Source organism: Paenibacillus sp. Mc5Re-14, from assembly GCF_001049835.1.
GTDB lineage: Bacteria > Bacillota > Bacilli > Paenibacillales > Paenibacillaceae > Paenibacillus > Paenibacillus polymyxa_C.
On sequence record NZ_CVPD01000001.1, the window covers coordinates 2831030 to 3061715 of the forward strand.

Below are 230686 nucleotides of genomic sequence, written 5' to 3' on the forward strand. Positions count from 1 at the left end.
TGAGCAATGGGGACAAATACACCTTGGGCAATGTGCGGTACATGCGTTTGGCCATCCAGTAAATAGCAAGTGTTAATACAATACATAGAAGACCGGTCATGATGATTTATGCTCCTTTCGTTTACCAAGCAGACTGGCGATCATACCTGTGCAGGCCATCACCAGAAAGGTGCCGAGCAGCACGACCAGCATAATGCTCATGCCATCGTGTTCCAGCATCGGCCAATAATTCATAACGCCAACAGCGGAGGGAATAAAGAATAATAGCAACTCGGCCAGCAACCAGTTTGCGCCAACCTCGATCCAGCTTAGTCGGACCACACGGGTTTGCAGCAGAATAAAGAGAATTAGCATACCGACGATACTACCGGGTATAGGCAGGTGGAGCCAGGAGACCACCGCGTTCAGGATGAGCGAAAAGGCCATCAGGACGGCGATCTGAAGGACACCGCGTATGAAGCTTTTCATATATAAAGTCTCCTATCTTTGAGATCCGTTATTTTCAAACTGTAATGAAATTTTACATCACAAGCTTTCATGAGTAAAATGCATATAAAGAATGAAGTCTATTCCGTTTGTCTATGGAAGAAGGTGTAGCTTTGGATATCCGACATTTGCAATATTTTCTGGAAGTCGCGCGGTTGCGAAGCTTTACGAAGGCAGCACAGAGCATGTTTATTACTCAGCCGACGATTAGTAAGACGATTAAAAGCCTGGAAGAAGAACTGGGAGTTACTTTGTTCGATCGTATTGGCAAAAGAATCGAACTCACGGATGCGGGCAAGGTCATTGAGCTTCAAGCACAAGCGATTGTGAAGTCCTTTCAGAGCTTGTCCTCGGAGCTGAGTGATTTGATGAACCTGAAAAAAGGACATATCCGCATTGGTCTGCCTCCTATGGTCGGATCGAGCTTTTTTCCGCGTGTCATTGGAGAGTTCCACAAGGCCTTTCCCGATGTGACCATTCAATTGTTCGAGGATGGAGCGAAGAAAGTGGAGCAGGACGTAGAAGCTGGGGCACTGGATATCGGGGTGATTGTGCTGCCTCCGGTTGGAGATATGTTCGAGACATTTCTATTTGTGGAGGAAAAGCTGAATTTGCTCGTTCATCCCACGCATGCATTGGCCGACTGCAAGGAGGTGCCGCTATCTGCGTTAGCAGAGGAGGCGTTTGTGCTGTTCCGTGAGGATTTTACGCTACACGACCGTATCATTGCCGAATGTGTTCGTGCTGGCTTTCAGCCGCGTGTAGTCTATGAAAGCTCTCAATGGGATTTGATCAGCGAAATGGTTGCTGCCAACCTGGGAGTAGCGTTATTGCCGGAGGCGATATGCCGGGATTTGGATTCCGAACGCTTGCGTATTCTTCCATTGGTAGATCCTGTCATTCCTTGGCATTTGGGGATGATCTGGCGGAACGATCGTTATCTGTCCTTTGCTGCCAGAGAGTGGATATCTTTCACACAGCGATTGTTGCGGACAGAATATGGCGGAAGTCGTCGGTGAGAAGGACGGATGTGGCTTACATCATAAAAAAGCTGCCCTGAGGGGCAGCGAAGTAGCTTGCTTCTATGAGTGTGTTTGGTTTATTGCGCGCTTGGTGTGAAGGTACTTGTCCATAATACGGTCAAGCCTGGAGGATTTGTCCAATACACGTTCATCTCTTAATCCGTGTAAGTCAGCCATGCGATTCAGTTCACGGCGTTCTTTTTCCATGAGTTTTTCCAATTGTTCGAGGTTCACAAAGCCCACCCCCCATGTCGATTGTAAGGCATGTCTCCACTAGCGGCAGCAGTTTTTTTGATAACGATGTTATTTCCATTTTACCACTTTTTATTAACATTAATCCAGCTTTCCTGACATTTAGCGACTAATAATTATGGTTTTGCCAACTCTACCCGATTGCGTCCTGATCGTTTAGCTTCATATAACGCTTCGTCTGCTTTTTCCAATAAAAACCTCGATGCAATAACAGGAGAGCTGCCTGCTCCGATGGATACGGTTAAGGAGATTATGGTTCCGTCATTCAAGAGAAAACATTCATTTTCCACAGCTTTTCGAATCTTCTCGGCAAAGCCTGCCGCCTTTTCGATATCACAATCTCCGAGTAAAATGGCAAATTCCTCTCCGCCCTTACGGGAGGGGTATGCTCTCGTTGTAGATTCCCGGTTTAACAGAATTCCCAGTTGGCTTAAGACGGTGTCTCCGTTCAAATGGCCATACGTATCATTAATTTCTTTAAAGTGGTCAATATCTAGCATCACAAGTCCAAAGGGTTTTTTTGTAGTCTTGGAAGTATGAATTACCTCTTCGAACAGTGCATCAAAAGCACGCGGACTGTATAACCCGGTTAAATGATCCCGATTTGCAGCTTCTTCCAGTAGATGAATGGCCCGCTCAGTCTTTTTAATATGATGCATCATAAAATAGGCGAACAAGCCGCCAAGTGTCTTAATGGTTGTGAATATAATAATAGATCCATAATGGGGATGACTAGCCACATAAAAAGTGGCTAACAGCGACACAACTGTAGATCCAAGCACGGCTGACATCCATTTGCTGAGTTTTAGGATTTTTTCTCGAATAAAGGTAAGGGAAACGGCTAGTGTCATGATGCCATTGACCGTAGCAATCAGGGAAACCTCTGTCCAACTGCCAGTGATGTAAATACGGTACAGGATAATGATCAGGGTGGTTAGCAGACCGGATACCGATCCTCCCATATAAACAGATACGATAATCGCCAATTGGCGCAGATCGACCACAAAATCCCCGGGGATCCATAAACCGGCCATCATTAAAAGAATACCAAACAAGCCCAACATTAAGCCGTTTATTACCCGATGTATATATCTATGTTTTTCCAGGTAACGTTCGTATTTTCGTAAAAGCAAATTTCCAAAGAATAAGAAGCTTGTTAATAAAGCAAAATTGTTAATTAATTCTTTTAACATGTCCCTGTCCTTTATGCTGTAATGTGAGTTGTAGTATCTTGGAATAAAGTAAGACCTCGTTTCTATATTTCGGTAAAAAGTAGATATGAATGAATACCAATCGATCACAAACGATTCTTATGTCCCTTACGTTTCGTTGATCTACGTGGTACAGTGTAAGGACTATGACCGGAACGGGTGATCGCATGAAGGAACCAATTCACATATCGGTGCGTCCACTTGTGGAATATGTGCATCGGAGTGGCAGCATTCAAAGCGGTTTTCGCTCGAATAGCAGTATGCAGGAAGGAACTCGTGTGCATCAGGCTATCCAGAAGAGTTACAAGGAGCATGACCGCAAAGAGGTACATTTACGTACCGAAATTTCGTATGAGGGTGAGTTGTTTATCATTGAGGGCCGCTGTGACGGATTGATTGAGCTGGACGGTGTATGGACGGTTGATGAAATTAAATCGATCTCTCAGCCCCTCGAAGATATTCAGGGGGACGGCCACCCCGTGCACTGGGCACAAGCATTTCTGTATGCCTATATGATTGCTCGTGAGGAGCAGCATCATTCCATGCAGGTTCAACTTACTTATGTACAAGCACACAGTGAAGACATTCGTCGCTCCAGACGGATGCTATCTTTTGCAGAGCTGGAAGCTTTCGCCCAGGAGATGATTGCTGGTTATGCACCGTATGCATTCCTGCTGAGAGCACATGCGGCGAAGAGGGATGCCAGTATTGCTATGTTGGAGTTTCCTTTTGACACGTATCGTTCAGGTCAGCGAACTTTAGCGGGTTCAGTGTACAAGACGATTGCTGAAGGAGTCAACCTGTTTGCCAAAGCGCCCACAGGTATCGGTAAAACGGTGTCCACCTTATTTCCTGCAATTAAGGCGATTGGTGAAAGGCTGGCTAGGCGAGTATATTATGTAACGGCTCGTACCACGACTCGCGCAGCAGCTGAAGAAGCTTATGCCCGAATGCAGGCCCAGGGGCTGCACATGCATGTGGTAACGCTGACGGCGAAGGATAAAATATGCTTCAAGGATGAACATGATTGTGATGCTGGATCATGCAGCATGTGCGAGGGCTACTACGACCGGATCAACGGTGCAGTATCCGATATTTTGGCGAATGAGACGTTAATGACGCGGGCGGTGATTGAGCATTATGCACGCAAGCATAAGGTATGTCCCTTTGAATTTTCACTAGATGTGGCGTATGCCTCGGATGGTATAATCAGTGATTATAATTATGTTTTTGATCCACGGATTTCTTTGAAGAGATTGCTGGAAGAGCACAAGCGAAAAGGTGTTGTGCTGGTGGATGAGGCGCATAATCTGGTGGAACGCGGTCGGGACATGTTTTCGGCGGAAATCCTGAAATCTTCTTTTTTGGAACTGAAAAGAGAATTTAAGTTGCTAAGCCCGGAGGTTGCTACGACTGCGAGTGCAGTGAACGCACATATGATTACGCTGCGCAAGCTGCATGCAGATACAGGAAAAGCAGTGGAAACAGCAGCACCGCAAGAGGTGCTGGAGTTGTTGGTGCCTTTTGTGGAGGCCGCTGAACGTGAACTGGTGACAGGGAGCAGTACAAGCCGCGCAAGCAGTGAAAGTACGGCCTACGCATTGCTTTTGGATACGTATTTTACCGCTCAAAATATGCTGCGAATCGCTGCTTTATACGATGAACGTTACGTTACTTATATTGAAGCAGGGCGCAGTGAGGTGAGGATCAAACTGTTCTGCCTCGACCCTTCGCACTTGCTGGGACAGGCTGTAAAGAACTACCGCTCGACTATTTATTTTTCGGCGACGTTGACACCGCTTGCTTATTACCGGGACATGCTTGGAGCAAGCGAGGAAGACTATACGTTACAGGTCCCTTCCCCTTTCCATCAGGAGCAATGGGATGTACGTCTGCTGCCGCTCTCCATCCGTTATCGGGATCGTGAGCGTTCTAAAGGGGCGATTGCGGATATGCTGGCTGGATTGGTTGCGGAGCGGAAGGGGAACGTCCTCGTGTTTTTCCCGTCTTATCCGTATCTGCGAGAGGTATACGAGGAGTTCATGCTTCGGGACGTGTGTGCAGATACATTGGTACAAAGTCCGGGTATGACCGAACCGGAGCGTGATCGGTTCCTAGAGACCTTCCAACCTGGGCAAGAGCGCACCCTGCTCGGCTTTGCCGTACTAGGTGGTGTCTTTGCTGAAGGTGTCGATTTACCTGGGGATCGCTTGAACGGGGTAGTGGTCGTCGGCGTCGGCTTGCCGCAAATTGGAGCGGAGCGGGATGTGCTGCGGGATTATTTTTCGGAACAGGGACGAAATGGTTTCAACTATGCGTATGTATATCCGGGGATGAACAAGGTTCTTCAGGCAGGTGGCAGACTTATTCGCACAGAGCATGACGAGGGGCTGCTGGTCCTGGTAGATGATCGTTTTGCCAAGGAGCCATATGCTTCTTTGCTGCCAGATGAGTGGAAAAGCTACCGTTTGACGGAACAAGCGGGATTAAGGAAGGAATGGATGGACTATGAATTTTAATTTTCATAATGATTCCATACGCGGGGTGCTGCGTAGCTTTGGACATGAGGATGCAGAAGTAGATAATATAGAGACATTTGTGACATTTGCGCGCTTGGCTAACGGTATTTTCAGAGAAATGGATACAGATTTGACCAAACTGGGGGCTTCTCAGGGCCGGATTATTGTTCTTAGTTTGTTGCATTGCCATGCGCCGCATCGCATGACACCATCGGAGTTAGCGGAAAAAGCGGATGTCACGCGTGGGACCATGACAGGACTGATCGACGGTTTGGAGCGAGATGGAATGATAGAACGTGTGGCTCACGAGAGTGACGGACGGATGGTGACTGTCGGATTAAAAGAGGCAGGACGGGAACTGTTAAGCAAGATAGTCCCTTATTATACGAAGTTGATCCGGTCGTGTATGTCTGAGTTTACGCCGCAGGATCATAAGATGATGAAGGGTTTACTGGGGAAAATGAAAGGCGGTTTTGAGCAGTCCTTGCCGAAAAGCTGAATCCCTGATGTCGGGAATAAGGAATAGGAGAGGGAAATATGTTCTTTTATACAGATGAGGTCTATGAAGGCCGTGATTTTGGCTCAATGGATGCCAGAGAAGGCGAGTGGAGAAATTGCGAGTTTACCCGATGTCGCTTTCGGGGTGTGGAGATGAATGAGTCCCTTGTGGAAGACTGTACTTTTGTGGACTGTGATTTTACCGGAGCCATTCTGAATGCATCTCACTACAAGGAGTCCGCTTTTACCAATTGTCTATTCACCAGCGCGAATCTGTTTGTAGTCCGGTTTGATAACTGTAAGCTGGTAGGTTCAGACTTTGCGGGGGCGAATATGGATGGTATCACGATTACGGGCGGAGACTGGTCTTATACGAATTTGCGTCATGCAGATTTAAGAAAACAGGATTTGCGAAAAATACGATTCAAGGAAGCTGATTTATCCGAATGCCATCTGGAAAAGGCAGATTTGCGCGAGGCGGATCTTACCCGGGTAAGGCTGCACAAAGCCCACCTTCAAGGAACCGACCTGCGCGGTGCGAAGATGGATGGCGTGAATTTTAAAGATCTGGACATCACCGGAGCCAAGTTGGATATCGAACTGGCAGTAGCAGTGGCCCGCTCTTATGGTGCCAAGATAGATGGTTAAAAGCACGGAGATACAGGAGCTGTCACGACCTGTGTTACCCCGTGCTGGAGAATTGGAGGAATACTAAATCTCTGACAGGTTAATCTTTATGGGATGCTGGCAGTAGCGGAATCGCTGCTTCTGGATTCTGATTTGGTAACTTATCGACACCTACAGGATCTAGAGGTTGCTGTGGTACCGTCCAGTTGCGTGCCGTATCTGCGGCAGTTTGCTGCTCCAGCAGGCGTTTAGCCACTTCGTAGCACTCATCGATATGCCGATTGCCAATGGTCCGCATCGCAGTAAAGCCAATCGCTGCGGCTAGTCCTTGCCCCAGTAGAGGGACAAACTTGCTAACCTGCTTGGTGGCGATGCGAATGCCCATTTTCTGCAAAATCTTCACGATGGCTTCTCGGGTGATGAGTCGCCCGATCAGCTTGCTGCCAATTGAAGTGATAAAGCCATACACCATCGACTTGGTTTCTGCATCCAGACCATCCAGCTGCTGCTCAGATAATCCGAATTTTTCATTAATGGCAGGCAGCAGCTGCATCAAAATGCCGACATCAGCAAGAACGTCAGCCCCCGGAATCGGGACCAATACAGCTCCTCCCGAAGCTGCAGCCCTTCTCGTTACCATGGATTTGCACTCTTTGCGGATCTGCTCCAACTCTTCTATGGTTCGGGCTGTCATATGCATCTCTCCTTCCTACGCTTCCGATTAGGACCCATGATTCTACCCTGTTATTACACACATTTCTACCTTGATTAAGCACGGAGCAAACAAAAAAATCCCTCATTCAGGCGCTATCGCACATTTACTCCTGTGAAGCGATCAGGCATAATGAAGGATGGTTGCTGATAAGAACAAGCCTGTTTTACGGGGATAAAGGAAGGAAGAGACAGATGAGTCAGACAAACGTTTATTTTAATCATGATGGTGGCGTGGATGATTTAGTATCCCTGTTTATGCTGCTTCAGATGGAGCAAGTTCATTTGACCGGAGTATCGGTTATTCCAGCAGATGGTTACCTGGAGCCGGCGACGGATGCCAGCCGAAAAATTATTGATCGTTTTGGACAAAATAAAGGGCCTGTTGAAGTCGCCAAGTCTAATTCACGCGGTAAAAATCCGTTCCCTGCCGCTTGGCGTTTACATTCATTCTATGTAGATGCATTACCTGTGCTGAATGAATCGAGACGAATGGAAGCGCCGCTTTCATCTCTGCCAGCTCATCAGCATCTGATCGAAAAGGTACGCGGAGCTGAAGGTAAAACGCTGTTGCTATTCACTGGACCGCTAACCGATCTGGCACGGGCGCTGGATGAAGCACCGGATATTGAAGCCAAGATTGAAAAGCTGGTATGGATGGGCGGCACCTTTGAAAAAGGGAATGTGGAGGAGCCGGAGCATGACGGTACCGCAGAGTGGAATGTGTTCTGGGACCCGGAAGCGGCCTATCGGGTGTGGCAAAGCGGCATCACGATTGATCTGGTGGCGCTGGAAAGCACAAGCAAAGTGCCGTTAACTCCAGCCGTACGCAATCGTTGGGCTGCCGAGCGCCGTTATGAAGGCGTTGATTTCCTGGGCAATTGCTACGCTGGATGTCCTCCGCTCGTGTATAGCGAGACGAACTCTACCTACTACCTGTGGGATGTACTGACCACTGCATCCGTAGGACGCCCGGACATTGTCAAGAAAAAGACGGTGCATTGCAGCGTTATTGCAGAAGGCCCAAGTCAGGGCAGAACGGTGGAACAGGCGGATGGACGCCCTGTGAATCTGGTATATGATACAGACCCGGAAGCCTTCTTTACGTATATGGCGGATTTGGCCAAGCAGGCTGCTCCCAAACGTTACTAAACCCAACTGTGTACAAATGTGTGGCATAAAGTGATCATACTGCCTAGTGCGTATTCATAGCTAAAACCCGTGACGCTATCGGTCACGGGTTTTATTACTGTAATTGGCCCCACATGATTGCAAGCCTACCGTTTGTTCAGGCTGACTCCTGATATGTTTTTAGGGTAAATTGGAGCGTTATCTCCGTCCCGTTACCAGGTTCGCTAACCCCTGTCATTGTACCATTCATTCGTTTCAACAGCTGTTTGGTAATCTGCCAACCCAAGCCGGGATTGCCATAGGAGGGAGAGGGCCCGAAGTCATGCTCCAGCCACATTTTTAGTTTATTTGGAGATATACCAATCCCCGTATCCTTTACCCTTACTTCCAATTCAGCCTCAGGCGCATTGGTCACGAACTGGGTATTTGCAGATAAGGTGACTGATCCTGTGCTTGTAAATTTCACTGCATTATCTACCAAATTGATCAGCATACGGCGAATTTTAGCCTCATCCCCGATAAAAATAGGCGAGCTTGCAAGATTCCAATCCAACCTCAATTCCAAATTCCGTTGCGCAGCTACCTCTGTGTACAAGCTCAACACATTTTCCATCATCGTTCTCAGATCAAATGGATCTTCAATGTCATCGATTTGCCCGGATTCAATTTTGCTGTAATCCAGAATATTATTCAACAGCATCATAAGCGAGCGACTGCTAGCTTCCATAATACTCATATATTGCTGTTGTTCCTCTGTTAACTCCGTGGTCATCATTAGATCCGTAGCTCCCCATATTTCAGTGAGCGAAAAACGAATTTTGTTACTCAGGGAAGAAATCAAATCCAGCTTGCTCATGGAAGAAGCTTCTGCATCGATCTTGTCTTTTTCCAGTTCAACCACATAACCCAGAAATACAGCCATAGCCTTGAGAGCCTTCATTTCTGTTTCAGTCAATTGTGCAGATGGCGCATCCAAAATACAAATGGTTCCATACCCCTGGCCATTTTTCATACGTATGGGTATTCCCGTAAATGAGTGATTTCCAATGGTTTTAGTCACATCTAAATCACGTGTTTGCGGATGAGTAGACGTTTCCGAAATGGTGAGGTGATCCGCGGAATGGTTCAGCACCAGACTGCAATAGCTAAGCTCAAAAGGAAGCTCCTCTCCGTTACGAACCAGCACTTCTTCCCGGTTAAATGAATCTACAATTACATTGGTAACCCCGTCATTAGCGGCAATAAAAATGGTATTAACATGTAGAATATCACTCAACACATCAATGACATGTGCGGTAGCCTCTTGAATACTATTATAAAAACCTGTAGGTGAAGTAGTCATATGTCTCCAATCTTGATGCAAAGTGGTGGTGATCAAAACTCTAATAGTTTGTGTACCCCATTCCTGTTCCTCTGAATGTATTGTTGGAGCGTATCCTTAATTATACATCATTATTTCGTTATAAACCTGAGTCTAACTACTTCCAATTACCTATTCGTTTGCACAAAACTTCATGTCGTAGGCCGAATGCTAGCCTTTCTGGGAAGATTTTTGTTTGTATATTACACATTCACGAAAAAATATGATTATTTTCATTCTGTTTTCATAAATTCATATGTAATCTCATGATATGAAAATTGTGTAATAAAATAGGAGGATGGAACCAGTAATATCATGTAAATATTCTATATAATAGGTTCAGAGGTGGGATTATGAATAGACGGGAAGCCCTAGATCACTTCCATAAGACCTATGCAGAAGATATGTTGCATGAGAAATTATATCAGGTAGCGGTCTTGTATGAGCATAGAAAAGAGGAACTTATCTTCTCTTTTATCCAATCTTTTCAATCGATTTGCTTACAAGCCAATTCTGCAGAAGCGGACAAGACAACAATTGGATACATTACCTATTCTATGAGGCGTACGTATCTAAGGGAGCGCATTTATAACTATGTCATTGAGGTCTATGGTGCGAACTGGTACTTTGATCCTCTACCTTATCGTGGAACCTATGATGCAGGCTGGGCGTTCGGACTGTTGGCAGAACTGGAGGATGAATTGAGTCAGCTTCGAAAACCTTATATGAATAAGGTTATTCAGCCGGATGTCGAGCGATATGTGCTTCAGGCTGCGTGGGAATTTCATCACTACATTTTGAAATTAGCCAAGGACGCTATGCAGCAGGCTGTACAACTGCCTGAGTTCAAGGCGTTGAAATGCGAGGATGATTTGGAAATAAGAATAGGAGAGTACAAAGGGATCAGTGAGGCGGTGTATTCAACGGCTTATGGAGTATTACATGATTCAACACGATAATCGAATAACAGAGTATATGTTTCCAGTGGAGATACATCGTGGACAATTACGGGAATGGGCCGAAGGCTCACTATATACTGATGAAGAGTCTGTTTTGCAATGCTATGTATCGGGCGATGCAGACTATATTGATTTTATAGAGCAACCGGTAGCCATTGTTTCTGAACAACTAAAGGAAATCTTTGATATATATCAAGCCGGATTAAGCTGGAGGCTGATTGTTTTTGCCGATATGCAGCGTATGCAGCAAACGAGGTATTGGCTGGCTCATCCGCCTAGTCTGATGTGTTTATCACCACTTACTGAATATCATAGAGACGGTACACTGAAGAAAATCATTTTAGATGAATATGCAGTGGAGAATCATAAGATATTCAGGGTTCAGCATGGCAGTCAGCATATCATTGTGGATCTAGATGTGGCTGAATGTATTTTGAAGTTTAATCTGGCTGGCTTGAAATTACAAAAGGTCGATACGGAGAGGCCGTCTATATAAAGGAGAGTCCGATCATGAGTGAGAGCTATGTAGTGGATGGGGCGCAGATACACTGTACCTATGGAAGTCATTCGGGCAGGTTTAGTGTTTCAGCTAACAGGGGGATTAGTATTGGTGATAAATTGCAGGGAAATATTCAGGATTTTCACCCGCAGACGCATATCCCATCTTTCGGCATGTGCCGTAGTATGCACAACCCTGCAGTTTCTTCTGCTAGCAAGGGCAATTCTGGGAGAATCATTCCGCAGCCCTGCAAGCCGAGTATTTCTATGCCTTGGTTGAATGGAAAGAAGGATGTATACGTAGATCAGTCTCCGGCTCTGATGAGCTGCTCCACGAATCTATGCATGTGGTGCGGGAAAATTTCATTCACGTCAGACGGGCAGGAATAGCTACTCATTGTAGAAACATCACATGTTAAGACAAATGGGGGGAAGAAGATGGGACTGGCTGGAACTGTGCTGACTTATGGAAATATTAGAGTAAATGCACCGTATGAAATCGTCCGGCTGCTGGATATTCAATTGACACAGAAGGTAAATGAGCACGGCAAAGTGTACATCACTGCTCTCATACCGGATGAGGACCATGCTAAGTATGATGGTTTAGCGCATGATGAAGATGTGCTAGAGGTATACGAGATGGATGAAGATCGAGGCACAGTAAGCATCTTTAAAGGAATCGTCACCAATATTAGCATTGGATTCAAAAATGGTGTATATCACATGTACATAGAGGCTGCCTCTTTCACATATATACTGGATCGACAACGGAAAAATCGTTCTTTTCAAAACGGGAACTTGACGTATTATCAATTGTTTCGGGAACTTATAGATACCTATCCACATGGCGATTTTATTGACCTGACAGACAGCGATCAAAAGCTCGGCGGCTTTACTATTCAGTATGGGGAGAGTGATTGGGAGTTTCTGAAAAGAATGGCCTCTCATCTACACTCCGGATTGATTGCCGAGATTACATCCGTGTTCCCGAGATTATGGTTAGGTACCTCGAAAGAACAGGTGAAAGGTGAACTACGCAGCATTAACTTTTCCCTCCAAAAAACAAAGTCAGGCCCCCGGTATACATATGCTGAAGTGGAGGATACGAAACGTTTTGAACTTGGAGATGTGGTCTCGTTTCGACGAAAGCATTGGATTATTGATCAGGTTCATGCAGAGATGAAGCAAGGTATTATGACCTATGACTATGTTCTCGTTCCTGAAGAGGGTAATCCGAGGGAGGTTATACATAATCAGTTTATTAAAGGTACCTCTATTGAAGGGAAAGTTATTGATTTAAATAGTGAAAACGAATCCGTTAAACTTCACTTGTCCGTGGATTCTATGCAGTCCAAAGTCGAAGGGTGCTGGTTTTCTTATCCCACCATGTATACCGGTGATGGGATCGGTTGGCATTGTATGCCTGAGTTGGGGGATCATGTCCATTTGTATTTTCCATCCAACAATGAAAAGGAAGCCCGTGTAGTTCAATCCCTACGTAAGAGAGACTACAAAGGAGATGAAATCAGCCAGCCGTCAAGAAAGCTGTTTCATACCAAAACACAAAAAGTGGCGAGATTCGATGATAAGGAATTAGCCCTCTCCACCCAGAAAGAAAAAATACTTGTACGCTTAAACCCTGCATCCGGTATTCACGTGTATAGTCACCATGATCTCACCTTTCACGCAGATACAGACCTGGTGCTGCACGGCAAAAAAGTACAAATGAACGCTACGCACGAAATATCTCTAACTTGCAAAACCAGCTATATCCGAACCGATGGAACACTTCATATCAAGGCTAGTAAGTTCATGAAAAGTCAGGTGCCTGATGCCGAACTGAAAGCCTATAAATCCCTGGTTCAAGAATTGAAGGGAAAAGGGTATCCGCAATGGGTGCAGAATTTGCTTTTGCAATATAAAACGGACTACTACAAAGCCGTGGCAGCAGGGGATAAAAAGGGAGCCAAGGAAGCAGCAACCAAAGCCAAGCAATTGCGCCAACAGGTGGCAGAAATAGATCGTATGCCTGCCTGGGCCAGAGCGCAAATGCACGAATACACGTCCCAGTGGTGGGAAGCACATGGCGCCAACGATAAAGCCAAGCAAAAGCAGATGCATCTTCTCGCCAACCAACTGCGTGACAACGTGCTAATCAACGAGCTGATTCGTGGGCATTCAGACAAATCCTATCTGGATGCGAATCGGCTGGAGGAGCTTTCCGGGCAATACGCCGATGCGGCTAACAAGCTGACTGTTGCCGATCAAAAGGCTATGGCTAAGGAAGCGGCGGCCCTGCGGAGTAAGTACGGGGTGAACAGTCAGCTTGCCAGAGAGAATTTGAACAAGCTTGCCAAGAAGTATCCAGACAGCTTCTCGTACAAGCTACCAACTACAGGCGATTGGGATAAGGAGCTTAATGCCGCTTTGCATGATTTTGCGAAAAAATATGGGCTGGAAAATAAGGGATATGGTCGTGATGTGCTGGCCGTATACCTGCATCAAGTAGCCAATGGGATTCTTCCATGGCCTAAGGTTAATAAGGCTGCAACGCCAATAGTTCCAACAACGACAACAACGAAAACGGAACCGGGCAAGAAGCCACCGACTACTCCTGAAAAGCTGGCGAAGGACAAAGCAAATGAGGAAATAAAGCCCACACCATCCGATAGTTCTGCTGAGCAGAAAAGGAAAGCCATTGTAGAATTCGCCAAGAAGTTTTTAGGTAGAATCCCTTACTGTATGGATTCTAAAATTAGAACGATGAAGCTTGATCCCAACAACCCTCCTGAGTATATGGACTGCTCTGATTTTAGTTCCTCAGTGTACTTGACCATATTAAATGTGCATATAGGCGGTACTACAAGGGATCAAATCCATCGGGGGACGAAAGTGAGTCACGAGAATTTACGAAAAAGCGGGGACTATAAGAACCTCAAATTAGGTGACTTGATCTTATTTGATTGGGGGAATAGGGGAGAAACCGAATTTATACCAGACCATGTGGGAATATATATTGGAGATGGAGAGTTCATTCACGAGCATGGTCGTGCACAGACTCGTAACCAAATGAAGAAGGATAACAAGCCATCTCACAATGTAACAATAGATAAATTGAGCAAAGATTGGAAGGGGTCTTACGGTCTTATATATAAGAACGTAATAGCAGTTAGGCGTATTATACAAGATGATGGCTCAATCAATTATAAATAAGAAAGTAGGTAGTGATTTGAATATCACAAAAATATCTATTGTTGTGTTTATTCTGGTATGGTCGTTAACAGGTTGCACAAGTTTGGAGTCATTTGAGAAGGGGCATGTTTCCCAACAATCAGAGAGTACAGAGAAAAATGTGCAAGCAAAGCCTAGGCCTAGTCTTGTAAATGAGCAGGAGTTGAAGTTGAAAAGTAAAAATGATTCTAGTAATAAACATCCTAAGCCTAAGACACTTAAACAATTTTATGAATTGCAATACAAATATATTGTTCCTTCGATGGAAAAAGAGATAAAAGAATTTAAACGGCTTGTACAAGAAACTACAAAGGATGAATCTGACTACAACCTAATCTTGACCTATCTTAAGGGTACTTATATTAAGCAAACCTATCAAACAGATGAGAGCACGAATGATGAAATAGATAGAGAATTATTAAAGATTAAAAAAAAGTTTAAATCTCCTTTACCAATTTATGCAGATACTTCTGTCCTTGGTGGCTTAAGATTTTTGGTACTAGTGAGACCAATTGATGAAAGTGACTCTCGATATAAAAAAGTATTAAACAGTATTAGAGGGGATGAGAATGAAGCAGATCTGCTTCAAACTTTAGGCGATAAATACAAGAAATACGTTTTAGATCTTTATGTTAAAGATTATTTTGGAGTATATGAAGACGCTAGTATTACTTCAATAAATTTTGATACTAACGATACAAGAGATAAGATGATGGTTGTATTAAACCAAGAATTACAATCGACAGTATTGCAGCATAATCGGCAAGTAAATGATACTAATCTCATGCCTGATCATAGGTGGCACTTGATTGTTCTTGAAGATACAGATACATCATTACCTGAGACGATAGTCCTTCGTATTAATTCCAAGCTGTTTTCTCAAGAGGAAATAGCACTAACTCGATTAATGGGTAGGCTTTATTGAGAACGGATGGGGAAGTGGTGAGAAAGTGAATTTTATAAAAATCATACTGGTTATTACTTTTGTAGCCATTATATCGGCATGTAGTGGTTTTAAAGAAGAGGAAGCTGTCCCGTCTCCTCACCCCCAAGAAATATCATCACACAGGGTAACACAAGATAATAGAAATGTTACTGAAAAAGAAGCACGGTGGCTTTTAAATGGGGAAGAAGATCCGGAACCTACTCAATTTTTGACCAATTTAGATGATCCTACAGGAAAGACCTATATACGAATCGATGATTTGGTAGATGCTATGCAAACTAAGGAAGAACGAATAAAATATCGCGGCTCCCAAGTAACTGTCAGTAGGGTGTCTAGTGATGGGAGTCGAATGGCGGTCGTAAGGACAATCTCTGATGTGGAAGAAGGGGATCAAAACCACATTCTTGAGGTATATGATCTGAACTCAGGAAGAAAGGAGTCCGAGTTTGAATTGCCTCCAACGTCTTGCCCTATAGCCTCCCCTGATTTAAGTAAATATCTTTATGAGCTGAATGGGCAAGTGTATTTATATGATGTACTAAAAATGCAAACGACAAAACTAAACCTTGGGAGCAATAAACTAGATTTAAGTATGATTAGCTCAGGATTATTTTCTCCAGATGGCACTAGATTCTGTTTTGAGGAATATGACCAACCAGGCATCATTATGATAAATCTATCTGGTATTAGTGGAGCAAAACGTTTACTTGTAGATACTAAGGCTTCGCTTTTGCGATGGGATCAGGACGATAAATTGATTTATGAAGTTTCAGAAGAGGACGAAAATTATACACAAGATGTTTATTCACTGGATATAGAGAGCGGAGAAAAAAGGTGGATAACTAAATGCTCTGAACCATTTATACTATCCCCTGACCAAAAGTTAGTGCTATCGGCAGAATACGAAGCTCCAAAAATGTATCTGGTTCATGTGAGCGATGGAAGAAAAGAAGATATATCCTCTTTTACCGAGAATCAGGGAGTACTTACTGTTCCAATACAATGGATCGATACAAAAATCAATTATATGAAGTTTGCCAACAAGGTCAAAGTGAAAAAAATTACGGCCTCTTCCACACTTTCTGATCGGAGTAATTATTCTTTTAGCGTGAACAATTTAACGGACGATAATAATTTGACCCCTTGGTGTGAAGGAACGAAGGGAGGCGGAGTAGGGGAAACGCTAACTATAGATTTGGGTTCAGTTCAAGAGGTCAGAGGTATAGAGATGATTAATGGAATTATGTGGGTTAACAATAAGTATATAGACATGAATACCATCCAGAGGATGAAACTTGATTTCTCGGATGGACAATCTACAGTGCTTGAGAACAATGACACACGTTTTAAGTTCAATGAACCTATACGAACTTCTTTCGTTAAGATTAGCATCCTGGAAGTGAAAAAAGGCGCGGACTTCCCAAATACATGTATAGGTGAGCTGAAGTTATTGTGATGAATTGTAGAAAATGAGGAAAATGTATGATGCAGATAAATAAAATTGCGTTGCTCGTCTTGATCTTTTCTATACTAGGCGGGTGTATACAATCGAATGACGGCCAAAAAGCGCGGGAGCGGAATGAAACTCATGCTGCTGTCTCTCAGCCCAAGAAACTTTCTCCAGCAAAAAGTGCTGTAAATTGGTTGCTTTTTGAAGCGGAAAATGGAAACATGCCTATGGATTATCTCGCTGATATGGATGATCCTACAGGCAATACCTATATTGATTTGTACGAGATTATAGGTAAATTACATGCAAGTGAAGGTGAAGCGTATCCTGAATCTGAGTTGTATCTGGATAGGTTCTCGGATGATGGCAGGCGTATTGCCTTATGTAGAGAGTCAACCGAATTGAATTATTTAGTGATCAAAATCTTTGATCTATCTACCACAAAGAAATTATATGAATTTAAGGTACCGAATAGGGACTACGCTATTATGTCTCCTGACTTACGCAAATGTGTTTACACAGATGATGATGCCATTTTTTATTATATGAACCGAGGGCAGAAAACTGAAGCATTGGGGCGTTTAAATGATGGTCACTATCTCCAACTTCCAGTATTTTCACCTGAAGGTAGCCAATTTGCCCTTGTAGATCGTAAACATAATGTATTGATTTATGAATTGTCTAAGAAAAAGCAAATTCAACAAATAAAGCTAGGGATAGAGGGGATACAGATTGAACAGTGGCTTTATAACGATAGTCTACTGCTCTCTTCTTACGATCTTGATAAGACGTATTTGCTCAATATCAGAACAGGAGAGAAGAGGTTATTAATGAAAGCCACAAACTCTCCTGTTATAACTTCGGATAACCACAGGGTTGCTTATTTGAACTCGAAGGGTGAAATGCAACAACGAGACATCCAAACAGATCTGCCTATAGAATACTCCAATGTGTTCCACAGGATAGGCTATAACGTGTCCCCTACACAATGGATACAAACTACAATGGATTTGATGAAATATCGGAAAAGCATTCCGGCACAGAAAATTGTTGCTTCATCTACGCTTCCAGATCAGGCAGGGAACTCCTATGCTGCCCGTAACATCATGGATGGAGATGCGAGTACAGCCTGGTGTGAAGGCGTTAAAGGAGACGGGATCGGGGAGTGGATCAAAATTGATTTCGGCTCTATGCAAGAACTAAAGGGGTTTGAACTTATTAATGGTTTAGCCAAGTCATCCAAGGATTTCCAAGCAAATAATAGAGTTAAACGAATGAAGCTGGAGTTTTCAAACGGGCAGACCATGATGATAGATAATGATTTTATAAGCAACCAATTTCTTGATAACCCCATTCATACCTCTTTCGTGAAAATAACGATTGAGGCCGTAGAGCGAGGAAGCAAATATCACGATACCTGTATGTCAGAGATACGATTCTTTTAGTATTCGTAAAAAAGGAGAAGACATATGAAATGGAAAGAGCCGACGTTTGGTGCAACTCCTATGTTGAAAGCTTTAACAACTGCTAATGCACACAGGAAAGCACAGGCATTTGATCTTGCAGCAGAACAGAAAAAACAAAAACTAAATTACCCCGACTGGGCCCAAACCTGGATGCGTAAATACAAAGAAGATTGGTATATTGCTCAAGCCAATGGTGACAAGGTTGGTATGCGTAAAGCGCAAAAGTTGGCAGAGGGGCTGCGAAGCAAATTACGTGAAATGGCTACGTTCCCCAAATGGGCTCAAGAGCAGATGCAAAAAGAAACCATTCGTTGGATGACTGCGGAGGCAAGCGGAGATATCAGGGAAAGGCTGGCTGCTGAGGAGGCGGGACGAGCTATTCGTGAGAAGCTAGGTTTGATCGATACAAGTACTAAAGCACCACCGGAAGTACCCGTTACCACCGAATCGAAAGATGAAGCTACAAAAACGAATGTAAAGACTCCGGCTGGAAAATGGATACCTGCTGAATTCCAGTATAACGGCAGTTCTAAAGCTGAGAAATATTTCAAAAAGAGTTCAAAAAAATTTACTAGGCAGAAATGGAATCAGGAAAAGCTGCACAGTTTGTGGGAAGCTACAAAAAGCATACAAGAAACGTATCATATTCAGATTGACCCACGTCTTTTGTTAGCTATTATTATTCAGGAAGGGACGGGAAGCTTCAATACGAGTAGTACAAATCGAGCAGCCGATGGCCAGCATGGTGTCGAGACTAATTATGCAAAGGATTTGGTGAAGGCACATAATTTAATATTTGGCAAAGTATTGGGATATATTTACTATGGTGAGGAATTTAGACGAGTTGTAGTTAAAAACAACAATTTGGAGGGGATTAAAGGTAAAGGTGATATATACCAATACTGCAGTTGGAAAACACCGATTGTAAGAATGAACTCGAAAAGAGTAGATTATGGGCCGTATGCCGGTCACGGTACATGGGGAGAGGATGTAAGATCCATTTATAACAAACTAAGTAATAAAGAGGCCGATAATTATGACTTATATCTATCAAGTATGAGTAAAAGCACAGCTCAAAATATTGCTAGCGCAGAAGGTATAAAACTTCCTGCTATTACCTTCAAAGCACTTCAAAATGCCCAAGATAGTGGGGGTCATGGAAATGGAGAGTGGACGGTAACGGGGGAACGATAAGTTGAAATTCGAAAAGAGGAAACGAAGTGTACAAGCCAAGTTACGGTTATTTTATTATATTGATTTTTTTGGCTTTAGGAGTAACCGCATGCAGTCTTTCAGACATCAATACTTATAACAATGGGAAAACAGCTACTGCTAAAGCAAAGCAAGAAAGCACTAGCTACTATCCAGAGAAAAGAACAGACAAAGCCAAAAATGTTGTATCTGCCGATCCAAAGTCCCTTCAGGACGACGACTTTGAAGTCTCATATCGATCACATAAGATTGATAAGAATACGGATATTAAAGAACTTATCCATAAGTGGGGTTACAGTGAGGGATACGATAGCTTCAATCGAGGATATATTAGTGGGAATGGAACCTACAGAAGATGGAACTTATCTTATCCTAACTATGAAGATTCAGAAATTCGATTTGTAGTTCTATCTAAGATCGAATTTGAAGGGGAGGAACCGGTTGATGGTGAAAGCTATCTAGTAGCCGTGAGCTTGGAAAATCCCAAGTTTGAAACTAAAAGAGGATTGAGAATCGGTGATACACTCGGCAAAGTACTACAACTTTACGGACAACCAAGTATTGTGAAAAATGGTAATTTGGTTTACTCCAAAGATGGCCAACATTTGAGTATTAATTGGGATACTAAAACAGAGAAAGTAAATAATATTTTTATTGAATATAACATGGAGAAATCCGTAAAGCAGCAACGTAGTGCTGATTATGTAGAAGAAGATGCTCAGCCCGACCCTGATCTAGAACCATATACTATTCAGAGAGAACAATCATTTACCACCACTCTTAATGGATGGGGAGAAGTAAAGTTTATATCCACTTTAAAAGATGAGGATACGAATGATCTGATTCAAGCAAAGTTTTTTTTGGAAGTTAACAGTGACAAAAATGTGGAAAACAAGATCCTGTACGAATTCCCCGAATTTTATGGTAACAACGGTAAAATGATTGATAGAATCAAAGCAGTAAGTTTTAAGGATTTGAATCAGGATGGACGTACGGATATTGTTATTATTGCTGATTATATCACCGGAGTTAATGCACACGGAATAGAGACACTCCCTGTCGCAGGGGTTTACTTTCAGAAAAAAGATAACACATACACTACCCTGCCTGAATTGGATAAGAGTATCAATCAAACTGGACATAACCGAACACTTCAAAATGTCATTCAATACGTAAGCAAACAACGGATAAACGTGCAATAGGCAATGCGAAAAGGGAGCTTTTTTTGAAATGAACTTTATAAAACAAGATATAATACTACTTTTAATCATGTTAATCGCCCTGCTACTAAATGGATGTTCCGAAAAATCTACGAATGAGAAGCAGCAGGCAGTTGACCCCACCAAACCTAGCACTCAAGTGATAGGGCAAAAAGTTGTGACTGAGCCAAAGTCTGCTGCTCAAAAACAAGATCGAAATCGCAATAATGTATATCCGAAAAATAAAAGAAATGAAAATTACGTCGCAGATTTTAACACATTAGATCAGTTTATAAAGGAAATCCAACCCCCAAATGAGCAGCTTCAGAAAATGTTAAAAGAAGATTTGGACTTTGATGGAAAGCCGGAGTACGTGCTTGCTTTTGGATTAGAAAAAGAAGAGATTTACAATATATTTGTAGTCGGGGAGGAGGAACATGGCTATCACATCATTGATAAACTAGAGGACCCCGTTATAGTTGTGCATCTAAATACTGATGTGAAAATCATGAAACTGGATCAAACAGATCAAAAATTTATCGTTGTATACTCTATAGGCGACGGAGGGGCTTACTCAGAAGGATTCTCCATATATACTTTGGAGAATAATCATATAAAGAGCATAAATTCTGATTTTCCTAATGCTACTGGACAAGGAATTCGAACGTTAAAAGATACCGATCATGACGGTATATTTGAAAGTGTAGATTATTATGAATTTAGCGATACTCAGGAGCATACGATCATGGTCTATCAAAAATATGATGGAAAAGGACCGGAAAAAAAGGAGATTTTGTATACAAACAAAAGTAAAAAGTTTGTATATCCAAGCAATCCTAAGGATGTGATACTGAATTACTTGGAAGTTGATTATCTTATGAAGTGGTTTGATATACCTTTTCCTGAAATGGACCAACTCATTGATCCGGTAGCAAAGCAAACATATGATTTTGAGGATGCTATCGATTTATCTGGTTTAGCATATTTATCTTACCCGGTGTTGGAACTGAGTATTAATGAGGTTAGTAGCGATGATAACCGAAAAATATTTTTGGTAAAAGATGATTCATTAGAAGAAAGAGCGAAAAAGGAAATTCTATTTACATTAGAAAAGCAATCAGGCAAGTGGACGATTAAGAGTATAGAAATGAACGATAAATTGTAGAAAGTGTGATATCCAGCATGAATTACTTGAAGTACTGCCGAACTTGTTGCGTTCTGTTACTACTCATTTCCTGTGTGGTGCTGAATGGGTGCATGAAGGGACAGGATTGCACAAATTCCAGAGAATATCAGGCAGAATGAGGAACTATGGAGTGAGCTAAGTTCTGTTGAGGATCAATCTGTTTCCACAGTTGGCGGTGAAAAATTGGATACCGACCAATATGAAATTGAAGAGTCGCAGTCTTTTCAAACTACTCTCGAAGGCTTTGGGAAAGTACGGTTTGTATCCACATATGGGTATCCGGAAGGTCTCCGCAAATTCTTTTTCTTTCTATTAGATGATCAAGGACATATTCTGTATCCATTCCCCGACTTCTATGGGAACCGTGAGTGGGTTGCACGTTACGGAGGAGTAGAAGCAGTGGCCTTCAAGGATGTGAATAAGGATGGATTGAAGGATGTTATCATCATTGCCGATGTTGACAACGGGATTCATGGACCTGGTAGAATTGATGAATTCCCTATAGCGGACATTTATTTTCAGAAAAAAAATAAAACTTTTACCACAATCCCTGCATTAGATGAGACTCTTAACGATCAGGGACATAATCGAACCATTAAAGATGTCATTCAATACGTAAGCAAACAACGGATAAACGTAAACTAACCGACATAGAGGAGCGGTAACATGGGATATCCAATCATCAAGTATAATGGAACAGTTTTATCTCTTAAAAATCCAAAAATTAAAGTTGTACAGAAAATGAATGAGCATGTGAAGGTCTTTTTGACAGGTGTATTAACGGGTGCTCAAATGGAAGAATATACAGATCATATGGAAGCAGGGGCGAAGTTAGTTGTTTCTTATATGAATGACGGTCATAAACAGAGTGTGCTATTTCGAGGGCCAGTCACGCAGTACAGAATCAAGATGGTATCCAATGTAGCTCATTTGGTTGTCGAAGCTCTTTCTTATACAAGCCAGATGGATGAAATACCTCATAGACAATCTTTTCAAAATGTAAAGATGAAGCTGCAAGCATTGCTTGAACACGTGCTCAAATCCTATCCCAAAGCCAATTGTACGAGTCGGTTGAAGGATCAACTTTTACAGGAATTTACGATGCAATTTGATGAGACGGACTGGTTGTTTCTGAAACGTATAGCGTCTCGGCTCGGTTGGGGACTAATACCTGATCCGATTGGTGAAAAACCTCAGTTTTATTTTGGATTACCGGATGGTGTCAATCAGGGTGACCTCAGGCAGTATAACTACTCCATGACCAGAAAAACCAAACCAGGGGCCGGCAAGGACAACAACCTTTTGTATTATAAAGTGCAGACGACAGGGGCCAAAGATGTCCTGCTACAAATTGGGGCTGAGGTTAAATTTAAAGGGAAAGCTTTGTACGTCCTGCAGTCTGTTGCGTTTATACGACATAGTGCTTTGTGGCATGAATATGTGCTGACTACAGCAGATGGAATGAAGCAGGATTTGATTGTAAATGAAAGCATTCGTGGTATCTCGTTAAAATCGAAGGTTATTGGAATTGAGCAGGACCACGTGAAGGTTTTCTTTTATGAAATGGATAAGGTCAAGCCGAATGTCAAGGAAACCTACGCTTTCCCAACGGCTACATTTTATACATCGGAAGGGAATACAGGATGGTACTGCATGCCGGAGCTGTTTGACTTTGTAGACATTTACTTCCCGACCGCTAAGGAAAAGGACGCCATTGTAACTCATTCAATCCGCAAGAGATCCAAAGGGGGCGACTTTATTAAGGACCCGTCCACGAAGATCTTTATGACCAAGTACCGCAAAGCTATTATTTTTGAGAAAAATGAAATTTTAATTACGGGGAACGACGATGAGGTGGTGATTCGACTGCTAGATGACCACGGCATCGAATTGCGGAGTAAAAAGGACATCCGTGTTAAGGCTGATGGAAACCTAGTACTCAATGCGGGTAACACAATACAAGTCACAGCCAAAGATGCTATCGGTTTAAAATGTAAAACGAGTTTGGTTGAAATGGACGGAAACATTAAAATGACTGGAGAAAAGATAAAGACGCAGTAAATACAACAACCTAAGAGAGGGGAAAAGCATGGCTAAAGTAACTACAGGAGCAGTCGTGAATGAGAAACCGCCGACCCAGGAAGATATGGTCCAAGAATGGAAACATAAAATAAGCAAAGGCGAATATCCTTTTATTCATATAAATCAGCCTCGCACCCAAAGTGAAAAACGGTAAATGTGTCAGGCAACGAGAGAATAAGGCTCCTAAGGAGCCTTATTTGTTCATCTATGCAATTTTCTCCTAACATACAGTTACAAAGACCTATTCCGCCTAAGCTATGTACTATGACCAAAAATGCTGAATCCAATGACTTTATACTTATTTTTCCTCTCGGCTATATCGCTCGTAAATAGGATGCACTATAATTATACTACTTCTTAATTTGGGAAAAATTAGACGGTGGAATTTATAATAGCCCTTCTCAGGAAGAAGGGGTCTTGTATTTGGGAACTTCGCTGTCGATAAACCAATCTGGCCCAGAGACGTCGATTACTTCTTTGGTTTTATAACTGTAATAAATGGTAATCTTGCTGTCTTCGTGACCTTTAATGTACCCATACAGATATATTCTTGAGTGGACAGCAGGATCATCCACAGTATAATCCTTTAGTATAAAATCGGCATTATAGTGTTCTTTAATAAACTCCACGCCGATGGGAGTAGCGACGTCTACTAATTCTTTCTTCTCTTTGTCGGACAAGCTGGAACAACCTCCTAAATACATAACAATTAAAATAAGTGCCAGAATCAGTGGGATTTTTCTGTTCAAGTTACAATTCTCCTTTTCTGGTAATCACCTTTTTCATAACTCTATAATATATTTACACAATAGACAAGGTGGGAATAACTTGACCTACATTAACGACAAAACATATTGGACCATTGCAGATAGAGTTTATGACCGGGAGTTGACTGCTAAAGATTCTAAAAGCAGAATCCTCCCTGATTGGAAGATTGTTGAACCCGAAGGAGCTATGCTGCATGACACGAACGGTTCGGGATTCGATGCGACCGTATTCCATAACGAAAAAACCAATCAGGTGATCATCGGTTATAGAGGTACAGAACCTCCGGATCGGCCCAAGTGGAGCGTGGCGATGGACTGGGGAACGGATTTTAGCGATGTCGTCGGAGGACGCGCGAAAACGTTGGAAGAAGTCCATCAATATTATGAAAATAATAAGGAAGAGGTGGCCAAACTCCCGCCACAAGTGCAAACTGCATTTCTTCAATATGAGGAAAAGTATCAGAATAATCAATTTACACAAGCTCAAAATCTATATGATGTTGTAAAAAAAGAGTATCCCTCTGCTGAAATAACGACCACAGGCCATTCTCTGGGAGGAGCGGAGGCAGAATATGTGGCGGTGCGGAACGGACTGTCATCCGTCAGTTATAATCCACCAAGCATTGTACATCTATTACCGGATGATCTTCAAAAGAAGGTGGAAAATGGCGACTTTCGAAAGACGAATGTCGCTTATGTCAATCCGAAAGATACTATTGGTTCGGGAGTTAATGATGCACAGCCACATGTGGGTGCAACCTACTTTATAGACAATGATTATAAGACAGCTAATGAAGCCAAAATCACTGTTCCTGTTTCATTACCAGTCAAAAGGGAAAATAAGTGGGCTGACTTTTTTTTGGGACCCAAATGGTCTCCCATTGTCTATGTCCCAATTACGTTGCCTATGATGCAGCAAGATCCGATTACGAAGTTCTATAATTCAGTATTTGGAGAAGCAACGCATAGCATGGAGCATTTCACATTTGATGAGAACGGCAATATCAGCAATCCGCTGTACACTATGGACGGACAATTGGTAGAAGGTAATCCGCGGGTGCAGGCGTACGAGCAAATGCTGGCCGCACAGGCAGAGCTTAAGCAAGTCATGGGCGATTTGGTCGAACGCTACGGGGGACAATTAGGTGCCTTCGGGCAGTTTGCTGCTAATGCACTGGGTGTGAATTTGATGGGAGCAGGCCAAAATGACCGCGCTAATGGTGGAGCTTATTTTGTAGGCAACAAAAATGGGGGCACAATTCAATTAACACCCGAAGAGCTAAAGCATGCGGCAAATCAGATGCGTTCTAGCTTACATGGATTTTCCAGTGATACCCGTGCGTCCATTCAGTTATTTCAGGCTCATATCGGGACAAGTGAAAGCCAGTCTTTGACCCCGCTTGCGCATAGTGCTACGGCGACACTGGATCGAATTAATCGCTGGTATCAGGAGTCGATCACAGAGATAGCAGAGTATATCGATCGTAAGGGCCAGGAATTTACGATGGTGGATCAATAAGAAAGAGCAGCTGGAAGACCACAACGGGAGGCGAAAGAGATGAGTAGAATATCTTTGAGCCTGGGGGATCTGCGGAGAGCTGTACAGCAGTGCGAGCAGCTAAGGCAAAGACTTCAGCATCAGGAGCAGCAGATGAAAAATATATATAGTCGTCTCCAAGACTGGCGAGGCGAATCGGCTGCTGAATTAACACGCAAAATGGAGGCGTTTCTCCAAGGAACCACATTACGGATCCACGAGTTGGATGAGCATAAAGAGCAGTTGAAACGTTATATTCGCAAAATGGAAGAAGCTGATCGACGGGAAGAAAAGCGTAAACGAGCAGCACAATGGTGACAGGCGTATATCATAGCTAACTTTATGCTGTTGTGGCCAGCTACATAACTTACAAGAACCGTACTATCGCTAGGAGACTTCTGCGGGGTACGGTTTAATTGTGTGTACATAAAAACTACATATATACTACATATATAGTAGAAGGAAAAAATATCTCACGGAATGCGGCGATAGTAATCTTGAAGTCTGCATCTTAAGGTTGCTGTTATGTTGGAGCATTGTTGTACGAGCTACAGTTAATGAAGTTTCATCTGATCAATGGAAATAGTAAATTGTTTCCTTTCGTTGTTATCGGCCCTTTGGTAGGATGGATCTAAACCGAGATTTTTGAGATCAGTAAGTATAAAAATGTCGCAAAGCTACAAACTTCGACATATTGTTCGCTTTTTCGCGATATACGTTATTGAATCAGGGATTTTTGTTTGCTATTTAGCGTATATTTATGTATAATCTATCGTGTTAAAAGATTGATTGTACGTAATATGCTGATGAGGGTGGGTTCATGACGCTGCTCGACAGTAACGAAAGCAAAAAGCGGATGTGCCAGATTTACAATGAAGTTTCAAAGGAACTGTTCGGCTTCGGGACCACGCTGTTGCGGGCCACCGTTGAGAACAACATTGTTACCTTTGTAGCGAAGCACCGGCGTTCTCCACGCTCGGCGGCATTGGAAGTGGAAGCCCCCGGCTTGAAGCTGGAAGTGGATTTCCGAATGTCCATGCTGTATAAGAAGAGACTTCGCGAGAAGCTGATTGAGGATATGGAGCTCGATATAGAAGCTCTACTGCGCGACTATGATTCAGCAACGCAGTGGGCCATTACGAACATCATACTGAAAGAGTCCTAATAAAATTGGATATTCGGCTTTTCGCTTCGGATCTATCTGAGGGGAGAACCTGTTATAACGCGCAGCGGGATCAACTTATTCTTTGTTTACGAAGAAAAGTATTCTTGTTTTACAAGAGTACTTTTCTTTTTTGTGTCATAAGGTGTGCAGAATAAAAAAACAGGGGGAGTTTCATATGAAAAAGTGGTTTAAAGGATTTATGGCTGTGACCTTGGCATCTGTGGTACTGGCAGGTTGCGGCAGCAATGCTACTAGTGGTCAGACAGATGGCAAAGATGGCTCAGCTGATGGGAAAAAGAAACTAGTTATTTCCACATGGGGCTTCTCCGAGGACTTTTTTAATAAAGAAGTGTACGAGCCTTTTGAAAAGGAACATAACGTTGATATTGTTGTAGAAATCGGAAATAATGCGGAACGATTGAACAAAATCAGTCAAGGCAGCACTGATGTCGATCTGATTTATCTGTCTGATTATTATGCCCAACAGGGAATTCAACAGGGGCTATTCGAGAAGTTGGATCGCAGTAAAGTGCCAAACTTGAACCAAATTTATGATATTGCCAAAGCACCACTGGGTGAGGAATATGGCCCTGCTTATACAGTTGGACGCCTTGGTATTGCCTATAATCCAGAGCTGGTGAAAAAAGATGTGACCTCCTGGGCCGACCTGTGGGGCACTGAATTCAAAGGAAACGTGACTCTGCCGAATATTACGGCAACGGCTGGCCCGATGATGGTAGACGCGGCTTCCAAGGTAGCGGGTAGCAAGGAATTTAATGAAGACCAAGCCTTTGGGAAGCTGAAGGAACTGAGTCCGAATATTGTTAAGTTTTATAGTAAAACGTCCGAGTTCGTAAACATGTTTAGCCAGCAGGAAATTGCGGGCGGTCCGATTATGGAAATGTACTTCAAAGATTTGCAGGCAGCTGTGCCAGGGGCGAAATTCGTAGCTCCTAACGAAGGTGCCTACGCAGTAATGAACACAGTTAATGTAGTAAAAGGGTCTGACCAGAAGGAGCTGGCTGAGGAGTTTATCAACTGGCAGCTGAGCAAGGAAGTTCAAGAAAAATCCGCCAAAGCAAAGGTTGATTCTCCGGTGAACACGCAGGTGGTATTGTCCGGTGCGGATACAGAGGGAATTACGTACAGTGCAGATGTAGTGAATAAGCTGACCAAGCTGGATATGAAATTCGTTAACGATCATATCAAGGCATGGACAGATCGCTGGAACCGGGAAGTTGCACAATAATGAAAAAGATCATATTAGATGTAGATACAGGCATTGATGATGCGTTGGGTATTTTACTTGCGGCCAAAAGTGGTCAGCTGGATATCCAAGCGATTACTACAGTATGCGGGAATGTTTCACTTAAACAAGCAACACTGAATACATGCAAAATCCTCAACCTGCTGGATAGACCGGATATTCCGGTCTATCGGGGGGCAGAGGCTCCATTAATACGAAAAGGCCTGCACGAGCACCGTGTTCATGGAGAAGACGGTATCGGAGGTGCATTGAGTGGAATAGTCCCAGCCATCTCTGCATCCGAAGGTTTTGCACCGGATATCATCATTGAGACCGTGATGGCTCACTCGGGGGAAGTAACGCTGGTTTGCACCGGACCGCTCACCAATCTGGCGTTGGCGTTGCTGAAGTGTCCCGATCTGACGGATCACGTTCATGAGGTCATTTTTATGGGCGGTGTTATTCACGGGTGCGGCAATATTACACCTGTAGCGGAGTATAACATGTACGCTGATCCTGAAGCCGCACGGATCGTATTTCACGCTGGATTTAGTCGATTGATACAGGTTGGTCTGGATGTAACACGCAAGGCACTGCTGACTGCGGATCATGTTGCTCGTCTGACCCGCCCAGAGATTCGTGATTATGTAGCTGAAAGCACGGCCGTGTATACCAAGCGTTATGAAGAACGCAACGGCGTAAAAGCGTGTGCGCTTCATGACCCGCTTGCCGTAGGTGTGGCATTGAATTCGAGGTTAGTAGATACCTCGCTGTTATATGTGGACGTGGAAACCTCCAGTCGCATATGTGACGGACAAACGGTAGGAGATGTGCAGAACCGTCTCAATCATAGTCCCAATATGAACGTGTGCGAGCAGGTGGACAGTGAAGCTTTTCTGGAACTGTTTATCCAGGTGCTGAACAAGGAATAACATTTTGATAACCGCAAGGAGCTACCCATGAAGAAAACATACTTGTATTGGCTGCTGCTGCCAGGTTTGCTCTTTCTGGCGGTGTTCATGGTCATTCCGATTGTGTTGACGATCGGTTCGACCTTCGTACAGAACAGCTCATTCACCCTAGAAGGCTATCTCCATTTCTTCAAGGACCCTTATTTTCTGAAAATATTGCTGACTACGCTGGAGGTCAGTGTCGTAACGACCCTCGTATGCGTATTGCTCGGTTTTCCGACGGCTTATTATATTTCACAAAAGGCCCCGCGTCGTAAAGGGATTTTGCTGGCGCTGGCTATCTTTCCCTTGTTGACGAGTCCGGTGGTGCGGTCATTCAGCTGGATGGTCATTTTGGGTCGCAAGGGGTTATTAAACAACGTGCTAATGAGTTTAGGACTCGTGGATGAGCCGCTAAATATTTTGTACACTCCGGCAGCGATGATTATTGGTCTGGTCCATTTGTTTTTACCGCTGATGATTATTTCATTGATTGGTGTGCTTGAAAATATTGACGGTGATCTTGTCCATGCTGCTCAGAGTCTTGGAGCCTCCAGATTCAGCGCATTTCGTAAAATTGTATTCCCGCTGTCTGTTCCGGGTCTGATCATTGGAAGCATTCTTGTTTTCGTAGGCAGCCTGACAGCTTATACGACCCCAGCACTATTGGGAGGGAAACAGCGGGTTATCGCTACATTTTTGTACCAAAATGCGATGACGCTTAACGACTGGTTTTTAGCCTCTGTTATCGCAACAATTATGATTGCTATTACATTTATCGTGGTCGGTCTCTTAAATAAGGCGGCCCATAAACTCAATCCGAAGGGGTAGGTGGATATGCGGGAGAAACATTACGGACTAGGCTTCTTTAGCCTGCTGGTCTTCATCTTTCTGCTCGGTCCGCTGTTGATCATATCGGTCACTTCTTTCGAGCCGGGCACGGTATTAAAATTTCCTCCGCAAGGCTTTTCCTTGCGCTGGTATGAAAATATTTTTGAAGTGGATTTGTTTATGTCCACGTTCAAAACGTCGATTGTCGTCTCTCTGCTGGGCAATATCTTGGCGTTGTTAATCGGTATGCCAGCCGCTTATGCGCTTAGTCGGTTTTCGTTTCGCGGGAAGGATGCACTGAATGCCTTGTTCCTTTCCCCGTTGCTTATACCAGGTATTGTGCTTGGATTTACACTGCTGCGTTATCTGATCATTGTGTACCATTTACCGGTATACGCTGGACTTTTGATCGGACATACGGTGATTATGCTGCCGTTCATTATTAGAGTCATTGCATCCAGCTTGTCTAACTTTGATTTTGCGATTGAGGAAGCAGCGCTTAGTTTGGGAGCTGGACGGCTGGAAACCTTTTTCAAGGTGGTTCTACCCAACATCCGCTCAGGCATTATTGCGGCTATCCTGATTGCCTTTCTGGAATCATTCAACAATGTCGACATTTCCGTCTTCATGACAGGACCGGGCTTCAGCACCCTGCCTATTCAAATGCTGACTTACGTCGAAAATTATTTTGATCCGACGATTGCAGCGATTTCGGTTATGCTGATGATTTTAACGGGTATCCTGATGTTCTTGATTGAACGACTGATGGGATTGTCTTACTTCACTAAAAGGTAATGGAGGCTTCAACCTTATGGCACTGCTTACTCTGGATCGCGTTTCGGTCGCTTATGACAACCAACTGATCTTGCAGGATTTCGATTTGCAGCTCGAACGAGGGCAATTGCTCTCGTTGCTCGGACCGAGTGGTTGTGGCAAAACGACTACACTTCGTCTTATTGCAGGATTTCTCGAAGCTAAACAAGGAACATTTTTGTTTGGTGATAAGGATTATACCCGGGTTCCAGTGAATAAACGGAACTTCGGTTTTGTATTCCAAAGTTATGCGCTTTTCCCGCACTTGTCGGTTTTTGATAATGTTGCCTTTGGTTTGCGGTTACGTAAAGTAAAAGAAGATGATGTGAAACGACGCGTTATGACTATGCTGGATACGGTTAGCTTGGGGGGATTCGAAAAACGTTTCCCTGGCGAATTATCAGGCGGGCAGCGTCAACGTGTCGCGATTGCGCGAGCGCTTGTAATTGAACCTGATCTGCTGCTGTTTGATGAACCTCTGAGTAACCTGGATGCTAACCTGCGTGTAAATATGCGCGTAGAAATCCGCCGTATTCAACAGGAGCTAGGCATCACCACCGTGTATGTATCGCACGATCAGGAGGAATGTTTTTCGATTTCTGACCAGGTTGCGATTATGAATAAGGGGAACATCGAGCAATTAGACGCTCCATCGACCATTTTTAAATATCCGACGACCGAATTTGTTGCCCGCTTTATTGGGTTTAATAATTTTCTAAGCTTTGACGAGCGCATTGAAGAAGGAGAACGTATTCGACTGAATACAGGCGACCTTTCGTTTAGCGTAGTGCGTAATCAGGGCACAGTCCAGCCAGGGGCTCGCCAAGGCGCTATTCGCCCGGATGATTTGGTCATTCGAACAGAAGGCAACGAGACAGGAGAAAATGAGCTTTCTGGTGTCATTAAGGTAAGTACTTACCTAGGGCGCAGCTATCAGTATGTGGTAGAGACAGCGAAGGGAAACTTTACGGCTAATCAGGAAATGGATACGCCTTACTTGAGTGGTCAACGGGTTACCCTGCATTTTCCGGCAGACAAAATGGTGCTGGTCCAATAATCAGCGGGTTCAATGAAGGAGATACATCATGCGTGCAGACAAAATGATTTTACAAGTTAAGGTGTATAACAGTTACTACAAGACGTTCGAGGTAGGCAATGTTGCTATACTTGACGGCAAGTTTATGTATATCGGTCAGCGTGGTCTGGAATCTTTCGAGGCTGCTGAAATTGTGGAGGGGCACGGGAAATATATGATTCCCGGCCTGATCGATATCCATTTGCATATCGAAAGTACAATGGTGACCCCAGCAACCTTTTCCTATGGACTCATTCGCAATGGGGTCACGACGATTGTACCGGAACCGCACGAAATGGCGAATGTTTTCGGATTGGAAGGTATTCAGGAAATGATGGAGGCCAGCAAAGATTGCGTGGCTGATATGTTTTACGGAATTCCTAGCTCTGTCCCAGCGACACCATTGGAAACCTCAGGGGGCGAGATTGACATCCCCGAGATTGATACTTTGTTGCAAACGGGTGAGATGATCTGCCTGGGTGAAATTATGAATTATGTAGATGTCATTCGTGATCCGGAGAGCAAGACGAACCGCGTCTTACGCCATGTTCGTGAGCACTACCCAGAGCTGATCATTGAAGGTCATACGCCGCAGTTGCTCGATCTGGATTTGCATCAGTTGATCTATGCAGGAATAGGCTCAGACCATACCCACCAAAGCATTGAAGGTATGAAGGCAAGAATGGCAGCCGGGATGTTTATTGAGATCCAGGAAAAATCCATGACCCCTGAGGTGATGGACTATCTCATTCAGGAGGACGTTGCACAACATTTTTGCTTCGTAACGGATGATGTAATGCCGGATTCTTTCGTAGAGCGGGGACATCTGAACCATATTGTAAGTAAAGCGATCGGAATGGGCATGAAGCCTGAGGATGCGATTTATGCAGCTACGTTTACTCCTGCTGCCCGGATGCGCATGCATGATCGCGGGACAATTGCGCCAGGGAAAATAGCTGACTTTGTGCTACTATCGGATCTGGAGCAGTTTGATGTGGAGCAAGTCTATAAGGACGGTCATAAGGTATTTGATAAATTTGAGGAATATCATCAGGCACAGGTAAAGTGCCAGTTCCCTGCCCACTTTTATCAAAGTGTAAAGCTCAATCCACTCACAGAGCAGGATTTTACTGTGAAGTTGGATGTAGCTGATGGCACACATCAATGCCGTATTATGATGGTCAAGGATGGATCAACTTTTACAAGCGAACGAATTGCACCTGCCCAAGTAGAGCAGGGTGAACTGGTATGGGAACATGGTGAACATGGACTCATTGCTACGTTTGAGCGGTATGGCAAGAACGGCAACCGTGCTTACGGTTTGATCGGGGGAGATACGATTAAACGCGGGGCCGTGGCAACCACCTATTCGCACGATAACCATAACTTGTTGGTCGTGGGGCATAACAAGCAAGATATGATTTTGGCTGCGAATACGGTTCTATCCAGCCAAGGGGGCTTTTGCGTAGTTGAAAATGGCAAGGTGCTGTCCCATTTACCGTTAACGGTGGGCGGAATTTTAACAGAAGGACCGCTAGAAATGGTTGCTGCCCACGTAAAGGAACTGCGTTCAGCCTTACTGTCGCTAGGCTATCGCCATTACAATCCAATCATGTCTTTAAGTACTCATTCTTTGCCAGTCAGCCCAGCTTTGAAAATTACCGATCACGGCTTGATTGATGTAAACGCAGGCAAAGTTGTACCCTTGATTGTAAACCCTTCGGTAATGTAAGAATAAAAAAAGAGTCGACCCTTTTACGGGGCGGCTCTTTTTTGATGCTTTAGCAGACAAACTTAACATCTTCTATACTTCTATTGATGTAACCTATGTATAAAAGATAAACAAGTCTTGATTCTGGGTACCCGATTGCATGTAGAGTTTGCTTTTACAATTAGTTCATGTAATCTTCATGATTAAAATCGAATAAGGACTTGAAAAACATCGTCACAGTGTTATAATTAAAACAGGATTTAGATTAAGTCTAAATTAATTGATTAAGATTTATTGGATTGACGCATGGAATTTTGAAGAAAATCAGACACTACTGCTAACGAGCATCCAAGCTTTACACCAACTATATTTGAACGAGAGGGGATTTTACACATGAGTACATTAAATCATACGAACGCACCTACACAAGAGGCTATTCAAGAATTGCATAAGGCTTTGAACCGTCAGGTCGCTACCTGGTCTGTGTTGTACACAAAACTGCATTATTTCCACTGGTATGTAAAAGGACCTAAATTCTTCACACTGCATGCTAAATTCGAGGAGCTTTATAATGAAGCAACAGCTAATCTGGATACGATTGCTGAACGTTTGTTGGCTATTGGTGGTCGTCCTGCTGCGACCTTGAAGGAGCATTTGCAACTGTCAGCTATTCAGGAGTCCGCAGGCGAGCAGACAGCCGAAGATATGGTGAAGGCCGTTGTAGCTGATTTTAAAACGATTACTGTTGAATTGGCTAATGGTATGGAAGCAGCAGAAGCGGCACAGGACAAAGCAACAGAGGATCTTCTGAATGGCTTGAGAGAAGAAATGGATAAACATATCTGGATGCTTACCGCATATTTAGGATAAATTTCCGGGAGTGATTTCCACGGATATGGAGATCAGGTGAACAAGCTATACATTCCGTTGGTTCCAGCCTGCCGCTGGAGTATAATGACGAATAGGCATGGAAGACCATAGGCTCATAAGGAAGTGAGCTACCGGGATGGGGTGTAGGTTGTGGAAGTGAAACAACAGCTTTTGCATGAAGCGGAGCAGTTTATATATACATGTTATGAGGAGCTGGGCCGAAGCCGCGATGATGCGGAAGCCCGGCTTCTTGATATTCGTCACGACATAGAGACTATTGGAACGTACGATCATACTTACGAAGAGCTGGAACACGGGGCACTTATGGCTTGGCGGAATAGCAATCGCTGTATCGGTCGCTTGTTTTGGGACAAGCTTTTGGTCAGGGATGCACGTGGAGCGTCAGATGCGACGCAAGTAGTTCACGAGCTATTGGAGCATATCCGCATAGGGACGAATGGCGGTAAAATTAAGCCTACGCTTACTGTATTTCGCGCCTCCCAGTCGGGCCAGCCGGATATTCGTATCTGGAACCATCAACTCATTCGTTACGCTGGATATGAAACGGATCAAGGGGTCATCGGGGATCCGATCTCGGTGGATTTTACGAATGCTTGTAGGGATTTGGGGTGGCAAGGAGCAATGACTGCTTTTGATATATTGCCGCTAGTTGTGGAAGCGGGAGGCCAACCTCCCAAGCTCTTTGATATTCCTGAACATTTGGTGATGGAGGTGCCCATTGAGCATCCGGAACTCTCGTATATAGCCTCTCTGGGATTGCGCTGGTATGCTGTGCCTATGATTTCAGATATGACGCTGGAGATTGGCGGTATCATCTATACAGCAGCTCCATTTAACGGCTGGTATATGGGGACAGAAATCGGTGCCCGTAATTTTGCGGATACCTTCCGCTATAATATGTTGCCACAGGTGGCAAAACTGATGGGGCTGGATACGACGAGTGAAACAACGCTATGGCGTGATCGGGCGCTGGTAGAGTTGAACATTGCTGTGCTGCATTCTTTTAAAAAAGCGGGGGTCAGCATTGTCGATCATCATACCGCAGCAGCACAATTCAAGTTGTTTGAGGAACGGGAAGCCAAGGCTGGTCGCGCGCTGACAGGTAATTGGACGTGGCTGATCCCACCGTTGTCACCAGCAACCACGCATATTTTTCATAGTTCTTACGATAATCGGCTCGTGAAGCCGAATTTCGGAGTTCAGGAAAAGCCATATATGACGAGACAGGCTAAACCAACAACAGATGCAGCGCTGCCGCAGAAGCCGCAAGGCTGTCCTTTTCATTCTGGATAACCTAACGGGAGACTAATTGTTGGATCTGGACTCCGGTTTATCCCATACAACGATCAATAGGGTCGCGATCGGCCCTATGAGTAGTGAGAGCACAAACCAGCTAAGCCTGCTCCGATTTTTGGACTGTGCCAAGCCGGCATTAATAAGGGCAAGCGTTCCCCAGCCGATATAATAATCTTCTGGCATGGTATTCTCCTCTGTAAAAAGGTATAATATCGTACTGTGTATTGTATGAGTACATTCATAATTTCATAAGTTATATCGTAAATATAACTTTATATATCTTGGTTTGAGGAGCGAAGCTAAGTTGGAGAGAAATCAGGCAGAGCGCATTGTCGCTGAGCTTTTGGAACGAGCTGCTATAGGCGTAACAGTTAAGCTGGAGAAACGTTTTCCTGGTGGACGGCTGATTGGGGGCAAATATGCCATGCATGCTCACGCCATTACCATGTATACGGATGTTATCGAAACACAATGTTTACAGATGTTCGGCAGCGCAGATCGGGTTGAGGAATATTTTACGGTTGTGCTTGCGCATGAGATCGGGCACGCCGCCGATACTGAATTAGAGGGCCTCTCCGATGCGATGGAGCAAGAGAATAGGATCGGGACCCGGCAACGGCTTGCGCTGCAAATTGAGGAAAACGCATGGAACTATGCGCTTAGACTGGTGCCTGAAATAGAAGCAACGTTTATTTCTGCCGTAATAGACGAGTCCCTGCTTGCCTATCGAGTCCCGATTATGGAGCAGTCTGACATTGCGTAATGATGAATGATCCAAGAGCCGTGAGGCTCTTTTTTATTAGTTTTTAACAAACGAGGTGGACAGACAGATTCAAAGGAGCAGCTTTTTAAGCTGTGATACACGACCTTGAGACAATTCCAGCATTTCGGCTAATTCTTTTTGAGAGACATTAGGGTATTCATCCATGAGCTGCTTTAGTTTATTCAGGAGCTCATTCTGATTCCTGTAGCTTCTTCTTTTCTTCGGCTGGACAGGACGTGCTTCACTCAAATGACTGGAGGGATTATCGCTCTTCAGGTTTTCAATACAACTCTTGCAGATCAGATGATCTCTGAAATAGCTTAAATGATCAACGGCGCCACAAAAATAACAAGAAACCCCTGTATATTTGCGAATCATCAGTCCCTCTGGTGTAATAAAAAAATCGAGGGCATCTCCAATATTAATATTCATAGAAGTGCGTAGTTCTTTGGGTAGCACAATGCGTCCCAAATGGTCTAGTGGTCGTGTCATTCCTGTGTTCTTCATCATTTTTCCCCTTTCTTGGAATGCGCTTATGGTTGCAGGAATTGTATGTTATGTATGCTGGAAGTAGAAAGCGCTTATATTAAAGTTTGTTTTGGTATAGCTATCCTAAAAAAAGCTCCGGCATGACGAACAATTACGTCTGCCGGAGCTTGGTGCAGCCAATGAATCTAAGATGTCATGTCGAATTACTGTGGGTTGGTTGTCCAAATGCCGGCTACTTTTAATTGAACCCGTGGCGGCAGCTTTAATGCAGCTAACGTCAGATCGGCCAAATCCTGCGGCTGAAGCATGCGGTCCTCGTCACCAATAGGCAATCCCGCATTTACAGCCAATTCTGTATTGACCGTGCTTGGTGTCAGCGCGGTAACCCGAATGTTGGATTTGCGAACTTCCTGCATCAGTGCTTCCGTGAATCCCATCAAAGCAAATTTGGATGCGCAATATGCAGAGCCTGTTGCAAAACCTCGTTCTCCTGCTGTGGAGGAAATGTTAATAATATTTCCGCTCTGTTGCGCCAGCATGCTTGGAAGAGCGGCGTGTGTCACATAATAGGTTCCCATCAGGTTTACGCGAATAATACGTTCCCACTCTTCGGGGTCCATATCTGCGACTGTGCCGAAGGTGGCGATGCCTGCATTGTTGATCAAAATATCGACGGCACCCAGTTCATGCTCCAGTGAAGCTACAGCGGCAGCGGCCTGTGTGCGATCGGATATATCCGCAACAGCACTCACCACTTTCACACCGTATGTACTCCCCAGTGAATCCTGCAGCTTTTGTAGGTCGGTCAATGTGCGTGAGATTAACCCCAGATTAACGCCTTCCTTGGCCAAGGTTTCGGCAATTGCCTTACCGATTCCTTTGCTGGCTCCTGTAATAATGGCTGTTTTGTTCTTAAGTTCCATCCAGTCTCCTCCTTATCACTATATAACGTGGTTGTGCATCTGAGCACATGGTTTCATTATACTAGGTTGAACCCCTTGAACCAAACTTCGCCTCTAATGAGGCATTCATTTAGAGGTCTCTATTTGGAAATATCAATATCCCCTGAAGTGGTTTCGACCTTAATCACGTTCACACTACCGGGAACAGATTCGGGAGTATTGATACTCCCAGAGTCAGAGCGGACATTATAAACACCTTTAAAATCGGGAGCTTGCTTAATCTTCACGTCACCAGAATCAGCATTCACTTCCAAGTTGGCTACGGCACGTTGTGTAATATTTGTCTCCCCTGAGGTTAGGGAGAGAAGACCATTACCGCTATAATCGCGAATGGTGACATTTCCTGAAGTAAGCTTTAGCTCCATATCTGCAGTAAGCTGACTGGCTATAAAGTTACCGGACGTTAGATTTGCGATCAGGTGGGTACTTTGGAGGTTTGTAATCTCGGCAGTGCCTGAAGTAGCGGTGATAGAAGTATTTTTCACAGAGGCATCTTGAAGTTTTACATTCCCTGAATGTGCATCTACCTGCAGATCAGTTAGTGTTTCGCCAGAGGGCATCTCTACGGTAATCGTTTGATCCAAATCAGGAGTGATCGAAAAGAATGACAAGGAAGGGGCCGGCTCCGATTGAATGGTAAGCTTACCGTTCTCAATTCGGGCATTATGAATTTGGTCGGCGACTTTTGTCTGAACTTCTCCGCTGATGCGTATCGTACCTTGGTCGCCAGAGCCAGGAGTGAACAAAATAGAAACATCATCAGAACTGTCCACTTTCAGGTTTTGTAGCTGACCACGTGTGAATGTCCACTTTTTATTTATAGCCGTTGTTTCTTTCATTACTTGTTGATTCCATGGAGCACCGTAGGCCACCATTCCGGCTGCACCGATGACAATGCACAGACCTGCTGCAATAAACCACTTTTTATTCATGTTTTTAGTAAGCTCCCCTCAGGGTAGTCTGATTCCATTTCCAGTATCGTACTGTGCTCTTGACCATAAGGAGTAAGAGATAACGTACTCCAGGCAGCAGCAATAGACCTATACCCGTCAACGTGATAGAGAAAAAGAATTTGGCCGGGTAAAAGGTGCTGTTAAGCGCATAATCAGTAACAGCGAGAAGGGGGGCTACAATGAAGCTGATCGATACCACAGCCAATGAAGCCCATACTGCCCATAGGGTAGCCATAATCGGGATGGAGATTAGCAAATTGAGAAACAACAGCCCTAGGAAAGTAAAAATATTGCGTGCAAAGCTGCCCTGGCGAAGCGGAGGAGAAGCGTTCCAGGCTGCATTGGGAACATCCAACGCTTCTCGAGCAATATCTTCTGGGTTCCCCAGCTCATGGGCAATCTCACTTTCGCTTTTGCCATTAACCAACCCGTAGTCAAAATGCTGGCTCAAATCACTAAGCAGCTCATGGCGTACCTCTGCAGGGAGAGGAGAAAGACGCTGTTCCACCTCTGTAAGAAACTGTTTTCTATTCATCGGAATTTCCTTCCTCCAGTAGGCTTGCGACATGATGGACAAAATCATTCCATTCCCGTGTAAGTAGTCTTGTATAATGGCTACCGGTATCGGTTAGCCGATAATATTTACGGGGCGGACCCTCGGTCGATTCCTGTAAATACGTCGTGCAGTATCCCTCTGATACCAGACGGCGAAGCAGTGGATATAGGGCTCCCTCTGCTACTTCAATATGACGGGAGACGGCTTGAGCCAATTCGTAGCCATAGCGGTCTCTACGTCCAATTAGAACTAGAACGCATAGTTCCAGTACCCCTTTTTTGAATTGGATGTTCACATTCACGAGCGATGCTCCCTTCCTGATGTAATCATAATTCATAGGTGTCGTTCGGAATAAGGGGAAGAAACGTGTGTTTGTGCATAATTTGTCACGGGTACTGATTATAAATCAGTAGTCAGGTATAATTTAACATCATGTACTGATTAATGCAAGGTACTAAATTTTTAATAATAAAATCTTCGGGTCAAAATGGGCTGGTTTTCTTTCTTTAAGGCTTACATGAATAGCGAATCTTGTAGAATAAAGTAGTTTCATTTGGAAAATTCTCGATTTCTGGCTGGGTGCACCCATAGGATGTTACTTTAATTTCATTCATTAAAATGATAGATTGTAAAGTGTTCAATAGAGTTAAAGATTACCTATGATGAAGAGGTGGATAAAGGATGGACTGGAAACACTGGTATAGGGAATTGGAACAGGATGATGAGACTTGGGATGTGTCGGAGGAGGTTGTACTACGTGGTGTGGTACATCTTGATTTTTGCGGGCAGCCATCGGAGGTAGAAGCTGAATTTATCGTGGGAGCCGACTCTGAAGAACAGGCACAGACTATAGAAGAACCTACAGAGCTGCAAAAAAAGACATGGGAGACGTATATGGCATGTTCGTCAGAGATCCATCCTCAAGTATTGGAGTCCATACACCATTATTATGTAGACATAGTGGAAAAGTATCGGAAGGCATACAGCTCATGGGGAGAGGACCCTAATGAATATGCGCCTTATGTGGAGCGACCAGAGCAATTGCTGGATCGAATGCAGCTTATCTCTATACTGATTTCCGACTCATCGGAAAAGGATGAACTATATTTGAATTTTAGTTGTTCCTGGGATCGAGAGCATGGCTTAGGTGTGCATCTGAAGCAGATGAAAATCGAGCATATTCAAGGTGCATATACATTATATGACTTGGAATAAATAAAGCCCCCTTCCGGTCTCTAATAGAAAGACCGAAAGGGAATAAGATATGGTGGACATGATGACGCGATTGGATATGATAAAAATATTAGTTGGATACAGACAGCACGGCACGGGCTGCTTGAGCCGCCTGTACCATTTGCCGCAATGCGGCAACAGATTCTTCCTTGGTACGGGTTTTCAGCCCACAGTCTGGATTAACCCAGAACAAATCTGATGGCAGTACGCGCAAGGCACGCTGAATCATGCTTAGCATTTCTGATACATCAGGAATGCGCGGACTGTGGATATCGTATACACCCAGACCGATGCCTTTGTCGTAAACCTGATCCTCAAAGCTAACAATCAGTTCTCCGTGGCTACGAGAGGTTTCAATAGAAATCACGTCGGCATCCATGTCTGAAATGGACTGGATCATATCCTGGAATTCGGAATAGCACATGTGTGTATGGATTTGGGTCGCAGGCTGAGCGGTGGCCGTGGTCACAAGGAAGGCTTGAACTGCCCAATCCAGATAGGCCTGCTGTTGTTCTTTTTTCAACGGAAGCCCTTCACGAATTGCGGGTTCATCCACCTGAATCATGCTAATACCCGCTTGTTCGAGTGCCTCTACCTCTGCCCGTAATGCCAGAGCTAACTGCAAAGCTACTTGCCTGCGTGGAATATCATTACGTTCAAAGGACCAGTTCAAAATGGTCACAGGGCCTGTAAGCATCCCTTTAACTGGCTTGGAGGTTAACGACTGAGCAAATGCCGTCTCTTCCACGGTCATAGGTTGATCGAACGACACATCTCCGTAAATGATCGGCGGTTTAACACAGCGGGAGCCGTAGGACTGCACCCACCCGTTTTGTGTAAAAGCAAAGCCTTTCAGCTTTTCGCCAAAAAATTCAACCATGTCGGTCCGTTCAAATTCCCCATGTACAAGCACATCTATGCCAATGTCCTCTTGGATATCAATCCATTCCTTGATCTGCTGCTGGATAAATGTCCGATATTGCTCGGCAGACCATTCTCCTTTGCGATAGTGCAGACGGGCCTTGCGGACCTCAGCAGTTTGCGGGAAACTGCCGATGGTCGTCGTAGGCAGTGGGGGCAACTTCAGCCTATTTTGCTGAATCACCCGGCGCTCGGCGAAAGGAACGCTGCGTGACAGTGGCTCTTTTGTTAGCAGGTCGGCCAAATCGGCAGCTGTCTGTACCCTTGCCGCGGAGTGGTTGAAGCGGGCTACCGCATCCGAACTTTGCTCAAGCTTGGCAAGTGCGGATGGATCGTGCTTGCCAAGTGCAGCCGTCAAGCCTGCGATTTCATCCAGCTTTTCATCGGCAAAGGCTAGTGCATGCACCAGTTCTTGGTCCAGCTTATGCTCTGCGTCCAGACTGACCGGCACATGCAGCAGACTGCACGATGGCTGTACGATAAGCTGTGCGGCAGTGGTCTGTTCTGCTAACTGGTCCAACAGTGCAGCCACGGCATTCAGGTCGCTGCGCCAGATATTGCGTCCGTCAATGACACCAGCACCCAGCGTTTTCCCTTTAGGGAAGCCATGCTGGCATATATGCTGAAGATTTTCGCCATCATCGTATACAAAATCAAGACCCAGTCCCTGTACCGGAAGTTCAGTCAGACGCTCATAATGGTCCAGGCTGCCAAAGTAGGTTTGCAGCATGATGTTCAACGAGGGTGCAGCTTGGGTCAAAGCTTCATAGACCTCCTGAATAATCTCCAGATCCTCTGCCGGGAATGAGGTGGTCAGGACAGGTTCATCGATTTGGACCCATTGAACGCCTTCTGCTGCTAGCTCTGACAAGACTCGGGCGTATAAAGGCTGGAAGGTTCGTATAATAGAAGCGAGATCCTTACGATCATAGCCTTTGGATAAAACAACAAATGAATAGGGCCCGATGAGAACCGGTTTACCGTCAATGCCTAGCTCTTGCTTTGCTTCACGATAAGCTAGTAATGGTTTGTTTTCAGTAAGCACCGGAGCCGCGTTTGCCAATTCGGGAACGATGTAGTGGTAATTGGTATTCATCCATTTGGTCATTTCACTGGCAGTAGCTCCCTTCTGCCCACGTGCGATCCCGAAATACACAGATAGAGGAACTGGACCTGTAAAACGATAGTTGAAGCGTTCGGGGACGAGACCAAACATCACGGATGTATCCAGCACGTGATCGTAATAGGAGAAGTCTCCGACAGGAATGCGATCAATCCCTTTGTCACGTTGCTTGCTCAGATGCTCCAGACGCAATCTTTTCATCTCACTATGCAGTTCGCTTTCGTCAATACTACCCTGCCAGAAGCGCTCCAGTGCTTTCTTCCATTCCCGGTTCCCACCAATACGCGGATAACCCAGATTACTGCTAATCAAACCCGACAATGCAGATCGTTCGTTAATGGACATGTAGGTTTCCTCCTAACTGGTAGCCAGTTTATTTTTACGTACCAAAAAAGGCATTCTGTCCCCAAGGCTAAAAATGAGTAGGGGAAAGAATGCCTCCGCGATTAAAATTCAAAAATACGGCGACTGCTCTTAACACCTCCCTATCTTCCGTAGGTACTGCGATGTTGTTAAAATAGGCAGGTCTCCTGACTTGCGGATCATGACGTTCAGCATCCCTTCCCGGTCTTTGGACCAGTGGGTGTATGAGTAGCTGAACATTCCCCGTTTACAGTGGCGGGACCGTCCCGGATTTGCACCGGCTTCCCTTTTAAGTCTGATCTGAATAGAACAGACACCTATTTCCAGGCTATGCGATTAAGGTATGACGAATAATTATGCACTCGTATACTTGTTCACCATCATAAGTGAAACTCACAGGATGTGCAATAGAAACAGTAATAGAAACTGGAGTGGAATCTGTTAGTTATATGCAAAAAAGACAATCCCAACCCATCGTGGGGTGGTATTATCCCCTTCTAGTAGACAAGAGAGAAAAGACATCTGTTAAGATGGACTTAATCTTGTTGAACGGAGGGGATTTTTCATGGCTAAAAAGGGACAATCATTCCGGCAATACTCCTTAGATGTAAAGATGGAGGCAGTCCGGTTGGTGAACGAAGAACATATGAGTATTCGTGAAGTGACGAAACAATTGGACATTCGTAATAAATCCCAAGTGCAAAGCTGGGTGATGAAACATCGAGCGGGGGAGAACCTCCAGCCAACGACCACAAGGCAGGGACGACCCAAAACGAAATTTTCCAGTATCGAAGAGGAGATGGCGTATCTACGGGCGGAGATTGAATATTTAAAAAAGCAGTATCCAAATCTACACAAGGAGTGACGAGGAAAGAAGCGAGGTTTGAAATTATTGAGGGAATGCGAACACGATATTCGTTGAAATGGTTACTTGAATTAGCCCATGTTTCTCGGGCAGGATATTATAAATGGAGAAAGAATCAGCAAACAACCCAGCAGCGTAAGCAAGAAGAAGAGCTTCTGGAATCGCATATGTTGTCGATCCACCGGATCCATCCCTATTTTGGTTATCTGCGGATGACCGTTGCTTTACGTAGAGAAGGTATCTTGGTCAATCACAAAAAGGTATACCGCCTAATGAAGAAATTAGGGATCCGTTCCGTCATTCGAAAGAAGCGGCGCTTTTTTGGCAAACAGGCATCTGTGGTAAATGCCAACCGATTAGATCGACAATTTCAGGCAGATTCTCCTTTATCCAAGCTGGTTACCGATATTACATACATACGAGCTGGAGAGCGGTTTGTATATCTCTCTGTCATTCAAGATCTGTTTAACAATGAAATCGTGGCTTGGCGTCTTTCGGAACGAAATGACCTTGCTCTAGTTAGCGAGACCCTAGACGTTCTAAGTAAGAACGTGAACATGGAGGGTGTCATTCTCCATTCAGACCAGGGTTTTCAGTATACCTCCAAGCCGTTTAACCGCAAACTTAAGCGGCTTGGCATGCTTGGGAGCCATTCAAGGCGTGGAAATTGCCTAGACAATGCCTGCATAGAATCCTTCTTCTCCCATCTTAAAACAGAGAAGATTTATTTAACGAAACCCGGAACCCTAGCGGAGGTAGAACAACACGTACGGGAGTACATTTCTTTTTATAATGAAAATAGATTTCAGAAAAAATTAAACAACCGTTCCCCGATTGAATACCGAGAAACGGTTGCTGCTTAAAGATGTCTTTTTAGTTCTGTCTACTTGACAGGGGTATGACCAGGGGACTTGTCTTTTGTATAGCATCTTGCTAAGTAGAACATCGCCTTTAAGTCAATGAAACGGTGTAACCTGCTCGAGTACTGGCTTTGACATCTACCAGGCGCTGATTACGGCTGCCCCGAAAGGGGAGGGTCAGATCTTTTTGCTGTTCAACAAAACGGCCATCTACAATCACGTCACACAAAAGAGCTAGCTCCTGTCGTTCCGGATCCATGAGCAGATCCTCGTAAACAAAGCCTGTATAGGCCCATACGGTTCGGTCGGGACAAGCCGCGCGGAAGTCACGTACAAATTGCGAGCATTCTGCTGCTGAGAAAAAAGGGTCTCCCCCGCAGAGAGTCAGTCCGTCCAACAGCGGGTTATCCATGATATCACGGATAACCTCCTGTTGACGCTCAGGCGTGAATGGCTCCCCTGCGCGGAAGTTCCACGAAGCTGGATTAAAACAGCCGGGACAGGCATGGCGGCAACCGCTAATGAATACGACGGTGCGCAGGCCGTATCCTTCATTCAGAGATTCCGGAATATAGCCGCACAAATTCACTTATGCTTCACCCGGTCGCGAACTTCGGCTTGCTTGGCAGCATTAAAACGAACGGTATAATCTCCTGTCAGATATCCGGTTACCCGACGTAAACGCTGAAAGTGCGTGTGCTCCTCATCTGTGCCGCATTGAGGACAGCTTGTCCCGATAATTCCTTCATAGCCGCATTCCGTACAACGATCTACCGGATGGTTGATGGAAAAGTAGCCGATGTTCTGTTGAAGTGCGTACTGAACAATTTTAAGAAATGCATCCGGGTTATTCCGTGCATTACCGTCCAGCTCAATGTATGAAATTGCACCCGCATTACATAGATTATGGAACGGAGCCTCCAAGCTGATTTTACGTGCAGCGGGAAGCTTGTAATACACCGGAATATGAAAGGAATTCGTGTAATATTCCCGGTCATTTACTTCAGGAATAACTCCGAAGTCACGTTGATCCAGCAATGTGAACTTGCCCGACAGACCTTCGGCAGGCGTCGCGAACAGTGTAATATTTAGATTGTAGTGCTCACTCATTCGATCACAATACATGCGCATGGAAGTGATGATTCGCTGTGCTTCACGGTATACAGCATCATCTTCCCCGTGGTGTTTTCCATATAATGCTTTCATGCACTCAGCCAGCCCGATAAAACCAATCGAAAGTGTACCGTGCTTTAGGAGGCTTCCTACCTTCTCATCAGGTTCCAGTTTTTCTCCGCCTTCCCATACCCCTTCGCGCATCATAAAGTCCGAGGCTTTGGCTGGCTGGCTGGTCTGGATATGATAGCGATGGATTAGACCGTCTACTGCAATTCGCATAACCTCTTCCAATCTCGCGTCAAAGCGATCACGGTCAGGTGTCAGACGCTTGCCTGTGCAAATACCGTATTCAATCCCGAGCCGTACCAGATTAATGGTATTAAATGAGAGATTACCCTTGCCGCTCTGGCGGTTTCTGCCGAAACGGTCAGAAATGGTGCGGGTACGGCAGCCCATCGTGGCAATGATGGTATCGGGGTCATCTGCGCGGTAATAGGGCAGGTTGAAGGTAGCATCCACATTCACAAAATTAGGATACATCCGCTTGCTGGAGCACTCTACCGCCTTTAAGAACAAGTCGTAGTTGACATCGCCCTCTGCCTGGTTGACTCCTTTTTTACATTGGAAAATATGTTGTGGAAAAATAGGAGTTTCCCCGCTGCCGAGTCCGCGAATTGTGGCTTCCAGCAGCGATTGCGAAACAAGCCGACCTTCAGCAGACGTACACATTCCGTAATTCAGTGAAGTGAACGGAATTTGCCCCCCTGCCCGGCTGCTCATCGTGTTCAGGTTATGAATGAGCGATTCAGCGGCCTGCCGGGTTTCTGTCTCCGTCTCTTCGCGTGCGAATGAGTATGAACGAGGACAGGTTTCTTGCAAATGGGTGTTGGCTAGATGCAGTTCTTCGTCAGACCAACGGGAGTCCAGCTCTTCCTCGAACAGCCGGAGTCCTTTGCGCAGATGCTTGCGGAAGGAACGAGCAACGTATGGAGCAAGATCCCAATCTATTTTATTGGCAGAGACACCACCAAATTGGCTATTTTGTTGAGACTGGAATATGATGGCGACCAGTGCCATCGCAGACATAATTGTTTGCGGTGTACGTACAGAGCCATTGCCTGTATTGAAACCGTCTTGTAGCAAACGACCAAATGGGATAAAGATACAATTTGTAGTTCCGAGCGCATATTGGTCCAAATCGTGAACATATACATACCCGTGGTCAATGGCGTCTGTCAATTCAGGCGGAAGTACACGCAAGCGCGCATACCATTTGGCATATTCCGAGCCAAGCTTGCTCATTTTGCCACTGAACGATTCTCCATTTAAATTTGCATTCTCCCGCAGCATGTCCAGATCTTGTGCCCCAATGACTCGCTCGCCGATGTCGTATAATTGATGTTCCTCCAGCACCTTCATCGTAAAACCCTCCATATAGTAAAAAATATATATTTTTCACAAAAACAACATATTGATGATATCTAGTGATAACCAATTGTTTCGATCTATATATTGTATATACGTAGACATGGAGAGTATGTGACTATTGTCACATTGATGGGAGCAGGAAGCACAAAAAGGCCAGGTATAGAATAAGAGACACATCCACAGATATGCGCCTTACTCTATACCTGGCCACCGCAGTTGCAACGAAATAAGTAGGTTTGCAAGTACATCGTATATGATATTGGGAAATAATCTTTTAGAAGGTTTAGAGCAGCTTTTTCAGTTGGGACACACGGCCTTGGGAAATATCGAGCATTTCTGCATACACTTTTTGTGGCAGGTTCGGATGTTCCTGAATCAGCTTGCGGAGCTTTTTTACCATTTCACCTTGCTGTACTCTGGATTGCTTGGGCTGCCAGGTTGTGTTGGCTTGGATCGGTTTGGTGCGTTCTTGAGCCTGGATGGCATCATTGCTTGTGGCATGTACATGTTCATCGTTCTTTAATAACTGAATGCAATCAGCGCAAATAAAGCTGTCCCGAAAATAAGTTAAATGATCCACTGCGCCGCAAAATTTGCAGGAGACACCCGTGTATTTCCTTAATACAAATCCTTCTTCATCTACGAAGAATTCAAGCGAATCACCGATATTGATATCCATTGTGGTACGCATTTCCTTTGGGAGTACGATTCGCCCCAACTGGTCCAGAGGCCGTGTCATTCCGGTATTTTTCATCAGCGCTTCCTCCTTCAATGATATATCCTGATTATACCAAAAAATATCATTTTTAGCTTTATATATGAAAGGGAAAATGTAACTTTTTTTCTCGTATGCCGTAGTCTGACTTTCATCCAATTTAGGATGATTTCGGTATTGTTGCCGGTGTACTCCTTTTTCGCTATGATATATTAAAGCGCTTTCGTGAAAGGACTTTTTATCATCTTAATGAAGCTAAGGAGATGACGGATTTGAGTCATGAAACAACGGGTATCGAATATTTATTTCAAGATCCGAAAATTCACCTGGACGAGCGTGTACGGGATCTCGTGTCGCGACTAACCTTAGAGGAAAAGATCGAATCTATGCTGCAATACCAGCCGGCCATTGACCGTTTGGGAGTTGCAGCTTACAAGCACGGTACGGAAGCGGCACACGGAATCGCCTGGTTGGGGGAGGCAACTTCATTTCCTCAGCCTGTGGGATTGGCCTGTACTTGGGATACAGAGTTAATGCGGCAGATCGGCTCTGTTATTGCAGATGAGGCGCGTGTCTACTATCGTCGTGACCCAAAATTGAACGGTCTGACCCTGTGGGCACCTACAGTGGATATGGAGCGTGACCCAAGATGGGGACGTAACGAGGAAGCCTACGGCGAAGACCCGTATTTGACGGGAGAATTGTCGAAGGAGTTAGTCAAGGGGATACAGGGTGATCATCCGGTATATTTGAAAGCGGTTGCGACACTGAAACATTTTCTCGGTAACAATAATGAAGTGGACCGGGGAGTCGGCTCCTCCAGCATAGACCCCCGAAACCTGCGGGAATATTATCTAAGAGCTTTCGAGAAGCCTTTTACGGAAGGCGGAGCCCAGTCGATGATGACTTCCTACAACTTGATTAACGGAACGCCTGCCACGTTGTACCATGGTGTTAACGATATTGTCAGAGGCGAATGGGGAATGGACGGCTTTGTCGTAAGTGATGCGGGTGATGTTATGGGGATTGTAAACGACCATCAATATTACGATTCCCATACGCCGGGCGTGGCTGAATCTATTCGCGCAGGAATTGACAGCATTACGGATGATGCGGAGCTCTCCAAGCAGGCAATTCGAGAAGCTTTGGAGCAGGGCTCTCTACAAGAAGAGGACTTGGATCGGGCATTGTTCCATACGTTCCGTGTTCGTTTTCGTTTGGGGGAATTTGATCCGGCGGCAGACAATCCCTATGCCTCCATCGGGGAGGAGGCTTTAATGACAGAGCAAGCCCGTGAATTGTCGTTGCGTGCGGCGAGGGAGCAGATCGTACTGCTCAAAAATGAGCAAGAACTTCTGCCATTAAACCCTGCCCAGTGCGGCAAAGTAGCGGTCATTGGTTCGCATGGCAATGAGGTGTTCCGCGATTGGTATTCCGGTACGCTGCCTTACCGGGTTACCCCGCTGGAGGCGATTCGTGCCAAGCTGGAAAGCGGGGGCGCGGAGGAACGTGTCGTGTACTCCGATGCCAAAGATCGTGTGACCTTGACGGCGGCGACTGATGGCGCGAAGCTCACAGTTAATTCTTCAGGCGATATGCGCCTGTCCCAGAATGGAGAGCCAACGGTATTGACCATGACAGATTGGGGCTATGGTAGCGTGACGCTGCATGATGAACATCTGGGTACCTATGTGACGAGCGACGAGGAGACGCTTCGCGTGACAGCTGATGAAGCGTATGGCTGGTATGTTAAAGAGGTCTTTGGACTGACTCCTGTGGAACAAGGAGAGCATCTGTGGACCACATGGAACGGTAAGCCAGTGATCGCAGGAACGGAGGGCTTATTAAAGGTGATGGAATCCGCAAGTCCTGCACCTAACGCCTCAGACTTCAACCATACGACTTTCCGTATAGAGACGGTATCGGATGGCTTAGCGGAAGCGATAGCCGCTGCGCAAGCGGCAGATACAGCGATTGTATTCGTTGGAAATCACCCGCTTATTAACGGAAAGGAAGAGAATGATCGCCCAGGCTTGGAACTGGCTGCTTCCCAGCAACGACTTATCGAGGAAGTATATCGTGTCAATCCGAATACGATTGTGGTACTGACGGGTAGTTATCCATTTGCGATTCCTTGGCTTCAAGAGCATATTCCAGCGATCATATACACATCTCATGCGGGACAGGAGCATGGTACAGCTATAGCGGATGTATTGTTTGGAGATTATGCACCGGCAGGGCGTCTCAATATGACCTGGGTTCAGAGCGAGGATCAATTGGGTGATATCAAGGATTATGATATCATTCGCAGCGGCCGTACCTATCAATATTTTGAAGGTGAACCGTTATATCCATTTGGACACGGGCTAACGTATTCGCCATTTGAGTATAGTGATCTGCATACAGACGCCCATAAGGATAATGTTAAATCTATGGCTACACTTGACGCCGCGGATACTCTCCAGGCGTGGGTTGATGTGACGAACCGGGGCGAATCTGCTGGTGAAGAGGTTGTACAGCTATATGTACGCTCTGGAGCCTCGCGTGTAAAGCGACCATTGAAGACGTTGTGCGGATTTCAACGCATTCGCTTGGAGCCAGGTGAGACACGAACGGTTTCTTTTACGGTTCGGGTGAAAGATTGGGCGATTTGGGATGTCACGCGGGATGGCTATTGCGTGGAATCAGGTGAATATACCCTGCTGGCAGGCGCCTCCTCAGCGGATATTCGATTGGAGCATCCTGTGTACGTTCGGGGTGAAGTTATTCCACCACGACAAGCTGGACCTAGGATTCGAGCTGAAAATTTTGATGATTGCTTCGACATCCTGCTGGATGAAAGCAAGGAGCAAAAGGAGGCCTGTGTACGTCCCCGTTCACCGCAACGTTCCGGTTGGATCGCCTTTCATGGCGTAGACATGAATACGGTGAGTGTGGTCGAGCTCCAGTGCCGCGTGTCAGGCAACAGCAGTGATGCAGCAATCGAGTTGCATTTGGATGCGCCGGACAGCCCTGCTGTGGCGCGCATCAACGTGGGCAATACAGGAGGGGCACAAGCATGGGTGACACTCTCGGAAAAGGTACAATCAGCCTCCGGCATCCGTGATGTATATCTGTCGCTCAGTGGGGAAGTGCGACTGGGTCATTTTACTTTGGGCGCTAGGGATCCAGAGGGTTCCGGCTTTCAGGCTTGAACTTACATCTGACATCACGTACAATGCATTCATCGAAGTTTCTACAGCTTAGGGGTGTCATCTCATTTGAATAGTGAAAAAAGACTACGCACCGCAACGCCCAAATGGCTTGGAATTGCGTTAAAGGCGCTTGTCTATTTGGAAAAACACGGGGAACTTTGTGCCAGCGGTTCTATTGCCCGCTCCATTGATTGCGAAGTTACTTTGGTGCGCAGAGTGCTGACGCGGCTTGTGCAGGCAGATTTGATTGCAGCACGTGAAGGGCGCGAGGGAGGTTATGTGCTTACCCGTTCGGCGGATCATATTACACTTGCTGATATATACCACGCCATTGAAATATGTGATCCCATATTCCCGGGTATAATGCATGAACCGGAGACGAACCCTTTTTGCGGGGAGTTGGCGATAGCCGTATCTGAGATTTTAGCTGAGAGTGAACGTCGTATGCTGGAGGTATGGGAATCTCATACGCTTGCTTCGCTCGCCAAGCGTACATCGCTTGTGGTAGGGAATTGCAATCATACTGAAGATAAGGATGCCAAGTCATCTTCCCAAAGGGAGTAACATCTTTTCATTTAAAAGGATAATAGCCGATACGATCCTCAAGAGAGGGTTGTATCGGCTATTTCTGTGTAAGGGTCATGCCTCAATTATATTTCATATGAGCAAACCCGGTTACGTCCTGCTTTTTTAGCTTCGTATAGTGCTTTGTCTGCCTGTTCCAGCAGGGCTGCCCCGGACATATCTTCCCCGGTACCAGGAAAGGTTGTCACGCCGATGGACACCGTGACTTTAAGAACAAGCCCGTCCGCTAAAATAAACTCGTGCTGATTTACTCCACTAAGAATCTGATTAGCTATGCGTAGTGCTTGCCGAAAAGCACAATTCGGCAAAAGTACGGTGAATTCTTCTCCCCCGCTGCGGGTGACTACATCATTAGTACGGCACTTTTCCATTAAAATCTGCCCAAGCTGGCGCAGCACTGCATCTCCTGCCGCATGCCCATAGGTGTCATTGACTTCCTTGAAATGATCAATATCTAACACCAGTACAGATAAGTGCTCATGACGTTGACGAGCTTGAGGGAGCTGCTCTTCCAATGAGAACTCAAGCTGTCTTCTATTGCTTAAATTAGTGAGATGGTCTGTGTAGGAGGTATGCTCCAGTCGAAGTAACAGCTCATTGGATGTGTTGATAGATTCAGCAATGAGGTACAGAAGACATCCGCCGACCATCGAAATGAAGAATTGGAGCGGATACACGTGCAGAACATCATCGAGATTTTTCAAATTAATCATAAGGGGACAGAATATAATGCCCAAAGCAAAAACATTCATAATCATCAGCTTGGGTAAACGTGACCAGGACAAATGTGACAGTACAGTACACCCCAGACCGGCAAGCAGCATAAAAACGGCGCCTACGATAGCTTGATTGTTGATACCAAACAGCAAAAGTCTGCCTAGACATATAAAAAGCGTTGCCATGAGCGCAGCCGGGCCACCGATATAAGTTGCGGTAGCTACGATAGCCAGATGTCGAAGATCAGCAATGGTATTAAATCCTACTGGAATAGAGTAGTACATGATAACAATGCCATAGCAACCGAAAAGAGCGCCTCCGATCCAATGCACCTTATGCGTTAAGGTGTGTAGACGGATTTTATACCTTTGTGAAATAAGGCCGGTTATGTACAAAAAGGTGACAAGGATACAGGTATTTACAAAAAACGTACTGAACAAGATGATAACCCTCCCGAGAGGCATATTCCTTCATTTTATCAAAAAGAACTGACATTAGGCTTAAAAAAGAAAAATTTATTAAAATTTATTACGTTAGGTTGACTTATAATGTTTCGATCATGTGCTTGGTGCATAACTGGGAATAGATTGAGCATACTCCAAAGATACATTAATTAGGAAATAGGTAGTGTTTACTGCTGCCATTTTGGAGATGAGGTTTGCCCATGATTCGCTATCCCTATCGCAAACATAATAGAAAATCGGGTGTGGATAAGAATAATGGAAATTCTCCGCGCTATTTAAAAATCGAGAATTGCTTGGAAACCAACCTGCAGCAAATTAAGAAATTGACATCAGATAGTCCGGATTTTCTGATTCGCCGCTTTAAAGTGGGGATTAGAGAGGATGTTCCCGCCGCTATTGTATTTCTGGATAGTATGGCCAAAACGGATACGGTGAATGAACTCATTATGAGATCCATGCTTAGCCGTCCATCTGCTGAAGTGGCTGTTGAGGCGGAGAGTCCAGAAGCGTTATACGCAAGAATACAGAGTCACGCGCTCGCACTGGGAGAAGTGAAGGACTGCGATGATTGGAGTTCCATGATGGAACAATTACTAATGGGGGACACGATCATCCTATTGGAAGGCTGCGAAAAAGCCATCGCGTGCGGCACACGTGGGGGAGAGACACGCGCAGTCAGCGAGCCAACAACACAGACAGTCGTCAGAGGACCGAAAGAGGGATTTGTAGAATCCCTGTTCACGAATATTTCTCTGGTCCGGCGACGGATTAAAAGCTCCGATCTTACACTGGAGATGTTCCAAGTGGGAAGCACGTCCCTCACAAATGTGGCCATGCTGTACATGAAGAATATTGCAAATCCACGCATCGTAGATGAGGTTCGTAAACGGGTAGAAAGCATCAATATTGACGCTGTATTTGAGTCCGGCATGGTTGAGGAGATGATACAAGAAAATCATTTCACACCATTCCCAACGATCTTTAACACGGAAAGACCCGACACCATCAGCAGCAATATTATGGAGGGCCGAGTGGCGCTCATTGTAGACGGGACTCCATTTGTACTGGTGATGCCTACAGTATTTGCCCAATTTTTTCAGAATTCTTCGGATTATGAAGAACGTTACGACATGGCGACTGTTGTTCGGCTCATTAGATATATCAGCTTCATTATTCTTATTCTGGGGCCTTCTCTCTACATTGCCTTAACAACATATCATTATGAAATGATACCGACTCCACTGCTGATCAGCATATTGGCTCAGCGGGAGTCTGTTCCTTTTCCTGCATTTCTAGAGGCGTTTATTTTGGAGATTACCTTTGAAATTTTGCGTGAGGCAGGTATTCGAATGCCGCGTGCAGGTGGTCAAACGGTATCCGTTATAGGTGCGCTTGTATTGGGTCAAGCGGCCGTGGAAGCCGGGATTGTCACCCCGCTACTCACAATTGTAGTAGCCCTGACGGGAATAGCCAGCTTCGCAATCCCAGCCTATAACATGGCAGTGGCCGGGAGATTGTGCCGGTTTATTTTCATGATACTGTCTGCGTTTATGGGGCTATACGGTATTACATTGGGGTTGATTGCGTTGATCGCTCATATGAACAGCCTGAGTTCCTTCGGGGTGCCCTACATGGCGCCTTTCAGTCCTTTTGTGCTAGAGAGCCAAAAGGATGCCGTATTGCGACTTCCATTCTGGATGATGAAGAAACGTCCTAAAAGCATTACGTCTAAGAATCAGAAACGAATGAAGGATGGAAGCGGGACTTCCTCTTCTGATAAAACCACGCCGATGCAGGAGGGGGGCAATCAGGGTGTATCAGGGGAAGAGGAATGAACAAAGTGCAGTAACTTTTAAGGGAAGAATAGGGAGACTGTGTTTAGTCCTGTTACTGTTCGCTCCATTGTTATCCGGTTGCTGGGATTCTGTGGAGTTAAACCAGAGAGCAGTAGTAGCGGGGATAGGAATTGATATGGTGGGGGAGTCAGAATATGAGGTCTCCCTGCAAGTGATCGTGGCAGATGAAATCGCTGGAGCCAAAGCGAGAGGAGATACTCCTGTCGTTTTGTATCGGGAAAAGGGAAAAAATCTGTTTCAAGCGCTCCGCAGAGCCTCACAAAGGGTTCCGCGGGTTATTTCTATGGCGCATACCAAACTGGTCGTTATTGGTGAAAAGCTGGCACGGGCTGGAATCGGCGATACGATGGATTTTTTGGAAAGGTCTACAGAAATCCGACTGCCGGTGAAAATGCTGGTGGCACGTGGTAATACTGGGAAGGATGTACTGGCAATCATGACCGCGATCGGCCGTATTCCCGCGAATGATATTTCAGGAAAGCTGGAAACATCGGAGCGTTTGTATGCCGGGGATTACGCGGTGACTATCGACGATGTCATTCGCAGCCTGTCTCATAAGGGTGGCGGTCCTGTGCTGACGGGCATAGGGGTCAATGGGAATTTGGAGCAGGCCTCAAGCAAGAGCAATGTGGACAATATTTTACCGAAAGCTATTGTTCACATTAACGGAATGGGGGTGTTCAAAAAGGATCGGCTTGTCCGCTGGTTGGACGATGACCGGGCCATTGGACTGTCTATGATCAACAACAAGGTGAAAAGTGCCCAAACAACACTGAGCTGCGGGAAGAATAAGGAAACCATTGGCATCGAAACCTTGTTTTCTGCAACCAATATACACACTCGGATGGAGCAAGGAGAGCCTATTTTTGTGATTAACTTAAAACAGACCGGGGCAATACAGGAGGCCGAGTGCTCGATTAACTTACAAAGCCCGGAGGCGATGAAAAGATTGCAGGAGCAATGGACAGAGGAGACGAAAAAAATGATCACTTCAACAGTCAGGGAGGTTCAGCGTACCCGCAGCGATGTAATAGGCTTTGGCCTTGCGCTGGAGAGGAGCTATCCCAAACAATGGAAAAGACTCTCTTCTGATTGGAGCCATTATTTTGCGGAAAGCACCGTTCGTGTTCAAGTGACTTCTGTACTGAAACACACTCAGTCGCGGACTAACCCATATTCCAAGGGAGAATCAGACTAGTGAAAATAGAACAAGGAGGGAAGGCCATGAAAAAAAAGGTGCAGATAGGTGCAAAAGAGATGATCTCTCTTATGGTGTTGTTTGAGATGGGCACATCCATGATGTCTATTCCCGGAAGGAATGCGGGCAAGGATGCATGGATCGCCATCCTCATTTCCACGGTTTTGGGGGCAATGCTTTTTGTATGCTATGGCAGCCTTCACCGACGCTTTCCCAACTTGCTAATGACACAGTACTGCAGAACCCTTTTGGGGAAGAAAGCAGGGAGTACGCTTGCTTTTTTATATATCGTGTTTTTTCTTTACGGCGGAGCACGGGATCTTCGGGACACGGGGATCTTGATTGCCGACCGGACACTTCAGCATACGCCGTTGACAGTCATCTGTGGTTTAATGGTTGTACTTGTCATGTATGTGGTGTATTTGGGAATCGAGGTTGCAGGCCGGACGGCCATCATCATGTTGATTTTGCTACTGCTGCTGGGCCTTGCTACGAATATATTAATTTTGTTGGCAGGCATTGTAGATATGGGCAATATATTGCCCATAGCCGAGCATGGCTGGCAGCCGATATGGCAAGTTGTTTATTCGCAAGCCGTGATGCTACCGTACGGCGAGATGGTTACGTTTGCGATGATTCTCCCTACATTAAAAAAGGAATACCGTGCCAATGGGATAGGGATTTCCGCTATATTGCTGGGAGGGCTGCTCCTGTCTATTATTACACTGTCCAATGTGCTTGCACTGGGAGAGGATGTGTTCAAACGGGCGACTTACCCACTACTCACGATGATCAGTAAGGTCGAAATATCTGATTTTATCGACAGAGTCGATGTCATCGGCGTGATGAGCGTTATTATTTTTGATTTTTTTAAAATTTTGATTTTCTATTATGCCGCGGTTAAAGCCGCAGAGGATGTATTGAGAATACCTTACCATAAACTGATCCTGCCATTTGGTCTGATCATGTTAGTCTCTTGTGTATTGATGGCACTGAACTATCAAGATCACCTTCAAACAGGCGAGTTAGTACTGAAATGGCTGTTTCCGATATTTGCCGTGTTTTTTCCTATCTTGCTGCTAATCGTGTCGTGGCTGAGAAAGATCTGGAATAAAAAAAGAGGGTAAAATATCTCAAGAGTCATCATCTTGCCGACAAGAAAACATCGGTATCGGTCAAATGCTTATTTTGATGTTCCATTTTATTCTGGGAAATGCGGTCGTAAGGGTGCCTTGTTCTTTCATTCATTATTTGTTTGTGTTATCCCTTGTTTGTTCTTTCTGCTGGCTCTCTTGCGAAGAAGCAGAGGAAGGAGTAGAAACTTTGAGGAAACGTGACCATTGTAAGAAAAGGAAGCGAAATGCGTTACCTATTGGCTTTTTTCCCACATATATAAAGAACACGATAAGCATTCCTGCCAGAACGACATATTCCGATGGTCGCATCGTGCGAAAAGCCAATGAAATAGGCTCCCAAGGATGACGGGCACCGAAAAGCCATTTTATCGATATACTTGTTCCGAGCATGAGCAGCATGAAAAGCGTGAATATCCACAGTAACTTCATAAACTATCCCTCCGATTGTAAATAGGCTAAACATGTACTCCATGTATACATTGTGTTGCAAAGCGGCACAATTTATCCGATCTCATTGACTTGAAATAAATTAAGATTTATACTTATTCTAAATTAATTTTTATTGTGATTATAAGTTTATAATAAATATAATCTGCGTTGATTAAGGGAGATGCGGTATGAGAACTCTAAATTTAACTTCGCAGCGCCAAGCGGTATATGATGTGGTTCGTGAGGCCCACGATCATCCTACTGCTGCCGATGTTATGAATCGGCTAATGGAGCGCGGATATAATCTGGCCTATGGAACGGTCTATAATTCATTACGTTATTTAACGGATAAGGAATTAATCCGTGAGCTGAAACTAGGAGAAGCTGCTAGTCGTTATGACGGTCGAATGGACGATCATCAGCATATTATTTGTCAGGTATGCGGCCGAGTAGATGAAGTGATGAGTGAAGTCCCACACGATTGGATTGATACGGTTGCGCATGAAACGGGATATACCATTGCCCATGCCCATGTCGTATTTGGAGGAGTGTGTAAGGAATGTCAAAGCAAGCGGATCAAGTAACGAATCGTATTAAAGTGGCTGACATGCCTAGACGCGTGAAGGGCAGTTGGACATCGATGTTGTCTGCCCCGTCTACACCTGCGGTGCAGACCGTTCCTTCTAATGAACCTTTGTATTGTCCGACCACACGTCGCATCATTCTGATCAGTTCCGTGCCGGGTGTAGTCCATGGTGTGGTGCGTACGTTGTCAGATGCGTGTTTTGACGTGATGGTCTTCCATCGCTGGGAGCCTGAAGTACAGCGTCATTTGGGGAGCGACCTCTTGATTTACGATTTGACCGCCACCGATCCACGGCGTGAATTGCTGAATATCCGCAATGACCTTGAACATGAATACATGAAAGATACACCAGTCATGTATGTAGTTCAGGATCGGATGTCTGTACGTGCGCATGAGCTGCTTCCTTCGGAAGAGGTGCTGGTATGGCCACTGGCATCCAACCAAATGGTGCATGACATCGAGCGGATGATTGTGCGTCATCCGGTGATTTCCCGCCAGGCAGCGCAGACCAGCCGTCGTACGGTGTTCAAGGACATCTGGATTGATCGTGATAAAATGTTGGTATATAAGGAAGAGAATCCATTGAATCTGACCAAAACGGAATACGATTTGCTGCTGAAGCTGATAGATTCTCAAGGAAAAGTGATCTCGCGCGAGCAAATGATGCATGATATCTGGGAAACTGATTTTGTTGGCGGCAGCAATGTTGTGGATGTGCATGTCAAAAGTTTGCGCAAGAAGCTGGACGATCGACCTGCGGAGCCTGAATATATCGCTACCGTAAGAGGTGTAGGATACAGATTGGCAGATTAAACGGAAGGTTATGAATATCGATGAATTTCCGCCGGATGGAGACCATTCGGCGGTTTGTATATACGAACCCTAAAGTTGACACTAGGTGTGACAGTTGACTTTATCAGGATACATACACTACAATCGGTAGTGTGAGGTGCTTCTTATGAAACGACTGAATTTTAAAGCTGGCGAAACCGGACTTAACCGATTTTTTGGGCCTCTGGAAGCCAAAATTATGGATATTTTATGGTCCACTTCGGATCGGAGTATCAAAGAAGTGCAGACCGCATTGGAGGGGGATCGGGACTTTAACTTCAATACGGTAATGACCGTGATGAACCGTTTAGTGGAAAAGGGGATTTTGAGCAAAAGTATACGCGGGAGAACGTCCTTATACCGTCCTGTCTTAAGCAGAGAAGAGTTTATGGATGAGCAATCCAAAGAGCTGAGTCACGAACTGGTGGATGAATTTGGTCCGCTTGCTGTCAATCATATGATTGATGCTCTGGAAGTAGCTGATCCGATTTTGATCGAACGTTTGGAACAAAAAATTAAACAATGGAAAAAGGATATGTAGACGATGTGGAAAACACGTTCTAAATTACTGTTTACAGCAGGCGCCTTGATTTCGGGTTTTGCCCTAATGCAGATGGGGATGTACGCCGGGCAGCATGTTTTCGGCTGGAAATTGAATTTTAACGTGTTTCAAATTTGCAGAAGTTTGTTGCAGCACTACGGAATCGGCTACATGGTGGATGCGCTCAGCGGACTGGTTTTTGTAACCTTCGGTATCGCCGGAGGAGAAGCAGTCAGACAGTGCATGGCTACCAGGGCGGCTTTCCGCAGACTGCATCGAATGCGCGACCTGCCGTTGACCGAAGCACTCGGTGAGCGATATCGTGAACTCGGGACCGATCGGATTTGGGTCATTGATTATGCCAAGCCTGCTGCGTTCACCATGGGGTTATGGAAGCCGCGTATTGTATTGTCCTCTGCACTATTGTCCTTACTGGACAAGCATGAGGAAGAAGCGGTTATATATCATGAAGCATATCATATGAAACATTATGATCCATTGAAGACCTGGTTCCTGCAAATGTGCGCTACACAGCTGTTTTACTTGCCGGTGCTACGTCATATTACCAACCATTACAAGACGGCCCGTGAAATCTTGGCGGACAACGAGGCGATTCATCAAGCCGGTTCACCGGTTGGGATTGGGAGCGCATTGCTCAAGCTTCTGAGTATGACACCTGCTAATGCCCGTCTGGTAAACTCCGCCGCTTGTTCCTCTTTTGCAGAAACGTCCATTAATTATCGTATCTCACGCATTCTAGACCCTCAACAAAAGCCGATCATTCAGATGCCTTGGCGTTCGATTATGTTTTCAGGCTATGTACTCGTCATGCTCACGCTTATGTTTGCATTGGCGTTAATCTAGTTTGGCAAGATGTATTATAAAAGGTGGCGCCTTGTGCGCTACCGATTCTTGATACGCACAACACTACATTTTGTAGTGTTAATTATCTAATCCGTATACAACCTAAAAGGAGATGAGCTTATGAATCAAACGCTTGCGAATATTGGATTGTTATTGGTACGAATTTTTACAGGAGTTATTTTTATCGTTCACGGTGCACAGAAGTTTCAGGGACTAGACGGAACCTCCGGCTTCTTCCAGAGCCTCGGACTTCCTGGCTGGATGGCCCCTGTGGTCGCTACGGTTGAACTGGTTGGAGGCATTGCACTGGTTCTGGGTATTGGAACACGACTGGCTGGAGCAGCATTGACCATCGTGATGATCGGTGTATTGCTCACTGCTAAAAAAGGACAGCCTTTTGGCTCGATTGAATTTGATCTCCTGATTTTGTTTACCAGTCTTCAGCAAGCCCTTGTCGGTGGACGCTTTCTGGCGATTGATCAGTTGTTTGGCCGTAAAAAGGCTGAAAAAAGTAACGTACAGGTCTAAATATTCATATATCCGCGTCCTTAGTCTCATAGGGCGCGGTTTTTGTTTTGCTCCTTTGTGAAATTTTCTTGTAAATCATTTGCTGCTTTCAACCGATATAACTAACATTGAATGTAATACAAATATATCGCTTTTTAAGCAAAGGGGAAGAAAATACATGGGAACAAGGCGAAAGAGAAAGACAATTTGGACACTCAGGAACAAGTTGATTTTAGGTTTTTTGCTTGTTTTGCTGATTCCGAGCTTAAGTATTTCCAGTGCGACCTATAAATCATCATATAATGCTATGGAAAAACAGCTCCACAGCAGTGCGAATCAGGGGGTAGCGACGGCTAACTCAATTATTGAATATGCAATCGCCAGTAAAATCGAAGATGTGAGATATTTGGCGGGGCGACTTGACAGTTCGATGATTGATGGTAGAAATAGCCCCTTGATTGAGCCCAAGCTGATCCAATACAAGGGCTTGCACGAAGATGCTACGGATATTTTTGTCGGTACACCAGAGGGCTTGATGATCCGGGGGGTACCCAAAGAGGATGAAGGGACATTTGACCCTCGCACACGACCATGGTACATCGAAGCGATGAAGCAGCCCGGTAAGGTTGCAATTACGCCTGTTATCATCAATTCATCGGGTATTCCTGTTGTCGTAGTATCTCAGACGCTTTCCGACAAGTCCGGGGTTATCGGGATTTCTTTAAATCTGGAAAGTGTACGTAAATTGGCCTCTATTAAAGTGGGCCAAGAGGGGTATATCATCATTTTGGATCATGCGAAAAAATTTGTAGTCCACCCTACGGCTAAACCGGGCTCATCTCCTCAGGAGAATGTGCTTGATACAATGTATACTGCGCCGAGTGGGAACTTTAAATATATGCATGAAGGTCGCGAGAAATATTTGACCTATGTAACGAATGAGGATACCGGCTGGAAAATTGCGGGTACCTTCTATCAATCCGAGATTAGCGATGCCACTGCTGCCATGCGTTATGTAACCATTATTGTGCTGGCTGCCTCGTTGGTGATTGCGCTTATCGCGATTTTCCTGATTACCCGTTCTGTTCTGGTTCCGATCCGTAAGTTGCAAAAATCAGCAGAACGAATCAGTGAAGGAGATTTGACGGGCGATTTGGAAACGGGAAAAACAGATGAGGTAGGCGAACTGTCTGCTCACTTTCAAACCATGGTGGATAGTTTGCGTACGATGATTCGAAGCGTACGCGAAACAACTGATCGGGTAAGTTCTTCAGCGGAGGAGCTGGCTGCGGGTGCAGATCAGACGACCCAAGCCATTGAGCATGTTACTATTGCTATTCAGGAAGTAGCTGTAGGCAGCGAACGTCAGCTGCAAAGCGTCAAGCATGGCTCTGTGAGTATGGAGGGACTGGCTCAGCAAGCAGCGGATGTATCTGAGCGCATGGTGGGTGTATCTGAACATGTGAAGATGAATGCCGAGTCGGCACAGGAAGGCAGCAAGGCTGCTACGCAGGCTGTACAGAAAATGCATGATATCGACGAGACTGTTCATGATCTTGGACACGCTATGGACTCCCTGAGTGAGCGCTCCGGTGAAATCGTGAATATTATCAGTGTTATATCTGGTATCGCCAAACAGACCAATCTGTTGGCACTGAATGCATCCATTGAGGCGGCACGGGCTGGGGACCATGGCAAAGGATTTGCCGTGGTTGCTACAGAGGTACGCAAGCTGGCTGAGGAATCTGCCAAATCGGCTACCTTGATCTCGGAGCGCATTGAAGCGATGCAGGTGGATATGAACCATGCTTTAGGCGCGATGCAACAAGCACGGATACGGGTGACGGAAGGTATTGATTCGGTAACCACATCGGAGCATTTCTTTGCGGAAATCAGTCAGGCTGTTGAACGCGCGATGGGGCATATCCATGAAATTACCGGAGTGACTCAGGAAATGGCACGGGGGACTGTAGGTGTCGTGGATATTATGAGCGATATTTCCCATATTTCGGACGAGGCGGCGAGCAACACCGAGTCGATCTCAGCAGCGGCTGAGCAACAGCTTGCTTCCATCGAGGAAATTGCTTCATCCACAGCAGACCTCAGTCAAATGGCAGAGGAACTGCGCGAACTGGTTGGACGTTTCCAGATTGAAGAGAAATCATAAATGGTAAAAAGCGCCCGGATAACGGAGGTTATATTCCGTATCCAGGCGCTTTTTGATGTTTTATTAAAACTTTTGGTTCGCAGGGTTAGAAGTCACCGTTGAACGACTTGCGGCGATTCAGACGGAAACGGGCACCTCGTGAGCTGTTGGACGGACGCAGAGAACTTCTCTGAAACATATTGTTCAGAATCAGTGCGAAAATGACCAGTACAGTCCCATACAGTTCATAACGGCTAATGGTATAGCCTTGGAAATACATAAGTACCAGCGTGGTAATCGGTACAAAATTAATAAATAGAATTCCGTTCAGCGGAGACAGCTTGCGGATTCCGGCATTCCAGCTCAGCAAGGCCGCTAGCCCTGGAAGCAGGATCATAAAGCTCATTTCATATTTGACTGACCATACGTGTTGCCAATCCGGCACTGTAATCCAGTTGAAAGCAGAGGCAAAGGTCACGACTACAAAAGAGACCAGAGTTCCAAGCAGGCAGGTCAAGGTTGAATATCGAAGAGTAGACCACCCTGCAAAATGACTGCCTCCCATGGAATATACGACCCATCCGACGACACCTACGAAAATAAGCAGCAGCGCCAATAGATGTTGTCCGGCAAGCGTGAAAAAGGTCCATTTGCCGTTCGTGATAACCAGTAATGCTCCGGCCAGCGCAATCAACATGCTGATTAATGTATATTTTGGAGGCATTTTACGGGTCATGATCCACACCATCGCAATGGAGATCATCGGCATTAGCACTTCCATAATGGCAGCAACAAGGGTACCTGCTGCCCCCATCGCGTGCTGTCCCTGGAAAACGGCCATATTATAAATGGTAAATCCCATAGTTCCGAAGAACAATAACACCTTGCCCTTGCCCTCAAAGCGAAATGCAGTCCATCCCTCTTTGAGCCACAATAGCACAATTAATATGAGTGTAACCGATAAATAGCGCAAAAATGAAAAGTACAGTGGATTAATATGCTGTAGTGCAATGTGCGAAACCGGAAACATCGCCCCCCAGGACATACTGGCGATCAGGCATAATAAAGATCCGGTCATGATCTGTTTGTTCATGGTGTACAAAAGCTCCTCCTTGCCGGTCTCAGCGGACATATCTTATGGACACATCATAAAGGATAGGAAGCTGTTGGTAAAATGATTGAAAATAAACATTATGATCATTTAAAATGATGATAAGTGACAAGGTGCGTCAATTTTGGTGGCCCTTGCCCTTCACAATAAGGGGGAACAGTAGTGGATCTGAACGATTTAAACATTTTCCAGACGGTGGCTGCACATGGCAGTGTCAGCAAGGCTGCAGCCGAGCTTAGCTACGTCCAGTCCAATGTAACGGCCAGAATCAAGCTACTGGAAAAGGAACTGCAGACGCCTTTATTTTATAGACATAAGCGGGGGATGATCCTCAATGCTGAGGGTAAGCGTCTGCTGCAATATACGAAAAGTATTTTATCGCAATTTGAGGAAATGAAGCATGCGTTTCAGAACACCTCCGCACCTTCAGGGGTACTGGAGATTGGTATCGTGGAGACTGTCATTGCCCTTCCGGCCATTTTACATGCTTACTACAGTAAGTACCCGGATGTCGAATTGTCCCTTAAGGCGGGGGTTACGGAATCACTGGTGCAGGAGGTTGCAGAAATGCGACTGGATGGAGCCTTTGTAACCGGACCGGTCAAGCATCCGCTCATTGAACAGTTTGATGTATTTCAGGAAAAGCTGGTCCTCGTATCTCAAGGAAGTGACTTTTCGGTTGACGATTTTGCAACTCGTCCGCTCCTGGTATATAAAAAAGGCTGCGGATATCGGGGAAGACTGGAAACCTGGCTCAAAATGGAGGGGATTATCCCCAAGCGGATCATGGAGTTTGGGACATTTGAAACGATTATCGGCAGTGTAGCAGCAGGCATTGGAATGACCGTTTTTCCCGAATCCTCGATCAGCGGGCTGGTGGCTCAAGGTCTTGTGTGCGGTCATGCCATCCCAGAGCCTTACAATGAAGTGACAACGGTGTTTATCCGCCGTAAGGAGGCCTTCGTTACCAGTACCTTGCAGTCTTTTATAGATGAAATTACTACTCAGACAGAAGCGTAGCTTTATCGCTTGGGCTCGGGTACAATGAGAGGGATTTGATCTCATTGTTCATCCTGAAGGAGGGCTATTATGTTTACAATATATCCGGCTGCTTCCCGATTCAGCTTCGATAAGGGATGGCTGCGGGGGAGCCACAACTTTTCATTCGCGGAGTATCAGGATGAGAACAATACAGCGTTTGGTCCTATGCGTGTCTGTAATGACGATGTTATCACACCGGGCCGGGGCTTTGGGGCGCATCCGCACAGCGATATGGAGATTGTCTCCATTGTACTGTATGGGGAACTGCGTCATGAAGACAACCGTGGACATGTGGCGGTGACCCGTTTTGGAGGCATTCAGCGAATGTCAGCGGGCCATGGCATCATTCATACGGAGCACAACGCTTCGCAAACCGAGGATGTCAGTCTGCTGCAATTGTGGTTTAGTCCGCACACGAGAGGATTGCAACCTTCCTATGAGACTACAGCGTTCAATACGGAGCGTCTGCACGGTCAGCTTCTGCCTGTCGTTGCTGGAAAGCGTGTACCAGGCACGGAGGGTGAAATAGCTTCAATCAATCAGGATTTAACGATTTATTTAAGCAAACTTCAGCCCGGGGAACAAGTCGAATTCACACAGGCCGAGGGTCGGCGCGTGTTCTTGTTCGTCATCGAGGGCTCACTGCGTGTGAACGGTGAATATCTTCTGCAAGGGCGCGATTCTGCTCGTATAGAGGAGGAGCCGAAGCTATCACTGAAGGCAGAAGATTCTGTTTTTTATATGCTGATTGATTTGCCCTAAAAGGAGGTGCGCACAATGGCGCAGCAGGAAACATGGCTGATCAAGCATGCTGTCACGGGGCGAAGCTTTGCTGACAGCCGCAAGCAGCGTTTTGATTGTCGTTTGGAATTGGCGGACGGCGTGTTTCGCTTCACACTTCAAGAGTTGCCGCGTGAGGCAGCGGAGGCGATTGTGCGTTTCAGCGAGGAGCTGAACGTATTTCGCTTTGTAACGCCCGCAGACGGTGGACCCGTGGTAAAGCATTGGTATTACGTCACCCCGGAAAGTGTGCAATATCATGCTCAGATCGGTGAGCTTACGTTTGAAGCTGGTTCTGAGATTGAATACCATCCCGAGGAGTATTGGGGAGACTAAATCTTCTTAATCATAAATGTTCGAATGTATAATCGATTTTCAAAGGCTCTGCATCATTGCGGGGTCTTTTTGCTATGTGTTCAAGATGGTGAGTTCATTGGATACATAATCCTTTGCAGGCTGGTACATCCTATATGTCATATTACCTGATCGGCTTATTCGTAAAGGGGGGACTAACGATGAAGAAAGGGCGCTTTCCCAAGTTGCCAAAGCTACCGTGGAGCCGGAGAGCGATTCCAACCGGTGAGCGCAAAACACGAAATTCTTCTCGTGTGCCTAAAGGGCTGCCGGAGTCTTCATGGCTAGAAGAGCCACTGCGCAGCAGTCTGGAAGACAATAGGGTCGCATTGCGTGATATTTTCAAGGAATGCTCTGATATCGTCTACCGAGAGCTCATGATTTCCCCTGAACGAAAAGGGTTGTTGGCATATTTCGAAGGTACGGTAAAATCAGAAGATTTGCAGGATCATATCCTGCGGCCTGTCATCTTGGGCATGATGCTCAAGGACCCTGAAGTGAACGGCAAATTGGAGCCGCTGGATGAGACTCGTATTTCCATGTCCCAGACCAAAACGATGGATGAATGGAAGATGGTATCGGCAGCGATACTGGACGGCAATGCCGCTCTGTTCGTAGATGGAACGGCTCGTGCTTATATTTTCAGCGCCAAGGGGGGCGTCCGCCGTGGTGTGGAGGAACCGCAGACCGAGGCTGTTATTCGCGGGCCGCGTGAGGGCTTCACTGAAACACTTCGCGTGAATACGGCACTGCTACGGTTCAAGCTGAAAACCTCCAAGCTCAAGATGCACAGCATGACCCTCGGAACAGAAACCCAAACGAGTGTCGTCCTTACCTATATCGAAGGGATCATAGATCCGAAGCTGGTGGAGGATGTTAAAAAGCGCCTCAGCGATATTAGAATTGATGGTGTTCTGGAGACTGGATATATTGAGGAACTGATTGAAGATCACCCATATTCGCCGTTTCCGCAAATGGAATACACTGAACGTCCGGATACCGTCACCGCGCAATTATTGGAAGGACGTTTTGCCATTTTTGTGGACGGAACCCCTTTTGCCCTGATTGGACCAGTCACGATGTGGCAAATGATGCAAGCGAGCGAGGATTATTACGAGCGCTTCTTCATCAGTAATATGGTGCGCTGGATTCGGTTTCTTTTTCTCATCATGGCTCTCTTTCTGCCAGCATTATATGTAGCGGTGACAACCTATCATCATGACATGCTGCCGACGACGCTCATCTTGAGTATTGCGGCGGCTCGGGAATCCATCCCTTTTCCAGCACTGGTGGAAGCGTTGATGATGGAGATTTCCTTTGAGGCGTTGCGAGAAGCTGGGATTCGTCTCCCCAAAACGGTCGGTCAGGCCGTCAGTATCCTGGGCGCGCTCGTTATTGGGCAGGCCGCAGTACAGGCAGGGATCGTATCGGCGCCAATAGTCATTGTTGTGTCGCTCACAGGTATTGCCTCGTTTACCATACCGCGTTTTAATTTTGCCATTACGGTTCGTCTACTGCGATTTCCAATCATGCTGATGGCTGGTTTATTTGGATTGTTTGGCATCATTATTGCGACAACGCTGATTGCTACGCATCTAACCAAGCTAACATCGTTTGGTGTCCCTTATATGAGTGGATATAGCCCGTACAACCATATGGATCAAAAGGATATTATCGTCCGTGCACCTTGGTGGAAAATGACCAAACGTCCTTCATGGATTGGTAAAGACAACAACAAACGAGCGAAGAAAGAGATGAATGGATCGCCTAAAACCGAGGAGGGATGGTGATGAAGCCCACATCGAATACACAGCAAATGCGTAAAGCAGCTGTACTCTGTTGTCTACTGCTTTGTTCTGTTCTTTTGGGAGGATGTTGGGATCGTCGTGAAGTGAATGATGTGGCCTTTGTGATGGGGACCGGGCTTGATAAGGAAGGCGATCAATACCGGGTAACGATGCAAATTGCTCTGCCCGGACAGCTCGGATCTTCGGGCAGCACAGGAGGAGGGGGAGGTACAAGTGGTACGAAGTCCTACTACCTGGAGTCCAAAACAGGTCCAAGCTTTCGGGGAGCAAGTATTGAGGAACAGCGAGAGGTTTCGCGGACACTGAATTATTCTCATCGACGGGTGCTGCTGCTCGGGGAGACGCTGGCACGAGAAGGGATTAACAAAATGATGGATGTCATTGCACGTATTCCGCAGAACCGCCTGTCTTCCCTTGTTGTTATCACAAAGGGGTCAGCGATGGAAATGCTTCAGGCAGATGCTCCGATTGAGCAATATCCAGCAGAAATGGTGCGTGAGCTCAACTTTTCCTATATGAAGAACCCTCGTTCCGTTAAATTGCTGATGAATTCCGTCCTGCTGGAAGGCATTGATCCGGTAGTGCCGGTAATGTCTCTGGTGAAGAATGGGCCTGATAGTCTTAAAGACAAGAAGACAAATATTCAGGTTGATGGACTGGCTGTCTTTCGCCAAGACAGATTAACAGGGATTATTGATAACCACCTCAGTCGGTTTCTACTGTTGGGTATGGAGCAAGCCAAGGAAACAGAAATTTTTATCCCCCCTCCTAAAGGTAGAGGCTACATATCTGTGCATCTCATCGAAAATAAAGTCCATATCAAGCCCTTTATTCGGGGGAACGAAATTCGAATGACTATTCATATGAACTGCAATGGGAATGTGAAGGAAAATGAGACGAGCTTCGATATTTCCAGAGAGGAAAATTTGAAGTGGCTGGAGCAGCAGACGGTCGAGGAAATCAAGAGGGAGCTGGGAGAGGCCGTCAAGGAAATCCAGCAAAAGTATCATTCAGACGTGCTTGGCTTGGGCCGGGCTATAATTACGAATCACCCGGATGAGTGGAAACGGATTAAACCTCAGTGGGAGCAATTGTATCCCAAGGTGGAGGTCACCATAGATCCGGTCGTCCATATTGAGAATATCGGTGCGGTCACCAAACCATTCGGGGTCAAAAAGGAGCAAATCCAGAATGAATAAAGTATTTCTATTACCTTTATTGCTGGCTATGCTCTTCATGTATCTGATTGACCGTAAACGTATTAGCAATGCACCTGCCGTCAATCGCTGGGTCTCCCGCGTACTGTATGTCATTAGCATTGGTATCTGGATTTACGGCACATCGACGAAGAGCACTGTTTATGTGGCTACTTGGCTGACCCGATTTATTGACATGTGGCTCCCCACCGCGTTGTAAATCGTGTAATGGATGCCTGCGGGAAAAAGGAGGATGTACCTGCATGAAACAGTTCACAACCAGACAAATTGTGCTGCTTGGTGTATTAATGGAGGTCGGTATTACTCTTATACATGCTCCAGCGCAGGCAGCAGATCACGCGAATCAGCATGCCTACTGGACCTGTGTAATTGCGGCTATTGTGCTATGCTTGCCGATTTGGGCGATGTTGAGACTCAAGCGGCGCTTTCCTGATCAGGATCTGATGCAGGCGATGGTAAGCTCTCACCCTGTGCTGGGGCGTTTACTGCTTGCAATTTACCTTATTTTATTCCTGATCATTTTTGCGCGGGATTTGAGGATTATTACCGATCTGGTGGAGGTGGTGCTTTTGCCGCTGACTCCGATTGTGGTCGTATCTCTTATTGTGCTATTGACTATGGTATTTATGGTTAAAGGTGGAATGAGTACACTCATCAATATGACCGAGATTTTTGTCCCGTTGTTGATTGTGACGCTGTTGACTATGCCGCTTTTTTTTGGAGGTAATATGGATTTTTCAATGCTGAGACCCTATTTACATCCGGAGGTAGATGGAGTGATCAAGGGTAGCTGGCGCATGCTCGGATATATGGCCGATATCATGATCGTTCCCTTTGTGATTTCTGGGAAGAGCTATAATGGACGTAGTGCATGGTTTGGGCATTTACTCGGAACCGCTATTCTGATCATGCTGGTGTTGCTGTCGGAGTTAGTGATTGGAGTTCCTATCTTGTCACGACTGTTTTATCCATCGTATGAACTGGTGCGTCAGTTGCAGCTAACGGACTTCCTGGATCGGTTCGACTTGTTCGTGGCAGCACTGACCGTACCCACCTTTCTTACGAAGATTGGAGTTGATCTGTACGTTACCAGTTTGGCGGTAAAGCGTATGTTTGCCCATGTCTGGGGGAGTCTGATGGTTTGGCCCGTAGGTTTGTTAGGTTATGTCTGTTCGTTTATGCTGTTCTCCAATATCGTACAAATTTATGATTTTAGCCGGGAATGGACTGCGGTGATGGTCATTTTTTTTGTATTCATGCCCTTCTTGCTGTGGATGTTGCTACGGCCCAAATTTAAAGGGAGTGGCAACGATGATAAGTCCTCATCTGGCAGGGAGAGGGATAGAAGTGATCAGAAAGAAGGCCAGCAGGAAAGCGAAACAGGACACACCCACTTATAAGATTACTATATTTATCGAAAAAGTAATTCTTATTTGTGTTTTGCCTCTCTGATTGTATACTTGGTAGAAAGAAATATGACTTCTACAAGGGAGGCAACAGCATGGCACAACGCATGGCAGGTAAGAGAGTCGCTCTTGCCGGTCCCCGTAAAGCAGAAGAAATGGCACTGCTAGTTATGAAGATGGGGGGCGAGCCAGTAGAGCGTCCGGCCCAGGGGACTGTTTTTCTAGATGATATCGAGCTGCGCAACGCTGTTGTATCATGGGTGAAGAACCCTCCGGACTGGTACATCTTCACGACCGGTATGGGACTGGATGCTCTGTTCGATATGGCGGAGGATATGGGCGTGGCCGAGCAGATTATAGAGCTGCTGCAATCCTCCAACATTGCAGCACGGGGCTACAAGACGGTCAATGGACTCAAAAAGCGTGGCTTTACGCCAGCAGTACGGGACGAGGACGGAAGTTTGATCGGATTGACACGGGCCTTTGCCCCATATGATCTGAAGGGGAAGGAAGTGCTGTTGCAACTGCATGGAGACCCCGCCCCCGGTTGGTAGAGTGGCTGGATGAGCAGGGCGCAGTGACCCGCCAAGTACTTCCTTATAAGCATATCCCACCTGAAGAAGCAAAATTGCAGGCGTTACTAGATGATGTTATAAACCGTACGATTGATGCCGTTACGTTCACGAGTGGCCCGCAAATCCGATTTTTGGCCCAATATGCCAGAGAGCAAAATCGATTTGAGGATTTACTGGAAGCTTTTCGTGAAGATGTAATTGCTGTATCGGTGGGCAAGGTGACCGCACAATCCATTTTGGAAGAAGGGATTGAACGAATCGTGTTTCCAACTGAAGAGCGCATGGGTGCGATGATGGTGGAGCTGGGCAAATATTTTGAACATAGTGATTCGGTGCATGGCTGTGGTCTGAAGAGCGTGAACGGTCATTTGAAATGAGCTAGAAATGATAATGCAGTAAGCTAAAATGAACTTATATTTACGAATACAGCGTAAAATAGAGATAAGGGCCTACGAGGTCTTTATCTTTTTTTGTTGGACATGCATCGACAAAGTTTTTTGTTATAGCGAAAATATTTATCTAATATAATGAATAAGTTTCGATGCATGATATTGAGGACAGGAGCTGAGACGTTTATGAATTCTATTTGTGTATTTGCAGGGTCCAGACCTGGACATTCATCGGTATATGTTGAGGCCGCAGGCAAGCTGGGTGAAGCTATGGCTCGCCAGCATATCCGTCTAATTTATGGTGGCTCCAGCAGGGGGCTGATGGGTAAGGTGGCGGATGAACTACTGGCGGGTGACGGTCAGGTCACCGGCATTATGCCCACCCTATTATTCGATGCAGAAATTATTCATCGGGGAGTTACCGAGTTTATTGAGGTAGCAAGCATGCATGAACGTAAAGCGGCGATGAGTGAGATGGCCGATGCGTTTATAGCCCTTCCGGGTGGGTTGGGAACCTTTGAGGAGCTGTTCGAGGTATTGTGCTGGGCGCAAATCGGCATACATCGCAAGCCCATTGGGCTGCTGAATGTGAATGGATATTTTGACCCGTTGATAGAAATGGTACGTCATAGCGTGCAGGAAGGGTTTACCGGAGCTGATCATCCAGCACTACTGAGTATCTCTGCGGACCCGGATGAATTGCTGCATATGCTGAAAAATAAGGCAGAGAACTTGAAATAAAGCTTTTTTCGTGCTTGCACAACTGATTGAGGCAAGGTTATGATAAGACCCATAATCAAATAGCGGACAGACAAGGTGCCTTTGCGGTTGAGCAAAGGGTAACAGGGAATCGGGTGCAAGTCCCGAGCGGTCCCGCCACTGTAAGGAAGAGGATTCTTTTAAATGGTCACTCGTACAAAACGGGGAAGACGAAAGAATCCGTTGATGCCAAGCCAGGAGACCTACCTTGATCTGTATGCACCGTTAACCTTCGCGGAGAGGATGGGTGTACGAAATCAGGAAATCAGGCACACGTTGCTTTTTCCATGTTGATTACAGGTTTGCGTGGATATGAACGTGTAGCAGCGTTTGAAGCGCAAACAAAACAGATGGAAAACAACGGCAGATTGGAGGAAGACAAGACTGTCCTCTTACGCTGTTTCGTCTGATGAGAGAGATACGTACATAGGAACCCCATCCGGGCAGGATGGGGTTTTTTCGAGTTACAGGATGCCACAAATTATTGAAATAGATAGTATAGCTGCCCTGAAAAGGATGATAGGAGGAGCACGATGAGCCCATTAGGAAAATTGCTGGTGATTGGATTTGGACCAGGAGATATGGAACATATCACAAAACGTGCGTTGGATGCGCTGGCCGAAAGTGAGGTCATTATCGGCTACAATACCTACGTTGATTTGATCCGTCCGTTGTTGAACGGACAGGAGATTGTACGCACAGGGATGACAGAGGAAGTGAGCCGTGCGCAGGAGGCGGTTCGCCAAGCAGAGATGGGCAAGAAGGTAGCCGTCATTTCCAGTGGAGATGCTGGGGTCTATGGCATGGCAGGTCTGGTGTACGAAGTGCTGATGCAAAAAGGCTGGCGTCGCGAGGACGGGGTTGAGGTGGAGGTTGTGCCGGGGATCTCGGCTATTCAATCCTGTGCTTCGTTGTTGGGAGCGCCAGTTATGCATGATGCTTGCACGATCAGTCTGAGTGATCATCTGACCCCGTGGGAAACAATCGTGAAGCGTGTAGAAGCTGCGGCTTCGGCTGATTTTGTGATTGCATTATACAACCCGCGTAGTGGTCGGCGTACCCGCCAGATTGTGGAGACGCAGTCCATTTTGCTTCGTTACCGTGATCCGCAGACTCCGGTTGGGCTGGTGAAGAGTGCTTATCGTGAACGTCAGCAGGTTATTGTGACGACGCTGGAAGATATGCTGAACCATGATATCGGGATGCTGACGACCGTAATCATCGGCAATTCCTCGACGACAGTGTATGACGGCTTAATCGTGACTCCACGCGGCTATCAGCGTAAATACACGCTGGACGCGACCGAACAGGTGCTCAAACCGCATCAGCGGCTTCGCACGGAAGCGGAGCCGTGGTCGCTGGGCGCGCAAGAGGATCGCGCGCTAGATGCACCGCAGGGAGGCGGAGCTCTGACTGCGCCTACCGGGCCTTCCGCGAGCGGTGCTGCGGTTGCCACGCAGGCACGCCCGCAAGCGATGGCTGCTGTACAGGTGCCGCCTGCGAAGCAAACCGGGGCGACCCCAGCATCGCTGGCAGCAGAGGCGCTCGGTCGTCTTGCTGTTGGCGGCAAGCTGCCAGGCGAAGCCAACGCTCGCTGGAGCGGGCAAGCGCCTACCGCCCAGAGCGCCGTTGGAACGGCAGCAGGGGCCGGAGCAGGAGCTGCGGCTGCGAAGGCGTCAGGCGGCTTTGGCAAGCCTGCGCTGTTTGAGGTGGGGGTTTCCCCTGGCGTGGGAAACAAGAAGTTCACTGCTCGGCAGATGGCACTGCTCGCCGAGGTAGCGGGTGATGATGGCGAGCTGGAATACACGCCAGATCATCAGATCGTGCTGCGCGTGCCGTGCCTAGACCCTGAGGAACTGGTCGGTCGGCTGCGGGATGAACGATTCATTGTCATGCCGCTCGGCGATGTGTTTAAGGTCAAGGCGTGCGACTTCTGCAATATGGAGAAAGATGACGCTGTGCCTGTGGCTGAGCACCTACAGGTTGTACTCGGCGGATTACAGGCACCCAAGGAAACGAGCATTGCTTTGAACGGATGCGGCATGGCCTGCTATGGAGCGGTGCTGGAGGATATCGGAATTGTCTACCGCAAGGGAGGATATGATCTTTTCCTCGGCGGCAAAAAATTTGGCCGTAATGCTCATGCCGCTCAGCCCGTAGCGGAAGGGATTCCAGGTGATCAGATTACGGACATCGTGGAGAATATTATCGCTGAATACAAGGAAAAAGGGCATCCGAACGAGCGTTTTCATAAGTTTTTCAAACGTGTAGGCATCGTTGCGGGTTTCCGGCATGAAGATTCACCGGCAACAGTAGAAGTGAACGCGGTTTGTGGTGATTAATAGGTTTGTAGGCTTGATGAACCGGATACAAGCATATATATAAAATAGGGCGTATGTAGACTATCCCTATAAATGAGGAGGAACAAACAGCAGTGGATGCAATATTGTTGGTTGGACATGGAAGTCGGGACCCAGAGGGTAATCAGGAACTACTGGAATTTGCACAGGCGGTGGCAGATCGGGCGCCAGGTACGTGTGTAGAGACCTGTTTCCTAGAGTTGGCACGCCCTAGTATTGCCGAAGGAGTACAGGCGTGTGTGGAGAAAGGGGCGACACGTGTCGTTCTTATTCCGATTATTTTGTTCGCAGCAGTGCACGCCAAAATTGATATCCCGATGGCTATTGATCGGGCAAAGGCAAAATATCCGCAGGTGGAATTTGTATACGGACGCCCGATTGGCGTTCACGAGAAAATCGTTAGCATACTGCTGGACCGCTTGAAAGAGACCCGTCCAGTTGCCGTTCCAGCGGGGATGCATAGCGCGGTGGAGGCATCTGCCGAGGTATCCAACGAAGAAACAGCGGTACTTGTATTAGGACGCGGAAGTAGCGATCCAGATGCGAACAGTGACTTTTTCAAAATCACCCGTATGCTGTGGGAGAAGCTTTCTTATACATGGATAGAAAGCAGCTTTATCGGTGTGACGCAGCCTTCCTTTCCCGATGGCTTGGAGCGTTGTGTACGATTGGGGGCCAAAAAGATTATCGTGCTTCCGTATTTTCTGTTCACTGGGGTGCTGATTAAGCGCATCGAAGAAATGACCCAGGAATTTGCTGAGGCTCACCCTGCATTACAAGTGGAAATGGGCGGATATTTTGGCTTCCATCCTCAATTGGTTGAGCTGGTGCTGGAGCGAGCTAATGAAGGCTTGTTCGGTAAGGTTACGGCTAATTGTGATAACTGCCAGTTCCGTCTGGAAGCTCAGGAGCATCACCATCATCACCACGACCATGACCACGACCACCATCACCACCATGATCACGACCACGACCATCATCACGATCATGATCACCATGCACATGAGCATGATCATCATCACGAGCACCATACACATCACCACGCTCACGATCATGTCCATGCTCACAGCCATAATGACCATGATCACGATCATTCACATACGCCGTCTGTAGTGAACGTAACCGGGCAGGTGAATGGCTCATGATTTTCATGCTGTGTGGAACGAGCGATGCACGGGAATTGGCGCTGCAAATTCGTGACATTGGCTTTAATGTATTGACTTCGGTCGTAACCGAAAGCGCGGCGGCCAGCTTGTCCGAAGCAGGACTGGACGTACGTACAGGCCGAATGACAGCCGACGAAATGGGTGCAATGATTCGGGAGAAGGGGATAAAGGCTGTTGTTGATGCCAGTCATCCTTTTGCAGAGGAAGCACATGCGAATGCGATGGCAGCCGCTCGCGAGTCGGGGGTTCCTTATATCCGCTACGAGCGAACGGGACTAGTGTATGACAATCATCCGTTGCTCCATATCGTTCCTTCCTATGAAGAAGCGGCATTAGAAGCGAAGCAACTCAAAGGCTCTGTCATGCTTACGACGGGCAGTAAGACGCTCGGCACGTTCACCAAGCATTTACTCGGAGATCCGGAGATTCGTCTGGTTGCACGTATGCTGCCGCGTCTGGACAATATGGAGAAATGTGGAGAACTGGGGATGGAGCAAAAAAATATTATTGCTATGCAGGGACCCTTTTCCCGTGAGCTGAACGAAGCACTGTACAAGCACTTTGGTACGACCGTGATGGTCACCAAGGAAAGCGGACGCACAGGAGCAGTGGATGAGAAGGTTCAATCTGCTCTGGACCTGGGTATCCACGTCATTTTAATTTCCAGACCGGAAGTGGAATTTGGAACGGTATTTGATCATTTCGACGGAGTAATTGATGCACTGCGCACAGCAACTGGGAAGATTTCAATTTGAGTTGAGTCAAGTTCCTACAGGTTCAGTTAATCCAGAACGACTGCTGGCATGTATCTAAAATATAGTCATCTTAAAATACGTGTTTTAATAGAAATATCTGTTATTTCAATACACGAGCAGTTATTTTTCCTAAACTTATTTTCCATAAGGGAGTGGTCGATACCATGGACTTTAAAACAGATTTTAAACCGCTAACGGTACAGCCGCAGGAGATTGAGGGTAAAAGCTTCGCGATGATCACAGAAGAATTGGGAGAGCATCCATTTACAGCAGAGCAATATCCCGTTGTACAGCGTGTCATTCATGCATCTGCTGATTTTGAGTTGGGGCGCAGCATGGTATTTCATCCGAAAGCAATTGAAGCCGGAATTGCAGCTATTCGCGCAGGACAGCCGGTGGTAGCAGATGTGCAGATGATTCAGGCGGGGCTGAGCAAGGATCGCATCCGTCAATTTGGCGGGGATGTTCATGTGTACATATCTGACCCGGACGTGATGGAAGAAGCCAAAAGGCTGAACACGACACGCGCCATTATTTCCATGCGCAAAGCGATTCAGGCGGGCGAAGGTGGAATCTATGCGATTGGTAATGCGCCTACAGCGTTGCTGGAGCTGATTCGTTTGGTGAAAGAAGGAGCGGCTAAGCCCGGACTGGTGATTGGTATGCCCGTAGGTTTTGTATCGGCGGCAGAATCCAAGGACGAGCTGCGCAAGCTGGATATTCCGTTCATTACGAATATTGGGCGCAAGGGCGGCAGTACGATTGTCGTAGCGGCATTGAATGCGATCTCCTTAATGGCTGTCCGCTAGATGCGGTTGTCCGTTTGCTGTATCATGAAATGAATTAGAGCATGATCAGCAGAAGAGGTTAAGGAGGAATTGGCATGGAAAAGGAAGCGGCGTCCGCCGACAGGCCCAAACGGATGAAAAGTGGTGAAGCTCCCGCGCCGGACAAGCCGATGCGGTCAGGCTTTACGACGGGGGCTTGTGCGGCTGCAGTAGCCAAAGGAGCGGTACAATTGCTCATTACGGGCATACCGCCGAAGGAAGCGGTGATATCGCTGCCCGCGGGCTTCGATCATGCGTTTGAGCTGATCGAGCCAGTGTTGGATGCGGACGAAGCTTCCTGCACGACGATCAAGGACGGTGGCGATGACCCGGATGCCACGCATCAGGCGAGAATTAGCGCCTCTGTTAGCTGGCGGGAGGAGCCGGGTATTGAGCTGGATGGCGGCGTCGGAGTAGGGCGGGTAACGAAGCCAGGTCTGCCTGTGCCTGTCGGGGAAGCAGCGATCAATCCAGTGCCGCGCCGGATGATTACGGAAGCCGTATCTGGCGTGCTTGAGGAGCACGGATCGGCCAAAGGTGTCCGTGTCGTTATCAGTGTGCCGGACGGTGAAGAAATCGCCAAGAAGACGCTGAACGGACGGCTTGGCATTCTTGGTGGTATTTCCATACTAGGTACACGCGGTGTGGTTGTTCCGTTTTCCACGTCTGCTTATAAAGCCAGCGTGGTGCAGGCTATATCGGTTGCACAAGCGATGAACTGCGAGGAAATTGTCCTGACCACAGGCGGCAGCAGTGAAAAATATGCAATGCAAATGTATGATCAGCTGACGGAAGAAGCCTTTATTCAGATGGGTGACTTTGTCGGCTTTGCAGTCAAGCATGGTAAACGATTAGGAATGAAAAAAATTATTCTCGTCGGTATGCCTGGCAAGCTGTCGAAGATTGCTCAGGGCGTCATGATGGTTCACTCCAAGAGCGCTCCGGTGGATTTTGGATTTTTAGCCGAGGTTGCGTGTGAGGCAGGTGTGGACGAGTCGCTTGCAACGGCAGTAGCTGAGGCGAATACAGCTACGCAGGTAGCGGATATGATGACCGAAGCGAATGCGCTGAGCTTTTTTGAAAAGTTATGTACCTATGGGTGTCAGCATTGCCTGGAGCATGCAGGTGGTGGAATCACCGTAGAAATGGTACTGGTAACGATGAAAGGGAACGTGCTGGGGAGGGCGAGAGTCGGTGAGTAGAGTGATTCGTGTCATTGGTATCGGTGAAAATGGAACGGCAGGTCTGTCGCAGGAGACGCTGGAACAAATTGAGCGTGCCGACCTGCTGGTCGGTGGCGAGCGCCAGCTAGCCTTTTTTGAGGCAGCCGCAGGAGAAAAACGAACATTAAAGAGCGGCTTATCCACCGTGGTGGAAGAATTGGGACGGTTGCGTGAGCACAAGGATATTGTCGTGCTTGCGTCAGGAGATCCGCTTTTTTTTGGCATTGCAGGCTATTTGTCTGCCAAGCTGGGGGCTGAGCACCTGGATATTTTACCTCATCTCAGCTCGGTTCAACTGGCGTTTGCGCGTCTTGGTGAAAGCTGGCAGGATGCGGTGTTGGAAAGTGTACACGGCCGTCCGATGACCGGACTAGCGCAGCGGATCGACGGACAGAACAAGATCGCGCTGCTGACGGACGACCGCAATCATCCCGCCGCGGTTGCCGCTTATCTGCTGCATTTTGGCATGACGGAATATGATGCCTTTGTCGGCGAGCATTTGGGAGGACCGGATGAGGTATATCGGCATTATACGCTGGAGGAGATGTCGCAGGGAACCTTCCAACCCCTGAACGTGGTTGTTTTACGCCGCCGTAAGGGGGAAGACGTACCAGCGATTCGCCGGGGATTTGGCTTCGAGGATGCAGAATTTTACCAGCGCAAGCCGGAAAAAGGACTGATCACGAAGCGTGAAGTGCGCGTATTCAGCTTGTCTGAGCTGCGACTGACCGAGCGAAGTATCGTATGGGACATCGGCGCAGGCTCAGGTTCTGTAGCTGTGGAATGTGCTCGGCTGGCCAAGTACGGGCAGGTATTCGCCATTGAAAAGAACGAAGGCGATTTGGCTAATGTGGAAGCGAACAAGATCAAGTTCCGTACTGATTTTCCAGTGATCCATGCCAAAGCACCAGCCGGGTTGGACGAGCTGCCAGACCCGGATGCCGTGTTTATTGGCGGGAGCGGTGGAGAACTGGCAGAACTGATTCGTCTGTGTGCTTCGCGTCTGCGTAAGGATGGACGAATTGTAGTGAATGCTGCAACCATTGAGACGCTGCATGACGGTATGAAGGCGATGCAAGCAGCAGGACTCGAAACCTCGGTGACGTTACTGCAAACAGCACGTAGCAAGCCGATTTTGAATATGACTCGTTTTGACGGACTCAATCCGATATATGTCATTACAGGGCAGCCGTCGGTGGACGTGGCTGACGGAGCAACAGGGGAGTAAGCTGGTAAATCAAGAGGGGGAGAGACAGCATGAATACGGCGGCAACAGGAACACTTTACGGCGTAGGTGTGGGGCCGGGTGATCCCGAGCTGATTACGGTCAAGGCGTACCGCATGATTCAGGAATGTGCAGTTGTGGCTTATCCGAAGAAACGCCGGGGAGGCAAATCGTATGCTCACGAGATTGTGGAATTATACGTTAACCCGGAGGAAAAGGAGATGTTGGGACTCATTTTTCCAATGACCAAGGACCCAGTTGTACTGGAGCGGGAGTGGAACAAAACGGTGGTTGCTTGCTGGGAGGCTCTGAGCCAAGGAAAGGATGTAGCCTTTGTCACAGAGGGAGACCCTAATCTGTACAGCACCTTTATTCACTTGGCGCGTCTGATGAAGGATCTTCATCCCGAGGTGCCGATTGTATCTATTCCGGGCATCTCTTCTGTATTGGGAGCAGCGGCAGCCCTGGAATTGCCTTTGGCAGACGGAGATCAGCAGGTCGGTATTATTCCGGCTACGGATGATCGGGAAGCGATGAAGCGGGCAATTGAGAATCACGATACGGTTGTATTTATCAAGGTTGCCAAGGTACTGGATTTGATTTTGGATGTACTGGACGAGCTCAACCTCGGGGATCGTGCATCTGTCATTACCAAAGTCACTTCACCTTATGAAATGGTATGGCGTAACGCCTGTGAGCTGCGCGGACAGGAACTTGAATATTTGAGTTTAATGGTGGTGAGCAAATGACGTTGGAGCCAAAAGTATATATCGTAGGAGCAGGTCCTGGCGACCCGGAGTTGATTACGGTCAAAGGCTCACGGATTCTGCGCACGGCAGATGTGGTGTTATACACGGATTCACTTGTGAACGATGAGCTGATTGCTACGGCCAAGCCGGAGGCGCAGGTACTGCAGAGTTCAGGCATGGATCTGGAACGGCAGGTGGAGATTATGAGCGAGGCTGTGCAGGCGGGGCGCAGTGTAGCCCGCGTACATACAGGTGATCCAGCAGTATACGGTGCGATTTTGGAGCAAATGGTGCTGCTGAAGCAGCGCGGAGTAGCCTACGAAATCGTACCGGGCGTCAGCTCGGTCTTTGCTTCTGCGGCAGTGCTGGGTGCAGAGCTAACGGTGCCTGACTTGACGCAGACGGTCATTCTGACGCGTGCCGAAGGCCGTACACCTGTACCGGATCGAGAAAAACTGCGTGATCTGGCATCTCATCACTGTACAGTGGCGCTATTCCTGAGTGCAACGCTGGCGAAGAAGGTAGTCGTTGAGTTTCTGGCGGCTGGCTGGAGCGAGGACACGCCTGTAGCAGTTGTGCAGCGTGCAACCTGGCCGGACCAAAAGATCGTGCGCACGACGCTTGCCCAATTGCCAGCCGATCTGCGCGCAGCGGGCATTACGATGCATGCCATGATTTTGGCAGGTTGGGCGCTCGACCCGGGGCTGGTGGACAAGGACGCACATCGTTCCAAGCTGTATGATAAGTCATTCACCCACGGCTACCGGAAGGGAGTGAAGCCTGGTGAGTAATCCATTTGCCGCTGTGGCGATCACGAAGCATGGAGTCGAGATGGTCCGCAATTTGGGAGCCAGCTTTCCGGGTACGGATGTGTATTACATGTCCAAGTTTGAGCGCGGCGACGAGCAGGAGCGTGGCATTCAATTGTTCGAAGGTTCGGTCAAGCTAATTTTGCCGGATTTATTCAAACAATATAACGGTATCATTTTAATTATTTCCCTCGGTGCGGTGGTTCGTATGATTGCACCGATTTTGGTGGATAAAAAGGTAGACCCCGCCGTGGTCGTCATTGATGATCGCGGAGAACATGTTATTAGCGTACTGTCTGGGCATTTGGGCGGTGCGAATGAATTGACCCGTCATGTAGCTGCTGTACTGGGCGCACGTGCGGTAATCACGACTGCATCGGATGTGCAGGGGACGATTCCGGTGGACATGTTGGGTCGGGAATTGGGCTGGGTAGTCGATAGCTTCGATAAGGCTACTCCTGTAAGCGCCGCTGTTGTGAACGAAGAGCCTGTTGCCTTCATACAAGAGACAGGCGAACGGAACTGGTGGCGTTATGACAAGCCTGTACCTGCGCATATCAAGGTATATGCCTCGATGGCAGAAGCGTTACAAGAATCGTTCAACGCCGCGTTGGTCGTGAGTGACCGCTTGTTGGAGCCTGAGGAAGAGGAGAGGTTTCTTTCTAATGGCGTGCTGTATCGCCCAAAAAGCTTGGTGCTTGGCGTTGGCTGCAACCGGGGAACTGCATTGGAGGAACTGGAGGCGGGTGTGCTGGACACCTTGCAAGAGCTGCGTTTGTCTGTAAAAAGCGTACGGAATATTGCTACGATAGACCTGAAAAAGGACGAAGAGGGCTTGCTTGCCCTTTGCGCCAAATACGGCTGGGAGCTGGTGACTTACACCCCGTCAGAGCTGAACACGGTGCAGCTTCCCAATCCATCGGATACCGTTTTTAAATACACCGGCGCATATGGAGTCAGCGAACCAGCGGCCCTGTTGTCCTCCGGTGCAGACCATTGGCTGCTGGAGAAGAAAAAAAGCGGCAATATGACGTTGTCTGTAGCACGGGTTTCCTATGACTGACGGTATGAAGCAGGCTGTTCAGCCTGATCTGTCTGCCGTTGCGCGCAGAAGTCGTATCGTTGTTGCTGGTACGGGCAGTGGTGCGGGCAAAACCACGGTGACCCTCGGGCTGATGAAGGCGTTCGCCGATAGCGGCTTGCGAGTGCAGGGATTTAAGTGTGGTCCGGATTATATTGATCCGACCTATCATACGGCCGCGACCGGAACGCCTTCCCGTAATCTCGACTCCTGGATGACCTCACCGGATACGGTGCGTGAAACCTTTATCCGCGCATCCGAAGGTGCAGATCTCTGCGTGATTGAAGGCGTCATGGGGCTATATGACGGCAAGGACCCGCTCAGCAATATCGGGTCCACCGCCGAAATTGCCATACTGACGGATAGCCCGGTATTGCTGGTCGTCGACGTGCGCAGCATGGCCCGCAGCGCGGCCGCTATTGTGCTTGGCTTTCAGCGCTTGGAGCCCAAGCTGCGCATTGTGGGCGTAATTGTGAACCGCTGCGGTAGCCAGGGGCATTACGGCATGGTCAAAAAGGCGATCGAGCAAGAGTGCGGCATTCCTGTGCTCGGCTGGTTAAAGCGCGATGACGGGCTGGATATTCCTGAGCGTCATCTGGGCCTGGTGCCTGCTGTAGAACGCGGCGAGCTGGAGCCGCTTTTCCAACGGGCGGCAGAGCTGATTCGCGCGGGTACGGATCTGGATGCACTGCGGGCATTAGCGGATTCGGCTCCGCCGCTCAGGCTGCCCGAGCACCCATTATTTCCTCCGGATCGGCTTCCAACAGCAGGGCATGAAGCCGAGACTGGGGAACGTCCCGTCATTGCTGTCGCCAGAGATGCGGCGTTCAATTTTTACTACCCGGAAAATATGGATTTGCTGCGCCATGCGGGAGCAGAGATCGTCTATTTTAGTCCGCTGGCGGGAGAACGCGTCCCTGAGCACGCCAACGGCCTATATCTGGGTGGCGGCTTTCCTGAGGAGTTTGCGGCAGATATCGCTGCCAATACAGGATTTCTGCAAGATATCCGCAACGCAGTGAGCCAGGATATGCCTGTATTCGCGGAGTGCGGTGGTTATATGGTATTGGCCCGGACGCTTACGGATCGTGCGGGTCACGCCCATCACATGGCCGGGGTTATCCCTTCGGACGTTCGCATGCAGGAGAAGCGGGCTGCATTAGGATACCGGGAAGCAACCGCATTGCAAGATTGCTTGCTGCTGGAGGCTGGAGAGACGATTCGTGGACATGAATTTCATTATTCGGTCATGAGCTATGATGAATCTGCCGCCCCCTATCCCTTTGCCTATCAAACCAAGGGGATGCGCGGACTTCAGAGTGAAGGTTATGCCAAAGGGAACCTTTTGGCAGCCTACACACACATTCATCTCGCTTCTCTACCCAAGGCAGCAGCACGCTGGGTTGAAAAATGTCGGGCTTACCAATAAAACACAAAAAAGCCGGGTCCCTATAAGGGTCCGGCTGTTCTAAATAAAGTAAATTAAATCTTACATAACATGGAAGCGTATACATTGTTTTTTGGACGATTCGCCTACATAAGCTTTTTCAGTTGGGAAATCCTTCCCTGACTCACGCCAAGCATGGAAGCAAGTTGTTTTTGTGAAGATGCCGGATGTTCTTCCATAAGCTCTCTCATTTTCTCCAAAATAACATCCGTGCGCTGATAAATCTTTTTCATATGCATGTTTTGCTTCAGTGGAGGTGACTGGGTTTCAGTCGCTGTGACTGGAAGTAAATCTTCGGTTTTCATCGAGGTGGCACATGCATCGCAGATAAACTGATCTTTAAAATAGGTGTTGGTATCAACCGAACCGCAAAATATACAATTGGTTGATTTGTACTTACGGAGCATGAGTGTTTGGCCTTCAATAAAAAACTCTAATGGATCGCCGATGTCAATCTCCATCGTCATGCGCAACTCTTTAGGAAGCACAATTCGTCCCAAGCTGTCCAAGGGCCGGGTCATTCCAGTCCTTTTCATTCATGCAACCTCCCCAGTGTTTTAAGATTTATAGAATGTATAAGCTTTGAGGCAATTCTTATCAATTCTATAACCGCAAGCATAGATTTCTTACGAAAAGCGGCCCCTTATTGCTAATAAAGCATGGACGCACTTTTTTTCTTACGAGTATACCATAAACGGGCGGAATCGCCAGCGTTCATGTTTATAAATTTATAATTAGTTTATTCCGAGCGAACATATATGCTATAATCTTCTGCTAAAGGATTTAATAGGCCGTCTGTAGAATTATTTATATATGCCGTAGCTTGGACAACGATGGCGGTGTTATGGGAAAAAGATGAGGGCCAAAGGAATTTTTTAGAGCTTTTTGACCCCAAAACAAGAGACCGTTGGCACGGGACCCGCCTTTAAAGTCCTTATATACAAGTCAGGCAAGGAGGATTTATGATGGAAAAAAGAAAAGCATTGCTGCTAGGAGATTATTCATATCCAGAGTTTCACCCGCTACAAGGGGTGGACGAAGAGATTAGCCATATTTTACAAGATTGGATGACGGTACAATGCAGTGAAAATCGTAAAATGCTGCTCAAGGAAAATCTAGCCTCATTCGATCTATGCATCTCGTATTGTGATAGCCGTAAGGAGGTTCTGTCTCCTCAACAAACAGCAGGACTGCTGTCCTACGTCAGCGGCGGAGGTGGACTGCTTGTGCTGCATAACGGGATTACATTGCAAGGACGGTATGAAATTGCACAGCTCATGGGAGCACGTTTCCTGCGACATCCGGCAGCGGAGCAGCTTTCCTTCAAGGTAACAGAGCCGGATCATCCGATTATGGAAGGGATCGAGCCGTTCGAGATTCAGGAGGAGCCGTATCGTTTTGATTTTGACCCATTCACCGAAAAAACACTGTTGATGGAATACGAGTATGAAGGTCAGTGGTGGCCGGCTGCATGGTCATTGTCCTATGGCTTGGGCCGGGTCGTCTACCTGATGCCAGGACATAATCAGCCAAGTTTCCAGCACGAGGGATACCGTAAGCTGCTGCTTCAGGCTGCTAAGTGGGCCGGACGCTTTCCGGGTTAAGTATAATCATTCATTCCAACCATTATGGGAGGGGAGCTGCGAGCTTTATGCGGCTCCCCTTTTCAGGTTATACTATAGGTAATCACAGGTAGGGGAGGATATATTATGAGCGATTTGTTCAAAAAAGCCATCTCATTGGGGTGGGGCCTCACCGTTGTCAGCAAAGAAAAGGTGGAGAAAGCCGTCGAGGATCTTGTAAATCGGGGAGAACTTGCGCCCTCGGAATCCAAAGCGCTGGTCGATCGTCTGATCGAACGAGGAGCAGAGGAGCAGGGACAATTCAAAACTATGATCCGCGAGCAGGTTAGCCGCATTTTGCAGGAACTGGAAGTGCCTACCGAAAATGATGTCACAAGTTTGGAGCAGCGTGTGGCATTGTTGGAAAAACAGGTAGCGGAGCTGGAAAAAGAAAAGGCGGCGCTTACGGGTTCGAGTGACGCTGAAGAAGCGAACCGGTTGGATTAAAATGGCCGTTCGCATGAAGCACGCCGGTCGTTACCGGGAAATTGCCATGGCGCTGGCGCGTCATGGCTTTGGTTATATGGTGGAAGAAATGGGACTGTTCCAGCTGCTATCCCTGCCCCGCAAGTGGCTGACGAGAGAAACCCCCGAGTCGAAAACGCTAGGTGAACGGATTCGGCTTGTGCTGGAGGACCTGGGGCCTGCATTCATCAAGCTTGGACAGTTGGCAAGTACACGTGCTGATCTGCTGCCAGAGCCTATTATTCGCGAACTGGTTAAGCTCCAGGATCAGGTACCGCCTTTTTCGCCTGAAACAGCGCGTGGCATTCTGGAACAGGAGCTGGATACGTCATTGGAGAACATACTGGTTCGTTTTGACGATGATCCGCTGGCGGCTGCTTCGATTGGGCAAGTGCACCTGGGCAAGCTGCACAGCGGTGAAATGGTTGCCATTAAAATCCAGCGCCCAGGCGTTAATCGCATCATCCGGCGGGATTTGGACATTTTACGGGAACTGACCGCAATGGCAGCCAAGCGCTGGGAATGGGTGGAGCGTTATCAGCTTCGCCAGATGGTGGAAGAGCTAGGGAGATCGCTCATTCAGGAGCTGGATTACAACCATGAAGCCCGTAACACAGAGAAGATTGCGCTCCAATTTGAGCAGGACCCACATATCTATATTCCGAAAATATACTGGGATCATACCTCCTCACGTATACTGACCATGGAGTTTCTGGACGGGACTCACTTGGGGAGTCGTGAAGAGTTATTACACCGTGGCTACAACTTGAAAGAACTGGCGCAGCGGCTGGTCAACAGCATGCTGCATCAAATTTTTATAGAGGGCTTTTTTCATGCCGATCCCCATCCAGGCAATTTGCTCGTCCTGAGAAATGGAAGTCTCGCCTACTTGGATTTTGGCATGGCGGGTAGGCTGAGCGAAGAGATGAAGAATCATCTCGCTTCCCTCATGATCGCCCTGATGCGCAAAAATACCGATGCAATGGTTCGGGCCATCGAGCGACTGGGGCTGGTCGACCCGGATGCTGACCTGAATGCGCTGCGAGCTGATCTGGACAAGATACGCGAAGATTACTCGGACGTTCCTTTCTCACAGGTCAGTATTGGCGATGCCTTGAACGACCTGTTTGGCGCAGCACAGCGCCATCGGATTGGTTTGCCATCGGATGTCCTGCTGCTTGGCAAAGCGCTGCTGACACTGGAAGGGGTCGTAGAGCATTTGGACCCCGATCTCAGTATTATTGCTTTGGCCGAGCCTTTTGGCAACAAGTTGTTGAAGGAACGCTTCAGCGGTCGTCGGATTCGGGGCAAGCTGTTGGGTGGTGCGACCGAGCTGGTGGAGACACTGATGGAACTGCCGAGACAGACGAGGCATCTGACCTCAATTATCAGCAAGGGTAAGCTCAAACTGGAAGTTACCGTACCAGAGCTGGAACAGCTTTTGCGCAAGCTGGATCAGATCAGCAATCGCTTGTCATTCAGTATTGTGCTGTTGGCGTTCAGCATCATTATGGTCGGACTGATTATCGGTTCATCACTAAATCATCAGGCGACCATGCTGTGGAACGTACCTGCGATTGAAATTGGCTTTGTCGTAGCGCTCTTAATGGTTGCCTTTTTACTATATTCTATTTTTAAATCAGGAAGATTCTAGATACCGACTACAAAGGAGGCGTCATGGATACTCATAAGATGAACACAGCCTTAATGAATACTCTTGAAATTACAGATGTACCGTGGCACCGCCTGACTACTCCTTATGGTAGGGGGACGGACTTGCCGCATTTAATATCCAATGGGGAGTATGCAGCCATCGCTGATCTGATAGAACATCAAGGTACATTGTGGCAGGTTACCCCATGGGCGCTACTATTCTTATTGCGGAATATGCATGCGAGAAGACCGGAGGATATCACGCTGAGTGAGTTGGAGTTGTACCATACGGTTGTTCAAGCATTGGACATAGAAAATCTACAAGCGGACTCACAGGAGTCTGTGGAATCCTTGACCATGCTGCTAGATGAGAAATATTTATGGCCGGCAGACAGCGATCCAGAAGAAGATGAACTGGAGTGGGAAGAGGAAGAAGCACGTGGCTATGATCTGGTAGCTTTTTGGAGCTATTATGACTATAGCTGTCGGCTACTAAAGCAAGCGCTCCCTGATTTTGAGAGCTTGCTCCAGCGCTATGCGGACTCTGAGATTGCTGAATCTCTATCGGAGCTTGTACAGCAATTACGAAAAATTTAAATATAAGAAAACGAATTAAACAAGCTATGAACGGAAACTAAACTTTTGCTAAGGAGTGATTTTAGTGGCAAAAAAATTAACGGATATACATCGAATACGTCTCCTAAGTCTCCTTCGTGATATTGGGTTCGAACCATCAAAAGTTACTATTGAGAACAAACAGGGGGAAACGGAAGTCATTGATTTAGAGTCCCCGTTACCCAAAGGGTTGCAAGCTGTTTTGAATTCCCGAGGTAGCCTGAGCAAGGAACAGTTGCTAGAAATTGAGGAGAGTGTTAAGCAATCCAGGGAGGATTGGGATTAGATGGGATATTTATTTGATACGAATGCAGCTATTGCCCTTCATAGACTTGATACATCCTTGGATAAAGTAATACAACAAGCTGAGAAAGATAAAGAAAATATTTTCTTTTCTGATAACTCAGTCCGAGTTTATAGCTGGATTGTCCACTGAAACAGACTTAAGCTCGATACCTTTTCTTAGCGGGGAATTTATTGAAGTTAATTCAGAAATCGCAATTAAAGCGGGTCGTATCAGAAGAGAACAATAGGATAAGTTTGTAAGAAGACTTAAGACCCCAGATGCTTTGATTCTTGCGACAGCTATTATAAACCAATTGGTATTGGTTACGGCGGATCAAGATTTACAGTTCGCAGAATCAGAGTATGAAGTTAAGGTGATAAACTTTAGTAGGTTGGAAGCTTAGAATTGCGAAAAAATTTTAAATATAAGAAAACGAACCAGATAAAGAAAACGGGCGATATTTCAAGTAAATAGATGTTTTCTTTCTGTAAACAGCCTTTTAACTCATTCGTCTCTACAATTCCCTTGCGTTATAATGATGGACTGGATGTAACGGAACGGGTTCGTTTGAGAGAGACGAGCTGAATGATAGGAGAGCCTTGGCGATTGACCGCTGGACGGATGCCCAAAGCAATATCGGGTTGCAGGTCAAGATGCTGTTCTCTGTGAATATAGGAGGCTGGAACGAAACAGTATGAATCTTAAACAACAATGGTTCGGTAATATCCGGGCTGATATACTTGCGGGCATGACTGTGGCGCTGGCGCTGATTCCGGAGGCGATTGCCTTCTCAATCATTGCAGGTGTCAACCCCATGGTCGGACTGTATGCCTCCATCTCGATGGCCATCGTCATTTCTTTTGCAGGCGGACGTCCGGCGATGATCTCGGCAGCAACCGGGGCTGTAGCTGTACTGGTTGTTGGTCTGGTCAAAGATTATGGCGTGGAGTATTTATTTGCAGCTACTATTTTGGCTGGGATCATTCAGGTGCTGCTGGGTGTTTTGAAAATAGGTCGCTTTATAAGCTTTATTTCGCAACCGGTCATGACCGGGTTTGTGAATGCGCTGGCGATCCTCGTCTTTATGGCGCAGCTCACCCACTTTCATGGAGCGAATTGGATCATGTACGCGATGGTAGCGGGAACATTGCTCATTGTGTATATTTTACCGAGATTTGTGAAAAGCGTTCCCGCTCCATTGACAGCAATTATTATCATGACGATCATTACGTATGTATTTGGATTGAATGTCAAAACGGTAGGAGATATCGGTACGTTAACCAGCTCGCTGCCCTCATTCCATTTGCCACAAATTGAGTGGTCGTGGCACACGTTGCGGATTTTGCTGCCGTATTCCTTTACGATGGCGCTAGTTGGACTGCTGGAATCACTGCTGACAGCCAGTATTTTGGATGAAATGACCGAAACGAAAAGCAATAAAAACCGGGAAGCCCGTGGGCAAGGGATTGCCAACTTTGTAAATGGCTTTTTTGGGGGTATGGGTGGCTGTGCTATGATTGGACAATCCGTCATTAATGTCAGCTCAGGCGGAAGAGGACGTCTATCCACTTTCACGGCTGGGGTGTTCTTGGCCTTTCTGCTGCTCGTGCTTGGTGGTGTTGTAAAGGAAGTGCCTATGGGCGCATTGGTGGGAGTCATGTTCATGGTGTGTATCGGAACCGTAGATTGGAAGTCGCTTCGAAACATCGCGAAGGTACCCAAAGCAGATACGTTTATTATGGTAGTCACGGTCATTATCGTGGTGGCTACGCATGATTTGTCCAAGGGTGTGATCGTAGGTGTACTGTTGAGTGCCCTGCATTTTGGCTGGAAAATGGCTAAAATCCGTATCAGTACGACTGAGGATCATGAAGCAAAGGTGTACCATGTCAGGGGGCCGATGTTTTTCGCCTCAACGACTCATTTTGTCGATCATTTTGAACCTTCGGATGATCCAGAGCGCGTTGTGGTGGACTTTAGCCATTCACATGTGTGGGATCACTCGGCGGTTACTGCCATTGGCAAGGTGCTGCAAAAATACAGAAACTCAGGTAAAACTATTACCCTGCAAGGGTTAAATGAGGAAAGCCGTTTAATTGTGGAGAAGCTCGGTGGTCCTGTAGTTACAGAGCCGATCATGTGATGAATCATATAGCATAAAGCAAAGTCTGAAATGGAACTTATCCATTTTGGGCTTTTTTTTATTTATTTCTGAAAAAAATAACGGTTTTCTTTCTTAATCATAGATAAATATGACAAATTTTCATCAAAGTATTGACGTAATAAATGGGCAGGAATACAATCGTTGTTATTAAGCATAGCAAGTACATAGGAATAATTGAAAATTGAAAGGTATGTACATATGAACTTAGACTGGGATTTTATTGTAGAAAGCTTGCCTCTGTATGGAGAAGCCATGTGGCTGACGTTGAAGATTGCCTTTTTTGCTATTCTGTTTTCACTAGTTGTCGGTTTGTTGTGCAGCATAGTGCTGTATTACAGGGTGAAAGGAATTAGCGGAATTATTGTAGCCTATATCGAGCTTTCCCGAAATACGCCGTTGCTTGTACAGTTATATTTTCTGTATTACGGGTTTACGAAAATTGGTCTGCACATGAGCGAAATGACGTGTGCCATTGTGGGGATGACCTTTTTGGGCGGGGGCTATATGGCTGAGGCGTTCCGCGGTGGAATTGAAGCCGTGAGTAAAACCCAAACGGAATCCGGGTTGAGCCTCGGACTGTCCAAAATACAACTGGCGAGATATGTTATTTTGCCGCAAGCATTTAGCATCAGTATTCCATCCTTGGGAGCGAATGCGATCTTTCTACTCAAGGAGACCTCCATTGTGGGTGCCATTGCCTTACTGGATCTGATGAATGTGGCCAAAGACCTGATCGGCATGTACTACAAAACGACAGAATCGTTGATTCTGCTGGTATTGGCATATCTCATTCTGCTTTTACCTTTGTCGATGCTGCTGACGTGGGTGGAAAGGAAGGTGCGATATGCTGAGTTCGGGGATTAATGTGCTGTTTGAGGGATCGAATTTCGAGCGTCTATTAGGGGGATTGCTCGTTACACTGGAGATTGCATTACTTTCCATTATTATTGGTACGCTGCTAGGCATTCTGATGGGTCTGCTGCGCACCTTAAAATCAAGATCGATTCGATTTGTGCTGAGATTCTATTTGGAGACATTCCGCATTATTCCGATTTTGGTATGGTTGTATGTCGTGTATTTTGGATTTACACCTTTGCTGAATGTGAATATCAGCGGGGAATTGACAGCAGTTATCGTATTCAGCCTGTGGGGAGCAGCCGAGATTGGTGATATTGTTCGTGGTGCGCTGGAATCACTGCCCAAGCATCAGGTGGAGTCCGGGCAGGCACTGGGGCTGACCTATTGGCAATTATACCGTCATGTGCTCATTCCCCAAGCGGTGCGCCGAATGCTTCCGGGTTCTATTAATCTGGCGACACGGATGATCAAAACCACATCATTAGTGGTGCTGATCGGTGTAGTGGAAGTGGTGAAGGTTGGACAGCAGATTATTGAGCTAGGTGTAATCAAAGCGCCTTCGGCATCCTTTTGGGTGTATGGTTTTATTTTTATATTGTATTTTCTTGTATGCTATCCGTTATCCAGACTTTCCAAAAGATTTGAACGCAGATGGCAAAATTAGCAGGATGGGGTGGTGTCATGGGAGAGGCTGTGGAGGTTTTATTGGAAATTCGAGGGCTGGACAAAAGCTTCGGCGACCGAAAAGTGCTGCAGCAGATTAGTCTGGACGTAAGGAAAGGGGAAGTCGTGGTCATTCTCGGTCCTTCAGGATGTGGAAAAAGTACGCTTCTTCGATGTCTCAATGGTCTGGAGCCGGTCCAGGGCGGAGATATCCGTTACAGAGGACAGGATCTAACGGATACAAAAGTGAATTGGCGTGAGGTGCGGCAGCATATCGGAATGGTGTTCCAAAACTATGAGCTGTTTCCGCATATGACGGTCTTGGAAAATATATTGCTTGGTCCGCTTAAAGTTCAGCGGAGAAACAAGCAGGAGGCACTTGCGCAAGCGGAGCAGCTATTGGAGCGAGTCGGTCTGCTGGATCGCAAGGATGCGTATCCGAGACAATTATCAGGCGGGCAAAAGCAACGGATTGCGATTGTGCGCGCCCTGTGTATGAACCCTGAAATTATGCTTTTTGATGAAGTCACCGCATCCTTGGACCCGGAAATGGTCCGAGAGGTGCTGGATGTCATGCGGGAGCTGGCCCAACAGGGGATGACGATGATTATCGTGACGCATGAAATGGGATTTGCCAAGTCGGTAGGAGATCGTATCGTTTTTATGGATCAAGGACAGATATGTGAAATGACTACACCACAGCAATTTTTTACCCAACCGGAAACAGAGCGTGCTCAGCACTTTCTGGATATATTTCAGTACGAAACGATATAAACAGGGGGATGAATACAGATGAGAAAAGGAATGAAGTTCACAACGTTATTACTGGCTCTGAGCTTGCTGCTCATCGGCTTGGCAGGATGTGCAGGAGCTGGAAACACCAATGGTAGTTCGGGTTCGGCTAAATTCGCCTCAATTGAGGACATTAAAAAGAATGGCAAGATTAGAATCGGTGTTTTTGCGGATAAGCCGCCTTTTGGCTACGTGGATTCTGAAGGGAAGAATCAGGGCTTTGATGTGTATATCGCGAAACGATTTGCCAAAGATCTCTTGGGCGACGAGTCCAAGGTGGAATTCGTTCTGGTGGATGCCGCCAGCCGGGTTGCCTATTTGGAGTCGAACAAGGTAGATATCATCATGGCTAACTTTACTGTGACCGATGAGCGTAAAGAAAAAGTCGATTTTGCTAACCCGTATATGAAATTATCCTTTGGTATTGTGTCACCCGACAGCGCTCCAATCACCACGATCGACCAATTGAAGGGTTCGGATCAAAAGCTGATTGTTGCCAAGGGAACGACGGCTGAAACTTATTTCACAAAAAATTATCCTGACATCAAGCTGCTCAAATTCGACCAGTACACCGAAATCTTTTCAGCTCTCAAAGACAAACGCGGTGCCGCCATTGCGAATGATAATACAGAGCTGATCGCTTGGGCCAAGGCCAATCCCGGCTTCACCGTAAGCATTCCAGCCTTCGGTGGTCAAGATACGATTGCTCCCGCAGTAGCGAAGGGAAATAAGGAACTGTTGGACTGGATCAACAACGAACTGGCTACGTTGGGCAAGGAGAATTTTGTCCATCAAGCCTATAAGGATACACTGACCTCCGTTTACGGAGAAGGCTTTACGGATCAATTGGTTGTAGAGGGCGGAAAGGTTAATTAATCATCGTATAAGTTACTTATTAAGCATAAAGAAGCGTTGGGCTTGCTGTCCCAACGCTTCTTTAATTTGGGGAAAAGGGAGCTTTGACAACTTCTTATCAAGATAATACTTCCCCAAAATCTCTTGCATGCTCATAGATTTCATTATATAATTTTAAATGATTATGATTCTCATTATCATTTAAGTCTTTAGGCGCAGACTCCCAATATGAGCCTAAGTGAATAGGATGGTGCTTTACACATGGCTAAAACGGATGTGGCTACTGCCAGAAGACAGCTCAGCAGTCCGAACAAGGTAACGCGCAGACGGGCTTTGAGAACGATCAAAGCTGCGAAGCGCGCGAAGTAACAAGCTTCAAGTTAACTGCAAATGCAATACCAGTGTCAAAATTTTTAGTCTCCTCGTTTTGATATTGCACCTGCTTTCCTGATGGTGGTACACAGGAAGGCAGGTGCCCTTTTTTTATTTCTTTTGTGCAAATAGCCATTCAATCATATCCTGATTTTGTAGAGCCGGAACCCAGGAGAAGTGTCCTGTAGGTTTGATAATCCCTGCTTCGTATTCAGTGAAATGAATGAGGTTTCCGTTCTGTGCTTTAATGGCAGCGACCATTTCCTGCGAGTTCTTAGGACTTACTGTCGTATCGTCTGCAGCATGGAAGGCCCAAATCGGAACATTTTTCAACACTTCAACGTGTGCAGGGTCAACAGGAGCATACATGTTAACAGCTTTTTCATAGTTGGTCAGACCGGCAATCGGCACGCCCGCAGCGAACAGATCAAGATTTTTTTCTAACAATCTCCATGTCCCCATGGCACCTTGAGAAATACCTACGATATAGATGCGGTTGGTGTCGATCGGATATTTCAAGGCCGTTTCACGTACCAAATCGGCAACAGCGCTGTTGCGTGGTTCATCTGCCCAAATAAATTTATGCTCCAAGTCAATTGGGCTTTGAGGAGCGATGACGAAGGATGGGTGTTTGGCTTGCTGCTCAGGAGAAGCCCAAGTGACAGCACCAGCATTTGCTAACAGGTTGACTCCATTTCCATCACCACGTTCGCCGTTTCCGTGTAGGAATACAACCAATGGGTAGGTTTTGCCAGGCTCTACTTTAGGTTCAAATGTAAAGTAGTTCAGTTTGAAGCCATCTTTATTTTCAAAGGTGTTTTTTTGGAAATCGTCTACAATGGGTGTCACTTTATCGGTTGCTTTTACAGTCTGTGTAGAAGCTGGAATGACTGTTTTCTTTGAAGTTGCAATATCTTTCTTTTGGCTAATGTAATAGTTCAATGGATTGATGCGGTTGACTGCGCTTGTGGAATCGTAAGTGAGAGTGCTTGCATTTTTGTCCTGCGCATCCAGCTCGATCACGACATATTTGCCATGAGTACTGCGGTTGGTGATGGCGCCAGTATCGTTGGTATATACGCCGGTCACGGTTCTGTCCGTGTATACATCATTGAGTACAGATTGAACCTGAAAGCTGGATGTGGACAGGGATGCTCCGTCAATATTGGTGCTGTATTTCAGTACAACGGCAGAAACAACCTCACCCAGAGGCTGTACTTGAGTAAGCAGAGTAGCCTGTGGTGCTGGAACATCGGCTGCTGCCGCGGCAGAGCTGGAGGATGGATAAAAGATCGTAAGCAAGAGCACGAAAGATAGTAGAACAAGGGCGAAACGTCTTTTTTGCATAAGATAATCTCCTTTGGTGTTTTTTTAAAGCGCTTACTATATGCTCAGGATGCTTGACTGTATGCTGTGGAACTCATACAAATCAAAAAAAGGCAAACTCCGGGTACACAAGTGTACTCGGGTTTTGCCTTTTCAGTAACAATCCCACTTGAAGAATAGCATCCTCCTTGGAATCTGACAAGTGAAAGCGCTACAATTTTGGATGTTTTTATAATATATATTTACCTTCGCAACGGGAGACTACTAAAATCAAATGAGTGACTTGTGCTGAGCAATATGAAGATTGTGCTCATTGTTCTATAGCAGGAAACAAGAAAATAGAGCTTTTCAACGGAGATACGGTAGTATATAATCTCCTTAACTTAACACTGTTAACTTATATAACGACGTTAACAAGGGAGATGAAATCATGAACCAATATGATGTTATTGTCATTGGTGCCGGGCTGGGTGGTTTGTCTTGTGCAGCCAGACTTTCTGCGTTGGGTTACCGGACAGCTGTGTTTGAAAGTCATACTTTGGCTGGCGGCTTTGCTACTGAATTCACAAGAAAGGGATATACCTTTGATGTCTCCTTGCACGGCGTCGGCGGACTCGAAGAAGGCAGCTTCGGCCGGATGTTAAAGGACTGCCATGTGGACCAGCAAATCGTCCCTCTACGCAAAAAGCATCCTTACTCCATTCGCTGGGAAGGACAGACCATTGATATCCCATCTGATGTGCGGGAGTACACGCAGCTCCTCAAAGGCATGTTTCCTGCTGAGACAGCAGCCATTGACAAGCTTTTCGCAGGTATTCGCCGTTTTGAGGCAGGCTTTTCTGCTTTTTCTTCCCGTACTTCCTGGCGTAAGATGGCGGGCCTGCTCAAAGCAGGCACCTTCTTCCGCTGGACGCAAATGACTGCCTGGGAGGCTGTAAGCCAGTTTGGCTTGACTGACCGATTCACGGAATTTTTCACCGCCCTATGGGCTTATTATGGTTTGCCCCCGAAGAGGCTTGCGGCCTTGTATTTTTTCATTCCTTGGATGGGCTATCATCTGGAGGGGACGTATTACATTCAGGGAGGTGCACAGGCCTTGTCCAATGCGCTGGTCGAAGCTATTCAATCAGCTGGAGGAGAAGTTCACCTGCGCAGTCAGGTGTCTGAAATTATACTTGAACGTGGTAAGGCAGCTGGTGTTCGTCTGAACAAAGGGGATGTATATAAAGCCAACTGGGTTGTGTCTGGTATCAGTCCTCATCATACCTATGGTCGTCTGCTGGAAAATCATAATGCCGCCCGTCGTGAGCTGGAGGCTGTCACCGAAATGGAGACTGGCACATCTCTTACTCAGCTATACCTAGGGCTATCATGCGAGCCTCGCGAGCTTGGGATCACCGAAGAAGACTTAATCCTATGTAACGAGCCGGATTCGGAGACGGATTATGAAGTCATGATGAGCGGCCAGTATACGAAAGGCAACTGGATGTTCACAAATTATAACGCCATGGACCCTACACTCAATGAAGCGGGAAAGGGTGTCATCACCGTTACATTTTTGGACAGATTGGAGAACTGGCCTAGCGCACGTCCCGAATATAAAGCCAAAAAAGAAGCAGTAAAACAGCAGATACTGGAACGCCTTGAACAGCTATACCCTGGTTTTAGCAGTAAAGTGGTAGTGGCAGAGTTGGGCACACCACGCACAATGCAGCGGTATACCGCTAATCCCGGCGGGGCTGTTTACGGCTTTGCGCAAACGGTGCGGCAGTCCGGTATACACAGACTGAAGCACAAATCAGCAGTGAACCGTCTGTCATTGGTAGGGGCCTGGACACAGCCTGGGGGCGGGTTTCAAGGAGCTATGAACTCGGGTATAATGGAAGCTGATCGTATCGCCGCCAAATTGAGATAGGCAGAAAGGGCACGTATATCTATTCATGAAACATATCAAACGCCGAGAACGTGAGAGCAGTGAGATTCGCCGCAAAATCATTGAGGCCGCCCGATCACTCTTCTTGAACCAAGGGTATGCCGAGGTCTCTATGCGTAAAATTGCGGATCAGATCGAATATTCACCAACGACTATTTATCATTATTTCTCCAATAAGGAAGCGGTTGTTCGTGAACTGCTGTTAGAAGGGAATGCTTTGTTCCTGAAGGCTCTTCAGCAGCGCGTGGATGAAGCACAGGCAGCCGGACTGAACGCTCTGGACACACTGAAAACAGTGTCCGATGCTTATGTCCGTTTTGGCATGGCTAATCCCGAATACTACAACATCCTGTTTATCAGCAACCTTGAATCTGTAAGCTCGGTTAGCCTTATAGACAGTGGGAGTTTTAAAGGGTTTGAGTTGCTTGAGGGCGGACTCAAAGTCGCTATGGAGGAAGGGGGCATCATTCAAGGGGATGAGCACCTGATGGCTAGATCCGTATGGAGTATGTTACACGGACTAACTTCTCTTCTCCTGAATTTTGAGCTTCCTATGGCCAAAGCAAATAATGAATTGATTTCATTTACTATAGATACCTTTTTTCGAGGATTAAGCCGCTGATGCAGCGGCTCATTTTTTTGTGCTCCCACCCCGTACAGGCAAGTCTGCATACGCCGGCTCCTGTGTTAACGAAGTTTCAAATCTGAAAGCTGCTCCAGCACGGCTTCAATGCGACGTTTATCTTTTTTGAGCATCACGAGTTGTAAAGAAGCATGAAGCAGGTTTGAGATGCTAGCCCAAACGTCTGCTTCTAGACCGGGCAGAAGATCGCGCTGAATCATGATATCCAGCGCCTCGGTTGCAATTTTCTGATGAAGCTCGTTACTGGATAGCCATTCAATTACCTGCTCAGCTGTAGGACGAGAATAGGCGAAAAGTACTGCCCAGCCATCGACCGGATGATTGACCTTATCCCGCATCCAGTCAATGACCTGCGGTGAATGAAAATGCTGTAACTGCCCGCTAACGGTGTATCCTTCTAATTTGCCATCCTTTGCCGTATGCTGCATCAGATCATTATAAACATTTTCTAATCCTTCCTGTTCGGGCAGACAGCGGGCGGATAGATAGGCACGTGTCGAGACAAATGCTCTCTCAGCATGTATGTTATTTGAAGCGGATGAATTCCATGCTTGCGTGATATCCGTGTCCGGCTCCCATAAGGAGCGAACCCAGTCAGCAGCCCCAATACCTGCGGTCTCCCCAATAAAAAATGCCCATGTAGCGAATTGGGCCGGGTTACGCTGAATGCGCTGCTCCCAGGCAAGAAAAATATCCTGTGGATCATAGACTTGAAAAGCCTGCAGTACAGCAGGGTGATCTACGCCATGCATGGTGGTGTAATGGATCAGTGTTTCCAGCGACCGGGCGGCATCCTCCAGCTTCATCGTACAGAACGTGTTCAACCAGCGCTGCCACAACTGCAGCGGCGGGCTGTCTAGTTGAATACCATGCTCGTCTAACACGTTAGACCAATCCCACAGCCATAACCCGTGCAAGGTAAGCATGGTTTCTATATAGGTAGGTAAACTTTCTGCAAGCAGTGTGAACCGGTCCAACTCATGCTCATAACAGAACACTGCTGGCTCTGTTGTGGATGTCGCTCTATCAAGCAGGATCGGATCACCGGCACCGTTATAGTTTAAAATTAGATATCGTTGTTCGTCCGCTGCTGAGTCGGTGTTTTCTCCATAGGATGTAAAATAGCTTATATACTCATGGTTCCAGCCAAATTCTCCTGTAATATCGTCAAGCATATTCGGTTTTTGTTTAAGGCCATTACTGCTTTCATATGAACAAGCCAGTTTATCGGCTACAATACAGTGTTGAGGGAGGCACCATAGCAAATGTAAGCTGCCACACCGCTTTATCAATTCAGACAGGGAGGCAGGCAAAGGGACCTGCAGCCGTTCCTCCAACTCAGTCAGTTCCTCTTCGGAAATCCCCTTCGTCCATTGGTATACTACGTCAGGCATCCCACCTTGTCTCAGGCGCTCAGCGATCCCTCCGAGCTTTTCTAAGATATGTGCAAAATGTACTGTCATTTGTATTCGTCCTCCTCTTACTCTACAACCTGGCAATGTTCTTTTTGCAGGAATGATAGAACTTCATCATGAAGTGCTATCGCTTTAGATTCATAAATGATCGCCACTTCGCGTCCATATGCATAATTGAAACGTACGTATCCGCCAAGAGACTGAAGAAAAGCCAAGCAGATATGCTCGTTTTCAATCCATAGATTTGAGTCAAAATGCTGTTTAAAACGCTGAGCCAATACCTGTATAGATGCTGGAGCTACTTGCAAGGCTTGATCGTTCGGATTGGCTGAACCGTAAGCTTCCGCCGTCTCCGGTGGATTAAATTGTAGAAATGTTGCAACTCTATCCAGACTGACAGGCTCGAAATAACGGGGGAATGGCTCTATTCTTCCGAATTCATCCCGTAGTATATGCTCTAGTGTATCTATAAATGGGGCTTGAACATCTAATGGCTTCATAGTTATGACCTCCGAATGTCGCGGTAGCCAAAGCAAGCCTTCGACCTGAGGATGCACCGCTAGAAAATCACCATCTATGGAGCTGCCGATGAACACGCACTCGCCCAGCTGTTGCGCGGTGATCGGACAGTTATCATTATGCGTCCACAGTTCGTAATCCGCATAGGATTGCAAAAGTTGAGGATCAGGTCGTTCAATCACCAGCAGGCCGCAATAGGTACCTGGCCCGTATTGGGTGAGAAATGAAGCATAGGGAATTGGTAAAGTTATGCCATAGGTATGTTCGAAATTTGTCAGTTCATCGGCAGCTACTGGCGTGTGCTGTGTGGAAACCCAATACATGTAGAATACACCTGCTTTCTGGCACTCTATCTATAGGGATGGAGTCCAAATGTAAATGAGAGATATGCTATAATTAGGAAATAAAATAGTTAAATATTAGTCTATCTCAATTATGTAAGAACTACAATTTGTGAGGGTATGAAAGGGGAGCACATCGTATGACATCGGGGGTACAGGCCTACATAGATCCAATTTTTGAGGAGATTGACCAGAGATACGCTTCTGAGCAAAAACGCATCGCGGAATTCAAGACCAAAAGCGTCCTTCACGAAGGGATTCATGAATACTTAAAAGTTACCTGTAAGAGCGACGGGTTATGGGTGGATACCTACGAACCGTTTGATTGGGATCATCGTAGACCAGATATGGATATTCCTGGTTTTACGGAAGGAGTGACGCTCCAGCAGGTGCAGGATGAATGGATGCCTGTGTTCAAAGAACGGATAGCGGCCCTGTATAATTCAGAAGAATTTAGTCCTATGTTTTTTCGTTATCGGCTGGAATTTCATCTAGAGGTGGTCTTGGAGAATAAGGCCAGTCATTTTACATTCTCGCTGTTGAACGAAGATAAGTGGCAGCATCTGTTAGCCACTATCGAACAGTTTGTGGAGCAAAAGCTTGACCCTGCCAGTAAAGCTATCCCGAAGGAAGAGGACGATTTTTTCTTAGTAAGGCACTTGCTTGATCCTCATTTGTACCCTATAGACGCCCAGCGGGTGAATGAGCTGTTGAATCGAATGGATGCAAAAGTGCAGGTTAGCCGTAAGCGAGAAGAAGCATGGAGGCATCAGCTGAGCAGAGGCTTAATGCATTGGGCTGAAGATGAATTTTTGGCCAAATACGCAGATCGGGAAAAAAACTACGGGCTGGAGTATACGGTGAGGCCCGATATTCTTCCTTCAGATATTCCTGCCCCCGCCATGGAGATGTTCCTGCTCACCGCGATGCGTGTGGGTTCGACCGATGCCGATGCACGGCAGAGTTATTTGGAGATTGCTGCACAACTGGGTTCAAATCAGGCAGCCGAGTGGCTTAAGAGTGGATCAGGTAGCATTCCAGCGTCATATACAAGTGAACGAGTCACCTGCCAAGCGAATGATATTTTGCAAACACTGGAGGTTCAGATTCGTTCTGAGGAAGAAGAGAGCTATAGAGAAGCACTCGTATATCTATGTGATATATTACGAAAAGGCTTTACTAAGGAATATGGGATGAAGTTCAAAAGCAAAGTGAAAAACTATCTACCCGTACCCAAGTTAGCCAAATCTGCATTACATCGTTTCTTTGCCAATGCACTTGAATACCCTTCGCTGCACCCGTTGCTGGCGGAATATGCCGAGACTGTGATGGAAGAATTCAAGTGGTACAACGATGTAGAGCCGGGGGAGAAGTCAGCAATGCCGGGAACCTATGCGGTGATGGGATTAGGACTTAAAGGAACGGAATATTTTCCGTTAGTGAGTCGTTATATGAAGCTAGTGGATAGTGAGCACCAGTCGGTGCAGGACGGTTACGCCGCTGTGTTTGCTGAGGCACATGGACTGACACCGGATACGATTCCCGTATGGGCGAGAATTCTTTTGGCAGGTAATGATTCTGCCAAACCTCTGAAATCGGCTGGCATTGAAAGTGCAGAACAGGCGAAGGCGCTAGTAGATGTACTTGAGAAGTTGGAAGACTACGAACAAGAGATGATCGTTTATCGTATATGGGGTGGTGCAAAGAAACTAAAAAACAGCCTGAAGCAGGCTGTCCCTGAGGTAAAAGAGATACTGGAGACGCTTATTCCATAAAAGCATCGTATTCATGATTATATTGCAGTCCCTGCGCAATGCGTTGAACATCCGGCTCGCTTCCACTGCGGCGCAGTACTTCAATAACATCTGTACAGTCGCTATCTCCAGCCGAGATTGCACGTGGTGGTCTGACAGACGGCCTGGACCAGTGCTTCTAGGCTGTCAAAAGTTTGTATACTCATGTTTGGAATGCTCACCCTTAGACGCTTGTTTATGCTGTAGTTTTTGTAATATTTTTAAGATGGCCTGGCGATTTTTCGCATCCTTAATGTACTTTGGAATGGAATGGGAAGCCGTGCGCATCATACCGGATGTGGGTTTTTCCCGCAACTCGGCAGAGATATAGGAGAGCAAATAATTCAGGTGTATCCGGTTAAGAGCCCACACCGGTTTCCCACGATAGTAATCAAGGAAATACAGCTGGAGCTGGAAAATAGGATCTTTTCCATTTTGGATCACGTCTGTATGCCATTCACGTGACTGCATACGATGCACTGGAACTTGATTACGTGTCTCACAGTGCGGACAGTGTATATTCGTATTTTTATGAGTAACCGTTCGGTCATCATGGATTTCAATATTAAAATATCGCTCGCAATGGCTGCATACACCGCGTGCATAGAATTTATACGGTTCTGGCTGCTGAAATGTGTAGTAACAATGAGAGCAGCGAACAACGTAATAACAGTCTTCTTTAGATCTGGAAATAAAAGCTTGGCCCTGACAGCGAGGACAGTGAACAGCTACCTGTTCTCCTCTCCAGATCACGGCGGCAAAGTCATATTTATATCCATATTCATCTTTGAAGCGTTTTTGCTCCATGTTCGTTCCTCCTTTTCGGAAAGAGCGTAAAAACGTACTTTTTATATATCGTATGTTATAATATTCCTTAACAACAGAATGGCTTAGATGGGCGGTCGGCTAGTCTCCTGTAAAGGAGGTGAGGCCCTGATTCTTTCCTTCCATAAAAAGAAATAGACCGCCCGTGGTAGGAACCGGTCTATTTCGAATACCGTGAACTTGCAGCCACCGCCCTTAAAAGCGGCTGTTGCCAAAGAGTGAGGATGTTGACGCATCTTCACTCTTTTTTAGAATATACATCTTATTCCCATTTTAACACTTGAAAAAGGCCTTTTCAATGTGCCTAAGAGTGAAAAGGCGAATAGGATGTGCAAAAGGAGAGGGCGAGCATGAGCATTTTTACAGGGCTGCAACGTTCGCAGTTTCAGGCTTATTATGATGAAGAATTTCTTATAGAGCATCGTTTTGAAAATGGTAGGGGCTTTCCGCCTTCCTATATAGATTACGTCAAGACTCTTGGCTACGGGCGGTTATGTGGCGTATGGAATATCCATATTCCTCTCGGGGATCATCCGGATTCATGGCTTCATCGTTACCATGACTGGCGAGCTTGGTTTGATGATGTACTGGAATCGGAGGAGGTCTTACAAGAAGCGGCGTTGGAGCCAGATGGTTTCCCGCAATTATTGGAACATGCCGTTCCCTTCGCTTCCAGTGAAGAGGATGACCTGCTGGTCTGGGATATTCAATCGCCTGATAAACGGGGGGAATTCCCGATTTATGCTTTGAATCTGCGCACATGGGGCAACTTTCGGTATGCAGCCCCGGATTTGTATAGCTTCGTCGAAGCGCTGCTGGATAGAGAACGCGTAAAGTCGATTTTGGGAACACATCGTACACCATTCCCTTATACATTTGAACCCTTTTAAATCGTTAAAGAGCCACCCTGGTTTTCGAACTTTAAGGTGGCTCTTTAAGTTGCTATTCTTTTTGTTCTTTATGCTTGGGCTAAATATTGCTGTACCAGTTCATATCCAGCCACGCCCATTACAGGATATTGATTATATTCTTTTAGTTCCAGGTTGCGTACATATTCATCTCCGTAATACAGATGGCCCGCGCAATTAAAATATTTTAGCTGCTGTTGTTCCTCAGATAGAAGGCGATGATCGATAATGGGCCATACTCCCTTCGTCAGATTTTGGGTGGCGGTGAATATAACCTCGAACCTGCCCCGGTAATCTGTGAATGAGAGATATGTAGCTTCACCCTCGTACGCTTGATTCTGACCTATGGATAGAACACCAAAGGAGAACGCTTTTTTGAATCGACCATACAGTGCGCAGATCACCTGACATACCGCAAATCGGCCGTCATGCAGAGGGATAACAAAAATATCGCCTTCCTGATGTTTGATTCTCTTAAATACCATCGTCAGGCCAGCTCTTCCTGAAGAATCTCAGTTTTTAGACCTTTAGCGCTGGTAATTGTAATGCTAATCGCATCAAAACCGTTTCGCTTGGCCTCTTCAAAATCGCACCGTTCGCCGCTGATCAGCTCCAGCTGTCCGTTCTCGTCCACTTCATCTGCAAACTCGTCATCCCAATCAACATTATAAAAAGCAGTCACGGTCACCTCAAAGGTATCCTCACCGTCATCGTCCAGATAAGGTAGCAGGGGAGTGCGATTGTTCTGCTGTTCTTCTGTATATACTTCACACAGTAGTGCATCGTAACCATGGCGAGTTCCATCAAAAATGACGATCTGCTCACCTGTGACTGCATCTTCTGCAATAATGAGCTGGGGCGCAAACTCTGTTACAGCGATCAACTCATCCATGAATTCTCCATAGTAAAAAATGTGGAATTTCGTATTTCCGGTCTGTGAACGGAGCTTACCTGTCCATTCTTGTTCAACCCATGCCTCCGGGTTTTCGGGTACAACCCAATCCTCCAAATAAGCAGGCCCTAATTTAGTATGCTGTGTTTCTGTCATTTATAGCGTCTTCCTTTCTTTTCGTTTTATTATGACATGGACAGGGTAACGATTTTGTTGTCCTCATCCACATCTACCTTCACATTTACTCCGAGCTTGTCTTTAAACAGCTTACTGATATTAATATAATCATCCTTCACCGGCCTACTTGAATTACCAGTGGTGCGAGTCATTCCAGCGGTGATGATAGAGCGCACGTAGGTTTTGTCGAGGCTGGCATCAGGATTGTAAGTATAAATAACCTGTTCCTGTTGGTTGTAATAATGGGTTAACTCCGTATAGTCGTTGGCGTTCTCATACTGTTTTTCCTCACGTACATACTCAGGATGGTCCATGGTATAGTGGATTCCCCCATCCAGAAAAGGATTTTCTTTGGAGGGCTTGAGTTCATACTGTCCATAGGCTAGTTGAAACAGATACTCTATGCCTGAGCCCTCTGCCTGATAGTAGAGCTGACGATGGTCCCCATTTTTATCTATTGCGGTATAACTGCTGATTAAAGGCCAGGCATCATATTTTTTACCCTTTACTTCAAGGGCCAGCTTGTAATGTACAAGCACCTTCTCATTTTGGAATAATCCAAAGCTGCTCATAATGAAATAGGCAGGCACACAAATAATTCCGATAATCAATATGAATATAAATATTCTTACACGCATAAGTAGAGTGATTCTCCTTTGGTTGTCGATTATGTGGACAGCTCACGCTGGGCAGATGCACCGAATTCCTCATGTTGCAATAATTGCTTCAGCGCATGTTGTGCGAAAGGGTGGGCTTTATGTGCGCGGAGCAGTGCAAAAGCGGCCCCCTTGACTAAGATATATGTATCACTGCGGATTAAGTCCAAAGCTATATGTAGCTCTGCTTCTGAACAAGGCATCCACGCCAAAGTTTGTAAAGCTGCGTTTCGTACATCATCATCTTCATCAGGCTTGGACAGCAGCTCGCGAATACCTTGCATGATCATCGGCTGCTGGCTCTGATCTGCATATAGTCCGATGACCTTCAGCGCTTCTATACGAAGCAGATCATCCGCGGATGATTGCTGCACAAGCTGCAAAAGGAATGCGATGGTGTCCCCCATGGGCTGGGGTATAGCTGTTAATTCGCGTAATGAGACCAATTGATCTTCATACGATAGTGTAGGGAAAATAGATAAGAACGTCTTTTCGTCATCATCGGTTTGTATGGACATATACCCCCCTCATTTCTTAGCCAGATTACTTTTTGACATTGTGTATTACCTACTCTCGTTGTCTGTAGTTCGATAAAGCTTCTTCCGTTCCGCCACCCTCTAGCAGCACCATAACCGCATAGGAAATTGTATCAATCCAATCGTCAAGCGTACTAATCTGCTCTACGGTCAGCAGGTGATTTCGCTGCAGCATACCATCAGGATGCAACGCCCATGCCCGTGTATATTGGCAAATCCCCCACAGAGCGGATATAAGCTCCCGTTCTACGGACGGTTTCTCCAACTCATCTGCCAGAACTTCAATGATAGTCATGAGCTCATGAAAATTATCCTCGATCAGTTCTCCCTGGAAGGGACGAAGCATCCCTAGAAATCCGCTTCGCATTTTGGGATGCTCCAGATCATCATGAATAAAAGAATGACAGTGCAACAGCTCACGGGCTTCTTGTTTATTCATGAAGTTCCGTAATCTCTGCACGGATACCTCTGCACAGAAAGCTGCCTGACAGCCCTGACAAGGCATCGATGTCAACGACCATGTCTGCTTCTTCATAGCGGAAATCGAGCTGCAAGATGATATTTTCTGTTTCTACAGGGGTTAATACATGCTCTTTGGTTTCCAGAAATGTAAAAGTCACTGCATAGCGTGGAATATCTTTGGCTGGAGCCTCAGGGATCACTGGTGCCTCAGCCGAAGGTTCCAGATCCGGTGATTTAGGAACCAGCACGCTAGCGGGGGATAGCTCAATTGTCAGTGTAATCTGGTCTTTCGTCATATTGGCAGCCGTGATTCGGTCATAGTGAAAAGGTGGAAAATAGCCGAGCTTTTCTACAATGCTGTCTGCACCTTGAATAGAAACGGTTGGAGAGAAAGCCAGTTCTAGTCCGATGGACCCTGTCAGTTGGTCTTCATATTCTGGATTGATACGGATAAGGACCTGTTCCGACTCTACCTTCAAAATCGTACCTATAAAATACTGTTTGCCATGGATCAGAACAACATCATGCGGAACGAACGGCAGAGCTCCTCCCGCTTGATAATGAATGAGATATTCGTTTTCTTTTTTTTCAGCCTTTTGAACTTGAATTTGCATAAATTGCAGCCTCCTAGGGTTAATGGGATGACGGATTGTTTAAGTGTGTGGTAAAGGATACGGAGTCCACGATTGAAAAACATACTTCATATCCGGAGTATCCTTTTCGAGCATAAATGGAAGAATATCCATAATGGCACGTGCTTTACTGCCAGCATAAAAGTTGCGCGAGCTGTGTAACAGTTTGGTTGCCTTTATCCACTGGCTCAGCTGCATCATAACGTCTTCGACGATTGTTTGGTCGATACGTTCATAAATGTCCTGACGGATCGAAACAAGCATCCCGCAATTGTTGGGAGATTGACCCATAGGGTCATTGGACAAAAGAATGTAGACTTCCGGCGTTGTCCCTTTGTTATAGGACGATTTGATACTGGGAGCCTCGATAACCAGCATCAATGGAGTCAATTCATTATCGGTTACAATGCGGAGCAACTCCTGCTTGTCCCAGCGGATCTTACCGTGTTTGGCTTTCTTGGATTGATAGACAGACACACGGGCATTGCGGATTCCTGATATGTTCAGGAGTGTTTCAAAACAATCGAACAGGTTAGTAAAGCACTCTTCGGCAAACAAAGTGTGCTTCTCCGATAAGGAACCTGTCATTATGAAATTATAATGTAGATTGTTAACCACAAGCATCCATCCTTTATTCATGAATTACCAATTCTCCTACCATAATATATGACATGGTGATTGAATTCACCTTTTGCGTTATTCGTTAAAATCGTTTGGAAACCAGTTCAACTTCGCGTATACTAGGAAAGTCATATATGGAACGGCCTGAGCCGCCTTGCGGCCGTATGTTGAGTTACATGAACAGATTCAACGATAACGGATATGCTCCCTTCCTGAAAAGGGGAGAATGAGAACCGATACAAAAATGGGAATTCTGAACTATGGAACGATAGATGTCATATGGCACATGAACCTATTTTACGTGACACATATTGAATACAGATAAGGGAAGTGAATACAACTTGAAGAATTTTACAGCATTAGGCGTGGAGCAACATTGGGTAGAAGCCTTGAAAGAGCAGGGCATCTCAGCGCCAACACCTGTACAGCAGGAGTCCATTCCACTGTTGATGGAAGGTCAGGATGTGATTGCCGAGGCACATACGGGGACAGGGAAGACGCTTGCGTTTTTACTACCGATTTTACAAAAACTGAATTTGGACAAGCGGCACCCGCAGGCGCTTGTGATTGCACCTACGCGTGAATTGGCACTCCAGATTACAGAGGAAGCAAAATGCTTGGCTGCTGCGGAGCCGAGTTTATCTCTACTAGCTGTTTACGGAGGACAGGACGTGGAGCGTCAGCTTCGTAAACTAAAAGGCGGCGCACAACTGATTATTGGTACACCTGGGCGACTGCTGGATCACCTGAGACGTGGCACGCTCGATCTAGGCGGCATTAAAATGCTGGTCCTGGATGAGGCTGACCAAATGTTGCACATGGGCTTCTTGAACGACGTGGAGACGATTCTGCAGGAGGTTCCTTACCGGAGACAAACAATGCTGTTTTCCGCTACAATGCCAGCAGGTATTCGCAAGCTGGCTCGTGTCTATATGAACGAACCCGTTGATGTCAAAGTGAAATCGGCTTCTTCCGTTCCAGTGAGCCAAATCCGTCAGGTCGTTGTACAAACAACAGACCGTGGTAAGCAACAGGCATTGGTAGATATGCTGAATACGGATCGTCCGTATTTGGCTGTTATTTTCTGCCGTACTAAGCGTCGGGCTTCCAAACTGAATGAGGAGCTCCAGGAGATGGGGTTCGAGAGCGGTGAGCTGCACGGGGACTTGTCCCAGAACAAGCGGGAGCAAGTGATGAAGGCGTTCCGTGAAGCGAAACTTCAATTGCTCGTAGCGACAGATGTAGCCGCACGCGGCCTCGATGTAGAAGGCGTCACGCATGTCTTCAACTATGACATGCCGCAGGATGCCGAAAGCTACATCCATCGCATCGGGCGTACCGGCCGTGCCGGAGGCAAAGGCGTTGCGGTGACGCTCGCCACGCCGAGGGATGTTCCGGAGCTTCGGAACATCCAAAGAGTTGCTGGTGTCACATTCACCAGCAGTGAGGGCGGCGGGCAGCGTATACCTGCTCCCGATACGGCTGAGCGGCAGGGTAGAAACGACCGCTCAGGCAGAAACGACCGCCGTTCCTTTGGTGGCAACGATGCTGGCGGTGGACGCCGTAGCGGCCGCGAACAGTCCGGTCGTCGTGACGGCGCAAGCGGCGAGCGTCGCTCCAACCGTAGCAGTAGTGAACGCGGCGGATATGATCGCGATCGCAGCAACGGCGGTTCCACACGCGGAGGTCAAGGCCGCTCGGCAGGGCAAAGCAGCGGACGCGGCGGGTATGACCGCAGCAGCGGTAGTTCTGCACGCGGAGGTCAAGGCCGCTCGGCAGGGCAAAGCAGCGGACGTGGCGGATATGACCGCAGCAGCGGCGGTTCCGCACGTGGAGGCCAAGGTGGACGCGGTGGACAAGCCAAAGGCGGTCCGCGTGGGGGTCAAGGTCAAGGAGGCCGACGCGGACGGTCCAGGTAGATAAAATAGGGGTATTCTCATAGAATGCTCCACTATGGTTATCATAATAGCCCCGGGGAGGCTCATCTTCCGGGGCTATTATAATCTTCAACTATGCCGCTGCAAGAACAGCATCATAAGATAAAGAGCAGCGAAAGATGCCTTGAGATAACCGAATAGCGGGTAGGGCATTTTTTAAAAGATAATTTGGAGGGGTTATACATCATGCAGGAACAGGATATGGGCAAGCGTGCCATGGTCTCAGCATGGATCAGCCTGATTAGCAACATCCTCTTAACCGGCATCAAAATCATCGCAGGACTCATGTTCAACAGTAAGGTGCTGGTGGCCGATGGTGTGCATAACGCCGGGGACGTGATTGCTTCTGCAACCGCACTGGGAGCGATGAGAATATCCAGCCAGCCTCCGGATGAGGATCATCCTTATGGTCACGGCAAGGCAGAAGTCATTGGTGCTAGTGTGGTGGCGGTCATATTGTTCGGGGCAGGTATATTTATCGGCTATCATTCCATTGCTGCGCTGTTCGAACCGATGCCACAGGAGCATATACTAGCCTTAGTGGCAGCCATTATTTCCTTGCTCTGGAAACAGTGGCTGTATCTCTACACAATTCGTATTGGCAGAGCGGCCAATAGTCAGGGCCTCATTGCGACGGCAAAAGATCACCTCGCTGATGTATATGCCTCTGGAGCGGCTGTATTGGGCATCGGATTAGGACTGATCGGGGAACACTGGGATATTCCGATTTTATCTTACGGCGACCCCATTGCGGGGTTTGTAGTGGCGTTGCTGGTTCTGAAATTGGCGTGGGAAATGGGCCGCGAATCCATAGATGTGCTCATGGAGAAGGCTATTGCAACCGAGGAAATCGAAAGCTACGCAGCAGCCGCACTGAGTGTAGCCGAGGTTCAGCGTATTGACCGTATCCGTGCCCGTGAGCACGGTCATTATATTATTGTAGATATCCGAGCTTCAGTGGATGCCTCTTTGACGATTCAGCAGGGACACGATATTATCCGGCTGATCAAGAGGGCTGTCATGAAGCGGGAGCCACGGGTTTATGAGGTGCTTGTCCATTTGAATCCGTGGTATGCAGACGACCTCCATGCTGTAAAATCAACACAAAAAGAACCTGAAGATAAGGTGTAACCGATACGAATAACGCCCCTAGAACAAACGCCTCGAATTGACAGATAACTTGCCGGAAGGGTATGCTTTTAAAAGCCGAACGATGATGAATAAAAGCGAGGTTACCCGAAAATATGCGAAAATTTTTAAAATGGCTAGGTATTTCTGTGACTGCTGCAGTCCTTTTAGTGGGCGGATATTATGCTTATTCTATATATCATTTTACGAATCAAATTTCGGTTGCTTCCGGCCAGGACTCGAAATTTAAACCGCAAACCCAAACATCAACCAATGTACAACCTGTAGAGGTATCACTCCCACCGGAATGGGATGGAACAGAGAGAGTGAATATTCTGCTGCTTGGCGGCGATTCTCGTGGAGAAGATTCAGGGCGCTCTGACTCGGTTATGGTTGCTTCTGTTGATCCGGTTACGAAAAAGGCCACCCTGATGTCGATTCTTCGTGATACGTACGTCAAGATCCCGGGTCATGGGCAAAGTCGATTGAATGCAGCCTTTTCCTACGGTGGACCTGATTTGACCAGACAGACTGTGAGCGACCTCCTGGGGATACCAATTCAATATTATGTATATACTGATTTTAATGGTTTCATTGCGTTGGTTGATTCTGTAGGTGGTATTGACCTGGATGTCGAAAAAGATATGCATTATACGTCCAAGGCAGACAAACACCAGTTTGATATTGACTTGAAAAAGGGAATGCAGCACATGGACGGCAAAACAGCCTTGCAATATGTACGTTTCCGTCATGATGCGACTTCCGATTTTACACGTACGGAGCGACAGCGCAAATTCATTACCGAACTGGGCAGTAAAATACAATCGACCTCGTCGCTCATTAAACTGCCAAGTATTTTAAATAGCATATCTCCTTATATTGAAACGAATCTGAGTACAACGGAAATGCTACAGTTGGCTTCATTGGGTTTTAATATCGATGCTAAAACAGTAGCGAAGCAGCAAATCCCGCCAAACGAACTGGTGCGCGGGGAAACCATCAAGGGTGCGCAGGTGTTGGGTGTGGACGAGCGGAAGCTCAAGCGATTCATACAGAATCTTTTTGAACAAGAAAACAAACCGGTGACTACGACGGTGGAGGCTGCCACCACGACAAATGATACTCCATAACTATTTAAAGCAAGCGAAGTTCGTACAATAACGTACAACTTTGTTTGCTTTTGTGTTTATTTGGGTATAACCTTGTATATTTTGTTCCAAAAATATATCGTAATTATGAAGAACGTATACTCATCTGTCTAAAGAGAAGGGGAATGTCATGTGGAGATAACTCCGGCATGGAAAGACCGGTTTAAGAAGTTTTTTCTGAACAATAAGTTTGTGTTATTCCTGTTGGTATTGCTGCTGATCGGCTTGAATATCTTAGTGCTTACCAAAATTTCATACATATTTACGCCTGTCATCGTGTTGCTGAAAACGATCATTCTCCCGGTCATTTTGTCCGGTGTATTATACTATCTGCTCAATCCGTTGGTAGATGTACTGGAGCGAAATAAGGTAAAGCGGGTATACTCCATTGTTGTCCTGTTTTTGCTCATTATAGGGATTATCGCTATTGTGATTACATCGGTGGTACCTGTGATCCGTGATCAGATACAGGGCCTTATCCAAAATGTTCCTGCCTATACCGAGCAAGTCAAACAACAGTTTGAGCGACTGATTGGCAGTAACTTTGTCAACCAGTTCCAGAACACCATTCAAATAGATCCATCTGAACTGGCCTCCAAAGCTTCTGAAAAGTTATCTGGCTTTATCAATAATGCATGGACGGGTGTGGGAAGCTTTTTGGGTGTGATTACTGAAACTGTGCTTGCGATCGCTACGGTTCCGTTCATTCTGTTCTATTTGCTGAAAGATGGACACAAGCTGCCGCAATGGATTCTAAAAATGCTTCCACCTATGTTTCGTAAAGAGACAGATCGTATCATGACCGAAATGAATCATCAGGTCAGCTCGTATATTCGTGGACAGATTATTGTCAGCTTCTGTATTGGAGTGCTGCTGTATATTGGTTATCTGATTATTGGATTAGACTACTCTTTGACACTTGCGGTCATTGCGTCCTTTACGAGCGTGGTTCCCTACTTAGGGCCTGTAATTGCCATTACACCCGCGTTAATCGTAGCTATTGTTACCTCACCGATCATGCTGCTCAAAATGGTTATCGTATGGACAGTCGTCCAGCTTATTGAGGGTAAATTTATTTCACCACAAATTATGGGTAAATCTCTTCGAGTACATCCGATCACGATTATCTTTGTTATTTTGACAGCTGGCAATTTGTTTGGTGTGGTAGGAATTGTACTGGCGGTTCCAGGTTATGCCGTCTTGAAAGTAATCGTGACCCATCTGTTTAGTTTTTTTCAAAAGCGTTCACATCTTTATGAAGCAGATAAAGTAAAGTAAAAAGCAAGTCTCTATAAAAAGTAAACATGGCTAAATATGTGCGGTAAATCTGCTATTTTGCCCCTCTTGGTTAACTGTGGCTTTACGTGCTATAATTAATGCCTATTCGTATTCCAAAATAGAAAGGTCAGACTTTTTATGATAAAACTCAGCATTCTTGACCAATCTCCGGTATCGGAAGGCATGACGCATGCACAGGCATTACAAAAGACTGCTGAGCTTGCTATAGAGGCGGAACGTCTGGGTTATCATCGCTTCTGGGTATCCGAGCATCATGCAGCCTCTAACCTTGCAGGCTCCAGCCCGGAGGTATTGATTTCACACCTGGCTGCCCGTACCTCTACCATTCGAGTGGGGTCGGGTGGTGTGATGCTGCCTCATTACAGCGCTTATAAAGTAGCGGAAAACTTCCGGGTATTGGAGGGATTGTATCCGGGACGCATTGATCTGGGTCTGGGGCGAGCGCCTGGAGGAATGCCGATTGCTACCAGAGCTTTGCAGGAGGGGAAAATGCGGGGCGGCGTTGATCTGTACCCCGAGCAGCTGGATGATCTGCTAGCCTATTTGCACGATAGCACAGGCAACCAGCATCGCTTCGGTTCGCTACAGGCGATGCCGCTCGTAGAGACCGTGCCGGAAATGTGGCTGCTTGGCTCCAGCGGCGATAGCGCAGGTCTGGCCGCCGAGCGTGGCGTAGGCTTTGCGTTCGCGCAGTTTATTAATGGTGAAGGCGGCACAGGTGCTATGAAGGGATATCAGGAAAGCTTCCAGCCTTCTCAGCATAGTGAGCAACCGCGTTCGCTTGTTGCCGTATTTGCGATCTGCGCGGATACCGAGGAGGAGGCCAATCGTTTGGCATCCAGCATGGACTTGTCCCTGGTGCTTTTAGAACAGGGCACGCGTTCCGCAGGGACACCTTCTGTCGAAAAGGCGCTTGCGTATCCGTATACGCCATATGATCGGATGCGCATTCGTGAGAATCGCAAGCGTATGGTGGTCGGTTCACCCGAACAGGTGAAGCGTCAGCTTGAGCAATTATGCAAGAACTATAATGCACAGGAGATCATGGTTGCGAGCATCATTCACGACTTTGATGCCAAAATGAAATCAATACGCCTCATGGCTGAAGCATTTGGACTGTCCTCTGTACAGGCTTAATGCGAATGGCCAGAATTAAAAGATCACAGCTTTAGGGCTGTGATTTTTTTTGACTTTTGAGGAAATATTGAACGTTACGCATTGTAAATTAGAAGGAATATGCCAGTTAACACTTGATAATGATTATCAATATCTTTATTATATAAAGATAGAATGAAGTTTTGATGAATGTCGTGCGTTAAGCCCGTGACTATATATATTGGATTAGGGAAAGGGATGATTCCAAATGTTTCGTCTGAAAACGGCAAATCTGGATATTGCTTATGAAGATCGATTGATAGTAGAAGATCTGAACGTAGAAATACCGCAGGGAAAAATCACAGCATTGGTGGGGGCAAATGGCTCCGGTAAGTCAACCATTCTGAAAACGATGGCTCGCATCATGAATCCTAAAGGCGGTAGCGTTCTGCTGGATGGTAAATCCATTCATAAGCAATCCACCCGGGAGGTAGCGAAGCAGTTGGCTATTTTGCCGCAGAATCCGACTGCGCCGGAAGGGTTGACCGTGACGGAACTGGTATCTTACGGACGTTTCCCCTATCAAAAAGGTTTTGGTTCCATGAAAGCGGAAGATCGCAAAATGGTAGAGTGGGCCATCCAAGTAACGGGAATGAGCGAATTTCACGATCGTCCGATTGATCAGCTTTCTGGTGGTCAGCGTCAGCGTGCCTGGATTGCTATGGCGCTTGCGCAAGATACGGATATATTGTTTTTGGATGAGCCGACTACATTTTTGGATATGGCGCATCAACTGGAAGTGCTGCATCTGTTAGAGTATCTGAATACTTCGGCAGAACGCACCATTGTTATGGTCGTGCATGACTTGAACCATGCAGCCCGGTATGCTCAGCATATGATTGCGATCAAAAAAGGGAAAGCGAAGGCGGTAGGAGCCCCGACTGAGGTTATGACCCCCGATGTGCTGCGTGAGGTGTTCGGGATCGAGGCGGATATTGTTACTGATCCTCGTACAGGGGTACCACTCTGTCTTCCGTATGCTTTGGCTGGTCAGCCTGCGGTAAGCCAAGCAGTAAAGGGAATGAATGTAGAAGAGAAGCAAACGGTGGGTTCTGTTGCCGAGCGGCGTGATGCTAGACCACAAGTAGCAGCTAGAGGTTAGAGCGCCATCAAGTGGCAGCATCAACGGTAAAGGGTCTGTGGATATTGGCATGTCCGTCACGTTTTGGGTAAAATAGGTTAAGAACCTAAACCAAGCGACATGAAGGAGGATGCTGTATGTCTGTCTATTCATATAATGCCATAACACCAGCCAATCAGGAGGTTTCTCTGGAAACTTACACAGGTAAAGTGCTGCTTATTGCGAATACCGCCAGTAAGTGCGGACTTACCCCGCAATATGGGGATTTGCAGAAGCTTTATGACGAATATAAGGATCGAGGACTCGTTGTTTTAGGCTTCCCTTGCAACCAATTTGGCGGTCAGGAGCCGGGCAGCAGCGAGGAAGCGGCTGAATTTTGCCAATTGAATTACGGGGTTAATTTCCCGATATTCGCCAAAGTGGATGTGAACGGACCGGATACAGCAGCTCTGTTTGAATATTTGAAGAAGCAGCAGCCTGGAGAACAGGAAGATGGTACAATTCAGTGGAATTTTACGAAATTCATTGTGAATCGTGAAGGTGTGCCTGTGGGGCGTTTTGAGCCTAAGGAGTCACCGGAAGCGATGAAAGCTGCCATTGAGCAGTTGTTATAATAGCTTCGTGTAATTCCAAAGTATATGTATAAACAAGGTCTGATTTCTGCCTGTCTCAGGGGAAACAGACCTTTTTTTATTCTCTAAATGAGCATTTACCTAAGAATTGACGCATCGTGTGGAAAGTCTGTTCCAAGGGCATAATCAGGGGGCAGACAGGGAAAACTGAATGGAGCAAAAGAAGATTTCAGCAAACGGCTGATCTCAGACATCCTTACCTTTTTAAATGTGGACAAACTGTGAATATCATAAAAAGCTATTGTAATGTGAAAAATATCACACTATAATAAGCACATGAAGTGAAATAAATCACAAGAAGTAACGAGTTGCCTAAGTGAAAGTATTCACAATTATTATACATTTTATGCCCACACACCAAGGAGGAATTCAACATGAAAGTAGCAGTTATCGGATGTACACACGCAGGTACAGCAGCCATAGTCAACACAGCTAAATGTTATCCAGATGCCGAAATTACGGTTTATGAGCGTAATGACAATATTTCATTTTTATCTTGTGGTATTGCACTGTACGTAGGTGGTGTCGTCAAAGATCCGCACGGATTGTTTTATTCGTCCCCAGATCAACTGGCTGATATGGGTGTAGTGACCAAGATGCTTCATGAGGTAACGAGTGTGGATACAGCCGGCAAAACGCTGCATGCACGTAATCTCCAAACAGGTGAGGAATTTACGGACACATTTGATAAATTGATTGTGACTACTGGATCGTGGCCAATTATTCCGAAGCTGGAAGGCATTGAACTTGATCATATTTTGCTCTGCAAGAACTATAATCATTCGAATGAAATCATTGAGAAAGCCCAGCACGTACAGAACATTACAGTCGTCGGAGCTGGATACATTGGTGTTGAACTGGTAGAAGCTTTTCAAATGAACGGTAAGAACGTAACGCTGATCGACAGTGCTGATCGTATATTGAATAAGTATTTAGACCATGAGTTTACAGACCGGATTGAGAATTCCCTGAGAGAACATGGCATTAAGCTGGTACTTGGCGAGACAGTGAGTCGTTTTGAGGGGACTAACGGTAAAGTAAGTAGGGTCGTGACCTCCAAAGGAGAGTATGAAACAGAGCTTGTTATACTCTGTATCGGTTTCCGACCTCAAACGGATCTGCTCAAAGGTCAGGTAGATATGTTGCCTAACGGTGCGATCGTTGTAGACAATTATATGCAAAGTAGCTGCCCGGATGTGTTTGCAGCAGGCGACAGTTGTGCAATTCGTTATAATCCGACTGGCAAAACAGCTTATATCCCATTGGCGACGAATGCGGTTCGAATGGGGACGCTGGTGGCACGCAATCTGGTACAGCCGACCATTGCCTACATGGGAACACAAGGAACCTCGGGTATCAAAATTTACGAAGATAATATTGCGGGAACAGGAATGACAGAAGCCGCAGCAACCGACGAGGGGATGACTGTAGAAGCTGTAACCATTGAGGATAGCTACCGTCCTGAGTTTATGCCAACCTCTGAAAAGGTATTGCTGAAGGTTGTATATGAGCAGGAGACACGAAGAATTGTTGGGGCACAAATTATGTCGAAGGTCGATTTGACGCAATCCATTAACACGCTGTCTGTAGCCATTCAAAATCATATGACCATTGACCAGTTGGCCTTTGTCGATTTCTTCTTCCAGCCGCACTATAACAAGCCTTGGAATTTCCTGAACGCGGCAGGTTTGCAAGCATTGCCTACAATATCCGAACGGAACCCAGTTACTGTATAATTCGATTTGTCTGTGACATTGTTCATAAGTTTGTCAACAATCTGAAGCGTACGGATGAATCCTTATAGTACAATATAGAGAGCATAAGGATTAGGGGGAGACTTTATAATGGATTTGTTTTATATCCTTTTTCTTGTAGTTGTTGCAGCCGTCGGTCTGGGCGGAGTTCTTTGGTTCTTGAGAGCTGTTGAAAAGGAAGAATACAATTAAATGTAAAGCGCGTAGTAGCGCAGTAGATGTAATAAAATAGAAAAACAGTCCTTTATCCAAGGGCTGTTTTTTTTATACTTAAGAAAGTGATTTTTTTCACAAACAAAATCACTGATTTTAAATAAAATATAAAAGAAGAATATTTTGTTTAAAAGATATTAAAGGAGCGGGGGCAGATGGCAAGTTATAAACCGGGGCAAATTGCCGAAAAGACGGTGGAAACAGGAGTGGCCAAGGCGAACAACCCGTGGACTGTGGCGGTAGTATTGGGATTTTTGGCAGGTGCATTTATTGCACTCGGGTTTTTGCTGGATATACGCGTTATTGCAAGTGCACCTAAAGAATGGGGAAGCATTGCTACCTTTATTGGAGCTGCGGTGTTCCCTGTAGGTCTGGTGTTAGTTTTGATCGCTGGTGGGGAATTGCTGACCGGCAATATGATGGCAGTGCCTTTGGCGAGATGGGCAGGACGAATTAAGACAGGAGCCATGCTTCGTAATTTGGCGATTATTACGCTCAGTAATTTTGCAGGTGCATTATTTGTTGCATTTTTCTTCGGGCATGTTCTGGGCTTGACCGAAACGGGTCCTTACCTGGATAAAGTGGTGGATATGGCAGGGCATAAGCTGCATGAAAGCTTTTTGCAGTCTTTTATATCAGGTATAGGATGTAACTGGCTCGTTGCACTGGCTGTATGGATGGCTTATAGCACAGACTCCATCGGCGGAAAAATTATGGGAATTTGGTTCCCGACCATGGCCTTTGTTGCTATTGGATTTCAGCACGTTGTAGCCAATATGTTTCTCATTCCGGCGGCTATTTTTGCAGGTCATTTTTCGTGGGCAGCGTATGTTATGAATTTCATTCCGGTCTGGTTGGGGAATTTGGTAGGAGGCAGTCTGTTTGTGGCTGGAGCCTACTGGCTGGCCTATCTGAAAAAAACTCAAACCAATACACATTCCGTGAATGAATCTCAAATTACTCCTTCCGTTGCATCCAATCCGTTGAGTGATCATGCATAATCACGTTACTTTATGAAGCTATGAACAAAGCAAATCCGCCATGACAGGCCCGGGGGAACGAAACCTGTCATGGCGGATTTTTTTGGGAGTGGTCCATGATTTGGCATGGAGGATGAGTGTGCTCTCGTCCATAATGCCTTGATCTCTTTTACCCTGGGTATGTAATGATGAAACAGGATGATAAAAAAATAATTATGATTTTTAAAATCCGTTTTGCTCTATACAGCAGGCGGATTTTTATATATTTGGGAGAGATGCTGTGTGGTAAAATCCTTCTCTTGCCATAGGCCAAAGCTGTAGATATGATAAGAACAGTGTAATTTTTGGAAACGGTAACGGAAAGGAGCATTAACACCATGGATCATCGCAATAACGCGCCTCTTGAGGCCACACTTCAACACAACTTACACAGAGGACAGCGGATGACGGAGCAGCAGAACGGTATTTTTCCGGCCGTATGCCCGTTGGATTGCCCGGATACGTGTGGGCTCCTGCTTCACAAGGAAAATGGAAAGATAGTCAAGGTGACTGGTAATCCAGATCATCCCATTACCAAAGGGGCTATATGCAACAAAGTCCGGAATATGACCGAGCGAGTATATGATCCGGATCGGGTGCTTTATCCGTTGAAGCGTGTAGGCGCCAAAGGGGAAGGGAAGTTTGAACGAATTAGCTGGGAGGAGGCGGTCGATACCATTACAGGTCGGTTCAAGGAGCTGATACGTACGGATGGACCGGAATCCATTCTCCCCTACAGCTTTTATGGCAATATGGGTGTATTGAGTGTGGATGGAATGGATCGTCGCTTTTTCAATGCGCTGGGTTCAAGCCAACTGGATCAGACGATTTGCAGTGTGGCTGGGAATGAAGGCTGGGCATCCGTTATGGGATTTAAGGGCGGCACAAGCCCGGAGGACACAGAGGATGCAGAGCTCATTATTGTATGGGGCGGAAACGTCATCAGCACCAACATGCATCAGGTCGTATTGGCTGAGAAAGCACGTAAAAAAGGTGCTAAGGTGATCGTTATTGATGTCCATCGCAACCGGACGGCACAATGGGCGGATTGGTTCATTCCCTTATATCCGGGAACGGATACGGCGCTTGCGCTGGGGGTTATGCATGTGCTGTTTGATCAGGGGCTGACAGACGACGAATTTTTACGTCGCTATACCGTAGGTCACGAGGAACTGCGCGAGCATGTTAAGACCTATACACCAGAGCGGGTTTCGCAGATTACCGGCGTGCCGAAAGAGGATATTATCCGTTTGGCGGAAATGTACGGGAAGGCGCGAGCGGCCTATATCAATATCGGAAATGGGCTTCAGCATCATGATAATGGCGGTATGAACGTACGTGCAGTTACATGCTTGCCTGCACTCACTGGACAATGGTTGAAACACGGCGGGGGAGCGTCGCGCTCCAATGGTGCTTATGCCAAGATTAACAGCGCCCATCTGGAGCGTCCTGATCTGCGACAGAACCCGGATGCCCGAGTGATCAACATGAACCGGATTGGAGAGGCGCTGCTACAGAAGGAACAACCGATTAAGGCGTTATTTGTATATTGTAGTAACCCGGTAGTTGTAGCACCCGATTCGGAACGGGTGACGGAGGGATTTGAACGAGAGGATCTGTTTACGGTTGTTCATGACCTGTTCCTTACCGATACGGCCTGCTATGCAGATATTGTGCTGCCTGCTGCGTCTTCTTTTGAAGGAACAGACTTATACAAATCGTACTGGCACCACTATATCCAGATGCAGAAGCCCGTCATTGATCCGCTTGGGGAAAGCAAAAGCAATTATGAGCTATTTAGCCTGCTCGGACAGGCAATGGGCTTTGATGAAGCTGCCTTTACAGAAAGTGAAGAGGATATGATCGCAGGCGCGCTTGATAATCCAACGAACCCTTATCTCAATGGTGTAACCTTGGATGCCTTAAAAAAGTCGCCTTTTGTAAAGCTTGATATGACGCCAAAGGCTACTTATTTGGAGCGTCTAACTACGCCTTCAGGCAAGATTGAGTTGTATTCGGAAAAAATGAAACAAGCAGGTCTGCCCGCATTGCCCTCCTATGTACCGCTGATCGAAGGGTATGACGGAGAGCATCGGCCGCAAGCGGATGACCGTTTTCCATTGATGTTTGTTTCACCGCCAAACCATAATTTTTTGAATTCTACATTTGCTAATTTGCCCAAGCATCAGCGATTGGAGCGGGAGCCTTTGTTGCAAATTCACCCGGAGGATGCTCAGGCAAGAGACATCGCAGATGGTGATCCCGTTACCGTCTGGAATGACAGGGGAATGTATGAATTGAAAGCCAAGGTTACCGATCTGATGCTGCCCGGCACGGTGATTAGCCAAGGATTATGGTGGAAAGGCAAAGGACGCAGACAGCGTGCCAATGCGTTAACCTCTGACCGGCTATCGGATATGGGGCAGGGGGCTACTTTCTTCTCAACGGTGGTGAATGTGAAGCGCCAATGAGAATATGCCTTTAATGGCGTCAGGTGCAAAAGGAGAAGCAAAATATATGAAATGGTTGGAGTCTTATCCGAAAGAAGTAAAAGTATTTCTCATTGCCAGCCTGATTAATTCCGCAGGAAGTTCCCTCATGTGGCCGCTCGTTAGCATGTATGTATTCGACGAACTGAACCGTAGTATGGGAGATGCGGGGATTGCGATTTTAGTGCAGTCTTTAGGCGGAATATTTGGTCAAGTGCTGGGCGGAGCCCTTTATCATCGTATTGGAGCCAAGAAACTGATTGTCGGCTCACTGGCCATGAATGCGTTGGGACTTCTCTCGCTTCCATTTACCAGTGGTCATTGGGTAGCTTTTGTCATCATGATGGGCTTTATCGGCTTTTTTAATGTGGTATCTGTGCCTGCGATTCAGGCCTTTGTAGGTTTTCGTTTTGCTGACCGACGTGGAGAGCTGTTTAATATCATTTATGTCGCGAACAATATTGGGGTGGCACTCGGAACGGGACTGAGCGGCGTTCTGGCCGACCTTTCCTATCAGCTCAGCTTTGTCATGAACGGGGTAACTTCTGCGGTATTTGCCGGATTCTTCTGGTCGTATCTAAGCAGGGTAGATCGGGAAGAGGGGGAAGTTCAGCTCAGCAAGTCTGTGATGAAAAGAGAAGAAATACCAGCTCGATTGCTGTTTCGTGATACCAGGCTGTATCTCTTTGTGGGGTTAGGTTCACTTTTTTTGTGGTTCGGTAATTCGATCTGGAATACGGGAGTCTCTCCCTATATTATTGAGCAGGGCTTGCCTAAAACGATGTATGGGCTACTATGGACGTTGAATGGTGTTCTTATTTTTGCCGCACAACCTATTATTTTCTGGATCAAACGGCTGTACGCTCATCACGCATCGGCGCAAATGACATGGGCTGGAGGATTTTATTTTGCAGCTTATATTGTCATACTGGGCACACAGAACTATACTGGGATGATATTCGCTATGGTACTGGCGACTCTAGGAGAAATGCTGATCGCACCTGCGGTTCCAGCATTCCTATCTGATCATGGAGGTCGGGGTGCACCTTTTTACATTGGACTTGTAGGGGGCATTGGCGCAGCCGGACGGGTGATGGGACCTTATATTATGGGGAAGTTATATGATGGCGGTGGGTTACCGCCCACACTTTGGCTGGCATTAGGCGTAGCCGTATTATCCATTCTGTTTTTCATTCTGCATAGCTGGTTGAACCGTTTTCGGCATGATTTGGATAATTTGGATACTACTCCTTCTTAGGTGGATGTTCCCAGTCCTTAAGTCCCGATAAAAGTTCAGTAATGAGCTTTTATTATGGTACAATAGGTGACAGCTGGTTGCAGTTATTGCTTCAGGAAAGCCTTCACAGGAAGGATTGAAAGGAATTGTTTACAAGTCAACCTTTGACGATACGTCATTCGGAGATGAAGGATGCTCCTGATCTGATTGCGCTGGATGAACTGGTATGGAATGAACGCACGGCTCCTGCTTCGCTGTCATGGAAGTCGCGCGGAGAGTTTCTGCGCAACACGCCTCCAGGCTCTCAACTGGTCGCCATCGAACAGGAAGTGCTCTGCGGGTATATTGGATTTCGTCCTCCAACGCTGTTGGCTAGTAATTGTCATGTACTCGAAATAAATATAGCTGTACGTCCAGACTATCATCGCAAAGGTATTGGGACGGCGCTCATGAACTCCATGAAGGAGATTGCAGCTGCGGAGGGCATACGCAAGTTAAGTTTGCGTGTACTCTCCTGTAACACGGAAGCCCTTATGTTTTATGAAAAGTGCGGTTTTGCAATTGAAGGGCGCCTGCATGACGAGTTTTATATAGCAGGCCAATTCGTGGATGATGTTCTAATGGCCTATTTCTTAAAATAGACCGGAGGCTACAGACAGGCAGCAACATTCGGTTGTGATGTCCAGCTCATAACCAACAATGCCGCAGACCTGATCAGGCCTGCGGCGTTGTTGTGCAGTACTATGTTATCGAAGTTGCTTCCATTCATTCTGGAGCATACCATACACTGCGTGGTTCATATAGCCATCTGGCAGCAACTCTGCTTCGCGTACAATGCCTTCGAGCACAAAGCCCAGGCGTTCTGGAATACCGCGGCTGCGGCGGTTCGTCGTTGCACAACGGATTTCGACCCGATGCAAGTCCAACTCCATCAACGCATATTCGACGAATACGCGGCAGGCACTGGTCATGAGACCCTGCCCTTCGTAACCGTGCCCAAGCCAGTATCCGATGCTAACCGACCGGTGGGCCCAATTGATCTCATGGTAGCTGATGATGCCAGCGAGCTCGTTGTCTATCCAAATTCCAGCGGTCAGGCTACCGTTCTCTGCGGCTTGTTTCAAGGCGCCTTGCACGAACTGCTCTGTATGGCTGATTTCCGTGGTGGAGTCTACCCATGGAAGCCATTGACGCAGGCGGTCACGGGACATTTCGATCAGCTCAAACAGAGGCTGCACATGCTCCTTGGTGAGCGGCCGAAGGACTGTGCGTTCGTCCAACGCATATGTAAACATGATTAATCCCCTCTTTCACTCGGAAAATCGCTAAACCAGCCAGTCTAGCATTTAATCCCATGCTACCTTATTCTGCGAGAGTCGTCAAAAGGGAGAGGAAGCTTCAAATTTTATAGGTCCCACCCGGAACCGCCCCTGCTCATATACATATTTCAGATCCAAATCCCCTACAAATTCGCTTGGTGATACGCTACCAGATACTGTGGCATGCAGTGGGAACTGTTCGGCGTCATACATTACAACAGAGCTAAAATCGAGATGCTTTGTAAATTGGGCTGGATCATCATAAAATACGGACGCTTTGGGGTCCATCGTGTGTGTAGTACCGTCAATCATAACAGCGATATGCACCTGGCGGTTGTGGTCACGTAGCTCCACGGAGCTATGTACTCGCTGAGATACAGCATTTGCTGCTGATTCAACTGCATATTCCTCCATTGTTTGTACGTTAACAATATGCAACTCCTGCAATTCCACACCCGTTCCCGAGACACGTGTGAGAATTACAACGGCTTCACGGATCCCATCTTCGTTTACATCTCTGTAAAATAACTGTGGTGCGGTGGAAATATCCGCCGAGCCCGACCACTGGAATGTGCGGCGCTGCTGGCCGATTTCCAGTACGGCTGAATGAAAGAGTCCCTTGGAAGGGCTCACGGCGTATAGGCGGACAGTTGAGTCTTCTGGTGCGCTAGCCAGCGCATGAGATAATGCAGTTTCGGTCACCATGCTTGAAGAAGGATGATCGGAAGTCATAACGGAAGAGGACAGCAGCATAGACAGCAGGATGACGATCAACAGCTTAAACACGGGTGGGTCTCCTTTTCCGGTAAAATAAAAGATATATACACTATAACGAATTTATTTGCCGAAAATGTTAACTCTTTTTCATAACTTGCATCTTTTTTTGCTGAAGAGAGCATCCCGATTTTCATTTTATTGAGTTATGCGGTGTGAAAGGGTATATTTAAGGGAACAGGTTATACACAGATTATACGGAAGAAAGGTTGATTAGCGTGGAGAAGCCGATTACTCCCCCCAATTTTATTAAAAATGTTATTGAAGAGGATTTACGTACGGGTAAGGTAAAGGAGGTTGTTACACGCTTTCCACCTGAACCAAACGGATATTTGCATATTGGACATGCTAAAGCCATCTGGATTAATTTCTCGTTGGGAGATGAATTCGGAGGCCGCACGAACCTGCGTTTTGATGACACCAATCCGGCGAAGGAAGACACGGAATACGTGAACTCCATTCAGGAGGACGTGAAGTGGCTTGGTTATGAATGGGAGGAAAAACATTTTGCCTCCAATTACTTTGAAGAGATGTACAAGCGTGCTATCCTGCTGATTCAAAAGGGGAAAGCCTACGTAGATGACCAAAGTGCAGACCAAATTCGTGAAACACGCGGAACACTGACAGAACCGGGACAAAACAGCCCCTATCGGGATCGCAGCGTGGAAGACAACTTGAAGCTGTTTGAAGAGATGCGTGCAGGCAAATACCAGAATGGTGAAAAGGTGCTGCGTGCCAAGATTGATATGGCTTCGCCAAACATCAATTTGCGTGACCCGGTTATTTACCGCATTTCACACACGGCCCATCACAATACAGGCGATACCTGGTGCATCTATCCGATGTATTCCTATGCGCATCCGCTGGAAGATGCAATTGAGGGCGTAACGCATTCGCTTTGTTCGCTGGAGTTCGAAGATCAACGCCCACTGTACGATTGGGTTGTAGCTGAATGCGAGATGGAAAACGTACCTCATCAATATGAATTTGGACGGCTAAATCTAGCTCAAACGGTAACCAGCAAACGTAAGCTCAAGCTTCTGGTTGATGAAAAACACGTAGATGGCTGGGATGATCCGCGGATGCCGACCATTTCTGGTTTGCGTCGTCGCGGCTATACGCCAGAGGCCATTCGCAGTTTTGTATATGAAACAGGCATTTCCAAAGCCTACGGAGTCATCGATTTGCAGGTGCTGGAGCATTTTGCACGTGAGGATTTGAAGCTTAAGGCACCCCGTACGATGGCAGTTATAGATCCGCTAAAGGTGGTCATTACGAACTATCCTGAAGGACAAGTGGAAATGCTGGAGGCGGAGAACAATACAGAAAATCCGGAGCTTGGAACACGCCAAATTCCGTTTTCTCGTGAAATTTATATCGAGCGTGAGGACTTCATGGAGAATCCGCCGAGCAAATACTTCCGCTTGTTCCCTGGTAATGAAGTGCGTCTCAAGCATGCTTACTTCATTAAATGCAACGATGTCATTAAGGATGCGGAAGGTAATGTAACGGAGATTCACTGTACCTATGATATAGAAACCAAGAGCGGATCAGGCTTTACGGGACGTAAAGTGAAAGGGACAATCCATTGGGTAGAGGCTACTCAGGCTGTTCCGGCCGAATTCCGTTTGTATGAGCCATTGATTAACGCAGAGGAACCAGAGGTGCTGGAAGAGGATGGATCGGAAAAAACATTCCTTGATCAATTAAATCCGAACTCTTTGGAAATTGCTCATGGCTATGTGGAGCGGAATATGAAAGAAGCACAATCGCAGGACAAGTTCCAATTTTTCCGTCATGGTTATTTCAGTGTAGATCCGAAGCTTTCCAAACCGGGTGAGCCTGTATTTAACCGTGTGGTATCATTGAAAAGCTCTTTCCAATTGCCTAAGCAATAAGATGTTGGAAAAGTGGGACGGATGGTTGCTTCGTGCGGCCAAGTGAAAAAGGAGTCTGCCAACGGCAGACTCCTTTATTTTACGCATACCCGTTCTTCAGAACATGACCATTGACGTGAAGACACTCTATTGTCGTTGTGGTGCTTCATCTATTGGTTTGTGCTCGCCGCCATGTCCTGGCTGGTAACCGTTCTTGTACAGCATATACCACATGATAGCAAATCCCGCGGAGCCAAGCAGGGCGAAGAAGACACCTGCATGGTACATCATTTCACCACCGAAGTTCTGGAATAGCCAACCTCCCGCGAAACCTGCTACGATACCGGATATACCACTCCAGGTCAAGGTATATACGGCCTGTCCGGATGATCGGTATGCTGCAGGCGTGAACAGGACGGTCAACTGGGTGCCTACATAGAAATATCCACCGAAGGTGACGCAATGAAGTGCTTGAATGAACACGATCTGAATCGGATCTGTAGCCAGCGCCATGAGTTCCCAACGTAAGGCAAACAGCAAACTGACGAGTGCCAAACAGCCGACCATCACGGTCATTTTTTTCTTCAAGAAGCGATCAAACATTAAAAAGACAATAATTTCAAATACCGATGACATAAAAACGGCAAAACCAAGCATCAGCTTGGATCCACCCAGTTCGGTGATGTACAAGGACATAAAGGCGCCGTTGATTGAATTAGGAATCGATACAAGGATGCCTAACAAAATGAAGGATATAAAGTATCCGTTTAATAAAATACTGCCAAAGCCACGTAAATGAATGGTTGCCGTCTCCACGGTGCTTTTCAGTGGTGGAATTGCCAAAGTGCAGATCAATGCAGCCAGAAGAAGTATCGTAAAGATGGTGGATATACTGGATACTCCTGTGTGGTCAACAACGATGCCGGCAACTGCCGCAGTCACAGCCCAACCGAAGGAACCCCATATGCGAAATGAACCAAATTTCCGGTCTGTGCCCTCAATATAACTGAGAATCAGGGTATTGCTTTGGGCAAATAACGGACTTTGAAAAAAGTAAAAGCCAATCATCGACACATAAATCATGACATACGTGTGAACATGAAATAAAGCTTGTAGCAGTAACAGTGTACCTATAATCATAAATAGTAGAATACGTCGGAGATTTCGGCTCCGGTCGCTTGTATATCCCCAAAAAGGGTTCGCGAATACAGATACAAAAGGTCCGATGGCCATCAGACTCCCGATTTCCAGCTTGTCCATACCGATATCTTGCAAATACAACGGGAAGAAGCTGGAAAAGATGACCATAGCTCCATATAGAAAAAAGTTATATAGCTTTAGGGAATATAGGGGAGTCTCTTGAATTTCTCTCTTTTGCAAGACAAGCCATTCCTTTCTTAGCCCGATAGAGAACTACGCACCGATGTCGATCTGTGGGAATGTTCTTTATTCCAATGTATCATGTGTTGAAAGGGTTAACAAACCAATAAAATTACAATTATGTAAATTTCAATTTTGTCCAAAATTCCATATGCATATTTGTGATTGTTTTTTGAAAAAAGGAGGAGTTTTTAGTGGAAGTGACTGGTATTATCATTGCAGGAGGACGTTCCAGCCGAATGGGACAGGATAAGGCTCTGCTAGAGATTGAAGGAGCTACTATGCTTGAACGGACATATATTACATTGCAGCAGGCGACCCAACGGGTGATAGTAGTCACCCGTGACGATCAAGGATATGAACAGGACAGTATGGAAGCTGTATCTGATATCTATCCGGGTATGGGGCCCTTGAGTGGTATTCATGCAGGATTATCTGCATCTACTACGGAATGGGGAATAGTCGTGGCCTGTGATATGCCTTTTGTACAGCTGGAAGTGCTGCAAGCCTTGCTTGTTTTAACTGAGAAGTGGGCGGCATCCAAAGGAGCAGCGGAATCACCACTGCAAGCGGTAATTGCTTCTGTGGCCGGACGTATGCATCCTTTGCTGGGAGTGTATCATCGAAGCGTATTGCCATCTGCTGAGGAACGTTTGCGGAATAAACGGCTTCGTCTCACCGAATGGTTGGAAACGTTGAATGTTCGGTATGCAACCATAGCGGATATGCCGGGAGTGACTGAGAATATATGGCACAATGCCGTGTTCAACATGAATAATCCTCAGGATTACAAGTTTGTGTTAGAGCAGTTCCGGAAGGATTAGAAGCATTTAGAGAATATTAAGCAATGAATTTGGGGGAGTACATAACATGCTGGAAGCTATTATACATGCCGTTTTATTGGCATTGGGATTGATTTTGCCTTTAGGGGTACAAAATGTATTTGTGTTTAATCAGGGGGCGTCCCAGTCGCGGTTTCGCAATGCACTGCCTGCTGTCATTACAGCGGGTGTCTGTGACACCATTCTGATCACGCTTGCTGTTGGGGGTGTATCCCTTGTTTTGCAGCAATTTCTATGGCTCACGAATGTGCTTTATGCAGCGGGCTGTTTGTTCTTGCTGTATATGGCTTGGACTCTTTGGAGATCGAAGGCTGCTTCCTCGGGAGAAAGTCAGCCGATGCTGCCAAAACGCCAGATGATTTTTGCCGCCTCGGTATCGCTACTGAATCCACATGCTATACTTGACACGGTTGGTGTAATTGGAACCAGCTCCCTGCAATATAACGGCGTGGAACGTTGGGCCTTCGGTCTGGCCGCTGTGTCAGTATCGTGGATATGGTTTGTGGGTCTGGCAACGGCGGGACGCCTTGTAGGACGTATGGATTCAGAAGGAAAGTTTGGTACTGTGCTCAACAAAATATCGGCACTGATTATTTTGGGTCTGGCCATTTATATGGCGATAAATTTTATGACCAGTATGTGACCCGATCCTTGTTAGAAGAAAAATTTTAATAAAGCGAATATCCCGCTCAAAGCAAAGGGGACACCAATCAAAAACAACATAAAGGCCAGGCAGCCTGCACCATTTACGCCGCCTGCAATTCGGGCGTCCCGAGGGTTAGCCGGATTGTATAATACCTTAGTCTTGCTGCCAACCCGGTTAAGGCTGAGATTGGTACTATAAGGATTCCAGAATTCCACGACTTCACCTGAAGCTGTATAGAAGCGTACCTTTAATCGGCGGGTGTAGCTGGTATCTACCGGATCATCACGGTCAAAGGGAACGACATCGATATCTACTTCGATATGCGCGTCAACGATTTGCCCTTTGGTACGGACCCAGTGGCGTTTACGATAACGATGGCGACGGATCGTTTTGAATCCAAAATAGATGAACAACAGACCGATCAAGCTAAACAACGGCATGAGCAGATCGGAGCTAAAATGAAACCAGTACACATTGAAATCAATTGAAATGATAATCTACTCCTTTAACCAAGCGATAAACAATATATCGGATATACTTACGAATAGTTTAATTTTTCCATAGGGAATAAGGCGCAGAGGAATGGAATACAAAAAAGATCCACTTTCCAGGGAAGTGGATCTTTTCAATAGCTACTTGGACTACTTATTGCTCAATAGAGACATATCAAAATCAACATCCTCGATAACCTTATTATATGAATTATTATGTGCTATATATATATTTTAAATAAGATTTTTATACGATATTAGTTATTAAATAAAAGCTAATTTGGATGAAAAACAATAATTTTTAAATTTGATCAGGAGGTGCTTGATATGCAGCATCAGATGGACGATATAGACCACAAAATCATGAAATGCTACAGCATGATGCCCGAATAACGATTTCCCAAATCAGTAAAGAAATTTCGATGTCACAGCCGTCCGTTAAAGAAAGAATGACCAAGCTTGAAGAACGAGGGATTATTTCTGGATATAATGCTGTATTTAATTTACGGGAACTGAATCGGGGGACAACAACGTTTATTCTGGTAAAGACAGAACATTGCCAAGAGCTGATTGATTTTTGTAAGGCGGCGAAGGAAGTTACCGATTTATTCCGCATCAGTGGGGAATTTAATTATCTCATTAAGGTACAAAGTTCGTCTGTAGAGGAAATTGCAGAGTTTCAGGATTCTCTAGTTAAGCTGGGCCCCTCGAAATCGCATATTTGTATGAAAAATATACTGGAAAACAGGGTTTTGTTGTAGGTCAGCAGAGAAACGCATATTTGGAACAAAACATTCAGTAAAGCTGTTATTCGTGACATTAAATTAGGTGAATGGTCGGATGAAAAAAGTGACGCTGAATTACACCAGCGTCACCGTAATTCCCTGCTCCAGACGCTCCACGTCCTGGAGCTCGATCTTGCCGGCCATGGCGTGCAGAGCCGCCGCTGTGCCGCAGGCCGCTCCCTGCCGCAGCATGGCAGGGAGATCCAGTCCCGCCGCCGCGCCGGTAACCAATCCCGCGACCATGGCGTCACCGCTGCCGAGCGCGCTGACAATGTCCGCGTCCGGCAGGCTCACACGGTAGCGCGCATCGCGTGTTACCGCCAGCGCCCCGCGCGCGCCGAGCGAGATGACGGCCAGCTGCGCTCCTGCTTCCAGCAGCTGCGATGCTGCCGCTTCAGCGGCATCTGGGCGCGCTGCGTCGATTCCCGCGAAGCGGGCGGCCTCGTCCTCGTTAGGCTTCACGAGGTCGGGCTTTCCGCGCAGCCCCAAGCGCAGCGCCTCGCCGCTCGCGTCCAGCGCCACCCGCGCGCCGCGCGACTTCGCCAGCGTGCACAGCTCGGCATATAGATTGGGCGGGCAGCCGGGTGGCAGACTGCCGGAGAGAACGACCCAAGCCGAATCCTCGGCAAGGGTCGCGATTTTGCGCCGCAGCGCGGCTAGTTCAAGCGGCCCAACGGTCGGGCCGCTCTCAATCAGCTCGGTCTGCGTGCGGGCAGCCGGGTCGAGCACGGTTATGGCTAGACGGGTTTCCCCGTGTGCCGTTTCGATGAAATCGGCGTTTACGCCTTCCGCACTCAACCCGTCAATGAGCAGCCGTCCGGTGTGTCCGGCCACAAACCCGGTCGCCCGTACAGGCTGACCTAGTGTGCGAATGACACGAGCGGCATTCACGCCCTTGCCGCCTGGTACTGTCAGACCGTTTTCTATGCGGTGGACGGCATTCAATCCAAAGCCTGCAACCGTGTAGATTTTATCTACTGCTGCGTTAAGTGTTACGGTGGTAATCACAAGGCATCACTCCTTAAGAAATCAGCTTTAAGCCCAATGCTGCGGCAAGAATCATGGCGATGAACAAAACACGCAGTACGCTTTTTTGCTCGCCATACAGGAACATGCCTGTAATCGTACTGCCGACGGTCCCAATGCCTGTCCATACGGCATAGGAAGTTCCCATAGGCAAACTATTCATGGCGTAGCTGAGCAGAGAGAAGCTAAGAATAAAGGATAAGATCATAAGTGCTAAAGCCTTCCACCCTTTACCGACCGTAACTCCCTTCATGCCGATGACTCCAAGCACTTCCGAGCATCCCGCGATAACCAATGCAATCCAAGCCATTATGCACCACTCCCTTCCTGAGCATCACGATCGGTAACTAACTTCAAGCCGATCACACCCGCTAGCAAAAGGGCGATTAACAGTGTTTTGGACCATTGAAACGGTTCCCCGAATAGCAGCATTTCGCCTACGACGGTTCCCCCTGTCCCCAGTCCGGTAAATACAGCATACACCGTGCCTACAGGCAGACGCTTTGCAGCCTTCATGATTAAATAAAAGCTGGCCACCACAGCCAGCACAGTTACAGCCCAGGTGAGTACAGAATCTGCATGCTTCAAACCTGATACCCATACGACCTCAATCAGGCCTCCAACAAAAACGTAAATCCAACTGCGGTTCATGATGAATTTCTCCTCAATTCAGTATAATTTTACAATTACATTAACTTCACCTTTCACGAGGTGAAGTTAACGTAATTCCACGCCAAAAAATAGGCCATGCAGCGTTTAGCCTTCGGTGGTAGTTGGTGCTTCCGCTGTACAGCAGCTCTACTATAATTCCATCCACCAGTGTCATGTAGCCTAAAGCCACATCCGCTGGCTCCATATGCCCAAAGGGTTCCCGATCCCGTACATTTCGGAGGCGACGAGTTAATTTTCGCTCCATTTGTTCCAGAAAAGGATTCACAATATTCAGTACCTCGTTATATAAAGATACAGGCGGAAAAAAGGAAAAACGAAGCATAAACTTGGCTGAGTTGTTGCCCTCATATTCCTGTTCCATCCAGAACAAGAAATTATGCAGTGTATGCTCCAGCGACTGTTCTTTGCGTTCCGTAAAGTATTCAAAAATACGTAAATTCTGCTCTTGAAACGCGTAACTTGCCACCTGCAAAAACAAATCCTCCTTACCCTGAAAATGCGCGTATATAGACGGTTTTCGGATTCCAACCTCGGCGGCAATACTGCTCAAGGATGCTCCCTCATACCCATTGGCGGCAAATTGGAAAAGAGCGGCCTTTCGAATCTCTTCCATTCCCATTATCATCACCTACCTAACGTTCGTTAGTTTATTTTCACATGAAAAAAAGTAAGTGTCAACCCATCGACATTTCGTTATGTACTCTGGATTTTTTTATTCAACATTTAAATAAAAAAGTGGGAAGAAATAAGGGGCTCATGTACAATATAATGAGGAATATCTGTTCAAATGCAGTCCATTGGAAGTGAGGTTAGTTATGAGGCGAAGCTTACTGGCCGTATTGATCGCGGCTATGGTGTTTATTATTTATTATTTTGGCTTGTTTAATTACATCGGTAAAAATGAAGGAACTGTCATCAGTATTTTCTCTACTCTGACGGTTATTTCCATAAGTCTGATTATTTTCACGGAGAATCGTAATCCTTCCACCACCATGTCATGGATTTTGCTGCTGGCGTTGTTGCCAGTCGTTGGACTTCCTCTTTATTTTTTATTTGGGCAAAATGTATTCAAGCGCCGCAAGTATGACAAAAAGGCATTGCGTGACCAACAGGCGTATGAGCGTATCGAAAAGGATGCTTTGCGGGTCAAACGAGATCTGACCTGCTTTACAGATGAGCAGCAGCAGTTAATGCGCCTGGCCCGGAGATTGGCCCGCTCCCCGATTTATTTTGCGACAGAAACCCAGATTCTGAATAATGGAGATGAAACCTTCTCCACGCTGCTCGAAGAACTGCGCAAGGCGCAGCATCATATCCATATGGAATATTACATTTTCCGCTCGGATGATATCGGTACCAGCATTCAGAAAATTTTGATTGAAAAGGCTAAAGCGGGTGTTAAGGTTCGGTTTATGTACGATGCAGTCGGTAGTATTCAGTTATCGAAGGCATTTTTGAAGGAAATGAAAGATGCAGGAGTAGAGGTTGTTGCATACGGAGGCGCTCGGATTTTGTTCTTCTCCAGTCGGGTAAACTACCGTAATCACCGTAAAATTGTAGTTATCGACGGTAATATTGGATTAATCGGTGGCCTAAATGTGGGAGATGAGTATCTCAGCCGCAACAAAGCCTACGGCTTTTGGCGTGACACGCATATGATTGTGAAGGGCGAAGCTGTGCGGACGTTGCAACTTATATTTTTACAGGATTGGCTTCATATGACGGGTGAATCGGTACTGGATAGCGAATATCTGTCTCCCGATATTGAACCGATCACGGACGGCGGCGTACAGATTATTGCCAGCGGACCAGACAATGAGCGGAGAGTGCTTAAAAATCTATTCTTCTCCATGATCACCTCCGCTCGAAAATCCGTCTGGATTGCCACTCCTTATTTTATCCCGGATGAAGATATCCTGACTGCTTTGCGGATGGCTGCTCTATCCGGGTTGGATGTGCGTATTCTATTTCCTGCGAAACCGGATAAATGGCTGCCTTTTCTCGCATCCCACTCGTATTTCCAATCGTTGCTGGAGGTGGGAGTCAAGGTATATGAATATGAAAAAGGATTTCTTCACTCCAAGCTTCTCATTATTGACGGGGAAGTTGCGACTATTGGGACAGCCAATATGGATATGCGCAGCTTCCATCTGAATTTTGAAGTGAACGCTCTGTTGATTCAAACACACAGTGTGCAGCAGATGGTGACCGACTATGAGCGAGATTTGCAGAATGCCAGTTTGATCGTACGCGAGGAATTCATGAAAAAACGTCTGTTCAAACGTTTAATGGAATCGCTGGCTCGGCTGCTTTCACCGCTGCTGTAATGCACAAATGAAGAGCTGTGGATAAGGTAGCAGATCCTATAGTCAAAATGTAGTAAAGCCCAAAATATCCTGGAGACGGTATACAATATCTTTCCAAAATGTTGAATGATCCTCGTAAGCCGCCAGATCCAGACTGTATTCAGCTCCCCGGTTATTCCACAGCTTATCAAAATAGGCCGCCACCTGTCGGGTCAGCTTGCTGTCCGCCGGAGCGGCCACCCACAGTTCATTCTCCAGATTTAAATCATCCAAATTACGGGGAGTCAAATTGGTAGAGCCACCCCAAATCAAATGCTCTCCTTGTGCCTTGGCAATATAAATCAGCTTCGTATGGAATTGCTCATGGGTAGTATGATACCAACGAATTTGAATGTTTCCATCCGATTTATCGGACAACTCTTGGGCAACAGGACGATTAGGGATGCCTATTTTTTCCTGCCCGAACGCGTTTTCATTGGGGTCTAGCAGCAATTGGATGTTTACGCCGCGTGCCGAGGCATCCAGCAGGCTATTCAATATTTTGCGATCAGCCAAATAAAACATGCCCATATGAATGCTGTCACCTTGCTTCGTCTGCTTAATGCCATTCAGAACGGAGGCATACACTTTGCCTTCAGTGAGATATTTGATCCGGTAGCTGTCCTTACCTGATGGGACTAGGGGCTCTGCTTGAGGTGTGTAGACAGGAAGTTGCCCTCCGCCCGAGAAGTCCAATACCGCCTGCTCTGTTTGTAAAATATCTCCGATGATCGGTCCCTTCACTTCTAGGGCAACATTGGAATGATAGGCACTTGCATCGTGAACATTACCTGTAGAAATGAGAGCAGTTTGCTCGTTGGCAACCAATTTTCGGTGATTGGCCTTGACGTTTAACAGCTTTAAATAAGAGCGAGCCGTAACGTCAGGTCCGTCACTGGCCATCAGATTGGGAATCCAGCCTGTGCCATGCTGCCCGAACCACTGGAAAAAGGTACGCCACACCGCTGAATAGATAGGCGTGGAGTCCCGCAACGGGTCTACATCGGTCTGTACGACCTGAATTCCTACTTGCTTCATATTCTCCAACAAAGGATTGGGAGCAGAATTATAGTTGGTATTGACTTCATCTGTAATGAAAAAGATAGGCATCTCAGGATAAGCTTTCTTTTTGGCGATAAGATGATTAGTCATTTGTGCGCTAACTTCGGGGAAATGCTGGCCTTTATGCTTATAATCGTTGAACAGAAACAGGTCAATGACGATAAATTGCTGGGCTTCATCAATGATGCCGAGCATACGATTCAAAATTTGCCCTTCATGTTGTACAGTGCTTCCAACCCCAGTAGGGTAGGTCAAATCCGTCCAAAAGTTTACCTCGTTTGTTGAATACTCCTGACTTTCATAAGAGACGAACGGAGGCAAGGGTTTATGAGTCTGATACAGCATGACGCCAATCAGCCAGAGGATAAGCAGCAGAATAGCGATTTTAAGAGCACGGCCCTTGTGCACGGTTTTTCTTTGATATTCCGGCACAGAATGCAGCGGATTTTGTTTAGTCATACGACGATCAGCTCCTTAATTAAATGCTGCATTCATCTTATCGTGTCCGAACATGCAGATTATGAAATAGATACTGTTTAATTATTACCGCAAGTCCACAGGATTGAAGCGGAATGCTGAACAGAATGAAATGGAGAACGTTTTATTAATTAATTGAGGACATATGTCCTTTATAGGCAGGCTGACCTATACTTAAATAGATACAAAAGTCATTTACATGGGGAGAATAACGATTTATGAGAGGAATCTTGTTTGCTTTTCTGGGAGGCGCTTGTATTACGCTACAGGGGGTAGCGAATACACGGATTAGTCAGGATATCGGGACATGGCAGGCGGCTGCCGTTACTCAGCTAATAGGTTTTATTTTGGCTGCATTAGTTTGGATGTTTACAAAGGATGGCCGTGTGTCTGAAATGAAACAGGTAAAGCCGATGTATCTTTGGGGTGGTGCTTTTGCGGCTATCATTATATTTAGTGAAGTCACCGCCATTCAACATATTGGGGTTACGTTCACGATCTCGGCGCTGTTGATTGCTCAGTTATGCTTAACATTTCTGGTAGACATCAAGGGATGGTTTGGCATCGTGAAGCAAAAGATGAAGCTGCCACAATTTATAGGTATTGGTATGATGATCGCGGGTGTCATTATTCTAAAGCTCTAAAATAAAACTTTATTATAGAAAAAGCTTAGAACGTAGAATTGAAGGTGAACTGAGGAATGAGGGAAATACAGGATCAAGAGCAGCTAAAGTATTTTTTGCATCTGCATCAGTTGGAATCCATACTCTACGAGCCACTACATCCCTATTTGTCGCTGTATCGTTTGGAGCAAGGGGAAAAACTCTGTTCGCAGGGAGACGCCATTGAACATCTGTATATTCTGGTGCAGGGCAAGGTCAAAATTTTTACCAGCTCTACAGAAGGGAAGACTCTGATCCTTTGCTTCAAAACCCCGATCGAGGTCATAGGAGATGTTGAATATATTCGTAATAGTCACGTCATCAATACAGTAGAGGCAGTGTCGCCGATCTATGTGATTGGTGTCCATCACCAATGGATGAATAAGTACGGCAGAGATTATGCTCCTTTGCTGCAATTTCTATTGGATATTGTCACGCGAAAGTTTTGTCTAGACTCTGATTTCTCCAGTTTCAACCTTATGTATCCGGTGGAAGTCAGGCTGGCGAGCTACCTGCTATCGGTTTCTTTTGACGAATCCAATTCTGCCTTTCATGAGGAACTACGGGCATCCAGTCTGGTGGATGTGGCGAATTTGATCGGAACCAGTTACAGACACCTTAACCGTGTCATTCGCAAAATGATTGAAGAGGGATTGGTTGAACGGGCAAAAGGCTATATTGTCATTAAGGACAGAAAAGGTTTGAGTGAACTGGCAGGCCATAATATTTATGAAACGTTGCAATCATAGTGCTTTGAAGTAGAGCAGCACAATAAAGGGACTATCAAGGGAGAGGTAAACATGTTATTAGGGCTCATATTGGCAGTTATCGCAGGTGCTTTGGTCAGTCTGCAAACGATATTCAATAATAAGGTGAATGAGCGGACAGGTTCATGGGCCACAACGACATTGGTACTGGGAACGGGCTTCTTGGCTTCCTTGCTCGGGAGTCTTATTTTTGAAGGGAAAAATACATTTGCTTTACATCATATGCAGCTATGGTATTGGTTCAGTGGCATGATTGGTGTTGGCGTTGTGTTCTGTCTGGTGCAAGGAATGAAGCGACTGGGCCCAACCTATGCGATTTCCATCGTATTGACGGCACAATTAGGTACCGCTCTGTTGTGGGATTCGTTGGGATGGCTGGGATTAGAAAAGATTCCGTTTACCTTCAATAAGTTGATCGGTGTAATCGTCATTCTTGGCGGTATTCTCGTTTTCAAATTTGGACATGGGCGGACGAAGGAGCCACAAGAAAATATTACACCTATACCTGATTCGATGAAGAGCTAAAGGAGGTTGTGATGACCTTTATCCTGCTGTGATTGGGGTCCCGCTTTTCATCCCATAGGCAAGAAAAAATGTTCACAGTCATGTATATATTTTTCCATCCATGATACAATGAAAATATCTTAAAATAGTGCTTTAAGGGCTTAGATATTTGATATATGAGACGATAAATAGATCGGTTACCGTGTTCGGGAACGGTCTTATTTGTGCTTCACGAACCTGATGGAATAAACAGAGTGACTTTGGATGAGGTGGAACATAGATGAGTAATACAGAAAATAAAAAGGGATTATCTGACGGCTCAGACAGATCCGGTTCTTTGTTACCTGCCGCACGGACAGGTGAACGGAAGATTGAGCATGTCCGCCTTTGTCTGCAAGAAGATGTGGCCGGACATGGTATCACCAGTGGGCTGGAGCGATATAGCTTTAAGCATTGCGCTTTGCCGGAGCTACACTTTGACGAGGTGCGTCTGGATACCAATTTTATGGGACGTACTGTACGGACACCGCTGCTCATCAGTTCGATGACAGGCGGCAGCGCCGAGACAGGAGCGATTAATGAGCGATTAGCAGAGACAGCAGAGAGACGTGGCTGGGCGCTGGGTGTCGGCTCGGTACGAGCTGCGGTGGAAAAAGAAGAATTGGCCCCAACTTTTGCGGTTCGCCGTCTGGCACCCAGCATCCCGATCCTTGCTAATCTGGGTGCAGTGCAGCTGAACTACGGATTTGGCGTGGATGATTGCCAACGTGCAGTGGAAATTGCCGGAGCGGATATGTTGGTGCTGCATTTGAACGGATTGCAGGAGATATTCCAACCTGAAGGGAATTTGGATTTCAGCGGGCTACTTGAGCGCATCGAAGAGTTGTGTCATCGTCTTTCGGTGCCAGTAGGCGTGAAGGAAGTAGGCTGGGGCATAGATGGTGAGACGGCATCGAGATTATATGATGCAGGCGCCGCTTTTATTGATGTCGCTGGTGCAGGCGGGACAAGCTGGAGCCAAGTGGAGAAATTTCGTAATCCTGATCCTGTGCGCCGTGCAGCGGCGGAGGCGTTTGCGGATTGGGGCAATTCGACCGCTGATTGTATCGTGGAGGTTAGAGCAGCCCAGCCTAATGGCACTCTGATCGGTAGCGGTGGACTGAAAAACGGCGTCGATGCTGCGAAGGCACTTGCTTTGGGCGCCGACATGGCAGGCTTCGGTCGCTCTTTGCTTGGCTCGGCGGTCACCTCCAGCGAGGCGTTGGAAGCGCGATTGGAGCAAGTAGAGCTGGAATTGCGCACAGTCATGTTTGGCATCGGAGTAGCTGGGATTGAAGGTCTCAAAGACACGACCAGACTAAGAAAGAAGGCGAACGGATGAGTGGATTCATTAAGTTGGTTCCGATGAACGCAGAGCAGTATGAACGCTTTGAGCAACGCTCACTCGCGGATTATGCGGAGGAGAAAATCCAGGCAGGCGCGTGGACGGTGGAAGAGGCACCAGAACGGGCAAAGGAAAGCTTTGCAACATTTTTGCCGCAAAGGCTAGACACGCCCCATGCTCACCTGTACATGCTTGAGTATTCGGGTAGTGGGGGTCAAGGCCCCGAGGAAGCGGGATATATATGGTTCAACATTACAGAAAGTGCGCAAGGCAAAGAAGCTTTTTTGCTGGATATTCTCGTTTACGATTCATATCAGGGGCAAGGCCTGGGTACGTTGACGATGCAGGCGTTGGAACAAGAAGCTCGGAGGCTGGGTGCGGTTCGCATCGGTCTGCATGTATTTGGGCATAATGAGCGGGCTTTACATGTATATCGCAAGTCTGGTTATCGGGTTACGGATATCCAGATGAGCAAGGAAATCTAAATAAAGAAATCTAAATAGGGATGCAGCAAAACCCTAAATTCACAGTCATATGCTTGCCGCATGTATAGGTTCTCCTATATAATGTGGGTTGGTAAACTAACAGATGGTATAACGCATATTTTATATAAACGGGAGTTGTTCTGATTATGGCTTTAAAAGCGGGGATCGTGGGTCTGCCGAACGTGGGCAAATCAACACTGTTTAACGCAATAACGCAGGCGGGGGCGGAATCCGCAAACTATCCATTTTGTACAATTGACCCTAATGTAGGGGTCGTTGAAGTACCGGACGAGCGGCTGGATAAGCTGACTGAACTGGTAGTACCGAACAAAACGGTACCAACGGCTTTTGAATTTGTTGATATTGCAGGACTTGTACGAGGTGCCAGCAAAGGCGAGGGTTTGGGCAACAAGTTTTTGGCTCATATTCGTGAAGTAGATGCTATTGTTCATGTGGTACGCTGCTTTGAAGATGAGAATATTACCCATGTGGACGGCAAAATTGATCCGATCAGCGATATTCAGACGATTAATCTGGAATTGATTCTGGCGGATATCGAAAGTGTAGACAAGCGCATTGAACGTTCCCGCAAAAACATGAAGGGCGGCAACAAGCAGTATGCCCAAGAGGTTGAAGTACTGGAACGGATCAAGGAATCGCTGTATGCTGACAAACCTGCACGTAGCGTAGAATTGTCAGAAGACGAAAAGTTGATTATACGCGATCTTCATTTGCTTACAATGAAGCCTGTATTGTACGCGGCTAATGTCAGCGAAGATGGTGTAACGGAAGCTGATAGCAATCCATATGTGCAAAAGGTACGTGAATTTGCAGTGGCGGAAAATGCTGAAGTGGTACCGATCAGCGCCAAAGTAGAGGCTGAAATTGCTGAGCTGGAAGGCGAAGACAAGGCAATGTTCCTTGAGGAGCTGGGGCTGGCTGAATCCGGTCTGAACCGTCTGATCAAAGCAGCTTACCGCTTGTTGGGACTGTATACGTATTTCACAGCAGGTGTGCAGGAAGTACGCGCATGGACTATTCACAAAGGAACAAAAGCACCTGGCGCAGCGGGCGTAATCCACTCGGATTTTGAACGCGGATTTATTCGCGCTGAGGTTGTATCCTACGATGACTTGGTCGCTGCTGGATCTATGAACGGGGCCAAGGAACGTGGTCAGCTTCGTTTGGAAGGCAAGGAATATGTGGTGCAGGACGGAGACGTAATGCATTTCCGTTTTAATGTTTAGTATGCATCTCGGCGTATAACAAACAGAGTTTATATACAAACATATTAAGTAATGATATATGTGTTGCCTGCATGTACCAATTACGTAGTCGCTGCCTGTCCCGGGCGGCGGCTTTTTATATTTGATTCGCATTTCTTTTATTAGTTGAGAGTTTGTTATTCAACTCTTTAGCGAGATTTTGTTTATTCGACTTCAATCGATTTGCGGAATTTTGCAAAATCCTAAATTAGCAAGTATTTTATGTAGCTAATTAATCGAATAGTTGTTATAATAAAGAGCTGTAGCCAGTGAATTTAAAGCTGGTTTCATATTAATTTAACTGAAGAGGTGAATCGCTTGTTGGACCGATTGCAATCATTGGCGGACCGCTACGATAAACTGAGCGAACTGCTCTGCGATCCGGATGTGGCGAACGATAGCAAAAAACTTAGAGATTATTCCAAAGAACAGTCTGATTTACAGCCTGCTTATGAAGCATATACCGAATATAAAACTGTCGTTGAGGAGCTGGACGCTGCTAAAGCTATGCAGGCAGAAAAGCTGGACGACGAGATGCGTGAAATGGTCAAAATGGAGATTGAAGAGCTGAGTGCCCGTAAGCGGGAGCTGGACGAGAAAATTCGTATTTTGCTGCTGCCGAAGGACCCGAACGATGATAAGAACGTTATTATCGAAATTCGTGGTGCTGCGGGTGGGGACGAGGCCGCGCTGTTTGCAGCGGACTTGTACCGGATGTACACGCGTTATGCAGATACCCAAGGCTGGCGTGTAGAGTTGATGGATGCAAACATGAATGACCTTGGAGGCTTTAAAGAGGTTATTTTCATGATTAACGGACGCGGTGCATACAGCAAAATGAAATTCGAAAGTGGCGCGCACCGTGTACAGCGGATTCCGACAACTGAATCTGGCGGACGTATTCATACGTCTACCTCCACGGTGTCCGTGATGCCTGAGGCAGAGGAAGTGGATATCGAAATTTTAGACAAGGATATCCGCGTGGATACTTTCTGCTCCAGCGGTGCGGGCGGTCAGTCCGTTAATACAACCAAGTCGGCGGTGCGTGTAACGCATATGCCAACAGGTATTGTGGCAACCTGCCAGGACGGCAAGTCCCAAAACTCCAACAAGGAGAAGGCGCTGCAAGTTTTACGTGCCCGTATTTCGGATATGATGCGCCAGGAAGAGGAAGCCAAATATGCAGGCGAGCGTAAGAGCAAAGTAGGTACTGGAGACCGCAGTGAGCGTATACGTACTTACAACTTCCCGCAAAGCCGTGTAACGGATCATCGCATTGGTTTAACCATGCACAAGCTGGACCAGGTGATGAACGGAGAGATCGAAGAAATCGTATCAGCACTCACGATTGCAGAGCAGGCTGATTTGATGGAACAAGAGGTTTAAGTTTTGGGGAACGAACGCGATTGTGTGTATCGGATGCCGCCGGAACGGAACATGAGTGTCAGAGAAGCCTTAGTTGAGGCTTCTTCTTTTTTAGGAAGTTGCGGCGTGTTGGAGCCGCAGCATAATGCCCGCTTGCTGCTGGAACATGTGCTTGGGCTGGAAGGTACGAGGTTTTACGCCGCTCTGGGCGATCCGTTCCCTTCCTCCGTCAAGGACACATGGGAACGGATCATCGCCCGCAAAGCTGCGGGTGAACCGGCGCAGTATATTATCGGACGGCAGGAATTTTATGGCCGCCCGTTCGCGGTTTCACCGTCGGTGCTGATTCCGCGCCCCGAGACAGAGCTGCTCGTCGAGGCGATACTCCAGCACGGCGACCGGCTGTGGCCGAGCGGTGCTCCGCACGCGCTCGACATCGGTACGGGCAGCGGCGCGATTGCCGTGACGCTGGCGGCTGAGCGGCCGCGCTGGCACGTGGCGGCGGGGGATATTTCTGCTGCTGCGCTCGAAATGGCGGCCCAGAACGCCGCTGCGAACGGCGCAGTCATAGAATTCCGCGAGGGCGATCTGTTGGCGCCGTTTGCGGGAACGGCGGTAGACATCCTCGTGTCCAACCCGCCATATATCCCGGCTGCTGACATCGCTGGCTTGCAGCCGGAGGTGCGCGACCATGAGCCGCGGATGGCGCTGGATGGAGGTCCTGACGGGCTTGGCCCGTATCGGGCAATGCTGGAGCAACTGGGGCTCCTTCAGACCCCACCCCGGCTAATCGGGTTTGAGCTGGGGATGGGACAGGCCAGAGACGTGGCTGGCCTGCTGGAACAGGCAGGTCACTGGAAGAACATTCTAATCATTCCTGACCTTGCGGGGATCGAGCGACATGTCCTAGGCGTCTCGGAGTAGTGCTGCATTTTCTTTTTGCGAGTCTTTCCTTTAGAATAAGAGGAGTATGACCGAGAAACGGCTCAGGGGGAAATCATGCTTCAGAAATTGAAAAAAATTGATGGTCCGGTTATTTTTATTCTGGTTTTGCTCATGGCGATTAGTATCATAACGGTATACAGTGCTGGTAGGGGTCCTACGAACTTGGCAGAGCACGGCAACGACTACCAGAAGATGATCGGGTATTATATATTGGGCTTTGTAGCGATCTTGGGTTTAGCGATAGTCGATTTTCGGATATTCATTAAAAAAGCCTTGTATGTATATGGAGGCGGGATATTCCTGTTGATTCTCGGCTTTTTTGGCGGGACGGTTAATAACTCTCAAGGCTTTTTGAAAATTGGTGGCTTAAATCTTCAGCCTGCCGAGGTATTCAAGCTGGTTCTTATCATTTTTTTGGCGTATATGCTGATTAAAAAGCGCAAGAGCAAGCTGTATTTTATTCAAGATGTTCTTCCAGTTGCTCTGGTGAGCTTTGTCCCGTTTGCCATGGTCATGGCACAAAATGACTTGGGTAATGCGCTCGGTTACATTGTCATCGTCATTGGTATGCTATGGATTGGTAATGTGAAGGCATCCCATGCGCTAATCGGATTTATCGTATTTGCAGTCGCCGTTGGTGGAGGGATCAAAGCGTATATCTCGTTTCACGATGAGATTGATTCCTTTATGAAAGGTATTGGCCGTAGTCACTGGGTAGAGCGTTTGGACCCTTGGCTGGTACCGGAAGAAGCAACCGCGAAGGCATCTTATCATACGAAAAATGCCAAACTGGCCATAGCTTCTGGCGGGATGATGGGCAAGGGCTTTTTGCAAGGAACCTCGGTACAGTCCGGGCGTGTTCCCTATACGTATGCGGATTCTATTTTTGTAGTTGTAGCAGAGGAGTTTGGGTTTGTAGGCTCATCCATTCTGCTATTGCTATATTTTATTTTGATTCACCGAATGATCCTGATTTCGCTGGAATGTCGGGATCGGGCTGGCCCGTATATAATTGTCGGGATTGTGTCCATGTTGCTGTATCAGATTTTTGAGAACATTGGTGCGTTTCTGGGCATTATGCCACTTACGGGGATTACGCTTCCATTCATAAGCTATGGCGGTACCTCGTTGCTTATTAACATGGCTAGTATTGGCTTGGTTATGAGTATTAAGGTGCATGGCCAGGAGTTAGAGGATGACCTGCCACAGCCTTCCAGAGTAAGCTTGACGAAGGCGAAAAAAGCCTAGTACAGGCGGATTGTGACTAAATATTGATGGTTATTTGTGCGAGTTGAAACGGTGCGACGAAAGAGTCCAGATTGTGAAATCTGGGCTTTTTTATATTCCTAGGTGACGATCAAGCTTGCAATAGCCTGAATTTTTTACGAGATTCATAGGTTTAGACTCTCCCAAACCGGACAGACTGATAGACATGATAGAGTTTGGGTTTGGGGGGACGAAAATGAGAAGTTGGATGAAGCAAACTGCAATGATACTCTTTTGTATATCGATATTAATGATGTCTTGGGAAGGTCAAAAAACGGATGCTGCGATGACCACGGGAGCAAGAGGGACTTTGGCGTCTGGAGTGGCCACCACAGGGTTGAAGGTAATTCCGCACGATTCCATCCGACTGCGCATTTTGGCTAATTCGGATCGTCCAGAGGATCAGTTGGTTAAGCGCGAAATACGGGACGCTATCGTGCAGCAGATGAATGCGTGGGTGGGTGAGCTGGACAATCCACAAAGCCTAAATCAAGCCAGAGTGTTGATTGATGCACATTTGCCTGAAATTGATCGCTTGGTAGGTTCAGAACTGGCTCGACGCGGTATAGCGTATGATCATCAGGTAGAGCTGGCAAGTGTACCTTTTCCGACGAAAATGTACGGTGGTCTTGTCTACCCGGCAGGGAATTATGAGGCACTTCGAGTTACACTGGGGCAAGGAAAAGGACAAAATTGGTGGTGTGTGCTATTCCCGCCGTTGTGCTTTATTGATGCAGGCAGTGGTGAAGCAACAGCACAAACTGTATCGGCAAAAACGAGTCAAGAAGACAATCGAACGAATGCTGCTGACAAAGAGCCGGAAGTACGTTTTTTCCTGTGGGATGCCCTTACGGGTCTGTGGAGCTGGGTGATTGGCTTGTTTGCCTAAACGTCTCGTCAGAGCTATGGAAAAGAGAACAACGAGTGTAAGTTTCCCCATATGTTATAATGGAACTTACGATAGATATACAGATAGCAGAGCCAAATTGATCTGATTTGTTAAAGTGGGTTTTTGGGGATCAGGGCAATGAAATGGCCTGTATGACAATAAGATATGGGATGATCTGATATGAGCGATAAGGTGAATCAAATGAATGACTTGCACGCAGGTTTTGTGAAAAAAGAGATAGCAGAGCAGGAGCAGGCATTACAGCCTTCGCATACACACTGGTGGGATGTAAGATGTCTGGTTTCTGATGAGGACACGACTATACCTGCTACCTTGTCTTTTGAGGTGGAAAAAGCGGCTTCCGTTGGTTCTGTGAACAACACAGACGGGGATGATCCTGACGAGCTTTCAGCTGGACAGGCTCTAATCACTGCGGAAAAGGGCATACGGGAGGCCGCCGTACTTCTCCAGGCTGGAGAGACGGTAGCCTTTCCTACGGAAACCGTGTACGGACTGGGGGCTGATGCGCGCAGCACTAAAGCGGTAGAGGCGGTATTCGCTGCTAAAGGGCGTCCGTCCGATAATCCGCTCATTGTACATATTTCCGATGCTGCTCAATTAAAAGGCATGGTAGCGGAAATAAACGATACAGTCCGAGCGCTGATGAATACATTTTGGCCAGGACCGCTGACCATCGTATTGCCGGTAGTGCCGCAGGCACTGTCATCGCGTGTGACCGCAGGCTTGGACACGGTCGGTGTGCGCATGCCGGATCATCCGATCGCGCTGCGCTTGATCACGGAAGCTGGTTGCCCGCTGGCTGCACCAAGCGCCAACCGCTCGGGAAGACCCAGCCCGACTCTAGCACAGCATGTGCTGGAGGACCTGGAGGGCCGCATCGGCGGCATTTTGGACGGAGGCCCCACGGGGGTGGGACTGGAGTCCACAGTAGTACAAGTCGGTGACGACGGAACCGTCACCATTTTGCGCCCAGGCGGTGTGACTGCTGAACAGCTCGCTACGGTTGCTCGCTCTGTCGTACTGGACCCGGCGCTGGCTGACACACCCGGGCAGGACGCCGATAGCCTGGCGCCACGCTCGCCGGGCATGAAGTATACGCACTATGCGCCACGAGGGCGCTTGAGTGTGGTACAAGGCCCGTCGTCTGGTGAAGTGACGGGCTGGATTCGCACCGCGTTGGCGGAGGCTACCGCGCGCGGGGAGCGCACGGCGGTGCTCGCGTTCGACGACCATGCCGCCAGCTACGCCGGAGAACGAGTCTACACGCTGGGCAAGCTGGACGCGCTTCATGAGGCGGCGCAGCGCCTATATGGCGTGCTGCGCCGCTGCGATGAGGACGGCGTCACCTACATTTTGGCGGAAGCCTGTCCGCCGAAAGGATTGGGAGACGCCGTCATGAATCGACTGCTTAAAGCGGCAGGTCATCGAATCATCCGTCTGTAGCTTCTGTAAACAATTGAGTCTCTTATTTTAATTTTTCCTCTCTCCTTATCTCTGTTTTGGGTATTTTCAGTGCCTGCTTGTACTGATTTGCCCCTTGTCCGCATAACGTGTACAAGAACAGACGGATAATGGAGGGATGGAGTATGCTGGCAGCCTCTGCCGATGCTGGGCAGGTTGTAACGATTCTGATCATGGCGGTAGCGCTAGGGATGGATGCGCTATCGCTGGGCGTAGGGATCGGTATGAAGGGGATACGCCTGCGAGACGTGCTGCGCATCAGCACTGTGATTGGTTTTTTTCACATCCTGATGCCGTTGCTGGGAATGTTCACAGGCCATTATATGAGTTCTTTATTAGGCCATGTGACGACCTACTTCGCAGGGGGATTACTCATCCTTTTGGGCGGGCATATGGTATATAATTCCTTCAAGGGGGACGGCGTACACGTATTGGATCATCGGTCGCCTTTGGGTCTTTTACTGTTTGCGCTTGGGGTGAGCATTGACTCATTTTCTGTGGGAGTGTCACTGGGAATGTTCCAGAGTGACCTGGTGCTGACTGTTCTGGCCTTTGGTTTTTGCGGGGGAGCGATGGCGATGCTGGGGCTGTTACTGGGGCGCAAGGTCAGCCGTAATCTTGGGGATTATGGAGAAGCGGTGGGCGGTGCTATTTTGCTGGCATTCGGCTTTATGTTTATGTTTTGATTTTAACGTAGACAGTGTAAAATAAATACAGGATTTGAGTAATCCTCTGTTTATATATTTTTTCAACATACGGGGGGTGAAGACGTTGAAGAATATTTTATTTGTATGCACAGGGAACACCTGTCGCAGTCCAATGGCTGAGGGAATGCTGCGTAAGCTGGCTGCTGAGCATGGTCTGGAACTGGACGTGCGTTCCGCTGGAGTAGCTGCGATGGACGGCACGCCGATATCCCGACATGCAGAGGCGGTTCTGCGTGATCACGATATATCCGATCAGATCACTTCAACTCCTTTAAGCGACGGGCTTGCCGAGTGGGCACATCTGATCTTAACCTTGACACAAGGACATAAACAGCATGTCGTACAGCGGTTCCCCCAAACGGCAGGCAAAGTATTTACGCTGAAGGAATATGTGGAGGACCGGGACGCAGTGCTGAATGACGTACAGGAGTTAGATGGCTTGTATGCTTCACAGCAGTTGATGGCTTCACTCGGACAAGAGCTATCGACGCAGGAGCGTGAACGAATGATTGAATTACACCAACGGATTCCGGGCTTCGATATCTCAGATCCATTTGGTGGTTCGCGTGAGGACTACGATGTCACAGCGGCAGAAATCCGTACGGCTTTGCATAAGTTGTTGGACAAGCTAAAAGGTTCTTCCGAATAAAATCGGCACCGTTCCTCTGTTTTGTACGGAATCTGTTGATTTTCGACGGTTAATCCGTTAAGATAAGGTGGAAAAATGAGAATCCGGTGTAACTGGCGACAAAAGTGGGATCAACCACGATGGAGCATCGGATATACGGCCGGTCGCCTGGGCAAAAGAGCAATTCCACATAGGTGTGGACTGCTCTTTTTTCGTATACAAGCTACAGCAGATCTTCTGCTGCCTTCTTGTTCTTCCATTTTTTCTGCTCGAAATCTGAAACATCGGCTATAATATAGTCAGATTGTGATCAGGAGAGAGTGTGTTGAACTTGGGGCATGAAACCGTGCCTAGTCTCTGAGAGGCTGTTCAACCAAAGGAGGTTCCAATGGTAGAACAATTGGATCATGAGATTTCACTCGAAGCACAGACCGCTTCTGTCGTGCGGGAAATTGCGGAAGCGGCCAGTCTCAAAGCTGGTCGCCTGCTGGTTATTGGCGCAAGCACGAGTGAAGTGGCTGGAAGTCGGATCGGCACAGCAGGAGCGCTCGATGTGGCTCAGCAAGTGCTGTCTGGAGTAGAATCCGTTCGCAGAGAGTATGGCTTTGGCGTGGCGTTTCAATGCTGTGAGCACTTAAACCGAGCACTGGTCGTTGAGCGTTCTCTACTGGAGCGATTAGGACTGATGGAGGTTGCGGCTGTTCCTGTTCGTACAGCAGGGGGCTCTATGGCTACCGTTGCCTATCGCTCTATGGATGATGCATGTCTGGCGGCGAACGTGCAGGCTCATGCCGGGATAGACATCGGCGAAACGCTGATTGGCATGCATCTGCGCCCAATTGCCGTTCCGTTTCGCCCAAGCCTTCGCTGGATTGGTGAAGCACGTGTGACAGCTGCGTTCACTCGTCCTCCACTTATTGGCGGACAACGGGCAGTGTACAGTCTGGAACAAGAAGCCGGCGGAAACTGCGATTAGCATTTGTCGTGTCGGCATGTTAGTACTGATCTTTTTTGCATTAATGATGAGGTACCCAACAGAGGAACAGGCATTTGCTTGTATACCCAACAATTTGACCATGGAGAGGGAGTAATCAATCATGATGGAACATCTGCGTAAAAGTGACCCGGCAGTGATGGAAGCAATGGGGCTTGAACTGAAACGGCAACGCCACAATATCGAGCTGATCGCATCCGAGAATATCGTCAGTGAAGCAGTAATGGAAGCCATGGGCTCCGTGCTTACCAATAAATATGCTGAAGGTTATCCGAACAAACGCTACTATGGTGGCTGTGAGCATGTAGATATCGTCGAAGATATTGCACGTGACCGCGCCAAAGAATTATTCGGCGCCGAGCATGCGAACGTGCAGCCTCACTCTGGAGCACAAGCTAACATGGCGGTATATCTGGCAGCTCTTCAACCTGGAGATACTGTGCTGGGTATGAATCTGGCGCATGGCGGCCATTTAACACACGGAAGCCCGGTTAATGCCTCCGGTTTGTTGTATAACTTTGCTGCTTATGGTGTACGTGAAGACAACTTCCGTATCGACTACGATGAAGTGCGCAAAGCAGCCTTCAAGCACCGCCCTCGTCTGATCGTAGCTGGTGCAAGTGCATATCCGCGTACTATTGATTTTGAAGCTTTTGCTTCCATTGCTAATGATGTAGGTGCTTTGTTCATGGTGGATATGGCACATATCGCAGGTCTCGTGGCAGCAGGGATTCACCCTAGTCCAGTTCCTCATGCCCAATTTGTGACAACAACGACACACAAAACGCTACGTGGTCCGCGTGGGGGTCTAATTCTGACTCGCAAAGCGTGGGCGCAAGCGATTGATAAAGCTATCTTCCCTGGTACTCAAGGAGGACCACTGATGCACGTGATCGCATCCAAAGCAGTTGCTTTGGGTGAAGCGCTCCAGCCATCATTCAAAACCTATGCGCAAAACGTAGTTCGCAACGCACAGGTGCTGGCTGAAACACTGCTGGCAGAGGGGGTTAACATTGTATCTGGTGGTACGGATAATCACCTGATGCTGTTGGACACACGCAATTTGAATATCACAGGTAAAGAAGCGGAGCATGTATTGGATTCCGTGGGTATCACGGTCAACAAAAACGCCATTCCTTTTGACCCAACGAGTCCGTTTGTTACTAGCGGGATCCGTATTGGTACACCTGCTGCAACTTCTCGTGGTATGGATGAAGAGGCTATGGTTAAAATCGGTAAAATCATTGCTGATACTCTTAAAAATCCAAAAGATGATACTGTATTGTCCAAAGCAAGCCAAGCGGTTGGCGAGTTGACAGATAAGTTCCCAATCTATCCAGGAACACAATACTAATTCATCGTCATTCCTTTTAATCTTATATGATAAGGCTGTTTTCCTTTCGTTAGCGGAGGGGGAACAGCCTTTTTTGTGTCCAGACGACTCGAAACTTACATTTTTGGGTAATAAGCGATTACAGTCAGGATTACGCGCGTTTTCCTTCATGATCTACGACAAAGGAGTGATTGCAATGAGCCAAAGAAAATCCGCGCAATTATTGCAGCAGCTCGTATTTGTGGGACCGATGGCGTTGTTTTTCGTCTTAATTATGGTCATTCCGTTCCTGCTGGGGCTGTATTATTCCATGACGAACTGGGATGGCGTATCTGAACATGTCCGATGGCTCGGGCTAGGGAATTACATTCATATTTTTAGAGATGATCCAGATTTCCGTAATGCTTTTTGGTTTACGGTCCGTTTTACCGTATGTGGTGTCATTCTAACGAACCTGGTGGGCTTTTTCCTGGCCTATGCGCTTACAAAGCCATTGCGTACCCGCAATGCACTGCGAACTGTATTTTTTATGCCTAATATGATCGGCGGCTTGCTGCTCGGCTTCATCTGGCAATTTATATTTGTACGCGGTTTTTCGGCGGTGGGAGAGGCGACAGGGCTATCCTTTTTCAAACTACCGTGGTTGGGTGATGGGCCTACTGCTTTTTGGGGAACTGTCATTGTGTTTGTTTGGCAATACGCAGGTTATCTCATGGTTATTTACATATCCTCTCTAAATAATGTCCCGCACGCCCTTATTGAATCGGCTCAAATTGACGGTGCGAGCCGAAGACAGATTTTGCGTCATATCGTGGTGCCGCTTATTATGCCAGCAGTGACCGTCTGCTTGTTCCTAGCGATATCCTGGTCCTTTAAAGTATTTGAGTTGAATTTGGCTTTAACAAAGGGTGGGCCATTCAAGGCGACTGAGTCTGTAGCGTTGGACATATATAATGAAGCGTTTACAAATAATCGACTTGGATTGGGAACTGCCAAGGCTATGATTTTCTTCGTGGTCGTTGCGATCATTACCAGCATTCAGGTGCGTCTCACGAAGAAAAAGGAGGTCGAAATGTAATGGAAAAAACATCGAACTATCGTTTAAGCACATGGGTAGCTGAAATATTGCTTATTGTGGTTGGGTTGATCTTTCTAGTTCCGTTCTATTTTTTGCTCGTGAACTCCGTTAAATCTTTTGGAGACATTTTGGCCCATTCCGCTTCGTGGCCGACAACCTTCCGTTTTGAAAACTATGCTAACGCCTGGAATAAAATAAACTTTCCCACAGCACTCGGGAATTCACTGATCGTCACCATCGTCAGCAATGCGCTTTTGCTGCTGATCAGCTCGATGGCCGCCTACCAAATGGTTCGGCATGACACTCTTTTTAATCGGTTCCTGTTCGGACTGCTTGTGGCTGCGATGGTCGTGCCTTTTCAATCGATTATGTTGCCGCTTATGGAAGTGTCCAACGTATTGAGTCTGAACAACAGCATACCAGGACTAATTTTGTGCTATCTGGGTTTTGGAGCGCCGTTATCAGTTTTTCTGTTTCATGGCTTTATTAAAACGGTACCTATTGAGGTTGAGCAGGCGGCGAGAGTGGACGGTTCTTCTCGTTACGGGGTGTTCTTTCGCATCGTTTGTCCACTGCTGCTCCCTATGTTCGTGACCGTACTTATTTTGAATACGTTATGGATCTGGAATGATTACTTGCTGCCTTCGCTCATTTTGAATGATCCTGAGCTGCGTACGATTCCGATTGCGACCTATATGCTGTTTGGTCAATATACCAAGCAATGGGACTTGGCGTTGCCCGCACTGGTACTTGGAATCACGCCAATCGTTGTGTTTTTTCTGGTGATGCAAAAATACATCGTTTCCGGCATTGCGGCCGGAGCGGTTAAAGGCTGATGGGAGGGATATCGGATGAAAAAGACAGTGCTGCTTGTCATCTCCCTGATGTTGCTGCTTACATGTATGCTTGCAGGTTGTGGTAATACGAAGGCTCAACAGAGTGGGACCAAAACGATACACATTTATCAATTCAAAGTGGAGATTTCGGAACCGTTGAACAAGCTGAAGGCTGAATATGAAAAAACGCACCCTGGGATCAAGCTGGATATCCAATCTGTCGGTGGGGGTACGGACTACGGTGCTTCGTTGAAGGCTAAGTTCGCATCAGGCGATCAGCCGGACATTTTCACGAATGAGGGTTACCAAGATCGCGATACGTGGTTTGAGTACCTGGAGGATTTGTCGGATCAGCCATGGGTGAAGGACTTGGACGATTTCGCCCGTAAGCCGATGACGGTTAACGGTAAGATTTATGGACAGCCTATGAACCTGGAGGGATTCGGTTTTGTCTACAACAAGGATTTGTTCAAAAAAGCGGGTATAACCAAATTGCCTCAGACGTTAGATGAATTGGAGGAAGCAGCCAAGCGACTGAAAGCAGCAGGGATTATCCCTTTTGCTAACGGCTATGCAGAGTGGTGGGTTCTCGGAAACCATTTTATCAATATCCCCTTTGCCAGACAGTCTAACCCGGAAAGTTACGTTGCGGATTTAAACAAAGGAACTGCTCGCATCCCTGGTAATCCCGTGTTCGATCAGTGGGTGAAGTTGCTTGACCTGACTTTAAAATATGGAAACCCCAATCCGCTCACAACGGACTACAACACACAAGTGACACTGTTTTCGACAGGCAAGGCCGCTATGATGCACCAGGGGAACTGGACGCAGCCGCAAATAGATGGAATTAATCCTAACTTGAATTTGGGTATTCTTCCAAGCCCCATAGACAATGATTCCTCTACTGGAGATAAACTGGCTGTGGGAGTGTCCTCAAACTGGGTGGTCAATAAAAATTCTCCTGTGAAGCAGGAGGCAAAGGAATTTCTCAATTGGCTGGTTACATCAGAAACAGGCAAACATTATATCACCAAGGAGTTTAAGTTCGTTCCTGCCTTCAAAAGTATCACGTCTAGTGACGAGACCACAGGTGATTTGGGTGCGGAAATATCTCGGCACGTGAAGGAAGGAAAGATATGGAGCTGGAATTTCCAGCGCTTCCCGAAGGGACTGAATCAGGATTTAAGCAGTAGTATACAAGCCTATATTGCAGGGGTTATTACGAAGGACGAAATGCTTCAGCAATTTCAGGGAGCGTGGGACAATCTGAAGTATAGATAAAGAAATTGCATGGGGTGGCAGAGGTTATATCTCAGGCAGGAAGTTTAGAGCTGGTAGGCTTTGACGGTCAAGGGCCGTCAAAGCCTTTTTGATATGATTTTATATGACAAAAGTCACACGTAAATGGGCCTTGCCAAGCATTTTACTTGTCATATCTTTCCCTTGACAAAAGGTTGCGGTGGCAGGTGTTAAATCAACCAAGGGAATGTTATAATAAACAGGATTTACAGGCACGCATTGCATCTGTGCTTATTTGGTTTGTACAAATAGGTTACATAGATCCTTTCGAATCAGGATGTTCGATATGCTGGTGCGGAAGAACGTGACGATAATACCGGAGGGAATATATCATGGCAAAACTGGTGGTTTGCGATCACCCTTTGATCCAACACAAACTTACATTTATCCGCGATGTGCGGACCAACACGAAAGATTTCCGTGAGCTGGTTGATGAAGTAGCAACCTTGATGGCTTATGAAATTACACGGGATATTCCGCTGGAGAGCATTACAGTGCAGACTCCAGTTGCTGAAACTGAAGGTAAAGTGATTTCTGGTCGTATGCTGGGCCTTATCCCAATTTTGCGTGCAGGCTTGGGTATGCTGGATGGTGTCGTAAAGCTTTTGCCGGCAGCAAAAGTAGGGCATGTGGGATTGTTCCGTGATCCTGAGACATTGCAACCTGTAGAATATTATACAAAGCTGCCTACGGATGTAACTGAACGTGAATTGATCGTAATTGATCCAATGCTTGCAACGGGCGGGTCGGCGATTGCAGCGATTGATGTGTTGAAAAAGAGAGGCTGTACTCAAATTAAAATGATGAATCTGATTGCCGCTCCTGAAGGAGTGAAAGCTGTGCAGGATGCACATCCTGATGTAGACATTTATGTCGCTGCACTGGACGAGCGTTTGGATGATCATGGCTACATCATTCCGGGTCTTGGAGATGCAGGAGACCGCTTGTACGGAACCAAGTAGACTACTTTTAGCGGTTTGGCACAATCTATGGACGCTAAGACAGATCATCTATCTGAAGAACGGAATGATCTGGAAGCAGATGTTTATTATGAAAAGGGGTTCAACAGAAAATGTCTAAAATCAAAGTGATGACAATTTTCGGTGTGCGTCCGGAAGCGATTAAGATGGCTCCTCTCATTTTGGAGCTTCAGCGCCATCCGGAGCATATCGAGTCCGTGGTATGCGTTACAGCTCAACATCGCCAGATGCTTGATCAGGTTCTGGAAGTTTTTAATATTCACCCTGACTATGATCTGGATGTAATGAAGGATCGCCAGACACTCAATGAAATCTCCATACGTGTACTTCAAGGCCTGGAGCCCGTATTGCGTGAGGCGAAGCCTGATATTGTGTTGGTTCACGGCGATACGCTGACGACATTCCTGGCTAGCTATGCAGCCTTTATGCAACAAATTGAAGTAGGGCATGTGGAAGCAGGTTTGCGGACATGGAACAAGCTTTCTCCATATCCTGAGGAAATGAATCGTCAGCTCACAGGTGTGCTGTCCGATCTGCATTTCTCGCCTACTTCTTTGTCGGCTGGAAATTTGCGGAAGGAAAATAAACCTGAATCGCGAATATATGTAACAGGCAATACAGTAACTGACGTGTTTCAGTATACAGTTCGCCAGGACTACGAGCACCCTGTACTGGACTGGGCTCAGGGCAAGCGCCTAATTCTCATGACAGCACATCGTCGGGAGTCCCAAGGGGAACCGCACCGTCAGATTTTTAACGCGGTTAAGCGGATCGCAGACGAGTTTGAGGATATTGCTATTGTTTACCCGGTTCATCCGAGCCCGGCTGTGAAGGAACCTGCATTTGAAATTTTGGGTAACCATCCGCGTATTAAGCTGATTGATCCGCTGGATGTAGTGGATCTGCACAATTTTTATCCGCACACGCATCTGATTCTTACGGATTCCGGTGGTCTTCAGGAAGAAGCGCCTTCGTTCGGAGTACCTGTCCTGGTGCTGCGTGATACGACCGAAAGACCGGAAGGAATTGAAGCGGGTACCTTGGAACTGGTGGGTACAAGTGAAGAGAACGTGTACAGTCGGACCAAGGCTCTTTTGACAGATTCCGCGTTGTATGAGTCTATGAGTCAGGCAGCGAATCCTTACGGTGATGGACAGGCATCTGTAAGAATTGTCAATGCGATTTTGCACCATTATGGTATTCAAACAGAACGTCCTGAAGAATTTCACACAATGTTCACAAAAGGCGTTCGTTCGTAATCATTAATCTTTACAAGGTAAGCATACAGTTAAACTGTACGGTTACCAAGGGATACAGCATTTTTAGATGCTTTGTCGACTGATTTTTATACTTTAGGGCGCTAAAATATCTCAATTGACAAAGCATCTTATATTTAAGTAAAATGGACTGGAATTGCAGGGGTGACATGAGAAAAGTGGTCAAACCTTCCAAGCAAAACAACAACCGAAATAACACCGGAAATGCCTTCAAGGCTATAGGACTGGTGAGCGCGATCGGCATTGATTTGACGATATGCACACTGGGTGGTTTCTATGCCGGGAAATGGCTTGATGCCAAACTTGGTGGATCTGGAATCTGGACTGGCGTAAGCGTTCTCGCAGGCTTGGTTGTAGGCGCATTGAGTATTGCCCTTGTGATCGGAAAGGTACTGAGGGATAAATGAATGAGATGACCCGAATGCAAAAGATGTTATGGATCGTAGCGCTTATGATTATGGCTCTGTGTTTCCTGGTCTCCGCCTTCATGCCCCAACATCGTGACATTGCTCACGGAATCATTCTGGGAACGGGAGTAAGCTGTCTAAATGTGCTATATATGGCCTACAAGATTCGACAGGTTGCGAGTGCGGCTGCCGGTGAAGGAAAGAAGAAAAAGGTGGGGATTGGCTTTGGCGTTCGATTGGCGACCTCTATTTTGGCAGTGGTGCTGGCTATGGAGTTCCCAGCCTATTTCCATGAGATCGCTGTAATGGCAAGCCTGGTAACTGGACAATTTCTTCTTTTAATTATAGGCATCATATTCACGCTACAGGAAAAATAATGGCTCAACTGAGAAAGGGGTGAGAAAACATGTTGCATGAATCACCGATTATCGAATTGGGCGGGTTTAACATTGACTTGTCCGTCATTATTATGCTTTTTGTGACTTGCGCGATTGTATTTGGACTAGCATTTGCTGCAACACGCAATTTGTCTGTGGACAATCCGAGCAAGCTGCAAAATTTTATGGAATGGGTTGTAGAATTCGTTCAAGGACTGATTTCCAGCACAATGGATTTGAAAAAAGGGAAGCCATTCCTCTCCTTGGGGATGACGCTGATCATGTTCATTTTCGTGGGCAATATGCTGGGTTTACCGTTCGGAATTGTGACTGAATTCGATAATGTGCAAAGTGCCCAAGTATTTGGACATGAAATCATTCCAGTCAAAGAAGCACTAGAACAAGCACAGGCGTCTCACCCAGGCGAAGCTGCCCATGTAGGTATCAGCTGGTGGAAATCACCTACCGCAGATGCAGGGGTGTCCATTGGACTTGCATTGATGATCTTTGTCCTGGTTCATTTCCTGGGGATCTTCCGTAATACCAAAGCTTACTTCAAGCATTATGTTCAGCCATTTCCGTTCTTTTTGCCAATTAACTTGATTGAGCAGTTCTCAAAACTATTGACACACGGTATGCGTCTATTCGGTAATATTTTTGCCGGCGAAGTTTTGATTAGTGTTCTGCTGAAAATGACAGCACTTGGTGTGGGAGGTATGGTTGCTTCCGTATTGGGGCTCGTAGTCTGGCAGGGATTCAGTATTTTTGTCGGTAGCATTCAGGCGTTCGTCTTCACCATTTTGACGTTCGTATATATATCACAGGCAATTGACACACATGAAGAAGAACATTAGGTGAATTATGTTTCAGGTTTTTAGTTAAGTTCAGGAGTACGCTTCGCGCTTAACTGCAAATACATGTACAATACAAATACACATCTCTAAGGAGGATTTTTAAAATGGGAGCTTGGGCATTAATAGCAGCAGCTATCGCAGTAGGTTTGGGTGCGCTTGGCGCAGGTATTGGTAACGGTCTGATCGTAAGTAAAACAGTTGAAGGTATCGCTCGTCAGCCAGAGGCGAAGTCCACCTTACAAACTATTATGTTTATCGGTGTAGGTCTGGTCGAAGCCCTACCTATTATCGGTGTCGTTCTGGCATTTATTTTTTACGCTAAGGCTTAATGAATTGAACTAAGCAAGGTTTGGCGGGGAAGGCACAGCCATCCGCGCCTTCTTTGTTCGTTGGAACATGAAAGATCCAGAACCGACGTTCACCGGAAAGGAGTGACTTCAATTGAGTTTAAATTGGACAAGTATCGTTTTCACTATCATTGCATTTTTGATCTTGTACTGGTTACTGACGCGCTATGCATTTGGCCCTCTCTTTTCCGTTATGGAAAAGCGGCGTCAACTCGTGTTACAGCAAATGAATGAGGCGGCACAAACGCGTGAACAGGCTGTTGCTTATGTTGAGGAGCAAAAGCAGGCTCTCCAACAGGCGCGTAAGGAAGCCTACGATATTATAGAACAGTCAAAACAAACAGGTAACAAGCAAGCGGAACAAATTATTATTCAGGCTAAAGACGAAGCTGTCCGCCTGAAAGACGAAGCTGTTCGTGAAATCACAAGCGAGCGTAATAAGGCAGTTGCCGAACTACGCAGCGAAGTGGGTAAAGCTTCGGTACAAATTGCTTCCAAACTGATTCAAAAGGAAATCAAGGAAGACCAAGTCCAGGGAGAGCTTGTCGACCAATACCTTAAAGAGGTAGGAGGCAAAGCATGAGCCGAGATACGGTAGTTGCCAAACGGTATGCGAAAGCTTTGTATGAAGTAGCAGAGCAGGAGCAAACCATTATGGAAACCGAACAGGAGCTACGTGCTTTTGTAGAAACTGTATCGGGGGATGCTGAGATCCGTAAATTCATTAATTCTCCTAACATTACGGAAGCAGTCAAGCTTCAGGTTCTGGCTAGCAATTTTGAAGGCAAGTTGTCTGCGTCGCTGATTAACACGATTAAGCTGCTGATTCAGCGCAGTAGAGCAGATTTGTTCGAATCTCTCTTGGCCGGATATCTCGATATTCAGGAATACAAGTTGGGAATTGCCCATGCTAAGGTGTATTCAACTTATGCTTTAAGTGAGCAGGAAAAAACAGCGGTAGCCGAGGAATTCGGAACCCGTGAACATAAAACAATCCGTGTGGAAAATATAGTGGACCCGAGTCTGCTGGGCGGATTGAAAGTGGTTATCGGCGATACACTGTACGACGGCAGTCTGGCCGGCAAGCTGGATCGTCTCGAGAAATCCTTTAACAGACGAGTATAGAAGATAGGGGTGAACACACTTGAGTATCAAACCTGAGGAAATCAGTTCATTGATTAAAAGTCAGATTGAACAATATAAAAATGATATCGAGGTCGTTGAAGTCGGCACTGTTGTTGAAGTCGGCGACGGTATTGCCCGCGTCTACGGACTGGAAAAAGTTATGGCCGGTGAATTGGTCGAATTCGACACTGGCGTATTGGGCTTGGCGCTCAACGTGGAAGAAAGCAATGTCGGTGTTGTTATTTTGGGTCAATTCTCCGACATTCGTGAAGGTGGTCAAGTAAAACGTACAGGCCAGATCATGCAAGTCCCTGTAGGCGAAGCAATGATCGGGCGTGTAGTTAACCCGCTGGGGCAACCAGTAGACGGTAAAGGACCGATTGCTACAACAGAATTCCGTCCGGTTGAAAGTCAGGCTCCAGGCGTTATGGCCCGTAAATCGGTACATGAGCCAATGCAGACAGGAATTAAAGCTATTGATGCGATGGTTCCGATTGGTCGTGGTCAACGTGAGTTGATTATCGGTGACCGTCAAACAGGTAAAACTTCTATCGCAATCGATGCTATTTTGAACCAAAAAGGCAACGGCATGAAATGTATTTATGTTGCTATTGGTCAAAAACAATCCACGGTTGCTCAAGTTGTTGAAACATTGCGTCGTCATGGTGCGCTGGAATACACGATTGTCGTTACGGCATCTGCTTCCGAACCATCACCATTGCTGTACATTGCTCCTTACTCTGGCTGTGCTATGGGTGAGTACTTTATGTACAAAGGCGAGCACGTCCTCGTTGTTTATGATGACTTGACTAAACAAGCGTCTGCTTACCGGGAACTTTCCCTGTTGCTGCGCCGTCCACCGGGTCGTGAAGCATATCCGGGTGACGTTTTCTACCTGCACTCTCGCTTGCTGGAACGTGCAGCGAAGCTGAATGATGAGTTGGGTGGCGGATCACTTACCGCATTGCCATTCATCGAGACACAGGCTTCCGACGTTTCTGCATATATTCCAACTAACGTTATCTCCATCACGGATGGACAGATCTTCCTGGAAGCTGACTTGTTCTATGCAGGGCAACGTCCGGCGATCAACGTAGGTATTTCCGTATCTCGTGTAGGTGGCTCCGCTCAGATTAAAGCGATGAAAAAGGTTGCAGGTTCCCTGCGTCTGGATCTTGCTCAATATCGCGAGCTTCAAGCGTTCTCCCAATTCGGGTCCGATTTGGATAAATCCACTAAGGCTCGTCTCGATCGCGGTGCACGTATGATGGAAATTTTGAAACAAGGTGTTAACCAACCGCTTGCTGTAGAGCAACAAGTAGTGAGCTTGTATACTGCTGTAAAAGGCTTCCTCGATGATATCCCTGTAGCGGATGTAAAACGTTTTGAAAAAGACTTCCTGTCTTTCATGGAGTCCGATCATCAGGATGTGCTTCAATCAATCCGCGACACGAAAGACTTGGTTGCTGATAATGAAGCAGCTTTGAAGGCAGCTATCGAGAAATTCAAAAAATCATTCGCCACGTCGGTTTAATTATATTGGAATTTGCCTGTTTATGATGAAAGATGTCCTAAGGAAGCGTACCCTCTGGGTTGTGGCTTCCTTGGCATGTTTTACTCTCAATAACAGGCCCTTTAACATATGTGCGGCTGGATTTTAATCTTATGAAGTTAGCTTTGGTTTGGCCAAAGCTTGAAGGTGGTGAAATCATGGCAAAAGGTATGCGCGACATTAAACGTCAGATTAAAAGTGTGCAGAGTTCGAAGCAGATTACGAAAGCGATGGAAATGGTCGCTGCCTCCAAACTGAGAAGAGCTCAAGAGAAAGCAGAGTCGGCTCGACCTTACTCGGAAAAGCTCAAAGAAGTTGTGAGTAGTATTGCCTCTGGAGCGAATAACATCAAGCATCCAATGCTGGAGAGTCGTCCGGTTAAAAAGACGGCTTATCTCATTATTACATCTGATCGTGGTCTGGCTGGTGGTTATAACGCTAATATTCTGCGACAGGTTACGCAGACGATTGCTGAACGTCACCGTTCACAGGATGAATTCGTGATTTTCATCATTGGGCGAAAAGGACGGGATTATTTCAGACGTCGTGAATTCCCTATTGCAGAATCGGTAACAGATCTATCAGATACACCTGCATTTTCAGATATCAAAACGATTGCTAGCAAAGCCGTACAAGGCTTTGAACTTAAAGAATTTGATGAGCTTTATCTATGCTATAACCGCTTTGTTAACGCATTGACTCAAATTCCAACAGTTGATCGGTTGTTGCCGATGGCAACACCGGATTCAGCTACAGCTTCATCCTCAATTAATTATGAGTATGAACCTTCACCAGAAGGAGTGCTGGAAGTATTGCTGCCCCGTTATGCGGAAACGCTCATTTACGGCGCTTTACTGGATGGTAAAGCAAGCGAACTGGGAGCGAAAATGACGGCGATGGGAGCTGCTACGAAGAATGCTACCAAGTTGATTGGAGAGCTTTCCTTGACCTATAACCGTGCTCGTCAAGCGGCTATTACCCAGGAAATTACGGAAATTGTCGCAGGGGCTAACGCTCAGTCTTAATACGACTGGCTTGCGACTATTTGATAACAGGGTCTACACTATTATGATAAACTGCGGGCGCAAAACAAATCAGAATGGTTCAGATTTGCGGCTGTGCAAGCTTGTAGGAGGGAAACCAAAAGATGAACAAAGGACGCGTAGTGAGCATCATGGGTCCGGTTGTCGACGTTGAGTTTGAACGTGGACAGCTTCCGGAAATTCTGAATGCTATTCATATTGGGACTGTGCTGGAGAGCGGAGTCAAAATTGACCTGACGCTCGAAGCTTCAAAACATCTAGGTGATAACCGTGTGCGTTGTATTGCCATGTCTTCCACAGATGGTTTGGTTCGTGGAGCTGAAGCAATAGATCTGGGAGCGCCTATCTCTGTACCTGTCGGCGAAGCTACTCTTGGACGTGTATTTAACGTGCTTGGAACGCCAATTGACAATGGTGCTGATATGAGTGAAGCGGCTAGAAATCCGATTCACCGTCAAGCGCCTTCTTTCGAAGAACTGACAACTCAAGCAGAGATGCTCGAAACTGGTATTAAAGTTATCGACTTGCTGGCTCCTTATGCCAAGGGCGGTAAAGTCGGATTGTTTGGTGGTGCTGGTGTAGGTAAAACCGTAACCATTCAAGAACTGATTAACAATATCGCTCAGGAGCATGGTGGTATTTCTGTATTTGCGGGTGTTGGTGAACGCACACGTGAAGGAAATGACTTGTACCATGAAATGAGAGATTCCGGCGTTATCAACAAAACAGCGATGGTGTTCGGACAAATGAACGAGCCCCCAGGTGCACGTTTGCGTGTTGCCCTCACAGGTCTAACGATGGCGGAATATTTCCGTGACCAAGAAGGCCGTGATGTGTTGCTCTTTATTGATAACATTTTCCGCTTTACCCAAGCAGGCTCTGAGGTTTCTGCCCTGTTGGGACGTATGCCTTCTGCAGTAGGTTACCAGCCTACGCTGGCAACTGAGATGGGTCAATTGCAAGAACGGATCACTTCTACTAAAAAAGGTTCCGTTACTTCCATTCAGGCGATCTACGTGCCTGCGGATGACTATACTGACCCGGCTCCTGCTACAACGTTCGCTCACTTGGATGCTACAACGAATCTGGAACGTAAAATTTCCGAAATGGGTATTTACCCGGCGGTTGATCCACTCGCATCGAGCTCCCGTATTTTGTCTCCAGACGTTGTGGGTGAAGAGCATTACAATGTAGCGCAAGGGGTAAAACAAATTTTGGCCCGCTACAATGAGCTTCAGGATATTATTGCGATTCTGGGTATGGACGAGTTGAGTGAAGAAGATAAAATGCTGGTAGCACGTGCCCGTAAAATCCAGCGTTTCCTTTCACAACCTTTCCACGTTGCTGAGGCATTTAACGGCTTCCCGGGTAAATATGTACCGGTTAAAGAAACGGTGCGTAGCTTCAAAGAAATTTTGGAAGGCAAGCATGACAACCTTCCAGAAGCGGCCTTCCTTTTTGTAGGAGCCATTGAAGAAGCAGTTGAAAAAGCTAAAACGTTGTAAACATACAGGCAGAGAATAGCCGAGCCTTACGAAGTGAGCTGTCTGTGGACAGCTTCCAGGAGGGATTCAAGTGAGCACCTATTTACTAGAGATTGTGACGCCGGAGCGCCTGGTCTATGCAGAACAGGTAAACAGCATCAGTGTTCGCGGCTCGGAAGGCGATCTTGGGATTTTACCAGGACACCTTCCCTTGGTCACTCCCTTGAAGATTGCACCGGTTCGCATTAAAATCGGTGGTCAAACCGAAGTGATTGCGGTCAATGGGGGCTTTATTGAGGTCCGCAAAGACAAAGTGGTCATTTTGGCTGAGAGTGCGGAACGTTCCGAAGATATTGATGTGGAACGTGCCCGTGCAGCAAGGGAGCGGGCAGAACTGCGGCTCCAGAGCAAGCAGGAACAGATAGACCATCATCGGGCAGAAGTCGCTCTGCAACGGGCGCTTAACCGATTGAATGCCACAAGTATCAGAACCAATAAGAATTAATATTGGATTTTGAGTGGAATTTAAAAAGGGTTCGGCATAGTATACGGATGGAATGACAAAGAGACCACTTCATAACTTCTGCCCAAGAATGCCTGCAGAAGGTAAAGTGACGCCTTTGCTTCCTTCGATCACTGTGATCGAGCCCTTTTTTAGCTGTCTTTTCCAAAAGTATAGTCCTATTTCTAGGTTGATAGCTAGGTATTTAGTACCTTTTAAATTCGCGAAACAGAAGTGATTATTCACATTTTGTCGAAATAAATGTACTGGAAACAGAAATAGCACTAGCATATTAGGCGCTTGCCGAGTATTATAAAGAAGTCTGTGACGCAGATGGGAGGAATTACGAATGAACGGGAAGCAGCAGTTGGCTGAACAGTTAAGTCAATCGGCTAGTATGACCGCGCTGATCTCTATGATCGTATCGCTCATCTGTATAGCGTTAGCTTGGTGGGCTTTGCAAAGCTTAAAGCTGGATTTACTAATTCGGCAACCCAAAGGACCGCAGGGCAGATTGCTGCACTTGTTTCTTGCTATTATTTTGGGACAGTTGGTTTCTGGTTTCTTATTGAGCTACATCTCTTGGAGCCAGATGCTGTAGAATTTGTTTTAACATGAAGTAAGCGGGTTATATGACTTTATGACTCTGTATGTGCAGGAATTGTCGAATAACATCATGCCATATTGTTAACAATGGTAAACAAAAGCACCGTACATGTATAACAGCCTGAATCCGTTAGAACGCAGGTGGTCGTCAAGTGTAAAAAACGCTTGTATACTTGTTTTAATCAGTGGTATGATGGCAGTTAGGGTATTAATAAAATCTTGTTTTTTTATGTAATGAAAAAGCAAGGCATGAAAATAGCGGAATATGTTCTTTTTTCCAGAATGGAAAAGGGAAATGACGCGCGGAGGGAACCATAGATGAGCAAATTTATCGTCCGCGGTGGCAACAGATTGACCGGGAGTGTCAAAGTCAGCGGAGCCAAAAACTCAGTTCTGCCGATCATCGCCGCTTCTCTGTTAGGAGAAGAAGGAGAAAGTGTTATTATGGATGCACCTCCTCTAGACGATGTGATGACCATTAACAAAGTGCTGGAGTCCTTAGGAGCAGGCGTTACATACCAAGACGAGGTCATTCGTGTTGACGCGCGGAAGATAATTTCCTGTGAAGCCCCTTACGAGTGGGTTAGGAAAATGCGCGCATCATTTTTGGTTATGGGGCCATTGCTTACACGTTTGGGACGTACAAGAATCTCGCTTCCAGGCGGATGCGCAATTGGAACAAGGCCAATTGATCAGCATTTGAAGGGGTTCGAAGCGTTGGGCGCCGAGATAAGCTTGGGCCAGGGCTTCATTGAAGCTAAAAGTAACGGTCGTCTGCGCGGAGCTAAAGTTTATTTGGATGTAGCCAGCGTAGGAGCAACCGAGAATATTATGATGGCCGCTACTCTTGCTGAGGGCGTAACTACCATTGAGAATGCTGCTAAGGAACCTGAGATCGTTGATCTCGCCAACTTCCTGAATGGCATGGGAGCCAAAGTACGCGGTGCAGGCACAGGCGTAATTCGTATAGAAGGCGTCGAGAAGCTGCATGGAGTAAAACATACGGTCATTCCCGACCGGGTAGAAGCAGGTACTTATATGGTTGCTGCTGCGATCACAGGCGGGAACGTATATGTAGAAGGCGCAATATCCGATCATTTGGGACCGGTTATATCCAAGATGGAAGAAATGGGTGTAACGATTCAACCCGATGAAAATGGTATTCGTGTCATTGCGGATAAGCCGCTAAAGGCCGTTGATGTTAAAACGCTGCCTTATCCTGGGTTTCCAACCGATATGCAGTCTCAGATGATGGCACTTCAACTTGCCGCTGAAGGAACGAGCATCATTACGGAAACTGTGTTTGAAAATCGTTTCATGCATGTGGATGAGTTTCATCTCATGAATGCAGAAATTAAAGTCGAAGGTCGTTCGGCGATTGTAACTGGCAATGCTAAGCTGACGGGTGCGAAAGTAACCTCGACAGATTTGCGTGCAGGTGCGGCGTTAATTCTGACTGGACTTATTGCAGAAGGTACAACGGAGGTATCTGGCGTTCATCACATCGATCGTGGTTACGTTCATTTGGCTGAGAAACTGACTGGATTGGGAGCGGATATTTACAGAGTGACTGTAGATGAATCCAAACTGGATCATTCGGCTAGCACAGAGCGTGTTGTGGCAGAAGAAACGCCGGGGAATCTGTTCAAGAAGATTCAGCCTTCCCTCGCCTAACCTTTAACTTATTGGCATAGGTATAAACTTGAACAATTAGAACCAAGTCCGAAAGGGCTTGGTTTTTTTGTGTTTTTGCTGCTTGTCTTTTTCATTCTTTCAGTTCTCTTAAAACGGTTCTATCAAAGTGGACGACCTCATATGATTGAAAATATCTGCTGGAGTATATCTGTACTTTCAGCCGGACACTTAGCCCTTTGATGGAGGTTTCAGCCTATGAAAGATTCACAGGTTCGCATCCGTATACCAATTCATCATCCTCAGGAACATCGTCAGGTCTCACTTGCGGAGGAAAGCTCTGGCTCTATAGCAACTTCGTTGCAGAAAAATAAACTTATGCAGCAGCATGCAGAATCAACAGGTGAATTTCCGACTATCGCCAAGACCAATCGGCGTACCACAGCGTTGACTTCCACTACTCACACTGTCGGTACGATGCTTCCTGAGGCTGGAACATCGCCCGGTAACACATACGACGCAAGCAGGCGGCGGGGACCGCAGCCGCATCTGCGACCTGCAGCCGGGCGAGCCCCACGTTGGGGCAGCCGCCGCCCATGGCTGCCATTTGCCGCCATGGCAGGGGTGCTGGTGCTTGCCATGGCTGTGCCCGCACTCATGGCATGGCCTCGCCAGGCGGCGCAGCCTTTGCCGACTGGGAGCCGCACAGCCGCACCCGCGCAGTCTAATACGACGGCAAAGAGCGAGGCACCCGTCACGCGCCTGCCGGGTGTCCCGCCGATACCGGCTGTACCCGCTGCTCCAGCGCGTAGCGTGCCAGTCGCGGCAGAGCCGGACGTGCGGGTGTACGTCACGTCTACTGGCCGGACGGAGACATTACCTTTGGAGCAATACATTGTCGGCGTAGTAGCAGCTGAAATGCCGCCCAGCTTTGAGGAAGAGGCATTGAAAGCACAGGCTATCGCCGCGCGTACGTTCATTATCCGGCGTTTGTTGGCTGATGACACCAGCGGCGCCCCGGCGGGCGCAGATGTGACAGATACCGTTAAACACCAGGCTTACATCTCCAAAGCTAAACTTACTAGAGAATGGGAGCGTTCTGGTAAATCCGCAGATCTGGCAAAAATTCGCCAGGCTGTGCGCGAGACCAAGGATACAATCATGGTATATGAGGGTAAACCCATTACAGCTTCTTTTTTTTCTACCAGCAACGGCTATACCGAAAATTCAGAGGATGTATGGGCGAAGGCCGTGCCCTATTTACGAAGTGTGTCTAGTCCATGGGACAAGCAACTGGCCCCCCGTTTTACAGAAACCGTCACACTGAGCCGTCAGAGCGTGTTCGATAGATTGGGATTGAGTCGTGCTGCGGTCACTGCTTCTACTGGAGGTGGGGGTATGCCAGAGATTCGTATACTCTCCAAGACAGAAGGACACCGCATCAAGAAGATTGAGGTGGGAGGCTTGGTCTTTACGGGGCCGGAGATTCGTAACAAACTAGGGCTACGATCGGCTGAATTTACGTGGAAGACCGAAGGGGACCGGATTGCTATAACAACCTATGGGTATGGCCATGGCGTCGGTATGAGCCAGTGGGGAGCCAATGGAATGGCTAAGGAAGGTCATACCGCCACTCAGATTCTTCTTCACTATTATACTGGTATTTCTTTTGCGAATGCCTCTCGTATTCTAAGTTAGTAAATTTTTCGTAACTTTGAAGTATAAAAGAGTTGCGCCCGGTAACACTGGTTACTGAGGTGATGAGCAAATGAGTGAACAAAATAAAAACCAGAACCAAAATCATGAAGATACACCCAAAACCTTTCAGGGTGGAAGAGCTTCACGGCCGTCTTCGTGGAAAAAGCTGTTGTCCAAAAGGTGGGCATACCCGGCAGCCTACATTGCCGCAGCAGCCATTATACTAACCTTAGTGTGGGTCTATCAGGATGCTAGCCAGAAGTCTTTCAAACCTGACCCAGCTAGTCCATCGGTACAAAGCACAAGCGCAGTGAGTACTGATGTTAACGAACAACAACCAGAAAGTGTGGAGGTTGTTGCTCAGTCAGAAAATATCGCGTGGCCGGTGGCAGATGCTAGCGCAGTGCAGGTCGTAAAGCCTTTCTTTGACGAAAACGCGACAGCTGATGAGCAAGCGGCAGCTATGGTAGAGTACGATAAAACATTTACCGCTAACACTGGGATTGACCTTTCTCGGTCCGACGATCAGGCGTTTGAAGTGAGAGCCGCTCTGAGTGGAAAAGTATCTCGTGTGGAACAACATCCGCTGGTAGGTAATGTCGTAGAAATCACGCATGATAATAATCTCAAAACAGTGTACCAAAGCTTGAGCGATCTGAAAGTAAAAGAAGGCGATCAAGTGAAACAAAATGATGTGATTGCTTCAGCAGGTCGCAACGAGCTTGAAAAGGATTTGAAAACACATCTGCATTTTGAAGTGTACCAGGATGACAAGCCGGTGAATCCGGCAGGTCTGCTTCCTAAAAAATAAATGGATCATAGCTTTGCATGCAAAGCGGGGAATTCAAATTCCCTGCTTTTTTCTTGTGTAGTTTTAGCGCATGAGGTAAACATAAGCTGCTTTTGCCAAATAAATAGGCCTTCCGAAGCATGTCTTCCCACCAAACCGCGAATATATAGGCACGCTCCTCATATAATGTACCAAACTATCCACAGTAGGGAGGCGGGAGCGTGCACGATTACATCAAGGAACGGACCATCAAAATCGGTCGCTGTATCGTGGAAACAAGGAATACGGTCCGTACGATTGCCAAGGAATTTGGTGTCTCCAAGAGCACGGTGCATAAAGATCTGACCGAACGGCTGCCTGAAATTAACCCGGATCTTGCCGATCAGGTTAAGCACATTCTCGAATACCATAAATCCATCCGCCATCTGCGGGGGGGTGAAGCGACGAAAATTAAGTACAAAAAAACGAGTGGGAAAAGAAGGGGAATTCTTGTTTCGGGCAAGTCCTAAAAATATATAGTGAATTGGCTGGCAAAGCCATTGAATCAACCCCCTGAAGTATGATATGTTAAAAGATGGTACAAGACGAAAAATGACATGTAACCGTAGGTTTATACATATATTTGCCGCTTCTTGTCGAATCTTAGCTTTTTAAAATATCACTTTGGGGGCCTTTTTAATATGTTCAGTAATGATATCGGTATCGACCTCGGTACGGCCAACGTGCTTATCCACGTCAAAGGTAAGGGGGTTGTTCTTGACGAACCTTCCGTTGTTGCGATAGAAAGCGATACAAAAAGAGTTCTGGCTGTCGGAGAAGAAGCGCGCCGTATGGTAGGACGTACTCCTGGTAATATCATAGCCATCCGTCCATTGCGTGATGGTGTCATCGCCGATTTTGAAGTAACAGAAGCGATGTTGAAATATTTTATTAATCGGGTAGGGGGAAAAAGCTGGTACAGCCACCCTCGTATTTTGATTTGTGCGCCGACGAACATTACCTCAGTGGAGCAAAAAGCGATTCGTGAAGCGGCGGAGCGTAGCGGGGCGAAAGAAGTATTTTTGGAGGAAGAGCCAAAAGCGGCTGCCATCGGGGCAGGAATGGATATCTTTGAGCCTAGCGGCAACATGGTCGTAGATATCGGTGGCGGAACAACAGACGTTGCAGTCCTCTCTATGGGAGATGTTGTAACAGCTTCTTCTATTAAAATGGCAGGGGACAAATTTGATACAGCCATCATGAAATATGTAAAAACGAAGTACAAGCTTCTCATCGGGGAACGTACGGCTGAGGATATCAAGATTGCTATCGGAACCGTGCATCCGAGCGGACGACGTGCTGAGATGGACATCCGTGGACGGGATATGGTATCCGGATTGCCCAAGACGTTAAGTATTTCCGCGGAAGAAGTGCAGGATGCGCTGAGAGATCCCGTGTCAGCGATTGTAGCTGCAGCTAAGTTTGTACTGGAGCAGACCCCACCGGAGCTATCAGCCGATATTATTGACCGTGGTGTCATTTTGACTGGCGGTGGTGCGTTGCTTAGCGGTTTGGACGAGCTGCTTGCTGAAGAATTGCGTGTTCCAGTGCTGGTTGCTGAAGATCCGATGCATTGTGTCGTTAAAGGTACAGGAATTATGCTGGATAATTTGGATCATGTGGTTAAGAAAAAGTTCTAATCTGCCGATAGTGACTATAAGAGACTCGTGTGCGGTCAGGCAGGTTGCCTAGCATTTTGGCTTTAGTGCCTCCATGCGAGCATATAATTGATGAGCAGAGTATAGGATTGGGGTGCACGATACATGTTGAGAGGTTTATATACTGCGGCCGCCGGAATGATGACACAACAACGACGTCATGACACTGTGACGCAAAATATTGCTAATATGAATACCACGGGATATAAACAGGAGAATAGCGTTCAACGCTCATTCCCCGAAATGCTTATTTCCATGACGGGGGGAAACCCTGATAACCCGGACCGTACGGTCGGCAAGCTCAATACTGGCGTTTTTGCTGAGGAAAGCCTCTCTCCTTACATTCAGGGAGCGTTGAAGGATAGTGGACAAACTACGGATTTTGCGTTACAGTCCAATATTAATGTGAACGACCCGGCTACTGGTCGACCTATGGCTTTTGATCAGGCTGGAAAATTCATCAATGCTAACGGTGAAGTCACCTATCGTCCAGAAGCGTTTTTTACGGTACGGGACAATAATGGTAATGTCCGCTATACACGTGATGGGCATTTCCAAGTAAATGGAACGGGAGCATTACTTTCGTCGACTGGTTCAGCAGTGTTGGATACGAATGGAAACCCAATTCAATTGACGGGGTCTGTCTCAGCGCTTAAAGTAAATGAACGGGGTCAATTGGTGGACAGCCAATCCAACCAGTTGCTCGGAACGACGCTTGGAATTAGTGTGATTGATCGGCCGTACCAGCTCGTTCGTGAGGGCAACGGTAATTTCCGCCTGAATGATACGGATGGTGCTACGGCTAGAATGATGACCGCTAATGATACTGTATCTGTTCGCCAGGGCTATCTGGAAGTATCTAATGTAGATGCTGCTCAGTCGATGGTGGACATGATGGCTGCGTTAAGAGCGTATGAAGCGAATCAGAAGGTTATTCAATTTTATGATAAAAGCTTGGACAAGGCCGTTAACGAAGTAGGCCGTGTATAACAGGGGGTAAGTGATGAACAACTCCATGATTGGCGCAATGGTGTCTATGGCCAGTGTGCAGCAGCGTTTGGATTTAATTGCCGATAATATCGCCAATGTCAATACGGTTGGTTATAAGAGTAAACAAGGTTCCTTTGAAGATGTATTGGCTAATGTGCAGCAACAGCCTTCAACGTATCTCCAAAATGGACGGGCGATGCCGCTCGGCTATAATTTGGGCTACGGAGTCAAAACAAACGCAATTATGAAAAATATGGAACAAGGTCCGCTCAAGGAGACGGGACTTCCTACGGATCTGGCGATCCAGGGGAATGCCTTGTTTGAAATCCAGGGAAATGGGCAAAAAGCTTGGACGCGTGACGGCAGCTTTCATTTTATTCCTGATCCGAATGATAATGAGACGATGATGTTGACCACTGCCGAAGGTTATTCTGTGCTGGATAATAACGATATTCCTGTGACTGCGCCAGCGGGTTCCAAAGTAGCTATTAACTCCGATGGCGAATTGCTGATTCGTGCTAATGGAACTGGCGCTCCGACAGTTGGTCAGCGAATTAAGCTAATGGATGTACAGCGTCCAGAAGGATTGCAACAGCGGGATGATAACCTGTTTGTGTTAGCAAATGGTGTGACAGAAGCCGATGTATTCGGGGCAGCAGGGGTGGCAGGTGCTGTTCCAACGGACGTATCTGTGCGTTCCGGTTATCTTGAGGAGTCTAATGTGGATTTAGCGGGCGAAATGACGGATATGATGCAAGTCCAGCGGATGTATCAAATGGCGGCACGGGCATTAACCTCTAGCGATACGATGATGAACCTGGCCAATAATTTGAGGGCTTAAGGATTTGGTGATGAAGGAAGAACAATCTGATTCCCGTCCGGTGCCTGAAAAGACTAAATCCCGCTGGCGTACTGCTCGTTATTTCGTAGTTCCGTTGTTGCTCCTGTTCTCGCTGTTAGGCGGCTTAATTGCAGGATATGTAATTGTAGGTAAGCAAGGGCTGGCAGGCGTATTTGAATGGAAAACCTGGCAGCATGTCATTGATCTTATATTTGCGCCTTGATTTATTTTTAAAAAAGTGACTGTGGTGGGAGAAGGTCGCTCCGCGAATGATTTGATCTTACGATCGCTGTTGCAACGGAATTTTCATATTATTAAGTTATTTAGATGTAAAAATCCCGTTGCAAAGGCGAACACTTACGCTTCTCCAGATTCAAATCCTTCGTTCCGCTGCTACCCGCCATTGTCCACTTTTGTAAAGGTAAATCAACCCGCTATTTTGTGGGTAGTAAATAAAAAAACAAACCCTGTGCCAGTGGCGCAGGGTTTTATTATGTTTTCACCGCAGAACCCTCCAGTGTAGCGAGTATGGATTGCAACCAATTGAGGCCGTTCAGAGGCCTTCGTTTGTTTTGTTTGCTCTTCGCGACAAGCGAGTATTATTGAAGCGAGCTTTCTTTTTGAGCTAAAAGTAACTAGGCGGAGAGGTTTATTTGAATCTGGAGAAGCGGTAGCGTTCGCCTTTGCCCCTAAATTTTAACCTTACAGGCTTTTGTAGAATGAGAAAATTAAGGGGCAACAGCGATCGGAAGATCAAATAAATCGCGCAGCCTGTCCCCCTTGATTCAAATTGAAACTTCGCTTCACCCCCATAATAGGAGCAACAAATATGGTACTTCCGCATAATTTTCTTTTTGCATCTGATGAATGTATAATGATGGGGAGTTTATAACACTACGGGGTAAAACCAAGCACGAGCAAAAGGGCTTCTTCTCGCCTCTGGTTGCGTAACCGGCGGAAAAAGCCCCTTATCTCAACCTTCACTTCTGCAGTAGGTGAAGGATATCTAACATTGTTGCCGTGATGAGCTGTTTTTATACAGCGTTAGCGGGGTAATATTATGCTTGCAGTAACTCTGGCTGAACAGAGTCAAATCTGCAAGCGAGAGGAGTTATTAAGGTAAATGGACAAATTGCAATTGGATGTTAATCAAATTCAGGAGATTATTCCGCATCGACCGCCATTTTTGTTGGTGGACCGTATTATTGAACTGGAGGAAGGTAAAAGAGCAGTAGGAATTAAAAATGTAACGATGACTGAGCCCCATTTCATTGGACATTTTCCGGGTTATCCCGTTATGCCTGGTGTGTTGATCACTGAAGCGTTGGCTCAAGTCGGAGCAGTCGCATTACTGCACCTAGAGAGCAATCGCGGCAAAATCGGCTTTTTGGCAGGGTTGGACGGCTTCCGTTTCCGTGGACAGGTAGTCCCTGGGGATACGCTGACACTTGAAGTGGAAATCACTCGTTCCAAAGGTGCTTTTGGTAAAGGGAAAGCTACGGCGAAAGTGGGCGATACAGTAGTAGCTGAGGGCGAGATTATGTTCGCTTTATCAGACCCACCTCAATAGACAAGCCCTGCCGACATAAGCACGACGTCTGAACCGAGTGCATGTGTACATAGAGATCCTGTTTTGACAACCCAAAAATGGAGAGGGGAAATTCCGTATGACGCAGTTGAGTAAAAAAGCATTAGAAGGCATTGAGAGCTGGCTGCAAGACCCTTATATTGATGAAGAAACCAAACAGGAGTTGCGCGCATTGCAAGGCAACGACCAGGAACTAGAGGATCGCTTTTACAAAGAACTGGAATTCGGTACAGGCGGTCTACGTGGAGTAATTGGGGCAGGCAGTAACCGGATGAATCGTTATGTGATCGGACGTGCGACACAAGGGCTCGCTCGCTATATTTTAGAGCAGCATGCTGGCAAAGAAGGCAAACCTTCGGTTGTCATAGCACATGATTCGCGTCATTTTTCGCCAGAGTTTGCTTTGGATGCAGCTTTGGTGCTGGCGGGCAATGGTATCGTAGCTAAGTTGTTCCCTTCCTTGCGTCCAACGCCACAGCTTTCGTTTAGTGTACGTCATTTGGGAGCCAGTGGAGGAATTGTTGTCACGGCGAGTCACAATCCTCCCGAGTATAATGGTTACAAGGTATACAATAATGAAGGTGGCCAGCTTGTTCCAGATCAGGCTGAAAAGGTGATTGGCTATATTCGTGAGGTTCCTTCTTTTGCTGACATCAAAAGTCTGACACGTGAAGAAGCAGAGGCACAGGGATTGTTGATTTGGCTTGGAGAAGAGGAAGATGAAGCGTTTGTGGATACGGTAGCCGGTGTGAGTGTGAACCGAGAACTGATTGCAGCTGGACCAGGCAAGAACTTTAAAGTTGTATTTACACCTCTTCATGGCACTGGAAATATACCTGTTCGTCGTGTACTGGAGAAAATCGGTTTTGAACAGGTGCATATTGTGCCTGAGCAAGAGCAGCCAGATGCAGAATTTTCGACCGTTAAGTCGCCTAATCCGGAAGAACGTGATGCGTTCAAGCTGGCCATTGCGCTGGGTGAGAAGATTGGTGCAGATCTGTTGATCGGAACAGACCCTGATGCTGACCGTATGGGGGCAGTTGTGAAAAACCGTGATGGCGAATATGTGGTATTGTCCGGTAATCAGTCCGGCGCAATTATGGTTTACTACTTGCTGAATCAACTGAAAGAAACTGGCAAGCTTCCGAATAATGGTGCAGTTATCAAAACCATCGTAACTAGTGAAATGGGTGCAGTCATTGCCGAATATTTTGGAGCAACAGTGTTTAACACGCTAACCGGCTTCAAGTATATTGGCGAGAAAATGAACCAGTTTGACCAAACTGGCGAGTATACCTACCTGTTTGGCTATGAAGAGAGCTACGGCTATCTGGCAGGAAATTACGCACGTGACAAGGATGCTGTCTTGGCGGCCATGCTGATCGCCGAAGCTGCTGCTTATTACAGCACGCAAGGCAAGACGCTCTATGATGTTTTACAAGAGCTATACGAGCAGTTTGGCTACTTCCTTGAAAAGCTGGAGTCTCGTACACTCAAGGGTAAGGATGGAGTGGAGCAAATCCAGAGCAAAATGACGGATTGGCGCAGCAACGCACCTCAAGAGATTGCAGGCGTAAAGGTAGACAAAGTACTGGACTACTCGCAAGGCTTGGACGGACTTCCGCAGGAAAACGTACTCAAGTTTTTATTGGAGGACGGTTCTTGGTTCTGCCTGCGTCCTTCGGGCACAGAGCCTAAAATCAAAGTATACTTTGCAGTACGTGGTTCCTCGCTGTCAGACGCGGAGCAAAGAATCGGTCAGCTGGTCGATGCTGTTATGGCCCGCGTAGACGCTTGAGAAAATTCCCTTTATAATAGAATAGGTTAAGGTAATTAGATATGGAATAAGTAATCGGTGACCTCTCACGGCAAAGGGCAGTACGCCGTGGAGGTCATTTCTCTGTATTGCAGAATAACCTGGAAGAGGCTTTGGAAAAATAGGCTTATTCCGGCAACGGAGGATTTTGCAAAATTCAATGAGTGGCCTACTCAAGAGTAGAATGGCAAGGTGGGCAGCATTGAATTTTGCAAAATCCCGAATATTAAGGAGGTTCTTTGGTGTATCAGAAATGGCAGTATTGGAATACAGCTTCTCGAAAATGGTTGTGGATTCTGGTTGCGGTTGGCTTGCTGGCTTCCATTCCAGTTATCGCCGATCGTGTAAAGACAGAATCCTCGAGTAAAAAAGTAGAGATTGTATTCGATTATCGGGATTTGACGGAGGCGGCTTCGTATCAGGCTCATCCGCAGGACTATCTGAATGAGCAGCTTGACCGCTTACAACAGGCTGGTGTGAACAGCATGGCGATGTATGAAAGTACGTTGGATGATTTCCGTAAAGCGGGCCGCATTGTAACTTATACGACTCAGAATGTTGCGGATCTGGAAAAACGTCTTTCACCTGCAAATGAGAATTTTACGTACGTTGTTTTCGCTGACAAAGAAAATGCTGAAGCACTAAAGCCGTTAATTTTACGTACGTTTACAAGTCTGGGCATCAACGTAAAGCCGTGGAGTTATCAGGGACAGGAAGGGCTTGTTGTGGAAACATCCCCAGAGGATGCGTATCTCAAGCCTATGCAGCCTGACCCGATTGCTATGAAGCAGCTCCGGAGTAAAGGATTTTTTATTGTTCCACGCATGAGTGACAGCCTTCCCTATAACCAGGAGTTGACGGAAGAGATGCTGGCTTCCTTTCAGCAAAATGGTGTAAAGCGCATTTTGTTTGAAGGGGATTCAGTCAAAGGCTTTACTGATAACGAGAAAGAGCATAGCTTAGCGGCATTTGCTAAATTGCTGAACAAATACGATATCGGCCTAGCTGCTATCGAAAACTTAAAGAAACCGCAGGCAGGCTTCAATAAGCTCGCTTACGATATCCACTATAATGTTGTGCGTCTATACTCACTAAGTGATAAAGATTCAACACTCGATGTGGAAACGTTGGCCGATCGTTTTGCACTCGCCACCAAGGATCGGAATATTCGCATGTTGTATCTGAATACCGCGCCTAGCCGCAGTGTTGCTGAGGCCAAGGTGAAAGACTCGGTTGATAACCTGATCCACAGCTTAGACAAACCGGGCAACGCTGTACAACGAATGGAGAAAAAAGGGTTTGAACTTGGACAAGCTGAACCGTTCCAAGTGGTCGATTCCTCCATTCAGCGCTATCTCAAAATGATCGTCGTACTGGGTGCGCTAGCTTTCTTCTCCATTATGGTGTCCTATTTCGTTCCGGCATTGACTTTGCTGGCATTTGCACTCGGTTTGGTTGGTTCTGCTGGGCTTTATGTTTTGAACTCCAGCTTGATGGAACAAGGTTTGGCGCTGCTTGCAGCGATTAGCGGACCTACGGTTGCGATGATCATTGCAGTGCGTACGATCAGAATTAAACGTGAACAGGAGCCTGAACTTTCTGTAGGTCAACGATTGACTCGCACCCTTATACTGTACGTACAGACAGCGATCTTGTCACTGGCTGCAGTGCCTTTTGTTATTGCGCTGTTGAACAGCATTGCCTACAGCCTGGTGCTAAACCAATTTAGAGGTGTAAGTTTGCTTCACATTCTGCCGATCTTCTTGGCGGCGATTTATATTTTCTTTTATCGTGGCGTTTCTATACGGGAGGAAATCTCCAAACTGTTACGTATGCCGATTACTGTATTGTGGGTTATTGCACTGGCTGTTATCGCCGCGGCAGGCTACTACTATTTGACTCGTACTGGAAACGCAGGTACGGTGTCGAACACCGAGCTGGTTTTCCGTAACTTCCTGGAGAATGCGTTTGGTGTACGTCCGCGCAATAAGGAATTCTTAATGGCTCATCCACTGTTTATTGCAGGGGCATTCCTGGCTTTGAAATATCGCAAAGCAATCTATTTGCTGATCATAGCTGCTATTGGTCAAGCCTCGATGGTCGATACCTTTGCTCACATTCACTCTCCAGCTGCACTCTCGCTTAGTCGTGGGCTGTTGGGATTGGGACTTGGATTGGTGCTGGGAATCATCGCAATTGTCGTGTGGCAAGTGCTGGAAGGATGTTGGAAGAAATGGTCACCACAGCTAAAACGATAATAATCTCGGGTTATTACGGGTTTCGCAATAGTGGGGATGAAGCGGTGCTCAAGTCGATTTTGACTGCTTTAGAAGAGGAAAGCCGTCAGGCGGGGATTACGGTCAAGCCTGTTGTTCTATCTTCTGACCCTGCTTGGACACAGAAAATGTACGGAGTAGAAGCTGTTCCGCGAATGAGCCTGGGGGAAGTGCGGAGAGCGATTAAAAACAGTGACGGGCTCATTAGTGGCGGCGGGAGTCTGCTCCAGGATGCTACAAGCCCTAAAAGCATTCCGTATTATCTGGCGATTCTGAAACTGGCTCAATGGGCTGGAAAGCCAACGTTTGTATACGCTCAGGGCATGGGCCCAGTACAACGGAAGATATTTTATCCTATGATCCGATCTGTATTTCAACGCTGTGAATATGTTTCCGTCAGAGATGAGCAATCTGCTGCTTTGCTGAGTACCATGAAACTGAAACGTCCGGTTGTCGAGGTTGTTCCTGATCCTGTAATGGGGCTTCCTTTGCCCTCCGGTTCCGAGCTGCATGATGCTGCAACTGAGGCTGATGGGGATAAACTCCCAGTCGTTGGCGTGTCTGTACGCTACTGGGATAAGGAACAACGCGATTTAACGGCTATTGCAGATGGCTTAAAAAGATTAGCTGAGGAACGCCGTGTTCACTTGCGTTTCTTACCATTCCATTTACCTGACGACGTACAGGCTTCAAGGATGGTAATGGATTTGTTGGGGGATATTAGGGGGACAGGGAGCCTTGTCAGCATGTGTGACCAAGTTACCGACCCTCAACAGATGCTTTTGGAGGTCAGCAGATGCAGTTTGATGATCGGGATGAGGCTGCACAGCTTAATCTATGCAGCGTCCCATCAAGTGCCCCCGTTGGGTATATCTTACGATCCCAAAATTGATCATTTCCTCAGCCGTGTTGGTAGCCAGCCTGTAGGTACTACAGATGCACTGGATGGGCAAAGGCTGGCTAACGAGTCTATGCGGCTGCTGGATCAGCGTAGTCAATGGATCGAGAGCCAAGGGGCAGCAATTGCTTTGTTAAAAAGTGAGGCTCGCTTACCAGCACAGCATATCGTTAATTACTTGTGTCGCAAAGGATGATGGATACAGTGACAGTTGATAAGGTTACGAGTGTGCCTACCGTCCCGATTTTCGGTGTTCAGGTATCAAGGCTTAATATGAAAGGTACATTAAATGTATTAATTCAGGCGGTGAAGTCTCGCCGCCCCCATCAAGTGATCACTGCCAATCCGATTATGGTCATGGCTGCATTGGAAGATCCAGTGTATATGAATGTGATGAAACAGGCAGAGTTGATTGTTCCAGATGGAACTGGTGTGGTCTGGGCAGCAAACTATGTTGGACATCCTGTACCCGAGAGGGTGGCAGGTTTTGACTTGTTACATGAATTGCTCGCAGCTGGAGAAAACTATCATTGGAAAGTTTATTTACTTGGATCAACGCCTGAAGTGATTCAAGCGACCGCTCAGCGGGTACAGGAGCTTTATCCTGGAATTACGGTTTGTGGCAAGCGCGATGGTTTTTTTGGTCCTAACGAGGATGAAGCGGTGATTAGGGCTATTCGTGAAGCGAACCCTGATTTGTTGTTTGTAGCGCGTGGAGCTGATACGCAGGAACCTTGGATTGGTAAATATAAGGAACAACTGGGTGTACCGGTGATGATGGGGGTCGGCGGTAGTTTCGATGTTATATCAGGAAAAACAAAACGCGCACCTAAACTGTTTCAAAAGCTACGAGCTGAGTGGTTATATAGACTCATAAAAGAGCCTAGTCGTTATAAAAGAATGCTTGCGTTGCCGAAATTCGCAGTGAAAGTGATGCGTGAAAAAGAAAACGTCACAAAAGTGTGATAAATAGCTTGAATCTGCCTTTAAAACCCGCTAATTTGCCAGAATATGAGGCTTGGTATTTATTTTTGATCAGAGTATAATTCAATGCGGTTACATCTGAAAAGGCATTGCTTTAAAATTGGGGGTCGAATGATCAAATGTTATTGATCTATATTATTGGTTTCATCATGGCACTGGGACTTGCGCTGTTACTTACGCCGCTTGTCAAGAAATTCGCTGTGAAGGTTGGAGCCGTCGATGTGCCGAATGCCCGAAAAGTACATACCCGAATTATGCCGCGTCTTGGCGGTCTGGGGATTTTCTTGGCATTTCTGTTGTCCTTATTGGCGATGTTACCTTTTGTGCCTGACGGAATGCTGTCCTCGCGGGATATTAACTTTATTGCAGCCTTTCTGATTGGCGGTACGCTGATTACATTGATTGGTGCTCTCGATGATCGTTTTGATCTTAATGCAAAATTGAAATTTTTGGCTCAAATTGCCGTGGCATGTATGGTCGTGTTTGCTTTTGATATTCGTGTGGATTTTGTAAATGTACCTTTTCAGGATGCATACTCTTCTTTAGAAAGCTGGATTTCCATTCCGCTTACGATATTTTGGATCGTAGGTGTGACCAATGCTATCAATTTGATTGACGGTCTGGATGGACTAGCTGCAGGTGTCTCAGGAATTGCGATTGGAACGATCGCTGTGATGTCACTACTAATGGGCAATTACATGGTGGCAATGCTTTGCCTTGTGCTGTTAGGTAGTATTATCGGATTTTTATTTTTTAACTTTCATCCTGCAAAAATATTTATGGGTGATACAGGGTCCTTATTTTTAGGTTTCTCTCTAGCTATGCTTTCAATGCTTGGTTTCAAGCAAATTGCTATCGTATCATTTATTACGCCATTGATTATTATCGGTGTACCTTTGTCAGATACATTCTTTGCTATTATTCGTCGCAAGTTGCAGAAAAAACCGATATTCTCACCGGATAAAGGCCATTTGCATCACTGCTTGCGCGAACTAGGCTTCAGTCACAGACAGACGGTGTTGATTATCTACGGTATTGCTGTATTTTTCGGTATATTAGCCGTTATCCAATCGTCGGCTGCGCTTAATGAAGCAAACTGGGTCACCTTTGTCGTGATATGTATCATGATGTTCTTCCTACAGATCGGAGCAGAAGTTATTGGTCTCGTTGGCAAAACTAAACGTCCTGTTCTTAACACACTAATTCGGTTGTTGGCTAAACCAGATTCCCAGACGCGATCGAAATTATAATTTTAATTTAAATGTAAGCCTTCAAGCTTAGCGGTATACCGCAGGTTTGAAGGCTTTTTTGATGTTTGCTGTAAAAAAACTCCCTCCTTTTTTGAGAATTTACTAATTTTTTGTATGTTTGCTACCGATAAAAAAAGTAATGAATGATTACGTACCCCAAGGTGCGACAGAATCAAAGGAGGACAATGATTTGAAACGATTGCTATCCATGTTGCTGACGGTTGGTCTCATCATTGGCTTGGTGCCGGCGGCCCTGGTAGGTACGGCTCATGCTGCGACAGGAACTTATTTCATTTTTCCAAATGAAAAATATGATGCGGATTCGGCCAGAATGGTAAACACTGACCGTGTTACAGTTAACGGTACGATTAACGGAGTGAATGGAAGTACTATATCGTATAGTGTATTCCAACTCTCTAAAAATGGAACAAACCTTAACGTAGTTAATAAAAATGAGAGTCAAAAGGGCGGAATTACGGTCAATGGCTCTACGATTCAAATTTCAGACATTAAACTTTTTCCTGGTTTGAACCGAATTACATTCCAAAGTAGTCAAAATTCGGCTGAAATGAAGGACTCCATTTATATTGAGTATCAGGATGGACCCAAGCTGTATGATCTGTCTGCCACACTGAATGGTGAAACCCAGCAGTTAGTAGAGAATCAGACGGCGGTACTGACAGACGCACGAAATAGCGGTACGGATGATGTGAAAGTAGTCATTCAAGGTACGGCGCCTAATGCTGACAGTGTAACGCTTACTTCTACAAAAAGTAGCAATACGTATACTGTTAACTCCTATACCAGTTATAAGCTAACAGGAAGTGTTGTACTCAGCCCGGGTAAAAATATAGTGACGATTAAAGTGGGTAACGGAACTCAGGCTCTTACGGTTACGCGTGAAATCACGATTTATACGGGTAAACCTGAATTTTCTGATCTGACTTTGAACAAGGACGGAAATGTGTCTGCTGATCTGACGACTTCGCCTGACTTTACTGTATCGTCTACGAGTGGTGTGGTTTTGAAAGGTAATGTTCTGGTTCCTTCCGGAGCAACTGATCCAGTAGTGAGCAAAATTAATGCTAGATTTACGGACGTAAGCAATAACGGTAGCGCAATTGGTGATACCAATGGAATTGATGCTACGATTGATACAGCAAATGTTGTTACATCTACTGGTTACAAATTATATCCGTTCCAGGTAACAGTGCCTGATGGCATCGTAACCGACCACTTGATTCGTGCATCTCTGAGTGTAGGTTTTGCAAATGGAACGAGTTCCAATGCATCTGCGGTTCAATTTACATTGCGCAGCAGCACACAGCCTTATATTGATGACGTGAACTTTCTCCCGGATCTTAATAATCAGCTGTTGAATAGAATCAAGGGTAGCGGGTCTGATCAAGCAGCTGCCATAGATGAAGCCATGAAATTAACAGGAAGTTCTATGAAGAACAAGACTACTGATGCTCCATCAGTGCCTGTAGGTATGGAGTTTATCATTGTTAATGGTACGCCTAGCTCAATTAACGAGCTTTCTGGTGTATCGGTTCATACCGTGGGTTCACCCCAAGATGTGATTCGGACAATTAATGGTAAGTCAACACAAGTGAAAAAAATTGTTGCTTACGTAGATACTTTGCCTAAAGAAGGACAAAACGTACTAAATTTTTACCTGAATGGTGACTCAAGTAAATTGATCAAGGCAACTGTTAATTTATTACAGGGTCCATTCATGAAATACGATACCATTTATGATGGTCAACAAATTCCGTTGAATACATCGAGTGCAAACTTAAATACGTACAAACTGAATCAATTGGGTTATTTTAAAGGTAAATTGCTGGACGTGAGTAATGCTGCGGATATTCACTACACTGGCAGTAACCGAAATGTATTCTTGTATGTGAACAACGTATTAGTTGATCTTGATGGCTCAGGAGCGAACTTTAAGTTGGCTGCTTCCTCGGAAACAGCGGCTGCCAACGCACTGGCAAACGGAAATAATGAAATCAAGTTTGTGTTTAAGCCAGGTATTGAATATAGCAATACGGTAAAAGTAAACTTTACACAAACGAATATTCCAGTAATTCCTGTTCCAAACACACAAGGAATTATTCCTTTTACACCCGTTAGCGGTCTGAGCAATACGCCGAAATATAGCGAAATTGCACCGAAATCAAAAGATGCAAACTTCACTAAAGTAGATGACACTAACTACAATACATCGCTGAAAAATATCAATATCTTTGGTACTTTCAGTCTTGCTGATTTGGGTAAAGCGGATCAGGTGAGTGGTTCGTTAAGTGATATTGCCAATAAAGATCAATACATTTTAGAAATTAAAGGTTCGGACGACAGTGAGGTAAACTGGACGCTGAATAACGAGTTCTTCTCAGCGGAAGATGCCAAAACGGCATACAACTCTGGTGCTACTACGGATAAGTTTACAAGCAAAGATTTGAAAGACCTGCTCGTATACTACCATCCGGACAAAAAGTATTTCAGTTTTGTATTGAAAAACCAAACTATTTCGCAAGATGGAACGCCAGTAGCTTATAACATTACCTTGTACAACAGCGGCAAGAGCGGACCGTTTGCTACTTTCCGACTGCAAGTATCCGGTCAATCTACATCTTTTGATATCTTGCGTCCGCTTCCTGAAAAAAGAATCGTGAATCAAAACTTTGTGCAAGTTGTTGTGAACGCAGGTAATGCAGATAGTGTTATGGTAGGTAAGGAGAAAGCAGTTCAAGAAGGTTTTGATTCTGATTACGATGGTACTGTTGATTACCCATCAACCTACAAAGCCATCGTTACAGGTCTAAAAGCCAACAAAGATAATAAAATTGATGTAGTGGTTACAGTAGGCAAGGAAAAATTAAAACAGACCATTACTGTTAAATATGTGCCTACTAATATTCCTGGCGAGCAGTACATGGAAGCGATGAAAACATCGCACAAAGTGTTCGATGGCAATCTTACACTTGCGTTCGCGAAGGGAACGAGCCTGATTCGTCGGGATTACGATCAACCACAGCAATTCAAAAACCAGGTTTTCTCTGGCCACACTTTGTACTTTGCGATCGCGAATAGCGAAGATGGTGTGGTAGACCGTCATGAATTTGAAACTGAAAAAGCATTGTCCGACATGCGGAGCTTGATTGCAGATGGAAGTAGATACTTCAACAGAGATTTCCCAAGTCGCTTTACCAAGTCCAGTCCAGTATTCTGGATTGACCCAGGCACAGCAGATGATATCAAAACAGATGCTTACGATCCGGTAACGTATGGTGCTGATCCATATCAATTGGCAAACAAATCGCAAAATGACAGTAGCAAGATCAAAAACTTCTACTGGCGTGACCCATCTAACGAGCTAGTACCTTCCAAGCGTGCTACATTGACGCTGACGTATGATAGCAGTATTGCTCAGGATGCAGGGAAACAAATGACAGTGTTCTTTTTTGATCCTGATTTGAAGGATTGGCAGAACATTGGTGGTGTGGTGGATCCGAAGAAGCATACCATTAAAGTACCATTTGACCGTTTCGGATACTATGTAGTCGCTAAGGTTGGGGAAACGTATAGTGATGTCATTAAGCACAAATACGCTAGAGATTATATCGAAGCTATCTTGGCCAAAGGTGTCATGAACCCAATGGATCCAATTAATAGCTTTGGACCTGACAGCTACATTAAAAGAGGCGAATTCACGTCGATGATTGTCAAAGGTCTGCAAATTCCGCTTAATTTCAGTGGAGCGAAGCATTTCGACGACGTGTCTATTCCAAATACGATATCCGCAGATGCGCTCTACGATTATCGTTATATTGAAACAGCTGCGCGTGCCGGTATTGTCAAAGGTTCGCAACCAAGAATCTTTATGCCGGAAGATGTAATCACACGTCAAGATGCAGCAGTCATTATCGCCAAGGCATTGAATTTGAAGCTGGAAACAGATCATGACAAGATCATGAAAAATCTGTCCAAGACCTTTAAAGATGCGGACAAGATCGATTACTACGCACAAGCATCTGTATTGGCTATTGCTAAGAAAGGCTTTATCACAGGGTCGCCTGTAGACGCAAGTGATCTGAAAAAAGGATATATGTTTAACCCTACATCCTTGACCTTGCGCGGAGATGCAGCCATTATTGTAGCTAAAGTTATGGCTGATAAAAAACTGCTTCCTAAAATTTAATCCTTCCAACAACCTGAAATTATTAAACATCCCTCCATGAGAAATGGAAATTCCCTTTCATATACATGAGAGGGATGTTTTTTATAAATCAGCTATTTGACTGGAATTACGGGCCTATGCCATAATATCAATGAGATGAAAACTTTGGAGAAGCATTACGGCATTTTTATTTAGCTTTGCCTTAAATGGGTGTATTAATTGCTTTTTTTTTTAAGAATTTATCTCAAAATGTGTTTATTATTTTTGTATATGTTTTTTTGCGCATTTATCTGAAACTTTACGCCTATTTCATCGTAGTAGAGGATGTGTGTGCTTAAATATTACATAGAGAAGTGAGTGGGGAGTGATGAGATGTCTCAGTTTTCAATACGCCGTCCTGTAACAGTATTTATGTTAATTATTGCTTTGTTAATCGGGGGCGGTATTTTTGCGTTAAGGCTTCCTGTCGAGTATATGCCAGATATGAAGCTGCCTTACGCTGCAGTGGTGACCAGTATTCCAAATGCAACGCCTACTGAGGTTGAGGAATTGGTTACTAAACCTATTGAAAAGAGTTTGGCTTCTATCGAGAACGTGGATACAATCACGTCCGAGTCTTCAGAAGGATCATCTATGGTCATGATTCAATTTAACTGGGGAGTAGATATGAACCAAGCAACCCTCGACATGAGGGATAAAGTTGATACCGTTAGAGGATCTCTTCCAGACACGGCAAATTCGCCGCGTGTTCTAAAAGTGGACCTCAATGCAACGCCAGTTATTACCCTCGCTTTTACAGGAGACCAGGATATTAACAAGCTGAAGCCTATTGCTGAAGATATTATCGAGCCGCGGCTTGAAAGAATTGCGGGAGTAGCTGCAGCCAACATGTCAGGTGGTCAAGAACGACTCGTAAAGATCACTGTAGATCAGGCCAAGCTTCAAAGCTATGGCATTACGCTGGATCAAATTCGCCAGGCCCTATCGGCTAATAATGTTGCTGGCTCTGCGGGTTCTGTATATCGTGGTAATACACAAATTCAACTTCGCGTTCAAGGTGAATATAAAGCTGTTTCAGAAATGGGCGAAACGCCAATCCCTGTAGGTAAGGGAAGCGTGAAATTGAAGGATATCGCGACAGTTGAAGACTCCGTAGAAGAAGTCACCACTATTTCTACCTATAATGGGAAGCCAAGTATTAATATTTCTGTTACTAAGGCTACTGGTGGAAATACTCTTTCAATCGCTAATTCTGTGAAGGAAAGTTTGGATTCGATACGGAAGGACCTGCCTCCTGGAACACAATTGGAGATGGTAACTGATGCTTCCAAGCCTATTAGAGACTCCGTACACTCACTAATAGAACATGCTATATTGGGGCTTATTATCGCAGCTATTGTGTTGCTATTATTTTTGAACAGTATACGTTCTACTATTATTGCTGCGATCGTTATTCCAATTTCCTTCGTAGCAACGTTTATGATGATGTATTTCACTGGACAAACCATTAATGTTATTTCATTGAGCGGTTTGCTTCTAGGGTTAGGATCCTTTGTCGACTTTGCCGTTGTAATCATTGAAAATATTTTTAGGCAGCGACATGAAGGGAAAAGTATGCTACAAGGGGCAATTGATGGCTCCAAGCAAGTGGGCAATGCGGTTATGGCATCTGCACTTGCACAGATTGTAGTATTTTTACCAGTTGTCTTTGTTGATGGTATTGCTGGAGTTATGTTTAAACCGTTGGCATTAACTGTTATCTTTTCTCATATAGCAGCCTTGCTCGTATCCCTTATGATTGTGCCGATGTTGGGCTCACGTTGGTTGCCTACCGTACCGGATGAATCTATATATTCTTCAGGTACTTATAAAGGTATTAACCCTATTGTGTGGTTTAATATTGGATTTGAGAAATTTAAGGGTGGCTATCGCCGTGTACTGAAGTGGGGAATTAATCATCGAAAATCTGTTTTAATTATTACTGTATTAATGTTTGTGGCAGCTGGGGCTCTGATTTCTATGGTTAAGGCTGAATTTATTCCTGAATCCGACACTGGGGAATTCTCAGTTACAGTGAAACTTCCTAATGGAACAGTTCTAGAGGAAACTGAAAGAGTTGTTCAAGGTATAGAAAAAGAAATTTTGAAAGTTCCTGATCTGGACAAAATGACAGTGACTGTTGGTTCTGGTGGTCTTTCTGGTTACTCAGGGGCGGCTCCATCCAATTCGGCACAACTAAGTGTAACGCTGAAGGATGGCCATCAGGCAACAGATGTTATAGTTGAAGGCCTTCGTAAGAAATTTGATAGTATTCCGGATGCAGAGATTACACTGGCGTCCGCAACAGGTCTTTCGACTGGAGCAGCTGTTAACATTAATCTGAAAGGCGACGATATGGATGTCTTGAGGGAACTCTCCGACAATCTCGTTGCTGGCGTAAAGAACATACCGGGAACGGTCAATGTAAAAAGTTCTTTGAATGCGGTTCGCGAAGAATATGAGATTACCGTTAATCGAGAACTTGCTAGTCAATATGGCTTATCAGCAACCCAAATTTTATCTGCTGTAAATACTTCCTTTAATGGATCTGTTGCAACAAGCTATCGCACAGGTGATGATCAAATCGATGTGAAAATATCTCTGCCTGAGCAGGATCGACATGACTGGTCCTATTTGAAAGCATTACGTATTACCACTTCACAAGGGATTGATGTGCCTTTATCTTCGGTAGCAAGTATTGATAAACGCGCTGTACCGGATAGTGTCACCCGTGAAGACCAGACACGTCAAGTACAGATTTCTGCTGATATTGATGGATCAGGGGACATTCTAACCGTCAAACAGAAAATAGATGCTCTTTTGAAGAGTACTCACTTCCCAGAAGGCTATAGTGCAGATACGGGTGGCGGGCAAAGTGAACAAATGATGGAGTCTTTTATAAACTTAGGGATAGCTATTCTGCTATCTGTAGTTCTGATTTATATGGTTATGGCAGGACAGTTTGAATCTCTGCTCACACCGTTTGTTATTATGTTTTCGATTCCGCCTACGTTAATCGGTGTACTTATCGGTCTAGTGGTAACGGGAGCGAGTCTCAGTGTTTCGGCTTTTACGGGTTACATCATGCTCGTCGGTTTGGTCGTAAATAATGCAATTGTCATGATTGATTTCATTATTCAGCTTCGAAAAGAAGGCGAAGATCGAGATGAAGCTATTATTCATGGGGCATCTGAGCGGTTGCGTCCGATTTTGATGACAACGCTGGCTACCGTACTTGCTTTGATTCCTATGGCATTTGCTAAAGGTGACGGTAATGAGACACAAGCTCCTATGGCGGTTGTTGTTGTATTCGGGTTATCCTTCGCAGCTTTGGTCACGCTGATTCTTATTCCGGTTGTTTATGTTATTTTGGACAATATCATTCAAAAACGTAAAAATCGCAAATTGAAAAGACAAGAAAAGAGACAACTGAAAAAAGAAGCGAAACTACAAAAAAGTGTTCATATATAAGGTGAGGTGGAGAAACATAATGAATAAAAAAAGTGCTCTGATTGCCACAACTTTGCTTTTATCAGTTGCATTAGCAGGCTGTGGTGGGGGGGAGGCCCCCACTGCGCCAGCTTCAGTGCAGAAGGCGATCCCAGTCCAAGTGGCAAAAGCGGCTAAAGGCAGTATTAACGACTCAACCGGTATTATTGGAAGCTTTGCTCCGAAAGAGACGGCTCAAGTATCTCCGAAAATTAGCGGAAAAATTCAAAGTATCAATCTTACAGTGGGGCAAAAAGTAAACAAAGGCGATACATTGTTTACTATAGACCAAAAGGATATTCAGGACTCGATTAAGCAATCTCAGGAATCGTACCAGGTTGCCTTGGCCAACTTAAAACAGGCTGAGTCAGGCGCAGCACAATCTGTGCAACAGGCGGAGTCCAGTGTGGATCAAGCCAAAAGTGCGCTTGTACAGCAAGATAACTCCATTACACAAGCTCAGACCAGTCTGATCGATGCTCAGAATTCCGTGCGTGATGCACAAAATACGCTTAATCGCAACCAACAGTTGTTTAGTGCGGGCGCTCTATCTCAATCCGAGTTAGAGCAGTCCCAAATAGCGTATAGAAAGGCTCAAACTGCGGTGGAGAATGCTCAGATTGCGCTCCACAATGCACAAACATCCAAGGAAAGTGCGCAAACCACATATAATAATGCCCAGAAATCATTGCGTCTTGCACAACAAAAAACGGGCATAGACGTAGCACGTGCTTCTGTAAATCAAGCTAAAGCCAGTTTAGACACAGCACGTAGCCAACTGGTGGATGCTGTAGTCAAAGCTCCGATTTCCGGCACGATATCGGTAGTAACAGGAGTCCAAGGGCAAATGGTTAGTGCGCAATCTGCAGTTGTTACAATTGCGAATACCAATCCTATTATTGCTAAGGTCAACGTTTCTGAATCGGAGCTTCTGAAGATGCAGGTGGGTTCATCTGTAACTGTAGGTGTGGACTCGTTGGATAAGCGCATTGAAGCCAGAGTATCGGCTGTCAATCCGGTAATGGATAATGATCTCAAGGCATATCCTGTCGAGATTTCGGTTCCAAATGGTTCTGGTGAATTAAAATCAGGGATGGTTGTAACTGTATATATGAAGTCAGAAGCTCCTAAAAACATTTTAGTATCGCAGGATGCCGTTACAGAGCAGGCAGGGAAGAAGTATGCATATGTAGTGGAAGGTACTGTTGCTAAGAGGGTAGAAGTGCAGACAGGCCAGGAAAGTGCCAAACAGGTTGAGGTCACCAAGGGGCTCACTGAGGGACAAAATGTCGTCGTTAAGGGCGTAAGTTTGCTTTCAGATGGCGCGAAGATTAATGTAGTAAAATAATTTGTTTCGTTATATTTACATTATATTGCTGTTCTCCGTCATTTCTACTATTTAAAGTGTATTAGAGTATTAGATTTCTAAGGAATCTATAGTCTTTATGTACTTTATGTATTCTATGGATTATTCGTTACGAATATACTCCATTAAAGACCTCATTAATGTACAGAAAATACCCCTGTACATTTAAGGTTGAGAAGGTAAAAGTTGTAGGATGACGGAGGAACAGGTTCAATAGTATAATTATGACTGTGGAAAGCGGAATACATAATCAAAAAAAATAAAATTTTTTTTGAAACAGACGCAACTTTTTGGACCCATGCTACGTCTAATTGGGTGAGTATGAAACAAAGGGGTACAAAAGCGTAAAGACAAAATTCGCTAAAAAAAATCTTTACTGCATTGTTATCACATTGTATAATACTGGAGTACGTCATAAATGGACGCTTTCTTTCAACTAGATTCCAAGCTTCTGTGATATTGTCACAGATATCATTTTATAAGGGTTCTCATAAAGCTCGGAAAGGAGGTGTAACGACTGATGAGTGACAAGATCCGACAAAAAGACAAAAATAATATTTCTGTTTATATTCAAGGAGGAGAAAAAAAGGTTATGACAAAGTTTAACAAAAAAATGATCAACGTGCTGGCAACAGCAACATTGGTTGCTGGTGTAGCAGCTCCAATCGCAGCATTGACTGCACCAACTGCTATCCATGCATCTTCCAGCTACACATCTCTAAATACTCCTACAATTGATGCCAATGCTAAATTGTATGTGAAAGATAGTGTAGGTACATTTGATGGCAGAGTAAAAGTAGTAATTAGTAAAGCATCCCTTCAAAACAATTCTTCTTTTACTGTGACTTTGCCTAAAGGCTTCGAGTTTGATAACTCAAAAGCTGATAAAACTGTTGGCGTTATTGGCACCACTGTTAATGACATTAAAACTGGAAGTGTTAGCGACGCTACTTACGGTTTGGGTGTGTATGCAGACTTTGATGGCAACACTGGCCTTAAAGTTGACGCACAACCTTTGTACAATGGTACTAACAGAGTAAACTCTGCAAAAATCAGTGTTTCTGGTGGAACTAACCTGAGTGATGATGTTACTCTTTACCTGAACTTCAGCAAAATTAATGTAACTGGACCAAGCAATGGACCAGTTAAAGCAACAATTGATGCTGCTTCCAACAGTGGTTTGACTAGTGGTGAAGTAGTGATTGCGAATGTGGTTTCTTCTGGTCAAATCTCTTTGGCTGCTAAAGATACTGTTTCCAACACTGACAACTTTACTTTCACTTTGAATGTTAAAGAACAAACGGCTGGATCACTGAAAACAGGAAACATTAAATTGAAACTGCCAAGTGGTTTCAAATGGAACGCTCCTGACTTCACAAACACTCAATTCTTGTATGGTGGTGCTGGTGTCAAAGTAATTCCTTCTGTAGATGGCGACACTTTGACTTTGTCCACAGATAAATCTACTACCGAACAAAGTGCTATTAATCTCCCATTGAGCTTCTACGTTGATGATGAGACTAACACTAAAGAAGGCGATGTAGTAGCTAATATTTCTGGTAATGCTACTACTGACGTTAGCTCCCTTGTAGTAGGTAGCTATGGTCAAATCGGTGGTGGTGTATCTGTAGCTACACCAACAACAATCCTTGCTGGTCATGACGAACAAAAAATCGGTGACTTGGTTGTTAAAGAAGCTGTAGCTGGTTCTTTTGTAGAAGGACGTACAGTAACTTTGCGTTTGCCAGAAGGTGCTCGTTGGCAGTCTACTTTTGACAAAGCTGATCCTGCTAAAAACGAATTTAGTGGATCTCTTGAATACGCAAATGGTTTCAGTGGAGTAGATGTTACTTATACCGATTCCGACAAACGTACTTTGAGATTGACTTACAAAGGAAGCAAAACAACTAATGACCCAGGTAAACTGACTTTGAAAAACTTCGAAGTTGCTACTCAACCAGGTTTCTCCGGAGATCTGAATGTTGAAGTTGCTGGTAGCCAAGGCCTGAATGGTACTGTTAAGGTTGCAACTGTGAAACAAGCAGTTACTTTGGCTGCTGCTTCCAAACCAACCCTGACAATCGGTCTGGGAGATCAGCAAATTGGTGATATCACAATCACTGAAGCTGCTAAAGAAGCTTTGACAAAAGACGGAAACCGTGAAGTAGTTCTGGAATTGCCTGTTGGCGTTCGCTTTGCTTCTACTCCAGATGTGAAAGTTACAACTGGTGATGCTAAGATCAAGAGCGTATCTACAGATACTTACGGCGATAGCAACAAAGGTCGTTTGACTTTCTACGTTGATAGCGAAAGCACAACTCCAAGTACAATCACAATTTCAGCTCCTAAGCTGACTGTTGACCGTACTGTAGCTCAAGGCGATATCGTTGCTAAACTGAAAGGTAGTGCTGTTTCTTACACTGCGTACAAAGGTAGCAGTGTAACTCAAAACTGGAAAGACAATAATACGTCTGCTGCTGAAACAGCAATCGCAACTATTGGAACTCCAGCTCCAGGTGCTACTAAAACTAAAGCTGTCTTCACACTGGGAAGCACTTCTTACACTGTGAACGGCCAATCTAAAACAGCTGATGTAGCTGCTTATGCTGAAAACGGACGCACTTACTTGCCAGTACGTTATGCAGCTGAAGCTTTGGGTGTATCCCCACAAAACATCCTGTTTGACAAAGCAACTTCCACAGTTACCCTGATTAAAGGTGACCGCGTTGCTCAAATCAAACTGAACACTAACCTGTTGACTGTTAACGGTTCTGTGATTCGTATGGACGTTAAAGCTGTAACTAACAAAAACCGTACTGTACTGCCTATCTTCTGGGTGAGCAGAGCGCTGGATGCATCCATCAACTATGATGCAACTGCTAAAACAGTAACTGTTGAAAACAACAACTAATTTAAGAGCAACTCTTTTGAGTTAACTGAATTAGATGAGAAGAGGGTTCCTTTTGGAGCCCTTTTCTTTTATTAGTCTTATTGACAAAGGAGAAAAGTTATGAAACGTTTTGGAGTGGCATTACTATCCACATTGGTTCTTACTTCTGCGTTTGCTAATCTTGCAGGAGCTCAGTCAGGTGATATAAAGGTTATTATTAACGGTGTAACTCAGCAATATACACAGTCTCCGATAGTCAGTCAAAATACAACCCTAGTGCCTCTTCGTGGTGTTTTTGAAAGCTTGGGAGCGCAAGTAGAGTGGGACAGCAAAGCCAAAAAAGTAATAGCATCTAAAAATGATGATACATTAACTTTAAATATTGGTTCTAAACTTGCCTATAAAAACAGTAATCCTGTACAGCTCGATGCGGCAACTCAAATTCAAAAGGGTCAAGTGCTCGTTCCTTTACGTTTTGTGAGCCAATCATTAGGCGCCAAAGTAAATTGGGATCAAGCTACACGAACAGTGACCATTTCGAATCAAGCTAATGGGAGCGTCACTGACACTAATAGCTTGTCCAGTAAGCCACTCACAGCCCCTGTAACCAAAGTTACTTATGATACCTACTATAATGATTCCTTAAGTTATGATGACGCAGTTAAATTGGCTATTGTTGATAGCACTTCAATCAAAACAGTTGAAACAAGTATTGATCAGGCTGGGAAAATTATGAAAGAAGCGGGTAAGAATATTGACTTTGTTCCCGCTGAGGCAGGTGTTGAAGCACTAGATAAAGCTTACAAAGGTTATGCCCAAACGAACCTTAATTATGAAGCAGCTAAAAAGAACCTGGAACTGACCAAAGAAGGTATTGAATATAACGTGAAGGATCTATACAATAAACTCCTTCAAAAACAAAATGCGGTTAAACTGGCAGCATTGAATATTGAAGATGCAGAGCGAAAACTTAAAGTTGCGCAAATCAAGAGAGATAATCAAATGTCGAGTGATTATGAAGTTACCCAAGCGACCAATCAGTTGACTCAAAATCAAGCAGCTTTGGATAAAGCTAAAAAAGATTTGGATAGTGCATATGTATCTTTAAATCAATTGATTGGCTACAAACCAGAGCAACGTTATGAATTGAAGGATAAGCCTGTATATTCTGAATTTAAAGATAATGTAGAGACAAAAGTAAGCCAAGTACTCACTAGCAGCACTGCCATTTGGTTGAGTGAGCAAAAAGTGGATTTGGCTGAACTGAGTTTGAAGCTTTATAACTTTAGCACTCCAGGAAATACCCCTTATGAAGCTGAACAACTTAATGTTGAAAAGGCTCAGTATGCTACAGAAGGCACAAAGAGACAATTGGAAGAAGCTGTGAGAACAATTTATAACAACATCAAAGCATTGGAAAGTCAGTACTCACAGATTCAAGCCGGTTTGGTGAGTGCAAGAAGTGCGGCTGATATGGCTAAAAAGCAATTTGATGTTGGATTGGCTACAGAGCTTCAGGTTTACGAGGCTAATTTGAAAGTGACTACCGCTGAACAACAAGCGGAAGATATTGTTTCAAGTATTGATACTTTGAAGCTGGCTTTCAATAAGCCATGGGCTATGCAAGGTTCCGCTGGAGCAAGTGCGCAATAATTTAAGCTTACCTATACTTGTTATAACCTGCAGTAGGAGGTCTTCATGAAATCACGCTATAAAGTATCGTTGGCTGTTGTTTTACTTGGAGGAGGAATTGTGGCTGGCTCTTTGATGAACAATTCAGTCAATGGAGCCTCCAGTTCTGGACAACCTGGAACAGCTGATGATCCAGTCGTAACCAAAAGCTATGTTGATCAAAAAATTGCTCAAGCCATCAAAGGTGGGGGAAGTGCAAGTAGTACTAGTAGTAAGACAACTAGTTCGACTGCTCCAGCAACAAACACCACTACTTCTAATACAACCACGTCTTCAGGAACCTCTAATGCAACTAAAAGTTCAACGGTGGAGCAGACAGAGGCTTTGAAGGTTGTTGATGTAAAGCCTGGTCAGAAACTAATTGCAAAAGCTGGAGCAGAATTTATTTTACGTAATGGAAATGCTGTTGTGTATAGCATGGATGCCAGTGGTGCTATTGATATTACTTCTGGAACTGAAATTGTTCATAACCAGGCTGTCGAAAAAAATCATTTATTATCGTTTCCTAGAGAAGGAAGAGGTATTCAAGTAAAAGAAGGCCAAAAGTATGGCTTAGTCGTTATGGTACGTGGCGGCTATACTGTTCAATAACTGGGGTCTATCTCTTTTTAAGGTACTCTTTTTCTTAAATCCTGCTTGGGATAGCAAATTGTTCTTGGCTAAGTTGACTATAAACACTGCACACTAACTTCATGAAAAATAATTCATTGAGTGGAGGGTGCGTACAATGGCGTCAAGAGGTCAAAGACGATTAATTCCCGAAAGCCGTGCCAGGTTAGATGATTTGAAGTATGAAATTGCTGCCGAGTTTGGGTTGCCTGTTTATAATCCTCAATATGCACATATACATCCGAATGCTGACAGTGAATTTGCTGCAGAATTGGGAGAGTTTACGAGGAGTCAAAATGTAGCGTGGCGCGATTTAACTTCAAGACAAAATGGCTCCGTTGGTGGAGAGATTACTAAACGATTGATACAATCCGCTGAACGTAGCTTATCTGAATTTGGTACATTATAAAATGTAATTATTGATACAGATTTTAAACAAATAGTAGGTATACAACTGGAGCTATTTACATGTGGATCAAAATGGTTCGCATGTAAACTCACTTCATTTTCGAATTTTGTTATTTGGATGACATGAATTGACACCTTGTTTTAAATAGGATATCATGGCATTTGAGGCTTGTACGCAACCTTTTCCTACCGGAAAAGGTTCATTTTTTGTTAATCAGGTGTAAAAGATATCTTCCGTCATTTGTTGGGTTGAAGGTAACTGAATAATGCCATGCCATGTTAGGATTTATTAAAAATCCTCATGTATTTTAATTGTGGGAGGTTGAAATTCATGTCTGTAAAAGGTCGTCATTTGTTCACGTCCGAGTCTGTAACAGAAGGCCATCCGGATAAAATTTGTGATCAGATATCCGATGCTGTATTGGACGCCTTTTTGGCTAATGACCCTAATGCACGGGTAGCATGTGAAGTATCGGTAGCTACCGGTCTCGTTCTCGTCATTGGTGAAATCAGCTCCAAATCGGAATACGTGGATATTCCATCCATTGTTCGTAATACGATTAAGGAAATTGGTTATACACGTGCAAAATACGGTTTTGACTATAATACTTGCGCTGTATTGACTTCTTTGAATGAACAGTCGCCAGACATTGCTCAAGGGGTTAACGCTGCCCTGGAAAGCCGTGATCCTGCTGAAGTAGATAAGGAAACAGAAAACATTGGGGCTGGGGACCAAGGATTAATGTTCGGTTTTGCTACGAACGAAACACCTGAGCTAATGCCTCTTCCTATCGCTATGTCTCACCGTATTGCACGACGCTTGTCTGAAGTGCGTAAGGATGAAACACTGAATTACCTTCGTCCAGATGGTAAAACTCAAGTAACGGTAGAATATGAAAACGGCAAACCTGTCCGTATTGATGCCATTGTGGTTTCCACGCAGCATGCAGAAGATACTACTTTGGAGCAAATTCAAGCAGATATCAAAGAAAAGGTTATTTTGCCAGTTGTTCCTGCCGAATTGCTGGATGAGCAAACCAAGTACTACATTAATCCGACAGGACGCTTTGTAATCGGTGGTCCTCAAGGGGATGCAGGTCTGACAGGCCGTAAAATTATTGTGGATACGTACGGTGGTTATGCACGTCATGGCGGGGGAGCATTTTCGGGTAAAGATCCAACAAAAGTGGACCGTTCTGCTGCTTATGCTGCTCGTTATGTGGCGAAAAACCTCGTGGCAGCTGGATTGGCTGACAAGGTTGAAATACAGCTTGCTTATGCCATCGGTGTAGCTACGCCTGTTTCGATTAACGTCGATACATACGGCACAGGGAAAGTCAGTGATGAAAAACTCGTTGAATTGATCCGAAATAACTTCGATCTTCGCCCAGCAGGCATCATTCGCATGTTGGATCTGCGTCGTCCAATCTACAAGCAAACAGCTGCCTACGGCCACTTTGGACGCACAGATCTGGATGTACCGTGGGAGAGTGTAGATAAAGCGGAAATTCTGAGAGAGCAAGCGGGGTTATAATCCTCGTAGGTCATCAGAATAACGCATTAACCTAAAAAGACTGTTCATGCTATGCATGAGACAGTCTTTTCAGGCTGTCGAGAAAGTCTCGACAGCCTATTTTATGTTTATTTTGTTTAAGACGGCACCGCGTTAATGTTGTATAATATAGGTGACTATTGTAGAACGGATGGTGTTGATATGCTACGTTCCAACCGCGAAAAACAACAATCCTACGAATTTGTTTCCATCGAAGATCTGGTTCCTCAAGATCACTTGCTCCGCAAAGTAGATAAGTATATCGATTTTTCGTTTATCGATGATAAAGTTCGACCACTGTATTGTACAGACAACGGGCGTCCTGCCATTGATCCTACCGTGTTGTTTAAAATGATCTTCCTCGGTTATTTCTACGGCATTCGATCGGAACGACAACTCGAGCGAGAAATTCAGACGAACCTGGCTTATCGCTGGTTCCTGGGGCTGGGCTTAACGGATAAGGTTCCGGACCACACCACCATAAGCTGGAATCGTCGCACCCGCTTTAAAAACACCACGATCTTTCAAGATATCTTCGATGAAATTGTGCTGCAGGCGATCTCTCACCGAATGGTGAGCGGACGTGTTCTCGTCACCGATTCCACACACGTCAAAGCCAATGCTAACAGACACCAGTACACCAAAGAACAAGTATTACAGAATACCAAAGACTATATGGACGAGCTGAACGAAGCGGTGAAAGAGGACCGGAAAAACCACGGAAAAAAGCCTTAAAATCCCGAGAGGAAGTGAACGAAGAGAAAGAGATTAAAGTAAGCAAAACAGACCCAGACAGCGGCTATATGATCCGTGATGGCAAGCCCGAAGGCTTCTTTTATCTGGACCACCGTACGGTGGATACGAAGTACAATGTGATTACGGACGTGCATGTGACACCGGGGAATGTACATGATTCCGTCCCCTATTTGTTCCGTTTGGATCGCCAAAGAGAACGTTTTGGTTTTCAAGTAGAAGCTGTTGCACTAGATTCAGGTTATTTAACGACGCCGATTTGCCGAGGTTTGCAAAACCGAAAGATTTTTGCCGTGATTGCTCACCGAAGATTCCATCCCAGACAAGGACTGTTTCCGAAATGGAAGTTTGAATACGATGCCAAACGCAATGTGTATAGATGCCCAGCCCAACAGGAACTGCCCTACCGAACGACGGACCGAAAGGGATACAGACAGTACGCGTCCGATCCAGCTCAGTGCCAGCACTGCCCGTTACTGAGCCAGTGTACCCAGTCTCAGAATCACCGTAAAGTGGTGACTCGCCATGTCTGGGAAGACAGCAAAGAATGGGTACGGAATAACCGGCTGAGCCCATCTGGAAAACGGCTGTACCGCAAACGAAAAGAGACGATTGAGCGAAGCTTCGCGGATGCTAAAGAGCTCCATGGGTTTCGCTATTGCCGTTTGCGCGGACTTCCGAACGTCAGGGAACAAGCCCTCATGACGGCAGCCGTGCAGAACATGAAGAAGATGGCGATTCACCTGGATCGCCTGGCGAAACAGGGGTAATCCCCCGTTTTCCCCAGGTGCCAGACCCATTATTATGTAAAGAAAAAGAAACCCTCGTCTCCAAAGACAGGGTTTCTCGACAATCTAAAAAGACTGTTCATGCTATGCATGAGACAGTCTTTTTTTGATATGCTTGCTATTAGCTATGAACTTGCCACAGTGTACTTAATTTCGCTCCACTATTCGGATATCGGTGCGAGACCCAATAAATTTCTGAGTAAATGACACACCTTCTGTACTTCCTTATATTGCTCCAAATACGCAAAAAGAGCTTTTAAGAGACCTTTCTGAGGGTTCGATTTCAGAGCCTCTTCCTTTAATTGAGCGTAAATTTGCTGACACTCCTGTTTCTCCTCTGAGCTCCACGAAGACAGCAGTATACTGTCTTCCAGGGAGTGGAGAAGGCCGTTAATTTGACGACCTTGGTCAAAGGGATTACTTAAAGCGCTCTCGGGTAACCAGCCTTTCTTGCTCCAAAACAAATGTGGAGCGGGATCAGCACTGCTCAGGCTGGTTGCCAAGGAACTGGATAAGAAGATGATAAACTGTGTTAGATGCTCAATCGTTTCATCATTCATCCGATCGGCAAAGAAGCGAATATATTCAAACACAATGCTTTTCAGCACAAAGGTTATATCCCATGCATGATCTTCAATGCCTGGTCCAAAAATATCAATCAGGCAGTCGCGAACCCATTTGTATAATTTGTATTCATGCTGTTCAAACGCACCATTGAGTTGTTCATTTTGAAAAATAAGCATGGAAGGCTCAGGAAGATCCATCATGAGATACACTTTGTTTTCAACAAGATTTTTCAAGTAGAGTACAATAAAACCGTGCAGCTTATCGTGTTTAGATAGGTCAGGTTTACTGTAGAGAGCTCGGATGTCTTGTTCAATATTGTTTTCCAGAATGACACACATTTCCAAAGGCAATTCTTCTTTCCCTTGAAAATATTTATAGAAGGATGCTTTTGCCATCCCACTTTCTTTAGCGATTTCTTCAACAGATGTTGAATAATAGCCTTTTCTGGAGAACAGCCGAATGGCCGCCTGTAAAATATCATTTTTTTTACTTTCCATACATACTCCCTCCAGGAACCAACTCGACAGCATGCGGAATTCGATACTTCATACATTACAAAGGTTGGTCACGTGTAATAACTGTGTGCTGCTGTTTTTTGAGTTGCCGGTGCATCTTGTACTTGGCCATGATCATATACAAGGACGGCACCACAAACAAAGTTAACAAGGTTGAAAATAACAAACCGAAAATGACGGTGAACGCCAGTGGCTTAAAGAGCAGGCTCCCTAATAGTGCTAATGGAATCATACCTACAATGGCAGCCAGGGAAGTCAACAAAATCGGTCTGAAGCGAGCAGCGGCGGCTTGTATTACGGCTTCCCTTAACTCCACTCCTTCATATCTTGCATCCTCGATAAATTCAATTAAGACAATCCCGTTCCGTACCACAATACCCGCAAGTGCGATAATTCCCATGATACTCATAAAACCGATGGGCATACCAGTTAGAAAAATACCAATAATCCCGCCGGCAGCTGCTAGGTACACGGTCGTCATAATAATAATAGGAATGGAGAGTGAATAAAACTGCATCGTGATCAAGAGTAAAATGAGTAAGACTACAACAATCGCCAGCTTCCCTAAATCTCCGAATATGGTGGACTGATCGGATGTTTCACCGCCTACCTCCCATTTATAGCCTTCAGGGAACTTCATTTGTGCCAGTTTGCCTTCCACATCTACCATGGCTTCACTTGCAGTTCTTCCATTCAAGTCAGCTTCGACCGTAATCGTCCGCTCCATATTGTAATGCTTGATTTGCTGAATAGCAAATGACGGTTTAATCTGTACAAGCTGGTTTAATGGAATTTGCTTGCCAGCTGCATTCACTACACTTAATTGTTGGAAAAGCTTACTTGGCTCCTCGTTACTGTGATTCAAATACATCTTGATATCTACCAGACTGCTTCCCGTATCAAATTGACTGACTTGAGCTCCTTCTTTTAACAGAAGAAGGGTACGAGTCAAATCTGTATAGCTTACTAGATACTGATCCATGGCTTGTTTGTTAACCTCAAGCTCGAGGGCATATCGTTCAATTCCTATGTCATCTACGATGCCCGTTGTGCCCTCAACTGTCGCGATCTGCTCCTTTGCTTTTTGGGCAAGGGTTTGCAGTTCATTCAGATCCTGACCTGAGATACGAATAGAAACGGGTTTACCTACTGGAATCCCAAGACGGGGAACATACATGGTAACCGTAACGCCAGGGTAGGATTTCTTAACATGTTGTTCCCAAGCATCAACTGTCGAATTGAGATCGAATACGTTCTCTTTTCCGACAACAGCAATCTGACCTACGGTTTCGTTATAACTGATAGTTCCACCCGCACTATTAATGTCACTAAACAGTTGGGGGGCAGTCCCACCTGCACTGTAAACGACCTTGGAAGTTTCGGGTTGCTTCTTAATCCAGCCTGCAAGATCTTTAACGACCTGGTCGGTTTCCGCAATGGAAGTGCCTACAGGCATTTTTACATTTAATGCAACATGAGGATCTTCAGATTCAGGGAAAAGCTCAACCGATGTAAAGGGAACTAATCCATAAGCGGTTGTTCCAAGCATGAGTCCAACCATAGCCGTCAGCAAGGGACGCTGAATGACTTTAGGCATCAGCTTTTGTGAATAAAGCTTGTTTAAAGAGTGAATCTGCTGACCGAGCAAGCCTACTGGTTTAGATTTCCTCTGAGGATGATGAGTCTGTCTGCGTTTCTCATACCACTCTCGAAAAATAGGGATGATCGTGAGAGACATGATCATAGAAGCTAACATGGACAGAGAAACAATGGTGGGAATGGGTCTAATAAAGGCACCTACATTTCCGGGCAGAAACAACAATGGAGCAAAGGCAGAGATCGTGGCCAATGTTGCAATCAAAATAGATAGCATGACCTCTTTGGTACCTTTTATAGCTGCAACGGAGGGTGGCTCTCCTAATTCCGTAAGTCTGCGCTCAATATTATCGTTTACCACTACAGCGTCATCCACGAGTATGCCGAGTACAATGATCAGACCGACAACGGAAATCTGATTTAGAGTAATGCCGAACATAGGTAAAAAGATAACGGCAATCGAAACCGAAATAGGGATTGCCAGCGCGACAAAAGCTGAGGTGAGTAAATTCAAGCCCAACATACAAACAAGAATAACCGCTGCAATGGCCAGAATCGTTTCACGCTTTAAGTCGTCAAAGATATGGCTTACCTGATCCTTTTGTGCAAAGAGAGTCTGTAAGTGAACACCCGCAGGGAGTGTTTTCTCCAGCTCTTTGAGCTTGCTATTGACCTTTGCGCTCATAGAAGGGATGTCTGTGCCTGTTTCCGCCCCAATACTTAGTGTAATGGCCGGTTTACCCTCTACGTAAGCGAAATATTCTGCCTCAGGATGTGTCAGCTCAGTTGTGCCGATATCTCTTAAATAAACAGGATTACCTTCTTTTGTACGTGTCAAGATGACCTGATTTAATTCGTCAGCTTTTTCGGTCTCACGAACAACGAGTTGATAGGTTCGTCCGTTGTATTCAATATTACCAGTAGGAACCCGATCGATCTGAGATTGAATCGCTTGTGCCACTTGTCCCCACGACAACTGATATTGCTGAAGCTTCTGGTTGTCGATATGGACACGTACTTCTTGATCGGGAAGACCATTGAATTTAACACTGGATACGCCGGAAATCGTATTAAGTTGATCTTTCCAGGTGGTGGTCAAATCATTTAGTTTATACAGTGGGGCAGATGAGTCGGCGGTCAGGGCATAAGAGCCGATAAACGAGCTGGTCAGCTTGTCATTTACAACAGGCACCTCAGCACCTTGAGGAAGATCAGCTTGTGCATCCTGCACTTTTTTACGCATATTATCCCAAACCGTTTGAGGATCGACTCCATTTTTGGATTCGATTAAAATAGAGGAGAATCCGTTCCCAGAAGTCGAATTAATCGTTTTAACACCTTCAACCTCCTTGATGCGTTTCTCCAGCTCTTTAGTTACGGTTTGTTCTACTTTTTGTGGTGAAGCGCCGGGATAGACGGTTGTGACCGTAGCATTCTGTATGGTCACATCGGGCATTTCCTGCTGTGGTAACTGGAAAAATCCAAAAGTTCCAACTACAATCAGCATGACAAAAAACAGCAATGTTATTTTTCGTTTTTTTACGATGTACTCAATCATGGACGTCCGCCTTCCTCCGACTGAATCGCATTTCCATCAAATAGGGATTCTGCCCCTTTAATGACAATACGTTCTCCTTCACGAAGCCCGGATACAATTTGCAATTGATTATCTACAACCTGATTGCCAAGCTCCACAGGGGTTCTAACCGCTTTTCCTTGAACATCTTTGAAAATAAAAGGCTTGCTTCCCGTATTGATGACTGCTTCAGCAGGCACAAGAATACCATTCTTGTCTGTCACCTGATGCGCAGCTTTGATGACCTGGCCGGGTAACCAGTCTCGCTGTGGATTGGCAATGACAATCTCTACGTTAACCCTCCCTGTATCGGTGCTGGTTGAAGGATAGACGTTGGACACCGTACCCTGACGAGTTTCTTCATAGAGCGCCACCTTTACCTGTTGTCCCTTTTTCCAATCCTTAATTTCACTGTCTGGTACGGGAAGGAGTACTTTAAGACGGTCGATGGAGCCTATGCGATAGACGGCTTGGCCCGACGCGACCAAATCACCTGTATTCACGATTTTGTCTAGGATTACGCCGTTCACAGGAGAAGTTAAACGGGTGCGTGACAGTGCCAGCTCTGCCTGGCCCTTGGCAACAAGCGCCTTTTCGTAGTTGGCGCGCGCTTGTTTTTGGGAAGCCTCAGCCTGTTCGCTGGCTGCAAGAGCTTTAGTTTTACCTGCAATCGCATCCTGAAAGGAAGCTTGGACAGATTGATGCTCTTCGGCTGTGGCTCCTTCCAGCAAAAGAGATAAGGAAGCTTTCGCTTGCTCCAGATTTTGAAGAGCAGTGGTAGCATTCAGGCGGGCGTTCTCGTTATCCGACGCGGTAGCTGCCCCCGCCTCAAACAGCTTTTGTGTCCGCTCGCTATCCGTCTTGGCCTTGTTATAGGCGCTTTGTGCCTTATCGACAGTGGTTTGAGCTTGCTGTTTTTCCTGAGCGCGCGCACCCTTGTTGACCTTGCTAACATTTGCACGAGCATTCGCAATACCAGCATCGGCAGATTGAATGGCAGAGGTAGCTGCCTGTAGGTTAGCCTGTGCGTTATCTATACCGGCTAGAGCTTCTTGGATCGAGGCTGTAGCCTGTGCAACCTGTAGCCTGTAGTCGGCGTCATCGAGACGGGCAATGGTTGTACCTTTTTGGACAAGAGTTCCAGTCGTGATTTCTGCGCTAGCGACGGTACCTCCGTTTTGAAAGGCTAGTGTACGTTCCTCATAGGCCTGAAGGGTACCTGACAAGTCATAGGCGGTATGGAGTGGTGTGTTTTTGACGACTGTAGTGCGCACAACGGTCGGCTGTGCGGATGAACCTGAAGCAGCATCTTTTTTTCCGGTAGAGCATCCGGCGATGGCGAGGCTCAGTGATAAGGTGAGTATGATGATGGCCCGTTGTTTATTCATGATTATCCATCCTTCCGATAGGGTCATAAGTTTCTGTTTAAACTTACTGGTTTAAATTGAACTCATAAGTTCATATGTATTATAGTGCGCCAATATTGTATTCGTCAATTCACTGTTTTGGATTTTATGAATTAGTTGGCGGGATTTCGGAACTTTTGCCTTTATAATAAGTCTATTAACATAAGAGGATTTTTTTGTTTATTGGTAGAGTACATGTTCGGATTAATCCGTTTGAATACAAAGAAGATGGGAGCTATTATCCAAATGTTTTTAAGTAATAGAAAACACAGCAAAGTGAAAGTAGATGGCAAAGGAATCGCTAAAAGATGGGCTGTATTAACGCTGGCAGGAGTATTATGGGTCGGTCCGGTTGCTGGAACTGGGGTTCTAATCCCGTTAAACAATTGGATATCTGCTCCAATCGCGAGTGCTGCCTCCGGTTCAACGGTAAAATTGGGTGAAGAGATTATTACTTCGGGCGCAACATTATTGAAATATCGCTTTAAAGGGTCTAAAGGAACAGCGCTGGCTGATATCATTCGAGTAGACCTGCAAAATCCGTACGTAAAGCTGGATGTCATGACAGGGAAGAACGGACAGTTTACGACCCGCCAGAGCACAGGCGGTATGGCAAAAGAGACCGGTGCGGTTGCTGGAGTGAACGGGGACTATTTTAATACCTCTAGTGAGGGAGCACCGATCGGTGGACAGGTATCCAAAGGTGTGCTGATGTCTACACCCTCTGATTTAACAGGGATGTATGCCTTTGCTGTTACGAAGGATGGCTCGCCGATGGTTGAGCAATTTACTTTCGAAGGTACAGTAAAAGCTGGGGATGGGTCTTCCTTCTCCTTGGCAGGGATGAACAAGGCTTCGTACTCGCCAGAGACGAGTGGGAGCAGCTACAGTCACTCCAATGCTATGTATATTTATACATCTGCTTGGAAAGCGATTGAGCGACCTAAAAACAGTTCGACAACGCCTACAGAAATATTGGTACAAAATGGCGTGGTTACGCAAGTCTCCGAAAATGCTACATTGAATATGACTGTTCCGCAGGATGGCTATATTTTACGTACACACGGTAAAGCAGCTGAATATGCCAAAGCGCATCTGACTGTGGGACAGACCGTAGAAACGAACTATCATCTTCGCGTCAAATCGACAGGGAGTGAAGTAGATCCTTCCAACCTTCAGATGATGATCGGTGGACATACCATATTAGTAAATGACGGACAGAAGACTTCGTTTTCCCGAAGTACAACAAGTATTGGCGGGACACGTGCGCGTACGGCTTTGGGATATTCCCGTGACAAACGATACGCATATGTCATTGCCGTTGAGAAGAATGGGAACAGCGTTGGTGTATCCCTGAGCGAGCTGCAAACACTGATGAAAGATATCGGTGTCTGGAAGGGGATGAACCTCGATGGTGGCGGCTCTACCACTATGGTCACTCGTGATTTGGGAGATACGACAGCGGGGCTTACATTCAATACAGAATATGGTACAGAGCAACGTAGCATCGTAAATGGAGTGGGAGTATATACCACTGCTCCTAAAGGGACGCTCAAAGGCTTTACCATCAAGGGCAATAAAACGCTGCTGATTGGTCAGACCGGAAGCTACTCCTTCAAAGGCTACGACAACTACTACAATCCGTTTGATACATCGAAAGTACAAGTGACGTGGAAGTCCAGCAACCCTGCTGTTGTGTCCGTGAGCGGCGGTGTTGTGAAGGGGGCCCAACCGGGAACTGCTACCTTAACAGCATCCAGTGGTTCAGCCAGTGCGACAACCAAGGTCACCGTGCTTGGGGCAGATGAAATTTCATCACTTACTGCAGGAAGTGGGACAGGCTCGCTTACTGCAGGAGCAAAAATCGCAGTACCGATAACGGCCAAGACGAAAGATGGACAGAGTGTCAGCATTACATCAGATGCGCTCAAATGGGAGTTCATCGGCTTTAAGGGAAGCGTTAAGGACAATCAGCTTATGGTAAATACAGTGGATGCGGGCGTGAAAACAGGCTACGCCATTGGCCGCTACGATGGTTTCAGTGCAGTTGTCTTCCTATCTGCTGGCGGGGCAAGTACAAATAACTGGGAAAACTTCGAAAATGTTTCGTATCCGGTTGATTTTACTTCAAATGCGGAAGGTGTTACCGGTACAGCGACTGTTGTACAAGGGGATGGAGACCATGCCAATTCCAAAGTGCTGGAGCTAAGCTACGACATGACGAACGGCAGTGGTAAAATGTATGCTTACGCTCAATTAAACGGCACATCCGGCAAGACGCTGGAGCAGGCAGCTACATCCATCTCGATTGATGTCAAAGGAGATAAGAGTCTGAACTGGCTGCGTGCAGAGCTGGAAGATGCCCAAGGCAAAACTGCATATATTGATCTTGCCAAAGTGATCGACTGGAACGGCTGGAAAACGATTAACGCAGATATGAGCGGTTTGAATATTTCGTATCCGGCGAAGCTGAAACGTCTCTATGTGGTCAATGTAGCCGAAGGCCAGGATGAGCGTGCTAAGACAGGTAAGGTCGCTTTTGATAATATCTCTTTTAATACACCAGGAACAGTCGGCACAGAAGGACTTAAAAAGGGAACAGCTCAGATGACGATCGGTCAAAAATTGATGACGGTAAATGGAACGCCAACAACGATTGATGCAGCTCCGATGACTCGCAATGGGTCGACGTATGTTCCAATCAAGTATGTGCTGGACGCATTTGGCGGGCAAGCCAAATGGAATGCGGGCGATCAACGGATCACCATTATGCGCGGTGGTGTGCTGATGGATTTGACTGTAGGAAAAAAAGAACTGATTCTAAACGGAAAGCGTAAGAGCTCTGAAGTTGCACCTATTGTACTAGGAGGAAGGACTTTAGTCCCATTAAGACTTGTGTCTGAACAGTTAGGAATGACTGTAAAATGGGAACAAGAAACGAAGACCATCACCCTCCAGTCATGATATGGTATGATATATACTTGAAATGCTAGGATTGGAGTAGAACATTTGTGGACTTTCAAGCCGATATCATAGACCGAGTCATTAAAAATGCCATCCAGGTGATGGAGAACAGCAAATATCAGATGTTCGAAATATTGGACACGGCCCGGACCGAGCTGGTCACGTTAAATCAAGAGCTCCAGAGCGTATTGAAGGAAACGGCAGAAACGATCGAAAAAGTGGACCAGCTGGAAATGAACTATCGGCGGTCCCGAATTCGGTTGACTGAGGTCAGTCGTGATTTCGTCCGCTACTCGGAAGAGGATATCAAGCAGGCTTATGAGAAGGCAACACAGCTTCAACTCGATGTGATGATTTTTCGCGAGAAGGAAATGTATCTCAAAGCCAGAAGAGATGATCTTCAAAAGCGGGCCAAAAGTGTCGAGGCTTCTGTTGAGCGGGCCGAAACTATTGGTTCGCAGATGGGGGTCGTGCTGGAATATTTATCGGGTGAATTGGGACAAGTGACGCGGATCATTGAATCGGCCAAAAATCGGCAGTTTATTGGTCTGAAAATTATTTTGGCTCAGGAAGAGGAGCGTAAGCGCATATCCCGTGAAATTCACGATGGACCTGCGCAACTCCTTGCGCATCTAGTGCTTAGGACGGAAATTGTGGAAAGAATGATCGCCAAGCAGGAATTTAAGATGGTTCAGGACGAAATAGTAGACTTGAAGAAACAAGTTCGCTCCAGTCTTGAGGAAATGCGAAAGGTCATTTTCAACTTGCGTCCCATGGCTCTGGATGACCTGGGGCTTATTCCGACGCTCCGGAAATATGTGCAGGATTTTGAAGAAAAAACGAAGATTAGAGCGCTTTTTGAAACAAGGGGCAAGGAACACCGTCTCTCTTCCGCGATGGAAGCAGCCATTTACCGTCTGATCCAGGAAGCTTTGACTAACGCTGCCAAGCATGCTTACCCTACCTATGTGCTTGTTGAGATTACCTACCAGGCACAGCTTGTGAAAATTGTTGTGCAGGATAATGGTCTGGGCTTTAAGCCAGAGCTTTTTCAGCAAAAAAGCAAGGACCATGGGCACTTTGGTCTGATTGGTATGCGGGAAAGGGTTGAACTGCTCGAGGGGAGAATGGAGATCGAATCAGCTGAGAATCAAGGCACCAAGATAGTGATTCATATCCCAACCAACGTGGAAAAGGGAAAGGAGTAACAACATGGAAAATCAGGAAATGAGTAATGCACCCATTAAAGTTCTCTTAGCGGACGACCATCAGTTGTTCCGTGAAGGACTTAAACGTATTTTGAATATGGAGGACGACATTGAGGTCATCGGAGAATGTGGCGATGGCATTCAAGTGTTGGAATTCTGCAACGTAGAGAAACCGGATATTGTTCTGATGGACATTAATATGCCAATTGAAAATGGTGTAGAGGCAACTGAAAAACTACGTGAGATGTTTCCGGACGTCAAAGTGATCATTTTATCCATTCATGATGATGAAAGCTATGTATTCGAGACGTTGCGCAAGGGGGCCAATGGCTATCTGTTAAAAGATATGGAGGCCGAATCCCTCATTAATGCTATTCGTTCAGTACATGAAGGATATGCATTCATTCATCCGAAGGTAACGGGTAAGCTTATTCAGCAGCTCCGTCGGATGACTTACCTGAATGAAACAGGGGCTATGGCGGAAGGTCATACTAAGGAAGCAGGCGTGAAGTTTGTCGCAGGTGAAAATAATCCACTGACCCGCCGTGAAGCAGAAGTGTTGCGTCTGATGGCTGAAGGCAAGAGCAATAAGATGATTGGTGAATATTTATTCATTAGTGAGAAAACAGTCAAAAACCATGTTAGTAGCATTTTGCAAAAAATGGAAGTTGATGACCGTACACAAGCAGTTATTAACTCCATCAAATATGGATGGGTTACGCTGTAAAGTGTAGTCTTTTCATGCATTAGACGATGCAGCTGCCTAGATATGAATGCTGTACCGCCTTTCTTTTAGAGCGAGATATCCGCTCGTATGGAAGTCCAGTACATAACCGTGACACCTCTTCCTGTTATACGGCATATATTGTCGCTATAGGAGGAGGTGGAACCCTCGTGACGGCTCACTTGGTTTGGATATTGCTTATATACGGTGTGGGAGCTGCAGTCGTGCATCTCATGTATATACGACAGGCGGTTCAGGCTTATCACAATGGCGAAGATGCACACACGACATCGCTGGATCATCGTGCGACTCGCTACATTGTGATTACATCCAATGATGGAGATCGTGTGGAATGGGTGATGCGTTCATTGAGTATCCTTGCCTGGCTACACCGGAGGCCGCTACATGTAACGGTACTGGATGATGAATCTATAGACGATACGCTACCGATTCTGACCCGGCTGGTGCGCTATAGTCATATGGATGTTTCAGTCATCTCATGTCGTTTTTCACCGGGGAACCCGGTTTTGCCGAAGTCAGGCGGTGAAAAACAGGTTGTTATTGATCTTAGAACAGCAAACCCGTTGGCGGGCGCCCCACTTGTTCCTTAGTGACAGGGATCTGTGGACATCGTGGTTTAAATCAGATATAAATATTTATAGACAGTTGCATATGCAAGACAATAGGGATTTCGTTGAAATCTGTTTGATGTGAAGCACACTTCAGGCTAACAGCCATGGAAGTGTGCTTTTTGCTGTTTTCTGGGGTGATAAGCACTAGGAAAAATGAATGAAAGGAGAGATTGAACATGAAAATTGCAGTATATGCAGTCAGGTATAAAGGGAAATGGAGTCTCCGATTATCTGTGGATATTCGAGTAGATATGACATGGTGGTTGCGCCAAGTTAAGGACCAGGAGAATGCTGTCGAAAGGTGGGTGTTACTAGGAGACGAGCTTCCCTTGTCTTGGGGAGTAAGCCTTTGTGGAAGATTTAAGGGATTAGCAGAAATGGAGCGGTGGGGGGATCGGCAATGGTGGGCTTATATTCTTTCACAGCTAAAGAATGAACTGGTTCTTGAGTCTTCTAATGGAGAACGAATCTTATCTGGAGGAGTAGAAAATATATGCATTTGGGACTGTCAACAAGGGTGGGTTTCTCGCACTAAACATGGAAATGAGGGACGGGAAACAATAAGAACTGTACGTTCTATTCAAAACAGGAAGCTCGCTACGGGAGTAGATGGATTGGATATGGAATGTTTAACACGACAAGCGAACGGGCTGACTCATTTGTTGGCAGGACGCCAGTTGCTCGTACCTGAAGCTGAAGCACTGCTAGCAGAGGCAGCCCCGGATTTGGAGCCTACTTGGCGTTCAGCTGCGCAACTTGCATATCTGCAAGGCCGACTCAGCTTTGCTGCTGGTCTGGCTCCATCACCACGCACGCGCTGGTCTGCCGCGCGTAGACATGAACTCCGCTGCAACCGTTGTGGTAGTGGAAAGGTGCACCGCACAAGCTGCGCATCGTGCGGCCGTAAGGCCTGCGCCTACTGCGAGACATGTCTCACGCTTGGGCGCAGCCGTGAGTGCTCGCTGCTGCTGCGCGGTACAGCGAAACCTGCCATGCCGCGCACGGCAGAGGCAGCGCTGGCGGAGAACCTCGACCGCTGGGGGCTGAGTCCTGCACAACGTGCTGCCGCCGAAGTAGCGCTGAGTTTTTTGGCCGCACCACCCCGCAGGGTGCGAAAATGCTCCCGCCCGGAAGGCCAATGGCAACGAGCGCGCGAATTATTCCGGCGCAGCATGCGTGTGCGCCAGGAATTAGGTGCTGCCGCTGCGCATGGCAGCACTCTTGCCGGCTACAAGCAGTCCTCGCCCAAATCTGGCGAGTGTGCTTGGGAGATTACTGGCCGGCAATTACCTGATTCTGCGGCCGAACGTTTTCTGCTCTGGGCCGTGACTGGCGCAGGCAAGACGGAAATGATGTTTCCGCTTTTACAGCATGTGTTGGAGCGCGGAGGGACAGCGCTTGTAGCAACACCACGCCGAGATGTGGTATTGGAGTTGGCACCTCGATTGGCAGTTGCCTTTCCTCAAGTTAGTATGGTGACACTTTATGGAGGGAGTGCAGAACGGTGGCAAAGGGGACAACTGACACTAGCAACAACACATCAGCTGTTGCGTTATCGCCAGGCCTTTGATTTGGTTGTAATCGACGAGATTGATGCATTTCCTTATCACAATGATCCAATGCTTGCCTTTGCTGCCCAAGCAGTATGTAAGCAGGAAGGGAAATTTATTTATTTGTCTGCGACGCCACCGCCTCCTTTGCAGAAAGAGGCCGCACGTGGTCAACTGCCACATGCCAAGGTTCCCGTTCGTTTTCATCGTCATCCCCTACCTGTCCCAATTCGTTTGGGGACTGCTCCAGTGCATCATTGGCTGCAAAAAGACCAGCTTCCTGCTTCATTTATTCAGCGCCTATACATATCCATTCAACGAGGGGCGCAGGTCTTTCTATTTGTGACACGAATCTCATATATTCAAGGTCTTGTGGAACTGCTGATGAGACAATTTTCTGATATACCTATTGCCGGCACATCATCGCAGGATGAAGAACGAACCGCTAAGGTGCGTTTGTTTCGAGCTACTGAAATACGTGTGTTGGTCACAACCACTATTTTGGAGCGGGGTGTGACTGTTCCACGAAGTGATGTGTATATACTAGACGCGGACAGCAGTCTTTTTGATGAAGCATCCCTTGTCCAAATGGCTGGTCGCGCGGGAAGATCTAAGGATGATCCATCTGGTAGTGTTATTTTTATATCCCCTCAATGGACTAGCGGTCAAAAGAGAGCGATTAAGCAGATTAAACGCATGAATGCACTGGCTCGGAAAAAAGGATATCTGAAATTGACGAAGCACTAAATGCATTAAATAAAAAAAGTTTTTTTGGAAATGTGAAACCTGAAACAAAGTTGGTACGTAAACTACCAGGAAAGGTGCATTTTGGTATGGGGATGATTCCAAGAACCCGTCTGTTTTTGAATTGGTTATTCCATCGTCAGTCGCAAACATGTGTTGCTTGTGGCAAGCTCGCAGGTCATTTTTTCGAATTTACTGGGCTTTGTACTCATTGTTCGATTCAAATTCCTTGGATTTACAACATTCGTTGTGTACATTGTGGACGTCCGACGTTTTGTCCGGATTGCGTCAGGCCCGACCGATTAGCGCGTTACTATATATGCAATCGGAGTGCGATCAGCTATACGCCGATGGCGAGAGAATGGATTGGGCAGTTCAAATATCGTGGCAATGAAAAGTTTGGTCCCCTGCTGGGCGAGATCTTGAACCGAGCCTATCAGGCGATGAGACATGAGTTTGCGGGTCATAATTGTACTCGTTTCAAGCGATCTTTGTGGGATGTAGATATAGTGACCTGTGTCCCGGTAAGTGAAAAGAGGCTGACGGAGCGAGGCTTTAATCAGGCTGAAATTTTGGCAGAAGAGATTGCAAAGCGAAATAAGCTCCCCTTTCTACCATTGCTTGTTCGCCCGCAAGATACAGGCAAACAAAGCTTTAAATCAAAAAATGAACGTATGAATACAATGGATAATGCATTTTCCGTTATCCCCAATATGGTGAGTTTGATGAAACCCTTTATTTTAAAGGTCGAATCTCAACGCGCTGTGGAGAATATGTATTCCGTTACAATTTTGCTTGTAGATGATATTTATACGACGGGGAGTACATTGCAGGCATGTGCACGCGTTTTAAGAGAAAAGGCATTAGAACAAGGAGTACATTTGGCTATTTTTTGCCTATCCTTAGCGAGATCATGAGCTCAATTTTCTATTATATTCCATAATTTTGTGCTTGAAACTATGAAAAAAAGGTTATAATTCTTTTGAAAGAAGGCTTAAATGATAGAGCAGAAGCTTTTTAATCCGTACAATCAGCAAAATTTGACAACAAGCTAGAGAGAGGTATATAATAAAAATATAGAGACGAACAAAAAGTTAGGAAGTGAGGGATAAAATCAGAATATTTCAATTTAGAGGTTGATTTTTTTGGAAAAGAGGAGTACAATTTCTATCTGTTGATAGCTAACATGATTGGTAATAAGTGATGGCTAACGACAAAAGAGCGGACATTGGGAGTGTCTCGCTCAGTAGTAAAGCAGTTAATTAAAATTTAAAGTTAAAAAGAGGAGAGAACAAAATCATGAAAAACGTAATGAAAAAAGTAGCAGTTTCTGGCATGTTGGCAGTTAGTTTAGGCGCAGTATCTTTGTTGAGCCCACTTGCTACAGGTAGTGTATCTGCACAATCTAGTTCCGATTATGAAAAACAACAATTGGAAGACCAAATCATGAGAGAACAACAAGAAGCAGCACAAAAAGCATTTGAAGCTAAATTCTTTAAAACTGAAACTACTGAGAACGCAGCACCTGCTCAATCGACAACAGAGAACAACAACCAAACAACAACTACAAAACCAGCAACAACTACAACTGAAACACCAGCAACAACTGTAAAAACAATCACTGTTAATGTTCAAGAAGGCGACACACTGGCTTCTATTGCTGAAAAATACGGTGTAACTGTTGAAGAACTGGTTAAAATCAACAACCTGGTAAAAGTCGGTCAAGAACTGCAAGTACCACAAACAAATACAAATAAATAATTAACATTATAAACTGTTTTATAAAATGTATTTATTAAACCAAGCGTTTGACTATAGTATACGGGAAGGCCTCTATTAAAACAATGCTTTTTTGAATAATTATTTGTAAAATTGTTTGTTTTTTTGGGCTGCAAATTTCCAATGGTACATCTTGCTTAATTTCAGATAGGTTATAAGTTGAAATGATGTTAGGTGTATGAGATTTATGAATACCCACACTCCATGTGCGGAGCATTCGTATGGACGCCGATCCCCCGGATTTATAGCATTTTCTTGATGCATCGGGGCACAGGTGAACATGAATTCTTCTGAGGATTGTTTCGCCCGGTTTTTCCCTCATTTTATTTCTACATTTTAACCATATTCATATATAGCTATTTAATGATAATGAAGCGCTATTCCCGAGAATAACAGGAATGGCGCTTATTTTATTTTTTTATCTAAAGTACGGAGGGATGTTTGACGATAAATACTCACATGTAATAGGCTGGATTAGAAGGACTTATTTGCCTCTACACTTTATATTGTTGCATATTAATGTGCTAGAGTTGGGAAAGATTTTACCCGTTTAATCTTCCTCTCTTATAACTTTTACTATGATAACGAACGAAATGTAGAATTGTGTTAAAACTAAAAAAAAATTTGGAATATTTGCTAGACGAGGCTCTTCACTATAAGTTAATGTAAGGATAATAGTAATTAAAGACCGGAACTTGGAAAGGGGCGCTACAGAGGATGAATTTGGATAACTGTCCTCGCTGTGGAAAGTTGTTTGTTAAGAATGTCAGAGGGATTTGCCAGAACTGTATTAAAGAAATTGAGGTTGAATACGAGCACTGTGTCAAACATATACGTGAAAATAAAGGTGTTCATATGCATGAGCTTTCGGAAGCTACAGGTGTCTCTGTTAAACAAATCACGACATTTATACGTGAGGGACGTATTTCCATTGCTAATGCGCCCAATATGACGTATCCTTGCGAGGTATGCGGGATACCGATTCGTGATGGGCATATGTGCGATTCTTGTCGAACACGTCTGACTAAAGACCTGAATCAGGCCATACGCGAAAGTAGTAATCAGGATCAAAGTAATAATATGGGCTCAGGTACCTACAGCGCGATGGATAAACTTCGCGGAAACTAGTACAGGGGAATTAAATACGCATTCAGCTATTCAAAAAGTTTCAAATACCGCCGATAATCTTTATAGAGCTTATCGGTTTTTTTATTTTAGCAACCATGCACAAAATAAAGAAGTAAGGCATAATACGAACCATGTTCGACGCTATGTCGTCTGATACATTCTGACCATATCAAATAACTAAGGAAGGTGGAAGTTATGAAAATTAACGAGACCAACCGCATCGGAGCTATTAATCCATATCAGCGAAATATTGAAACAGGACGCCAGGAGGAGCAAAAGAAATCCCGCCGCAAGGACGAGGTTTCCATTTCTCCAGAAGCAATGGAAATGCTGAACCGCAGCAGTGATGCAGACCGCGTTAAGAAAATTCAGGAGCTTAAGCAGCAAGTAGCTTCTGGAACCTATCGTGTAGATGCTGATAAAATTGCAGAGAAGCTGTTACCTTTCTTTAAGCAGTCTTCCGAAAGCTAGGTGAAGGATATGCCTTTAGAGCGTTTGATTGGTGTGCTGGAACAGCTAGATCAAAAGCATCTTATTTTATTAGAACTGGCGAAAAGTAAAAAAAAGATTGTCATGGAAAATGATATGGATAGTCTGGTACAGCATTTGAACCAGGAATCCAGACTCCTTAAACAAGTAGAACAGTTGGAAGAAGCTCGTATGGAGGTTTCGTATGAGCTTCTTCGTGAACGTGGTATTAAGTCTCAGCTTAATTTGACTATAACCGAGCTGGCGCGCCTTGTCTTTGATCCAGAAGATAAGAACAAACTCCTCAGTGTCCAGAGTCGCTTATCCCACACTCTTTCAGAATTAAAGGAAATTAATGGAATCAACCAAAAACTCATCGAGCAATCGTTGGTGTTTATTGATTACTCTTTGGATCTACTTGTAGGACGTCCTAATCAGGAAATGACTTATATGCATCCTGATCAGAAGAGTAATCAACACGCACGACCTGGATTGTTCGACACTAAGGCTTGAGCCGAGGAGGAAAATAGAGTGCCATCCACATTTCATTCCATAGAAACAGCTAAAAGAAGTCTTTTTACACAAACAGCAGCTTTAAATACAACAGGACACAACATAGCTAACGCTAACACGGAAGGCTACACACGGCAGACGGTCAAAATGAAGGCTTCCATCCCCATGGAGGCTTACGGTATTAACCGTTCTAATGTACCTGGTCAATTGGGAACAGGTGTTGAATTTGACGCTATTGAACGTATTCGCGAAAAGTTCTTGGATAGCCAGTATCGCGGAGAAAATACCGAACTGGGTAGTTGGACAATCCGTAGTAATACGCTTGATAAACTACAACAGATTATAAATGAGCCGTCCGATACAGGGATTCGGAAAGTTCTAGATAACTTTTATAAATCTTGGTCTGACTTAAGTAAAGACCCAGAAAGTGTGACTGCACGAACTATTGTTAAAGAAAATGCACTTGCTTTGACTGATGCAATGAATCATATGAGTAAACAGTTGAATAATTTATCTGCGGACTTAACTTCTAATGTGGAGGCTAAGTCTAGTGAGCTACAAAGTTATGTAAACTCCATAGCTGATTTGAACCAATCGATTACTAAAATTGAAGGTTTGGGCGATAACGCTAACGATCTACGTGACCAACGTGATTTGATTGTCGATAAAATCTCAAAAATCGTTAATGTAACGGTGACTGATACCGATCAAGGCTACAATGTTAATATGGGTGGTCAAGCATTAGTAACTGGATTTGAACCGACTACTGGAATTAACGGCGCTTTTTTACAAGCAGCTTTTGCCTCTAATGATTTACAAGGTGGCGAAGTGCATGGAATGATTTTCTCAAGGGATCGATTTGTAGCTGATTACACAGCCCAAATGGATAACCTCGCCAACACATTGGCGACAGGTAATATTACTGTAACGCTACCTAAAGGCTCAGTTTTGCCAGAAGGTACTGTACTGAATGGAGTGACTTACACAGGGACCAGCCGAACACTTCAATCGGATTTAACAGTTACAGTTAAAGGTCTTAATGGTTTGCATCAACTGGGTTATACCCAAGAAGATAAAGATGCTAACGGTAATATGGTTGCAGGTAAACCTTTTTTTGTAACTTCAAATAATGGTGGGACAATAACAGCAGGCAATATCACGTTAAACACTGCTATAGTAGATAATCCTAACGCTATTGCAGCATCCCTTCGGGTAACAGGCACTGCTCCTTCTGAGGAATTGGTTAAGGGTAATAATACATTGGCATCCTTGATGTCCAATTTGAAATTAAGCAATTTCACTTCAGTTTCTACGGGGAATACAGCTACTATTGATAGCTTCTTCAGTTCTATGGTTGGTCAGTTGGGGATAGAGGCTCAAGAGGCTACAAGACAGACACAAAACTCGACAGCTCTCGTATCTCAAGTAGAAACTATGCGCCAATCTGTGAGCGGTGTTTCACTGGATGAAGAAATGTCCAATATGATTAAGTTTCAGCATGCCTACAGTGCCGCTGCTCGGTTTATGACCACATTCGATCAATTATTAGATAAATTAATTAACTCCACAGGTGTAGTGGGAAGATAAGAATTGGGATTAAATATCTGATGTTTATATACAGCTGGATATTTAATTACGGAGGGATATAACTATGCGCGTTACTAACAATATGCTAAGCTCACAGCTTTTGCTTAATTTAAATCGAAATTCTGAGCGTATGAATAATACGCAGAACCAGATGTCGACTGGACGTAAGTTGAACAAACCCTCTGATGATCCTGTAGGCATTACGTATTCCTTAAGGTACCGATCTGAACTGTCTTCAAATGAACAATACCAGCGGAATGTGGACAGCGCAGTGTCTTGGCTTGATTTTAATGATACGGTCATGGATCAGGCTGGCCAAATTATGCAAAGAGTACGTGAACTTACAGTGCAGGCCTCTACGGGAACTAATCCACAATCAGCGTTGGACAGCATTAACAAAGAAATCGGTCAGCTTAAGGAACAAATGATTGATGTTGTGAACAGCCAGTTGAACGGAAAATATATATTCAATGGTCAGACCTATGACAAGAAGCCTTACGACCTTCCTCTAAATGCAGATAATACGCATGATATCTCTGGAGCAGCGTCTATTGTGACGGACACTGGGAATGTTAATTTTATAGTAGGGGAAAATGTAGCTTTACCCATTAATGTTACTGGTAATGAAGTTGTAGGAACAAGTGCGGATGCCGACAATTTGTTTACTATTTTTAATCAGCTTTCTTCAGCTCTGGCAAGTGGTGATATTAAAACAAGTGGGGATCAACTAGCTAATATTGATTCACGTGTGGAAAAAATGCTAAAAGTTCGGTCGGAAATGGGTGCTAAATCTAATCGTGTTGAGCTAATGCAGAGCCGTTTGAGTGATCTCGAGGTAAACTTAACGGATTTGCAATCTAAAACGGAAGATGCAGATTACGCTGAGCTTTTAATGAATTCCAAGATCCAAGAGAATATTTACAATGCTTCTTTGTCAGCAGGAGCGAAGATCATATCCGCATCATTAGTTGATTTCTTAAGGTAGTCTAAGGAGGGGGAGAGATGCCCATTATTCCGATGCTTCAGATCCGGCAAACTCCGGCTATCCTGCATATTGACGCAGACCCTGGGCAGTATTCGATTCGACAGCCCTCGGCTGATATGGAATTAAAAACACGACGTGCTCAACTGGAAATTCACCAGTATCAGCCACAGCTAACCATAGATCAAAGTGCGGCCTTCTCTGCCTATAATGGTGGCAATTACCTTGAGATGAATAATCGAATTTATTCCGGATTGCCGCAGATATTTTTACAAGCTATTGCGCATAAAGTGGAGCAAGGCAACCGAATGGCGGCGATTCACATTCCTGGTAATACTGTAGCCAATGTTTATGGAGAGGATACAGAAACGCATGTGCTTCCTGAATTTAGGGGTCCGGCATCTATGGATAATGTCGATATTCATGTTGAAACACGTGCACCTGATATTACATATACACCTGCTGTATCGGAAATGCATGTGACCGTTAATCGTCCAGAGATTGAGTATACTCGGGGGAAACTGGAGATTTATATGCAGCAATATCCATCTGTGGCCTATATTCCGCCTGGAATTGATGTCATGATGTAAAATAAGTTAAGGTTATAGAGGTTGTTCAAGCCGTCTATAGCCTTTTTTTAATAAAACGTATAGATCTAATTGAATATTGGAGGAATAATAGTGATTATATCCACATCTATTTGGGGTGACATTGAAGTTAATGATAAAGAAATATATCGTTTTGAAAAAGGAGTTCCAGGATTTGAGGAGACGACTGAATTTGTGTTGCTCGATCAAGATGAGGCACCCTTTTACTATCTCCAGTCCCTTCAGCAGAAAGAACTATCTTTTGTCCTAGTTGACCCTTTTATATTTTATCCTGAATACGAGTTCGAACTCCCGGATAGTGAAGCGGAAGAACTGGGGATTGAATCTAATTTAGTTGTTCGCAGCATACTAACATTACATGAGCAGGTAGAGAACTCAACGATCAATCTATTGGCACCTCTAGTGTTCAATCCCGATAATAGGCAAGCCAAGCAGGTTGTTTTGTACCAGTCTTCGTATCTAACCAAGCATTCACTGCAACCTATTAAGGAAGACGAAACCATCCGTTCAAAGGAAGGTGAATAAGTATGCTGGTGCTTTCGCGTAAAAAAGGCGAGTCTATTATCATTCAGGATCACATTGAGGTCATGGTACTCGGAGTAGAGGGGGACATCGTCCGTATAGGGATTTCAGCACCCAAACAGATGGACATCTTTCGCAAAGAAATCTATTTATCCATTCAAGAGTCCAACCGTGAATCTGCTGCCCATACGCAGCCAAATTTGGATGCTTTGCGCAAGATGATAAATAAAAACAACGGAAAATAAAAAAAATCCTAAAATGCTATTAAAAGTTCGACGAGAATGTCGATATATATAGTACAAGCTATTGCGGAGGGGCGGCCGACTTCAACGGATAGCTGTAACAGCAATAAACCACATGGATGTGGGACATTTACCTTCAGGGAGGAAATTTAAAATGATTATCAATCACAATATCGCTGCAATGAACACTCACCGTCAGCTGGCTGTCAACACAGGCAACACTAACAAAGCTATCGAGAAACTGTCTTCCGGTTTGCGTATCAACCGTGCTGGTGACGATGCTGCTGGTTTGGCAATTTCCGAAAAAATGCGCGGTCAAATCCGTGGTTTGGATATGGCTTCTAAGAACGCTCAAGATGGTATCTCCTTGATCCAAACAGCTGAGGGTGCATTGAACGAAACACACAGTATCCTTCAACGTATGCGTGAATTGTCTGTTCAATCCGCTAACGATACTAACACTACTGTAGACCGCGGCGCTCTTCAAAAAGAGGTTGATGAACTCTCCAAAGAGATCACAAGAATCTCCAGCACTACTGAATTCAACACTAAGAAATTGTTGGATGGTTCTGCTTCTGGTGTAGTATTCCATATCGGTGCTAACACAAGTCAAAACATTAGCTTGTCCATTGGTTCTATGGATGCTAGTACTCTGGGTGTTGCACAATCTGCTACAAGCGGTATCGATATCTCTACTCAAACTGCAGCCGACGCAGCTATCTCCACAATCAACGCCGCAATCGAAACAGTTTCTGGTGAGCGTGCGAAACTGGGTGCGAACCAAAACCGTCTGGAACACACAATCAACAACCTGAACACTTCTTCCGAAAACCTGTCTGCAGCTGAATCCCGTATTCGCGATGTAGATATGGCGAAAGAAATGATGAACCAAACGAAGAACAACATTCTTGCACAAGCTGCTCAAGCTATGTTGGCTCAAGCTAACCAACAGCCTCAAGGTGTTCTGCAATTGCTTCGTTAATTTTTACTGGCGTCAAAAAGGAATCCCTCTTATGGGATTCCTTTTTTTGTTAGTGAGAACTCCTTTTTCAAAGCTAATGAAGACTTAAGAAACAGCCGATAAAAGTTGTATAACGCACTTACTAAAAAAGGAGTTTTACCATGAACAAAACTATTTCTTTGTGCATGATCGTGAAAAATGAAGAGAAAGTGTTAGATAGATGTTTAAGCAGTGTTGAAAACAAAGTTGACGAAATTATCATAATAGATACTGGCTCAACAGATTCAACGATGGAAATTGCAAGGAAATATACAGAGAAAGTATATTCTTACCATTGGGCCGATGATTTCGCAGCAGCCCGTAATCGTTCATTAGAATATGCCGAATCTGATTACATTCTAGTACTGGATGCAGATGAGTATTTGGAGTCGAATGCGGACTTAAAAACAGTTGTCGGGTCAGGTAAGGATTATTACCTAATAAGAATTAGAAATTTGCTATCTTTTGGTTGGGCGCATACACATACTGCAATTCGATTGTTTGTAAATAAACCACAGTTGAAATATAAAAATCGTCTGCACGAGCATTTAGATACTATGAACGAGAATTATGAGTATTCAAATGAAATGGCGGACTTTGTTATTCTCCATACCGGTTATATGAATGAAACCTTAGCGGAAAAAGATAAGCTATCCAGAAACCTGCCTATTATGTTAAAAGAAGTCGCTGAAAATCCAAATGGCTACAATTTGTTTAACACAGGGAATGTATACTACTCCTTGGGCAACTATAAAAAGGCGATAGAGTACTATCAAAGATCATACCCACTCAGTAAGGATAAATCTTATACTCCAGAACTTTTAACTAGAATAGCAACATGCCTGAGCTATTTGGACAAACATGAGGAAGGTTTGAGAGTTTTAGAAGATGCAGTTGAGATATTTCCAAATACAGTGGATTTGCGTTATGCACAAGGTAAAATTTATTTTGAAGCTGGTTATTTTAAAGATGCTGAACTTACATTTCGAAAATGCATAGTGATGGGTGATAAGGGGATAACTGTAACTGAGGGAGCTGGGGGTTACGGAGCTCACTATTATCTATCCCTGCTTTATTATAAAAAAGGTGAGCTGGCAAAAAGTTATGACGAGATCATTAAAGTTATTCAAGAAAAAAAGCTGTTTGTACCTGGTCTGAATCATTACTTTGAGATCATTTTGAAAGGCAATATTCCTTTCGAGGACGTAAAGCAAAATATAAACAATATTTACAATATATCAAATGTAGAAGAATTACGCTGGCTCATGGAGTCTATGTATTCTTTGCGTCATCCGCTTCTTAATGAATATTTGAATAGTTACAATTTGACAGTTGAAGATAAGATCAGAGCAGTTGCTCTGCTGTTTGATAAAAAATATGAAGAGTCTAAGCACTGTTGGGAGCAAATATCAGTTGGTGAAGAAAACGCATTGGACGTCCTTGTGCTTGCGACCATACAAAATGATCAGAAACTATTTCAATTAATTCAACCGCTTCTTAATCTTAGTAGTAAAGAGCAAAAAACCTTATGCACTTTCTTAATGGATGGCGAGAATGGTAAGAAACCTGTGATAACTACTAGAATAGAAGATATTATTATGAAAGTAATAACCCATTTAATAAGCTTACAGGAATTTGACGTTTTTGAGAGAGTCTCGACAATGATCCTCAAGTCAGATATTGACATAAATATTAGATTGGGCGAAGTTTTAGTGAATTATGGCTTCAATGAAGTAGCGATAGATGTGCTTTCTAAATGCTTTGAAAGACAACCTAGAAACTCATTGTTAGTGCGTTTACTGGGCGATGTTTGTCTTAAATCTGGCTACTTACAGGATGCGCAATTATTCTATTCTAGGCTATTGGAATTGAAACCCGAATATTCGTCTTATGAAAGATGTTTTAACTTGTACGAGGCACTGAATGACTCTGAAGGCATGGGAGTGATTAAAGCAGAAATTAAAAAGAAATTTAGATTCTCAGATTGGGTGAATCCTTAAGGTTTTGCTGAAATTTTAGTTTTACACTTGAGAGGAGTTCAGCTATGTTAAGTCAAATTATTAGTGAAGCTAGATCTGAAGAATATAGAACCAGAATGAAGCGCCTCGCATATGCTGAGACTCAAAGACTTGTCCCTAAAGAGCCTAAACAAAACATTCATATTGTTTATGTGATAGGGCACGTTAATGTTTGCGGGGGGAATAAGATAATACTTGAACACGCAAATGGACTGAAAAGGCTGGGAACCCAGATCTCCATTATTTCTCATTTCCCTAAACCTGATTGGTTTCCTATTGATGTCAATTATATTAAGATACCCTTTCAAGTTAATATAGCTCAGTTTATACCTGATTGTGACGTTATAGTCGCAACTTATTGGGATCAAATTAATGTCTGTGTCGATGCATGTATTGCACCAGTTGTTTATTTTGAGCAGGGAGATTTTCACTTATTCACGGATGTGAGCGAAGAATTGTCAATCACCTTAAATCATCTCTTTGCGCTGCCTGCATATATAACGACAGTATCAGAGCGTGTATCAAGGATTATAGAGAGCAAGTACAAACGTAGACCAAAGGTATTTCACAATGCTCTCAATAGAAATGTATTTTATGAGAAGTCCTCTAACTCTTTGGAAGCTAGAAAAATGATTGTCGTTGGTAGTGATAGGGTAGAGTTTAAAGGTATTGATGAATTAAAGCAGGTGCATAAAAATATCGTTGATAGAGGTTACGATCTTGATTTTGTTTGGATAACTCCGAATGAGCCATTACAGCCTTATGGACAAGTATATATTAATCCTCCGCAAACCAAAATTGCGGAACTCTATCGAGATGCTTATGTTTATGTGTCAGGATCGCACTATGAGTCTTTTTCCCTTCCACCGTTAGAGGCCATGGCTTGTGGTACACCAGTAGTAGTAACTGATAGTAACGGTGTTATGGAATACGCGGTTAATGAGCATAATAGCTTGGTGACTAATGTTCGTGATATACAGGGGATTACCGATCAGGTTATACGTTTGTTAAATGATGAGGAATTATATAGAAAGTTGAAAAAAAATGGTATCGATACTGCAAATTCATTTAGCTGGGATACAATATTATCCGAATTATTATATTTTTATAAAAGTGTAGCTGCTCATGGGGTGCAAATCCAAGTAAACAATGAATGGGATATAATTTGTGAAGATAAGGATCAACTTTCTAATGAGGAATTACTTTGTATTAACCACCTTCTAGGCACTACGAAAGCAAGCGAGATTTGGAGGCCTGTAGAATATTCAACCGTTCAAGGAATAAGTAATATTTCTTGGGAGCTGTTCTATAAAAGAAGGAACTATCTAGAGAAGGGGTTTCCTGAAAAAATATTAATTGAAAGTAAAAATCCTAATTTAACAAATACTAAGTACAAAACAGTGGCGGCCTTATTTGAGCATAAAAAGTATGTGGAAGTATTGAGGTTTTTAAAAGATGTTTTGTCTGTCACTAGTAAAGAATCGATAGAGTATCCAGTGTGCATACGTTGGATTACTTTATGTTACATTGAGTTGGAAATGTACTCAAATGCATTTGAACTTCTAACATCTACTTTGGAAATTCACAAGATGAACATGGAACTTTGGTACTTGCTTTCTAGAGTGCTTTATGGACTAGGAGCTAGAGATAGAGCGGCTGCTATTTGCGAATATTTTCTTACAATAGATAATTCATATTTCTATCCAGATTATATAGGAAATCTAAATGAATTGGTTAGTGAACTCTGTTCCAAGTTAAATATAGAGAATAAAGAGTCTCCTCTGGAAGCCTCTTTGTTACAAACAGATAATAAAGGTCAGGGTGGGTTGAGCAGGAAGTATAAAGTGATAATTTTTGGAGTTAACACTTTAACAGAGTTTGCTTATCTTCTTACTGATCCAAACAAATGCACAGTTGAGGCAATCGTCGATTCTAGTGGACAATATGCTGGGACATTTATAAGAAATACTAAGATCATAGGTCTTAATGAGATCAAGTTTCTTGAATATGATTATATTGTTAAGCTTGAAGCAAACAGCTTACTTAGTTCGCTCGACGCCAGCAAAATTATTGATTTGGTGGGTGCCTTAAATAATTATTATCTATATGAGTATCATAAAAATATTAACAGCATAACTGAGAACCAGAATGACATAACTGGTATAGTTACAGGTATTTCATACCATGAGGTAGGAATTAATACAGAGTTATTGGGCGAGAACTATAAAAATATGGCTTTATCTAGTCAAGATCTTTTTTATGACTATAAGATTGCGGAGTGGATACTTAATTACTTTAACCCTAATAAAACAATAAGCAATTTTATTATTGGGCTTAGTTATTATAGTTTTCATTTTGACCTATCTTTAAGTATCTATAAAGATCGTTCACGCATGTATTATCCGATCTTTCAAACAATGCATAACTATCATGAAGAGAAGAAAGCTAAACAAGACTATGATCAGTTTGAAACTCTTAGTAAGAAGTTATTGCTAGATGATATAACAACAAAAGTTTTCGAGGCTTTTAAAGAAAGCAAAGAAAAAGAAAATACTATTCTTAGAAGTCGAAAAATGTCTAATGATGATAAACTCAATGCTACCGTTTTAGCAGAAAAAGATAGCAACAAAAATTATCCGAAAACTGTAGAAGAGAATAAAGCAATACTTAAACAGTATCTTAATATGCTGCAAAAGAATAATATCACGCCTGTATTTGTTGTATGTCCTGTAGCAAAGTGTTATAGTGACGCGTTTTCCCCTAAGCTAGAAAGAGAGTTTCATTCGATTATTAGAGAGATGAAGGAAGAATATGACTTTAAGCTATTAGACTACTTTAGGAGTCGTAATTTTGAAGAGAAGGATTTTTATGATGCTTCTCACCTAAACATTAATGGCAGGGATAAGTTGTCCAGAATGATTGATAAAGAGTTATGCAGATAACTGCTTACCATCCTTGGGATCGAAATTTATAATCTACAGATTTATACTCTATTCAGTTCATTGGTCGTTTAGCCGATATATATTATAAAAACATGTATCGGAGGTTGTCAGATGAATCTGCAGTTCTCTGTTTCGACAAGTACCACAGTGGATGGAGTGAAAGGTGGTAATTTAAAGAGTGAGTACACTGGTTCTCACAATACTAATAGTGGTGCGGTAATACAAACTATTAAGACCGATTTTGAATTAACAAAGCATGAAAAACAAGGGCTGTCAGTGTCACTTGGTGAGGAACAGCTAATTAAGGCAATAGATCGAGCAGTTAAGGCTCTACAAGGCCCTTCTACAACATTAGAAGTTAGCGTACATGAAAAGACACACCAAATTATGGTGAAGGTCCTTAATAAAGATACAGGTGAATTGATACGTGAAATTCCCCCAGAAAAAACATTGGACCTAGTAGCTAAGATGATGGAAATAGCAGGAATCCTAGTAGACCAAAAAGTGTAAGGAGGTAATTATATAATGCGTATTAACGGATTTTCGGGGATGGATATTGACAGTATGGTCACAAATTTAATGACTGCCAAAAAAGCACCATTAAACAAGTTGAATCAACAGAAACAAATCTTGGAATGGACACGGGACAGCTATAGAGAGTTAAACAGCAAAATTGTTGATTTCAGAACTAAGCTTTCGGAGTTTAAGTTATCACCAGCGATGAATACACAACAGGCGGTTGTATCGGGAAATACGACCGCAATCAAAGCAGACGCAAATGCTAATGCGAGCGGTGCGGCGATGGCTGTACAAGTTACAAGCCTTGCGCAGAAATCGAATATGACAAGTGAGAGTAAATTGACTAGCTCTAGTACAGATGCTACGCTAACAACAAAAATTGGAGATCTATCCACCAGTACAGGTGCTGCAGATTATACAGTCACCATTAATGGGAAATCTTTAACCTTTTCTAGCGATAAAACTATAGCTAACGTTATTAATACAATTAGTACGGATGCCGATATGAAGGTTAATGCGAGTTTTGATGAAGTATCGGGTAAATTTTCCATCACATCAAAAGATTATGGAACGAATCTTACAGATGGTTCAGGTACTTTGAAAACATTATTGGGCATGGGTACAATACAAAACGCTACAGCAGGAACAGTAAAAATTAGTACGGACGGTGGTTCAAGTTTTAAGGAATTTACCACTAATAACAATTCTCTTACTGTCAATGGTATCACGCTCACCCTTTTATCAACGAACACATCTACAGATCTTGCGAGAATTCAAACTCAAACAGATCCAGCTAAAGCGCTAGATACGATCAAAAATTTCGTTCAAAATTACAATGACTTACTCAACACCTTTAGTAAGAAAGTCAAAGAGGAAAAATACCGTGATTATCAGCCACTTACAGATGAACAAAAGAAAGACATGAAAGAGAATGATATTACACTTTGGGAACAAAAGGCTAAAAGTGGCCTTCTCAAAAACGATAATATCCTATCCTCTGCAGTCTCCTCGATGCGTTCAGTGATTACAGGAAGTCTCGGTGATCTAAGCGCAATAGGCATTACAACTGGACAATACTATGAAAATGGGAAAATATATATCAATGAGGAGAAGCTCAAGGTTGCTTTACAGAGCGACCCTCAAAAAGTCATGAATATTTTTCAGGGTAGTGCAGACGGCGCTACTCCAGGGATATACAGTAAAATCAGTGACGAAATGAACGGAACATTGGACTTACTAGCTAAGAAGGCAGGTACATCCAAGTATAGTTCTGATGTAAATAGTATATTTAAAACAGAAAGTATTATGGGCAAGCAGCTTGCGGATTACAATAAACGAATTTCTGACATGAAAAGCCGACTTAGTGATATGGAAACACGCTATTACAAACAATTCTCAGCCATGGAAGAAGCTATGAATAAATACCAATCCCAGTCGTCCAGTCTGACAAGTTTTTTACAATAGAAAGTAAAGGGTGAGTGGATTGATTACATCTCCTTATGAAAAATATCGGCAGTCTTCGGTTCAAACCTCTACTCCTTCTCAACTTGTAGTTATGTTATATGATGGAGCCATTCGCTTTGTTAAGGCGGGGCTGGTTGCTTTAGACTCTAAGGACTATCAAAAGGTTAACCTAAACCTTGGTAAAGCACAGACCATCATTAGTGAGCTTATGTCGACATTGGATCACTCCTACGATATTTCTAAAAGCTTATTTGCTCTCTACGAATACATGAATTATCTTTTAATTCAAGCCAACATAAAAAAAAGTGCAGATCCAGCCAATGAAGCTCTAGGATATCTCACCGAATTACGCGAAACCTGGGTACAGGCAAGTAAGTTGACGGCTGGCGCTGCGGATACAGCGATAGGATCCAACCATGGATGAGCTTATCGGTCAACTGGAGAACCTTACTGCTGATTTAATGAATCGACTGAATGTAACATCTTATGAAGAGATGGTGAGATTTGTTGAAAGTCGTCAGTTGCTAGTGAATGAACTAGAGGAACTTCTTAAGCTAAGTGCTGCAGACGTAGGACAGACCGATCGTATAAAGAATCTTTTAAGTAATGATACTGCCATCATAAGCAGAATGAATTTCTTAAAAGGAGAAGCAGCCGACTGGCTCCAACAGCGTAACGTGGCCAAAGTTCAGCGCAATGCCTACGAAACCGCCTATTCTTCTGATGCCATTTTGATGGATCGCCGAAAATAAAAATATTTTCCCTAACCCGTTTCACCTGTTTCAGCATACAGGGAAGCGGGTTATTACTATATTATAACCTCTATACAATCATTAAGAATTCATTGTAACGATATTCAACTGTATTAGCAGGAGAATATTGATGGCAAATAAATGTATGAAAACATTATCAATTCCAATTGACAATGGATAACTTTGGGTGGTATAGTCAAAAATGTGGGCGAGAGCTTCACTTCATTTGATGACGAAGGGAATGTTAGTGCATGCAAGGTAAAGTAAAATGGTTTAACGCAGAAAAAGGTTATGGTTTCATCGAAACGGCTGACGGCGGCGACGTATTTGTACATTTTTCCGCAATTCAAACAGAAGGCTTCAAAACACTTGAAGAAGGACA

At 45.6% G+C, this 230686-nt stretch carries 215 protein-coding genes, 2 pseudogenes and 3 riboswitches (2 of these 220 cut by a window edge); of the genes and pseudogenes, 173 read left to right on the forward strand and 44 right to left on the reverse strand.

Going from position 1 to position 230686, the window contains the following annotated elements; genetic code table 11:
* Together BN1546_RS12855 and BN1546_RS12860 are read right to left on the reverse strand one after the other, a co-directional pair.
* Nucleotides 1-100 carry the 5' portion of a CidB/LrgB family autolysis modulator gene (locus tag BN1546_RS12855; protein WP_013373600.1) on the reverse strand. Its footprint begins 578 nt before the window's first position, so only the first 100 of its 678 coding nucleotides appear in the window; the start codon lies at nucleotides 98-100; its stop codon lies beyond the left edge, outside the window.
* Nucleotides 97-468, reverse strand: coding sequence for a CidA/LrgA family protein (locus tag BN1546_RS12860; protein ID WP_013373599.1), 372 nt, complete (start codon nucleotides 466-468; stop codon nucleotides 97-99). The genes BN1546_RS12855 and BN1546_RS12860 overlap by 4 nt, the downstream gene beginning before the upstream one ends.
* Nucleotides 469-599: 131 nt before the next feature.
* Here BN1546_RS12860 and BN1546_RS12865 point away from each other — a divergent pair, with 131 nt between their 5' ends.
* On the forward strand, nucleotides 600-1505 hold the full coding sequence (locus BN1546_RS12865) for a cidABC operon transcriptional activator CidR (RefSeq protein WP_173364608.1): 906 nt from the start codon (nucleotides 600-602) through the stop codon (nucleotides 1503-1505).
* A gap of 63 nt (nucleotides 1506-1568) precedes the next feature.
* Here the strand turns inward: BN1546_RS12865 and BN1546_RS12870 are convergent, their stop codons facing one another.
* Together BN1546_RS12870 and BN1546_RS12875 are read right to left on the reverse strand one after the other, a co-directional pair.
* Nucleotides 1569-1742, reverse strand: a complete 174-nt coding sequence (locus tag BN1546_RS12870; protein WP_013373596.1) for an aspartyl-phosphate phosphatase Spo0E family protein — start codon at nucleotides 1740-1742, stop codon at nucleotides 1569-1571.
* Nucleotides 1743-1876: 134 nt separating this feature from the next.
* Nucleotides 1877-2953: a diguanylate cyclase gene (locus BN1546_RS12875; RefSeq protein WP_058711221.1), complete on the reverse strand. Its 1077-nt coding sequence runs from the start codon at nucleotides 2951-2953 to the stop codon at nucleotides 1877-1879.
* A gap of 164 nt (nucleotides 2954-3117) precedes the next feature.
* Between BN1546_RS12875 and BN1546_RS12880 the strand changes: the two genes are divergently transcribed.
* Genes BN1546_RS12880 through BN1546_RS12890 form a run of 3 tightly spaced genes read left to right on the forward strand, consistent with a single transcriptional unit; the run spans nucleotide 3118 to nucleotide 6636 of the window.
* The gene (locus BN1546_RS12880) at nucleotides 3118-5490 is read left to right on the forward strand and encodes an ATP-dependent DNA helicase (RefSeq protein WP_090737803.1); all 2373 of its coding nucleotides are present in this window, start codon (nucleotides 3118-3120) and stop codon (nucleotides 5488-5490) included.
* Nucleotides 5480-5989: a MarR family winged helix-turn-helix transcriptional regulator gene (locus BN1546_RS12885; RefSeq protein WP_013373592.1), complete on the forward strand. Its 510-nt coding sequence runs from the start codon at nucleotides 5480-5482 to the stop codon at nucleotides 5987-5989. The genes BN1546_RS12880 and BN1546_RS12885 overlap by 11 nt, the downstream gene beginning before the upstream one ends.
* 38 nt (nucleotides 5990-6027) lie before the next feature.
* A complete protein-coding gene (locus BN1546_RS12890) occupies nucleotides 6028-6636 on the forward strand; it encodes a pentapeptide repeat-containing protein (RefSeq protein WP_025676762.1) in 609 nt (202 codons plus the stop codon).
* A gap of 79 nt (nucleotides 6637-6715) precedes the next feature.
* Here BN1546_RS12890 and BN1546_RS12895 read toward each other — a convergent pair whose 3' ends face one another.
* Nucleotides 6716-7309 carry a hypothetical protein gene (locus BN1546_RS12895; protein WP_025676764.1) on the reverse strand — a complete coding sequence of 198 codons (594 nt, stop codon included), beginning with the start codon at nucleotides 7307-7309 and terminating at the stop codon, nucleotides 6716-6718.
* A gap of 212 nt (nucleotides 7310-7521) precedes the next feature.
* On the opposite strand from BN1546_RS12895, the gene BN1546_RS12900 reads away from it, so the two are divergent.
* The gene (locus tag BN1546_RS12900) at nucleotides 7522-8478 is read left to right on the forward strand and encodes a nucleoside hydrolase (protein ID WP_090737805.1); all 957 of its coding nucleotides are present in this window, start codon (nucleotides 7522-7524) and stop codon (nucleotides 8476-8478) included.
* 136 nt (nucleotides 8479-8614) lie between these two features.
* Here the strand turns inward: BN1546_RS12900 and BN1546_RS12905 are convergent, their stop codons facing one another.
* The gene (locus BN1546_RS12905; RefSeq protein WP_025676766.1) at nucleotides 8615-9799 is read right to left on the reverse strand and encodes a sensor histidine kinase; all 1185 of its coding nucleotides are present in this window, start codon (nucleotides 9797-9799) and stop codon (nucleotides 8615-8617) included.
* Nucleotides 9800-10170: 371 nt separating this feature from the next.
* Here BN1546_RS12905 and BN1546_RS12910 point away from each other — a divergent pair, with 371 nt between their 5' ends.
* From BN1546_RS12910 to BN1546_RS27320, 13 genes are all read left to right on the forward strand, one after another.
* Nucleotides 10171-10776, forward strand: coding sequence for a hypothetical protein (locus tag BN1546_RS12910; protein WP_090737807.1), 606 nt, complete (start codon nucleotides 10171-10173; stop codon nucleotides 10774-10776).
* Nucleotides 10760-11272, forward strand: coding sequence for a hypothetical protein (locus BN1546_RS12915; RefSeq protein ID WP_090737809.1), 513 nt, complete (start codon nucleotides 10760-10762; stop codon nucleotides 11270-11272). The genes BN1546_RS12910 and BN1546_RS12915 overlap by 17 nt, the downstream gene beginning before the upstream one ends.
* 14 nt (nucleotides 11273-11286) lie before the next feature.
* Nucleotides 11287-11664, forward strand: coding sequence for a DUF4280 domain-containing protein (locus tag BN1546_RS12920; protein WP_090737811.1), 378 nt, complete (start codon nucleotides 11287-11289; stop codon nucleotides 11662-11664).
* A 48-nt stretch (nucleotides 11665-11712) separates the two neighbouring features.
* Nucleotides 11713-14487: an NlpC/P60 family protein gene (locus BN1546_RS12925; RefSeq protein WP_090737813.1), complete on the forward strand. Its 2775-nt coding sequence runs from the start codon at nucleotides 11713-11715 to the stop codon at nucleotides 14485-14487.
* On the forward strand, nucleotides 14462-15430 hold the full coding sequence (locus BN1546_RS12930; RefSeq protein WP_090737816.1) for a hypothetical protein: 969 nt from the start codon (nucleotides 14462-14464) through the stop codon (nucleotides 15428-15430). Before BN1546_RS12925 ends, BN1546_RS12930 begins: the two co-directional genes overlap by 26 nt.
* 25 nt (nucleotides 15431-15455) lie before the next feature.
* Nucleotides 15456-16907 (forward strand): NADase-type glycan-binding domain-containing protein, encoded by a 1452-nt coding sequence (locus BN1546_RS12935; RefSeq protein WP_090737818.1) that lies wholly within the window; start codon nucleotides 15456-15458, stop codon nucleotides 16905-16907.
* A gap of 26 nt (nucleotides 16908-16933) precedes the next feature.
* A complete protein-coding gene (locus BN1546_RS12940) occupies nucleotides 16934-18346 on the forward strand; it encodes an NADase-type glycan-binding domain-containing protein (protein WP_090737820.1) in 1413 nt (470 codons plus the stop codon).
* 24 nt (nucleotides 18347-18370) lie between these two features.
* Entirely contained in the window at nucleotides 18371-19561 is a 1191-nt protein-coding gene (locus BN1546_RS12945) for a hypothetical protein (RefSeq protein ID WP_090737822.1), read from the forward strand.
* A gap of 26 nt (nucleotides 19562-19587) precedes the next feature.
* On the forward strand, nucleotides 19588-20781 hold the full coding sequence (locus BN1546_RS12950; protein WP_090737824.1) for a hypothetical protein: 1194 nt from the start codon (nucleotides 19588-19590) through the stop codon (nucleotides 20779-20781).
* 28 nt (nucleotides 20782-20809) lie between these two features.
* Nucleotides 20810-21943: a hypothetical protein gene (locus BN1546_RS12955; protein ID WP_090737826.1), complete on the forward strand. Its 1134-nt coding sequence runs from the start codon at nucleotides 20810-20812 to the stop codon at nucleotides 21941-21943.
* 204 nt (nucleotides 21944-22147) lie between these two features.
* A complete protein-coding gene (locus tag BN1546_RS12960; protein WP_255305337.1) occupies nucleotides 22148-22609 on the forward strand; it encodes a hypothetical protein in 462 nt (153 codons plus the stop codon).
* Between the two features lie 21 nt (nucleotides 22610-22630).
* Complete coding sequence (locus tag BN1546_RS12965) at nucleotides 22631-24025, forward strand: hypothetical protein (RefSeq protein ID WP_090737828.1); 1395 nt, start codon at nucleotides 22631-22633, stop codon at nucleotides 24023-24025.
* A gap of 28 nt (nucleotides 24026-24053) precedes the next feature.
* Nucleotides 24054-24200, forward strand: a complete 147-nt coding sequence (locus BN1546_RS27320) for a hypothetical protein (protein WP_176702333.1) — start codon at nucleotides 24054-24056, stop codon at nucleotides 24198-24200.
* Nucleotides 24201-24447: 247 nt separating this feature from the next.
* On the opposite strand, the gene BN1546_RS12970 is transcribed toward BN1546_RS27320, so the two are convergent.
* A complete protein-coding gene (locus BN1546_RS12970; RefSeq protein ID WP_040102645.1) occupies nucleotides 24448-24795 on the reverse strand; it encodes a hypothetical protein in 348 nt (115 codons plus the stop codon).
* 79 nt (nucleotides 24796-24874) lie between these two features.
* Here BN1546_RS12970 and BN1546_RS12975 point away from each other — a divergent pair, with 79 nt between their 5' ends.
* From BN1546_RS12975 to BN1546_RS13025, 11 genes are all read left to right on the forward strand, one after another.
* Nucleotides 24875-26332 (forward strand): lipase family protein, encoded by a 1458-nt coding sequence (locus BN1546_RS12975; protein WP_040102646.1) that lies wholly within the window; start codon nucleotides 24875-24877, stop codon nucleotides 26330-26332.
* A 39-nt stretch (nucleotides 26333-26371) separates the two neighbouring features.
* Nucleotides 26372-26668: a WXG100 family type VII secretion target gene (locus BN1546_RS12980; RefSeq protein WP_013373572.1), complete on the forward strand. Its 297-nt coding sequence runs from the start codon at nucleotides 26372-26374 to the stop codon at nucleotides 26666-26668.
* A gap of 502 nt (nucleotides 26669-27170) precedes the next feature.
* Complete coding sequence (locus BN1546_RS12985) at nucleotides 27171-27515, forward strand: hypothetical protein (protein ID WP_013373571.1); 345 nt, start codon at nucleotides 27171-27173, stop codon at nucleotides 27513-27515.
* Nucleotides 27516-27690: 175 nt separating this feature from the next.
* Nucleotides 27691-28764 (forward strand): ABC transporter substrate-binding protein, encoded by a 1074-nt coding sequence (locus tag BN1546_RS12990; RefSeq protein WP_090737830.1) that lies wholly within the window; start codon nucleotides 27691-27693, stop codon nucleotides 28762-28764.
* Entirely contained in the window at nucleotides 28764-29693 is a 930-nt protein-coding gene (locus tag BN1546_RS12995) for a nucleoside hydrolase (RefSeq protein ID WP_090737832.1), read from the forward strand. The genes BN1546_RS12990 and BN1546_RS12995 overlap by 1 nt, the downstream gene beginning before the upstream one ends.
* A gap of 27 nt (nucleotides 29694-29720) precedes the next feature.
* Nucleotides 29721-30542, forward strand: coding sequence for an ABC transporter permease (locus BN1546_RS13000; protein ID WP_013373568.1), 822 nt, complete (start codon nucleotides 29721-29723; stop codon nucleotides 30540-30542).
* Between the two features lie 6 nt (nucleotides 30543-30548).
* A complete protein-coding gene (locus BN1546_RS13005; protein ID WP_013312456.1) occupies nucleotides 30549-31337 on the forward strand; it encodes an ABC transporter permease in 789 nt (262 codons plus the stop codon).
* A 16-nt stretch (nucleotides 31338-31353) separates the two neighbouring features.
* The gene (locus BN1546_RS13010; RefSeq protein WP_025676792.1) at nucleotides 31354-32412 is read left to right on the forward strand and encodes an ABC transporter ATP-binding protein; all 1059 of its coding nucleotides are present in this window, start codon (nucleotides 31354-31356) and stop codon (nucleotides 32410-32412) included.
* Nucleotides 32413-32440: 28 nt separating this feature from the next.
* On the forward strand, nucleotides 32441-34162 hold the full coding sequence (locus tag BN1546_RS13015) for an adenine deaminase C-terminal domain-containing protein (RefSeq protein ID WP_090737834.1): 1722 nt from the start codon (nucleotides 32441-32443) through the stop codon (nucleotides 34160-34162).
* Nucleotides 34163-34534: 372 nt separating this feature from the next.
* Nucleotides 34535-35011, forward strand: a complete 477-nt coding sequence (locus BN1546_RS13020) for a Dps family protein (protein WP_090737836.1) — start codon at nucleotides 34535-34537, stop codon at nucleotides 35009-35011.
* Between the two features lie 150 nt (nucleotides 35012-35161).
* On the forward strand, nucleotides 35162-36325 hold the full coding sequence (locus tag BN1546_RS13025; RefSeq protein ID WP_058711233.1) for a nitric oxide synthase oxygenase: 1164 nt from the start codon (nucleotides 35162-35164) through the stop codon (nucleotides 36323-36325).
* A gap of 12 nt (nucleotides 36326-36337) precedes the next feature.
* On the opposite strand, the gene BN1546_RS27325 is transcribed toward BN1546_RS13025, so the two are convergent.
* On the reverse strand, nucleotides 36338-36511 hold the full coding sequence (locus BN1546_RS27325; RefSeq protein ID WP_167346971.1) for a hypothetical protein: 174 nt from the start codon (nucleotides 36509-36511) through the stop codon (nucleotides 36338-36340).
* Nucleotides 36512-36632: 121 nt separating this feature from the next.
* Between BN1546_RS27325 and BN1546_RS13030 the strand changes: the two genes are divergently transcribed.
* Nucleotides 36633-37091 (forward strand): hypothetical protein, encoded by a 459-nt coding sequence (locus BN1546_RS13030; RefSeq protein ID WP_058711234.1) that lies wholly within the window; start codon nucleotides 36633-36635, stop codon nucleotides 37089-37091.
* A gap of 69 nt (nucleotides 37092-37160) precedes the next feature.
* On the opposite strand, the gene BN1546_RS13035 is transcribed toward BN1546_RS13030, so the two are convergent.
* The 5 genes from BN1546_RS13035 to BN1546_RS13055 all read right to left on the reverse strand — a co-directional run bounded on the left by BN1546_RS13035 (nucleotide 37161) and on the right by BN1546_RS13055 (nucleotide 40352).
* Nucleotides 37161-37598 carry an AbrB/MazE/SpoVT family DNA-binding domain-containing protein gene (locus BN1546_RS13035; RefSeq protein ID WP_090737838.1) on the reverse strand — a complete coding sequence of 146 codons (438 nt, stop codon included), beginning with the start codon at nucleotides 37596-37598 and terminating at the stop codon, nucleotides 37161-37163.
* A 185-nt stretch (nucleotides 37599-37783) separates the two neighbouring features.
* A complete protein-coding gene (locus BN1546_RS13040) occupies nucleotides 37784-38503 on the reverse strand; it encodes a 3-ketoacyl-ACP reductase (RefSeq protein ID WP_013373559.1) in 720 nt (239 codons plus the stop codon).
* Between the two features lie 119 nt (nucleotides 38504-38622).
* Nucleotides 38623-39474 (reverse strand): DUF4097 family beta strand repeat-containing protein, encoded by an 852-nt coding sequence (locus tag BN1546_RS13045; protein WP_090737840.1) that lies wholly within the window; start codon nucleotides 39472-39474, stop codon nucleotides 38623-38625.
* 4 nt (nucleotides 39475-39478) lie between these two features.
* The gene (locus BN1546_RS13050; RefSeq protein WP_025676804.1) at nucleotides 39479-40030 is read right to left on the reverse strand and encodes a DUF1700 domain-containing protein; all 552 of its coding nucleotides are present in this window, start codon (nucleotides 40028-40030) and stop codon (nucleotides 39479-39481) included.
* A complete protein-coding gene (locus tag BN1546_RS13055) occupies nucleotides 40023-40352 on the reverse strand; it encodes a PadR family transcriptional regulator (protein ID WP_013373556.1) in 330 nt (109 codons plus the stop codon). Before BN1546_RS13055 ends, BN1546_RS13050 begins: the two co-directional genes overlap by 8 nt.
* 380 nt (nucleotides 40353-40732) lie before the next feature.
* Between BN1546_RS13055 and BN1546_RS13060 the strand changes: the two genes are divergently transcribed.
* Entirely contained in the window at nucleotides 40733-41266 is a 534-nt protein-coding gene (locus BN1546_RS13060) for a DUF6985 domain-containing protein (protein ID WP_090737842.1), read from the forward strand.
* A gap of 88 nt (nucleotides 41267-41354) precedes the next feature.
* On the opposite strand, the gene metE is transcribed toward BN1546_RS13060, so the two are convergent.
* The gene (gene metE / locus BN1546_RS13065; RefSeq protein ID WP_090737844.1) at nucleotides 41355-43673 is read right to left on the reverse strand and encodes a 5-methyltetrahydropteroyltriglutamate--homocysteine S-methyltransferase; all 2319 of its coding nucleotides are present in this window, start codon (nucleotides 43671-43673) and stop codon (nucleotides 41355-41357) included.
* A gap of 157 nt (nucleotides 43674-43830) precedes the next feature.
* Nucleotides 43831-44027, reverse strand: a riboswitch (cobalamin riboswitch).
* Nucleotides 44028-44256: 229 nt separating this feature from the next.
* Here metE and BN1546_RS13070 point away from each other — a divergent pair.
* A protein-coding gene (locus BN1546_RS13070; RefSeq protein ID WP_369690576.1) for an IS3 family transposase occupies nucleotides 44257-45419 on the forward strand; the annotation gives its coding sequence in 2 pieces (ribosomal slippage) (nucleotides 44257-44521 and nucleotides 44521-45419; 1164 coding nt in all).
* 88 nt (nucleotides 45420-45507) lie between these two features.
* On the opposite strand, the gene nrdG is transcribed toward BN1546_RS13070, so the two are convergent.
* The 3 genes from nrdG to BN1546_RS13085 form a co-directional block, all read right to left on the reverse strand.
* Nucleotides 45508-46005, reverse strand: a complete 498-nt coding sequence (gene nrdG / locus BN1546_RS13075) for an anaerobic ribonucleoside-triphosphate reductase activating protein (protein WP_090737846.1) — start codon at nucleotides 46003-46005, stop codon at nucleotides 45508-45510.
* A complete protein-coding gene (locus BN1546_RS13080; RefSeq protein ID WP_090737848.1) occupies nucleotides 46002-47951 on the reverse strand; it encodes an anaerobic ribonucleoside triphosphate reductase in 1950 nt (649 codons plus the stop codon). The genes nrdG and BN1546_RS13080 overlap by 4 nt, the downstream gene beginning before the upstream one ends.
* A 292-nt stretch (nucleotides 47952-48243) precedes the next feature.
* A complete protein-coding gene (locus tag BN1546_RS13085) occupies nucleotides 48244-48714 on the reverse strand; it encodes an AbrB/MazE/SpoVT family DNA-binding domain-containing protein (RefSeq protein WP_013373551.1) in 471 nt (156 codons plus the stop codon).
* 233 nt (nucleotides 48715-48947) lie between these two features.
* Here BN1546_RS13085 and BN1546_RS13090 point away from each other — a divergent pair, with 233 nt between their 5' ends.
* The gene (locus tag BN1546_RS13090; protein ID WP_090737850.1) at nucleotides 48948-51869 is read left to right on the forward strand and encodes a glycoside hydrolase family 3 protein; all 2922 of its coding nucleotides are present in this window, start codon (nucleotides 48948-48950) and stop codon (nucleotides 51867-51869) included.
* Nucleotides 51870-51935: 66 nt separating this feature from the next.
* Nucleotides 51936-52433: an Rrf2 family transcriptional regulator gene (locus BN1546_RS13095; protein WP_090737852.1), complete on the forward strand. Its 498-nt coding sequence runs from the start codon at nucleotides 51936-51938 to the stop codon at nucleotides 52431-52433.
* A gap of 86 nt (nucleotides 52434-52519) precedes the next feature.
* Here BN1546_RS13095 and BN1546_RS13100 read toward each other — a convergent pair whose 3' ends face one another.
* Nucleotides 52520-53611 carry a diguanylate cyclase gene (locus BN1546_RS13100; RefSeq protein ID WP_090737854.1) on the reverse strand — a complete coding sequence of 364 codons (1092 nt, stop codon included), beginning with the start codon at nucleotides 53609-53611 and terminating at the stop codon, nucleotides 52520-52522.
* Between the two features lie 224 nt (nucleotides 53612-53835).
* On the opposite strand from BN1546_RS13100, the gene BN1546_RS13105 reads away from it, so the two are divergent.
* The 3 genes from BN1546_RS13105 to BN1546_RS13115 are packed head-to-tail and all read left to right on the forward strand — an operon-like array spanning nucleotide 53836 to nucleotide 57816.
* Nucleotides 53836-55470: a spore germination protein gene (locus tag BN1546_RS13105; RefSeq protein WP_090737856.1), complete on the forward strand. Its 1635-nt coding sequence runs from the start codon at nucleotides 53836-53838 to the stop codon at nucleotides 55468-55470.
* Nucleotides 55448-56689 carry a Ger(x)C family spore germination protein gene (locus BN1546_RS13110; RefSeq protein WP_090737857.1) on the forward strand — a complete coding sequence of 414 codons (1242 nt, stop codon included), beginning with the start codon at nucleotides 55448-55450 and terminating at the stop codon, nucleotides 56687-56689. The genes BN1546_RS13105 and BN1546_RS13110 overlap by 23 nt, the downstream gene beginning before the upstream one ends.
* A gap of 26 nt (nucleotides 56690-56715) precedes the next feature.
* Nucleotides 56716-57816 carry a GerAB/ArcD/ProY family transporter gene (locus tag BN1546_RS13115; protein ID WP_025675821.1) on the forward strand — a complete coding sequence of 367 codons (1101 nt, stop codon included), beginning with the start codon at nucleotides 56716-56718 and terminating at the stop codon, nucleotides 57814-57816.
* A gap of 120 nt (nucleotides 57817-57936) precedes the next feature.
* Here BN1546_RS13115 and BN1546_RS13120 read toward each other — a convergent pair whose 3' ends face one another.
* Entirely contained in the window at nucleotides 57937-58254 is a 318-nt protein-coding gene (locus BN1546_RS13120) for a YczF family membrane protein (RefSeq protein WP_090737858.1), read from the reverse strand.
* Between the two features lie 188 nt (nucleotides 58255-58442).
* On the opposite strand from BN1546_RS13120, the gene BN1546_RS13125 reads away from it, so the two are divergent.
* The 6 genes from BN1546_RS13125 (at nucleotide 58443) to BN1546_RS13150 (ending at nucleotide 63750) form a co-directional block, all read left to right on the forward strand.
* Nucleotides 58443-58838 (forward strand): Fur family transcriptional regulator, encoded by a 396-nt coding sequence (locus tag BN1546_RS13125; RefSeq protein WP_013373543.1) that lies wholly within the window; start codon nucleotides 58443-58445, stop codon nucleotides 58836-58838.
* The gene (locus BN1546_RS13130; protein WP_090737860.1) at nucleotides 58814-59653 is read left to right on the forward strand and encodes a response regulator transcription factor; all 840 of its coding nucleotides are present in this window, start codon (nucleotides 58814-58816) and stop codon (nucleotides 59651-59653) included. Before BN1546_RS13125 ends, BN1546_RS13130 begins: the two co-directional genes overlap by 25 nt.
* Before the next feature lie 145 nt (nucleotides 59654-59798).
* Complete coding sequence (locus tag BN1546_RS13135) at nucleotides 59799-60212, forward strand: BlaI/MecI/CopY family transcriptional regulator (protein WP_016324858.1); 414 nt, start codon at nucleotides 59799-59801, stop codon at nucleotides 60210-60212.
* A 3-nt stretch (nucleotides 60213-60215) separates the two neighbouring features.
* Nucleotides 60216-61076 carry a M56 family metallopeptidase gene (locus BN1546_RS13140; RefSeq protein ID WP_090737862.1) on the forward strand — a complete coding sequence of 287 codons (861 nt, stop codon included), beginning with the start codon at nucleotides 60216-60218 and terminating at the stop codon, nucleotides 61074-61076.
* Nucleotides 61077-61196: 120 nt separating this feature from the next.
* Nucleotides 61197-61604 carry a DoxX family protein gene (locus BN1546_RS13145; protein WP_090737864.1) on the forward strand — a complete coding sequence of 136 codons (408 nt, stop codon included), beginning with the start codon at nucleotides 61197-61199 and terminating at the stop codon, nucleotides 61602-61604.
* A gap of 157 nt (nucleotides 61605-61761) precedes the next feature.
* A complete protein-coding gene (locus BN1546_RS13150) occupies nucleotides 61762-63750 on the forward strand; it encodes a methyl-accepting chemotaxis protein (protein ID WP_090737866.1) in 1989 nt (662 codons plus the stop codon).
* Between the two features lie 85 nt (nucleotides 63751-63835).
* Here BN1546_RS13150 and BN1546_RS13155 read toward each other — a convergent pair whose 3' ends face one another.
* Nucleotides 63836-64822, reverse strand: coding sequence for a DMT family transporter (locus tag BN1546_RS13155; protein ID WP_255305341.1), 987 nt, complete (start codon nucleotides 64820-64822; stop codon nucleotides 63836-63838).
* Nucleotides 64823-65002: 180 nt separating this feature from the next.
* Between BN1546_RS13155 and BN1546_RS13160 the strand changes: the two genes are divergently transcribed.
* The 19 genes and pseudogenes from BN1546_RS13160 to BN1546_RS13250 all read left to right on the forward strand — a co-directional run bounded on the left by BN1546_RS13160 (nucleotide 65003) and on the right by BN1546_RS13250 (nucleotide 84793).
* Nucleotides 65003-65860, forward strand: a complete 858-nt coding sequence (locus BN1546_RS13160; protein WP_013373535.1) for a LysR family transcriptional regulator — start codon at nucleotides 65003-65005, stop codon at nucleotides 65858-65860.
* A gap of 69 nt (nucleotides 65861-65929) precedes the next feature.
* A complete protein-coding gene (locus BN1546_RS13165; protein WP_090737870.1) occupies nucleotides 65930-66643 on the forward strand; it encodes a pirin family protein in 714 nt (237 codons plus the stop codon).
* A 15-nt stretch (nucleotides 66644-66658) separates the two neighbouring features.
* Nucleotides 66659-66997: a hypothetical protein gene (locus BN1546_RS13170; RefSeq protein ID WP_013373533.1), complete on the forward strand. Its 339-nt coding sequence runs from the start codon at nucleotides 66659-66661 to the stop codon at nucleotides 66995-66997.
* A gap of 179 nt (nucleotides 66998-67176) precedes the next feature.
* Nucleotides 67177-68805 carry a spore germination protein gene (locus BN1546_RS13175; RefSeq protein ID WP_090737872.1) on the forward strand — a complete coding sequence of 543 codons (1629 nt, stop codon included), beginning with the start codon at nucleotides 67177-67179 and terminating at the stop codon, nucleotides 68803-68805.
* Nucleotides 68805-70022, forward strand: coding sequence for a Ger(x)C family spore germination protein (locus BN1546_RS13180; RefSeq protein ID WP_090737874.1), 1218 nt, complete (start codon nucleotides 68805-68807; stop codon nucleotides 70020-70022). The genes BN1546_RS13175 and BN1546_RS13180 overlap by 1 nt, the downstream gene beginning before the upstream one ends.
* Nucleotides 70015-70239 (forward strand): hypothetical protein, encoded by a 225-nt coding sequence (locus BN1546_RS13185; protein WP_013373530.1) that lies wholly within the window; start codon nucleotides 70015-70017, stop codon nucleotides 70237-70239. Before BN1546_RS13180 ends, BN1546_RS13185 begins: the two co-directional genes overlap by 8 nt.
* Before the next feature lie 43 nt (nucleotides 70240-70282).
* Nucleotides 70283-71440, forward strand: coding sequence for a GerAB/ArcD/ProY family transporter (locus tag BN1546_RS13190; protein WP_090737875.1), 1158 nt, complete (start codon nucleotides 70283-70285; stop codon nucleotides 71438-71440).
* Between the two features lie 101 nt (nucleotides 71441-71541).
* A pseudogene (locus BN1546_RS13195) lies at nucleotides 71542-72398 on the forward strand (uroporphyrinogen-III synthase).
* A 198-nt stretch (nucleotides 72399-72596) separates the two neighbouring features.
* A complete protein-coding gene (locus BN1546_RS13200) occupies nucleotides 72597-73151 on the forward strand; it encodes an LOG family protein (RefSeq protein ID WP_013373527.1) in 555 nt (184 codons plus the stop codon).
* 56 nt (nucleotides 73152-73207) lie between these two features.
* Nucleotides 73208-73395, forward strand: a riboswitch (cobalamin riboswitch).
* 307 nt (nucleotides 73396-73702) lie between these two features.
* Nucleotides 73703-75511: a precorrin-3B C(17)-methyltransferase gene (gene cobJ / locus BN1546_RS13205; protein ID WP_090737877.1), complete on the forward strand. Its 1809-nt coding sequence runs from the start codon at nucleotides 73703-73705 to the stop codon at nucleotides 75509-75511.
* 92 nt (nucleotides 75512-75603) lie between these two features.
* The gene (locus tag BN1546_RS13210) at nucleotides 75604-76674 is read left to right on the forward strand and encodes a sirohydrochlorin chelatase (protein WP_090737879.1); all 1071 of its coding nucleotides are present in this window, start codon (nucleotides 75604-75606) and stop codon (nucleotides 76672-76674) included.
* Nucleotides 76671-77450: a precorrin-6A reductase gene (cobK, locus tag BN1546_RS13215; protein ID WP_058711252.1), complete on the forward strand. Its 780-nt coding sequence runs from the start codon at nucleotides 76671-76673 to the stop codon at nucleotides 77448-77450. The genes BN1546_RS13210 and cobK overlap by 4 nt, the downstream gene beginning before the upstream one ends.
* 164 nt (nucleotides 77451-77614) lie before the next feature.
* Nucleotides 77615-78259, forward strand: coding sequence for a precorrin-8X methylmutase (locus tag BN1546_RS13220; RefSeq protein WP_013373522.1), 645 nt, complete (start codon nucleotides 77615-77617; stop codon nucleotides 78257-78259).
* A gap of 74 nt (nucleotides 78260-78333) precedes the next feature.
* Nucleotides 78334-79479, forward strand: a complete 1146-nt coding sequence (locus BN1546_RS13225; protein ID WP_090737881.1) for a cobalt-precorrin-5B (C(1))-methyltransferase — start codon at nucleotides 78334-78336, stop codon at nucleotides 79477-79479.
* On the forward strand, nucleotides 79472-80728 hold the full coding sequence (gene cbiE, locus BN1546_RS13230) for a precorrin-6y C5,15-methyltransferase (decarboxylating) subunit CbiE (RefSeq protein WP_090737883.1): 1257 nt from the start codon (nucleotides 79472-79474) through the stop codon (nucleotides 80726-80728). The genes BN1546_RS13225 and cbiE overlap by 8 nt, the downstream gene beginning before the upstream one ends.
* Nucleotides 80729-80757: 29 nt before the next feature.
* Nucleotides 80758-81474, forward strand: coding sequence for a precorrin-2 C(20)-methyltransferase (gene cobI / locus BN1546_RS13235; RefSeq protein ID WP_090737885.1), 717 nt, complete (start codon nucleotides 80758-80760; stop codon nucleotides 81472-81474).
* Nucleotides 81471-82265, forward strand: a complete 795-nt coding sequence (gene cobM / locus BN1546_RS13240) for a precorrin-4 C(11)-methyltransferase (RefSeq protein WP_013373518.1) — start codon at nucleotides 81471-81473, stop codon at nucleotides 82263-82265. The genes cobI and cobM overlap by 4 nt, the downstream gene beginning before the upstream one ends.
* Nucleotides 82258-83346, forward strand: a complete 1089-nt coding sequence (locus BN1546_RS13245) for a cobalt-precorrin 5A hydrolase (RefSeq protein WP_090737887.1) — start codon at nucleotides 82258-82260, stop codon at nucleotides 83344-83346. Before cobM ends, BN1546_RS13245 begins: the two co-directional genes overlap by 8 nt.
* A complete protein-coding gene (locus BN1546_RS13250) occupies nucleotides 83339-84793 on the forward strand; it encodes a cobyrinate a,c-diamide synthase (protein WP_090737889.1) in 1455 nt (484 codons plus the stop codon). The genes BN1546_RS13245 and BN1546_RS13250 overlap by 8 nt, the downstream gene beginning before the upstream one ends.
* Before the next feature lie 104 nt (nucleotides 84794-84897).
* Here BN1546_RS13250 and BN1546_RS13255 read toward each other — a convergent pair whose 3' ends face one another.
* Entirely contained in the window at nucleotides 84898-85347 is a 450-nt protein-coding gene (locus BN1546_RS13255; protein ID WP_013373515.1) for an AbrB/MazE/SpoVT family DNA-binding domain-containing protein, read from the reverse strand.
* 429 nt (nucleotides 85348-85776) lie between these two features.
* On the opposite strand from BN1546_RS13255, the gene BN1546_RS13260 reads away from it, so the two are divergent.
* From BN1546_RS13260 to BN1546_RS27330, 13 genes are all read left to right on the forward strand, one after another.
* Nucleotides 85777-86415, forward strand: coding sequence for a ThuA domain-containing protein (locus BN1546_RS13260; RefSeq protein ID WP_017428602.1), 639 nt, complete (start codon nucleotides 85777-85779; stop codon nucleotides 86413-86415).
* Nucleotides 86416-86520: 105 nt separating this feature from the next.
* Nucleotides 86521-86880 carry a phasin family protein gene (locus BN1546_RS13265; RefSeq protein WP_013373513.1) on the forward strand — a complete coding sequence of 120 codons (360 nt, stop codon included), beginning with the start codon at nucleotides 86521-86523 and terminating at the stop codon, nucleotides 86878-86880.
* Nucleotide 86881: 1 nt separating this feature from the next.
* Nucleotides 86882-88552 carry an ABC1 kinase family protein gene (locus BN1546_RS13270; RefSeq protein WP_040102671.1) on the forward strand — a complete coding sequence of 557 codons (1671 nt, stop codon included), beginning with the start codon at nucleotides 86882-86884 and terminating at the stop codon, nucleotides 88550-88552.
* Nucleotides 88553-88575: 23 nt separating this feature from the next.
* The gene (locus BN1546_RS13275) at nucleotides 88576-89148 is read left to right on the forward strand and encodes a hypothetical protein (RefSeq protein ID WP_090737891.1); all 573 of its coding nucleotides are present in this window, start codon (nucleotides 88576-88578) and stop codon (nucleotides 89146-89148) included.
* 64 nt (nucleotides 89149-89212) lie between these two features.
* On the forward strand, nucleotides 89213-89452 hold the full coding sequence (locus BN1546_RS13280; protein ID WP_016822811.1) for a hypothetical protein: 240 nt from the start codon (nucleotides 89213-89215) through the stop codon (nucleotides 89450-89452).
* On the forward strand, nucleotides 89453-89602 hold the full coding sequence (locus tag BN1546_RS27860) for a hypothetical protein (RefSeq protein ID WP_255305342.1): 150 nt from the start codon (nucleotides 89453-89455) through the stop codon (nucleotides 89600-89602).
* A gap of 133 nt (nucleotides 89603-89735) precedes the next feature.
* Complete coding sequence (locus tag BN1546_RS28500; protein ID WP_369690580.1) at nucleotides 89736-89855, forward strand: PIN domain-containing protein; 120 nt, start codon at nucleotides 89736-89738, stop codon at nucleotides 89853-89855.
* A gap of 291 nt (nucleotides 89856-90146) precedes the next feature.
* On the forward strand, nucleotides 90147-91595 hold the full coding sequence (locus BN1546_RS13290) for a SulP family inorganic anion transporter (protein ID WP_090737893.1): 1449 nt from the start codon (nucleotides 90147-90149) through the stop codon (nucleotides 91593-91595).
* Between the two features lie 219 nt (nucleotides 91596-91814).
* On the forward strand, nucleotides 91815-92480 hold the full coding sequence (locus BN1546_RS13295) for an amino acid ABC transporter permease (protein ID WP_090737894.1): 666 nt from the start codon (nucleotides 91815-91817) through the stop codon (nucleotides 92478-92480).
* A complete protein-coding gene (locus BN1546_RS13300; protein ID WP_090737896.1) occupies nucleotides 92461-93138 on the forward strand; it encodes an amino acid ABC transporter permease in 678 nt (225 codons plus the stop codon). Before BN1546_RS13295 ends, BN1546_RS13300 begins: the two co-directional genes overlap by 20 nt.
* A 17-nt stretch (nucleotides 93139-93155) precedes the next feature.
* Nucleotides 93156-93911 (forward strand): amino acid ABC transporter ATP-binding protein, encoded by a 756-nt coding sequence (locus BN1546_RS13305; RefSeq protein WP_090737898.1) that lies wholly within the window; start codon nucleotides 93156-93158, stop codon nucleotides 93909-93911.
* 18 nt (nucleotides 93912-93929) lie between these two features.
* Nucleotides 93930-94805, forward strand: a complete 876-nt coding sequence (locus BN1546_RS13310; protein ID WP_090737900.1) for a cysteine ABC transporter substrate-binding protein — start codon at nucleotides 93930-93932, stop codon at nucleotides 94803-94805.
* A 240-nt stretch (nucleotides 94806-95045) separates the two neighbouring features.
* Complete coding sequence (locus tag BN1546_RS27330; RefSeq protein ID WP_016822819.1) at nucleotides 95046-95153, forward strand: putative metal homeostasis protein; 108 nt, start codon at nucleotides 95046-95048, stop codon at nucleotides 95151-95153.
* A gap of 114 nt (nucleotides 95154-95267) precedes the next feature.
* On the opposite strand, the gene BN1546_RS13315 is transcribed toward BN1546_RS27330, so the two are convergent.
* Complete coding sequence (locus BN1546_RS13315) at nucleotides 95268-96503, reverse strand: PHB depolymerase family esterase (RefSeq protein ID WP_090737902.1); 1236 nt, start codon at nucleotides 96501-96503, stop codon at nucleotides 95268-95270.
* Between the two features lie 409 nt (nucleotides 96504-96912).
* Here BN1546_RS13315 and BN1546_RS13320 point away from each other — a divergent pair, with 409 nt between their 5' ends.
* Nucleotides 96913-98397 (forward strand): phytoene desaturase family protein, encoded by a 1485-nt coding sequence (locus tag BN1546_RS13320; protein WP_090737904.1) that lies wholly within the window; start codon nucleotides 96913-96915, stop codon nucleotides 98395-98397.
* A 25-nt stretch (nucleotides 98398-98422) separates the two neighbouring features.
* The gene (locus BN1546_RS13325; RefSeq protein ID WP_013373502.1) at nucleotides 98423-99037 is read left to right on the forward strand and encodes a TetR/AcrR family transcriptional regulator; all 615 of its coding nucleotides are present in this window, start codon (nucleotides 98423-98425) and stop codon (nucleotides 99035-99037) included.
* Nucleotides 99038-99102: 65 nt separating this feature from the next.
* Here the strand turns inward: BN1546_RS13325 and BN1546_RS13330 are convergent, their stop codons facing one another.
* Together BN1546_RS13330 and BN1546_RS13335 are read right to left on the reverse strand one after the other, a co-directional pair.
* Nucleotides 99103-100521: an SMI1/KNR4 family protein gene (locus tag BN1546_RS13330; RefSeq protein ID WP_090737906.1), complete on the reverse strand. Its 1419-nt coding sequence runs from the start codon at nucleotides 100519-100521 to the stop codon at nucleotides 99103-99105.
* Nucleotides 100522-100538: 17 nt separating this feature from the next.
* The gene (locus BN1546_RS13335) at nucleotides 100539-101315 is read right to left on the reverse strand and encodes a hypothetical protein (RefSeq protein WP_013373500.1); all 777 of its coding nucleotides are present in this window, start codon (nucleotides 101313-101315) and stop codon (nucleotides 100539-100541) included.
* A gap of 158 nt (nucleotides 101316-101473) precedes the next feature.
* Between BN1546_RS13335 and BN1546_RS13340 the strand changes: the two genes are divergently transcribed.
* Nucleotides 101474-103108 (forward strand): DUF6138 family protein, encoded by a 1635-nt coding sequence (locus BN1546_RS13340; protein WP_090737907.1) that lies wholly within the window; start codon nucleotides 101474-101476, stop codon nucleotides 103106-103108.
* A 165-nt stretch (nucleotides 103109-103273) separates the two neighbouring features.
* Here the strand turns inward: BN1546_RS13340 and BN1546_RS13350 are convergent, their stop codons facing one another.
* On the reverse strand, nucleotides 103274-103933 hold the full coding sequence (locus BN1546_RS13350; RefSeq protein ID WP_090737909.1) for a hypothetical protein: 660 nt from the start codon (nucleotides 103931-103933) through the stop codon (nucleotides 103274-103276).
* 368 nt (nucleotides 103934-104301) lie between these two features.
* On the opposite strand from BN1546_RS13350, the gene BN1546_RS13355 reads away from it, so the two are divergent.
* Complete coding sequence (locus BN1546_RS13355) at nucleotides 104302-104841, forward strand: SMI1/KNR4 family protein (protein WP_090737911.1); 540 nt, start codon at nucleotides 104302-104304, stop codon at nucleotides 104839-104841.
* Nucleotides 104842-104909: 68 nt separating this feature from the next.
* Here BN1546_RS13355 and BN1546_RS13360 read toward each other — a convergent pair whose 3' ends face one another.
* Genes BN1546_RS13360 through BN1546_RS13390 form a run of 7 tightly spaced genes read right to left on the reverse strand, consistent with a single transcriptional unit; the run spans nucleotide 104910 to nucleotide 108853 of the window.
* Nucleotides 104910-105344 (reverse strand): immunity 26/phosphotriesterase HocA family protein, encoded by a 435-nt coding sequence (locus BN1546_RS13360; RefSeq protein ID WP_013373496.1) that lies wholly within the window; start codon nucleotides 105342-105344, stop codon nucleotides 104910-104912.
* Between the two features lie 2 nt (nucleotides 105345-105346).
* Complete coding sequence (locus BN1546_RS13365) at nucleotides 105347-105907, reverse strand: hypothetical protein (protein WP_090737913.1); 561 nt, start codon at nucleotides 105905-105907, stop codon at nucleotides 105347-105349.
* A 29-nt stretch (nucleotides 105908-105936) separates the two neighbouring features.
* Nucleotides 105937-106566: a hypothetical protein gene (locus tag BN1546_RS13370; protein ID WP_064961643.1), complete on the reverse strand. Its 630-nt coding sequence runs from the start codon at nucleotides 106564-106566 to the stop codon at nucleotides 105937-105939.
* A 29-nt stretch (nucleotides 106567-106595) separates the two neighbouring features.
* Nucleotides 106596-107102 (reverse strand): HEAT repeat domain-containing protein, encoded by a 507-nt coding sequence (locus BN1546_RS13375; RefSeq protein ID WP_090737916.1) that lies wholly within the window; start codon nucleotides 107100-107102, stop codon nucleotides 106596-106598.
* Nucleotides 107103-107151: 49 nt separating this feature from the next.
* Complete coding sequence (locus BN1546_RS13380) at nucleotides 107152-107559, reverse strand: hypothetical protein (protein WP_025677547.1); 408 nt, start codon at nucleotides 107557-107559, stop codon at nucleotides 107152-107154.
* The gene (locus BN1546_RS13385) at nucleotides 107552-108196 is read right to left on the reverse strand and encodes an immunity 50 family protein (RefSeq protein ID WP_025677551.1); all 645 of its coding nucleotides are present in this window, start codon (nucleotides 108194-108196) and stop codon (nucleotides 107552-107554) included. Before BN1546_RS13385 ends, BN1546_RS13380 begins: the two co-directional genes overlap by 8 nt.
* A gap of 39 nt (nucleotides 108197-108235) precedes the next feature.
* Nucleotides 108236-108853 (reverse strand): hypothetical protein, encoded by a 618-nt coding sequence (locus tag BN1546_RS13390; protein ID WP_090737918.1) that lies wholly within the window; start codon nucleotides 108851-108853, stop codon nucleotides 108236-108238.
* A gap of 323 nt (nucleotides 108854-109176) precedes the next feature.
* On the opposite strand from BN1546_RS13390, the gene BN1546_RS13395 reads away from it, so the two are divergent.
* The 12 genes from BN1546_RS13395 (at nucleotide 109177) to BN1546_RS13450 (ending at nucleotide 124568) form a co-directional block, all read left to right on the forward strand.
* Nucleotides 109177-110754 carry a DEAD/DEAH box helicase gene (locus BN1546_RS13395; RefSeq protein WP_090737920.1) on the forward strand — a complete coding sequence of 526 codons (1578 nt, stop codon included), beginning with the start codon at nucleotides 109177-109179 and terminating at the stop codon, nucleotides 110752-110754.
* Between the two features lie 204 nt (nucleotides 110755-110958).
* Nucleotides 110959-111903, forward strand: coding sequence for a cation diffusion facilitator family transporter (locus BN1546_RS13400; protein ID WP_040102683.1), 945 nt, complete (start codon nucleotides 110959-110961; stop codon nucleotides 111901-111903).
* A gap of 113 nt (nucleotides 111904-112016) precedes the next feature.
* Nucleotides 112017-113030, forward strand: coding sequence for an LCP family protein (locus tag BN1546_RS13405; RefSeq protein ID WP_025677555.1), 1014 nt, complete (start codon nucleotides 112017-112019; stop codon nucleotides 113028-113030).
* 150 nt (nucleotides 113031-113180) lie between these two features.
* Complete coding sequence (locus tag BN1546_RS13410; RefSeq protein WP_013373486.1) at nucleotides 113181-114326, forward strand: AI-2E family transporter; 1146 nt, start codon at nucleotides 113181-113183, stop codon at nucleotides 114324-114326.
* Between the two features lie 138 nt (nucleotides 114327-114464).
* Entirely contained in the window at nucleotides 114465-115484 is a 1020-nt protein-coding gene (locus BN1546_RS13415) for an LLM class flavin-dependent oxidoreductase (protein ID WP_016324835.1), read from the forward strand.
* Between the two features lie 226 nt (nucleotides 115485-115710).
* Entirely contained in the window at nucleotides 115711-116604 is an 894-nt protein-coding gene (locus tag BN1546_RS13420) for an ABC transporter ATP-binding protein (protein WP_013373484.1), read from the forward strand.
* Between the two features lie 116 nt (nucleotides 116605-116720).
* Nucleotides 116721-117197, forward strand: coding sequence for a glutathione peroxidase (locus tag BN1546_RS13425; protein ID WP_090737922.1), 477 nt, complete (start codon nucleotides 116721-116723; stop codon nucleotides 117195-117197).
* A 392-nt stretch (nucleotides 117198-117589) separates the two neighbouring features.
* Nucleotides 117590-118951: an FAD-dependent oxidoreductase gene (locus BN1546_RS13430; RefSeq protein WP_090737924.1), complete on the forward strand. Its 1362-nt coding sequence runs from the start codon at nucleotides 117590-117592 to the stop codon at nucleotides 118949-118951.
* Between the two features lie 386 nt (nucleotides 118952-119337).
* The gene (locus tag BN1546_RS13435; RefSeq protein ID WP_025677556.1) at nucleotides 119338-120183 is read left to right on the forward strand and encodes a formate/nitrite transporter family protein; all 846 of its coding nucleotides are present in this window, start codon (nucleotides 119338-119340) and stop codon (nucleotides 120181-120183) included.
* 356 nt (nucleotides 120184-120539) lie between these two features.
* Complete coding sequence (locus BN1546_RS13440) at nucleotides 120540-122672, forward strand: molybdopterin-containing oxidoreductase family protein (RefSeq protein ID WP_090737926.1); 2133 nt, start codon at nucleotides 120540-120542, stop codon at nucleotides 122670-122672.
* Between the two features lie 46 nt (nucleotides 122673-122718).
* On the forward strand, nucleotides 122719-123948 hold the full coding sequence (locus tag BN1546_RS13445; RefSeq protein ID WP_090737928.1) for an MFS transporter: 1230 nt from the start codon (nucleotides 122719-122721) through the stop codon (nucleotides 123946-123948).
* A 125-nt stretch (nucleotides 123949-124073) separates the two neighbouring features.
* Entirely contained in the window at nucleotides 124074-124568 is a 495-nt protein-coding gene (locus BN1546_RS13450; RefSeq protein ID WP_025677558.1) for a GNAT family N-acetyltransferase, read from the forward strand.
* A gap of 105 nt (nucleotides 124569-124673) precedes the next feature.
* Here BN1546_RS13450 and BN1546_RS13455 read toward each other — a convergent pair whose 3' ends face one another.
* A complete protein-coding gene (locus tag BN1546_RS13455) occupies nucleotides 124674-125222 on the reverse strand; it encodes a GNAT family N-acetyltransferase (RefSeq protein WP_013373475.1) in 549 nt (182 codons plus the stop codon).
* An 84-nt stretch (nucleotides 125223-125306) separates the two neighbouring features.
* A complete protein-coding gene (locus tag BN1546_RS13460; RefSeq protein ID WP_090737930.1) occupies nucleotides 125307-126032 on the reverse strand; it encodes a copper amine oxidase in 726 nt (241 codons plus the stop codon).
* Between the two features lie 206 nt (nucleotides 126033-126238).
* Between BN1546_RS13460 and BN1546_RS13465 the strand changes: the two genes are divergently transcribed.
* Nucleotides 126239-127918, forward strand: a complete 1680-nt coding sequence (locus BN1546_RS13465) for a glutamine--tRNA ligase/YqeY domain fusion protein (RefSeq protein ID WP_013373473.1) — start codon at nucleotides 126239-126241, stop codon at nucleotides 127916-127918.
* A gap of 126 nt (nucleotides 127919-128044) precedes the next feature.
* Here the strand turns inward: BN1546_RS13465 and BN1546_RS13470 are convergent, their stop codons facing one another.
* Nucleotides 128045-129277 carry an MFS transporter gene (locus tag BN1546_RS13470; protein WP_013373472.1) on the reverse strand — a complete coding sequence of 411 codons (1233 nt, stop codon included), beginning with the start codon at nucleotides 129275-129277 and terminating at the stop codon, nucleotides 128045-128047.
* Nucleotides 129278-129471: 194 nt separating this feature from the next.
* On the opposite strand from BN1546_RS13470, the gene BN1546_RS13475 reads away from it, so the two are divergent.
* On the forward strand, nucleotides 129472-130101 hold the full coding sequence (locus tag BN1546_RS13475; RefSeq protein ID WP_013373471.1) for a molybdenum cofactor guanylyltransferase: 630 nt from the start codon (nucleotides 129472-129474) through the stop codon (nucleotides 130099-130101).
* A gap of 46 nt (nucleotides 130102-130147) precedes the next feature.
* Nucleotides 130148-130762: a LysE/ArgO family amino acid transporter gene (locus tag BN1546_RS13480; protein ID WP_013373470.1), complete on the forward strand. Its 615-nt coding sequence runs from the start codon at nucleotides 130148-130150 to the stop codon at nucleotides 130760-130762.
* Between the two features lie 11 nt (nucleotides 130763-130773).
* Here BN1546_RS13480 and BN1546_RS13485 read toward each other — a convergent pair whose 3' ends face one another.
* Nucleotides 130774-131238 (reverse strand): DUF3592 domain-containing protein, encoded by a 465-nt coding sequence (locus tag BN1546_RS13485; RefSeq protein WP_090737932.1) that lies wholly within the window; start codon nucleotides 131236-131238, stop codon nucleotides 130774-130776.
* Between the two features lie 345 nt (nucleotides 131239-131583).
* On the opposite strand from BN1546_RS13485, the pseudogene BN1546_RS13490 reads away from it, so the two are divergent.
* Nucleotides 131584-132017: pseudogene (locus BN1546_RS13490) on the forward strand (Lrp/AsnC family transcriptional regulator).
* A 99-nt stretch (nucleotides 132018-132116) separates the two neighbouring features.
* On the opposite strand, the gene BN1546_RS13495 reads toward BN1546_RS13490, so the two are convergent.
* Genes BN1546_RS13495 through BN1546_RS13510 form a run of 4 tightly spaced genes read right to left on the reverse strand, consistent with a single transcriptional unit; the run spans nucleotide 132117 to nucleotide 134358 of the window.
* Nucleotides 132117-133049: a 1-phosphofructokinase family hexose kinase gene (locus tag BN1546_RS13495; RefSeq protein ID WP_090737934.1), complete on the reverse strand. Its 933-nt coding sequence runs from the start codon at nucleotides 133047-133049 to the stop codon at nucleotides 132117-132119.
* 13 nt (nucleotides 133050-133062) lie between these two features.
* Nucleotides 133063-133377: a DMT family transporter gene (locus BN1546_RS13500; protein WP_013373465.1), complete on the reverse strand. Its 315-nt coding sequence runs from the start codon at nucleotides 133375-133377 to the stop codon at nucleotides 133063-133065.
* A complete protein-coding gene (locus BN1546_RS13505) occupies nucleotides 133377-133718 on the reverse strand; it encodes a DMT family transporter (RefSeq protein ID WP_016822861.1) in 342 nt (113 codons plus the stop codon). The genes BN1546_RS13500 and BN1546_RS13505 overlap by 1 nt, the downstream gene beginning before the upstream one ends.
* Before the next feature lie 46 nt (nucleotides 133719-133764).
* Nucleotides 133765-134358 carry a TetR/AcrR family transcriptional regulator gene (locus BN1546_RS13510; protein ID WP_090737936.1) on the reverse strand — a complete coding sequence of 198 codons (594 nt, stop codon included), beginning with the start codon at nucleotides 134356-134358 and terminating at the stop codon, nucleotides 133765-133767.
* Nucleotides 134359-134554: 196 nt separating this feature from the next.
* On the opposite strand from BN1546_RS13510, the gene cls reads away from it, so the two are divergent.
* On the forward strand, nucleotides 134555-136066 hold the full coding sequence (gene cls / locus BN1546_RS13515) for a cardiolipin synthase (protein WP_013373462.1): 1512 nt from the start codon (nucleotides 134555-134557) through the stop codon (nucleotides 136064-136066).
* Between the two features lie 42 nt (nucleotides 136067-136108).
* Here the strand turns inward: cls and BN1546_RS13520 are convergent, their stop codons facing one another.
* Nucleotides 136109-137605, reverse strand: a complete 1497-nt coding sequence (locus BN1546_RS13520; RefSeq protein WP_064961662.1) for a phospholipase D family protein — start codon at nucleotides 137603-137605, stop codon at nucleotides 136109-136111.
* Between the two features lie 236 nt (nucleotides 137606-137841).
* Here BN1546_RS13520 and BN1546_RS13525 point away from each other — a divergent pair, with 236 nt between their 5' ends.
* The 54 genes from BN1546_RS13525 to BN1546_RS13795 all read left to right on the forward strand — a co-directional run bounded on the left by BN1546_RS13525 (nucleotide 137842) and on the right by BN1546_RS13795 (nucleotide 200280).
* Nucleotides 137842-138267, forward strand: a complete 426-nt coding sequence (locus BN1546_RS13525; RefSeq protein WP_013373460.1) for a DMT family transporter — start codon at nucleotides 137842-137844, stop codon at nucleotides 138265-138267.
* Nucleotides 138268-138323: 56 nt separating this feature from the next.
* Complete coding sequence (locus BN1546_RS13530; RefSeq protein ID WP_025675610.1) at nucleotides 138324-139034, forward strand: Crp/Fnr family transcriptional regulator; 711 nt, start codon at nucleotides 138324-138326, stop codon at nucleotides 139032-139034.
* A 51-nt stretch (nucleotides 139035-139085) separates the two neighbouring features.
* Nucleotides 139086-139577: a DMT family transporter gene (locus tag BN1546_RS13535; RefSeq protein ID WP_090737938.1), complete on the forward strand. Its 492-nt coding sequence runs from the start codon at nucleotides 139086-139088 to the stop codon at nucleotides 139575-139577.
* A gap of 259 nt (nucleotides 139578-139836) precedes the next feature.
* Nucleotides 139837-140937, forward strand: a complete 1101-nt coding sequence (gene fni / locus BN1546_RS13540) for a type 2 isopentenyl-diphosphate Delta-isomerase (RefSeq protein WP_090737940.1) — start codon at nucleotides 139837-139839, stop codon at nucleotides 140935-140937.
* Nucleotides 140934-141425: a GNAT family N-acetyltransferase gene (locus BN1546_RS13545; RefSeq protein ID WP_090737942.1), complete on the forward strand. Its 492-nt coding sequence runs from the start codon at nucleotides 140934-140936 to the stop codon at nucleotides 141423-141425. The genes fni and BN1546_RS13545 overlap by 4 nt, the downstream gene beginning before the upstream one ends.
* Before the next feature lie 146 nt (nucleotides 141426-141571).
* Nucleotides 141572-142672 carry a redox-regulated ATPase YchF gene (ychF, locus tag BN1546_RS13550; RefSeq protein WP_013373455.1) on the forward strand — a complete coding sequence of 367 codons (1101 nt, stop codon included), beginning with the start codon at nucleotides 141572-141574 and terminating at the stop codon, nucleotides 142670-142672.
* A 336-nt stretch (nucleotides 142673-143008) separates the two neighbouring features.
* Nucleotides 143009-144076, forward strand: a complete 1068-nt coding sequence (gene prfA, locus BN1546_RS13555) for a peptide chain release factor 1 (protein ID WP_013373454.1) — start codon at nucleotides 143009-143011, stop codon at nucleotides 144074-144076.
* Nucleotides 144077-144079: 3 nt separating this feature from the next.
* On the forward strand, nucleotides 144080-144979 hold the full coding sequence (gene prmC, locus BN1546_RS13560) for a peptide chain release factor N(5)-glutamine methyltransferase (RefSeq protein ID WP_090737943.1): 900 nt from the start codon (nucleotides 144080-144082) through the stop codon (nucleotides 144977-144979).
* 75 nt (nucleotides 144980-145054) lie between these two features.
* Nucleotides 145055-146248: an FtsW/RodA/SpoVE family cell cycle protein gene (locus BN1546_RS13565; protein WP_013373452.1), complete on the forward strand. Its 1194-nt coding sequence runs from the start codon at nucleotides 145055-145057 to the stop codon at nucleotides 146246-146248.
* Nucleotides 146249-146462: 214 nt separating this feature from the next.
* Nucleotides 146463-147155, forward strand: a complete 693-nt coding sequence (gene spoIIR, locus BN1546_RS13570) for a stage II sporulation protein R (protein WP_090737945.1) — start codon at nucleotides 146463-146465, stop codon at nucleotides 147153-147155.
* Between the two features lie 180 nt (nucleotides 147156-147335).
* Nucleotides 147336-148619 carry an L-threonylcarbamoyladenylate synthase gene (locus tag BN1546_RS13575; protein ID WP_090737947.1) on the forward strand — a complete coding sequence of 428 codons (1284 nt, stop codon included), beginning with the start codon at nucleotides 147336-147338 and terminating at the stop codon, nucleotides 148617-148619.
* Nucleotides 148620-148762: 143 nt separating this feature from the next.
* On the forward strand, nucleotides 148763-149323 hold the full coding sequence (locus BN1546_RS13580) for a manganese efflux pump MntP (protein WP_013373449.1): 561 nt from the start codon (nucleotides 148763-148765) through the stop codon (nucleotides 149321-149323).
* 85 nt (nucleotides 149324-149408) lie between these two features.
* Complete coding sequence (locus BN1546_RS13585) at nucleotides 149409-149993, forward strand: low molecular weight protein arginine phosphatase (RefSeq protein WP_013373448.1); 585 nt, start codon at nucleotides 149409-149411, stop codon at nucleotides 149991-149993.
* 78 nt (nucleotides 149994-150071) lie between these two features.
* Nucleotides 150072-150153, forward strand: a riboswitch (ZMP/ZTP riboswitch).
* 207 nt (nucleotides 150154-150360) lie between these two features.
* Nucleotides 150361-150948: a TIGR01440 family protein gene (locus BN1546_RS13590; protein ID WP_090737949.1), complete on the forward strand. Its 588-nt coding sequence runs from the start codon at nucleotides 150361-150363 to the stop codon at nucleotides 150946-150948.
* A gap of 121 nt (nucleotides 150949-151069) precedes the next feature.
* The gene (gene glyA, locus BN1546_RS13595) at nucleotides 151070-152320 is read left to right on the forward strand and encodes a serine hydroxymethyltransferase (RefSeq protein WP_090737951.1); all 1251 of its coding nucleotides are present in this window, start codon (nucleotides 151070-151072) and stop codon (nucleotides 152318-152320) included.
* 175 nt (nucleotides 152321-152495) lie between these two features.
* Nucleotides 152496-153377 carry a carbohydrate ABC transporter permease gene (locus BN1546_RS13600; protein WP_025678224.1) on the forward strand — a complete coding sequence of 294 codons (882 nt, stop codon included), beginning with the start codon at nucleotides 152496-152498 and terminating at the stop codon, nucleotides 153375-153377.
* A complete protein-coding gene (locus BN1546_RS13605; protein WP_013373443.1) occupies nucleotides 153377-154213 on the forward strand; it encodes a carbohydrate ABC transporter permease in 837 nt (278 codons plus the stop codon). Before BN1546_RS13600 ends, BN1546_RS13605 begins: the two co-directional genes overlap by 1 nt.
* A gap of 15 nt (nucleotides 154214-154228) precedes the next feature.
* Nucleotides 154229-155494 (forward strand): ABC transporter substrate-binding protein, encoded by a 1266-nt coding sequence (locus BN1546_RS13610; protein WP_090737952.1) that lies wholly within the window; start codon nucleotides 154229-154231, stop codon nucleotides 155492-155494.
* Between the two features lie 350 nt (nucleotides 155495-155844).
* Nucleotides 155845-156474, forward strand: coding sequence for a uracil phosphoribosyltransferase (upp, locus tag BN1546_RS13615; RefSeq protein ID WP_013312332.1), 630 nt, complete (start codon nucleotides 155845-155847; stop codon nucleotides 156472-156474).
* 110 nt (nucleotides 156475-156584) lie between these two features.
* Nucleotides 156585-157751, forward strand: a complete 1167-nt coding sequence (wecB, locus tag BN1546_RS13620) for a non-hydrolyzing UDP-N-acetylglucosamine 2-epimerase (RefSeq protein WP_040102701.1) — start codon at nucleotides 156585-156587, stop codon at nucleotides 157749-157751.
* A gap of 167 nt (nucleotides 157752-157918) precedes the next feature.
* Nucleotides 157919-158176 (forward strand): AtpZ/AtpI family protein, encoded by a 258-nt coding sequence (locus BN1546_RS13625; protein WP_013373440.1) that lies wholly within the window; start codon nucleotides 157919-157921, stop codon nucleotides 158174-158176.
* Nucleotides 158177-158190: 14 nt separating this feature from the next.
* On the forward strand, nucleotides 158191-158553 hold the full coding sequence (locus tag BN1546_RS13630; RefSeq protein WP_228392876.1) for an ATP synthase subunit I: 363 nt from the start codon (nucleotides 158191-158193) through the stop codon (nucleotides 158551-158553).
* Nucleotides 158554-158582: 29 nt separating this feature from the next.
* Entirely contained in the window at nucleotides 158583-159407 is an 825-nt protein-coding gene (atpB, locus tag BN1546_RS13635; protein ID WP_013373438.1) for a F0F1 ATP synthase subunit A, read from the forward strand.
* Between the two features lie 104 nt (nucleotides 159408-159511).
* On the forward strand, nucleotides 159512-159736 hold the full coding sequence (gene atpE / locus BN1546_RS13640) for a F0F1 ATP synthase subunit C (protein ID WP_013373437.1): 225 nt from the start codon (nucleotides 159512-159514) through the stop codon (nucleotides 159734-159736).
* A 112-nt stretch (nucleotides 159737-159848) separates the two neighbouring features.
* On the forward strand, nucleotides 159849-160337 hold the full coding sequence (gene atpF, locus BN1546_RS13645; RefSeq protein ID WP_013373436.1) for a F0F1 ATP synthase subunit B: 489 nt from the start codon (nucleotides 159849-159851) through the stop codon (nucleotides 160335-160337).
* On the forward strand, nucleotides 160334-160879 hold the full coding sequence (locus BN1546_RS13650) for a F0F1 ATP synthase subunit delta (protein ID WP_090737954.1): 546 nt from the start codon (nucleotides 160334-160336) through the stop codon (nucleotides 160877-160879). Before atpF ends, BN1546_RS13650 begins: the two co-directional genes overlap by 4 nt.
* A gap of 19 nt (nucleotides 160880-160898) precedes the next feature.
* Nucleotides 160899-162413 (forward strand): F0F1 ATP synthase subunit alpha, encoded by a 1515-nt coding sequence (gene atpA, locus BN1546_RS13655; RefSeq protein ID WP_016822886.1) that lies wholly within the window; start codon nucleotides 160899-160901, stop codon nucleotides 162411-162413.
* Between the two features lie 176 nt (nucleotides 162414-162589).
* Nucleotides 162590-163456, forward strand: a complete 867-nt coding sequence (gene atpG / locus BN1546_RS13660) for an ATP synthase F1 subunit gamma (RefSeq protein WP_013373433.1) — start codon at nucleotides 162590-162592, stop codon at nucleotides 163454-163456.
* Between the two features lie 122 nt (nucleotides 163457-163578).
* Nucleotides 163579-164979: a F0F1 ATP synthase subunit beta gene (gene atpD, locus BN1546_RS13665; RefSeq protein WP_013373432.1), complete on the forward strand. Its 1401-nt coding sequence runs from the start codon at nucleotides 163579-163581 to the stop codon at nucleotides 164977-164979.
* 70 nt (nucleotides 164980-165049) lie between these two features.
* Nucleotides 165050-165463, forward strand: coding sequence for a F0F1 ATP synthase subunit epsilon (locus BN1546_RS13670; protein WP_013373431.1), 414 nt, complete (start codon nucleotides 165050-165052; stop codon nucleotides 165461-165463).
* A gap of 346 nt (nucleotides 165464-165809) precedes the next feature.
* A complete protein-coding gene (locus BN1546_RS13680; protein ID WP_013373430.1) occupies nucleotides 165810-166061 on the forward strand; it encodes a DUF1146 family protein in 252 nt (83 codons plus the stop codon).
* 323 nt (nucleotides 166062-166384) lie between these two features.
* Complete coding sequence (gene murA, locus BN1546_RS13685) at nucleotides 166385-167740, forward strand: UDP-N-acetylglucosamine 1-carboxyvinyltransferase (RefSeq protein WP_016324823.1); 1356 nt, start codon at nucleotides 166385-166387, stop codon at nucleotides 167738-167740.
* Between the two features lie 216 nt (nucleotides 167741-167956).
* Nucleotides 167957-169396, forward strand: coding sequence for a stage II sporulation protein D (spoIID, locus tag BN1546_RS13690; RefSeq protein ID WP_090737956.1), 1440 nt, complete (start codon nucleotides 167957-167959; stop codon nucleotides 169394-169396).
* A gap of 70 nt (nucleotides 169397-169466) precedes the next feature.
* On the forward strand, nucleotides 169467-170207 hold the full coding sequence (locus BN1546_RS13695) for a M23 family metallopeptidase (protein ID WP_013373427.1): 741 nt from the start codon (nucleotides 169467-169469) through the stop codon (nucleotides 170205-170207).
* A gap of 200 nt (nucleotides 170208-170407) precedes the next feature.
* A complete protein-coding gene (gene spoIIID, locus BN1546_RS13700) occupies nucleotides 170408-170695 on the forward strand; it encodes a sporulation transcriptional regulator SpoIIID (RefSeq protein WP_013373425.1) in 288 nt (95 codons plus the stop codon).
* Nucleotides 170696-170866: 171 nt separating this feature from the next.
* On the forward strand, nucleotides 170867-171865 hold the full coding sequence (locus BN1546_RS13705) for a rod shape-determining protein (protein WP_016324820.1): 999 nt from the start codon (nucleotides 170867-170869) through the stop codon (nucleotides 171863-171865).
* 123 nt (nucleotides 171866-171988) lie between these two features.
* A complete protein-coding gene (locus BN1546_RS13710; RefSeq protein ID WP_013373422.1) occupies nucleotides 171989-172873 on the forward strand; it encodes a flagellar hook-basal body protein in 885 nt (294 codons plus the stop codon).
* Between the two features lie 13 nt (nucleotides 172874-172886).
* On the forward strand, nucleotides 172887-173714 hold the full coding sequence (locus BN1546_RS13715; RefSeq protein WP_040102708.1) for a flagellar hook-basal body protein: 828 nt from the start codon (nucleotides 172887-172889) through the stop codon (nucleotides 173712-173714).
* Nucleotides 173715-173724: 10 nt separating this feature from the next.
* Nucleotides 173725-173937 (forward strand): DNA-directed RNA polymerase subunit beta, encoded by a 213-nt coding sequence (locus BN1546_RS13720; RefSeq protein ID WP_007432733.1) that lies wholly within the window; start codon nucleotides 173725-173727, stop codon nucleotides 173935-173937.
* 900 nt (nucleotides 173938-174837) lie between these two features.
* Entirely contained in the window at nucleotides 174838-175284 is a 447-nt protein-coding gene (gene fabZ / locus BN1546_RS13725; protein WP_013373420.1) for a 3-hydroxyacyl-ACP dehydratase FabZ, read from the forward strand.
* Nucleotides 175285-175381: 97 nt separating this feature from the next.
* Nucleotides 175382-177100 carry a phospho-sugar mutase gene (locus BN1546_RS13730; RefSeq protein WP_090737959.1) on the forward strand — a complete coding sequence of 573 codons (1719 nt, stop codon included), beginning with the start codon at nucleotides 175382-175384 and terminating at the stop codon, nucleotides 177098-177100.
* Between the two features lie 260 nt (nucleotides 177101-177360).
* The gene (locus BN1546_RS13735; protein ID WP_090737961.1) at nucleotides 177361-179376 is read left to right on the forward strand and encodes a DUF5693 family protein; all 2016 of its coding nucleotides are present in this window, start codon (nucleotides 177361-177363) and stop codon (nucleotides 179374-179376) included.
* Nucleotides 179352-180488, forward strand: coding sequence for a polysaccharide pyruvyl transferase CsaB (gene csaB, locus BN1546_RS13740; protein WP_090739153.1), 1137 nt, complete (start codon nucleotides 179352-179354; stop codon nucleotides 180486-180488). Before BN1546_RS13735 ends, csaB begins: the two co-directional genes overlap by 25 nt.
* Before the next feature lie 8 nt (nucleotides 180489-180496).
* On the forward strand, nucleotides 180497-181258 hold the full coding sequence (locus BN1546_RS13745; protein WP_090737963.1) for a WecB/TagA/CpsF family glycosyltransferase: 762 nt from the start codon (nucleotides 180497-180499) through the stop codon (nucleotides 181256-181258).
* 137 nt (nucleotides 181259-181395) lie between these two features.
* Nucleotides 181396-182526, forward strand: coding sequence for a glycosyltransferase family 4 protein (locus BN1546_RS13750; protein ID WP_013373415.1), 1131 nt, complete (start codon nucleotides 181396-181398; stop codon nucleotides 182524-182526).
* Between the two features lie 190 nt (nucleotides 182527-182716).
* On the forward strand, nucleotides 182717-186733 hold the full coding sequence (locus tag BN1546_RS13755) for an S-layer homology domain-containing protein (RefSeq protein ID WP_090737964.1): 4017 nt from the start codon (nucleotides 182717-182719) through the stop codon (nucleotides 186731-186733).
* A 351-nt stretch (nucleotides 186734-187084) separates the two neighbouring features.
* Nucleotides 187085-190222: an efflux RND transporter permease subunit gene (locus BN1546_RS13760; RefSeq protein ID WP_090737966.1), complete on the forward strand. Its 3138-nt coding sequence runs from the start codon at nucleotides 187085-187087 to the stop codon at nucleotides 190220-190222.
* A 19-nt stretch (nucleotides 190223-190241) separates the two neighbouring features.
* Nucleotides 190242-191588, forward strand: a complete 1347-nt coding sequence (locus tag BN1546_RS13765; protein WP_090737968.1) for an efflux RND transporter periplasmic adaptor subunit — start codon at nucleotides 190242-190244, stop codon at nucleotides 191586-191588.
* Between the two features lie 538 nt (nucleotides 191589-192126).
* Entirely contained in the window at nucleotides 192127-194517 is a 2391-nt protein-coding gene (locus tag BN1546_RS13770; RefSeq protein ID WP_058830215.1) for a copper amine oxidase N-terminal domain-containing protein, read from the forward strand.
* A gap of 99 nt (nucleotides 194518-194616) precedes the next feature.
* Complete coding sequence (locus BN1546_RS13775; RefSeq protein WP_058830214.1) at nucleotides 194617-196149, forward strand: stalk domain-containing protein; 1533 nt, start codon at nucleotides 194617-194619, stop codon at nucleotides 196147-196149.
* 45 nt (nucleotides 196150-196194) lie between these two features.
* Nucleotides 196195-196779: a hypothetical protein gene (locus tag BN1546_RS13780; protein ID WP_058830213.1), complete on the forward strand. Its 585-nt coding sequence runs from the start codon at nucleotides 196195-196197 to the stop codon at nucleotides 196777-196779.
* A 136-nt stretch (nucleotides 196780-196915) separates the two neighbouring features.
* Complete coding sequence (locus BN1546_RS13785) at nucleotides 196916-197206, forward strand: alpha/beta-type small acid-soluble spore protein (RefSeq protein ID WP_013373408.1); 291 nt, start codon at nucleotides 196916-196918, stop codon at nucleotides 197204-197206.
* Nucleotides 197207-197536: 330 nt separating this feature from the next.
* The gene (metK, locus tag BN1546_RS13790; protein ID WP_090737970.1) at nucleotides 197537-198739 is read left to right on the forward strand and encodes a methionine adenosyltransferase; all 1203 of its coding nucleotides are present in this window, start codon (nucleotides 197537-197539) and stop codon (nucleotides 198737-198739) included.
* A 180-nt stretch (nucleotides 198740-198919) separates the two neighbouring features.
* Nucleotides 198920-200280 (forward strand): IS1182 family transposase gene (locus BN1546_RS13795; protein ID WP_090737972.1). Its coding sequence is split into 2 segments (ribosomal slippage): nucleotides 198920-199487 and nucleotides 199487-200280, totalling 1362 coding nucleotides; the frame shifts between segments, so codons are not numbered across the junction.
* 179 nt (nucleotides 200281-200459) lie between these two features.
* Here BN1546_RS13795 and BN1546_RS13800 read toward each other — a convergent pair.
* Genes BN1546_RS13800 through BN1546_RS13810 form a run of 3 tightly spaced genes read right to left on the reverse strand, consistent with a single transcriptional unit; the run spans nucleotide 200460 to nucleotide 205940 of the window.
* Nucleotides 200460-201362, reverse strand: a complete 903-nt coding sequence (locus tag BN1546_RS13800; RefSeq protein ID WP_025678294.1) for a TetR/AcrR family transcriptional regulator — start codon at nucleotides 201360-201362, stop codon at nucleotides 200460-200462.
* Nucleotides 201363-201417: 55 nt separating this feature from the next.
* Nucleotides 201418-204534, reverse strand: a complete 3117-nt coding sequence (locus BN1546_RS13805; protein ID WP_090737974.1) for an efflux RND transporter permease subunit — start codon at nucleotides 204532-204534, stop codon at nucleotides 201418-201420.
* Nucleotides 204531-205940 (reverse strand): efflux RND transporter periplasmic adaptor subunit, encoded by a 1410-nt coding sequence (locus tag BN1546_RS13810; protein ID WP_064961685.1) that lies wholly within the window; start codon nucleotides 205938-205940, stop codon nucleotides 204531-204533. Before BN1546_RS13810 ends, BN1546_RS13805 begins: the two co-directional genes overlap by 4 nt.
* Nucleotides 205941-206204: 264 nt before the next feature.
* Here BN1546_RS13810 and BN1546_RS13815 point away from each other — a divergent pair, with 264 nt between their 5' ends.
* From BN1546_RS13815 to BN1546_RS13930, 23 genes are all read left to right on the forward strand, one after another.
* On the forward strand, nucleotides 206205-208922 hold the full coding sequence (locus BN1546_RS13815) for a stalk domain-containing protein (RefSeq protein ID WP_058830348.1): 2718 nt from the start codon (nucleotides 206205-206207) through the stop codon (nucleotides 208920-208922).
* Nucleotides 208923-208969: 47 nt separating this feature from the next.
* A complete protein-coding gene (locus BN1546_RS13820) occupies nucleotides 208970-210130 on the forward strand; it encodes a sensor histidine kinase (RefSeq protein WP_013373402.1) in 1161 nt (386 codons plus the stop codon).
* A 4-nt stretch (nucleotides 210131-210134) separates the two neighbouring features.
* A complete protein-coding gene (locus tag BN1546_RS13825; RefSeq protein ID WP_013373401.1) occupies nucleotides 210135-210857 on the forward strand; it encodes a response regulator in 723 nt (240 codons plus the stop codon).
* Between the two features lie 167 nt (nucleotides 210858-211024).
* Entirely contained in the window at nucleotides 211025-211465 is a 441-nt protein-coding gene (locus tag BN1546_RS13830) for a hypothetical protein (protein WP_013373400.1), read from the forward strand.
* Nucleotides 211466-211662: 197 nt separating this feature from the next.
* Nucleotides 211663-213783, forward strand: coding sequence for an ATP-dependent helicase ComFA (locus tag BN1546_RS13835; protein ID WP_058830209.1), 2121 nt, complete (start codon nucleotides 211663-211665; stop codon nucleotides 213781-213783).
* Between the two features lie 86 nt (nucleotides 213784-213869).
* Entirely contained in the window at nucleotides 213870-214697 is an 828-nt protein-coding gene (locus BN1546_RS13840; RefSeq protein WP_255305352.1) for a ComF family protein, read from the forward strand.
* Nucleotides 214698-215079: 382 nt separating this feature from the next.
* Complete coding sequence (locus tag BN1546_RS13845; RefSeq protein WP_058830207.1) at nucleotides 215080-215541, forward strand: LysM peptidoglycan-binding domain-containing protein; 462 nt, start codon at nucleotides 215080-215082, stop codon at nucleotides 215539-215541.
* Nucleotides 215542-216276: 735 nt separating this feature from the next.
* Nucleotides 216277-216687 (forward strand): TIGR03826 family flagellar region protein, encoded by a 411-nt coding sequence (locus BN1546_RS13855; protein WP_016324805.1) that lies wholly within the window; start codon nucleotides 216277-216279, stop codon nucleotides 216685-216687.
* A gap of 195 nt (nucleotides 216688-216882) precedes the next feature.
* Nucleotides 216883-217158: a flagellar biosynthesis anti-sigma factor FlgM gene (gene flgM, locus BN1546_RS13860; protein WP_013373392.1), complete on the forward strand. Its 276-nt coding sequence runs from the start codon at nucleotides 216883-216885 to the stop codon at nucleotides 217156-217158.
* Nucleotides 217159-217167: 9 nt separating this feature from the next.
* A complete protein-coding gene (locus BN1546_RS13865; protein ID WP_058830206.1) occupies nucleotides 217168-217668 on the forward strand; it encodes a flagellar protein FlgN in 501 nt (166 codons plus the stop codon).
* An 18-nt stretch (nucleotides 217669-217686) separates the two neighbouring features.
* Nucleotides 217687-219255 carry a flagellar hook-associated protein FlgK gene (gene flgK / locus BN1546_RS13870; protein WP_090737976.1) on the forward strand — a complete coding sequence of 523 codons (1569 nt, stop codon included), beginning with the start codon at nucleotides 217687-217689 and terminating at the stop codon, nucleotides 219253-219255.
* A 64-nt stretch (nucleotides 219256-219319) separates the two neighbouring features.
* Nucleotides 219320-220240, forward strand: a complete 921-nt coding sequence (gene flgL / locus BN1546_RS13875; protein WP_090737978.1) for a flagellar hook-associated protein FlgL — start codon at nucleotides 219320-219322, stop codon at nucleotides 220238-220240.
* Nucleotides 220241-220257: 17 nt separating this feature from the next.
* Nucleotides 220258-220827 carry a DUF6470 family protein gene (locus BN1546_RS13880; protein WP_090737980.1) on the forward strand — a complete coding sequence of 190 codons (570 nt, stop codon included), beginning with the start codon at nucleotides 220258-220260 and terminating at the stop codon, nucleotides 220825-220827.
* Nucleotides 220828-220917: 90 nt separating this feature from the next.
* A complete protein-coding gene (gene fliW / locus BN1546_RS13885) occupies nucleotides 220918-221370 on the forward strand; it encodes a flagellar assembly protein FliW (RefSeq protein ID WP_064961692.1) in 453 nt (150 codons plus the stop codon).
* A gap of 2 nt (nucleotides 221371-221372) precedes the next feature.
* On the forward strand, nucleotides 221373-221612 hold the full coding sequence (csrA, locus tag BN1546_RS13890; RefSeq protein ID WP_063212276.1) for a carbon storage regulator CsrA: 240 nt from the start codon (nucleotides 221373-221375) through the stop codon (nucleotides 221610-221612).
* A gap of 151 nt (nucleotides 221613-221763) precedes the next feature.
* Nucleotides 221764-222591, forward strand: a complete 828-nt coding sequence (gene hag / locus BN1546_RS13895; RefSeq protein WP_064961693.1) for a flagellin Hag — start codon at nucleotides 221764-221766, stop codon at nucleotides 222589-222591.
* 140 nt (nucleotides 222592-222731) lie between these two features.
* Nucleotides 222732-224609: a glycosyltransferase gene (locus BN1546_RS13900; protein WP_090737982.1), complete on the forward strand. Its 1878-nt coding sequence runs from the start codon at nucleotides 222732-222734 to the stop codon at nucleotides 224607-224609.
* Nucleotides 224610-224653: 44 nt separating this feature from the next.
* Nucleotides 224654-227569 (forward strand): glycosyltransferase family 4 protein, encoded by a 2916-nt coding sequence (locus BN1546_RS13905; RefSeq protein WP_090737984.1) that lies wholly within the window; start codon nucleotides 224654-224656, stop codon nucleotides 227567-227569.
* A gap of 111 nt (nucleotides 227570-227680) precedes the next feature.
* Entirely contained in the window at nucleotides 227681-228079 is a 399-nt protein-coding gene (locus BN1546_RS13910) for a flagellar protein FlaG (protein WP_064961696.1), read from the forward strand.
* 15 nt (nucleotides 228080-228094) lie between these two features.
* Entirely contained in the window at nucleotides 228095-229552 is a 1458-nt protein-coding gene (gene fliD, locus BN1546_RS13915; RefSeq protein ID WP_090737986.1) for a flagellar filament capping protein FliD, read from the forward strand.
* A gap of 19 nt (nucleotides 229553-229571) precedes the next feature.
* Nucleotides 229572-229976, forward strand: a complete 405-nt coding sequence (fliS, locus tag BN1546_RS13920; protein ID WP_013373374.1) for a flagellar export chaperone FliS — start codon at nucleotides 229572-229574, stop codon at nucleotides 229974-229976.
* A complete protein-coding gene (locus BN1546_RS13925; protein WP_090737988.1) occupies nucleotides 229969-230304 on the forward strand; it encodes a hypothetical protein in 336 nt (111 codons plus the stop codon). Before fliS ends, BN1546_RS13925 begins: the two co-directional genes overlap by 8 nt.
* A 251-nt stretch (nucleotides 230305-230555) precedes the next feature.
* Nucleotides 230556-230686, forward strand: the 5' portion of a protein-coding gene (locus tag BN1546_RS13930) for a cold shock domain-containing protein (RefSeq protein WP_013373372.1). 67 nt of this gene lie beyond the right edge of the window; the window shows 131 of its 198 coding nt (coding positions 1-131); its start codon is at nucleotides 230556-230558; the stop codon falls past the right edge of the window.

What these genes read in the sequence shown, in the direction of transcription:
- BN1546_RS12860 (WP_013373599.1), bottom strand. Translation starts at nt 468, where the DNA reads ATGAAAAGCTTCATACGCGGTGTCCTTCAGATCGCCGTCCTGATGGCC.
- BN1546_RS12875 (WP_058711221.1), bottom strand. Translation starts at nt 2,953, where the DNA reads ATGTTAAAAGAATTAATTAACAATTTTGCTTTATTAACAAGCTTCTTA.
- BN1546_RS12880 (WP_090737803.1), top strand. Translation starts at nt 3,118, where the DNA reads ATGACCGGAACGGGTGATCGCATGAAGGAACCAATTCACATATCGGTG.
- BN1546_RS12885 (WP_013373592.1), top strand. Translation starts at nt 5,480, where the DNA reads ATGAATTTTAATTTTCATAATGATTCCATACGCGGGGTGCTGCGTAGC.
- BN1546_RS12890 (WP_025676762.1), top strand. Translation starts at nt 6,028, where the DNA reads ATGTTCTTTTATACAGATGAGGTCTATGAAGGCCGTGATTTTGGCTCA.
- BN1546_RS12895 (WP_025676764.1), bottom strand. Translation starts at nt 7,309, where the DNA reads ATGACAGCCCGAACCATAGAAGAGTTGGAGCAGATCCGCAAAGAGTGC.
- BN1546_RS12900 (WP_090737805.1), top strand. Translation starts at nt 7,522, where the DNA reads ATGAGTCAGACAAACGTTTATTTTAATCATGATGGTGGCGTGGATGAT.
- BN1546_RS12905 (WP_025676766.1), bottom strand. Translation starts at nt 9,799, where the DNA reads ATGACTACTTCACCTACAGGTTTTTATAATAGTATTCAAGAGGCTACC.
- BN1546_RS12910 (WP_090737807.1), top strand. Translation starts at nt 10,171, where the DNA reads ATGAATAGACGGGAAGCCCTAGATCACTTCCATAAGACCTATGCAGAA.
- BN1546_RS12915 (WP_090737809.1), top strand. Translation starts at nt 10,760, where the DNA reads ATGATTCAACACGATAATCGAATAACAGAGTATATGTTTCCAGTGGAG.
- BN1546_RS12920 (WP_090737811.1), top strand. Translation starts at nt 11,287, where the DNA reads ATGAGTGAGAGCTATGTAGTGGATGGGGCGCAGATACACTGTACCTAT.
- BN1546_RS12925 (WP_090737813.1), top strand. Translation starts at nt 11,713, where the DNA reads ATGGGACTGGCTGGAACTGTGCTGACTTATGGAAATATTAGAGTAAAT.
- BN1546_RS12930 (WP_090737816.1), top strand. Translation starts at nt 14,462, where the DNA reads ATGATGGCTCAATCAATTATAAATAAGAAAGTAGGTAGTGATTTGAAT.
- BN1546_RS12940 (WP_090737820.1), top strand. Translation starts at nt 16,934, where the DNA reads ATGATGCAGATAAATAAAATTGCGTTGCTCGTCTTGATCTTTTCTATA.
- BN1546_RS12945 (WP_090737822.1), top strand. Translation starts at nt 18,371, where the DNA reads ATGAAATGGAAAGAGCCGACGTTTGGTGCAACTCCTATGTTGAAAGCT.
- BN1546_RS12955 (WP_090737826.1), top strand. Translation starts at nt 20,810, where the DNA reads ATGAACTTTATAAAACAAGATATAATACTACTTTTAATCATGTTAATC.
- BN1546_RS12965 (WP_090737828.1), top strand. Translation starts at nt 22,631, where the DNA reads ATGGGATATCCAATCATCAAGTATAATGGAACAGTTTTATCTCTTAAA.
- BN1546_RS27320 (WP_176702333.1), top strand. Translation starts at nt 24,054, where the DNA reads ATGGCTAAAGTAACTACAGGAGCAGTCGTGAATGAGAAACCGCCGACC.
- BN1546_RS12980 (WP_013373572.1), top strand. Translation starts at nt 26,372, where the DNA reads ATGAGTAGAATATCTTTGAGCCTGGGGGATCTGCGGAGAGCTGTACAG.
- BN1546_RS12985 (WP_013373571.1), top strand. Translation starts at nt 27,171, where the DNA reads ATGACGCTGCTCGACAGTAACGAAAGCAAAAAGCGGATGTGCCAGATT.
- BN1546_RS12990 (WP_090737830.1), top strand. Translation starts at nt 27,691, where the DNA reads ATGAAAAAGTGGTTTAAAGGATTTATGGCTGTGACCTTGGCATCTGTG.
- BN1546_RS12995 (WP_090737832.1), top strand. Translation starts at nt 28,764, where the DNA reads ATGAAAAAGATCATATTAGATGTAGATACAGGCATTGATGATGCGTTG.
- BN1546_RS13000 (WP_013373568.1), top strand. Translation starts at nt 29,721, where the DNA reads ATGAAGAAAACATACTTGTATTGGCTGCTGCTGCCAGGTTTGCTCTTT.
- BN1546_RS13005 (WP_013312456.1), top strand. Translation starts at nt 30,549, where the DNA reads ATGCGGGAGAAACATTACGGACTAGGCTTCTTTAGCCTGCTGGTCTTC.
- BN1546_RS13010 (WP_025676792.1), top strand. Translation starts at nt 31,354, where the DNA reads ATGGCACTGCTTACTCTGGATCGCGTTTCGGTCGCTTATGACAACCAA.
- BN1546_RS13015 (WP_090737834.1), top strand. Translation starts at nt 32,441, where the DNA reads ATGCGTGCAGACAAAATGATTTTACAAGTTAAGGTGTATAACAGTTAC.
- BN1546_RS13020 (WP_090737836.1), top strand. Translation starts at nt 34,535, where the DNA reads ATGAGTACATTAAATCATACGAACGCACCTACACAAGAGGCTATTCAA.
- BN1546_RS27325 (WP_167346971.1), bottom strand. Translation starts at nt 36,511, where the DNA reads ATGCCAGAAGATTATTATATCGGCTGGGGAACGCTTGCCCTTATTAAT.
- BN1546_RS13035 (WP_090737838.1), bottom strand. Translation starts at nt 37,598, where the DNA reads ATGAAGAACACAGGAATGACACGACCACTAGACCATTTGGGACGCATT.
- BN1546_RS13040 (WP_013373559.1), bottom strand. Translation starts at nt 38,503, where the DNA reads ATGGAACTTAAGAACAAAACAGCCATTATTACAGGAGCCAGCAAAGGA.
- BN1546_RS13045 (WP_090737840.1), bottom strand. Translation starts at nt 39,474, where the DNA reads ATGAATAAAAAGTGGTTTATTGCAGCAGGTCTGTGCATTGTCATCGGT.
- BN1546_RS13050 (WP_025676804.1), bottom strand. Translation starts at nt 40,030, where the DNA reads ATGAATAGAAAACAGTTTCTTACAGAGGTGGAACAGCGTCTTTCTCCT.
- BN1546_RS13060 (WP_090737842.1), top strand. Translation starts at nt 40,733, where the DNA reads ATGGACTGGAAACACTGGTATAGGGAATTGGAACAGGATGATGAGACT.
- metE (WP_090737844.1), bottom strand. Translation starts at nt 43,673, where the DNA reads ATGTCCATTAACGAACGATCTGCATTGTCGGGTTTGATTAGCAGTAAT.
- BN1546_RS13080 (WP_090737848.1), bottom strand. Translation starts at nt 47,951, where the DNA reads ATGAAGGTGCTGGAGGAACATCAATTATACGACATCGGCGAGCGAGTC.
- BN1546_RS13085 (WP_013373551.1), bottom strand. Translation starts at nt 48,714, where the DNA reads ATGAAAAATACCGGAATGACACGGCCTCTGGACCAGTTGGGGCGAATC.
- BN1546_RS13105 (WP_090737856.1), top strand. Translation starts at nt 53,836, where the DNA reads ATGATTCGCTATCCCTATCGCAAACATAATAGAAAATCGGGTGTGGAT.
- BN1546_RS13115 (WP_025675821.1), top strand. Translation starts at nt 56,716, where the DNA reads ATGAAAAAAAAGGTGCAGATAGGTGCAAAAGAGATGATCTCTCTTATG.
- BN1546_RS13120 (WP_090737858.1), bottom strand. Translation starts at nt 58,254, where the DNA reads ATGAAGTTACTGTGGATATTCACGCTTTTCATGCTGCTCATGCTCGGA.
- BN1546_RS13125 (WP_013373543.1), top strand. Translation starts at nt 58,443, where the DNA reads ATGAGAACTCTAAATTTAACTTCGCAGCGCCAAGCGGTATATGATGTG.
- BN1546_RS13130 (WP_090737860.1), top strand. Translation starts at nt 58,814, where the DNA reads ATGTCAAAGCAAGCGGATCAAGTAACGAATCGTATTAAAGTGGCTGAC.
- BN1546_RS13135 (WP_016324858.1), top strand. Translation starts at nt 59,799, where the DNA reads ATGAAACGACTGAATTTTAAAGCTGGCGAAACCGGACTTAACCGATTT.
- BN1546_RS13140 (WP_090737862.1), top strand. Translation starts at nt 60,216, where the DNA reads ATGTGGAAAACACGTTCTAAATTACTGTTTACAGCAGGCGCCTTGATT.
- BN1546_RS13145 (WP_090737864.1), top strand. Translation starts at nt 61,197, where the DNA reads ATGAATCAAACGCTTGCGAATATTGGATTGTTATTGGTACGAATTTTT.
- BN1546_RS13150 (WP_090737866.1), top strand. Translation starts at nt 61,762, where the DNA reads ATGGGAACAAGGCGAAAGAGAAAGACAATTTGGACACTCAGGAACAAG.
- BN1546_RS13155 (WP_255305341.1), bottom strand. Translation starts at nt 64,822, where the DNA reads ATGAACAAACAGATCATGACCGGATCTTTATTATGCCTGATCGCCAGT.
- BN1546_RS13165 (WP_090737870.1), top strand. Translation starts at nt 65,930, where the DNA reads ATGTTTACAATATATCCGGCTGCTTCCCGATTCAGCTTCGATAAGGGA.
- BN1546_RS13170 (WP_013373533.1), top strand. Translation starts at nt 66,659, where the DNA reads ATGGCGCAGCAGGAAACATGGCTGATCAAGCATGCTGTCACGGGGCGA.
- BN1546_RS13175 (WP_090737872.1), top strand. Translation starts at nt 67,177, where the DNA reads ATGAAGAAAGGGCGCTTTCCCAAGTTGCCAAAGCTACCGTGGAGCCGG.
- BN1546_RS13180 (WP_090737874.1), top strand. Translation starts at nt 68,805, where the DNA reads ATGAAGCCCACATCGAATACACAGCAAATGCGTAAAGCAGCTGTACTC.
- BN1546_RS13185 (WP_013373530.1), top strand. Translation starts at nt 70,015, where the DNA reads ATGAATAAAGTATTTCTATTACCTTTATTGCTGGCTATGCTCTTCATG.
- BN1546_RS13190 (WP_090737875.1), top strand. Translation starts at nt 70,283, where the DNA reads ATGAAACAGTTCACAACCAGACAAATTGTGCTGCTTGGTGTATTAATG.
- BN1546_RS13200 (WP_013373527.1), top strand. Translation starts at nt 72,597, where the DNA reads ATGAATTCTATTTGTGTATTTGCAGGGTCCAGACCTGGACATTCATCG.
- cobJ (WP_090737877.1), top strand. Translation starts at nt 73,703, where the DNA reads ATGAGCCCATTAGGAAAATTGCTGGTGATTGGATTTGGACCAGGAGAT.
- cobK (WP_058711252.1), top strand. Translation starts at nt 76,671, where the DNA reads ATGATTTTCATGCTGTGTGGAACGAGCGATGCACGGGAATTGGCGCTG.
- BN1546_RS13220 (WP_013373522.1), top strand. Translation starts at nt 77,615, where the DNA reads ATGGACTTTAAAACAGATTTTAAACCGCTAACGGTACAGCCGCAGGAG.
- BN1546_RS13225 (WP_090737881.1), top strand. Translation starts at nt 78,334, where the DNA reads ATGGAAAAGGAAGCGGCGTCCGCCGACAGGCCCAAACGGATGAAAAGT.
- cobI (WP_090737885.1), top strand. Translation starts at nt 80,758, where the DNA reads ATGAATACGGCGGCAACAGGAACACTTTACGGCGTAGGTGTGGGGCCG.
- cobM (WP_013373518.1), top strand. Translation starts at nt 81,471, where the DNA reads ATGACGTTGGAGCCAAAAGTATATATCGTAGGAGCAGGTCCTGGCGAC.
- BN1546_RS13250 (WP_090737889.1), top strand. Translation starts at nt 83,339, where the DNA reads ATGACTGACGGTATGAAGCAGGCTGTTCAGCCTGATCTGTCTGCCGTT.
- BN1546_RS13255 (WP_013373515.1), bottom strand. Translation starts at nt 85,347, where the DNA reads ATGAAAAGGACTGGAATGACCCGGCCCTTGGACAGCTTGGGACGAATT.
- BN1546_RS13260 (WP_017428602.1), top strand. Translation starts at nt 85,777, where the DNA reads ATGGAAAAAAGAAAAGCATTGCTGCTAGGAGATTATTCATATCCAGAG.
- BN1546_RS13265 (WP_013373513.1), top strand. Translation starts at nt 86,521, where the DNA reads ATGAGCGATTTGTTCAAAAAAGCCATCTCATTGGGGTGGGGCCTCACC.
- BN1546_RS13270 (WP_040102671.1), top strand. Translation starts at nt 86,882, where the DNA reads ATGGCCGTTCGCATGAAGCACGCCGGTCGTTACCGGGAAATTGCCATG.
- BN1546_RS13275 (WP_090737891.1), top strand. Translation starts at nt 88,576, where the DNA reads ATGGATACTCATAAGATGAACACAGCCTTAATGAATACTCTTGAAATT.
- BN1546_RS27860 (WP_255305342.1), top strand. Translation starts at nt 89,453, where the DNA reads ATGGGATATTTATTTGATACGAATGCAGCTATTGCCCTTCATAGACTT.
- BN1546_RS13290 (WP_090737893.1), top strand. Translation starts at nt 90,147, where the DNA reads ATGAATCTTAAACAACAATGGTTCGGTAATATCCGGGCTGATATACTT.
- BN1546_RS13295 (WP_090737894.1), top strand. Translation starts at nt 91,815, where the DNA reads ATGAACTTAGACTGGGATTTTATTGTAGAAAGCTTGCCTCTGTATGGA.
- BN1546_RS13300 (WP_090737896.1), top strand. Translation starts at nt 92,461, where the DNA reads ATGCTGAGTTCGGGGATTAATGTGCTGTTTGAGGGATCGAATTTCGAG.
- BN1546_RS13305 (WP_090737898.1), top strand. Translation starts at nt 93,156, where the DNA reads ATGGGAGAGGCTGTGGAGGTTTTATTGGAAATTCGAGGGCTGGACAAA.
- BN1546_RS13310 (WP_090737900.1), top strand. Translation starts at nt 93,930, where the DNA reads ATGAGAAAAGGAATGAAGTTCACAACGTTATTACTGGCTCTGAGCTTG.
- BN1546_RS27330 (WP_016822819.1), top strand. Translation starts at nt 95,046, where the DNA reads ATGGCTAAAACGGATGTGGCTACTGCCAGAAGACAGCTCAGCAGTCCG.
- BN1546_RS13315 (WP_090737902.1), bottom strand. Translation starts at nt 96,503, where the DNA reads ATGCAAAAAAGACGTTTCGCCCTTGTTCTACTATCTTTCGTGCTCTTG.
- BN1546_RS13320 (WP_090737904.1), top strand. Translation starts at nt 96,913, where the DNA reads ATGAACCAATATGATGTTATTGTCATTGGTGCCGGGCTGGGTGGTTTG.
- BN1546_RS13325 (WP_013373502.1), top strand. Translation starts at nt 98,423, where the DNA reads ATGAAACATATCAAACGCCGAGAACGTGAGAGCAGTGAGATTCGCCGC.
- BN1546_RS13330 (WP_090737906.1), bottom strand. Translation starts at nt 100,521, where the DNA reads ATGACAGTACATTTTGCACATATCTTAGAAAAGCTCGGAGGGATCGCT.
- BN1546_RS13335 (WP_013373500.1), bottom strand. Translation starts at nt 101,315, where the DNA reads ATGTATTGGGTTTCCACACAGCACACGCCAGTAGCTGCCGATGAACTG.
- BN1546_RS13340 (WP_090737907.1), top strand. Translation starts at nt 101,474, where the DNA reads ATGACATCGGGGGTACAGGCCTACATAGATCCAATTTTTGAGGAGATT.
- BN1546_RS13350 (WP_090737909.1), bottom strand. Translation starts at nt 103,933, where the DNA reads ATGGAGCAAAAACGCTTCAAAGATGAATATGGATATAAATATGACTTT.
- BN1546_RS13355 (WP_090737911.1), top strand. Translation starts at nt 104,302, where the DNA reads ATGAGCATTTTTACAGGGCTGCAACGTTCGCAGTTTCAGGCTTATTAT.
- BN1546_RS13360 (WP_013373496.1), bottom strand. Translation starts at nt 105,344, where the DNA reads ATGGTATTTAAGAGAATCAAACATCAGGAAGGCGATATTTTTGTTATC.
- BN1546_RS13365 (WP_090737913.1), bottom strand. Translation starts at nt 105,907, where the DNA reads ATGACAGAAACACAGCATACTAAATTAGGGCCTGCTTATTTGGAGGAT.
- BN1546_RS13370 (WP_064961643.1), bottom strand. Translation starts at nt 106,566, where the DNA reads ATGCGTGTAAGAATATTTATATTCATATTGATTATCGGAATTATTTGT.
- BN1546_RS13375 (WP_090737916.1), bottom strand. Translation starts at nt 107,102, where the DNA reads ATGTCCATACAAACCGATGATGACGAAAAGACGTTCTTATCTATTTTC.
- BN1546_RS13380 (WP_025677547.1), bottom strand. Translation starts at nt 107,559, where the DNA reads ATGAATAAACAAGAAGCCCGTGAGCTGTTGCACTGTCATTCTTTTATT.
- BN1546_RS13385 (WP_025677551.1), bottom strand. Translation starts at nt 108,196, where the DNA reads ATGCAAATTCAAGTTCAAAAGGCTGAAAAAAAAGAAAACGAATATCTC.
- BN1546_RS13390 (WP_090737918.1), bottom strand. Translation starts at nt 108,853, where the DNA reads ATGAATAAAGGATGGATGCTTGTGGTTAACAATCTACATTATAATTTC.
- BN1546_RS13400 (WP_040102683.1), top strand. Translation starts at nt 110,959, where the DNA reads ATGCAGGAACAGGATATGGGCAAGCGTGCCATGGTCTCAGCATGGATC.
- BN1546_RS13405 (WP_025677555.1), top strand. Translation starts at nt 112,017, where the DNA reads ATGCGAAAATTTTTAAAATGGCTAGGTATTTCTGTGACTGCTGCAGTC.
- BN1546_RS13415 (WP_016324835.1), top strand. Translation starts at nt 114,465, where the DNA reads ATGATAAAACTCAGCATTCTTGACCAATCTCCGGTATCGGAAGGCATG.
- BN1546_RS13420 (WP_013373484.1), top strand. Translation starts at nt 115,711, where the DNA reads ATGTTTCGTCTGAAAACGGCAAATCTGGATATTGCTTATGAAGATCGA.
- BN1546_RS13425 (WP_090737922.1), top strand. Translation starts at nt 116,721, where the DNA reads ATGTCTGTCTATTCATATAATGCCATAACACCAGCCAATCAGGAGGTT.
- BN1546_RS13430 (WP_090737924.1), top strand. Translation starts at nt 117,590, where the DNA reads ATGAAAGTAGCAGTTATCGGATGTACACACGCAGGTACAGCAGCCATA.
- BN1546_RS13435 (WP_025677556.1), top strand. Translation starts at nt 119,338, where the DNA reads ATGGCAAGTTATAAACCGGGGCAAATTGCCGAAAAGACGGTGGAAACA.
- BN1546_RS13440 (WP_090737926.1), top strand. Translation starts at nt 120,540, where the DNA reads ATGGATCATCGCAATAACGCGCCTCTTGAGGCCACACTTCAACACAAC.
- BN1546_RS13445 (WP_090737928.1), top strand. Translation starts at nt 122,719, where the DNA reads ATGAAATGGTTGGAGTCTTATCCGAAAGAAGTAAAAGTATTTCTCATT.
- BN1546_RS13455 (WP_013373475.1), bottom strand. Translation starts at nt 125,222, where the DNA reads ATGTTTACATATGCGTTGGACGAACGCACAGTCCTTCGGCCGCTCACC.
- BN1546_RS13480 (WP_013373470.1), top strand. Translation starts at nt 130,148, where the DNA reads ATGCTGGAAGCTATTATACATGCCGTTTTATTGGCATTGGGATTGATT.
- BN1546_RS13500 (WP_013373465.1), bottom strand. Translation starts at nt 133,377, where the DNA reads ATGGCTTGGATTGCATTGGTTATCGCGGGATGCTCGGAAGTGCTTGGA.
- BN1546_RS13505 (WP_016822861.1), bottom strand. Translation starts at nt 133,718, where the DNA reads ATGAACCGCAGTTGGATTTACGTTTTTGTTGGAGGCCTGATTGAGGTC.
- BN1546_RS13510 (WP_090737936.1), bottom strand. Translation starts at nt 134,358, where the DNA reads ATGGGAATGGAAGAGATTCGAAAGGCCGCTCTTTTCCAATTTGCCGCC.
- cls (WP_013373462.1), top strand. Translation starts at nt 134,555, where the DNA reads ATGAGGCGAAGCTTACTGGCCGTATTGATCGCGGCTATGGTGTTTATT.
- BN1546_RS13520 (WP_064961662.1), bottom strand. Translation starts at nt 137,605, where the DNA reads ATGACTAAACAAAATCCGCTGCATTCTGTGCCGGAATATCAAAGAAAA.
- BN1546_RS13525 (WP_013373460.1), top strand. Translation starts at nt 137,842, where the DNA reads ATGAGAGGAATCTTGTTTGCTTTTCTGGGAGGCGCTTGTATTACGCTA.
- BN1546_RS13530 (WP_025675610.1), top strand. Translation starts at nt 138,324, where the DNA reads ATGAGGGAAATACAGGATCAAGAGCAGCTAAAGTATTTTTTGCATCTG.
- BN1546_RS13535 (WP_090737938.1), top strand. Translation starts at nt 139,086, where the DNA reads ATGTTATTAGGGCTCATATTGGCAGTTATCGCAGGTGCTTTGGTCAGT.
- fni (WP_090737940.1), top strand. Translation starts at nt 139,837, where the DNA reads ATGAGTAATACAGAAAATAAAAAGGGATTATCTGACGGCTCAGACAGA.
- BN1546_RS13545 (WP_090737942.1), top strand. Translation starts at nt 140,934, where the DNA reads ATGAGTGGATTCATTAAGTTGGTTCCGATGAACGCAGAGCAGTATGAA.
- ychF (WP_013373455.1), top strand. Translation starts at nt 141,572, where the DNA reads ATGGCTTTAAAAGCGGGGATCGTGGGTCTGCCGAACGTGGGCAAATCA.
- BN1546_RS13565 (WP_013373452.1), top strand. Translation starts at nt 145,055, where the DNA reads ATGCTTCAGAAATTGAAAAAAATTGATGGTCCGGTTATTTTTATTCTG.
- spoIIR (WP_090737945.1), top strand. Translation starts at nt 146,463, where the DNA reads ATGAGAAGTTGGATGAAGCAAACTGCAATGATACTCTTTTGTATATCG.
- BN1546_RS13575 (WP_090737947.1), top strand. Translation starts at nt 147,336, where the DNA reads ATGAGCGATAAGGTGAATCAAATGAATGACTTGCACGCAGGTTTTGTG.
- BN1546_RS13580 (WP_013373449.1), top strand. Translation starts at nt 148,763, where the DNA reads ATGCTGGCAGCCTCTGCCGATGCTGGGCAGGTTGTAACGATTCTGATC.
- BN1546_RS13590 (WP_090737949.1), top strand. Translation starts at nt 150,361, where the DNA reads ATGGTAGAACAATTGGATCATGAGATTTCACTCGAAGCACAGACCGCT.
- glyA (WP_090737951.1), top strand. Translation starts at nt 151,070, where the DNA reads ATGATGGAACATCTGCGTAAAAGTGACCCGGCAGTGATGGAAGCAATG.
- BN1546_RS13600 (WP_025678224.1), top strand. Translation starts at nt 152,496, where the DNA reads ATGAGCCAAAGAAAATCCGCGCAATTATTGCAGCAGCTCGTATTTGTG.
- BN1546_RS13605 (WP_013373443.1), top strand. Translation starts at nt 153,377, where the DNA reads ATGGAAAAAACATCGAACTATCGTTTAAGCACATGGGTAGCTGAAATA.
- BN1546_RS13610 (WP_090737952.1), top strand. Translation starts at nt 154,229, where the DNA reads ATGAAAAAGACAGTGCTGCTTGTCATCTCCCTGATGTTGCTGCTTACA.
- upp (WP_013312332.1), top strand. Translation starts at nt 155,845, where the DNA reads ATGGCAAAACTGGTGGTTTGCGATCACCCTTTGATCCAACACAAACTT.
- wecB (WP_040102701.1), top strand. Translation starts at nt 156,585, where the DNA reads ATGTCTAAAATCAAAGTGATGACAATTTTCGGTGTGCGTCCGGAAGCG.
- BN1546_RS13625 (WP_013373440.1), top strand. Translation starts at nt 157,919, where the DNA reads ATGAGAAAAGTGGTCAAACCTTCCAAGCAAAACAACAACCGAAATAAC.
- BN1546_RS13630 (WP_228392876.1), top strand. Translation starts at nt 158,191, where the DNA reads ATGCAAAAGATGTTATGGATCGTAGCGCTTATGATTATGGCTCTGTGT.
- atpB (WP_013373438.1), top strand. Translation starts at nt 158,583, where the DNA reads ATGTTGCATGAATCACCGATTATCGAATTGGGCGGGTTTAACATTGAC.
- atpE (WP_013373437.1), top strand. Translation starts at nt 159,512, where the DNA reads ATGGGAGCTTGGGCATTAATAGCAGCAGCTATCGCAGTAGGTTTGGGT.
- BN1546_RS13650 (WP_090737954.1), top strand. Translation starts at nt 160,334, where the DNA reads ATGAGCCGAGATACGGTAGTTGCCAAACGGTATGCGAAAGCTTTGTAT.
- atpG (WP_013373433.1), top strand. Translation starts at nt 162,590, where the DNA reads ATGGCAAAAGGTATGCGCGACATTAAACGTCAGATTAAAAGTGTGCAG.
- atpD (WP_013373432.1), top strand. Translation starts at nt 163,579, where the DNA reads ATGAACAAAGGACGCGTAGTGAGCATCATGGGTCCGGTTGTCGACGTT.
- BN1546_RS13680 (WP_013373430.1), top strand. Translation starts at nt 165,810, where the DNA reads ATGAACGGGAAGCAGCAGTTGGCTGAACAGTTAAGTCAATCGGCTAGT.
- murA (WP_016324823.1), top strand. Translation starts at nt 166,385, where the DNA reads ATGAGCAAATTTATCGTCCGCGGTGGCAACAGATTGACCGGGAGTGTC.
- spoIID (WP_090737956.1), top strand. Translation starts at nt 167,957, where the DNA reads ATGAAAGATTCACAGGTTCGCATCCGTATACCAATTCATCATCCTCAG.
- BN1546_RS13695 (WP_013373427.1), top strand. Translation starts at nt 169,467, where the DNA reads ATGAGTGAACAAAATAAAAACCAGAACCAAAATCATGAAGATACACCC.
- BN1546_RS13705 (WP_016324820.1), top strand. Translation starts at nt 170,867, where the DNA reads ATGTTCAGTAATGATATCGGTATCGACCTCGGTACGGCCAACGTGCTT.
- BN1546_RS13710 (WP_013373422.1), top strand. Translation starts at nt 171,989, where the DNA reads ATGTTGAGAGGTTTATATACTGCGGCCGCCGGAATGATGACACAACAA.
- BN1546_RS13715 (WP_040102708.1), top strand. Translation starts at nt 172,887, where the DNA reads ATGAACAACTCCATGATTGGCGCAATGGTGTCTATGGCCAGTGTGCAG.
- BN1546_RS13720 (WP_007432733.1), top strand. Translation starts at nt 173,725, where the DNA reads ATGAAGGAAGAACAATCTGATTCCCGTCCGGTGCCTGAAAAGACTAAA.
- fabZ (WP_013373420.1), top strand. Translation starts at nt 174,838, where the DNA reads ATGGACAAATTGCAATTGGATGTTAATCAAATTCAGGAGATTATTCCG.
- BN1546_RS13730 (WP_090737959.1), top strand. Translation starts at nt 175,382, where the DNA reads ATGACGCAGTTGAGTAAAAAAGCATTAGAAGGCATTGAGAGCTGGCTG.
- csaB (WP_090739153.1), top strand. Translation starts at nt 179,352, where the DNA reads ATGGTCACCACAGCTAAAACGATAATAATCTCGGGTTATTACGGGTTT.
- BN1546_RS13750 (WP_013373415.1), top strand. Translation starts at nt 181,396, where the DNA reads ATGTTATTGATCTATATTATTGGTTTCATCATGGCACTGGGACTTGCG.
- BN1546_RS13760 (WP_090737966.1), top strand. Translation starts at nt 187,085, where the DNA reads ATGTCTCAGTTTTCAATACGCCGTCCTGTAACAGTATTTATGTTAATT.
- BN1546_RS13765 (WP_090737968.1), top strand. Translation starts at nt 190,242, where the DNA reads ATGAATAAAAAAAGTGCTCTGATTGCCACAACTTTGCTTTTATCAGTT.
- BN1546_RS13770 (WP_058830215.1), top strand. Translation starts at nt 192,127, where the DNA reads ATGAGTGACAAGATCCGACAAAAAGACAAAAATAATATTTCTGTTTAT.
- BN1546_RS13775 (WP_058830214.1), top strand. Translation starts at nt 194,617, where the DNA reads ATGAAACGTTTTGGAGTGGCATTACTATCCACATTGGTTCTTACTTCT.
- BN1546_RS13780 (WP_058830213.1), top strand. Translation starts at nt 196,195, where the DNA reads ATGAAATCACGCTATAAAGTATCGTTGGCTGTTGTTTTACTTGGAGGA.
- BN1546_RS13785 (WP_013373408.1), top strand. Translation starts at nt 196,916, where the DNA reads ATGGCGTCAAGAGGTCAAAGACGATTAATTCCCGAAAGCCGTGCCAGG.
- metK (WP_090737970.1), top strand. Translation starts at nt 197,537, where the DNA reads ATGTCTGTAAAAGGTCGTCATTTGTTCACGTCCGAGTCTGTAACAGAA.
- BN1546_RS13800 (WP_025678294.1), bottom strand. Translation starts at nt 201,362, where the DNA reads ATGGAAAGTAAAAAAAATGATATTTTACAGGCGGCCATTCGGCTGTTC.
- BN1546_RS13805 (WP_090737974.1), bottom strand. Translation starts at nt 204,534, where the DNA reads ATGATTGAGTACATCGTAAAAAAACGAAAAATAACATTGCTGTTTTTT.
- BN1546_RS13810 (WP_064961685.1), bottom strand. Translation starts at nt 205,940, where the DNA reads ATGAATAAACAACGGGCCATCATCATACTCACCTTATCACTGAGCCTC.
- BN1546_RS13815 (WP_058830348.1), top strand. Translation starts at nt 206,205, where the DNA reads ATGTTTTTAAGTAATAGAAAACACAGCAAAGTGAAAGTAGATGGCAAA.
- BN1546_RS13825 (WP_013373401.1), top strand. Translation starts at nt 210,135, where the DNA reads ATGGAAAATCAGGAAATGAGTAATGCACCCATTAAAGTTCTCTTAGCG.
- BN1546_RS13835 (WP_058830209.1), top strand. Translation starts at nt 211,663, where the DNA reads ATGAAAATTGCAGTATATGCAGTCAGGTATAAAGGGAAATGGAGTCTC.
- BN1546_RS13840 (WP_255305352.1), top strand. Translation starts at nt 213,870, where the DNA reads ATGGGGATGATTCCAAGAACCCGTCTGTTTTTGAATTGGTTATTCCAT.
- BN1546_RS13845 (WP_058830207.1), top strand. Translation starts at nt 215,080, where the DNA reads ATGAAAAACGTAATGAAAAAAGTAGCAGTTTCTGGCATGTTGGCAGTT.
- BN1546_RS13855 (WP_016324805.1), top strand. Translation starts at nt 216,277, where the DNA reads ATGAATTTGGATAACTGTCCTCGCTGTGGAAAGTTGTTTGTTAAGAAT.
- flgM (WP_013373392.1), top strand. Translation starts at nt 216,883, where the DNA reads ATGAAAATTAACGAGACCAACCGCATCGGAGCTATTAATCCATATCAG.
- BN1546_RS13865 (WP_058830206.1), top strand. Translation starts at nt 217,168, where the DNA reads ATGCCTTTAGAGCGTTTGATTGGTGTGCTGGAACAGCTAGATCAAAAG.
- flgL (WP_090737978.1), top strand. Translation starts at nt 219,320, where the DNA reads ATGCGCGTTACTAACAATATGCTAAGCTCACAGCTTTTGCTTAATTTA.
- BN1546_RS13880 (WP_090737980.1), top strand. Translation starts at nt 220,258, where the DNA reads ATGCCCATTATTCCGATGCTTCAGATCCGGCAAACTCCGGCTATCCTG.
- csrA (WP_063212276.1), top strand. Translation starts at nt 221,373, where the DNA reads ATGCTGGTGCTTTCGCGTAAAAAAGGCGAGTCTATTATCATTCAGGAT.
- hag (WP_064961693.1), top strand. Translation starts at nt 221,764, where the DNA reads ATGATTATCAATCACAATATCGCTGCAATGAACACTCACCGTCAGCTG.
- BN1546_RS13900 (WP_090737982.1), top strand. Translation starts at nt 222,732, where the DNA reads ATGAACAAAACTATTTCTTTGTGCATGATCGTGAAAAATGAAGAGAAA.
- BN1546_RS13905 (WP_090737984.1), top strand. Translation starts at nt 224,654, where the DNA reads ATGTTAAGTCAAATTATTAGTGAAGCTAGATCTGAAGAATATAGAACC.
- BN1546_RS13910 (WP_064961696.1), top strand. Translation starts at nt 227,681, where the DNA reads ATGAATCTGCAGTTCTCTGTTTCGACAAGTACCACAGTGGATGGAGTG.
- fliD (WP_090737986.1), top strand. Translation starts at nt 228,095, where the DNA reads ATGCGTATTAACGGATTTTCGGGGATGGATATTGACAGTATGGTCACA.
- BN1546_RS13925 (WP_090737988.1), top strand. Translation starts at nt 229,969, where the DNA reads ATGGATGAGCTTATCGGTCAACTGGAGAACCTTACTGCTGATTTAATG.